Here is a 179236-nt window from a genome sequence, read left to right on the forward strand (position 1 = left end):
TTGGATATGTTTTTAATGTCAATTTCCGTTTTCTTATTATCTTTACTAATAGCATTTTCAATAAAGGCAGTTGACAGAAATAAACTGGTTTCATAACAAGGTAAAATCCTGGGGGAGTTTGACTCCCCCATTTTATTTAAACACATATCTTTTAGTGCCATTTATCCATGTGATATTTATCCCTGTATGGTGATAAATTTAATATCGCTCATTAGAAACTACTGGTGGTATATTATTTGAATAAACTAAAAAATTATTTTCTCGTCCGGCCTGGAAGGTCGGGTAGCTGATTATCGGATGATGATATTCTCCAGCATCAAAGCCTCAGATTGAGTTAAAAGGTATTTACGGGATGGATAATAACACCTGATTTTTGTAAGTGAATAGCCAGAGCTGAAAAGTGTGACCCCGGTAGGGGATCACATATTTAGCTGGTTGAGCAAAGAGATCATTCCAGGCCGTACTTAATTTTACTGTCCACCTGAGGCTGTGGTTTGCTGAAAAGATATCCCTGCACCAGCTCGCACCCCAAAGCCTGAAGACGCTCAAGCTGCTCTTCGGTCTCAACACCCTCGGCAATAACACCCATGTTAAGGCTTTTAGCCATTCCGGTAATAAGTTTTACAATATTAAGCGCATCGTCTTGCGTAGATATCGGGTTAACAAAAGATTTATCGATTTTGATTTTATCAAAATTCAGTTCACTGAGGCGTGAGAGCGACGAGTAACCCGTGCCAAAATCATCGATGGAAATTCTTACGCCCAATGAGCGTAGCTTTTTGAGAATGGTAATAGGATTATTTCTGTCGCTGAAGAGTGATGACTCTGTGACCTCTAACTCAAGACGGTTAGCCGGTAGCCCGGTCTCTGTCAGAACGGACTGCACCGTACTAATAAATGATTTGCTGCCCAACTGGACAGGCGAGACGTTAACGGAGATCCTCGCCGGAACCGCCCAGGAGACCGCTTCCCTACAGGCCAGTTTGAGTACGGTTTTGCCTATCTCGTTGATCATGCCTGTTTTTTCAGCAGCGAAAATAAAGCTATCAGGAGAGAGCATTCCTTTTACAGGATGCATCCAGCGAATCAGCGCTTCATAGCCGTAAATTTCCTTGCTGATGGAATTCACAATAGGCTGGTAATAAACAATAAACTCATTGTTCTCTATCGCCTTGGCCATATCGTTTTCAAGCGTTCTGCTCTCCTGCAACTTCTGAAGCATTCGCTGGCGGAAAACTTTAATCTGCTGTGAGCCTGCCTTTTTGGCCTCATAGAGCGCCAGATCGGCGAACTTATAAAGATAATCAGCGCGTCGTTCATTATCTGATAAAACAATGCCCACGCAGGTGGCAATTTTTATGAGCTGATTATTAATTGTGTAGGGCTTGCTGATATTCTCGCTGATTTCTCTTGCGCGCGAAACGGCTTCGCTTTCGGTTAATCCGCTGGCTAAAAAAGCAAACTCGTCTCCGCCTAAACGGTAAAAGGTGTCTGAAATACTGCTCATGGCGGTCAGTCGTCTGGATACCTGGCGTAACAGTAAATCGCCAGCATCATGACCATAGGTGTCGTTGACCTCTTTGAAGCGGTCTAAATCAAATAACATCACCGTGACGGGGATATGATTTTCCTCGGCCTCAAGATTAAGTTTGCTGAGGTCATCCCAGAAGTAGAGGCGGTTTTTCATGCCGGTGAGGGAATCATGGTAAACGTCATACTCCAGTTTTGAATTTTGAACCTGTAGGGTCTCTTTGGATAACTGGAGTTCTTCTGCCAGACTTTCAACCTGCCTGTGCGCTTTCAGGATATTTTTATTTTGATAGATTGTTAAAAACCCCAGAATAATACTCAGGATGATCAGCAGTAAAGAGAGGGCAGAATAAATATAATACAGGATCTGTATTTTATGGTTGGTGCTGTTAATCGTGCTAATATCTTTCGTTAACGCGCTTGATGATAGCTGGCTGAGCGGAGCGTCCAGTAAATGCATGGTATGCAGGTATGTTTTTACGTCCGAATGGCTCATTTTTTCGAGGTTACCATCCAGATAGGCAAGTATTTGATCGAGTCTTAACGCGAGGTCACGATGCGCCTGAACGTTTTTAACGTAATGCCCTAAATCCCCCTCCTTAAACAGATCGTTCTGGCTTAGCATAATTTCCAGGCGCATGCGGACCTGGTCTATCGTAACGTCGTCGGAGTCGGTTGCGTACAGACCAAGCCATGATTCAAAGCGATAATATTCGGATACCAGTTGGGCGACAGACCATGACTCCGTGTAATGAGTCAGTTTTTGGAGCTCCTGCTGTCGATCGTAAACCAGAAAAGCAATATATCCAGTCGTGATAAAAAGAGAAAAAATGATACCAACCAGTATCCTGTTCATTATGTTCTCCTGAACTGCTATTCAATCTTCATCTTGCTGACCTGCCATGCCGAGCGCGAGTAATATATTTGGTTATTTAATTCAGGAAGACTGTCATAAGGATATACGATGAATGCCGGGCCTTTATCGCGAATGCGCATATATTCGCCATTAACCTTTAAAGCGAGTATGGCATTGTATTTTTTGAAGTCGCTGAGCGGGATGGCTGTCGCGTAATCATTAAGCGCAATAACATTGACCACGTTACCCTTGGCACCCACATAATCCATGAGTTTGCTCATCGGAACACCCTCAAACTTAGTGCGGCCATTGTACCAGGGAGATGACGTCTGGAAGCTCACCATACCGAGTTTTTCAAGGCTGGCGATATCAAACACGGCTTTTCCACTTTCATTCGTGTTCTCAATATTCCCGTAAATGGTTAAAATGGGTTTACCAGCAGGTTTTGGCAACTCAGCAGCCAGGGTGACGCTTTGCACTAAAAAGCAGCACAGCAGTAGGATTAATCGCATTTCAGCCTCCACGTTTTATCATAAGTATAAGAATTATAATTTAGTTATCCTACTAGTTTATATATTTTCTCTCCCCCCACGTTTATCCATCATGGGCAGGATGTTAAAACGCCACCCGTCGGGTGGCGCAGGGGTATTTAACGATTATTCGGTTGGTCAGCAAAGCCGTTCTGCCGGGGTGAACTGACGCAGGCTTTAGCTTGTGCATCAATGTGGATCCCGGCTGATGGCCAGTCCAACACCTGTCGTTGCGCCTGTAACCAGTGCATTATTACCGCTGAGTTGAAGATCCATAATTTTTACTTTCTGATGATGCGTGAGGGCGCTTTACTCATTGTTCTGCGGGGAATAAATTAGCGGAGTGAAAAACATTCGTTGTGAAAGCGTAGAACGAGCCAAAAATGTGATTGTTCTGGCGATGCCGGCGTCTTCATTACCGTCGCTGAATATGGCTCATTTACTGCCGCAGCGCCGTCAGTCGGTTGCCACCCGAGCGATGATTAATCTTCTTACCGCAGATGCATGACAAGGAACTGTCCATCATGAAAAAAGATAGCTATGCGTTTTTAATTCCACTCATCGTTGGCGGGTTGGCATTGATATTTGCCTTTGTTGTCTGGTCAATCAAGATTTATCGCGTGACATTTCTTACGGTCCTGGGGGAGCAGTATCTTGCGGCTGGCACATTGCTGCCGCCGCTGGTGGCGATGGTGATATTCATCGCGAAGAGGGTGTTTAAAGATAAAACCATTGGTGATGTTGTCAAAATGTACCTCGGCCTCATCATCTTCAGCCTGCCGGTTGCCATTTTCGTCATCTTTACCGCTGCCTGGCTACTGGGCGGAGAATACTCTGCCTGGAGCCAACCTTACCGGTATGAATCCGGAAGCCGAAATCGTTGTTCGGGGGCGGCAGTTTATGAGCCGGAACTCAAGAGAGAGATCCGCATCTGTTATCCGCAGGGATATTATTTTATCGATGGCACCCTGTACGTGGAAAAGCGGAGCAATTCGCTGGGTATGGTGGTGCTTTGGGCGATCGCGCGCTCCTGAACCTGGACACGAATAACCCCGTTAGCCCGCCTCCAGCATCCCAAAGCTGACAATCCGCGAGCGCCCCAGCTCTTTCGCCCGGTAGAGCGCAACGTCCGCCGCGCGCAGCAGGTTATCGCCCTGGGCGTGCTGCGGATAGCTGGCGATCCCGATCGACACATCCACCGGGCCAATCTCCGAAAGCCCGTAGCGTAGCGAAAGGGCATGCACACCGTTGTAGATCTCCGTTGCGGCTGCGTGCGCTGCTTCCTCATCCGCACCGGTAAGAAGCGCCAGAAACTCTTCGCCACCGTAGCGGAAGGCCAGCCCGGTATCGTGCACCGTCCGTTGAATAATGGATGCCACGCTTTTGATCACCAGATCGCCAGCCTCATGACCAAAGCGGTCATTAATGCTCTTGAAGTGATCGATATCGATCATCAGGCAGCTTACCGGCTCCTCGTTACGCACGGCCTGCTTCATTTGAGTACGTAACGTATCTTCCAGATGGTGGCGATTACGCAGCCCCGTCAGGGGATCGAACAGGGCTTTTTCCAGCAGCGCATCGCGCAGCCGCTGGTTGGCCAGCGCCAGTCCCAGCGCCTCGGCCATCAGTTCCAGATAGGCGCGGGACGGCGCGGTTTCAGGCGTGATGTTCTGGAATGAGAGCAATCCAATCGCCTCGCCCTGAGCAATTAAGGGAACGCACAGCGATTGCTGTGCCTGTGATTCAGGCAGATGATAACAGCCGATATCCGGCTCGCCGTTCACCGGCGGATGGCTTTGACCACGCCGGACGGCCCAGCATTCGTCAGGATGGAACGGCTTTTTATCCCCTTCGGGCGACAGCCATTCGGCCGCACAGCGCATCTGCCACGGATCGCGTTCCAGAATATACAGACGCCCGGAAACGCCCGGCGCAATATTGGGCGCAAACAGCTCCGCCACGTTCATCACGTCGGCAAAGTTTTCACAGCCCTGCAACCGCTGGGTCATTCGCGCCAGCAGTTCGCGGATGGCCCAGTCAGCATCGCGCTCTTTTTCCAGCCGCTGCCTTGCCAGACCGTTCTCGCGGAAGATACGGATGGCCTGCGCCATATCGCCGATTTCATCAACCTGGGTGAAGTTCGGCGTTTCGACGGCGTAATCCTGCGATGCCAGACGATGAACCACGTCACTCAGACGCACCACCGGACGGAGTACGCGGCGCTTGAGGATAAAGCCCATCACAAACAAGAAGAGCAGGGCAGTCAGGCCGACCATCACCTCCGAGGCAGTTCGAAGCGTTTTGGACGTTTTGGTTGCGGCCTGCACGTCGGCAATAATGCGCTTGTCCAGCAGCATGCGAAAGCGTTCGATATTGTTGTGTGCCCGTTCGAGTTCCCGCTCATAGCTCTTACCAAAAAGCAGCGCAACGGCCTGCTGTTCCTCGCCCCGGGCGATGCCGTCAATGGCTGACTGCTGTTCATCCTGGAGTTCGTCTACAATTTTCAGTCCGTCGTACAGCAGCGCCAGCTCTTCACCCGATGCCCCGGTGTTTTTGAGCTGTCGCAGCGTGTGTTCAATATTTTTCAGCTCGGCTTCTTTCGCCTGGTATTTCTCAAGCACCTCGGGCTCTTTTTGGATGACGTAAAGTCGCGCCAGATCGGAGAGCATCCAGGTGTCTGTCTCGATCTCCTCCGTCAGCTGATCGAAGACCTGGCGTTGTTTAACGGCTTCACGTTCGATGTTATCGGCATGGGAAGCCATCAGCATGACGATGCCGGAGGCAATGGTCAGGCACACCGTGACGCCATAAGCCCAGTTTGTGATCGTGGCGATTCGCACCTGTTGGTTTCCTCTGCGACAAAAATGAAAGAGCGTTCATTCAGATTATAGAAAACCGCTGATTTATGGCGAAAAAAAAGGCGACCTGGGGCCGCCTTACAGAATGTCTGCTTTAGAGATCCGGAGGGTTTCTTCCCTCTTCGATAAAGTCTGCGTCAAGCTCCTCGGCATTGCCTTCGTGATCGCGCCCGGAGAAGAGGTTCCAGCAGGCGATAAACAGGGCGGCAATCAGCGGCCCAATCACAAAGCCGTTAATCCCGTACAGCTCCATACCGCCCAGCGTGGTGATCAAAATCAGGTAGTCCGGCATTTTGGTGTCTTTACCCACCAGCAGCGGACGCAGCAGGTTGTCCACCAGCCCCACGATAATGACGAAGAAGCCTACAATGAACAGGCCCTGCCACAGCTGGTGGGTGGCAAACAGGAAGATGGCGGCGGGAACCCAGACGATGGCCGACCCGACGGCAGGCACAAGAGAGAGGAATGCCATCAGCGCGCCCCACAGTACGCTGCCGTCAATACCCACGATGGCAAAGGCGATACCGCCGAGCGTACCCTGAACCACCGCCACGACCGCCGTGCCTTTTACCGTGGCGCGCGATACGCCGACAAACTTAGCGAACAGGTGCTGTTTGGCGAAGTCAGACAGCGGCAGCGAGTCGAGGATCTGGCGCACCAGATACGGCCCGTCCTTCAGCAGGAAAAACAGCAGATAGAGCATAATGCCGAAGCTAATAGCAAAGCCGAATGTCCCTTTACCAATCAGGAACGCGCTGCCCGCCAGATACTGTCCGCCCTGTAACGCGACATCGGAAAGTTTTTTCTGGATCTGCGCGGCGTTGGTGAGGTTGTGATCCGCCAGGAAGCCGCTGGCCCAGTCCGGCAGGCGGTTGAAGATACCGGCGATCACTTCCGGGAACTGCGTATTGTTCTGTTGCAGCTTGGTGTAAACCATGTTCAGTTCCACCGCGAGCGATGAAAGGATCACCATCAACGGAATAAACACAATCAGGCAGATAATGCCGAGAGTGAGGAGTGAAGCCAGCCCGTTGCGATCGCCCAGCGCGGTACGCAGTTTGTTTTTCACCGGGTTGAAAATGATGGTCAGGATCGCGGCCCACAGAATCGCCGAGAAATAGGGAGACAGCACGTCAAAGAAGGCCCAGGTGACAAGGGCCAGGATAAGAATAAAGAAACCTTTGGTCAGTCCGTTAAAGCGCATAGTAAGTCCTGGTGAAGAAGAAACTGTGTCGACTATAGAACTGATTTAGGGATTTACCAATAATTGCGCTGAAGTCGCGGCGGGTGGCTTTTTGTTAACAATCGCGGTATAACACCTCTTCTTTGGATGTTTAGATGTCCATACGTTTAGAAGGTAACATGCAAACACAACAAGAAAACGGGCAGCTTAAGCGCACCATGAAAACCCGCCACCTGATTATGCTCTCGCTGGGTGGCGTTATCGGCACAGGGTTATTCTTCAATACCGGATACATCATTTCGACAACTGGCGCGGCGGGCACGCTGCTGGCGTACCTGATCGGTGCGCTGGTGGTCTGGCTGGTGATGCAGTGTCTGGGCGAACTTTCCGTGGCGATGCCGGAAACCGGCGCGTTTCACGTCTATGCCGCCCGCTATCTCGGCCCGGCGACGGGGTATACCGTGGCGTGGCTCTACTGGCTCACCTGGACGGTGGCGCTGGGATCGAGCTTTACCGCAGCCGGTTTCTGCATGCAGTACTGGTTCCCGCAGGTTCCCGTCTGGACGTGGTGCGTGATCTTTTGCGCGGTGATTTTTGGCCTTAACGTGATTTCCACGCGCTTTTTTGCCGAAGGGGAATTCTGGTTCTCTCTGGTGAAAGTCATCACTATCGTCGCCTTTATTATTCTCGGTGGCGCGGCCATCTTTGGCTTTATCCCGATGGCGGACGGCTCTGCCGCGCCGGGGCTGAGCAACATTACCGCCGAAGGCTGGTTCCCGCACGGCGGTCTGCCGATCCTGATGACCATGGTGGCGGTCAACTTTGCCTTCTCCGGGACGGAACTTATCGGCATCGCGGCAGGGGAGACGGAAAATCCGCACAAGGTCATTCCGGTTGCTATTCGCACCACCATCGCGCGGCTCATCATCTTCTTTATCGGCACCGTGTTTGTGCTGGCGGCGCTGATCCCCATGCAGCAGGCCGGCGTGGAGAAAAGCCCGTTCGTGCTGGTGTTTGAAAAGGTCGGCATTCCCTATGCGGCCGATATCTTTAACTTCGTGATCCTGACGGCTATCCTCTCGGCGGCGAACTCGGGCCTGTACGCCTCTGGCCGTATGCTGTGGTCTCTGTCTAACGAGAAAACGCTGCCGCGCTGCTTTGCCCGCGTCAACAAAAACGGCGTGCCGCTGACGGCGCTCTCCGTGTCCATGCTGGGCGGCGTGCTGGCGCTGTTCTCCAGCGTGGTCGCGCCGGATACGGTGTTTGTGGCCCTGTCAGCCATTTCTGGTTTTGCGGTGGTGGCGGTGTGGATCAGCATCTGTGCGTCGCACTTTATGTTTCGTCGCCGTCACGTGCAGTCCGGCCAGCCGCTATCCGCGTTGCAGTATCGCGCGCCGTGGTATCCGCTGGTGCCCGTGCTCGGCTTTATTCTTTGCCTGGTCGCCTGCGTCGGTCTGTGGTTTGACCCCACCCAGCGCATTGCCCTTTATTGCGGGCTTCCGTTTGTCGCCCTGTGTTATGGTGCGTACTACCTGACCCGAACTCTGACTACGCAGGAGCCTGAACATGTCGCAGAATAATCCGCTTACCGCCCTCCTTGAAAAACAGCCGTTTGTGGTGCTGGATGGGGCGATGGCAACGGAGCTGGAAGCGCGCGGTTGTAACCTTGCCGACAGCCTCTGGTCGGCCAAAGTGCTGATGGAAAACCCTGAACTGATCCGCGACGTGCACCTTGATTACTACCGCGCGGGTGCACAGGTGGCGATCACCGCCAGCTATCAGGCGACACCCGCAGGCTTTGCCGCTCGCGGGCTGGACGAGGCGCAATCCCGGGCGCTGATCGGCAAAAGCGTAGAGCTGGCGCGTAAGGCGCGCGAGGCGTACCTGGCGGAGAACCCACAGGCGGGCACGCTGCTGGTGGCGGGTTCCGTTGGGCCGTACGGCGCGTATCTGGCCGATGGTTCCGAGTATCGCGGCGACTACGTGCGTAGCGCTGAAGCATTTACCGCCTTCCACCGCCCCCGCGTGGAGGCGCTGCTGGATGCGGGCGCGGATCTCCTGGCCTGTGAAACGCTGCCTTCGTTCCCGGAAATCAGGGCGCTGGTCGCGTTGCTGACGGCGTATCCGCGCGCACGGGCATGGTTCTCATTCACCCTGCGTGACAGCGAGCACCTGAGCGACGGAACGCCGCTGCGGGATGTCGTTTCTGCGCTGGAAAGCTACCCGCAGGTTGTCGCGCTGGGGATTAACTGTATCGCGCTGGAAAACACCACGGCGGCGCTGACGCATCTGCACAGCCTGACGTCGCTGCCGCTGGTCGTCTATCCGAACTCCGGGGAGCATTACGATGCGGTGAGCAAAACGTGGCATCACCATGGTGAAGCCTGCGAAACGCTGGCGGGGTATTTACCGCAGTGGCTGGCGGCGGGCGCGAAATTAATCGGCGGATGCTGCCGGACCACGCCGAAAGATATTGCTGCGCTGACGGTTCAGCGCTGAGGTCTTTGCCGGGTGGCGCTGCGCTTACCCGGCCTACGGTTCGTGCAATTTGTAGGCCGGGTAAGGCGCAGCCGCCACCCGGCACAAACCAAACCAACCGCACAAAATTCACTATCCTTTCCCGCTTTTTTTCTAAAAACGAATCGTCATTAGCGATGCTTTTTTATTCCTTTATCAAAATTCTCGCGCCGGAAATACTGCCCTTATAACAACAAGGGGAGCAGAGAGTATGGCTATTTCATCGCGGATCACATTACTCGGCGCGCTGGCGCTGTGGGCATTTCAGGCGCAGGCGGTGGACGTCACCGTGGCGTATCAGACTTCCGCGGAACCGGCGAAAGTCGCGCAGGCGGATAACACCTTCGCCAAAGAGAGCGGGGCAAAAGTCGACTGGCGCAAGTTCGACAGCGGCGCGGCGATTGTGCGGGCGTTAGCCTCGGGCGACGTGCAGATTGGCAACCTGGGCTCCAGCCCGCTGGCCGTTGCCGCCAGCCAGCAGGTACCGATTGAAGTCTTCCTGCTGGCGTCGCAGCTCGGAAATTCCGAAGCGCTGGTGGTGAAGAAAACCATCACGAAACCCGAAGAGTTGATTGGTAAACGCATCGCGGTGCCGTTTATCTCCACCACGCATTACAGCCTGCTGGCCGCGCTGAAACACTGGGGCATCAAGCCGGGGCAGGTGCAGATCATTAACCTGCAACCACCGGCGATTATCGCAGCCTGGCAGCGTGGCGACATTGACGGAGCCTACGTCTGGGCGCCCGCCGTCAACGAGCTGGAAAAAGACGGCACCGTGCTGACCGACTCCGAAAAAGTGGGGCAATGGGGTGCGCCAACCCTTGATGTCTGGGTAGTGCGTAAGGACTTTGCCGAAAAATACCCTGAAGTGGTGAAAGCCTTCGCCAGAAGCGCCATCGACGCCCAGCAGCCGTACATCAATAACCCCGATGAATGGCTTAAACAGCCCGCCAACCTGGAGAAACTCTCACGACTGAGCGGCGTGCCGGAAGCAGACGTGCCGGGGCTGGTGAAGGGCAACACCTATCTGACGCCGGCTCAGCAGGTCCAGCAGCTGAACGGGCCGGTAAGCAAAGCGATTGTCGATACCGCAACGTTCCTGAAAGAGCAGGGCAAAGTGCCTGCGGTGGCGGCGGATTACAGCCAGTTCGTGACCGATCGCTTTGTGAAGTAAGGAGGCTGCGATGCTGAACATTACAAACCTGTCTGCCGATTACGGCGGCAAACCCGCCCTGGAAGAGATCAACCTGACGCTGGACAGCGGTGAACTGCTGGTCGTGCTGGGGCCGTCCGGCTGCGGGAAAACCACGCTGCTGAACCTGATCGCCGGGTTTGTACCGTATCAGCACGGCACGATCCACCTGGAAGGGAAACGGGTCACGGGGCCGGGCGCAGAGCGCGGCGTGGTCTTTCAGAACGAAGGGCTACTGCCGTGGCGAAACGTACAGGAAAACGTTGCGTTCGGTTTGCAACTGGCTGGCGTGGCGCGTGAACAGCGCCTGAGTACGGCGCGCGACATGCTAAAAAAAGTCGGGCTGGAGGGGGCTGAAAAACGTTTTATCTGGCAGCTTTCGGGCGGGCAGCGTCAGCGCGTCGGGATCGCCCGTGCGCTGGCGGCCAATCCACAGCTGCTGCTGCTGGACGAACCTTTCGGGGCGCTGGACGCCTTCACCCGCGAGCAGATGCAAACCCTGCTGCTGCGCCTGTGGCATGAAACCGGCAAGCAGGTGCTGTTAATCACCCACGATATCGAAGAGGCCGTGTTTATGGCGACGGAGCTGGTGCTGCTCTCTCCAGGGCCGGGGCGCGTGCTGGAGCGCCTGCCGCTTGAATTTGCCCGACGCTATGTTGCGGGAGAACCGGTGCGCAGCATTAAATCCGACCCGCTGTTTATCGAAAAACGGGAATACATCCTGAGCCGCGTGTTTGAGCAGCGGGAGGCCTTCTCATGAGCATTGTCTTCAGTGAAAAACCGCGGCGTGCGCGCCTCGCCGTACGCTGGCCGTTCTCTCGCCGGATCGCCTTAAGCGTCGGCACGCTGGCGGTGTTGCTGGCGGTATGGTGGGCGGTTGCCGCTCAGCAGTGGATCAGTCCGCTGTTTCTGCCCCCGCCAGGCCAGGTTCTGGAAAAATTGATGACCATCGCCGGGCCGCAGGGCTTTATGGATGCCACCCTCTGGCAGCATTTAGGCGCCAGTCTGGCGCGTATTCTGGTGGCGCTGCTGGCGGCGGTGATGATTGGCGTTCCGGTGGGGATCGCGATGGGGCTGAGCCCGACGGTGCGCGGCATTCTCGATCCGCTGATAGAGCTTTACCGGCCCGTTCCGCCGCTGGCTTATCTGCCCCTGATGGTGATCTGGTTTGGCATCGGCGAGACGTCAAAGATCTTACTGATCTACCTGGCGATTTTTGCGCCGGTCGCGATGTCGGCCCTGGCTGGCGTAAAAAGTGCGCAACAGGTACGCATACGCGCGGCGCAGTCGCTCGGTGCCAGCCGCGCGCAGGTGCTGCTGTTCGTCATTTTACCGGGCGCGCTGCCGGAGATATTGACCGGGCTGCGCATTGGCCTTGGGGTGGGCTGGTCTACGCTGGTGGCGGCAGAGCTGATTGCCGCCACGCGCGGGCTTGGATTTATGGTGCAGTCGGCGGGAGAGTTCCTGGCGACTGACGTGGTACTGGCAGGGATCGCGGTGATCGCCGCGATCGCCTTTGGATTAGAACTGGGACTGCGCGCGCTACAGCGTCGCCTGACGCCCTGGCATGGAGAAATACAATGAGTGAACGTCTGACGATTACCCCGCTGGGGCCGTACATTGGCGCGCAGGTGTCGGGCCTGGACGTAACCCGTCCGTTGAGCGATAACCAGTTTGAGCAGCTGTATCACGCGGTGCTGCGCCATCAGGTGGTGTTCCTGCGCGATCAGGCCATTACCCCGCAGCAGCAGCGCGCGCTGGCCCTGCGCTTTGGCGACCTGCATATCCACCCGGTCTACCCGCATGCGGAAGGGGTGGAGGAAATTATCGTGCTCGACACCCATAACGATAATCCGCCCGATAATGACAACTGGCACACGGACGTCACCTTTATCGACACACCGCCAGCCGGGGCCATTCTGGCAGCAAAATTACTGCCAGAGACCGGCGGCGATACGCTATGGGCGAGCGGCATTGCGGCGTTTGAGGCGCTCTCCGCGCCGTTCCAGACCCTGCTAAGTGGCCTGCGGGCAGAGCATGATTTTAAAAAATCGTTCCAGGAGTATAAGTACCGTAAAACGGAAGAGGAACATCAGCGATGGCTGGATGCGGTCGCAAAACACCCGCCGCTGCTGCACCCGGTGGTGCGTACCCATCCGGTGACCGGCAAGCAGGCGCTGTTTGTGAACGAAGGGTTTACCACGCGCATTGTGGACGTAACGGAAAAAGAGAGCGAGGCGCTGCTCAGCTTCCTGTTTGCGCATATCACGAAACCGGAATTTCAGGTGCGCTGGCGCTGGCAGGAGAACGATCTGGCGATCTGGGATAACCGCGTCACGCAGCATTACGCCAATGCGGATTACCTGCCGCAGCGAAGGATTATGCAGCGGGCGACGATACTGGGGGATAAGCCGTTTTACCGTCCATAACCCGTCGTTTCCGCAGTTCATGCAGGCCGGGTAAGGCGTAGCCGCCACCCGGCAATGGGCTACAAATGGGCCTCGATGTACCGCTGATAGCGGTTCGCCTTCAGATAGCACAAATCCACCAGCACCAGCCCGTCCACGCAGTTATTGAACGCCGGATCGCTGCCGAAATCGATAAACTGCACGCCACCTGGCTCGCATAGCTCGGAATACTGTTTATAGAGCGGCGGAATGCCGCATCCCAGATTGCCCAGCAGGGATTTCAGCTTTGTCAGGTCGTCCACGTAATCCACTCCGCCAAACTGTGCCAGCACGTCCGGAAGCGAGGCCGGATAGGGTTGACGCGAGGCGGCTAAGGGATGGCTGGCCGGAAACCAGAGGCGATAAAACGCCACCAGCAGATCCCGTGCGGCAGGCGGTAAGCCGCCGGAGATAGACACCGGGCCAAACAGGTAGCGGTAGTGCGGATAGCGCGCCAGATAGGCGCCAATGCCTGACCACAGATAGTCCAGACCGCGACGTCCCCAGTAGCGCGGCTGTATAAAGCTGCGCCCCAGCTCAATGCCGTGCTCCAGTATGTCCTGCATTTTTTCGTCGTAGTGGAACAGGCTGTAGCTGTACAACCCGTCAACGCCGCGCTTTTCAACCTGCATCGCCGTCGGCATAAAGCGATACGCGCCGACAATCTCCAGATCGTCATCATCCCAGAGGATCAGGTGCAGATAGTCATCATCGTAGCTGTCCATATCCCGGCGCTTGCCGCTGCCTTCTTCCACGGCACGAAAGGCAATCTCGCGCAGCCGTCCCAGCTCGCGCAGAAGAGGTGCCTCCTCCTGCCCGTTGCGCTGCCACAGGTAGATGGTTTTACCATCGCTGGTTTTGCCCAGACACTCGGCCTGCGCCAGTTCGCGCTTCAGCGTGGCCCGATCTTCCGGGCGGGCAATGGCGCACTGGGTTTTAAAGACGCCAGGCAATCCCTTGCCAAGTCGTATCACGTGCTGACGGCACTGCTCGGCCATTTCACGCGATGAAAGGGTAGCGCTAAATCTGTCATTCCAGGCAATCTGCTGGCCGATTTTGATCGGCAGCTGGCTGTGACGACGGCGAAACATCTGTTGCATCAGCAGCAGCATGGATACCGTGGGCGATACCAGCGTGCTGGCATAAAACAGCAGGCTGTTGTGCGCCTGAATATGTACCGGGAGTAACGGCACCCGCAGTTTGCTGGCCAGCTTGATAAAGCCCGGATGCCATTTTTTATCGCGGATGCCTTTGCGCGTTGGGCGGGAGACTTCGCCCGCCGGGAAGAAGATCAGCACGCCGGCGTTTTGCAGGTGCTGCTCCATCTGTATCAGCGAGGCTTTTGCGGTTTTTCCGCCCATATTATCCACGGGGATAAACAACGAACTGAGGGGCTCAAGGTGGGACAGCATCCGGTTGGTGACAACCTTAACGTCGCGGCGCACGCGCGAAACGGCGTACAGCAGTGCCAGCCCATCCAGGGTGCCGGTCGGGTGGTTAGCTATCACAATGAGTGGGCCGTGTTCGGGGATTTGTTCGAGATCGCGGGCGGAAACGGTGCAGAGAATATCAAGGTGTTCCAGAACCTGCTCCACCATATCCAGCCCTTTCAGGTGACGGTGGCGGGCGGCAAACTGCTGAAATTCGTCTTCGTGGAGCAGTCTTTTTAACAGACTTTTTTGCCAGGGTGCGGGCCTCGCCTGAGGCCAAAGGTCATCAAGAACGCTGTCGAGACTAAACATTGATCACTCCTCCTGCCGTCTTGCCCAGACAGTAGAAGGAGGAGATGTCGGTTGTATTGCAGTTTGGTGAAGATTAGCGGAGGATTTTTTTCTCGGCCAGATCCAGCGCGAAGTAGCTGAAGATCAGATCCGCGCCCGCGCGCTTGATCGCCCCCAGGCTTTCGAGGATCACTTTCTCTTCGTCGATGGCACCCGCCTGCGCGGCGAATTTGATCATCGCGTACTCGCCGCTCACCTGGTAAGCGCCCAGCGGCAGTTCAGTGCGTTCGCGAATGTCGCGCAGGATATCCAGATACGCGCCGGCCGGTTTCACCATCAGACAGTCTGCGCCCTGAGCCTCATCCAGCAGAGACTCACGAATCGCTTCGCGGCGGTTCAGCGGGTTCATCTGATAGGTTTTACGATCGCCCTTCAGCGCCGTGCCCGCCGCTTCACGGAACGGGCCGTAGAACGAAGAAGCGAATTTGGTGGAGTAGGACATGATGGCGGTGTCGGTAAAGCCTGCCGCATCCAGCGCCTGACGAATAGCCTGAACCTGTCCGTCCATTGCCGCCGACGGCGCAATGAAATCCGCACCCGCAGCGGCGGCAACCACCGCCTGCTTGCCGAGGTTCAGCAGGGTCGCATCGTTGTCCACGCCGTGATCGCACAGCACACCGCAGTGGCCATGAGAGGTGTATTCGCAGAAGCAGGTATCGGACATGACGATCATCTCCGGCACGCTCTCTTTGCAGATACGCGACATGCGGGCCACGAGGCCATCTTCCTTCCAGGCATCGCTGCCGGTGGCGTCGGTGTGGTGGGAGATACCGAAGGTCATCACCGAGCGGATCCCCGCGTTGGCAATGCGTTCAATCTCGCGGGCCAGATGCTTCTCAGGAATGCGCATCACGCCCGGCATCGCGTCGATGGCTTTGTAGTCATCGATCTCTTCTTCAACAAAAATCGGCAACACCAGATCGTTTAAGCTCAGTGTTGTCTCTTCAAACATGGCGCGCAGTGCGGGTGACTTGCGCAGGCGACGGGGACGTGCAATTAAATCGGTCATGGTATGCCTGATGTTTGTGGAACAAAGAGGTATAGTGTACCTGAAAGCGGGAAGCGGTGTTTTACTAAAGTTGTCTTTTAGATTTTCGAAATCGACTAATATTCTTCACATGTATTTTGTCTATATTATACGTCTTATTATGGGGTTTAACGTGGTGTGAAATATTGGCGAAGCTTCTATATTAGATGGAGGTTATAACTATTAATGATTTATTGTATTTTATGATAGGTATCGAACCGACCGAAGTGGTTTGCAATCAGTTGAATTTATAATATTTATTCATAATGATTGATATTGTGCTGGGTTTTTAAGCTTAGTTGTCTGGATACGGACTTAATTGAATCATTCATTGAACCTTTTCGAAGTGAAACTGCATAATTCTTTCCGCAATTAAACATTGCCAAATGATTTGATGGACAAACTTGCTTACGTCCCTGAGGAGGGATGACCCAATGCAAACATGGAAAAAGAAACTGGTTGTATCACAACTTGCATTAGCCTGCACACTGGCTATCGCTTCTCAGGCCAATGCGAAAGATATATCCGGCACGACCTATAATACTTTTGGATATGACAATACTGCGTCAACTCCCTGGTATTATGGTTATGCTGACTGGGATTATTCAGATGCCACACATGATGGTGACATTTATCCGGTCATCAATAAATCAACCGTAAACGGTGTTATTTCGACTTACTATCTGGATGATGGTGTCAATGGCCGTGCGAACGCGTTGAGTATTTCTAACAGCACCATTAACGGCATGATCACGTCAGAATGTATGACCACGACGTGTGCAGATGGCGTGGATACGGACGGCACCAGCCATACCCAGTACGATCGTTTTAGCCTGACCGTTGATAACTCCACCATCAACGATGCCTACGAGCATTACGCGTATGATGTCGTCAATGGCGAGAATACTGAAACGCATTATCTGGACACCTATGGTCTGGGTAACGCAATTACCCTGGACGTTGAATCTGATATCGTTATTCAGAACAACTCCCACGTCGCGGGTATCACGCTGACGCAGGGTTATCAGGAACTGGATAACACCCCGTACGACGGCGTTGAAGGCGTTGCTAACAGCAGCAATGTCTTTACCGATACGCTGGTGGTGAAAGACTCCGTGCTGACCTCTGGTGCGTACAGCGATCTGGGCACCAACGGGTTCTACGGTCAAACGGCGAAGCCGAGCGACTACGGTGAAACCAACGCCTCGGCTGCGGATGATGCGGCGCTGATCGTTGCGGCCGGCGCGTCTGATAACGCCATGCAGACCACCGCGACCTTCGATCACTCTACCGTAACGGGTGACATTCTGTTCTCTAGCACCTTTGATAACAACTTCTACGAGAATGGCGATCCGGCAACGGATACCACTGAAGATGGTGTCTATAACCCAACCACCAACGGCTGGGACGGTACCGATACACTGGATGTTACGCTGACTAACGGCAGCAAGTGGGTCGGTGCAGCGCAGTCCAGCGTAGAAGCTATCGGCACTGCGCAGATGTATGGCCAGGGCTACAGCAACGTAGACTGGCACGCGTTATCGCCGAATAGCATCTGGCCTGATTCTACCTTTGACAGCAATGGCCACGTTGCCGGGGAAGAGGTGTACCAGAGCGGTCTGTTCAATGTGGCGCTGGATAACGGTTCCGAGTGGGATACCCGCAAGGTTTCTAACATTGATGCGCTGACGGTGAACAACCAGTCTCAGGTCAATGTTGAAAACTCCGGCCTGCTGGCGGATTCAATCACCCTGACCAATGCTTCAACCCTGAATATTGGCGACAGCGGGGCCGTAGCCACCGACAGCCTCTATCTGGACAGCTATAGCCGTGCGGCGCTGACCGAAGAAACCGCTGAACTGTATGCCAACACCATCACAGTGGACAACGGTGCAGAGCTGGCGCTGGGTCTGGGTCAGGTTGATACACACAACATGGTGCTGACCGATGGTGGTGTGCTCAACGTTGCCAGCCGCGATTATGTGCTGAACAGCGACCTGAACAACGCACGCTACATCACCAACGATCGTTACAAAGCGGAATACGACTATGGTGTTGTCGCGCTGAACTCTGACGGTCATCTGGCGGTGAACGGTGACGTTGCCGGCAACTATAAAGTGCGCATCGACGATGCCACCGGTGCAGGCTCCGTTGCTGATTACGAAAACAAAGAGATCATTCGCGTCTATGACAATAACGCGGATACCGCAGCCAGCTTTACTGCCGCAAACAAAGCCGATTTAGGTGCTTACACCTATCAGGCGCAGCAGAAGGGTGACACCGTTGTTCTCCAGCAGAAAGAGCTGACTGACTACGCCAACATGGCGCTGAGCATTCCTTCTGCTAATACCAACATCTGGAATCTGCAACAGGATACCGTGGGTACGCGTCTGACCAACAGCCGTCACGGCCTGGCAGATAACGGCGGAGCGTGGGTGAGCTATTTTGGCGGCAACTTTGACGCGGATAATGGCACCGTTAGCTACGATCAGGACGTAAGCGGCATTATGGTCGGTCTGGATACTCAGATTGACGGTAATAACGCGAAGTGGATCGTCGGTGGTGCGGCCGGTTTCGCGAAGGGCGATATCAGCGATCGTACTGGTCAGGTCGATCAGGACAGTCAGACTGCGATGATCTACGCGTCTGCGACGTTTGCGAACAACGTCTTCCTCGACAGCTCACTGAACTACACCCGCTTTAACAACGACCTCTCTGCTACCATGAGCAACGGTCAGTATGTTGACGGTGACACCACCTCTGACGCTGTTGGCTTCGGGATGAAGCTGGGCTATGACTGGAAACCAAACCTGTCAGGCTACATCACCCCTTACGCGGCGGTATCTGGTCTGTTCCAGTCAGGCGACGACTACCAGCTGAGCAACGACATGCGTATCGATGGTCAGTCTTACGACAGCATGCGTTATGAACTTGGCCTGGATGCGGGTTATACCTTCAACTACGGTGGCGAGCAGGCGTTAACGCCATACTTCAAACTGGCGTACGTGTATGACGATGCCGACAACGAGGCGGATATCAACGACGACAGCATTGATAATGGCGTGGAAGGCTCTGCGGTTCGCGTTGGTCTGGGTACGCAGTTCAGCTTCACGAAAAACTTCAGTGCATACACTGATGCGACTTATCTGGGCGGCGGCGACGTTGACCAGAACTGGGGAGCGAACCTGGGTGTGAAATATACCTGGTAATACAGAAAGCGCGGGGGATTTTGCCCCCGCTTTTTTATGTGCTTTAAAAATAATAAAGAACCGACATATACAGATGACTTGAGGTATGCATGAACGTTAATGCGAAACCACTTTCTGAATTAAGCCGGCTCATAAAGTGTCTGGAAGTCGCCGGTACCCCATTTAAGAACGAACCACAGCAATTAATAACTCCCGGCAATAATGATGATGAACCATTGACCTTTGTAATACAGTCCGGCATGACAGCCGTCCACCGTAAATCAGACGAATTACTGGTGGGTATTGCACGAGCACCGTATATTCATGGTTTAAGTGCATGGATAAATGACAGCTATCTTGAATATTCTCTGATAGCACAAACACCTTGTGCCGGATTTTATTTACCAGCTTCTACTGCGTGCCAGCTTATTGAGGAAGCACAGCTTTGGCAAGAAGCTTTCTGCTGGTTGTCCTGGCTAAACCATATACTGGGAAAACGTGATATACAGCTGGTCGGAAATAATTCCTATAGCCAAATTCGGGCGATGCTGATCAATATGGCTGAGTGGGATGACGCGCTACGTTCAAAAATTGGTGTTATGAATCATATTCAGCGTAGCACGCGGATTTCTCGTTCGGTCGTTGCGGAAGTGCTGGCGGCGCTGCGACAGGGCAACTACATCAATATGAGCCGGGGCAAACTGATCAGCATCAACCGTTTGCCCACGGACTATTGAGATCAGTTAGAGGCCGTAAGAACCTGCGCTTTATTGGCGCTGAGCTCGGCCACCAGGTTATTTACGCCATCACTCATATTCACGAAGCGGGTGTTCGGCGACCGGGTGACTACCACAAAAGCGCCTACGTTTGATTGCGGAATCATCGCCATGTAGGTGATGAATCCGCCACCCCCACCGGTTTTTTGAATAATACCCGGGCGGCCCTCTTTTGGTGCCATGTACACCCAACCCATGCCGAGAGCATCGGCTTTACCGGGAACGTCCATACCGATGACGCGACGTAACTGGGCACGCTGGTAGATGAGCGTCTGCATCCGATCAGCCTGATTGCTGCGCGCGTAAAAATCCGAGGAGAGGAACTGCTGCATCCAGCGCATCATGTCGCCGGGGGTTGAATAAACCCCACCGCTGCCGATGGCGGCCAGCGTGTTATTACACGGGCTGGCCCCTTTTTCCGCCACCATCAGCCGCTTGCACTGGTCCGGAGATGGAGTGTAAGTGGTATCTTTCATCCCCAGCGGACGCGTGATCTGCTCTTCAAACAGTTGAGGGTAAGGCTTGCCTGATGCCGACGTTAAAGCGTCAGCCAGCAGATCAAACGCGAGGTTAGAATAGCCAGCCTGCGAGCCCGGAGCCGATTTCAGGGTAGCGGTGCTCAGGTAATTCCAGCGCTGTTCGCGGGTTGGCCAGACAAAAACAGGGCGATGCGCGGCGCCACCAGGCTGTTCTCGCGGCAGGGCGCTGGTATGGGTCGCCAGGTTCACCAGTCTGATAGGCGTGCCCTGATATGTCGGCACGCGCGCGCCGGGTGGGGCATATTTGCTGAGCGGATCGTCGAGTTTCACCACGCCCTGATCGAGTAATTTCACCAGCATTTCACTGGTCATCAGCTTGGTTATCGACGCGACGCGGATGACGGAATCCAGCTGCGGGCGAACGTTATTTCCCGGTCGTGTTTCACCGAAGCTGCGAAACACCCGCTGGTTACCGTCGATCACGACCAGCGCCATTCCCGTCGCACCGCTGCCGTAATAAATCAGGTTCGCGTAGCGATCGGCAATGTCAGAGGCCAGAACCGGGGCCGTCAGAGGCTGGGCTGCCTGGGCGGTGGACAGGGTCACCGCACACAGCGCGGCGAAAGAGAGCAGACAACGTTTCAACGAAAAGCATCCATCAAGTGAATAAGGAGAGTTACGGGTATTTATACTACTAATCGGCGTCGGGCAATGGCCCGATTTGCATAACGATAGCGAGAAAAACGTAACCGTGGGTAAATTTGAACAATTTACTTGCGGCCAGACTCCCATTTTGTGACATCGACCGTATGATAGACGCTACGGTTGCTGTTGCGAATGAAACGCACCGAAACAATTCCTGAAAACGGGAAAGCGAACTAATAATTCACCCGCAGGTCTGACTTTTTTGCCTGAGCCGGGCGGCTGGCGCAGGCAAGGTTTCGCGTGGCGATATGTTGAACACAGCAACAGCCATAACAACAAGAAGGAAGCACAATGTTTAAGTCATTTTTCCCAAAGCCGGGGCCCTTTTTCCTGTCGGCATTTATTTGGGCACTGCTGGCTGTCATTTTCTGGCAGGCCGGTGGCGGCGCGTGGCTGACCCGTCTTACGGGGGCAACGGGCGAGATCCCCATTAGCGCAGCGCGCTTCTGGTCCATGAGCTATCTGCTTTTCTACGCTTACTACCTGCTCTGCGTAGGGCTGTTCGCCATGTTCTGGTTCATCTATTCTCCTCACCGCTGGCAATACTGGTCGATTCTCGGCACGTCGTTAATCATCTTTGTCACCTGGTTCCTGGTGGAAGTGGGCGTGGCGGTCAACGCCTGGTATGCGCCGTTTTACGATCTGATCCAGACGGCGCTGAGTTCGCCGCATAAGGTGACCATAAACCAGTTCTACCATGAGGTAGGGATCTTCCTCGGCATCGCCCTGATCGCCGTGGTGATCGGTGTGATGAATAACTTTTTCGTCAGTCACTACGTGTTCCGCTGGCGTACCGCGATGAACGAACACTATATGGCGCACTGGCAGCACCTGCGTCATATCGAAGGTGCCGCTCAGCGTGTGCAGGAAGACACTATGCGTTTTGCCTCTACGCTTGAAAATATGGGCGTGAGCTTTATCAACGCCATCATGACGCTTATCGCCTTCCTGCCGGTGCTGGTGACTCTCTCGTCGCACGTTCCGGAGTTGCCGATTGTCGGTCATCTGCCATATGGCCTGGTGATTGCCGCGATTGTCTGGTCGCTGATGGGAACGGGGCTGCTGGCGGTCGTGGGGATCAAGCTGCCGGGGCTGGAATTTAAAAATCAGCGCGTGGAAGCGGCCTACCGTAAAGAGCTGGTGTATGGTGAAGACGACGCCAACCGTGCGTCACCGCCTACCGTGCGTGAACTGTTTGGCGCCGTACGTCGTAACTACTTCCGCCTCTATTTCCATTACATGTATTTCAATATCGCGCGCATTCTTTATCTTCAGGTGGATAACGTTTTCGGGTTGTTCCTGCTGTTCCCGTCCATCGTTGCGGGTACGATCACGCTCGGTCTGATGACCCAAATCACCAACGTTTTTGGTCAGGTTCGCGGTTCGTTCCAGTACCTGATAAGCTCCTGGACTACGCTGGTGGAGCTGATGTCCATCTATAAACGTTTACGCAGTTTCGAGCGTGAGCTGGACGATAAGGACTTGCAGGAAGTCACCCATACATTAGGTTAAAAGGAATTGCTATGCCATTTGCCGTACCACGTGGATTACCGCTGACGTTACTCGCCGCCTTCGTGCTGGCGGGCTGTGCCGATAAAGGGGCCGCCCCGCTCAAAGAAGGCGAGAAGCCTGTTGATGTGGCAAGCGTGGTGCGGCAAAAAATGCCCGCCAGCGTGAAGGATCGCAGCGAGTGGGCTGATGCGCTGGCAACGACCTTCAAAAGCCAGAAGATTGCGCCTACCGAGGAGAATATCTGCTCGGTGCTGGCGGTGGCGCAGCAGGAATCAATGTATCAATCAGATCCTGTCGTGCCTGGCCTGAACAAAATCGCCTGGAAGGAGATCGACCGCCGGGCCGAATCGATGCATATCCCGGTTTTCCTGGTGCATACCGCCCTTAAAATCACCTCGCCAAACGGTAAAAGCTACAGCGAACGGCTGGATACGGTGAAAACCGAGAAACAGCTGAGCGCCATTTTCGACGACCTGATCAATATGGTGCCGATGGGGCAGAAGCTGTTCGGTTCGCTGAATCCGGTGCATACCGGCGGCCCGATGCAGGTCAGTATCGCATTTGCGGAAAAACATACCGACGGCTATCCGTGGGATATCGACGGTACGGTGCGTCAGGAAGTCTTTTCCCTGCGCGGGGGACTGTGGTTTGGAACGTATCATCTGCTGAATTATCCGGCGAGCTACGATAAACCGCTGTATCGCTTTGCGGACTTTAACGCGGGCTGGTATGCCAGCCGAAATGCAGCCTTCCAGAATGCGGTAAGTCGCGCCAGCGGTGTGAAGCTGGCTCTGGACGGCGATCTCATTGCTTACGGCAGCAGCGAGGCGGGCACCACCGAACGTGCGGTGCGTAAACTCTCGACGAAGCTGGAGATGAGCAACAGCGATATCCGTCGTCAACTGGAGAAGGGCGATAGCCTGGCGTTTGAGAAAACGGATTTGTATAAGCAGGTCTTTGCGCTCGCCGAGAAGAAAAGTGGGAAGGCATTACCACGAGCCATTCTGCCGGGCATACAGCTGGAAAGCCCGAAGATCACGCGTAACCTGACGACCGCCTGGTTCGCGAAACGCGTGGACGATCGTCGGGCTCGCTGTATGGGACTGTAATCAGCGGCGGTGGCGCCAGCGCAGGACGAGTGCAATGACGCCCAGCACCATGCTGCCCGCGAGGAAGGGGATGAGCCCGAACACGGTGCTCACGCCTAAACCGATTTCAACGCGCGGGCGGCCGGTATCCTGAACCTGCATCAGGTGCTCATACACGCCAGGAGCGTGCACCAGCATATTCAGCAGTTGGGTTCCAGCCCAGAAGCAAAACAGAACAAACAGGGCATAGGCAATGTTCCCCGCAGTGGAGGTTTTTGGTTGTTTTCCGCCAAAAATCGGTTTCGACAATGTAAAGTCTGCCATAAGACCTCCCGAAAATATCACTCTGTTTTAATACGCGTCGTACAGGGTGAGTGTGACAGGTCATAGCATTTGTCAATATCAGAATCGTGGGAAAGTCGGCTCAGGATTCCTCCTGGATTGTCGATTTATGCATCATGTCACAAATTGATAACATAAGTGAAACTGTGCTGCATTTCAGAATTTACGTATCCGCCACAGACGTTTTCAGTAAACTGTGAGAGGATGGTTTTTTTCTGCCGGAGTTGCTATGAAGCTCACTTCCAAACTACGCCGTGACTGGCATTACTACGCCTTTGCGATCGGGCTGATCTTTATTCTTAACGGTGTTGTCGGGCTGCTCGGGTTTGAAGCGAAAGGCTGGCAAACCTATGCGGTGGGGCTGGTGACCTGGGTCATCAGTTTCTGGCTGGCGGGATTCATTATCCGTCGTCGTCCCGATGAGACGACGACGGCAGAGAACGTCGAGTAACCGTTAGTTCATCGAACTTTTCAGGGCGCTGTCAGCGGCGTGACGTTCCAGCGCCAGTTCAATCAGGCGGGTGATCAGTTCCGGATAGCTTATCCCGCTGGCCTGCCACAATTTCGGGTACATGCTGATATTGGTAAAGCCCGGCAGGGTGTTGATTTCGTTAATCACTACCTCGTTATCCGGCGTCAGGAACACGTCGACGCGGGCCATCCCGCAGCATCCCAGCGCCTGATAGGCTTCAACGGCGATCGCGCGGATCGTGTCGTTAACGTCGGGATCGAGCGCGGCGGGCACCACAACCTGGGCACCTTTGTCGTCAATATATTTGGTGTCGTAGGAATAGAAGTCACTGTTCAGAACCACTTCACCGCAGGTGCTCGCCTGGGGGAAATCGTTGCCCAGGACAGCGCACTCGATTTCGCGACCTTTAATTCCCTGCTCAACCACCACCTTATGGTCGAATTCGAAGGCCAGACGAACGGCATCGTTAAACTGCGCTTCGCTGGTCACTTTACTGACGCCCACGGAAGAGCCCTGATTCGCGGGTTTCACGAACAACGGCAGGCCAAGCTGCGCCTGGATCTGCGCGAAGCTGTGTTTATCGCGGTTGGCACGCGTAAGCGTCACGAACGGCGCAATGTTCAGACCGGCGTCGCGCAGCAGACGTTTAGTGACGTCTTTATCCATGCAGGCGGCAGAGCCAAGCACATCGGAGCCGACAAACGGCAGGTTCGCCATACGCAACATCCCTTGCAGGGAACCGTCTTCGCCCAGCGTGCCGTGAACGATGGGGAACACTACGTCAATCTGTGCCAGCGCCTGCGCGTTCCCGGCATTAATTAGCTGTCCCTGTTCCACGCCCGGCACCGTTGCGACGCTGATATCAGAAGGATTAAGGGCGATGTGCGCCGGATCGTCAGCATGTAGCAGATACTGGCTGGCATCGTTAACATGCCACTGGCCCTGTTTATCAATGCCCAGCAGCACCACGTCAAAACGGCTTTTATCAATCGCATCAACGATATTTTTAGCCGATTGCAATGACACCTCGTGCTCTGCCGATTTTCCCCCAAAGACAATACCTACGCGCTGCTTTGCCATCTCACTCTCTTCCAGTCTGACGAAAAGCCAATAACATACCACGATGCCCGGCGCGTTTCGCGGCCTTCTGCCATAATGTTTTAAGGGATGTTGAAGGGGGGCGCGTGAGAGGAAAAGGTCTGCTTATTCTTATCGTTATTACCGGGATCGCCGCGGTGGGCTACCGCTGGTTGCCGCCGCATTACAATCCTTTCGTGCCGCTTACGCTTGACGATCCGCCTGGAAAAATAACCCAGTTTAAACTTCGGCGCTTAACGCCGCAGGCGTGCGAAAATCTGTTAGCGCAGGCGAATCAACGCCAGCTTATCCGTACCCAAGCTGTTGCAGACAGCGCCGGGGAGTGCCCGCTAAGTAACGTGGTGCGCGTGCGCGATTTTGGCCCGGTCAGCCTGAACGGCAGCTTTCTTGCCAGTTGCCCGCTGGCGTTAAGCTCGGCGCTGTTTGTCAGCCAGCAGGCCCGACCGCTCACCAAAACCTGGACGGGAAGCGAGCTTACGCGCATTGAACATCTGGGCAGCTTTGCCTGCCGCAATATCTATAGCCGCCCGGATGCGCGGCGCAGTGAACATGCCACGGCGGATGCGCTGGACATCAGCGCCTTCCGGCTGGCAAACGGACAGCGCGTTACCATTCTCAATGGCTGGAAAGCGGAAAAGACGCAGCCCTGGCTACAGGCGCTGCTGTCGGCAAGCTGCGGCTATTACGGTAACGGTCTGGGGCCGAACTATAATGCCGCCCATGCCAACCATTTCCATTTGGGGATGCGCGGATACGGATTATGTCGATGAAGCATAATCTTCCACCGAAAAGTGGATAAATTGTGACTTGTTTCACAAATATGATGACTGGGAAGATAAAACACCAAAGTCTGCAAGGCCGCATCTCTGGCGCTATGCCATCGAGCGTAACTTGCTAATCTGTCGGCGAATTCGCCTAAAAATGAAGACTATTTCTGTTATGGAATCCTGGAAAGTTAACCTCATCTCAGTCTGGTTCGGCTGTTTCTTCACCGGACTGGCTATCAGCCAGATATTGCCCTTCCTGCCGCTGTACGTGTCGCAGCTGGGGGTCACTTCCCATGAAGCGCTCTCCATGTGGTCCGGCCTGACGTTCAGCGTGACGTTTCTGGTATCTGCCATAGTGTCACCGATGTGGGGAAGTCTGGCGGACCGTAAGGGGCGCAAATTAATGTTGCTCCGCGCCTCGCTGGGGATGGCGATAGCCATTTTGCTCCAGGCCTTCGCCACCAACGTCTGGCAGCTGTTTATTCTGCGGGCGATTATGGGGCTGACTTCCGGGTACATTCCGAACGCCATGGCGCTGGTGGCCTCGCAGGTACCGCGCGAGCGGAGCGGCTGGGCGCTCAGCACGCTTTCCACGGCACAGATCAGCGGAGTGATTGGCGGCCCGCTGCTCGGCGGCTTCCTGGCTGACCATGTAGGGCTGCGTGCGGTCTTTATCATTACCGCCATCCTGCTGACAATCAGCTTTATGGTCACCCTTTTTCTGATCAAAGAGGGCGGGCGGCCTGCTGTAAGTAAATCCGAACGCCTGAGCGGAAAGGCGGTTTTCGCCTCGCTGCCTTATCCTGGCCTGATGATCAGCCTCTTTGTCACCACGATGGTGATCCAGCTCTGCAACGGCTCTGTGGGGCCGATCCTGGCGCTGTTTATCAAGTCGATGGCGCCGGACAGCAGCAACATTGCTTTTCTGAGCGGGATGATTGCCGCTGTGCCGGGCGTGTCGGCGCTGATGTCCGCGCCGCGTCTGGGAAAACTGGGCGACAGGATCGGTACGGCGCGCATTCTGATGGCAACGCTCATCATCGCCGTGATCCTCTTCTTTGCCATGTCGTTCGTCACCACACCGCTTCAGCTTGGCGTGCTGCGCTTCCTCCTTGGTTTTGCGGATGGTGCCATGCTGCCTGCGGTTCAGACGCTGCTGGTGAAATATTCCAGTGACCAGGTAACAGGCCGCATTTTTGGCTACAACCAGTCGTTCATGTATTTAGGCAACGTAGCGGGCCCGCTGATTGGCGCATCGGTTTCGGCGATGGCGGGTTTCCGCTGGGTATTTGCCGCAACGGCGGTGGTGGTACTTATTAATATTATTCAACTGGCCTTTGCCTTACGCCGTCGCAGGCAAATCGCTGAGGCAAAGTCAGCCCGGTAAACACGATAATATATTATTTATTCTTATGAACGCCGCATTTTTATATAACGAAATGCGGCGCGTTTCTTTTAGAAAAACGTTTCGCTCCCGGTTCGGAATATCTTTTTTGGCAGCGATGTCACTTTTGCATAAGAGAAAATCAATCCATGCTTTGCATTATTCAATGAGGGTGTTAATTTCAGGGGGGAATCACAAAAGGAAATAGCACCATGAAAAATCTCATTGCTGAGTTGTTGGTTAAGCTTGCCCAAAAGGAAGAAGAGTCGAAAGAGCTGGTAGCCCAGGTCGAGGCGCTGGAAATCGTCGTTACGGCACTGTTGCGACAGATGGCAAAACCGGAGCAGGAAGCGTTGATAGACAACGTTGAAGGCGCGCTGGAGAACGCTCGCCCTGATTCACAGGTGCCCGCAGAAGATGCGGAGCTGCTTCAGCAATACGTAAAGAAGCTTTTAAGGCATCCTCGCAGCTAACCTGCCAGAGGTGAAAATGACGTGTCACAGAATTGTCATGCAGGATGCCTGGCGTCGCGCTGTTTTTATTTTTACCCACTTGTCATGGGGTAATTAAATTGAAGCAGAGCACACTTTTCACCGCATTATTTACGTTATTAATGACTTTAGTCCTTACGGCATAACCGGGTAATGTTAATCGCACCGCAACGGAACTGAAATAACCGGGAAGCCCGGCGAAAATCATGGTTGCAGGGTGGTTTTTTTCCCGTAACGAACCAGACTTAACGTGGAACTTCACATAAAGGATGGTGCAATGAAAACAACAATACTGGTTACCCTGCTCTCTGGCCTGTGCCTGATGGCCTCAACACACGCGGAAGAGAAAACGTTAACGCCCCAGCAGCAGCGCATGACGACCTGTAACCAACAGGCGACATCGCAAAGTCTGAAAGGGGATGCCCGTAAAACGTATATGAGCGACTGCCTTAAGAAGGGTGCGACCAAACCGGGTGAAAAAAGCCTGACCCCGCAGCAGCAAAAAATGCGCGAGTGTAATGCTCAGGCGACGCAGCAGATGCTGAAAGGCGACGATCGCAGCAAGTTCATGAGCGCGTGCCTGAAGAAACAGGCGTAGTGCTAAGGGTGAGCCACGGCAGTGGCTCACCCAAAATTTCATACTTTCGCTGTCATTCTCTCACTATAGCTGGGGAAATGGTTTCATAATTTTCCCAAGAAAAATGAGCGATGCATGTTATAAAATCACGAGCATATTCGGGAAGCGGGCACCAGCAGCTTTTACTGGATGACTCATACCGTTCCGGCGGCGTTACTCATCAGGACTTGCTCAGCTTCTCTGATTTTTCCATGCATTTTTGCATCGCCTCGATCACGGCGGAGCGGAACCCACGATCTTCCAGCACGCGCACGGCTTCAATGGTCGTGCCGCCCGGCGAGCACACCATATCTTTCAGTTCGCCCGGATGTTTACCCGTTTCCAGCACCATTTTGGCCGAGCCCATTACCGCCTGCGCCGCAAATTTGTAAGCCTGCGCGCGCGGCATGCCGCCCAGCACGGCGGCATCCGCCATGGCTTCGATAAACATAAAGACATACGCCGGCGCCGAGCCGCTCACGCCAACTACCGGGTGGATCATCGCTTCGGCAATCACTTCCGCTTCGCCGAAGCAGCGGAAAATATTCAGTACATCCGCCACGTCTTCAGACGTCACCAGGGCGTTCGGGGTCACGGAGGTCATGCCGGCATTCACCAGCGACGGAGTGTTTGGCATGGCGCGAACAATCTTACGGTCGTGGCCCAGCGCGCGGGCGAGCTGATCGAGGGTCACGCCTGCGGCAATCGACACCACCAGGGTATCTTTATTCAGGCTGGAGGTGATCTCGCTCAGGACTTTAATCATGATATTCGGCTTAACGGCGCCAAAGACAATGTCCGCCACCTGAGCCACTTCCTGCGCGCTTTCTGCGGCGTTGATACCATACTCATCACGCAGCGCCGCGACTTTATCCGGTGACGGGGTATAGACCCAAATCTGCCCCGGCAGCACCTGGCCGCTGGCAATCAGTCCACCGAGGATAGCTTTACCCATGTTCCCGCAGCCGATAAACCCGATTTTCTTATCCATCACGTCTCTCCGTTTTTATGCGTTGTTATCTCTCACTGATAGCTTAACAACGAAATGCAGGCGACAATAGTCGCCAGAATCATATTGGGGAGAGACTATGGCGATTTGGGTTGATGCGGACGCGTGTCCGAACGTGATCAAAGAGATTTTATTTCGCGCTGCCGAGCGCGTGCAGATGCCGCTGACGCTGGTGGCGAACCAGAATATCCGCGTGCCGCCCTCCAGATACATTCGTTCTCTGCGCGTTCCGGCCGGGTTCGACGTGGCGGATAACGAGATAGTACGCCTGTGCAGCGCGGGGGATTTGGTGATCACCGCGGATATCCCGCTGGCGGCCGATGTTCTGGCGAAAGGGGCGGCGGCGCTGAACCCGCGCGGAGAACGTTATTCTCCGGCAACGATCCGCGAGAAACTTACCATGCGTGATTTTATGGATACGCTGCGTTCCAGCGGCGTGCAGACCGGTGGGCCAGATAGCCTGTCGCAGCGCGATCGCCAGCAGTTTGCCGCCGAGCTGGATAAATGGCTGCTGGAAGTGAAACGCCGCCCGGCGTAGTCATCCTCCGGGCTGTTTTGTGGTACAGTGTGGCTTCCACAGGCTTGTCATTCCGTACCGCTTTGCAGTAAAGTTAGCGCAACATCTTCTGCAATCATTTCTTTACAGCCTTCAGTTATCCGGCATCAAGGGGAACACCTGGTTATGAACCCACCCATCTTTTTAGTTGGCCCTCGCGGCTGTGGGAAAACGACCGTTGGTCTGGAGCTGGCGCGTTTGTGCCAGAGTCAGTTCGTCGATACTGACCACTGGCTCCAGGAGAATGCCGGTCAGACCATCGCCGATATCGTGGAGAATGAGGGGTGGGAGAGCTTTCGCGCGCGCGAAACGGCTACGCTGGAAGCGGTGACCGCACCGTCAACCGTGATTGCAACCGGTGGGGGCATTATTCTGGCACCGTACAATCGTCAGTTTATGCGCGAAAAAGGTGTCGTGATCTACCTCTGTGCCCCGGTGTCGACGCTGGTGGGGCGGCTGGAAGCGTTTCCGGAAGAGGGGCAGCGCCCGGCGCTGACCGCGAAACCGCTGAGTGAAGAGGTCAGCGACGTGCTCGCCGAACGCGATGCGCTATACCGCGAGGCGGCACACCATGTTGTGGATGCCTCGGCATCACCCGAAAAAGTTGCGATTCAGATTATTACCGCCCTGCGTTTGGCTTGCGCCAGCTAACAGCCGTCTATACTCATAGCTCAGACATAAAAAAAGGATGAGCTATGCCAACCAGACCTCCCTATCCACGTGAAGCCCGCATCGTTACCGTTGAAAAAGGTAATGGCGATGAGACCGTAACCTGGTACCAGCTGCGTGCCGATCACCCCAAACCGGATTCGCTGATCAGCGAACATGAAACCGAACAGGAAGCGCGGGATGCGAAACGGCGCTATGAGGATCCAGAGAAGTCCTGATAAAAGTCCGAATTCGTTACAACCGTGCCTGCATCACACTTTTAACTTATCGCCAATGTTAAGTAGCAGTTAATATTTAGTTATTACAGGTGGATTCGGAAAGGCCAGTCGATCTTTACACTACGGTGTAGAGATCCCCTGCTACGCTTGGTGCTGTTTTGTTGAATAAATGAACGGTACAGTGTAGTGAGCCTGTACCTGTGTGGCAGTTGTGGTAGTAACGGAAGGCGATCAAAATGAAGGCGACGTTGGCGATCCTCACAATCGGTGTGGTCCCTGTAAGCGAAGTATTACCGCTCCTCACGGAGCATATCTCTGAACAACAGATTAAGCATCTTAGCCTGTTAGGGAAGATGAGTCGGGAAGAGGTCATGGAAGACTACGCTGTCGAGGCGGGGGATGAGCCCCTGGCAACGTTATTAAGCGACGGTAAACTGGCGCATGTGTCGCGCCAGAAAATTGAGCGCGCGCTACAGGGCGTGATCGAAGTGCTCGATAATCAAGACTATGACGTTATTTTGCTGATGAGCACGGCACCGGTTAAAGGGCTTAGCGCGCGTAACGCCATTCTGCTTGAACCGATGCGGATCATTCCGCCGCTGGTGGCGTCAATTGTGGATGGTCACCAGGTTGGGGTCATCGTTCCCGTTGAAGAACTGCTGGATAACCAGACGGTGAAGTGGGCCGCGCTGGAGCACACTCCGCTGTACGCGCTGGCAAATCCGTTCTGGGACAGCGAAGCGAAACTGATTGCGGCTGGACAGGAGTTGATCGACAGAGGGGCGGATGTCCTGATGCTGGACTGCCTGGGGTTCCATCAGCGGCATCGTGATTTACTGCAAAAGGCGCTGGATATTCCGGTGTTGCTCTCTAACGTCCTGATGGCGCGCCTGGCGTCGGAATTACTGGTGTAATGAATTTTGCGTGACAGGTCATGAGCATGGCCCCTATAGTGGATTTTTCTCTATAAATATAAGGGCCAGTTCATGCTTCAAAGTAACGAATACTTTTCCGGTAAAGTGAAATCCATTGGTTTTACCAGCAGCAGCACTGGCCGCGCCAGTGTCGGCGTAATGGCAGAAGGGGAATACACCTTTGGCACCGCAGAAGCGGAAGAGATGACGGTGGTCAGCGGCGCGCTGAACGTCTTACTGCCGGGTGAAACGGAGTGGAAAGTCTATAGCGCCGGGCAGGTATTCAACGTGCCGGGCCACAGCGAGTTCCATTTACAGGTTGCAGAGCCAACCTCTTATCTGTGCCGCTATCTGAAGTGATGTTTTTCCCTCTCCCCATTGGGGAGAGGGTGATGGAGAATTATCTCTGCGCTTCGCCGCCGAGGCCTTCCACCAGATTCTGGATCAGCGCCGCCAGCTCGCCGGTCATCAGGATAAAGTCTGCGTCAAAGCGCTGGGCATAATCTTCACGGTCGATATCTTCGTTCTGATCGCGCAGTTCATCGCAGAATTTCAGACGCTTCACCGAGCCGTCATCACACATCACAAACTGAATGCGCTGCTGCCAGTCGAGCGCCAGTTTGGTCACCACTTTGCCCGCTTCAATGTGCACGGCGATTTCGTCGCTCACCAGATCCTGTTTCTTCGCCCGGATCACGCCGCCATCTTCCAGCAGCGCTTTCAGCTCTGCTTCATCAAGGATCTGGAAGCCCTGAGCAGCCGTCCCGCTACGCACCCACTCCGTCAGGGTCAGCTCAATCGGCGTTTCCAGCGCCAGCGGAACCACCGGCAATGAGCCAAGGCTCTTACGCAGCAGCGCCAGCGTATCTTCCGCTTTTTTGGCGCTGGCGCAGTCCACCATGATCAGCCCGTTAACGGTGTCGATCCACATCATGGTCTGGCTAAAGCGGCTAAAGGCGCGCGGCAGCAGCGAGTGCAGCACTTCATCCTTCAGCGAATCTTTTTCGGTTTTTTTAAGCTTACGGCCCTGTTCAGCTTCCAGCTTGAAGATCTTCGCTTCGAGCGCCTGCTTAACCACGGGCGTTGGCAGGATCTTCTCTTCTTTACGGGCGCAAACGATGATTTGCCCCGTGCTGCTGGCGTGGGTCAGCGCATCGCTTTGAGAACCCATTGGCGGAACCCAGCCGGTTTTTGCCATATCCTGGCTACCGCAAGGGGTAAAGGAGTAAGCGGCTAACTGTTTTTCCATCTCTTCTGCACGCAGCGAAACGTCGCGGCTGAGACGGTAAACCATCAAATTTTTGAACCACAGCATGATAATTTCCACGGCCTTGTCGTTAAATCAGCGGGCATGATAACGAATTGTCGCATCGCTTGCATTGCTAATCGGGATGCGGGCTTCTACTCTGTTGATAATCAAAATAATGAGGAGTGTCTTGTGCGTATTGGGATTGATTTGGGCGGCACCAAAACAGAAGTTATTGCGCTGAGCGAGCAGGGAGAGCAACTGTTTCGCCACCGTCTGCCTACGCCGCGCGATGATTATCACCAGACCCTCGAAACGATTGCCCGCCTGGTCGATATGGCAGAGCAGGCAACGGGCGAGACGGGGACGGTGGGGATAGGGATCCCCGGCTCCATATCGCCCTATACTGGCGTGGTGAAAAATGCCAACTCCACCTGGCTCAACGGTCAGCCGTTCGATAAAGACGTAAGTCAACGTCTCAACCGGGAAGTGCGTCTGGCAAATGACGCCAACTGCCTGGCGGTGTCCGAGGCCGTCGATGGCGCCGCGGCAGGCGCGCAGACCGTTTTTGCGGTCATCATCGGCACCGGCTGCGGGGCGGGCGTGGCTATCGGCGGACGCTCGCATATTGGCGGCAACGGCACCGCGGGCGAGTGGGGACACAACCCGCTGCCGTGGATGGACGAAGATGAACTCAAATATCGCGCTGAAGTACCGTGCTACTGCGGCAAGCAGGGCTGTATTGAGACCTTTATTTCCGGGACGGGGTTTGCCACCGATTATCATCGTCTGAGCGGCCAGCCGCTCAAGGGGAACGAGATTATGCGTCTGGTTGAGGAGCAGGATCCGGTGGCAGAACTGGCGCTCAGCCGCTACGAAATGCGGCTGGCAAAATCCCTGGCGCATGTGATCAATATTCTCGACCCCGACGTGATTGTGCTGGGAGGCGGCATGAGCAACGTCGACCGGCTGTACGCGACGGTGCCCACGCTGATAAAACAGTGGGTATTTGGCGGCGAGTGCGAAACGCCGATCCGCAAAGCCGTCCACGGTGATTCCAGCGGCGTGCGCGGCGCAGCGTGGTTGTGGCCGGAATAAACGCAAAACAGCAACGCAAGTTTTTGTACCCTCTCCCACGGGGAGAGGGCCAGGGTGAGGGCACCAGACCGCAGCGCCCCATCATTTAACCCACCGCAAACTCCCTGTCCAGCCTGCTGTATCCCAGCCCGTTGATCTTCTTCACTTTGATCTGCACCGGAATACGATCTTTCATTGCCTCGACGTGGCTGATCACGCCGATGGTTTTCCCGGTGGCGTTCAGCGCGTCGAGCGCATCCAGCGCGGTATCCAGCGTTTCGCTGTCGAGCGTGCCGAACCCTTCATCCAGGAACAGCGAGTCAATCCGCGTTTTGTGACTGACCAGATCGGAAAGCGCTAAGGCCAGCGCCAGGCTGACCAGGAAACTCTCCCCGCCGGAAAGGGTGCGCGTATCGCGTACCGCATCGGCCTGCCAGGTGTCGACCACCTCCAGCTCCAGCGCGTCGCTCGCTTTACGCTGGAGCAGGTAGCGGCCGTGCAGACGGTTGAGCTGCTGGTTGGCAAGCCACACCAGATTATCCAGCGTCAGCCCCTGGGCAAATTTACGGAATTTATCGCCGGTGCTGGAGCCTATCAGCGCATTGAGATAGCCCCAGTCGTCGGCCTGACGCGCCGCCTCCTCAATCTGCTGCATTAACGCCTGCTGGTGCAGACGGTTATCGCTGTCCTGTTTGAGCTGCTGGCGGATCTCCCCCTGATGCGTGGTGTTGTCCCGAAGCTGCTGCGCCAGCTGCTGTAACCGTGCCTGAAGGGTTGCGATATCGGTTTCCAGCCCCTCTGGGCGTTGTGCCTGGTGCGCCTGAAGCTGCTGGCTTGCCTGTACCGAGAGCGCCATGGCCTGCTGAAGCTGGTTCTCAAGCGTCTGCTTTTGCTGTTCAAGCTGGCGGATCGACGCATCATCCAGCAGGGCGGCGAGAAATGCCTCGCGATCGGCGAAGAAGCTCGCGGTCAGCGCGGCGCTGAACTGAGCCTGCGATTGCTGAAGCCGTTCACGCTCCAGGGTCTCCTGCTGCTGTAGGGTGGCGAGCTGGCTTTGCAGCGACACGCATTCGTCGTGGATCGCACGCCAGTTTTCAGGGATCACCGCGTCGGCTTCTGCATTATCAGAAACCGGCAGCGTATCCAGAATGGGCATCAGGGCGTTAATACGCTCCTGAATCGTACCGTGCTGGGCCTGTTTTTCCTGCCACCGGGCGTACTCGTTTTCGCGCGCGCTGAGCCAGGCGTTTTCAGCACCCTCATCGGGCTCGCTAAGCGACAGCGACCGCAACGAAGCAGCCAGCGCCTGACGCGTCGCCGCCAGCTGCTGCTGGTGCTGGCGCGCCTGTCCTTCCTGTTCATTGAGCTGGTTTTGCAGCGTCAGACGCTGGCTTAGCTGATAAAGCTGGCGTTCGTACTGCTCCTGTTCGTTCATCCAGGGGGCGATATCATCCTGAATATTCAGCGCTATGTTCAGGGACGTGCAGACCTCCAGCCACTCTTTAGTGAGTGCTTGCTCTTCCTGAGAGAGGGACTGGGCTTCCGCTGTCTCGCGCTGGATCTGCTGGGCCAGCGCATTGACCTGCCCGAGCACCAGCAATCCTTCCTCTTTCAGCGCGGCAACCTCTTTTTCGAGGGCATCGCGGCGGCGCTGATTGTCGGTCAGTTCGAGTGCCTGATACTGCACCACGGCCGGATGTTCGCATGAGCCGCAGAGCGGGCAAGGCTTACCGGCTTCCAGCTGAGCACGATAATTCTCAAGATCTTTGATTGTCGCTTCACGCTCACAGAGCGCCTTAAGATCGACAAAGTGCTGATTTTTCTCTTTATACTGCTGACGGCGCAGGGTCAGGGTGTCGTTGAGCGTGACCTGCTCAGCCTGTGCTTTCTTCACGCTTTCCGCATTCTGGCGCAGCCGTTTTTGCAGCGGCTGATAGCGAGCGTGAAGCGCGGTCAGGCGCTGGCGAAGCGCCCGCGTGTGTGCCTGTTGCTCCATTGCGGTTGTGATGGCCTCAGCCGTCAGCGTCAGCGTACTTTCCGGCATCCCGGCCAGCTTCTGGCGGAGCTCAGCAATGCGCGCCGACTGGGCCGCGAGCTGATTTTTATCGCGACTCAGCTGCGTAAAATGCGCCCGCCAGCCGGCAATTTCCTGTCCCCACTGACGGAAACGATCGTGTTCGGTCAGCCACTGCGTCAGCGCCGTGTGCTCTGTCTGCAACTGTTCACGGTTGCGCAGCGCACCGTTGCGGATACGCGCGCGCAGTGCCGCTCTGTCACGTAAGCGAGTATTTACTTCGGCAATTCGCTCTGTGGTCTGCGACAGGCGGGCGGTCTGCTCCTGCTGGTGCTCCCACAGGGGGCGCAGTTGGGCGGCGGGCTGGGCCAGCTGAAGCTTCGCCAGTTGGGGAGCGGCGTCCGTCAGAGCCTGTTGCGCCTGCTGCTGCGAAACGGCTGCGCGCTGCTGTTCACGTATTAGCTCGTCGTTACGCGTAAGCCACTGAAAATCTTTCTGTTGGCTCTGCTGCCGGGCCAGCAGGATCTTTTCTTCGTCAGTGAGCGCCTGCAAACTTTGCTGCAAGTGCTGCTGCTGTTCCTCGCTCAGCAGCACTACGCCTGCGGCCTGCGCTTCACACATCTCCAGCGCGCTGCGTGCCGCTTTATGTTTTTCGAAGACCATGGCGGAAATCTGGCCGTAAATTTCCGTGCCGGTCAGTTCTTCCAGCAGCTCAGCGCGATCGCTCGGTTTCGCGTTCAGGAAGGCGGCAAACTGCCCCTGAGAGAGCAGCATCGAGCGGGTAAAGCGTCCATAGTCCAGCCCGGTCAGTGCGGCGGTTTGTTCCAGCTTATCCGTGACTTTGTCGGCCAGAATTTTGCCGTCTTCACAGCGGGCTAGCTCCACGCGCGGTGCCTGTAAGTTTCCGTCCGGCTGGTTGCGGGCACGGTTCTGGCTCCAGAAAGCGCGATAGGCGACGCCTTTAACCTCGAACTCCACCTCTGCCAGACATTCGGCGGTATCGCGCGTCATCAGGTCGTTTTGGGCCTGGGAGACCTTATTAAGGCGCGGCGTTTCGTGGTAGAGCGCCAGGCAGATAGCGTCCAGCAGCGTGGTTTTACCTGCGCCGGTGGCACCGGTGATGGCAAACAGCCCGTTGCTGGCGAACGGCTCCGCGGTGAAATCAATTTTCCACTCGCCTTTCAGTGAATTGAGATTTTTCAGACGCAGGCTCAGAATTTTCATGCGTTTTCTTCCTCGTCATTGAGGGTATGCAGGGTCTGGGCAAACAGCTCGTTAAGCCTCGTTTGCCTGGCCTCGTCCATCTCTTCATGCGCAAGCCGCCGCGCGAACACCTCTTCAACCCGGAGTTCGCTCAGCGTTTCACGTTGAGCACTCAGCAGAATTTTCTCGCGCTGCTCGCGGCTGCGGCGTACCAGCAGCACCTCCACGGGAAGGTCTTCCGTCAGCGTCTGAATTTTACGCTGCATATCGTACAGGTAGTCGTCGGTGGCGATTTCGATATCGAGCCAGACGGGGGGGTTAAGCGCTGCGCCGCGCCACTGTTCAAGCTGGGCGGTAATGGCGGCCAGATCGCCTTTCAGCACCGCCAGCGGCTGGGTGACCGGGACCTCAAGCGTCTCAACGGCGCTGAGTTTGCCGTCGGTGAAGCTCACCAGATGCACGGATTTGGCTTTGCCCGTTTCGTCAAAACTGAGCGAAATGGGCGAGCCGCTGTAGCGGATGTGCTCGCAGCCGCCGATGATTTGCGCCCGGTGAATATGCCCGAGGGCAATGTAGTCGGCGGGCGGGAAGTTCTGCGCCGGAAACGCGTCCAGCGTACCGATATAAATTTCGCGCACCGCGTCACTTTTACTGGCCCCGACGGTGGTGAGGTGTCCGGTGGCAACGATCGGAATGGCCTGTTCACCGCGCAGGGCACAGGCTTCCGTATGTTGCTGGTGGTAATAGCGCGTGATGGCCTGCAACAGATGCTGCTGCTTTTCGCTCCCGGACAGGCCGGCCTGGCTTTGTACGATATCGCGCGGGCGTAAAAACGGGATAGGGCACAGCACCGCGCCCGGCGTGCCGTCGCGTTTTTTCAGGATCTGCGGCGCGTGGCCGGCGCTGGCTACCACGGTGGTATTGAGGTACGCCAGAATATCGCGGGATTCGTTCAGCATCGCCACGGAATCATGGTTTCCGGCGACAATCACCAGATGACAACCGGTTTGCTGGAGGTTGACCACAAAACGGTTGTACAGCTCACGCGCATAGCTCGGCGGCGATCCGGTATCAAAAATGTCGCCCGCCACAATGATTGCGTCCACCTCGTGAGCCTGAGCCGTCTCCAGCAGCCAGTTCAGGAACGCTTCATGTTCCGCGGCGCGGCTTTTGCTGTAAAAATTTTGACCCAGGTGCCAGTCTGAGGTGTGAAGTATGCGCATAAGAGATCCGTGGCAATAATAAGAAAGCAGGATTATAAACTTTCGGGGAGCGGAAAATAACCGCTGTAATAAAACAACAGTTTGCCATTTACCGTGGTAATGTTTTTCATAAATCTGTCATAAATCTGACGCATAATAACGCCGCATTACAGACTTGTAACTTAAATACGATAAGACAGGGCAAAGTATGGCGAGACGTATTCTGGTCGTAGAAGATGAAGCTCCGATCCGTGAAATGGTGTGCTTCGTGCTTGAACAAAATGGCTTCCAGCCGGTTGAAGCGGAAGATTATGACAGCGCGGTGAACCAGCTGAATGAACCCTGGCCCGACCTGATCCTGCTGGACTGGATGCTGCCTGGCGGTTCCGGATTGCAGTTTATCAAGCATATTAAGCGCGAGGCGATGACCCGCGATATCCCGGTAGTGATGTTGACGGCGCGCGGTGAGGAAGAGGATCGCGTGCGCGGTCTGGAAACCGGCGCGGACGATTACATTACCAAACCGTTCTCCCCGAAAGAGCTGGTGGCTCGAATCAAAGCGGTGATGCGCCGTATTTCACCGATGGCGGTGGAAGAGGTGATTGAGATGCAGGGGCTAAGCCTCGATCCTACCTCACACCGGGTCATGACCGGTGAAAATCCCCTCGATATGGGACCCACCGAATTTAAACTCCTTCACTTCTTTATGACACACCCGGAACGCGTTTACAGCCGCGAACAGTTGCTGAATAACGTCTGGGGAACTAACGTCTATGTCGAAGACCGAACGGTTGACGTCCATATTCGCCGCCTGCGTAAAGCACTGGAACTGAGCGGCCACGATCGCATGGTACAGACGGTCCGCGGCACGGGTTATCGTTTCTCGACCCGTTTCTGAACAATGACAGGAGTGTGACGCGTGCTGGAACGTCTGTCATGGAAAAGGCTCGTCTTTGAACTGATCTTATGCTGTATTCCGGCCCTCATTCTGGGGGCTGTTTTTGGCTATCTGCCGTGGTTTTTACTGGTGGCCGTGACGGGACTGCTCGTCTGGCATTTCTGGAATTTACTGCGCCTCTCCTGGTGGCTATGGGTCGACAGGAGTATGACACCTCCGCCGGGAAGCGGGAGCTGGGAGCCGCTGCTCTACGGTCTGCACCAGATGCAGATGCGTAATAAAAAGCGCCGTCGTGAGCTGGGAAGCCTGATCAAACGCTTTCGCAGCGGCGCGGAGTCGCTGCCGGACGCGGTGATCCTGACGACGGAAGAAGGGACCATCTTCTGGTGTAATGGCCTCGCGCAACAGCTGCTGGGCCTGCGCTGGCCGGATGATAACGGCCAAAATATCCTTAACCTTCTGCGTTATCCCGAGTTCACGCTGTATCTGAAAAAGCGCGATTTTACCCGTCCGCATAACCTTAAGCTCAACAACGGTCGTCATCTGGAAATCCGCGTGATGCCCTACAGCGATCGGCAGTGGCTGATGGTGGCACGTGACGTAACCCAAATGCACCAGCTTGAGGGCGCGCGCCGTAACTTCTTTGCTAACGTCAGTCACGAGCTGCGTACGCCGCTGACGGTGCTTCAGGGCTACCTTGAGATGATGCAGGAACAAACGCTGGAGGGGGCGCCGCGTGAGAAAGCGCTGCATACCATGCGGGAGCAGACGTTCCGCATGGAAGGGCTGGTCAAACAGCTGCTGACGCTTTCAAAGATTGAGGCAGCCCCGTCGCTGGCGCTTAACGACATCATTGACGTGCCGATGATGCTGCGGGTGGTAGAGCGCGAGGCCCAAACGCTGAGCCATAATCAGCACACGCTGGCTTTTGACGTTGATAACACGCTGAAAGTGCTCGGCAGTGAAGATGAGTTGCGCAGTGCTATCTCAAACCTGGTGTATAACGCCGTGAACCATACCCCGCAAGGGACGCATATTACGGTGCGCTGGCAGCATACCCCAGCGGGCGCTGAATTTAGCGTAGAGGACAACGGCCCGGGGATTGGGCCAGAACATCTCCCGCGTCTTACCGAACGGTTCTACCGGGTGGATAAAGCGCGCTCGCGGCAGACCGGGGGGAGCGGGCTGGGGCTGGCAATCGTGAAGCATGCGGTGAGCCACCACGACAGCCGTCTTGATATCGAAAGTACTCTGGGTAAGGGCACGCGCTTTAGCTTCGTGCTCCCGGAACGATTAATTGCCAAAAAAAGCGCCTGATGGCAGGCGTGTCAGTTTACCTTTCCACGGGCCAGCGTTTGCTGGCCCGTTTGCTTTGCAGTCAAGCGAAACGCGGCTGAATATTATACGGCTGCTGCTTTTTTGTTCGCATGATTAGCCATGAGTTTTTCTTATACATGGCATATTATTTTGGTCTGCATTTTCATGCTGGCATATTGTTCTGGTTTTACGATCCCTCCTTGCCTTTAAACGTTATAAGCGTTTAAATTGCCCCCCATATACTGTCAGACCGACTGTATATGCGTGGTAAATCGAAAAACTATTCTTCTCCACGCCAGGACGGGAGCATATCCCGCTGAAATTGAGCAAATTTTCCGCTGCATTGTCCCGTCAGGGATGGCGAAAATCTCAACGTTTTCAACACCACATCCACAGGCAGTAAGGTTTTATGACCCATCACTTGAAATCGCGTGACATTATCGCGCTGGGCTTTATGACATTTGCGCTGTTCGTTGGCGCAGGCAACATCATTTTCCCGCCAATGGTTGGCTTACAGGCGGGTGAACACGTCTGGACGGCTGCGTTTGGCTTCCTGCTGACTGCCGTGGGTCTACCGGTACTGACCGTCATCGCGCTGGCGAAAGTGGGCGGCGGTGTGGACAGCCTCAGCACCCCGATTGGCAAAGTGGCCGGCGTTCTGCTGGCAACCGTCTGCTATCTGGCCGTTGGCCCGCTGTTCGCAACCCCGCGTACGGCGACCGTCTCCTTTGAAGTGGGTATCGCTCCGCTGACCGGTGACGGCGCGATGCCGCTGTTTATTTACAGCCTGATTTACTTCGCCATCGTGATTCTGGTTTCTCTCTATCCGGGCAAACTGCTGGATACCGTAGGGAACTTCCTGGCACCGCTGAAAATTGTGGCGCTGATCGTGCTGGCGGTTGCGGCTATCGTCTGGCCTGCGGGTCCTATCAGCTCCGCGATGGACGCGTATGAGAACGCGGCGTTCTCAAACGGTTTCGTGAATGGCTATCTGACGATGGATACGCTCGGCGCGATGGTGTTTGGTATTGTTATCGTTAACGCCGCGCGTTCTCGCGGTGTGACCGAAGCGCGTCTGCTGACCCGCTACACCATCTGGGCTGGCCTGATGGCCGGTGTCGGCCTGACGCTGCTGTATCTGGCGCTGTTCCGTCTGGGTTCAGATAGCGCAACGCTGGTCGATCAGAGCGCAAACGGCGCGGCGATCCTGCATGCTTACGTGCAGCACACCTTTGGTGGGGCAGGCAGCATGCTGCTGGCAGCGCTGATCTTCCTGGCGTGCCTGGTGACGGCGGTGGGCCTGACCTGCGCCTGTGCAGAGTTCTTCGCCCAGTATCTGCCGCTCTCTTACCGCACGCTGGTGTTTATCCTCGGCATCTTCTCCATGGCGGTGTCGAACCTCGGTCTGAGCCACCTGATTCAGGTGTCCATTCCGGTGCTGACGGCGATCTATCCGCCATGTATCGTGCTGGTCGTGCTGAGCTTCACGCGTCCGTGGTGGCATAACTCTACGCGAATTATTGCGCCAACCATGTTTATCAGCCTGATTTTTGGTATCCTTGACGGGATCAAAGCATCAGCATTTGCAGAAATCCTGCCAGCCTGGACACAGCGTCTGCCGCTGTCCGAGCAGGGCCTGGCCTGGCTGATGCCTTCCGTTGTTGCGCTGGTTCTGGCGATTGTTTGGGACCGTGCTGCCGGGCGTCAGGTAACCTCCAACGCCCATTAATCAACGGCAACAAATTGTTTAACCACGGGGCTTAAGGCCCCGTGGTTTTTTGTTTTTTTCGTGTTGAATGGCAAGATTTTAATGGAAAGCACTAACAAACTTAAACGTGGATTGAGCACCCGCCACATCCGCTTTATGGCGCTGGGCTCGGCTATCGGCACCGGTCTTTTTTATGGCTCGGCAGATGCCATCAAAATGGCCGGTCCAAGCGTTCTGCTGGCCTACATCATCGGCGGCGCCGCGGCTTATATCATCATGCGTGCGCTGGGTGAGATGTCGGTTCACAACCCGTCTGCCAGCTCGTTTTCACGCTACGCGCAGGAAAACCTGGGCCCGCTGGCCGGTTTTATCACCGGCTGGACCTACTGCTTCGAAATCCTGATTGTCGCGATTGCTGACGTAACGGCGTTTGGCATCTATATGGGGGTCTGGTTCCCCGCCGTGCCGCACTGGATCTGGGTGCTGAGCGTGGTACTGATCATCTGCGCCGTTAACCTGATGAGCGTGAAGGTGTTTGGCGAGCTGGAGTTCTGGTTCTCCTTCTTCAAGGTTGCGACCATTATCATCATGATCCTCGCCGGTTTCGGCATTATCATCTGGGGTATCGGCAACGGCGGGCAGCCAACCGGCATCCATAACCTGTGGAGCAACGGCGGCTTCTTCAGCAACGGCTGGCTTGGGATGGTCATGTCGCTTCAGATGGTCATGTTCGCCTATGGCGGTATCGAGATTATCGGCATCACCGCCGGGGAAGCGAAAGACCCTGAGAAGTCCATTCCGCGCGCCATTAACTCGGTGCCGATGCGTATCCTGGTGTTCTATGTGGGCACGCTGTTTGTGATTATGTCCATTTACCCATGGAACCAGGTGGGCACCAACGGCAGCCCGTTTGTTCTGACCTTCCAGCATATGGGCATTGCGTTTGCGGCCAGCATTCTCAACTTTGTGGTGCTGACCGCCTCGCTGTCGGCCATCAACAGTGACGTGTTCGGCGTGGGCCGCATGCTGCACGGCATGGCGGAGCAGGGCAGCGCGCCGAAGGTGTTTGCCAAAACGTCGCGTCGCGGCACTCCGTGGGTAACGGTGCTGGTGATGACCGTGGCGCTGCTGTTCTCGGTCTACCTGAACTACATCATGCCGGAGAACGTCTTCCTGGTAATCGCGTCGCTGGCGACCTTCGCTACCGTGTGGGTGTGGATCATGATCCTGCTGTCGCAGATTGCGTTCCGTCGCCGCCTGTCGCCAGAAGAGGCCAAAGCGCTCAAGTTCAAAGTGCCGGGGGGCGTGCCAACGACCATCGTCGGCCTCATCTTCCTGGTCTTCATCATTGGCCTGATTGGTTATCACCCGGATACCCGTATCTCCCTGTACGTGGGCTTCGCGTGGATCGTCCTGCTGCTGGTGGGCTGGATGTTTAAATGCCGCCGCGACCGTCAGCTGGCGGAAGCAGAGTAAGATAAAAACGCCGGGTGGCGCTGCGCTTACCCGGCCTACACGCCCTTTTGCCCCGGCAAAAAGTCTCATCCCCCGTCCTCCTCCCCCAATAAATTCCGTCATGGTGAGCTAACCTTAACAACCCTGTGGCAAGGTGACGTCAATTTCATCAAAGGGGATTCGTGATGTTAAACGCCTGGCACCTTCCGGTTGCCCCATTTGTTAAGCAAAACAAAGACAACCTTGTGATTACGCTCTGGCTGGCGGGGGAAAATCAGCCTGAACGCGTGACGCTGCGCGCCGAAGTGGATAACGAAGAAACGTCGCTGAAAATGCACAAAGTGCGCAGCCAGCCGCAGCCGGGCATCACGGCGTGGCGGGCAAATATCGATTTGCGCAGCGGGCAGCCTCGACGCCGTTACGGCTTTAAGCTGCTGTGGAATAACCGTCAGCTGTGGTTTACCCCGCAGGGATTTAGCCGTTTTCCGCCCGCGCGCCTGGAGCAGTTTGCGGTGGACTGCCCCGATAGCGGCCCGCAGTGGGTTAACGATCAGGTCTTTTACCAGATTTTCCCGGACCGCTTTGCGCGTTCTGAAAAGCGCACCGCCGATCAGGACAAGGTCTACTACCATCATGCGGCCGGTCACGACATCATCCTGAAAAAATGGGATGAGCCGCTGACCGCCCAGGCGGGGGGATCGACCTTTTACGGCGGCGATCTCGACGGTATCAGCGAAAAACTGCCGTACCTGAAAACGCTCGGCGTGACGGCGCTCTACCTGAACCCGGTGTTTAAAGCGCCAAGCGTACACAAATACGATACTCAGGATTACCGCCACGTTGACGAGCAGTTTGGCGGCGACGAGGCGCTGCTGCGGCTGCGTCATAACACGCAAAAAGAAGGTATGCGTCTGATCCTCGATGGTGTGTTCAACCACAGCGGGGATTCTCACGGCTGGTTTGATCGTCACAATCAGTCGATGGGGGGCGCTTGCCATAATCCTGACTCACCGCAGCGTGACTGGTACAGTTTTGACGAGGAGGGGCGCGCTCTGGACTGGCTGGGCTACCCGAGCCTGCCGAAGCTTGATTTCCAGTCGCCCTCGCTGGTGAACGAGATCTACGGCGGGGAAGACAGCATTGTGCGCCACTGGCTCAAAGCGCCGTGGAATATGGACGGCTGGCGGCTGGACGTGGTGCATATGCTGGGGGAAGCGGGTGGGGCGCGAAATAATCTACAGCATGTCGCCGCCATTACCCGCTCGGCAAAAATGGCCCGCCCGGAGGCATTCGTTTTCGGGGAGCACTTTGGCGACGCGCGCCAGTGGTTGCAGGCAGATGCGGAAGACGCGGCGATGAACTATCGCGGCTTCACCTTCCCGCTGTGGGGGTTCCTCGCTAACACCGATATCTCTTACGATCCGCAGCATATTGACGCCGAAACCTGCATGGCCTGGATGGAGAACTATCGCGCCAGCCTGTCGCATCAGCAGCAGCTGCGGATGTTCAACCAGCTCGACAGCCACGATACCGCGCGCTTTAAGTCGCTGCTGGGTAAAGATGTGGCGCGCCTGCCGCTGGCGGTGACCTGGCTCTTCACCTGGCCGGGCGTACCCTGCATCTACTATGGCGGTGAAGTCGGGCTGGACGGCAACAACGATCCGTTCTGCCGTAAAACCTTCCCGTGGGAGCCTGAAAAGCAGGATCAGGATCTGTTCAGCCTGTACCAGCGCATGGCGACGCTGCGCAAGCAGAGCCAGGCCCTGCGCTACGGGGGCTGTCAGGTGATGTACGCCCACGATAACGTGGTGGTGTTTGTCCGCGTTTATAACCAGCAGCGCGTGCTGGTCGCAATCAACCGGGGCGAGGCGTGCGAAGTCGTGCTGGACAATTCCCCGCTGCTGGCCGGTAAAACGTGGAAGAGTAAAGAGGGCAAAGCGACGTTCCAGGAGAGCGTGCTCACGCTTCCCGCTATCTCTGCGGCGGTCTGGTTCGGCGGTTAACCGCAGGCAGAAGGGTTTTCACCTTTTAAGATGGCGCAAATGCAACTATTTGTGTCAATCTTAACGGATCGTTTACGGTGAAGGTGGAAACATGGACGAGCTTTACATCCTTGGCTGTTTGTTCCTGGTTTTTGCGCTGGTAGTGGCACCCGTGCTGGCGGTTATCGGCTTTAACCGAAGCACGGCGGCGAAGCAGGAGATCGCCCGGCTTCGCCAGCGCATTGAGGCGCTTGAGCAGCGTGGTGTGGCTGAAAAAGTGCCGGAGCCGGTGCAGGCCGTCACGCCGGTGGAGGAACCAGCGGCAGAGGCCGTTACCGCACCTGTCGATCCCTGGCGTCCCGAACCGCCCGTCACCGAAGCAAAACCTGCACCTGTACGGGCGGCAAAACGGCCTTCTGCCTTTGGCGGCATTCTCTCCTCGCTGACGCGCTGGTTCATGCAGGGCAATCCGCTGGCAAAGCTGGGGATTGTGCTGCTCTTCCTGGGTCTCTCTTTCCTGCTGCGCTATACCGTTGAACATTCACTGTTCCCGCTTGAGCTGCGCCTTGCCGCCACGGCGCTGTTTGCCATGGTGCTGCTGGTCATTGGCTGGCGGCTGCGGCACAGGCAGCGTATCTATGCCCTTATTCTCCAGGGCGGGGCGACCGGCGTACTCTACCTGACCGTCTTTGGCGCATTCCGGCTGTGGCAGATGCTGCCGATGACCCTGGCGTTTGCGCTGCTGGTGGTGATTTGCGCGGCGAGCGTTGGGCTGGCCGTTCTGCAAAGGGCCCTGAGCCTTGCCATGCTGGCGAGCCTCGGCGGGTATCTCGCCCCGCTGCTTCTGTCGACGGGTGGGGGAAGCTTTGTGGCGCTGTTCTCCTTCTATCTTCTGCTGTCCATCGGCATTCTCGTCATCTGCATCTGGCAGCACTGGCGCGAGCTCAATCTGCTCGGGCTGCTCTTTACGTTCGGCGTTGGCGGCTTGTGGGGGCTGAGCGACTACCAGCCTGAAGACTACGTCATCTGCCAACTGTTTCTGATCGCCAATACGCTGATTTTCGGCGTGTTTAGCGTGGCGCTGTCGCTGCGGGCGCAGGAAAAGGGCAAGCAGATTATTGACGGCGTACTGCTGTTTGCCCCGCCGCTGGTGGGGTTTGGGATGCAGTACGGCATGACCTCGCACTGGACGTACGGCCCGGCGCTCAGCGCGCTGGGCTACGGTGCGTTTTACCTCTCGCTGGCGTTTCTCGCGCTGCGGCGTTACCCCTCCATCGGACGACCGCTGGTTATGGCGGTGCTGGCGATTGGCGGCGGGTTTGCCACGCTTGCCATCCCGCTGGCGCTGTCGGCACGCTGGACGGCGATGGCCTGGGCGCTGGAAGGGCTGGGCATCCTGTGGCTGGGCGTACAGCAGCAACAGCGGCGCATGAGTTATAGCGGGACGGCGCTGCTGATCCTGGCGCTCGGCAGCGCCATGTGGGCGCAGATGAACGGCGTCACGTCGCTGAGCCTGCTGCTGATCTTCGCGGTGCTCAGCCTCTGCTGGCTGGCTGCGGCCTGGCTGTGGCGGAAAATCGCGCTGCCGGGCAGCTGGACGCTGCTGGCCGGCGGGCTGCTGTTCTGGCTGGTGGCGCTGATGGGCGCGTCGCAGCTGATCCTCAAGCCGGAGTTAGCGGTTCTGGCGGGCGTGCTGGCGCTGACGGCGGCGTCGGCCTGGGGCTGGCGGCAAATTGCCGCGCGTCTGGCATGGCGGGAGCTGGATGCCAGTAAATGGCTGCTGTGGCCGATGATGCTGCTGATGGTGCTGTATCAGGTCTCGCACCAGCAGATCCTGGCGGCAGGCTGGGCAAATCTGGCCTGGTGTATTGCGCTTCCTGCCGCCCTGATGCTGCTGCGGCGCGACGAAGAAAAACGTCTTCCGCGCCTGTCGATGGGGCTGCACCTGTCGCTGTTGTGGATGATTTTGCTGGCGCTGGGCGCTGAACTTTACTGGTTTGCCCGCTCCCTGCCGTGGGGAATGGCGGCCTGGGGAAGCGGCATCGCCATGGCTGTTGGCGGTGGGGTGATTATGATGCTCTCCGCGGCCGTCCGGCATCGCGCGTGGCCGTTCCGGGTCTGGCCTGCACTCTATGCCTGTCTTAGCATGATACCGGTGGTTGTGGTGCTCCTGGTATTGCTGGTGGTCACCAATTTCCAGGACGGCGTGGTCTATCGACAGACCTGGCTGCCGCTGGTGAACCCGCTTGAGGAAGGGGCTGCGTTTGCCCTGCTGGGGCTGATGGTCTTCTATCGGGCCGTGGAACGCTACTATCCGGCATCGCTTGCGCAGTCCCGACCGTGGCCCGCCGTTGCGCTGATGGCGCTTGGCTTCTGGTGGCTTAACGGCGCGCTGCTGCGCGCGCTGGCGTGGTACGGCGAGGTGGCATGGAACATGGAATCATTGTGGCATTCGCGGCTTATTCAGACCACCTTTGCCCTGTTCTGGATGTTCTGCGCGCTGGTGGTGATGATCCGCGCCACCCGTCGGGCCTCCCGCCAGCAGTGGCTTGGCGGTGCGACGCTGCTGGGCGTGGTCATGCTCAAGCTGATGCTGGTGGACAGCGCGGGCGGAGGCGGCCTGGCGCGCGCCGTCGCGTTTATTGGCGTGGCGATCCTGGTCCTGATTGTGGGCTATTTCTCGCCGCTACCGCCTAAAGCAGGAGAAGAAAAATGAAATGGATGAAAGCGGTTGTTTATGCGGCGCTGCTGGCCCAGTCCGGTCCGGCGATAAGCGAGAGCGCACCGGCGGAATCCCCCCGGGATTATGCCTTCGGCCTGTCCCTTGATACTTCAACAGCGTCGCCGTGGTATCGGGTCACGCTGCCGTTGTCCGTTTACCAGCAGAGCACATCGCCCGATCTGCGCGACGTTCGCGTGTTTAATCAGGCGGGTGAGGCGGTTCCGTTCAGCCTGGTTACCACAACGCGTCCGCAGCCGGCACCGACCACAACGCCTCTGCGCCTCTTTGCGCTTAACGCCTCGCCGGACAGGGAAGAGGGCAGCGGCGAGAAAATTATGCTGCGGGCCAGAAATGGCGTGGAAATTGTGCTGGAAGGGCAGACAGCAGCGGCGGCTGGACAGCACTATCTGCTGACTCTGCCGGAAAACGCGGCTGAGATTCCGCTCTCTCAGCTCCAGCTGATTTGGGACGCGCCGCAGGGCTCGTGGCAGGGGACCGCATCGGTCTATTACGGTAAGGATCTGAAAAATTGGTCTACCCTGCGCGAAGAGATGCCGCTGCTGGACGTGATGAGCGGGCAGGATCGCCTTAAGCTCGACCGCATCAATACCGATCTGGTGTTATCCCCTGAGGCGAATCGTTATCTGCTTCTGGTGCTGAACACGGGGCATTCTGCCCTGACGCTAACCGGCGTCAACGCCATTAACGCCCCTGCACAGGCGGAATCTGAACACATTAGCCTGGCGGGAGAGGGAGAGCGTGTATCCGAAAGCGAAGCCGTGTGGCGCTGGACGCATCCGCAACCCCTCAGCGCGATTGGCTTCATGCTGAATGGCGACGGCGTTCTCCCGGTAGAAATAGCCTGGCGGAGTTCGGACAAAGATCGGTGGCATACGCTGAAAAAAGAGGTGATCTACCAGCTTGGCGGTAAAACGTCTGAACCCGTTTCGCTTCCGGGCGGGCTGGTCGAGGCGGTGAAAATTAACGCCCTGAACGCGCGCCTGCCGGAGAACCTGCCGGGCGTGACCGGACAACGCGTGCGCTACGATCTGGTGTTCAACGCGCAGGGAAGAGGGCCGTACCTGCTCGCGTGGGGGAACGGGGCCGCTAAACCGGCAAGCGTGGAAATGGATATGCTGATCCCGTCCGGGCTGCGTAAGACCTACGATCTTGAAGCCTTGCCGATGGCCGATACGCTGGAGGCTGTCCCGCTGGGTGGCGAGGCGCGTTTAACCGCGACGTCCGCGGCAGAGCAGGAAAGCCGGATGAAAACGCTGATGGTCTGGGGCGTACTGATCGCCGGGGTATTGCTGCTTGCGGGGATGGCATGGCGTGTCTGGCGCGAGGTAAAAAAAGACGGCGCCGCATAAGGCATAAAAAAACCCGCGTATTCGCGGGTTTTTCGTAAACCGTGCCGATTACAGGCTGGATACGTTCTCAGACAGGTATTTAGCTACGCCGTCTGGGGAAGCGGCCATACCTTCTTTACCTTTTTCCCACTGAGCCGGGCACACTTCACCGTGCTCTTCGTGGAACTGGAGCGCGTCAACCATGCGCAGCATTTCGTCGATGTTACGACCCAGCGGCAGATCGTTCACAACCTGGTGACGAACGATGCCGTTTGCGTCGATCAGGAAAGAACCACGCAGTGCAACGCCAGCGTCCGGATGTTCGATACCGTAAGCCTGCTGGATTTCGCGTTTGATGTCCGCAACCATCGCGTATTTCACCGCACCGATGCCGCCGTTTTCGACAGGGGTATTACGCCATGCGTTGTGTACAAATTCAGAGTCGAAGGAGACGCCAACCACTTCTACGCCACGCTTCTGGAATTCTTCGTAACGTTTGTCGAACGCGATCAGCTCAGACGGGCAAACGAAAGTGAAGTCCATTGGCCAGAAGAACAGAACGGTTGCTTTACCGTTGGTGTGCTGTTTGAAGTTGAAGTTCTCAACGATTTCACCGTTACCCAGAACTGCGGCAGCTGTAAAATCCGGGGCCGGACGAGTTACCAGAACCATATGATTCTCCTGTAGATACTAAGGTTATTTGGAACGCAACGCGGGCCAGTATAGAGACTGCGCGGGAATAAGACAAAGAGGTGGTAACAATCGTTCCACCAGTTTTTACCTATCAATCAAACCAGCTTCACAGTTCTTTATTTTTTGCCTGCATCATCATACGCGGGTAGAACTGCCAGAAGCGGGTTTCCAGCGCATCGTAATGTTCATCCAGGTCATGCCATGAGTCGCGCAGCGCGTCCAGACGCGGGCGGCGGCTCGCCATGCCGTTCAGGACGTTCTGAATAAAATCCATCTCGCGGTATCGCTCCAGCCAGCGTTCAGACCACAGATAGTTATTCAGATTCACAAAGCGCGGCGGGGAGTCCGGCAAAATGATTGAGACCTGCGCGTGGGCGTAGCGCACAAACTCTGGCAGCGTCATGTCAGTCGACAGTTGTGACCAGTGGCGCGACAGAAAATGATCCCACATTACGTCGAGCGTGATTGGCGCCACGCGTCGCGTTTCGGGGCGGAACCAGGCTTTGGATTCCGTTACTTCCGGCAGGTTATCGGTCAGCACATCGATGCGGCGGTGCATAAAAATCCCGTCGACAACCTCGGGGGAGTAGTCTTCCGCGGGGTTGCCGCGCACGAAATCGGCCAGCAAATTGCCGGAGAGGGAGCTGTCCGCGAGGTGAGCCAGATGCAGGTGAGCGAGAAAATTCATGCGTTTTATTTGTCCGGTGGCGGCTAGTTGTTGCAGCAAAAGGGCGCGAGCACTAGACTATGCCGCCTGTTTTTAAGTCACGAGTATACGTCATGCGCGTCGCCGATTTCTCCTTTGAACTACCTGAATCCCTGATTGCTCACTACCCCATGCCTGAGCGTAGCAGCTGTCGCTTGCTGTCACTGGACGGGCCAACGGGCGCGCTGACGCACGGTACTTTCACCGATCTGCTCGACAAGCTCAACCCTGGCGATCTGCTGGTCTTTAACAATACCCGCGTGATCCCGGCGCGCCTGTTTGGCCGTAAGGCCAGCGGCGGCAAGATTGAAGTGCTGGTCGAACGTATGCTCGATGATAAACGTATTCTGGCACATATTCGCGCCTCCAAGGCGCCGAAGCCGGGCGCTGAGCTGCTGCTGGGCGATGACGAGAGCATCAAAGCGACCATGACCGCGCGCCACGACGCGCTGTTCGAGGTGGCGTTCGACGACGAGCGCACGGTGCTTGATATCCTCAACACCATCGGCCACATGCCGCTGCCGCCGTACATTGAGCGCCCGGACGAAGAGGCCGACCGCGAGCTGTACCAGACCGTCTACAGCCAGAAGCCTGGCGCGGTCGCGGCCCCGACCGCGGGCCTGCACTTTGATGAACCGCTGCTGGAAAAGCTGCGCGCCAAAGGCATTGAGATGGCCTTCGTGACGCTGCACGTCGGCGCGGGTACGTTCCAGCCGGTGCGCGTGGACAGCATCGAAGACCACATCATGCACTCTGAGTACGCCGAAGTGCCGCAGGAGGTTGTGGATGCGGTGCTGGCGGCGAAAGCGCGCGGCAGCCGCGTCGTGGCCGTCGGAACGACATCCGTGCGTTCTCTTGAGAGCGCCGCGCAGGCTGCGAAAAGCGAGTTGATTGAGCCGTTCTTTGGCGATACGCAGATCTTTATCTACCCGGGCTATCAGTACAACGTCATTGATGCGCTGGTGACCAACTTCCATCTGCCTGAATCTACATTGATTATGCTGGTGTCCGCGTTTGCGGGGTATCAGCATACGATGAATGCCTACAAGTCTGCGGTAGAACAAAAATATCGCTTTTTTAGCTACGGTGACGCGATGTTTATCACGTACAATCCGCAGGCTTTGAATGAGCGTGTCGGGGAATAAGTCCGCGGCACCGTATGACAACGTTGGACTGTTTTTCTGACGTCGGAGAAAAAATGAAATTTGAACTCGATACCACCGACGGTCGCGCGCGTCGCGGTCGCCTGGTGTTTGATCGCGGCGTGGTGGAAACCCCCGCGTTTATGCCTGTTGGCACCTACGGCACCGTAAAAGGGATGACGCCGGAAGAAGTTGAAGCCACGGGCGCACAGATTATCCTCGGCAACACCTTCCACCTGTGGCTGCGTCCGGGCCAGGAGATCATGAAGCTCCACGGCGATCTGCACGATTTCATGCAGTGGAAAGGCCCGATCCTGACCGACTCCGGCGGTTTCCAGGTCTTCAGCCTGGGCGATATCCGCAAGATCACCGAGCAGGGCGTACACTTCCGTAACCCGATCAACGGCGATCCAATCTTCCTCGATCCGGAAAAATCGATGGAGATTCAGTACGATCTCGGCTCCGATATCGTGATGATCTTCGACGAATGTACGCCATACCCGGCGGACTGGGACTATGCGAAACGCTCCATGGAGATGTCCCTGCGCTGGGCGAAGCGTAGCCGTGACCGTTTTGATTCCCTGCAAAACAAAAATGCGCTGTTCGGCATTATTCAGGGCAGCGTTTACGAAGATTTACGCGATATCTCCGTTAAAGGTCTGGTAGAGATAGGCTTTGATGGCTACGCTGTCGGCGGTTTGGCTGTGGGTGAGCCGAAGGAAGATATGCACCGCATTCTGGAGCATGTCTGCCCGCAAATCCCGGCGGATAAACCACGATACCTGATGGGGGTGGGTAAGCCAGAAGATCTGGTGGAAGGCGTACGTCGCGGCATTGATATGTTCGACTGCGTGATGCCTACCCGAAACGCACGTAACGGTCATCTGTTCGTTACCGATGGCGTGGTGAAAATCCGTAACGCGAAGCATAAGAGTGACACCAGCCCGCTCGATTCCGAGTGCGATTGCTATACCTGTCGCAATTATTCTCGCGCGTATCTGCATCATCTCGATCGTTGCAACGAGATTTTGGGCGCGCGTCTCAATACCATTCATAATCTTCGTTATTATCAGCGCTTAATGGCTGGTTTACGTAAGGCTATCGAAGAGGGTAAATTAGAGAGCTTCGTGACCGATTTCTACCAACGTCAGGGGCGGGATGTTCCACCGTTGAACGTTGATTAATTTTAATAATGAGGGAATTTGAATGAGCTTTTTTATTTCTGATGCGGTAGCAGCAACGGGCGCACCAGCGCAGGGCAGCCCGATGTCTCTGATTCTGATGCTGGTTGTGTTCGGTCTGATCTTCTACTTCATGATCCTGCGTCCACAGCAGAAGCGTACTAAAGAGCACAAAAACCTGATGAACTCCATCGCGAAAGGCGATGAAGTCCTGACCAACGGTGGCCTGGTAGGTCGCGTAACCAAAGTAGCGGAAAACGGCTACATTGCTATCGCCCTCAACGACACCACTGAAGTGGTTATCAAACGTGACTTCGTAGCTGCCGTTCTGCCGAAAGGCACCATGAAGGCGCTGTAATCCCAACTTTTCCCAAAGGGAACTGCCGTGTTAAACCGTTATCCTTTGTGGAAGTACATCATGCTGGTCGTCGTGATTATCGTCGGCCTGCTGTACGCGCTTCCCAACCTGTATGGTGAGGATCCGGCCGTTCAAATCACTGGCGCGCGCGGTGTCGCCGCCAGTGAGCAAACGCTGATCCAGGTCCAGAAAACGTTACAAGAAGAAAAAATTACCGCTAAGTCTGTGGCACTGGAAGAGGGCGCAATTCTTGCTCGCTTCGACACCACCGACACGCAGCTCCGCGCACGTGAAGCGCTGATGGGCGTGCTGGGTGATAAATACGTCGTGGCGCTTAACCTTGCTCCTGCAACTCCGCGCTGGCTGGCTGCGCTGAACGCAGAGCCAATGAAACTGGGTCTTGACCTGCGTGGTGGCGTTCACTTCCTGATGGAAGTGGATATGGATACCGCGCTCGGCAAGCTACAGGAACAGAATATCGACAGCCTGCGCAGCGATCTGCGCGATAAGGGCATTCCGTACACCACCGTACGCAAAGAAGATAACTACGGTATGAGCATCACGTTCCGCGACAGCGCGGCACGCGATCAGGCTGTGACTTATCTGTCTCAGCGTCACCGCGATCTGGTGATCACCTCTCAGGGCAGCAACCAGCTGCGTGCGGTCATGACCGACGCGCGTCTGAGTGAAGCCCGTGAATACGCCGTTCAGCAGAACATCAACATTCTGCGTAACCGTGTAAACCAGCTGGGCGTGGCTGAGCCACTGGTACAGCGTCAGGGTGCTGACCGTATCGTGGTTGAGCTGCCGGGTATCCAGGATACCGCACGTGCGAAAGAGATTCTGGGTGCGACAGCGACCCTGGAGTTCCGTCTGGTGAATTCCAACGTCGATCAGGCTGCTGCGGCCTCAGGCCGTGTCCCGGGCGATTCCGAAGTGAAACAGACCCGCGAAGGCCAGCCGGTTGTGCTCTACAAACGCGTGATCCTGACCGGTGACCATATCACCGACTCCACTTCAAGCCAGGATGAGTACAACCAGCCGCAGGTGAATATCTCGCTTGATAGCGCTGGTGGCAACATCATGTCTAACTTCACTAAGGACAACATCGGCAAGCCGATGGCGACCCTGTTCGTGGAGTACAAAGACAGCGGTAAGAAAGACGCCAACGGCCGTGCGGTGCTGGTGAAAGAGGAAGAGGTGATCAACATCGCCAACATCCAGTCTCGTCTGGGGAACAGCTTCCGTATCACTGGTATCAGCAACCCGAACGAAGCGCGTCAGCTCTCTCTGCTGCTGCGTGCCGGTGCGCTGATTGCGCCAATTCAGATTGTTGAAGAACGTACCATCGGTCCAACCCTGGGTATGCAGAACATCAAACAGGGTCTGGAAGCGTGTCTGGCCGGCCTGGCGGTGTCCATCATCTTCATGATCTTCTTCTATAAGAAGTTCGGCCTGATTGCGACGTCTGCGCTGATTGCCAACCTGGTGCTGATCATCGGCATCATGTCCCTGCTGCCGGGGGCGACGCTAACCATGCCGGGTATCGCGGGTATCGTCCTGACCCTTGCGGTGGCGGTCGACGCCAACGTACTGATAAACGAACGTATCAAAGAAGAGCTGAGCAACGGTCGTTCTGTACAGCAGGCGATTGAAGAAGGCTACAAAGGGGCGTTCAGCTCCATCTTCGATGCGAACGTAACAACACTGATTAAGGTTCTTATCCTGTATGCAGTGGGTACTGGCGCGATCAAAGGCTTTGCGATTACTACCGGTATCGGTGTCGCAACGTCGATGTTTACCGCTATTGTCGGCACCCGTGCCATCGTGAACCTGCTGTACGGCGGCAAGCGCGTCAAAAAGCTGTCTATCTGAGGAGTGCGTTGTGGCACAGGAATATACTGTTGAACAATTGAACCACGGCCGTAAAGTCTGGGACTTTATGCGCTGGGACTACTGGGCCTTCGGCATTTCAGGTTTTCTGCTGATTTTGTCCATCATCATTATGGGCGTGAAAGGCTTTAACTGGGGTCTGGACTTCACCGGTGGTACGGTGATCGAAATTACCCTGGAAAAACCGGTCGATATGGACCAGATGCGTGAGTCTCTGCAAAAGGCGGGCTTTGAAGAGCCGCTGCTCCAGAACTTTGGCAGCAGCCGCGACATCATGGTGCGTATGCCTCCGGTACACGATGCCAACGGCAGCCAGGAGCTGGGCAGCAAGGTCGTTCAGGTTATTAACGAAACGACCAGCCAGGACGCGACGGTTAAGCGTATTGAGTTCGTCGGCCCGAGCGTCGGTGCAGACCTGGCGCAGACCGGTGCGATGGCGCTGCTGGTGGCGCTGATCTCAATCCTGATTTACGTCGGTTTCCGCTTTGAGTGGCGACTGGCGGCAGGCGTGGTTATCGCCCTGGCGCACGACGTGGTGATCACCATGGGCATACTGTCTCTGTTCCACATTGAGATTGACCTGACAATTGTGGCATCCCTGATGTCCGTTATCGGTTACTCACTGAACGACAGTATCGTGGTATCTGACCGTATTCGTGAAAACTTCCGTAAGATCCGTCGCGGTACGCCGTACGAAATCTTTAACGTGTCGTTGACCCAGACGCTGCACCGTACGTTGATCACCTCCGGTACCACCCTGATGGTGATCCTGATGCTGTTCCTGTTCGGTGGCCCGGTGCTGGAAGGCTTCTCGCTGACCATGCTGATCGGTGTGTCTATCGGTACGGCCTCGTCTATCTACGTGGCGTCCGCGCTGGCGCTGAAGCTGGGCATGAAGCGCGAGCATCTGATCCAGCAGAAAGTCGAGAAAGAAGGGGCGGATCAGCCGTCTATTCTGCCGTAAGCAATCGTCTTACGCGGCATCGAAATCCCGGCCTGTTGGCCGGGATTTTTTTTGTCTGCATCTCACAAACACTCCTGACAGTATGCTGTCAGGAGCCCTGTCGTAGACTCCTTCTCAACCCTAACAACAGGCAGGAGGACGTATGAAAAGTGTTATTAACTGGTTTGAAATTCCGGTCGCCAATATGGATCGCGCCATCAAATTTTATGAGTCGGTGATGCAGGTCGCGCTGCGGCGCGAGAAGATGGACGTGGCTGAGCTGGCGATTTTCCCGCACGAGGATCCGGCCACGGGCGGCGCGCTGGCGAAATTTGACGGCGTTACACCGTCTTCGCAGGGCGCTATTATTTACCTGCATACTGCCAATCTGGCGGCCACGCTCGATCGTATTGCTTCTGCGGGCGGTGAGTGCGTGTTTGGCCCGCTGGAACTGCCGCAAGGCATTGGCACTATAGCCCTGTTTACCGACAGCGAAGGTAATCGCGTCGGCCTCCATCAACCGGTATGAGAGTAAACCGATGACCCGACGCGCTGACCGTTTGTTCCAGATTGTGCAGATCCTTCGGGGCAGGCGTCTGACAACGGCAGCGCATCTGGCGGAAAGGCTTGGCGTGTCAGAGCGCACGGTGTACCGCGATATCCGCGACCTGTCGCTTTCCGGCGTGCCGGTGGAAGGCGAGGCGGGAAGCGGATATCGGCTGATGTCGGGTTTTGATTTACCCCCGCTGATGCTGACCAACAAAGAGTCCGAGGCGCTGATGGTGGCGATTCGCCTGCTCAAAACCTGGGGCGGAGAATCGCTGTCGCGCGAGCTGGAGTCGGCCCAGGAAAAAGTGCTGGCGATCCTGCCAGAAGAGAGCCGCCGCAAAGCTGAGCAGACGCGGATTTACGCGCCGGATATTGCCCTTCAGCCACATTCCCGTAGTGGTTTCGACGTGATCCATCAGGCGATTTCCGCACAGCGCGTGCTGGCACTGCATTATCGTGATGAGGCTGGGCAGCTCTCAAAGCGCGAGGTTCAGCCGCTGGGCTTGTTCTTCTGGGGAGAGCGCTGGCTGCTGGCGGCGTGGTGTGAACGGCGCGATGACTATCGCTGTTTCCGGCTCGACCGATGCCTCAATATTGTGCAGACGGAGAGGCGGTTTAGCGAAAGTGCGGACAGGTCATTGGCAGATTTTTTGCGCAAGGTGAGGCAGTAAAAAGCCGGGTGGCGGCTACGCCTTACCCGGCCTACATTCGGATCGTAGGCCCGGTAAGCGTAGCGCCACCGGGCGGAATCCGCACTGATTAGAAGTTGTAACCCACCACCAGGTAACCACCCCAACCGGTAGAACGCACGCTGAAGTCGCCGTTGCCGAAGTTCAGGCTGGCGTCGTCGTTCCACTGACCGCCGTTGTGCCAGTAACGCGCAACAACAGAGTAGTGCCAGTGATCGTAGTTCAGCGCCAGGATGTGACTGGAGGCGATGGAGTCATTGGTGCGCGCCTTCTTGCCGTTCAGATCGCGGAAGTCGTTGTCGCCCAGGTCGGAACCCCAGTCAAAGTTGGTGAAGCCGATGTAGCTCAGGTTACCGCCCCACAGCTGGGTGATTGGCACAAAGTATTTCACTTTGAAACGGTAGCCGTCCCATTCGTTTTCGTTCGCGGCACCGTAGTTCTGCCACTGGTATTTTGCGTACACGTTCATGGACAGGCTCATTGGCAGGCCAGTCTCAATGTCGGTGCCCAGACCCATATACCAGGTGCTCTGACGACCGGACTTGTTGCGGCCCATGTCGTAGATGTAGTTGTTTGCGAAATACCACTCTTTGAACGGACCAAACGCCAGGCTGGTGCCGGTCAGCTTGTCGATGGAGAAGCGCGGCTCGATCTCCATGAACAGAGGGGAACCATGGTTCCAGATACCTTTCGCGTCGGTGTTACCACCGAAGAAGACCGGGGCATCCATGTAGCCGTAGAAATCAAACCAGTCTTTTTTAGCGAACGCTTCGTACTCAAGGTAGGTATCGTTACGGATCTGCGGTCCGAAACGGGTGTGGTAACTGCCCACAACGTTAACGCTCTGATGCCACCAGTCAGAAACATATTCTGGCTTGGTATTCTCCGCAGCGTTAGCCGTGAAAGAGGAGGAGAGTGCCAGAACTGCACCGGCTGCGAGTAATGTTTTTTTCATAATCATGCCACTGATTGAAATTCCCTTCCGGGAGTGAAAAATGCGCGAATTGCGTTTCTAAATATTTCGTGTTTCTGCGGAGCCTATTATAGGAATCCTTGCTCACAAAAATATGTGGTGTTTCACATATCTCTCACATACGTAATCGATTGCGTTCACGTTTGCGTACTTTAGACGGGCGGGATTGTAGCGGCAATCATTTATGTTGCCAATCCATACGAAATGTAAATGTTAGCGGAGTGACATTTCACTCCGCTAAAAGGGAAGGTTATTGCGCGGCGGGTTGAATGTCGTGAATGCGGATAAAGCCTAACTGTTCCGGCGTCAGGCCGCTCAGCTGAACCGGGATGTCCACGTCGCTTGGTGCCAGCGTGCTGGCGGGGGCGGTGAAAAGCTGGTTCTTCACGTTCACTTCCTGATAGTTCTCGGTAGTGCCCTGGATCTGTCCCCACTCGACGGTGCCGGTAAAGGCTGGAAGCGGATCGTTGGACTCACCCTGGATACGCAATGTTGCGCGCGTACCATCCGCATTGGCTGCAACATTCACCAGAGACATTTTTAGCATGCCAATCTGGCTGTTGAGTCGGGCAGGCGTATTAGCCCCTGGCAACAGATAAACGCCATTGCTGGATTTGGCATTCAGCGCGTTCTGCTGGGTGATCTTTACGGTTTCCTGGTTAAGTTTGTTCATCGCCACGTTGAGCGTATTCACGCTTTGTTTCATCTCGCGGACTTCACTTTGCTGCGCGCAGGCGCTGAGCGTGAACAGGCTCCCCACCAGCACGATTTTCAGGTAACGTCTTGTCATTGCGTTTAATTCCTTGAAATCACAGAGTGCTGCAATGGTAGACAGGATAGTGCCGCCAGGCATAGATCCTTTGTCTCAAAAAGCTCTTCCTTTGTTGTCGGGCCAGTTCAGGGTAAAATAGAAATCAGTTAACCAGATAACAGGGACATCGTATGCATTGCCCATTTTGCTCCGCCGTGGATACCAAAGTCATCGACTCACGTCTTGTAGGCGAAGGGTCTTCCGTGCGCCGTCGCCGGCAGTGTCTGGTGTGCAACGAGCGTTTTACCACCTTCGAGGTGGCAGAGCTGGTCATGCCGCGCGTGGTAAAAAGTAACGATGTGCGCGAACCGTTTAATGAAGAAAAACTGCGCAGCGGGATGCTCAAGGCGCTGGAAAAACGGCCCGTCAGTTCCGATGACGTCGAAATGGCGTTAAACCACATTAAATCTTATCTGCGCGGGTTAGGCGAGCGCGAAGTGCCGAGCAAAATGATTGGTAATCTGGTGATGGAACAGCTGAAAAAGCTCGATAAAGTCGCCTACATTCGCTTCGCCTCCGTTTACCGCAGCTTTGAAGACATTAAAGAGTTTGGCGAAGAGATCGCCCGCTTACAGGATTAAGCCCATGCACGACGAGATGTACATGGCGCGAGCCATGAAGCTGGCGCAGCGCGGTCGGTTTACCACTCACCCTAACCCCAACGTCGGGTGCGTCATTGTTAAAGATGGCGAGATTGTGGGGGAAGGTTTTCACTACCGCGCAGGCGAGCCGCATGCTGAAGTGCATGCCCTGCGTATGGCGGGGGAGAACGCGCGTGGCGCGACGGCCTACGTGACGCTGGAGCCATGCAGCCACCACGGGCGCACGCCGCCGTGCTGTGAAGCGCTGATTGCGGCAGGGGTTTCGCGCGTGGTCGCCGCTATGCAGGATCCTAACCCGCAGGTGGCGGGCCGCGGCCTTTATCGTCTACAACAGGAAGGGATCGACGTCAGCCACGGCCTGATGATGCAGGATGCGGAAGCCATCAACAAAGGCTTTCTGAAACGCATGCGCACCGGCTTCCCGTTTATTCAGCTTAAGCTGGGTGCCTCACTGGATGGCCGCACGGCGATGGCCAACGGCGAGAGCCAGTGGATCACGTCCCCGCAGGCAAGGCGCGATGTGCAACGTCTGCGCGCGCAAAGCCATGCTATTCTCACCAGCAGTGAGACGGTGCTGGCTGACGATCCGGCGATGACCGTGCGCTGGGATGAGCTGAATGCGGATACCCAGGCGCTCTACCCGCAGGAGAACCTGCGCCAGCCGCTGCGCATTATTATTGATAGCCAGAACCGCGTGACGCCGGAGCACCGCATCGTGCAGCAGCCGGGTGAAACCTGGATTGCGCGCACGAAGGAAGATACGCGCGAGTGGCCGGAAGGCGTGCGCAGCATTATGGTGCCGGAGCATAACGGACATCTGGATCTCGTGGTGCTGATGATGTTGCTCGGCAAACAGCAGGTCAACAGCATCTGGGTCGAAGCCGGGCCGACGCTCGCCGGCGCGCTGCTCCAGGCGGGGCTGGTGGATGAGCTTCTCGTCTACGTTGCGCCTAAACTGTTAGGTAACGACGCCCGCGGCCTGTTTGTGCTGCCCGGCCTTGAAAAACTGGCCGATGCGCCGCAACTCACATTCAGCGAGATTCGTCCGGTGGGCCCGGATGTCTGCCTCCATTTAACGACAGCGTAATTGCTCCTGAAATAGGGAAGCAGTGCGCAAAGTATTATGATAAAATCCGCCCCCCTGCGGGGCCAAATGAACCCGTAAAGGAAGAGTATGAACATTATTGAAGCTGCTGTAGCTACCCCGGACGCTCGCGTCGCCATCACCATTGCGCGTTTCAACAACTTCATCAACGATAGCCTGCTGGAAGGTGCGGTTGACGCCCTGAAACGTATCGGCCAGGTTAAAGATGACAATATTACCGTCGTTTGGGTACCAGGTGCTTATGAACTGCCACTGGCAGCAGGCGCGCTGGCGAAAACCGGTAAATACGACGCGGTGATTGCGCTGGGTACCGTTATTCGTGGCGGCACTGCGCACTTCGAATACGTTGCGGGCGGTGCAAGCAACGGTCTGGCGCACGTTGCGCAGGATGCAGAAATTCCTGTCGCGTTCGGCGTATTGACCACCGAAAGTATTGAACAAGCCATCGAACGTGCTGGCACCAAAGCCGGTAACAAAGGTGCAGAAGCTGCACTGACCGCGCTTGAAATGATCAATGTATTGAAAGCCATCAAGGCCTGATTTTTTTGTAAGGGGAATTCCGTGAAACCTGCTGCTCGTCGCCGCGCCCGTGAATGTGCCGTCCAGGCACTTTACTCCTGGCAGTTGTCCCAGAACGACATCGCTGATGTTGAATACCAGTTCCTGTCAGAACAGGACGTGAAAGACGTTGACGTTCTGTACTTCCGTGAACTGCTGTCGGGAGTGGCGACTAATAGCGCGTATCTCGATGGCCTGATGAAGCCATACCTGTCCCGTCTGCTCGAAGAGCTGGGCCAGGTGGAAAAAGCAGTGTTGCGTATCGCGCTGTTTGAGCTGTCTAAACGTGATGATGTGCCGTACAAAGTGGCCATCAACGAAGCGATCGAACTGGCGAAAACCTTCGGTGCTGAAGACAGCCACAAATTTGTAAACGGCGTACTTGATAAAGCCGCACCTGCGATCCGTCCCCACAAAAAGTGATCCGCAAACCGGAGTCCTGCATTGCCGAAACGGCAGTGCGGCTCCGGTTTTTTCTTTTATTTGCTGAGGCATAACGTATGGCATGCGGCGAATTCTCCCTGATTGCCCGTTATTTCGACCGTGTCAGAACCTCTCGTCTTGATGTTGAAACCGGCATTGGCGATGACTGTGCACTTCTCAATGTTCCCGAAAAACAGACGCTGGCAATCAGCACCGACACCTTAGTATGTGGGCGTCACTTCCTGCCCGATATCGATCCTGCTGACCTGGCGTATAAGGCGCTGGCGGTCAACGTCAGCGATCTGGCGGCAATGGGCGCCGACCCGGCCTGGCTGACGCTGGCCCTGACGCTGCCGGAGGTGGATGAAGCCTGGCTTGAAGCGTTCAGCGATGCGCTGTTTGAGCAGCTGAACTATTACGATATGCAGCTGATTGGCGGTGACACCACTGCGGGTCCGCTATCGATGACCCTGGCCATTCACGGTTATGTGCCTGCCGGGCGCGCGCTCAAGCGCTCGGGCGCAAAACCGGGAGACTGGATCTACGTGACCGGCACGCCGGGAGATAGCGCGGCAGGTCTGGCGATCCTTCAGAACCGTTTAGCGGTTGAAGATGCGGACGATGCGGCGTACCTGGTGAAGCGTCACCTGCGGCCAACGCCGCGTATTCTGCACGGTCAGGCGCTGCGCGAGCGGGCCAGTTCGGCTATCGACCTGTCTGACGGGCTGATCTCCGATCTTGGTCATATCCTGAAAGCCAGCGGCGTGGGCGCACGTATCGATCTTGATCTGTTCCCACTGTCAGAACAGCTGCGTCGTCATGCCGAGCCTGAACAGGCGCTGCGCTGGGCGTTATCCGGTGGGGAAGATTATGAGCTGTGCTTTACCGTTCCCGAACTGAATCGCGGGACGCTGGACGTGGCGTTAGCGCATCTGGGAGCGAAATTTACCTGCATTGGGCAGGTGATGCCGGAGAGCGAAGGGCTACTGTTTGTCCGTGATGGCGCCCCGGTTACGCTTGACTGGAAAGGGTACGATCATTTTGGGTGAGTGTTTTGCCGGGTGGCGCTACGCTTACCCGGCCTACAAATAGTGTGCGATCGTAGGCCGGGTAAGCCGCCACCCGGCAAGCGTTTACTTAAACCCCACCACCGGATGCTGCTGATATGGCGTCTCCAGCTCGGCAACCTGCTCCGGCGTCAGCGATAAATCCACCGCGCTTAACAACTCGTCCAGCTGTTCTTCCCGTGATGTACCAATAATCGGTGCGGCGACACCCCGCTTGCCTAACAGCCACGCCAGCGCCACCTGCGCGCGCGTTGCGCCGATATCGTCGGCGATCCCGGCTAAACGTTCGGCAATCAGCGCATCGCTGGCTTCCGTGCTGTCGTACAGATTTTTACCCACTTCATCCGATACCAGCCGCGCCGTGGTTTCTCCCCACGGACGGGTTAAGCGTCCGCGCGCCAGCGGGCTCCACGGGATCACCGCCACGCCTTCCTGGTCGCAGAGCGGCAGCATTTCGCGTTCTTCTTCCCGGTAAATCAGGTTGTAGTGATCCTGCATGGTGACAAAGCGCGCCCAGCCGTGCTGCGCCTGGAGATTGAGCGCCTGAGCAAACTGCGACGCGTGCATGGACGACGCGCCGATATAGCGCGCTTTACCCGCTTTCACGACATCGTTCAGCGCTTCAAGCGTCTCTTCAATCGGCGTGTTGTAATCCCAGCGGTGGATTTGCAGCAGGTCGACGTAATCCATGTTCAGGCGTCTGAGGCTGTCATCGATGGAACGGAGGATCTGCGCGCGAGAAAGGCCTTCAGTCAGATCGCCTGACGGGTAGTAAACCTTGGTGGCGACCACAATCTCATCCCGACGGGCAAAATCACGCAGGGCGCGGCCCACAATCTCTTCGCTGCTGCCGTCAGAGTAGCTGTTGGCGGTATCGAAGAAGTTGATGCCGCCGTCTATGGCGCGCTTGATGATAGGGCGGCTGCTCTCTTCCGGCAGCGTCCAGGCATGATTTCCCCGGTCAGGCTCGCCAAAGGTCATGCAGCCCAGGCAAAGCCGGGACACCCTGAGGTCCGTTTTTCCTAATGTCGTGTATTGCATGGTTCCGCTCCTGCTGATTAAACAATACGTTTAAGCATAGCAGGAGCAGAAAAGGGGAGGGATCAGGCCAGCCAGCTGCGGATTCTGGCTTCGATACCGGCGGCGTCCAGGCCGATGTCGGCACGCGCCTCGTCCTGAGTACCTTGCGGGATAAAGTGGTCCGGCAGGCCGAGATTCAGCACCGGAACCCATTTACGGTTCGCCATCAGCACTTCGTTAACGCCGCTACCCGCGCCACCCATGATGGCGTTCTCTTCCAGCGTTACCAGCACGTCATGGCTTTCCGCCATGCTCAGAATCAGAGATTCATCGAGCGGCTTCACAAAGCGCATATCCACCAGCGTCGCGTTCAGGGTTTCAGCGACTTTTGCCGCTTCCGGCATCAGCGTACCAAAGTTCAGGATCGCCACTTTTTCGCCGCGACGTTTCACCAGACCTTTACCGATGTCCAGCTTTTCCAGCGGCTGAAGTTCAACGCCAAGGGCATTGCCGCGCGGATAACGTACCGCGCAGGGGCCGTCCTGATAGTGGTAGCCGGTATACAGCATCTGACGACACTCGTTTTCGTCGCTTGGCGTCATGATGACCATGTCCGGGATGCAGCGCAGGAAGGAGAGATCAAACGCCCCCTGGTGCGTCTGGCCGTCGGCCCCCACGATGCCCGCGCGGTCGATAGCAAACAGCACCGGCAGCTTCTGGATGGCAACGTCATGGATCACCTGATCGTAGGCGCGTTGCAGGAAGGTGGAGTAAATCGCCACCACCGGCTTGTAGCCGCCAATCGCCAGCCCTGCCGCGAAGGTAACCGCGTGCTGCTCGGCAATGGCGACGTCGAAATACTGGTCCGGGTATTTTTTGGAGAACTCGACCATACCGGAGCCTTCACGCATGGCAGGCGTGACCGCCATCAGCTTGTTATCTTTTGCCGCCGTTTCGCACAGCCAGTCGCCAAAGATTTTTGAGTAGCTCGGCATTCCGCCGCTGCTTTTCGGCAGGCAGCCGCTGGTATGGTCAAATTTAGGCACCGCGTGGAAGGTGATCGGATCTTTTTCCGCCGGTTCGTAGCCACGCCCTTTTTTGGTCATGATGTGCAGGAATTGCGGGCCTTTCAGATCGCGCATGTTTTTCAGCGTGGTCACCAGACCCAGCACATCGTGCCCGTCCACCGGGCCAATATAGTTAAAGCCCAGCTCTTCGAACAGCGTGCCCGGCACGACCATGCCTTTGATGTGTTCTTCGGTACGCTTGAGCAGCTCTTTGATCGGCGGCACGCCGGAGAAAACTTTTTTCCCGCCTTCCCGCAGGGAGGAGTAAAGCTTGCCGGAAAGCAGCTGCGCCAGATGGTTATTCAGCGCGCCGACGTTTTCGGAGATCGACATTTCGTTATCGTTGAGGATAACCAGCATGTCCGGCTTGATATCGCCCGCGTGGTTCATGGCTTCAAAAGCCATCCCGGCGGTGATCGCCCCGTCGCCAATGACGCAGACGGTACGGCGCTGCTTATTCTCTTTTTCGGCTGCAACGGCAATCCCGATGCCCGCGGAAATGGATGTCGATGAGTGGCCGACGCTTAACACGTCAAACTCGCTCTCGCCGCGCCACGGGAACGGATGCAGGCCACCTTTCTGGCGGATGGTGCCAATTTGATCACGACGTCCGGTCAGAATTTTGTGCGGATAGGCCTGGTGGCCAACATCCCAGATCAGCTGATCGAACGGCGTGTTATAGACGTAATGCAACGCCACGGTCAGCTCAACCGTGCCAAGCCCGGAGGCGAAGTGGCCGCTGGAGCGGCTAACGCTGTCGAGCAGGTAGCGACGCAGCTCGTCACACAGCTTCGGCAGACTCTCTTTCGGCAACAGACGTAACTCCTGAGTGGAGTCAACTAACGCCAGTGTCGGGTATTTGGCAATATCAAAACTCATCAAAGGCTCATCGAGATATATAGTTTATTTATCACGCTGGATTATGTAGTCCGCTAGCGCTTCCAGTGCCGAGGTATCCAGCGATTGCGCGGCCAGCTCATTCAGCGACCGGCGGGCATCGTCTATCAGATCCCGGGCTTTACGTTGGGCATGCTCAAGGCCCAGCAGGGCGGGGTAGGTACTTTTGCCAAGCTGCTGATCCGCACCCTGACGTTTTCCCAATGTTGCAGTATCGCCCACCACATCCAGAATGTCATCCTGAACCTGGAATGCCAGACCGATACTTTCTGCGTATCTGTCCAGAATCGGCAGGGCTTTGCGCCCGCGTTCACCCGCGCTCAGCGCGCCCAGGCGAACGGCTGCCCGAATCAGTGCGCCCGTTTTGTGACGGTGGATGCGCTCCAGCTGTTCCAGCGTCACCTGACGACCTTCAGCTTCTAAATCCAGCGCCTGGCCGCCGCACATGCCGGCGACGCCGCTGGCCATCGCCAGCTCGGACACCATCGCCAGACGATCGCGATCGCTTACCTCAACCATCGGCGCATCGCTCAGAATTGAGAACGCCAGGGTTTGCAGAGCATCGCCCGCCAGAATGGCATTCGCTTCGCCGAACTTAATGTGGCAGGTCGGCTGACCGCGACGCAGATCGTCATCGTCCATCGCCGGCAAATCGTCGTGGATCAGCGAATAGGCGTGAATACACTCCACGGCGGCTGCCGGGGCGTCCAGCGTGTTATCGCTGATGCCAAACATATTGCCCGTGGCATACACGAGGAACGGACGCAGGCGTTTACCTCCTAAGAGTGCGCCATAGTGCATGGCTTCAACCAGTGGAGTGTTCTGAAAAGGCTGCGGCTCAATAAAACGGCGCAGGGCGTCGTTGGCGCGAACGACGCGCGCCTGAAGCGCGGTGGTAAAATCCATTTACTCGGCGTCCGGTGTGAATGGCGTGGTTTTAGCGTCTTCGCTGTCGGAAAGCAGGATCTGCACGCGCTGCTCGGCCTGCTGGAGCTTTACCTGCCCCTGGCGCGCAAGCTGCACACCGCGTTCAAATTCGTTGAGGGCATCTTCCAGCGGTAAATCGCCGCTCTCGAGGCGGGTAACAATCTGCTCAAGCTCACTCAGCGCAGTTTCAAAACTGGCCGGTGCGTCGTTCTTCTTCGGCATAGTGAATTAACTCTTATATTCTTCGCCCCAACATGGTAACGGACTCGGGGCAATTATCAAATAACGCGAGTGGCGCGATGGTGGTATACTTGCGCGCCTGGATGCAGCCACGGGTGTGGGCTGCTGTATCATTTTCCACTACAAGCCTTTATAAGCTTGCCTAAGAAACATTGCCGCCATGAAGTTTATCATTAAATTGTTCCCTGAAATCACCATCAAAAGCCAATCTGTGCGTTTGCGCTTTATTAAAATTCTCACCGGGAACATTCGTAACGTATTAAAACACTACGACGAAACGCTCGCCGTGGTGCGTCACTGGGATCACGTTGAAGTCCGCGCGAAAGACGAAAGCAAACGTCTTGATATTCGCGACGCGCTGACCCGTATTCCAGGTATTCATCATATTCTGGAAGTGGAAGACGTTCCGTTCAGCGATATGCACGATATCTTCGAAAAGGCGCTGGTACAGTACCGCGACCAGATCGAAGGCAAAACCTTCTGCGTACGCGTGAAGCGTCGCGGCAAGCACGAGTTTAGCTCGATTGAAGTTGAGCGCTACGTCGGCGGCGGTCTGAACCAGCACGTTGAGACGGCGCGCGTGCGCCTCACTAACCCGGACGTCACCGTTAACCTTGAGATCGAGAACGATCGTCTGCTGCTGGTTAAGGGCCGTTATGAAGGTATTGGCGGTTTCCCGATCGGCACGCAGGAAGATGTGCTGTCGCTGATCTCCGGCGGTTTCGACTCCGGCGTCTCCAGCTACATGCTGATGCGTCGCGGCTGCCGCGTACACTACTGCTTCTTCAACCTGGGCGGCGCGGCGCATGAAATTGGCGTCCGTCAGGTGGCGCATTACCTGTGGAACCGTTTCGGCAGCTCCCACCGTGTGCGTTTTGTGGCGATCAACTTTGAGCCGGTAGTGGGCGAAATCCTTGAAAAAGTGGATGACGGCCAGATGGGCGTGATCCTCAAACGTATGATGGTACGCGCGGCGTCCAAAGTGGCCGAGCGCTACGGCGTGCAGGCGCTGGTCACCGGCGAAGCGCTGGGCCAGGTCTCCAGCCAGACGCTGACCAACCTGCGTCTTATCGACAACGTATCAGATACGCTGATCCTGCGTCCGCTGATCTCGCACGATAAAGAGCACATCATCGATCTGGCGCGCAAAATCGGTACTGAAGATTTTGCCCGTACCATGCCGGAATATTGCGGCGTGATCTCAAAAAGCCCAACCATCAAGGCGGTGAAGGCGAAGATCGAAGCGGAAGAAGAGAACTTCGATTTCAGCATTCTGGAAAAAGTGGTGGCGGAAGCGTCCAACATTGATATCCGCGAAATTGCCCAGCAGACCGAGCAGGATGTGGTTGAGGTGGAAACCGTCAGCGGATTCGGCGCTAACGATGCCATTCTGGATATCCGCTCGATTGACGAGCAGGATGACAAGCCGTTGCAGGTGGAAGGCGTGGACGTGGTTTCTCTGCCGTTCTACAAGCTGAGCACCCAATTTGGCGATCTCGACCAGAGCAAAACGTATCTGCTGTGGTGTGAGCGCGGGGTGATGAGCCGTTTGCAGGCGCTGTACCTGCGTGAGCAGGGCTTCGCGAACGTGAAGGTGTATCGCCCGTAGCCTATTGCCCGGTGGCGCTTCGCTTACCGGGCCTACGGTACCGTGCACTTGTAGGCCGGGTAAGGCGTAGCCGCCACCCGGCTTTTTTTACTCGTAGTAGTTATAAATCCCCGCCGCCATCACCAGCGATGACGCCACTTCGTACGCTTTCTCGCGCCCGACCAGCAGGTCAATAATCTTTAAGCCAAAATCAATGGCGGTGCCCGGCCCCTGGCTGGTGAGCAGGTTAACCCGCGGATCCCAGACCACGCGCTTATCCACCCACTGCTCTTGCGGAATGGTGTCCTTAAGGCCGGGGAAGCCGGTCATATTGCCGATGGGGAAGATGTCGTGTGGAACCAGCACCGTACCAGCGGCAGCACAGATCGCCGCGACGATACGCCCGGAAAGATGAAACTGACGAACGGTTTCAACCAGCAGCGGGCTGTCGCGAAAACACTCCGCGCCTTTTAAGCCGCCGGGCAGGACAATAATGTCGTAATCGCCGTCCGCCACCTGTACAAGCGGTGCATCCGCCAGGATCTTCACCCCACGGGAACAGACGATCGTCAGATCGCCGTCGCTGGCGACGCTGGCGGTGGTGACCTTGATACCGCCGCGCACCATTAAATCAATGGCGGTGACCGCTTCTGTCTCTTCGCTACCAGGGGCGAGGCATACCAGTGCCGATGCGCTCATACTCACTCTCCTTTCGTTTTACTGACTCAAACAGACGGCTGTTTTCGGCAACGGTAATGCCGTGTGCCCGGGCGCGTTTTAACAGATAACCGGTAATGTAATCAATTTCGGTATGCCGCATCGCCCGGACATCCTGCAACATTGAAGAGATATTTTCTGCCGTACTCTCAATGACCTGGTCGACATAATAACGTAAATCGGTTTCTGAGGTGTGGTAGCCTTCGCGCTCAATCACGTCGGCAACTTCCCGGCAAATCAGCGCCACCTGATCCGAATGCTGACGCAGTTCACCGTTAGGGCAGTCCAGCAGGGCGGTCAGGGGGTTGATCGCGCAGTTGACCGCCAGCTTGCGCCACAGTTCCGCAAGAATGTTATTGTGCCAGGCGACGTCAGGCAGCGTGCATTGCAACGTATCGGCAAGATAGCTGTAATCGCCGGGCTGCTCACGCGCAGGACCGATATGGGTGATACCGCTGGCAACGTGGATAATGACGCTACCGTCGCGACGTGCCGCGTGGGTGGTTGTCCCTATTAGCAGCGGTTGCCGGACAGTTTTTAGCTCTTCAATGGTACCCATGCCGTTGTGGATCAGCAGGATTGGCGTGCTTTCAGGTAACTGGGCGGCCAGGCTTTTCACCGCATCGGAGACCTGCCAGGCCTTCAGCGTGACCAGCAGCAGATCGCTGGTGGCGAGAAATTCCGGATCGTTTGCCGTCAAAGACTCGTTAAAAATTGAACCGTCGGTCCCCATCACGTTCACACTGCAATAGGGCTGAGGAATGCGCAGCCAGCCCTGTACATCGTGTCCCTGTTTGCATAGCGCTGTGAGCCAGAGTTGGCCAAGGGCTCCGCATCCAAGCACTGTTACTTTCATTGTTCCTCCTCACCTGCAACGGTGCCAGGTGCTGTGACGCTAAGTATAGCGGCATCAGCTAAGCTTCTCGTTATGCCTCGTTGCGGGTATTATGCAACGCAACAAAAATGAAGGGAGAAGAAAAGATGCCATCTTTCGATATTGTTTCTGAAGTTGATTTGCAGGAAGCGCGTAACGGCGTAGATAACGCGATCCGTGAGGTTGAGTCACGTTTCGATTTTCGTGGCGTTGAGGCGACGATTGAACTGAACGACGCTAACAAGACGATCAAAGTCCTGAGCGAGTCTGATTTCCAGGTCAATCAGCTGCTGGATATCCTGCGCGCCAAGCTGCTCAAGCGCGGCATCGAAGGGACCTCACTGGATGTGCCGGAAGATTTCGTTCACAGCGGGAAAACCTGGTTTGTGGAAGCGAAGCTGAAGCAGGGCATTGAAAGCGCCGTGCAGAAGAAAATCGTGAAGCTGATTAAAGACAGCAAGCTGAAGGTGCAGGCGCAGATCCAGGGCGAAGAAATTCGCGTAACCGGAAAATCTCGCGACGATCTCCAGTCCGTCATGGCGCTGGTGCGCGGCGGCGATTTGGGGCAACCGTTCCAGTTTAAAAACTTCCGCGATTAAGACAATAATGCCCGGCTAAACCGGGCATTTTTCAGGCCTTCAGCACCTGCTCCACCTCAAAGCGGTTCGTCACTTTGCTGTCAATTTTGACGTACGCACTGCGCTCTTCCGGGACAATCAGCACTTCGCTCACGCCTTCTGTCGCTTCCAGCCGCTGTTTTAATGCATCACCTATTGTCACCTCATCAGGAATTTCTACCCGCAGGCTACTCACATAGCGCGGCTCTTTCATGGTGCTGGACACAAACAGCCAGAGCATCGCCAGCAGCGCACCGGCGAGAAAAACGGTCTGGGAATCAAACAGACCGTCCACCCAGCCGCCGAGCGAGCCGCCGATCGCCACGCCGAGAAACTGGCTGGTGGAGTAAATTCCCATCGCGGTGCCTTTGTATCCTGCCGGAGACTCTTTGCTGATCAGCGAGGGCAGCAGGGCTTCCATCAGATTAAACGCCAGGAAGAACAGCTGTACGCCTGCGATAAGCTCCCAGAAGTGCGGGCCGGCGCCCCACAGCACAATCTCGGCAATCAGCAGTAATGCCACGCAGCCCACGAAGACGCGTTTCATTTTGCGCTTCACTTCGGCGTAAATAATAAAGGGCACAACGGAGACAAACGAGATTAGCATTGTGACCAGATAAATTTTCCAGTGCTCGGCCGCCGGGAAACCTGCTGCGGCAAGCTGGCCGGGCAGGGCGACGAAGGTGGACATCAGCAGAATGTGCAGACACATAATGCCGAAGTTAAGCTTTAGCAGACGCGGCTCGGCGATGACTTTGCTAAAGCAGCCTTTAACCATCCCGGATTCACGGTTGAGGACATGATTTTTACTGTCTGGCACAACCCACAGCGTGAGTGCGATCCCGATGGTCGCCAGCACCGCAATCATCCAGAACAGAGCGTGCAGGCCGAGCGCATGCGTGATAATCGGCCCCAGCACCATGGCAATGGCAAAAGTGACGCCGAAGCTGACGCCAATAAACGCCATGGCTTTGGTGCGGTTTTGCTCGCGGGTTAAATCTGACAGCAGCGCCATCACGGCGGCAGCAATGGCACCGGATCCTTGCAGGGCGCGGCCAAGAATAATGCCCCAGATGGAGTGGGAGAGGGCGGCGATGACGCTGCCGAGGATAAATACCAGCAGACCGCCGACAATCAGCGGTTTGCGACCCACGCGGTCAGAGAGCAGGCCAAAGGGGATCTGGAAAATTGCCTGCGCCAGACCGTAGATACCGATCGCCAGACCAATCAGCGCTTCGCTGGCACCCTGTAACGCCATGCCATACGTGGTCAGAACGGGCAGGACCATAAACATGCCAAGCATCCGCAGCGAGAAAACAGTCCCTAAACCCCAGGTCGCACGCAGCTCGCCTGGCGTCATTTTATAATCGTTCATTACCACCTCAGTTCAAAAGCAGGCCATAGTGTAGTGCGGGGAAGGGGCGGGGTAAATAAAGGCTTATTTAACAAATATTACATGCGTGATTAATGGATTTGGTGAATAAAAAAGGGTGCCGAAGCACCCTTTTCATCATCACATAAACTTACCAGACGTAAGTCAGCAGGTTTTGCGAGTCCGGCACCATGAAGTCTACGGACATCATCACGGACAGGGAGGTGATGGCGACAATCGAGAACACAAACAGCTTGCGTGCCCAGACTTTGTCGTCTTCCACCTTGTAGCCGCGCAGGGCCATGCCGAGCCACCAGACGCTCACCGCGGCCGCTACCACCAGATATTTATATCCGGCGTAACCGCCCAGAGAGAGCATCAGCGTTGCTACGGCAAAGGCGATGATATACAGCGTGATGTGGTTCTTGGCAACCGAGATACCTTTCACGACCGGCAGAACCGGAATGTTCGCCGCCTGATAATCCTTGAAGCGGAAAATCGCGATGGCGTAGGAGTGCGGCATCTGCCACAGGCTAAAGATAGCCAGCAGGATGAGCGCACCGCTGTCGAACTCGTTCGTTACGGCGCAGTAGCCAATCACCGGCGGCGCAGCGCCGGAGAGAGAACCAATCAGCGTGCCGTAGACGGAGTGACGTTTCATATACAGGCTGTAGACGCCCACATACACCACGAACCCCATCACCCCCAGCCAGCAGGCCAGCGGGTTAGCACCAAACCACAGCAGCATAAAGCCAGCAATACCCAGCAAGGTGGCGTACACCAGCGAGACGGAAGGGGCAATCAGGCCTTTAACCAGCACCCGATTTTTGGTCCTTTCCATCTTCTTGTCGATATCCATGTCGATGTAGTTGTTAAATACACAACCGGACGCAACCACCAGTGACACACCGACCAGCGTGTAAATAAAGAGGGTGTAATCAATGCTGCCTTTAGAGGCCAGCAGGAACCCTCCGATTACGGAGATCAGGTTGCCAAAGATGATGCCTGGTTTCGTGACTTGCAGGTATTGCTTAAACATACTCGCCGCTCTTAGTGAACCATCATGTTGTAGTTAAGGTTCCACATAATCCAGATGGAACCGACTACCAGGATAGCGATGATAATCACGGTAAAGATAAAGGCCGTCATGTTCCAGCCTTCATCGGACTTGGTGTTCATGTGCAGGAAGCAAACCAGATGCACCAGAATCTGAATCACTGCGGTCACCAGGATTGCTCCCAGGATAACCGGCTTGGATGCAGAACCGTTCATCACCATCCAGAACGGGATCACCGTCAGGATGATCGACAGGATGAAACCTGTCATGTAGGTTTTTACGCTGCCGTGGGAAGCGCCATGATCGTTAGAATGACTCATTACATCGCCCCCATCAGATAGACAACAGAGAACACACAGATCCATACCACGTCAAGGAAGTGCCAGAACAGGCTCAGGCACATAATACGGGTACGGTTAGTACTGGTCAGGCCACGACGGGAGATCTGGAACATCAGAACCGCCATCCAGATCAGGCCCGAGGTCACGTGCAGACCGTGGGTGCCGACCAGCGCGAAGAACGCCGACAGGAAGCCGCTGCGATCCGGACCGAAACCTTCCGCAATCAGGTGATGGAATTCATAGATTTCCATCCCGATAAAGCCAGCACCAAACAGCCAGGTCAACGCCAGCCAGGAGACAACCTGGCTCTTGTTGTTCTTGTACATGGCGATAGCCGCCATGCCGTAGGTGATGGAGCTGAATAACAGCAGTGCGGTTTCAACCAGAACGAACGGCAGCTCAAAGATGTCCTTACCGGTCGGGCCGCCCGCTGTGCCGTTCACCAGAACGGCATAGGTTGCGAACAGACAGCAGAACAGGATGCAGTCGCTCATCAGGTAGATCCAGAAACCGAAAACTTTATTCGGTCCTGCATCATGGTGCGCATGCTCATGCGCGTGGGCAGTTGAGTGCGCCAGAGTATCAGTTGCCATTTTTCAGCCCCGCTTTAGAAATCTCGTCAAAATGCTGATTTTCCAGCTTTTCAACTTCACGGACTGGTACGTAGTAGTCCACGTCCTCGTCAAAGCTCTTCACAATCCAGCTGATTACGATGCCAGCGAAGCCAACAATCGCCATCCACCAGATGTGCCAGATCATTGCGAAACCAAATACCGTCGCGAAAGCGGCAATCACAATGCCCGCAGCGCTGTTTTTCGGCATGTGGATCTCTTCGTAATGCTCAGGCTGCTTGTACGCTTCACCTTTTTCTTTCATTTCCCAGAATGCGTCGCGTTCATGGATCTGCGGCACAACGGCGAAGTTATAGAAAGGAGGTGGAGAAGAGGTTGCCCACTCCAGCGTACGGCCACCCCACGGGTCACCGGTCAGGTCACGGTTCTGGTCGCGGTCGCGAATAGAAACGTAGAACTGAATCAGCTGAGACGCGATACCGCAGGCAATCAGAACCGCACCGCCCGCTGCAACCATCAGCATTGGGTGGAACTGCGGGTCAATCTGCTGGCTCAGGCGACGGGTCATACCCATGAAGCCCAGCACGTACAGCGGCATAAACGCCACGAAGAAGCCGATGATCCAGAACCAGAACGCGCGTTTACCCCAGGTTTCGTTCAGCGTGAAGCCAAACGCTTTAGGCCACCAGTAGGTCACACCTGCGAAGCAGCCGAAGACGACGCCGCCGATGATAACGTTATGGAAGTGCGCAATCAGGAACAGACTGTTGTGCAGAACGAAGTCAGCGCCTGGTACCGCCAGCAGTACGCCGGTCATCCCGCCTACGGAGAAGGTCACGATGAAGCCGATAGTCCACAGCATGGCTGAGTGGAACTGGATACGGCCCTGGTACATAGTGAACAGCCAGTTGAAGATCTTAACCCCGGTTGGGATCGCGATAATCATGGTGGTAATACCGAAGAAGGCGTTTACGTTCGCGCCCGCACCCATGGTGAAGAAGTGGTGCAGCCAGACGATGAACGACAGAACGGTAATACATACGGTTGCCCACACCAGAGAGGTGTAACCAAACAGACGCTTACGCGAGAAGGTTGCCGCGATTTCGGAGAACACACCGAACACAGGCAGAACCAGAATGTACACTTCCGGGTGACCCCAGGCCCAAATCAGGTTGATGTACATCATCATGTTGCCACCCATATCATTCGTGAAGAAATGGGTACCCAGATAGCGATCCAGGGTCAGCAGCGCGATGGTGACGGTCAGAATTGGGAACGACGCGATAATCAGTACGTTGGCGCACAGAGATGCCCAGGTAAATACTGGCATCTTGAACATCGTCATACCTGGTGCACGCATCTTCAGGATGGTCACGAAGAAGTTAATACCGGTCAGGGTGGTACCGACACCGGAGAGCTGAAGCGCCCAAATCCAGTAGTCAACGCCGACGCCCGGACTGTACTCAATTCCCGAAAGCGGCGGGTAAGCCAGCCAGCCGGTCTGAGCAAACTCGCCCACGCCCAGTGACAGGTTAACCAGGATAACGCCGACAACGGTGAACCAGAAGCTCAGGTTGTTCAGGAACGGGAACGCAACGTCACGCGCGCCGATTTGCAGCGGAACGACAACGTTCATCAGACCGATAACCAGCGGCATCGCCACGAAGAAGATCATGATAACGCCGTGGGCGGTAAAGATCTGATCGTAGTGGTGCGGTGGCAGGAAGCCTGCTTCACCCGCAGAAGCGAGCGCCTGCTGGCTACGCATCATGATCGCATCCGCAAAGCCACGAATTAACATGACGATACCGACGATGCAGTACATGATGCCGAGTTTTTTGTGGTCGACCGAAGTCAGCCACTCGTTCCACAGGTAGCTCCACTTACCGAAGTAAGTGATAAGGCCCAGTAAGGCCGCGCCACCAATGATAATTGCAGCAATCGTAACCATGATAATGGGTTCATGGTACGGCACCGCATCCAATGTCAATTTTCCGAACATTTTCTTCCTCGGCCCCTTAGTGAGCGGTTTCCGCGTGGCTCATGTCCATGCCTTCCATACCCTGGTGCGTGTTGTGCTCGCCTTCAGGCTGGGTCATGTCCATGCTCATGCCGTGATCCATAAATTTGCCAATAACATCTTTGAACAGATTCGGTTTCACGTTAGAGAAGTACTCCACCTTGTTATATTCGCTAGGTGCAGCCACTTTTTCGAACGCCGCCATGTCAGACATGGTGTTGGTAGACTGCTTCGCTTTTGCAACCCACTGGTCGAAAGTCGCGCGGTCTGGCGTAGCGATAGCTTTGAACTTCATACCCGAGAAGCCCGGGCCACTATAGCTGGCGGAGATACCGTCGTAGGTGCCTGCTTCATTCGCGATCAGGTGCAGGTTAGTCTGCATACCGGCCATCGCGTAAATCTGGCTGCCCAGACGTGGGATGAAGAAGGAGTTCATTACGGAGTTGGAGGTCACTTTGAACTGAACCGGAGTGTTCGCCGGGAAGGCGATTTCATTCACGGTAGCAATGCCCTGCTCTGGATAGATGAAGAACCATTTCCAGTCCATGGAGACCACTTCAATGGTAATGGGTTTTTCATCGTGAACCAGCGGCTTGCTTGGCTCAAGTGCGTGAGTGGTTTTCCAGGTCAGCACGGCAAGGAACAGGATGATCAGAATAGGCACCGTCCAGACCACAGCTTCCACTTTATTGGAGTGTGACCAGTTAGGGCTATACTTCGCATCTTTATTGCTCGCACGATACTTCCAGGCGAAACCAACAGCCATCAAGATGGCAGGAATAACCACAATCAACATCAGGCCAAAAGCCGTCAGTATCAATGAACGTTGTTCCAGTCCAATCTGTCCTTTGGGGTCTAGTAGTGCAGAATCGCAGCCACTGAGTAATACAGTGCCTGCGAATAATGACAACCATCCCAAACTTTTATTGTATTTCCTGAGTCTCATTTAACGACCTCAATTCCACGGGAGTCTGGTGGCGTTTAAAGTGTGGGGGCATTTTACGGGAAGGTTACATTACTGTAAACATCATTAGCCCTGTGTCAGGAAGGTGTTACCGGGTTCTGCCGCACATGTCACAAGTGTTGCAAATTATGTCGCGTTTCAGGAGGGAAGCCGCACGGTGTGGGCGTTATAACGAAAGGGTGCCCCAGCATACCTTAAAAGGGACAATTGGTATAACCATTGTTGAAAATAAACAAATAATTAACAATTAATTATCAATAAAAAGACAACTAAAAAACGAAAATTCAATCTTTCAAAAGCTGAATCGTTTAATGGAAAATAGCGTAGCGAAATAAGCTCCAATAATTTCCGAATGCTATCCCGCACAAAACAACAAATATTTTTTTTAACGAGGGCGGTTATTTCACCGTTATAATTTCGGGTCGTTATTACAACGGGAAATAACCTTTCGCTTTTTTCTTCAGGTCATCCGGGTTTTACGCAGCGACATGAAATCCAGCGTGCCGCCCGTCAGGATGCCCGCAAGGGCCAGTAGCGCGCCAATATCCAGCAGCAGCGCTTCAAAAGGCAGCAATAGCCCGGTCGTTGCATTAATAATGAGCACCACCAGCCACAGTACCAGCGCAAGGCAGCCCACCATCATCAGACGCAGCGCAAACCGATAGGCGGCCTGATATTCCGTGCGCGGCATGAAATGTTCCGTCCGCTGGGTATATTCCAGCGTCTGACGACAAATCAGCAGCAATAAAATCCCCGGCACGGCCGCGACCACCGAGAAGAGATAAAACGTCGGCCAGCCGTGAGCTTCAACAAACCAGCCTGCGACAGGGCCAACGTAGACGCGCCCGACGGCGGAAAGGGCAGAGAGCAGCGCAAACTGGGTAGCGGAAAATGACTTATTGCACAGCGTCATCAGCAGGGCAACAAAGGCCGCGGTGCCCATACCGCCGCACAGGTTTTCAAAGAATACGGCCGTCGCCATGCTGATCATATTCTTGTCGGTTACCGACAGCAGCCAGTAACCGGCATTCGATGCGCCCTGAAGGATGCCGAAGATCAGCAGAGCCCGGAACAGCGTCAGGCGCTGCATCAATACGCCGCCGTACAGCGCGCCGACGATGGTGGCAAACAGCCCCAGGGTTTTGTTCACCACGCCGACCTCGCCCGCATCAAACCCGACGCCGCGGATCAGGAAGGTGGTAGTCAGGCTCATGGCGAAAGCATCGCCGAGCTTATAAAGGACAATCAACAGCAGGATCAGCCAGGCATTATTGCGACCGAAGAAGTCGCGGAGCGGTGCCGCGACGGCCTGCTCCAGCGAGCGGGGGACCGGAATAACATCGCTCGGTTCAGGCGCAAATAGCGTGGCAATAATGCAGGGGATCAGCAGAGCGGCCATCAGCCAGTACATTCCCTGCCAGCCGAGATAGCGGTCTGCAAGCCAGAGTGCCAGGCCGCCGGAAACCAGCATACCCAGGCGGTAGCCCAGCACGCTGATTGCCGCACCGGCACCACGCTCTTCCGCGGGCAAGACGTCCGTTTTCCAGGCGTCAAAAACAATGTCCTGGGACGCGGAACAGAAGGCGATGACCACCGCAAGCGCGGCCATCCAGCGCAGCTGCGTTGACGGCTCAAGGAAACCCATTGCGGCGATCGCGATCAGCAGGAAAACCTGCGTCATTACGAGCCAGCCGCGACGGCGACCGAGGAACGGCGGGGTATAGCGGTCCATCACCGGCGACCACAGGAACTTGAAGACGTAGGCCTGACCGACGAGCGAGAAGAAACCAATGGTTTTAAGATCGATGTTCTCGACCGTCATCCACGCCTGTAACGTGCCGGAGGTGAGCGCAAGCGGTAAACCGGAGGCGAAACCAAGGATCAGCAGAATAGCTGATTTGGGTTGCTGGAAAATGCGTAAGTAGTGACTGGACATATACTTATGAGCTGACCCGGTGAAGCACCGGGTCAGTCAGCAGGATTAACGGGCGTTCTGCTTGATGAAATCGTGAATGCTGGTGTCCTGTGCCATGTCGGCAATGGTATCAGTCAGCACGCTGTTAACCGCGTCAGCGATATTTTTGTTAGACGCCTGAAATGCGCCTTCAACAGAATAGCTTGCACGGTAGTTTTTATTCATTTTGTTGCCGTTCTTCGCGGTAGCGATGATGGCGATATCGGCTTTCGTCGCGATGTTGTAGCGAACGTTGCCCTGGGAAACGTCAGCGTACAGGTTGTTCACGATGATTTGCAGATCAACCGCGCCGCTCGGGCCAATCATGTAGCCACGGGAGGTCATCTGTTTCTCCAGCACTTCCTGCAACAGGAAGCGCAGATCGCGGGAGGCGGTCAGGGTGACCTGCTGGTTGTCGCGGGTCACTTTCGCCAGCGCCTGATCCTGACGCTGATCGGCACCATTAATGCTGACCGTGACGCCCATCAGACTTGGGTCCTGCTGAGGCAGGGTAATTTTTGGTGAAACGTCGATCGTCGTCGGCGGGGTCGCGCAGCCGGCGAGCATAAAGAGTGCTACCAACGGAAAGAAGATTTTTTTTAACATTTTTGGGTTCTCAACGAATCGTAAGCAAATAGAGAAAAATTGCCGCCATCATAACATCGCCAACGGCCAGTGGAAGTGGTCAACGCATGTAAATTCATCGCCTTGTCCGAAAACTGACCAGCTTTCCGCTTTTCTCTGCCTGTGAGTGACAAAACGTATGAACTTCATAGTGAACTTCATTCGTTTGACTGAGAAAATCAGACGAAAGCTAAATATTTGTTGTCAAGGTGTAATGGAAACGGTAAAAGCGGCTAATATTTAAAGGGATGGGTGACATCTTAGCGTTGTCGGAGGAGTGATTTCATGATGATACGTGAACAGATAGAAGAAAAATTAAGGGCAGCGTTCAACCCTGTGTTTCTCGAAGTTGTCGACGAAAGCTATCGTCATAACGTGCCGGCAGGTTCTGAAAGCCACTTCAAAGTGGTTCTGGTCAGCGATCGCTTCACGGGAGAACGTTTCCTGAACCGACACCGCCTGATCTACAGCACCTTGACGGAAGAACTCTCCACAACCGTACATGCCCTGGCGCTGCACACTTACACCATTAAGGAGTGGGAAGGGCTACAGGATACGGTATTCGCATCTCCGCCTTGTCGCGGTGCAGGCACCATCGCCTGATAAATCGGATTTGCAACCGCCGGAGTTTTTCCAGTATGTTGCATACAGATTTCGTCAAAACGGCCTTCGGGCCGTTTTGTTTTGTCTGAGTTTTGAGCGGATGGTGCGTTTTTGAGGCTAAAAATAGCCTTAAAGTGTGAAAAAAGCCGCAGCTACATACGCCAACCGTTCTCGACTCACCTAAGTGATGCCGCTATAATGCCGCGTCTTAATGAATGTCTTCGGGATGATTCTGGCGACAGGGAATGTGAATCTGCACATAAGAGAGCATCCCGGTATAACAGACAGATTCAGAGTTGACCGAGCACTGTGATTTTTTTGAGGTAACAAGATGCAAGTTTCAGTTGAAACCACTCAAGGCCTTGGCCGCCGTGTAACGATTACTATCGCTGCTGACAGCATCGAAACTGCTGTGAAAAGCGAGCTGGTCAACGTAGCAAAAAAAGTACGTATTGACGGCTTCCGCAAGGGCAAAGTACCAATGAATGTTGTTGCTCAGCGTTATGGCGCTTCCGTGCGTCAGGATGTGCTGGGTGAACTGATGAGCCGTAACTTTATCGACGCGATCATCAAAGAAAAAATCAATCCAGCCGGCGCGCCGAACTACGTTCCAGGCGAATACAAGCAGGGCGAAGACTTCACCTACTCCGTAGAGTTCGAAGTGTACCCTGAAGTTGAGCTGAAAGGTCTGGAATCTATCGAAGTTGAAAAACCGATCGTTTCCGTGACCGACGAAGACGTTGACGGCATGCTGGACACCCTGCGTAAGCAGCAGGCGAACTGGAAAGAAAAAGAAGGCGCTGTTGACGCTGAAGACCGCGTAACCATCGACTTCACCGGTTCTGTAGACGGCGAAGAGTTCGAAGGCGGTAAAGCGTCTGATTTCGTACTGGCGATGGGCCAGGGTCGTATGATCCCAGGCTTCGAAGACGGTATCAAAGGCCACAAAGCGGGCGAAGAGTTCACCATCGACGTGACCTTCCCTGAAGAGTACCACGCTGAAAACCTGAAAGGTAAAGCAGCGAAGTTCGCCATCAACCTGAAGAAAGTGGAAGAGCGCGAACTGCCAGAACTGACTGAAGAATTCATCAAGCGTTTCGGCGTGGAAGATGGTTCTGTTGCGGGCCTGCGTACCGAAGTGCGTAAGAACATGGAACGCGAGCTGAACGGCGCTGTACGTAACCGTGTGAAATCTCAGGCGATTGAAGGTCTGGTAAAAGCGAACGAGATCGACGTTCCTGCTGCCCTGATCGACAGCGAAATCGACGTTCTGCGCCGTCAGGCTGCACAGCGTTTCGGTGGCAACCAGCAGCAAGCGATGGAACTGCCGCGCGAGCTGTTTGAAGAGCAAGCGAAACGCCGCGTTGTTGTTGGCCTGCTGCTGGGTGAAGTGATTCGTACCCACGAGCTGAAAGCTGACGAAGAGCGTGTGAAAGGCCTGATCGAAGAGATGGCGTCTGCATACGAAGATCCATCAGAAGTGATCGAGTTCTACGGTAAGAACAAAGAGCTGATGGACAACATGCGCAACGTCGCACTGGAAGAGCAGGCTGTTGAAGCGGTACTGGCGAAAGCTAAAGTGACCGAAAAAGAGACCTCTTTCACCGAACTGATGAACCAGCAGGCGTAATTTCGCCCCAACGGTTTAAAGTTTGAACAAAAAACCCGTTGCCCTCCGGCGACGGGTTTTTTTTATCGCAGCTTGAGTCCTGGAAGGGTGCTAAAACGCCCTTTCAGTGTTAGCGTTACAACAAAACGTTGTTATGCTTGAAATAGGGCGTGGCGACCCCCATTAGTATGTAATCACGATGATTGAGACTGGCTGATAATCCGTCCATAAGGTTACAATCAGTACAGCAGGTGTTTTCAATTTTGAACCAGGAGACGGAAATGTCATACAGTGGCGAACGAGATAACTTTGCACCCCATATGGCGCTGGTGCCAATGGTTATTGAACAGACCTCACGCGGTGAGCGTTCTTTCGATATCTATTCCCGTCTGCTCAAGGAACGCGTTATCTTTCTGACCGGCCAGGTGGAAGACCATATGGCTAACCTGATCGTGGCGCAGATGCTGTTCCTGGAAGCGGAAAACCCGGAAAAAGACATTTACCTGTACATCAACTCGCCAGGCGGTGTGATTACGGCGGGCATGTCTATTTATGACACCATGCAATTCATCAAGCCGGATGTCAGCACCATCTGTATGGGGCAAGCGGCGTCCATGGGTGCCTTCCTGTTAACCGCAGGGGCGAAAGGTAAGCGTTTCTGCCTGCCAAATTCCCGCGTGATGATTCACCAGCCGCTGGGTGGTTACCAGGGTCAGGCGACGGATATTGAAATCCACGCCCGAGAAATTCTGAAAGTAAAATCGCGCATGAATGAACTTATGGCGCAGCATACAGGTCAACCTCTTGAGCAGATCGAGCGCGATACCGAGCGCGATCGCTTCCTCTCTGCACCAGAGGCAGTTGAGTACGGCTTAGTCGACTCCATTTTGACCCATCGTAATTGATGCCCGCGACGCGAGTGTGCCGCTATACTAAGGTAGGGCGGCACGTTGCCAGTAAGCAGCTTGCGTCTGAGAATGGCATTTGCGTCGTCATGTGCGGCACATAGAACTTAAAAAGAGGTTTGGACTCATGACAGATAAACGCAAAGATGGTTCGGGCAAACTGCTGTACTGCTCTTTTTGCGGCAAAAGCCAGCATGAAGTGCGTAAACTGATTGCCGGGCCGTCCGTGTATATCTGCGACGAATGCGTCGATTTATGTAACGACATCATTCGCGAAGAGATTAAAGAAGTCGCGCCGCACCGTGAGCGCAGCGCGTTGCCAACGCCACACGAAATTCGCCACCACCTCGACGACTATGTCATTGGTCAGGAGCAGGCGAAAAAAGTGCTGGCGGTGGCGGTATACAACCACTACAAACGTCTGCGTAACGGCGATACCAGCAATGGCGTGGAACTGGGTAAAAGTAACATTCTGCTGATCGGGCCGACCGGCTCCGGTAAAACGCTGCTGGCGGAAACCCTGGCGCGCCTGCTGGATGTTCCGTTCACCATGGCGGATGCCACCACCCTGACCGAAGCCGGTTATGTGGGTGAAGACGTTGAAAATATCATCCAGAAGCTGCTACAGAAGTGCGATTACGACGTGCAGAAAGCCCAGCGCGGGATCGTCTATATTGATGAGATCGACAAAATCTCTCGTAAGTCAGACAACCCGTCCATCACCCGTGACGTATCGGGCGAAGGCGTGCAGCAGGCGCTCCTGAAGCTGATTGAAGGTACGGTTGCGGCTGTTCCACCACAGGGTGGGCGTAAGCATCCGCAGCAGGAGTTCTTGCAGGTAGATACCTCCAAGATCCTGTTTATCTGCGGTGGTGCGTTTGCAGGCCTGGATAAAGTGATTTCTCACCGTGTTGAAACCGGCTCCGGCATTGGTTTTGGCGCAACGGTGAAAGCCACGTCTGAAAAACCAAACGAAGGTCAGCTGCTGGCGCAGGTGGAACCGGAAGACCTGATCAAATTCGGTTTGATCCCAGAGTTTATCGGCCGTCTGCCGGTGGTGGCGACCCTGAATGAACTGAGCGAAGACGCGCTGATTCAGATTCTGAAAGAGCCGAAAAACGCGCTGACCAAGCAGTATCAGGCGCTGTTCAATCTGGAAGGCGTTGAGCTGGAATTCCGTGACGAAGCGCTGGACGCGATTGCCAAGAAAGCGATGGCGCGTAAAACCGGCGCGCGTGGTTTGCGTTCTATCGTAGAAGCCGCGTTGCTCGACACGATGTACGATCTGCCTTCTATGGAAGACGTCGAAAAAGTCGTGATCGACGAGTCCGTCATTGGTGGCCAGACCAAGCCGTTGCTGATTTACGGCAAACCGGAAGCGCAGCAGGCATCTGGCGAATAATTCACCAACTCATACAATCAGTTAATCAAAAAGGGGGGATTTTATCTCCCCTTTACTTTTTCCGTATTCATGGCGTTGAATGTATGGGAAACATCCCCATATACTGGATTACATGTTAATGGTTGTGTGAAGCACAGTGACATGACCAGCTTACCTGGCGGACACTAAACTAAGAGAGAGCTCTATGAATCCTGAGCGTTCTGAACGCATTGAAATCCCCGTATTGCCGTTGCGCGATGTGGTGGTTTATCCGCACATGGTCATACCCTTATTTGTAGGGCGGGAAAAATCTATCCGTTGCCTCGAAGCCGCCATGGATCATGATAAAAAAATCATGCTGGTGGCGCAGAAGGAAGCATCAACGGATGAGCCGGGTGTAAACGATCTTTTCACCGTCGGGACCGTGGCCTCTATTTTGCAAATGCTGAAGCTGCCGGACGGCACCGTGAAGGTGCTGGTGGAAGGCTTACAGCGTGCGCGTATTACCACTCTGTCAGATGATGGCGAGCACTTCTCTGCGAAGGCGGAGTACCTTGATTCACCGGAACTGGATGAGCGCGAGCAGGAAGTGCTGGTACGCACCGCGATCAGCCAGTTTGAAGGCTATATCAAGCTGAACAAGAAAATCCCACCTGAAGTGCTGACGTCGCTGAACAGCATCGACGATCCTGCACGTCTGGCGGATACCATCGCTGCACACATGCCGCTGAAACTGGCTGACAAACAGTCCGTGCTGGAAATGTCCGACGTTAACGAACGTCTGGAATACCTGATGGCGATGATGGAGTCTGAAATCGATCTGCTCCAGGTTGAGAAGCGCATTCGCAACCGCGTCAAAAAGCAGATGGAAAAATCGCAGCGTGAGTACTATCTGAACGAGCAAATGAAAGCCATTCAGAAAGAGCTCGGCGAGATGGACGACGCGCCGGACGAAAACGAAGCGCTGAAGCGTAAGATCGACGCGGCGAAAATGCCGAAAGAGGCGAAAGAGAAAGCCGAAGCCGAGTTGCAGAAGCTGAAAATGATGTCTCCGATGTCGGCAGAAGCGACCGTTGTACGCGGCTACATTGAGTGGATGGTGCAGGTTCCGTGGAATGCCCGCAGCAAGGTCAAAAAAGACCTGCGTCAGGCCCAGGAGATCCTGGATACCGACCACTACGGCCTGGAACGCGTGAAAGACCGCATTCTTGAGTATCTCGCGGTACAAAGCCGTGTGAACAAAATCAAAGGCCCGATCCTGTGCCTGGTAGGACCGCCAGGGGTGGGTAAAACCTCTCTGGGTCAGTCCATCGCCAAAGCGACAGGACGTAAGTACATCCGTATGGCGCTGGGCGGCGTGCGTGATGAAGCGGAAATCCGCGGCCACCGTCGTACCTATATTGGTTCGATGCCGGGCAAGCTGATTCAGAAGATGGCGAAAGTGGGCGTTAAAAACCCGCTGTTCCTGCTCGATGAGATCGACAAAATGTCTTCGGACATGCGTGGCGATCCGGCGTCGGCGCTGCTGGAAGTGCTTGATCCAGAGCAGAACGTCGCGTTCAGCGATCACTATCTGGAAGTCGACTACGATCTGAGCGATGTGATGTTCGTGGCGACCTCCAACTCCATGAACATTCCGGCACCGCTGCTGGACCGTATGGAAGTGATCCGTCTGTCCGGCTATACCGAAGACGAGAAGCTGAACATTGCTAAGCGGCACCTGCTGCCGAAGCAGATTGAGCGTAACGCGCTGAAAACCAACGAGCTGACCGTTGAGGACAGCGCCATTGTAGGCATCATTCGTTACTACACCCGAGAAGCGGGCGTGCGTAGCCTTGAGCGTGAGATCTCCAAGCTGTGCCGTAAGGCGGTGAAACAGCTGCTGCTGGATAAGAGCCTGAAACACATCGTGATTAACGGCGACAATCTGCATGCTTACCTCGGCGTTCAGCGCTTCGACTATGGTCGCGCGGACAACGAAAACCGCGTGGGTCAGGTGACCGGTCTGGCATGGACGGAAGTGGGTGGCGATCTGCTGACCATCGAAACCGCCTGCGTGCCGGGCAAAGGCAAACTGACCTACACCGGTTCGCTCGGTGAAGTGATGCAGGAGTCCATTCAGGCGGCGCTGACCGTGGTGCGCGCGCGCGCAGAGAAATTGGGCATCAACGCTGATTTCTACGAAAAACGCGACATCCACGTTCACGTTCCGGAAGGGGCAACGCCGAAAGATGGCCCAAGTGCGGGTATTGCCATGTGTACGGCGCTGGTTTCCTGCCTGACGGGTAACCCGGTTCGTGCCGATGTGGCCATGACCGGTGAAATCACCCTGCGTGGCCAGGTTCTGCCAATCGGCGGGTTAAAAGAAAAACTGCTGGCGGCACACCGCGGTGGGATCAAAACCGTATTGATCCCTTACGAGAATAAACGCGATCTGGAAGAGATTCCGGACAACGTTATTGCTGATTTGCAGATCCATCCGGTGAAACGCATTGAGGAAGTTCTGACTCTCGCACTGCAAAATGAACCGTCCGGAATGCAGGTTGTAACCGCAAAATAGTGACCTCGCGCAAAGAGCGTCAATAAAAACAAGGCTGGTAAGTCATTTCGTACTTGCCAGCCTTTTTTTGTATAGCTAATTTAGATTGCTGATTGGGTAAGCCATCAACAACGGGTGTTGTAAGGTCATAGCAGGACTGATATAACTGCTGCGCGGTCGCGCTGTGAAGGATTCAGGTGCGATATAAATTATAAAGAGAGGAAGAGAACAGTGAATAAATCTCAACTGATTGACAAAATTGCTGCGGGTGCTGATATTTCTAAAGCTGCAGCTGGACGTGCTTTAGATGCTTTAATTGCTTCTGTTACTGAATCTCTGCAAGCTGGGGACGACGTTGCACTGGTAGGTTTCGGTACTTTTGCGGTTAAAGAGCGCGCTGCCCGTACTGGCCGCAACCCTCAGACCGGTAAAGAGATCACCATTGCTGCCGCTAAAGTGCCGGGTTTCCGTGCAGGTAAAGCGCTGAAAGACGCAGTAAACTGATTGCTTTCCCGCTTCAGGGAAGCTGAAAAGTACAAGGGCGCATCGTTTGATGTGCCTTTTTTGTTTGTCCAGGCCTGATTTGTGCGAGTTTATGCGAGTTGTGGGCTGACAATTGCCCTGTTTTCTTGTCACAATACGCCTTTACGCGCGACGGTCAGGATTTTCCGTCAGCGTCAGGTAACCAGTCACCTACAGCGGAGTGTTGTTACACCATGATGGACAGCTTACGCACGGCTGCTAACAGTCTCGTGCTCAAGATTATTTTCGGTATCATTATCGTGTCGTTCATATTGACCGGTGTGAGTAGTTACCTCATCGGCGGTGGTGCAAACTACGCCGCAAAAGTGAACGGCCAGGAAATTAGCCGTGGGCAGTTCGAGAACGCTTTTGCTGGTGAACGTAACCGCATGCAGCAGCAGCTGGGCGACCAATACTCTGAACTCGCAGCCAACGAAGGCTATATGAAAAACCTGCGTCAGCAGACGCTGAACCGCCTTATCGACGAAGCGCTGCTGGACCAGTACGCGAAAAGCCTGGGTCTGGGCATCAGCGATGAGCAGGTCAAAAAAGCCATCTTCTCGACCCAGGCTTTCCAGTCTAACGGGAAGTTCGACAACGCGCGCTATAACAGCATTGTTAACCAGATGGGTATGACGGCTGACCAGTACGCGCAGGCGCTGCGTAACCAGCTGACCACGCAACAGCTGATCAACGCTGTGGTGGGCACCGATTTCATGCTGAAAGGCGAAACGGAAGAGCTGGCGGCGCTGGTGGCGCAGCAACGCGTGGTGCGCGAAGCGACGATTGATGTCAACGCGCTGGCGGCGAAACAGCAGGTCAGCGACGCTGAAGTTAATGCTTACTACGAGCAAAACAAGAACAACTTCATCTCTCCTGAACAGTTCCGCGTAAGCTATATCAAGCTGGACGCGGCGGCGATGCAGGAAAACGCGACTGACGCGGAGATCCAGTCTTATTACGATCAGCATCAGGATCAGTTCACTCAGCCGCAGCGTAACCGCTACAGCGTGATCCAGACCAAAACGGAAGCAGAAGCTAAAGCCGTGCTGGACGAGCTGAACAAAGGCGCAGATTTCGCGACCGTGGCGAAAGCAAAATCCACCGACATTATTTCTGCCAAAAACGGCGGGGATATGGGCTGGCTGGAAGACGCAACCACCCCGGATGAGCTGAAAAACGCCGGCCTGAAAGAGAAAGGCCAGCTGTCTGGCGTGATCAAATCCTCCGTTGGTTTCCTGGTGGCGCGCCTTGACGATATCACTGCGGCAAAAACCAAGCCGCTGGCTGAGGTGCGGGATGATATCGCTGCGAAAGTGAAGCAGGAGAAAGCGCTTGACGCCTTCTATGCGCTGCAACAGAAAGTGAGCGATGCCGCAAGCAACGACAACGAATCACTGGCGGGCGCGGAGCAGGCTGCCGGCGTTAAAGCGGTTGAGACGGGCTGGTTCAGCCACGAAAACCTGCCGGAAGAACTGAACTTCAAACCGGTTTCTGATGCCATCTTCAATGGGGGTCTGGTGGGTGAGAACGGTACGCCGGGCAGCAACTCAGACATCATTACCGTCGACGGTGACCGTGCGTTTGTTCTGCGCGTCAGCGAGCACAAAGCCGAGGCGGTGAAACCGCTGGCGGAAGTGAAAGATCAGGTGGTGGCGCTGGTGAAACATAATAAAGCGGCACAGCAGGCAAAACTGGATGCAGAGAAAATTCTGGCCGATCTGAAAGCCGGTAAGAGTGATGCGATGAAGGCGGCTGGCCTGAGCTTTGGCGAAGCCAAAACGCTGAGCCGTACCGGTCAGGATCCTGTCAGCCAGGCGGCGTTTGGTCTGAGCCTGCCGGCGAAGGACAAACCTGTCTTTGGTACCACGACCGATATGCAGGGTAATGTGGTTCTTCTGGCGCTGGATGAAGTGAAAGCCGGCACGCTGCCGGACGCGCAGAAGAAGGCTATGGTTCAGGGTATTACCCAGAACAATGCGCAGATTGCTTTCGAAGCGATGATGAGCAACCTGCGTAAAGAAGCCAAAATCAAGCTGGGTGATGTGGTTACCCAGGAGCAATAATTTCGTACCTGCTCGCAGATTTTCGTAACGCTCTGCAAAAACTAAAGGCCGCTTTCGCGGCCTTTTCCATTTCTGCAATCTGCTGTTTGTGCCTGTTTCTCCGTGCGGCTATCGTGGCCTGGCTGTCAACAAACAAGGAGAAAGCAGCATGAAATCTGGAATCAAAGCACTGTTAATTACCCTGGCGATTGCCACTTCCGGGATGAGTCCGGGAGCGCTGGCTGCAACCCCCGCCGCTAAAGCGCAGGCTGTACAAAACCAGGCGGATGCGACGTCGCAAGGTCATGTTAAAGCCAACGCGACGGCCAGCACCAAAGCGGCCGAGGACGAGGGTACGCGGGTCAGTATCAATACTGCCTCTGCGGAGGATCTGGCCCGGGCGATGAATGGCGTGGGGCTCAAAAAAGCGCAGGCCATCGTCAGCTATCGCGAAGAGTATGGCCCCTTTAAAACCATTGACGATCTCAAGCAGGTCCCGGGGATGGGCAGCGCGCTGGTTGAGCGCAATCTCGCACACCTGACGTTGTAATCGCGTAATCACTTGCACTGCGGCAAAAATTTGCCAGGATAAAGAGGTCATACCAGTTATGACCTCTGATCCTATAACAACGAAAGGCTATTGCGCTATGCAAACACAAATCAAAGTCCGTGGTTATCACCTCGATGTTTACCAGCACGTCAATAACGCCCGCTACCTGGAATTTCTTGAAGAGGCGCGCTGGGACGGCCTGGAGAATAGCGAAAGTTTCCAGTGGCTGACTGCACACAACATCGCGTTCGTGGTCGCCAACATCAACATTAACTACCGTCGTCCGGCCGTGCTGGGGGATGTGCTTACCGTGACCAGTCAGGTACAGCAGCTGAATGGCAAAAGCGGCGTGCTGAGCCAGGTCGTCACGCTGGAGCCTGAAGGACAGGTGGTGGCAGACGCGCTGATCACCTTTGTCTGCATCGATCTCAAAACCCAGAAAGCGTTGCCACTGGAAGGGGAATTGCGCGAAAAGCTGGAGCTGATGATCGGGTAGACTTTTGTCTTTTATAAAAGACAAAAAGGATTTTCAGGGATAAAATAATGAACAGGGACTACGTTGTTGAACGCTACCGGACCCGTGACGGGAAAATACCGTTTGAGGATTGGGTAACAAAGATGAGGCGAAAGGATCCGGAGCTGGCGTTTCGGATCCTTCTGCGAATCGACCGCGCGGAGAAGGGAAACTTCGGTGATTACCCTTATCTCAGAGAGGGCCTCTGGGAACTGAAGATTGATTGTGGTCCCGGTTATCGAGTCTATTTTGCAGTACAACATCGGGAAATCTTATTGTTGCTGATCGGCGGTGACAAAAAGAGCCAGAAAGCGGATGTAAAGCTGGCAATAGACTACTGGAAGGATCATCAAAAGGATAAACCCAATGAGCAAAAGCGAGCGAAAATTCTCGAGTACCGTCAGCCATGATGAAGCCGTAGTAAAGATGCTGCGCGAAAATCCTTCTTACGCACAGCTGTATCTGCAAATTGCACTGGATGAAATTTACGAAGACCAGGGGATCCCGGCCTATTTGATTGCTCTCAGACGTGTCATCGAAGCGCGTGGCGGTATCGGGGAAATTTCAGCCAAAGCGGGACTCTCACGTCAGCAGCTATATCGAACCCTGTCCGAAGATGGCAACCCAACGCTGTCTACTCTGATGAAAATTACCCGTGCTGCTGGCGTAAAACTGTTCGACAGCACGGTCAGGTAGCCCTATTTCAGCCCGGTCTTTTTCTGCATTTCGGCCATCACGCCCGCTTTATCCGCAAGATAATGATTCAGCCCGTTTGCGCGCAGATTACAGGCGGCACACTGGCCGCAGCCGTCTCCTTTAATGCCGTTGTAGCAGGTCAGGGTATCGTTGCGAACCACATCCAGCTTGCCCCAGTAGTCGGCCAGCGCCCAGGTCTCGGCTTTATCCAGCCACATCAGCGGCGTTTCGAAGCGGGTCTCTTTTGCCATTCCCAGATCCACGGCGTGATTGAGTGCTTTCACGAACTCATCCCGGCAGTCCGGGTAACCGGAGAAGTCGGTCTCACACACGCCGGTAATTACCGCTTCGGCTTTTACCTGGTAGGCATAGATTGCCGTCAGGGTCAGGAACAGAATGTTGCGGCCCGGCACGAAGGTATTCGGAATGCCGCTGGCGTCCGGCTCGTAATCAGGGACCGGAATACTGTCACGGGTGAGGCTGCTGACGGCCAGTTCATTTAACAGCGTCACGTCCAGCACTTTATGCGCGCGGGCGCCCAGTTTCAGGGCCAGTTCACGAGCGACATCAATTTCAGCGCGATGACGCTGTCCATAATCAAAAGTGACGCAGTGAACTTCATCATACTGGTGAAGCGCCTGAATCAGGCAGGTTGTGGAATCTTGTCCTCCGCTGAACACGACGACGGCACGTTTCATAGATCATCTCGACAGTTACGGTAAAAGCGTCATGTTAACGCCTGGCTACAGCGGCGACCAGCTTCTTCACGCGTTTGGGGGAGGGAGCCAGGCTTCGGTGAAGTCAAACCAGCCGCGGGTGTTAAGGCGTATCCCGTTGACGCCCGGAGGGGCGCTGATTTGATACTGATAGTTAAAGAGCGGCGTCAGGACGGCAGTTTCCATTAACCGGCTGAATATGGCCTGAAGCCCTGCGTGTCGGTCACGATCGTCGGCCTGCATCTGCACCGCATCCAGCGTGGCCTGTAAATGGGCGTATGCCGGTGCGCTCAGCAGATGCGGCCAGAGTGCATCGCAGCGGAGCCACTGCTCAAGCGTGTACGCCGGCGCTTCGCCAATCAGTCTGTCTCCCATCATCATGTCTCCCTCGGCAAGCGGCTGGCACCCGTCCCACGTCTTGGCGTCGTGAAAGATGACGGTCAACTCGCAACCCTGCCGCGCAAGGTATGCCTTTAACTGGCTGGCCATGGTGTGAAGCTCAACCGGCAGGTGGTAGACCAGCGTCAATGCCTCTGGCAGCGCAACGTCGGTTAAATCAGGCCACTGGGGGATCGCCCAGCCGGGAAGCAGTTCCCCGGTAGGCGTGATAAGCCCTTCGTTCAGCGGAAGCGTGTGCAGAAGCGTTGAGAGATGAATGATATTAATCAGCCGCTTTGCCTGAAGCTCGCTCAGGCGCGCGCTCTGCTTCAGCGTGAGGTAGCAGAAGCCCAGGCTGGTGCTGTTACTCACCAGCCGCAGACTGGCCAGCTCGTCGGCCTGACCAATGGCGATTTGCACCGGGTGGCGGCAGCTGGTGCCCAGGCTGTAGTCAAAAAGCTGCGGTGTGATCCAGTACTCTATAGCCTTAAGCAACGGATGGCAGAGGTGATACTGCTCGTGGCTTTCCAGACGCACCAGCTCGGGCTCAAAAACGCTCAGACGGAAGGGGCCGCTGCCAACCCCGGGGAGACGGGGATGCGCCAGACGGCTACAGTAGGTCGCCAGCCTGTGCGCCAGCCAGTAGTCAGGCTGATGCAAAATAAACGTCAGGCACTGTGGATGCGTGGTTTCGATGCGAAGGACGCTCCGGAAAAGTGTGCCCATGCCGGGTTGTGATAACAGCGCCGTCAGGCTTTGCTGGAGCTGCGACGTCTCTATTTTATCGCCGTTATGCCAGTGCAGGGTGGAGCGAATATAGAAATGCCAGCGCAGGCCGTCAGCAGAAACGTCCCAGTGATGCGCCAGATCGCCCGTAGGTTCGCTGCTGTTACCGTTGAAACGCGTCAAGCCAGAGAACACCTGTCCCGCAAGATGCTGCTCCGCCCGGCCAGGTAAAAACCCCGGCTGAAGCGGCTCCAGCGAGCGATAGTAGGGGATACGCAGCGTTGGCGTATCGTTCTGCCACTGCCCGCCCAGAAACGGATGCAGCAGCGATCGCAAATCTTCAGGTGCGAGCTGGGCCAGCTCCAGGGCGTTATGCTGCTGCCCGCTTTTCAGCGCCTCTTCCATCATCGTATTACGCAACGAATCCGGGGTGACGTGAAAGAGTAACTCCCCTCGCTTTCCTCGTCCGGACCGGGCGTGCCAGCTTAGCCAGCCCGCCTCCTGCGCCTGGCGCAGCAGGGTGCGAACGTGGCGCTCGCTGCAAAAGCAGCGGCTGGCAAGTTCACTGATGGTCACCTGCTGCGGCGCGCCGGCGGAGGGTTGCCAAAGACGTTGATACTGGTTAAGACGGTTAAGCTGGCGCATGGAAAACCCGGAACAATAATTATCATGTATTCACTATTACTTCCGTATATCTCACGTAATACTGATGCACAAGTTAACCGCATCACATTTCAGGAGTAATCATGGCTCGGCTCGCTGCATTTGATATGGACGGCACGCTGTTAATGCCGGATCACCGTTTAGGGGAGAAAACCCTCAACGCCCTTAAGCGCCTGCACGAGCGTGAAGTCACCCTGACGTTTGCCACCGGTCGTCATGTCCTTGAAATGCGCCATCTGCTGGGAACATTTTCCCTCGATGCGTTCCTGATCACCGGCAACGGGACGCGCATTCACTCCGTCGACGGCGAGGTGCTGCACCGTCAGGATCTGAACCCGGAAGTGGCCGATATTGTCCTGCACAGCGCCTGGGATACCCAGGCCAGCGTGCACGTTTTTAACGATGAAGGCTGGTTTACCGGGCGTGAGATCCCGGACTTGCTGCACGCGCACGTCTACAGCGGCTTTAAGTATCAGCTTATCGATTTGCGCCGTATTCCGGCGCACAAGGTGACCAAGATCTGCTTCTGTGGCGATCACGACGACCTCTGCCGCCTGCGCATTCAGCTTAACGAGGCGCTGGGCGACCGGGCACATTTGACCTTCTCAGCGGTGGACTGTCTTGAAGTGTTGCCGGTGGGCTGTAACAAAGGTTCTGCGCTGGCGGTGCTGAGCGACCATCTTGGGCTGACGATGCAGGACTGCATGGCCTTTGGCGATGCCATGAACGACCACGAGATGCTGGGCAGCGTTGGCCGTGGGCTGATCATGGGGAACGCGATGCCGCAACTTATCGCCGCGCTCCCTCATTTACCGGTTATCGGACACTGTCGTAACGAAGCGGTGTCCCATTTTTTGACACATTGGCTGGACAAAAATAACCTCCCATATTCCCCCGAATAGCGAGATCCTTCCAGCAAGCCAGGCTTAAGCCTGGCTTTTTTTTATTTCACCAACTGAGAAATCTGCGCTTTCCACGGTTCAACATCGCCAATATTGGCCTGTACCCATTGCGCGTTGTAATAGGTCTCCAGGTAGCGCTCACCGCTGTCGCACAGCAGCGTGACGACAGAGCCAGTACGGCCTTCTTCACGCATCCTCGCCGCCAGCTGTAGCGCGCCCCACATATTGGTGCCGGTTGAGGCCCCGACCTTACGGCCAAGCTGTGTCTCCAGCCAGTGCGCCGTCGCGACGCTGGCAGCGTCCGGCACGCGAAGCATCTCATCCACGACGTCCGGAATGAACGACGGTTCCACGCGCGGGCGGCCAATCCCTTCGATTTTGCTACCCACGGGGCTACGCAGGCCGGCATCGCGGGATTGCCAGTAATCAAGGAACACCGAGTTCTGCGGGTCGACCACCATCAGCTGGGTATCGTAGCCCTGACAGCGAATGTAGCGTCCGATAGTGGCGGAGGTTCCGCCCGTACCGGCGCTCATCACAATGTACGACGGAACCGGATGCGGCTCGTGGGTCATCTGGCGGAAAATGCTGTCCGCAATATTATTATTGCCGCGCCAGTCGGTGGCGCGCTCGGCGAAGGTGAACTGGTCCATATAGTGGCCATTCAGTTCGCGGGCCAGCATTTCGGAGGCCGCGTAGATTTCGCAGGCGCTTTCCACAAAGTGGCAGCGTCCGCCGTAAAATTCGATCTGTTCGACTTTGCGTTTCGCCGTGCAGGAAGGCATCACGGCGATAAACGGCAGGCCCAGCAGGCGGGCAAAGTAGGCCTCGGAGACGGCAGTAGAGCCGGATGAGGATTCAATAATCGTGGTGCCTTCTTTAATCCAGCCGTTACATAAACCGTATAAAAAGAGTGAACGCGCCAGGCGATGCTTCAGGCTGCCGGTAGGATGGGTACTTTCATCCTTCAGATAGAGCTGAATACCGGGAAATCCCGGCAGAGGCAGGCGGATTAAGTGGGTGTCTGCCGAGCGCTGATAGTCGGCATTTATTTCGCTGATGGCATGTTTAACCCAGGTGCTATTCATCGTAGTTATCCGTTTGTCATTTTGTGCCCAGCATAGCGAAAAGCACAGAAAAAATTGTTGCTATCTGGCCTTTAAAATAGAATGTATGGAGAATAATTTTCTCTTCGAGGTGGGTATGCTAGATAAAATTGACCGCAAGCTGCTTTCTTTGCTGCAAAGCGACTGCACCCTCTCTTTGCAGGCGCTGGCAGATGCCGTTAATCTGACCACCACGCCGTGCTGGAAGCGCCTCAAGAAGCTTGAAGATGATGGCATTCTGCTGGGACGCGTGGCGCTGCTGGATCCCGAAAAACTGGGGCTTGGACTGACCGCCTTTGTCCTGATAAAAACGCAGCATCACAGCAGTGAATGGTACAGCCGCTTCGTCACGCAGGTTTCCGATATGCCCGAGGTGCTCGGCTTCTGGCGCATGGCGGGGGAATACGACTATCTGATGCGCGTTCAGGTGGCGGACATGAAGCGCTACGATGATTTTTACAAGCGGCTGGTCAACAGCGTACCGGGCTTGTCCGATGTCACCTCCAGTTTTGCCATGGAACAGATTAAATACACCACAGCATTACCCATTGAATAACATCATAAAATACCTTCAGGAAAATACCGCGTGCGATTATTTGCCCAATTAAGCTGGTACTTTCGTCGGGAGTGGCAACGCTACCTCGGCGCGGTGGCCCTGCTTATCATCATTGCCATCCTGCAACTGCTCCCGCCCAAAGTGGTGGGATACGTCGTGGATGGTGTTACCGAACAACATTACACCGCCGCACGGGTGATGATGTGGGTCGGCACGCTGGTGCTGACGGCCGTGGTGGTTTACCTGCTGCGCTATGTCTGGCGCGTGCTGCTGTTCGGCGCGTCCTACCAGCTTGCCGTGGAGCTGCGCGAAGATTTTTACCGCCAGCTGAGCCGCCAGCACCCTGAGTTTTATCTGCGTCACCGTACCGGGGATCTCATCGCCCGCGCCACTAACGACGTGGATCGCGTGGTGTTTGCCGCCGGCGAAGGGGTATTAACGCTGGTGGATTCCCTGGTGATGGGCTGTGCGGTATTGATTGTGATGTCTACGCAAATTAGCTGGGAGCTCACTTTGCTGGCGCTGCTGCCGATGCCGCTGATGGCGCTGGCGATTAACCGCTACGGCGAGCAGCTCCATGAACGCTTCAAGCTGGCGCAGGCGGCGTTCTCGTCGCTGAACGATCGCACCCAGGAGAGCATGACCAGCATCCGCATGATCAAAGCGTTTGGTCTGGAAGACAGGCAGTCCGCGCTGTTTGCCGCAGACGCCGCCGACACCGGCGCGAAAAACATGCGCGTGGCGCGGATTGACGCCCGTTTCGATCCGACAATTTATATTGCGATTGGCATGGCGAACCTGCTGGCGGTTGGCGGCGGCAGCTGGATGGTGGTGCAAGGCACGATGACCCTCGGTCAGCTAACCAGCTTTGCGATGTACCTCGGGCTGATGATCTGGCCGATGCTGGCGCTGGCCTGGATGTTTAATATCGTTGAGCGCGGGAGCGCCGCCTACAGCCGTATCCGCGCCATGCTGGCGGAAGTGCCGGTGGTGAACGATGGCAGTGAGCCGGTACCGGAAGGTCCGGGTATCCTGAAGGCTGACGTTCGCGCCTTTATCTACCCGCAAACGGAACACCCGGTGCTTGAAAACGTCAGCTTCACGCTGCGGCCTGGTCAGATGCTGGGCATCTGCGGCCCGACGGGGTCCGGAAAAAGTACCCTCCTGGCACTCATTCAGCGCCATTTTGACGTGAGCGAAGGCGATATCCGTTTCCACGATGTCCCCCTGCCGCGCCTGCTGCTGGATGACTGGCGCAGCCGCCTGGCGGTCGTCAGCCAGACGCCGTTTTTGTTTTCAGACACCATTGCCAGCAATATCGCGCTCGGGTGCCCGACGGCGACGCAGGACGAGATCGAGCACGTAGCGCGCCTGGCCAGCGTCCACGAGGATATTTTGCGCCTGCCGCAGGGCTACGATACGGAAGTGGGGGAGCGGGGCGTGATGCTCTCCGGTGGACAAAAGCAGCGTATCTCCATCGCCCGCGCGCTGCTGCTGAACGCTGAGATCCTGATTCTGGATGATGCGCTGTCGGCGGTTGACGGGCGTACCGAGCATCAAATTCTGCATAACCTTCGCCAGTGGGGGGAGGGGCGCACGGTCATCATCAGCGCGCACCGTCTGTCGGCGCTTACCGAAGCCAGTGAAATTATGGTGCTTCAGCACGGACATATTTCCCAGCGTGGTCAGCATGAGCAGCTCGCCGGGCAGAGCGGCTGGTATCGGGATATGTACCGCTATCAACAGCTTGAAGCTGCGCTGGATGAGGAGGTGGCCGATGCGTAAGTTTGGACAGATGTGGCCGACGTTAAAACGGCTGCTCGCCTATGGCTCACCGTGGCGCAAACCGCTTTCCATCGCCGTGCTGTTGCTGTGGATCGCCGCGATTGCGGAGGTGACCGGCCCGCTGCTAATCAGCTATTTCATTGATAACATGGTGGCGAAGCGCTATCTGCCGCTGGGGCTGGTGGCGGGGCTGGGCGTGGCGTATGTCGGGCTACAGCTGACGGCGGCGGGGCTACACTATGCCCAGTCGCTGCTGTTTAACCGGGCCGCCGTGGGCGTGGTTCAGCAGCTACGCACGGATGTGATGGATGCCGCGCTGCGCCAGCCGCTGAGCGAGTTTGATACCCAGCCGGTCGGACAGGTTATTTCGCGCGTCACTAACGACACCGAAGTGATCCGCGACCTGTACGTCACCGTTGTCGCAACGGTACTGCGCAGTGCCGCGCTGATTGGCGCGATGCTGGTGGCGATGTTCAGCCTGGACTGGCGGATGGCGCTGGTGGCAATCACCATTTTCCCGGCGGTGCTGATTGTGATGGTGATTTACCAGCGCTACAGCACGCCGATTGTTCGCCGCGTGCGCGCTTACCTTGCGGATATCAATGATGGCTTCAACGAAGTGATCAACGGCATGAGCGTTATTCAGCAGTTTCGCCAGCAGGCGCGTTTTGGCGAGCGAATGGGGGAAGCCAGCCGCTCGCACTATATGGCGCGGATGCAGACGTTACGTCTGGACGGTTTCCTGTTACGTCCGCTGCTGAGCCTCTTCTCGGCGCTGGTGCTGTGCGGGCTGCTGATGCTGTTCGGCCTGACGACGCGCGGAACCATTGAGGTGGGGGTGCTGTACGCGTTTATCAGCTACCTCGGACGCCTCAACGAGCCGCTGATTGAACTCACCACGCAGCAGTCGATGCTGCAACAGGCGGTGGTCGCGGGCGAGCGTGTGTTCGAGCTGATGGACAGGCCGCGTCAAACCTATGGCGATGACGACCGCCCGCTGGAAAGTGGATCTATCGCGTTCGATCATGTCTCGTTTGCCTACCGCGACGACCAGCTTGTCTTGCAGGATATCAACCTGGATGTGCCGTCGCGCGGTTTTGTCGCCCTGGTTGGGCATACCGGCAGCGGCAAAAGCACGCTCGCCAGTTTGCTGATGGGCTACTATCCGTTGACGCAGGGGGAGATCCGTCTGGACGGACGGCCTCTTGCCGCGCTTAGCCACAACGCGTTGCGCAAGGGCGTCGCGATGGTGCAGCAGGATCCGGTGGTGCTGGCCGATACCTTTTATGCCAACGTGACGCTGGGGCGACCGTTCACACCTGAGCAGGTCTGGGAGGTGCTGGAGACGGTACAGCTGGCGGATCTGGCGCGCGGGTTAAGCGAGGGGATCTATACCCGGCTGGGCGAGCAGGGCAACAACCTCTCCGTCGGGCAAAAGCAACTGCTGGCGCTGGCGCGCGTGCTGATTGAGACGCCGCAGGTGCTGATTCTGGATGAAGCGACCGCCAGCATCGACTCCGGTACCGAGCAGGCGATCCAGCAGGCGCTGGCTGCCGTGCGGGATCGCACCACGCTTGTGGTGATCGCCCACCGCCTCTCAACCATCGTCGATGCCGATACCATTCTGGTGCTGCACCGTGGTCAGGCCGTTGAACGGGGAACGCACAGGGAGTTGCTTGAGGCAAAAGGGCGCTACTGGCAGATGTATCAGTTGCAGCTGGCAGGCGACGAGCTGGCCGCCAGCGTACGCGAGGATGAGTCACTCAGCGCCTGATGCACCATTCCAAGGCAATGTGCTAACAGACATACCTGTTGGTGCAAAACGGAAACGCACCCTGCACCGTCATGGTGCGTTTTTTTTCACCCGTTCTCTGAGCATGCGCGCCGCGCCGCTTTCCTTCTCACATTTCACTTCTGGCACACCCTTTGCAATGTCCCTTTCGTGTTAGCTGCGGCCATTACCGAATTCTGACTGGAGGGGATTTATGAAGCTGGTTACGGTGGTAATCAAACCATTCAAACTCGAAGACGTGCGCGAAGCGCTGTCTTCCATGGGTATTCAGGGGCTGACCGTCACCGAAGTGAAAGGCTTTGGGCGTCAGAAAGGTCATGCCGAGCTTTATCGCGGGGCGGAATACAGCGTTAACTTCCTGCCAAAAGTGAAGATTGACGTGGCGATTGCCGACGATCAGCTTGATGAGGTGATTGATGTGGTCAGCAAAGCGGCATACACCGGCAAAATTGGCGACGGCAAAATTTTCGTTGCTGAACTACAGCGCGTCATTCGCATCCGTACCGGCGAATCTGACGAAGCGGCGTTGTAAGTAACTCCTGGCACACAGTGATAGGGATCGAGAAAATGAAGAGAACAACAATGAAAACAGCTCTGGGGTCGCTGGCGCTGCTGCCGGGCCTGGCAATGGCTGCACCTGCCGTGGCAGACAAAGCCGATAACGCGTTTATGATGATTTGCACCGCGCTGGTGCTGTTCATGACGATTCCGGGCATCGCGCTGTTTTACGGCGGCCTGATCCGCGGCAAGAACGTGCTCTCCATGCTGACGCAGGTTGCCGTCACGTTCGCGCTGGTGTGCGTGCTGTGGGTGGTTTACGGTTACTCGCTGGCCTTCGGCGAGGGTAACGCCTTCTTCGGCAACGTTAACTGGGCGATGCTGAAAAATATCGAGCTGACCGCGGTGATGGGCAGCTTCTATCAGTATATTCACGTCGCGTTCCAGGGCTCGTTCGCCTGCATCACCGTAGGGCTGATTGTGGGCGCGCTGGCCGAGCGTATCCGCTTCTCTGCGGTACTGATTTTTGTGGTGGTCTGGCTGACGCTCTCCTATATCCCGATTGCGCATATGGTCTGGGGCGGCGGTCTGCTGGCTTCCCATGGCGCGCTGGACTTTGCGGGCGGTACCGTTGTGCACATCAACGCCGCGGTAGCAGGCCTGGTCGGCGCATACCTGATTGGTAAACGCGTGGGCTTCGGGAAAGAAGCGTTCAAACCGCACAACCTGCCGATGGTCTTTACCGGCACAGCCGTCCTCTACTTTGGCTGGTTCGGCTTCAACGCCGGTTCAGCCAGTGCCGCTAACGAAATCGCCGCGCTGGCCTTCGTGAATACCGTAGTGGCAACCGCCGGTGCTATCCTCTCTTGGGTATTTGGCGAGTGGGCCGTTCGCGGCAAGCCATCGCTGCTGGGTGCCTGTTCAGGGGCGATTGCCGGCCTGGTGGGCATCACGCCAGCGTGCGGTTACGTGGGCGTGGGCGGCGCGCTGCTGATCGGCATCGTCGCCGGTCTGGCGGGGCTGTGGGGCGTTACCGCGCTGAAACGTATTCTGCGCGTTGACGATCCGTGCGACGTGTTCGGCGTGCACGGCGTGTGCGGCATCATCGGCTGCGTGATGACGGGTATCTTCGCGGCGCAGTCTCTCGGCGGCGTGGGCTACGCGGAAGGCGTGACCATGATGCACCAGGTGCTGGTTCAGCTGGAAAGCATTGCTATTACCGTTGTCTGGTCGGGCGTGGTGGCCTTTATCGGCTACAAGCTGGCCGATATGACCGTCGGGCTGCGCGTGCCGGAAGAGCAGGAGCGCGAAGGTCTGGACGTCAACAGCCACGGCGAGAATGCTTATAACGCATGATTTGCGTGCTTTGCCGGGTGGCGGCTTCGTCTACCCGGCCTGCAAAGACAGGATCCTCAGGCCCGGTAAGCGTAGCGTTACCGGGCTTTTTACATCATCCTCTGTTACGCATGACCCCTTCCTGGACCGTCGAGGCCACCAGCACGCCATCCTGGGTATAAAACTCCCCGCGTACAAAGCCGCGCGCGCTGGACGCAGAGGTACTCTCCACGCTGTAAAGCAGCCATTGGTTCATATCGAACGGACGGTGGAACCACATAGAGTGGTCAATCGTGGCAACCTGCATCCCTTTTTCCAGGAATCCCACGCCGTGCGGCTGTAGCGCAACCGGCAGGAAATTGAAATCCGACGCATACCCGAGCAGATACTGGTGCACACGCAAATCTGCCGGAACGCTGCCGTTGGCGCGGATCCACACCTGACGGGTGGGCTCGGAAGCGTGACCCTTCATGGGGTTATGAAATTCCACCGGGCGGATCTCCAGTGGCTTATCGCACAGAAACTTCTCTTTTACCTGCGGCGGCAGCAGATGCGCGAGCGCGCGCGCGATGTCGGTTTCCGATTTCAGATCGTCCGGCGACGGGGCAGGGGGCATCGTTTTTTGATGCTCATACCCCGGCTCTGGCGCCTGGAACGAGGCGGTCATGTAGAAGATGGGTTTTCCATGTTGGATGGCCGCCACGCGGCGGGCGCTGAAGCTTTGGCCGTCACGCAGAACTTCCACGTCGTACACAATCGGTTTAGCGCTGTCGCCAGGGCGTAAAAAGTAGCTGTGGAACGAGTGCACCAGACGGTCTGCCGGGACGGTCTCCTTTGCGGCATACAGCGCTTGCCCCACGACCTGGCCGCCAAAAACCTGGCGTAAGCCTAAATCTTCGCTCTGTCCGCGAAACAGCCCTTCTTCTATTTTTTCCAGGTTCAGCAATGTCAGCAGATTGTTCAGTGCCTGACTCATAATGGTCCTCAATAAACGCCGTGGCGAAAGATACGCAGAGTATAACGCAGAAACGAGAGTGGTCCGATGGGTGGAATTATCTTAATACCAGGCCAAAATTAGGCATTAATCCGTGATTTGTGCCACACTTGTTTACGTTATGTGAATAAAACGACATCGGATGGGATCGATCCCGCCGGTGCATTGATGATAAGGAGACTTCAATGAAACTCGTGCCTATGTTAAGCGGTGTTGCAATGGCGGTAGCGCTGTCCGCCTGTGCGGATAAGAGTGCCGATGTCCCGGTGCCAACGGCAACCCCAAACGGGATTAACACCCTTTCACAGCAAGCCATTCGACAGCCTAACGTATCCGGTACTATCTGGATCAAGCAGAAAGTAGCTCTGCCGCCGGACGCGGTACTCACGGTTACGCTGTCCGATGCCTCTCTGGCGGATGCACCGTCGAAAGTGCTGGCCCAGCGCGCGGTTCGTACAGAAGGTAAACAGGCGCCGTTCAGCTTCGTGCTGCCGTATAACCCGTCTGACGTGCAGCCTAACGCGCGTATCCTCCTGAGCGCGGCGGTAACGATCAACGATAAGCTGGTCTTTATCACCGATACCGTGCAGGAAGCGGTTAATAAAGGCGGCACCAAAATCGACCTGACCCTGGTTCCTGTCCAGCAAACGGCAGTGCCCGTTGCGCCACAGTCCAACCAGCCGGCTCTGCCAACAGCGCCGACTCAGCTGTAATTTTCTTTCGCCCTCTTCAGGCCTCCTGAAGAGGGCGTCAGTACTCCCACCGATACTTCTGCATATCAATCTGTCCTGACCCAGACACCTGAACCCCTTCTGAGAGTAATGCCTGACGCTGGCGCTGCAAGTCTGGCCCGGTGAGAGAGATCGCGCCATGGCGGTTGACGACCCGATGCCACGGTAACGTGCTCCCCTCCGGTAGTCTTCTTAGCACACCGCCAACCTGACGCGCCGCGCGTGGAGAACCTGCGAGTCGGGCAACTTCACCATAGGTAGTGACATAACCTTCCGGAATTGAGGCTACAATTTGCCACACTCGTTGTGGGAAAGTGTCATGTTCGTCCATTGTTTCTCCTGCGGAAAATCAGCGAAGGGGTAGGGTAAACGAAGATAAAGCAGATTGCCGGGGCAGTTTGCGCAATAATCCAGCATCCGGTTGCCAGCGGCTTGCAATTGTAGTGCTCCACAGGGATAATGCGCCAGCGCGTTGGTTATCAACGCTCTCAATGGGGGCTCTGTTGGTTCTCCCGCAACGCTACTCTGTTCACCAGGTCAGGTCCGGAAGGAAGCAGCCAGGGCAGACGACGTGGGTGCCGGGATGTAGCTGGCAGGGCCCCCACCTATTTGTGCTAACGCTAAGACTTTATAGCGTAAAAGCGCATTTCTTTGCATTGATTTGTTAGTGGTACGACTTTGTTTATCACTTTGAAGGTTAATCAATGTCATATCTGATGCTATCCCGCCACGGTATGTGGTACTACCGCAGAGCTTATACAATTCCTCGGACACTCTAACGCAACGATTACTTATAACCCATACGGGAAAGTTATTGGTGTTTCGCGACTTGTGTTGACTCGGTGGAGGCAATTTAACGTTGCATAAAACCTGTATAAAAACTGGTTTTGTGTTCAGGCATCAGCAAAAGTGCAGCCCCGCCCTTATGATAGAAAACGCTCCACTTGTCTCCTTAACACTAACGGGGCTTTATGACTTCTATTACCTAAAATCGGAGGAAGGGGAACAGGCTGGAACCCACTAGCCTCTGCGATCATCTCATTTTCTTGAAAATGAGCAAGACTAAAACAAGGCAAATGGCGCTACCGACAAATGCTGTGATGAAGAGGTTATCCACTGAACGGGATAAGTCATCTGTGATCGCTTCACATAAACGGGCTTCCATCTGGCCTGTTGAAGGAGGACCGTTGTATTTACGGGTTAGCCCAAAATCAAGCACTGGGATAATCAGGGCTAAAGAGTAGATGGTGAATACTAAAGCCATGCCTCCCCATCGAAGGATAGCCTTTGCTCTATTCGTCAATGTCATACGAACCACCTAATACGCCGCCAATCGTGCCCCCAGAAAAACCAGAAGATGGTCCAACCGTTGATGCACTCTTAGCAAGCCCTTTCTCTACTCGTCCTGTGAGGCCTTCAGAGTTCGGTTTGAAGTGTTCGGTGTTCGGATACTGTTCTCTGAATGAGTTGGTTACTTCCATAATGTTCATTGAAGACAGATCCCCGCTCTTTTCCGTCAAGTAACGCTGCAAAGATACAGGAATAGTGAAATCTTCTTCATGGTCGATACGAAGTTGCGTTGTTGATGATGTGTAACTGCTATCGAAGATTTTAGTCCCTGCCTCTCTGATCACCTGTACTGTGTGAGTTGTGCAGTTGCTGCCGGTTAGATCGTACACGTCAATCACCATCCCGCGTCGCTTAGTTCGATCTCCCATCGCCTCCGTGAAAATTGGTGTTTTACCGGAGTTCCACAGAGATTCAAAAATTCTGCGGGTTTCTTCCGTTGTAACATCGTCGATCTGAAAAACTCTCGCTTGGTATTTGTACAGTTCTTCACGATAGTAAAGATGTGCATCATCGCCAGTCAGGAAATTAAGAATCCCATCCCCTGTTAATGTTGCGGGGCCTTTTCGACCAAAACGCCCGTATGTGTATACGTAGATCGAATTATTCTCGTGAACAGAAACATAAGCATGTCCTGCGTCGGTGGTTTCAGTCCAGATGTAAACGCCGTTCACTACCGGGTTATCTTCTGGCTTGCAGGTGTCAGCAAAGCTGTTTTGCTTCTTTGCTGCTTGTGCGCGCTGTTCTGGTCCAATCGGAGTTGGGAGTGTAGGCATCTTGACGAGGTGAGAGAGGGCAGTGTGCGCTACTTTTTCTTCTACACCAAATTCGTAGTTATCATCGAAGTTTGAGGGGACGAATTTTGATTTGCAGGGGCATGAGCTATAGCTGTGCAGCGTTCCGGCAATCCTTTTACCATGTATATAGTCGGTATCAAGACCGCCACAAATACGGTAACGACCTGGATAATTACCACAGGTTACGTGATGGCCTTCACAGGCCATGTCTTTGCCGAAAAACTGGTGATCGTTCCATCCTTCAATTATCCGCCCGCCGCATACCGTCTTATCACCTCTGAAAAGAAAGTAACCTTTGGCTGCCATTAATGCTTACTCCAAGGCATGGTTGAGAACACCTTCGGATATGTGTCACCTTTACTGGAAACCAGTCTGCTGCGGGGTTGCGGTGTTGAGATTTCTTCATCGCCATTACCAAGCATACTTCCAACCAGTGCGTCAGATGCACCCTGGATAGTACACGCTCCACTTGCATCGGAAATAAAAAGGGCTTTACAACTGCCAGCACAAACAACTTTATACCTAATTCTTTCCATCTTATAACCACCAGCCGTACGAACCCCCGAAGCATTGCGGATCACTCCCGAGTTGCGGGTAATACTTCCCACCACAGCGAATCCAAAAATGTAAGTTACTGGGTGGTTAAATTGTTTGTTAAAATCTTCAAACTCTTCGCGTGTTTTAGTGTCACACATTGCTAAAAATTCTTCGTCGTAGGGTGGCTTTGAAGAGGATTCTCGAAGTTCAGATTTGACCTCGTTGGTGTATTGATGCATAAGTCCATTTATTTATTGTGGGAATGATCAGAGCGGTCATTCTACAAACAATAAATGTATGCACAACAAGTATTAGACTTAAGCGAAACTGCCTTTTGTAACAGAACGTTAGGCGGAAAAGTGGTGGTTATAAATTTTCAATCACTAGCCTGTCCTGCACCATGGCTGGTTGTCAATCCTGCGCCAACTGTCCCATAACTGTTCAACGACTGCTATACCAGGCCCGTTATTCTGTCGTGCAATATATCCTTCATTTAACTGAAATAATATTGTCATAAACCTGTAATAATAGACTGTCATTTTATTATCGGGCGTCTTTTTGTTGTCATAAGCAAAAAAATATATATCTGGATAACATACATATCTTCGTGTATTAAATTAAACACGTGTTCCGAAAGGATGTGACAATCATGGTTACTGCGGTTTTAAACGTTAAAATTGATGAAGCGCTAAAAGAAAGGCTTCGCCACTATGCGGAAGATAATAATGAGAATTTAAGCGTGACCACAGAGAAACTGCTGCTGCTGGCATTTGAAGCGGTAGAAGAGGCGGGAGTATCGGAAGAGGATATTGATAATCAGCATACGGAAGAAGAGAGCGTAACTCCATTTACTCCTAAAGAAATCAAAGCACTACGTAAACTTCTGAAGAAGAGAAAATGAAACAACAACTATCGACGGCCAGCGACTACAACGAGGCCTGTAATCTGTTACGTTCCGGCTACGTGAAACATGTTCGTCTTGGCTGGAATGTAGGAAGTGACGAGTTCTTTCGAATTGCATCTGACTGGTGTGACACCGGTGCAAAAATAAAGAAAGAAGGGGATAATTTCATTATTTCACTGAAAGGCTTCCCGATTCCTCCTCAACATTAAGTTGTTCTTCATGAAAACTGCTGACTGCATGCGTTACAGTCAGCAGTTTTTATTGTTTCTGGCGAAAAATTTACACCAGGCTCCGTTTTACTGGCGGTGTACTTCTGTTTAAGGCAAGCCACAACGGTTTAATCCGCAATAATGTCTCTTCAAGTTCTGGTGGATTGAGGGAGAAAGGCATGCGCAGGTAGCGGTCGAACGCGCCTGAAAGCCCAAAGCGCGTGCCTGTGCCCATAATGATGCCCGTCGTCTCGGCGCGTGCCGCCAGCTGCGTCGCCAGCATGCCGGGTAACTCTATCCAGTATGAAAGCCCTCCCTCCGCTTCCTGGAACCGCCATTCGGGAAAATGTTCCCGCAGCATCTGGCCACAGCGGTCGCGCCGTTCTGCCAGCATTTTCCGGCGAGCGGGCAGAAAAGTTTCACTGTTTTCGATAAGCCACAGCGTGGCCAGCTGTTCCAGCACCGGTGAGCCCAGATCCAGCGTGTCGCGCGTCTGCGCGAGCGTGGCTATAGTGCGGGACGAGGCGCGGATCCAGCCGAGACGAAGCCCACCCCAGAAGCTTTTTCCAGCGGAACCCAGCGTTATTACGGCGGCCTCCGGGTTAAAGGCGGCCAGCGGCGGCGGCGGGGGAGCATCGAACCAGAGATCGACCATGGTTTCATCCACGACCAGCGTGGTGCGGGTTTGCGCGGCAATATGGGTTATGGTCTGGCGCGTTGCGGCATCCATACAGCGCCCCGTCGGATTATGAAAATCCGGCATCAGATAGGCCAGACGCGGGGCGGTCTGGGCAAGCGTTGCGGCAAAACCGTCGGTATCCCAGCCCGTTTCAGGCAGCGAGACGCCCACGGGCCGGCAGAGCGCCCCCTGAATGGCGGCGATCGCCAGCGGGTAGGTAGGATGATCCACCACCACGCGATCCCCGGGACCGGTCATCATTCTTAAGATCAGGGCGAAGCCGCTGACGGCGCCGTTCACCACCATCACTTCATCTGCCCGGGTCGGCAAACCCCGTGCGGTGTAGCGGGCGGCAATGGCTTCACGCAGCGTCGGGAGCCCGAGCTGATCGTACCCGGTTAGCGCCAGGTTCGGCGTGAGGGCCGTCAGTGCGTGGGCGTAGGCCTGGTGGATCTCGGGCCCCGCGTTGAGCGCGGCGGTAGAGAGATCAAGCGCCGCGCTGGCAGTGGAAAGGGTGGGCACTGCGCGGCTGTCGGGCAGGATCGCGCGCGAACCGCTGCCCTGACGGCTCTCCAGATATCCCTCTTCCCGCAGATGTGCCAGCGCGCTGCTGATGGTGGTGCGGCTGACGTCCAGTGCGGCGGCCAGCTCCCGCTCACCGGGCAGGCGAGTGTTTAGCGCCAGCCTGCCATCCAGAATCAACAGGCGTAGCGCGTCAGCCAGCTGGCGCCACAGCGGGGTGCGGGAAGAGGCTTGCTGCCAGTGCCCTAACAGGCGAACCAGAGACTGGCTACCAAAACGACGTGATGACATGAGCAGTCCACTATTTGAAAACTGGACATTAATCATAGTGCCATTTTCACCGAAGATGGAACCGGGTTCTTCGGAGAAGAGAAAATGGTACGTCGTCTGGTACAACTTTATGTCGGTTTAGGCCTGTACGGGCTTTCAACCGCGATGTTTATTCGTTCGGATCTGGGGGTAGACCCCTGGAATGTCTTTCACCTTGGCGTCGCCATCCAGACCAGGATGAGCATCGGCACGGTGATTATTTTAACCGGAGCAGCGGTGCTGCTGCTGTGGCTCCCGCTGCGCCAGCTTCCGGGGCTGGGGACGGTCAGTAACGTGATTTGTATCGGCCTGGCGGCTGATGCGTCATTGGCGCTGATCCCGGAACTCACCTCGCTGCCCGTGCGCATTATCCTGCTGGTTTCAGGCATTGTGGTTAACGCCCTTGCCACCGGGATGTATATCGGGGCGGGTTTTGGTGCTGGCCCGCGTGACGGCCTGATGACCGGTATACACGCCCGGCTGGGCTGGTCGATTCGCAGCGTGCGTACCGCGATCGAGGTGAGCGTGTTAATCATCGGCTACCTCCTCGGGGGAGCGTTTGGCCTTGGAACCGTGCTGTATGCATTAACCATCGGCCCGCTGATCCAGCTCTGTTTGCCGTGGTTTCGCCACAGGCCGCGCGTTCAGGAAGCACCGCAGCCGGAGCGGATTGTCTAATTTTGCGAAGCGCTCACAGGCTATAATGGCGTAACTGTGTCAGAATAGTGGCTACACTTTTTGCGACGCCAGAATGTATGAAAGCGATCACTCTCTATGACGTTGCCCGCGAGGCGGGCGTTTCTTATCAGACCGTTTCCCGGGTGATTAACGACGCGGAACACGTTTCTGCCCGCACGCGGGAAAAGGTCCGCCAGGCCATGGCGGCGCTACACTATGTGCCTAACCGTGGCGCGCAGCAGCTGGCCGGGAAACGCACCCGCACGCTCGGGTTGATAACGACCGATCTGGCGCTGCATGCGCCGTCGCAAATCGTCTCAGCCGTAAAATCCCGGGCAGTGGAGCAGGGGGCAAGCGTGCTCATCTCTATGGTGGAACAGCCCGCGCAGTGTCAGGCTGCTTTGCAGGAGTTACTGGCGCAGCGCGTGGAGGCGCTGCTGGTGAACGTTCCGCTGGAAGATGCACAGGCAGAAATGCTTCAGGAAATGGCTTCGCCGATCCCGGTTCTTTTTCTCGATGTTTCCTCCTCAGCCAGGGTGAACAGCCTCGTGTTCAATGCCGAACAGGGCGCTGGCCTGGGGGCGGAGCATCTGCTTTCGCTGGGGCACCGACGAATTGCGCTGCTCGCCGGTCCGGAAAGTTCCGTCTCTGCCCGGGCGCGTCTGGCGGGATGGAAAACCGCGCTCGCTCAGTCCGGCGTGGAGGCGTTTGCAGTTGCGCAGGGCGACTGGAGCGCGGCCTCCGGCTACGAGAAAGGGCATCAGCTTTTATCGGGCCCGGCGCTGCCCGACGCGATCCTCGTCGCGAACGATCAGATGGCGCTCGGCGTTATACGCGCCTGTGCGGAAAAAGGGATTGCGGTACCGGGTCAGATCTCGGTGGTCGGATTTGATGATACGGCCGACAGCGCATGGTTTTCACCCCCGCTGACCACCATTCGGCAGGCGTTCCGCGAGGCCGGTGAGCGCAGCGTGGAGTGGCTCCTGGCGCCCACTCCTCACGACGAACGCTGGCAAAAACAGCTTCCCGTTACGCTGATCATTCGTCACTCCACCGCGCCGCACGCGACGCAGCAGGCCGATCGTGAAGATCTGGCGCAGCAGCTAAGAACGCTGGCGCTGCTGGCGGAGAAACTGGCGCGCAGCTAGCGCTTTTGTGATCGGGCTCGCCTGGTGGCGATCAAAGTCTTTACCGCCACCGTTTACCAGGGCATGTTGGCTAAAATTGTGAGCGCTTCGCAAAGAGGTTGATATGTCTTCTACATTACCGCTGACCCTCAGCGCACTTCTGGCTCGTCGTGACTGGGAAAACCCCGGCGTGACGCAATGGAACCGTCTGGCCGCACACGCGCCTTTTCATAGCTGGCGCGATGAAATTCTCGCCCGGGAGAATAAGCCTTCGCTGAGCAAGCGCTCGCTTAACGGCGTCTGGCAATTCAGCTTTTTCGCCGCGCCAGAGCAGGTTCCCGAGGCCTGGGTAACGAACGATCTTGCTGATGCCGTTGAGATGCCCGTGCCGTCGAACTGGCAGATGGAGGGATTTGATACCCCCATTTATACCAACGTCACCTATCCGATAAATGTGAACCCACCGTATGTTCCGGCTGAAAACCCTACCGGCTGTTACTCGCTCACATTTGAGGTGGATGACGCCTGGCCGCGCAACGGACAGACCCGCATTATTTTCGACGGGATCAATTCCGCTTTTCATCTGTGGTGTAACGGCCAATGGATGGGCTATTCGCAGGACAGTCGTCTGCCCGCGGAGTTTGACCTTAGCGCGGTGCTGCAACCGGGGCAGAACCGCCTGGCAGTGATGGTGTTACGCTGGTGCGACGGAAGCTACCTGGAAGATCAGGACATGTGGCGGATGAGCGGCATTTTCCGTGACGTTTCGCTGCTGCATAAGCCGGAAACGCGGATTGCCGATTATCAGGTCGTGACCGATCTGAATGCCGAATGCGATCGGGCAATACTCCGGGTTGACGTGGCGCTGGAAGGTTCACGCTACGCCGAATGTGAGGTGGCGTTTACCCTGTGGCGTAACGGCGAAGCCTGCGCGCAAACCACGCAGCAGCCAGGATCGGCCATCGTCGATGAACGGGGCAGCTGGGCGGAGCGGCTCACGGTTGCGATGCCCGTGAACGATCCCGCGCTGTGGAGCGCCGAAACACCGGAACTCTATCGTCTGACAATGTCGCTTCGTGATGCGCAGGGCAGTGTGCTGGAGACCGAAGCCTGCGATGTCGGCTTCAGGCGCGTCGAAATCAGCAATGGTCTGCTGAAGCTCAACGGCAAGCCGCTGCTGATCCGCGGCGTGAACCGTCACGAACATCATCCTGAGAAGGGACAGGTGATGGACGAGGCGACCATGCGCCGCGACATTGAACTGATGAAGCAGCATAACTTCAACGCCGTGCGCTGCTCGCATTATCCGAACCATCCTCTGTGGTACACGCTTTGCGATCGCTATGGCCTGTACGTGGTTGATGAGGCGAATATCGAGACCCATGGCATGGTGCCGATGAGCCGCCTGGCGGACGATCCGCGCTGGCTGCCCGCCATGAGCGAGCGCGTAACGCGTATGGTGCAGCGGGACCGGAATCATCCGTCAGTCATCATCTGGTCTTTGGGGAATGAATCTGGTCATGGAGCGAACCACGATGCGCTGTACCGCTGGCTGAAAACCACCGATCCCACGCGTCCGGTGCAGTATGAAGGCGGCGGTGCCAGTACGGCGGCAACCGATATTATTTGCCCGATGTATGCCCGTGTCGATCAGGATCAGCCGTTTCCGGCGGTGCCAAAGTGGTCGATTAAAAAGTGGATCGGCATGCCGGACGAAACCCGTCCGCTGATCCTGTGCGAGTATGCCCACGCGATGGGCAACAGCTTTGGCGGCTTTGCCAGCTACTGGCAGGCATTCCGCAGCCATCCCCGGTTGCAGGGGGGCTTTGTCTGGGACTGGGTCGATCAGGCATTAACCAAAAAAGAGGAAAATGGCGCGGCGTTCTGGGCCTACGGCGGCGATTTTGGCGATAAGCCCAACGATCGTCAGTTCTGCCTAAACGGGCTGGTGTTCCCCGATCGCACCCCGCATCCCGCCCTTTTCGAGGCGCAGCGTGCCCAGCAGTTCTTTACCTTTACGCTGGTGAGCACCTCTCCGCTGGTCATCGAGGTACAGAGCGATTATCTGTTCCGTCATACCGACAACGAACGTCTGCAATGGTCGGTGGCGCGTGACGGTGCGGTAGTGGCTTGTGGCGGCATGACGCTTTCTGTCGCGCCCCAGGAGGCGCAACGCATCGAGATCCCGCTGCCTGAACTTGCCGCTGAGCCGGGTGAGGTCTGGCTCAATGTGGAAGTTGTTCAGCCGCAGGAGACGCCGTGGTCGCCGTCCGGCCACCGTTGTGCCTGGGATCAGTGGCCGCTCCCGGCTCCGCTGTACGTTGCGCCTGCGAATGTGGAAGGTACGGCCCCGCAGCTAACCGCGTGCGGCGAGGCGCTGGAGATTGTCCATCAGCAGCAGCGCTGGCAGTTTAGCCGCCTTACCGGAAACCTGACCCAGTGGTGGAACGCGGGGGCTGAAACGCTCCGTTCTCCGCTAACGGATAACTTTACCCGCGCGCCGCTGGACAATGATATCGGCGTCAGCGAGGCGACCCGCATCGATCCGAACGCATGGGTGGAGCGCTGGAAGGCGGCGGGGATGTATGAGATGTCGCCGCGCCTTCTCCAGTGTGAAGCGGAGGAGCACGCCCGTGAGGTGGTGGTGACCACACAGCACGTCTGGGAATCCCGGGGGAAAGCGCTGTTTGTCAGCCGTAAGATCTGGCGGATTGACGATCGCGGCGCGCTGCACGGTGACGTGCAGGTGACGGTAGCGTCTGATATTCCCGAGCCTGCTCGCGTGGGCCTGAGCGTTATGCTGGTGGATGTCCCGGAAACCGTGCGCTGGCTGGGGCTGGGGCCGCTGGAAAATTATCCGGACAGAAAGCTGGCGGCGCAGCAGGGGCGCTGGACGCTTCCGCTGGAAGCCATGCACACGCCGTATATCTTCCCGACGGAGAACGGCCTGCGCTGCGACACCCGCGAGCTGGCGTTTGGCGCGCATCGGTTGCAGGGGCGGTTCCATTTCTCCGTGAGCCGCTACAGCCAGCAGCAGCTGCATGAGACAACGCATCAGCATCTGCTGCGGGAAGAGCCGGGCTGCTGGCTGAACCTGGACGCCTTCCACATGGGCGTGGGGGGAGATGATTCCTGGAGCCCGAGCGTGGCGCCGGACTTCCTTCTGCAAAACCGGCAGCTGCGCTACACCTTCTGCTGGCAGCAGAACGGCTGAATAAAAGCACCGGCTCCGCTCAGGCGGAGCCGGTGTTGAGATTACGCTCGGCCCAGAGAATGAATTCCGCTTCAGGCAGCGCCTTGCTGTAGTACCAGCCCTGTCCGTACTGCACGCCGTGGCGATGCAGCCAGGCAATCTGTCCTTCCGTTTCGATGCCTTCTGCCACCATCGCCAGCTCGAGCGATTTTGCCATTTCGATAATGTGCGGAGTGACGTTTTTATACTCCAGCGCGTGCACGAAAGATTTATCGATCTTCAGGGTATCGACATCCAGATCCTGGAGATAGCTCAGGCTGGAGTAGCCTGTACCAAAATCGTCAATGTAGACGGCGTGTCCGGCACGGCGAAACGCCGCGATGGCCGGGGCGCTGACGGCGGGATCGGCGAAGCCGCGCTCGGTTAACTCCAGCGCAATCTGCCGCGGGTGGACTTTCCATTTGTTCAGCAGCTGGCTCAGCAGGCGCGGCAGCTCCACGGACGTTAAATCGGCTGGGGCCAGGTTAACGGAAATGTGCAGCTCCGGATGATGATGCAGCCAGTCGCCCAGCTCGTCGAAGATCTTATCGATTGCCAGCAGCGTTAACTGGGAAATCAGCCCCGTTTGCTCAGCCAGAGGGACGAATATATCTGGCGACAGGTTGCTGCCATCCGGCTGCGGCCAGCGCATCAGCGCTTCGGCTCCTACCAGTTTGCCGCTGCACAGCGCCACGATGGGCTGATAGTGAACCTGGATCTCCCGGTTGTTTATCGCGTCCATCAGGCGGTTACGCGGAGACTGTAGCCGGCGGAGGATCCGCAGAACAATCAGGGCCGCCGCCAGGCTAATCAGCACGCCAGCCGGCAGCCAGATGAGCAGCTGCTGGTGCCAGGCTTCCGCCAGCGGCTTCAGCGAGGCCCAGGCAATGACGGTAAACCCCAGCTCGGGCACGGGCTTCAGAATGTACATCGAGCCGTTGTACTGAACGCTCGTCATCTCCTGCCGATCCTTAACAATCGAGAGGACATGCGGATCGAGGACATGACTTCTGGCAAATATGCGCTGTGTCGTGTTGCCCACCAGGGCGGCATCCATCGAGATTTCGCCGAACGGAACGACATCTACAAGCGATGCCGGATCGACCATCACCAGATAATGCCCTTTCCCGATCACCACCATATAGCGGTGAATGCCGAGGTCGTTTTGCGAGGTGAGCCACGTGCTGTAACCGTCCTCGGTGATGCGCACCGGAGGCGGCAGAGCCTCCGTATTACTCGACTGTTCCAGGGAAGAGCAGAGCGGCTTCAGGTTATCGACATACATCACTTCCTGAACATAGCGCCAGGAGAACGCGACCCGGCGCATTTCACGTAAATGCAAGGGAGTGCAGGGCGGGGCGTTGAACGACTGTAGGTGCGTGAGCGCCTGTTTAGCCTGCACGACAACTCTGTCGGTACGGATCAGTACGCGCGAGGCATAGCCGTCCAGCGCCTCCACAAACTTTTCCTCTGCCTGACGATGCGCCAGCCAGATACTGAGGCAAACGGGGACCAGCACAGAAATGATCAGTACGCCCGTGACCAGGCTCACCAGATGTCGGGTTCGCATGCCGTTTTTCCTTCCCATTTGCCCATGAAGGGCAGTGAGTTTGCGCGCCAGAGGAGAAAGATTTTAGTGCTAAATGATATAGTTATAGCATGCGAAAGTCGCAGGCAGGTATCTGAATCCACCTTTGGATAAAAGACAAAAGTGCGCTGGATCGTCCTGGGGGTTGTTTTTGCAGCAAGGCTCGGCTAGTATTTTGTTATGTTATAACAATACACGAGAGTCAGATATGAAACCGAATATCCATCCAGCCTATCGCACCGTTGTGTTCCACGACACCACGGCTAATGAATACTTCCGCGTTGGCTCAACGATTAAGACGGACCGGGAAATCGAGCTCGACGGCGAAACGTATCCTTACGTCACCCTTGATGTCTCATCAAAATCGCATCCGTTTTATACCGGGAAGCAGAAGACCTTCTCCACGGACGGCAGCGCGGCGCGCTTCCGCAAGCGTTTTGGCGGCTTTCTTGATGCGAAGCGAGGCTAACCATGCAGGTACTTAACTCGCTGCGTAGCGCAAAGCAACGGCATCCGGATTGCCAGATCGTCAGGCGCAAAGGGCGTCTGTACGTTATTTGCAAATCCAATCCGCGCTTTAAGGCCGTACAGGGACGTAAAAAAAGGCGCTAAGCGGATGCTTAGCGCCTCTTCACAGGCAACAGCCCTGCTAGCCGTTAGCAGGGCGAGAGAGCGTGAAAACGTCATAAAACGAAAGCTCTCCCTTCCTCGCCACCATTTTTTGCAGCTTCTCTTTAAGCCCGGCCTCGACTGAAGGTGAGCGCATAATGCTGTCAATTAGCTCGGGCGGCACGTAGCGCGTGTTATACCACTCGCCGTTGTAGCACACGCGGAAATCTAGCACGTCGATATCTTCATACCGGTAGCGCGGGTTAACGTCGAAAAAGAAGAACGCGTTAAACACCACGAACAGCACAACCAGCAGCCAGACGGAATCGACCAGCGTTTCAGACCGCAGCATGACGATAAGCGTCGCCAGCCAGGCGGCGTACATCGCAACGAACAGTCCGGGGTGTTTACGGATAAAGCTGATGCTAAAGCGCGGGCGATTGTCGCGCTTTTCGCGGGCATTGAGATCGTCGATGGTGGCGGTAAGCAGGCGCTGTATCTCTGTCATTTTTTGCCTTTATACATATTGAAAATACAGGTGATCTGCCTATTTTATGAGAGGGGGTCAGGCGTGGAAAGTAACAGTTATGCCGGGAAAAAGCATAACAGTTACTCAGGGTGGCCTTAGAGCATTTTAATGATTTTCGCGGGATTTCCGCCCACGACCGCATTGGCCGGCACGTCTTTGGTCACAACCGCACCGGACGCGATAACCGCATTATCGCCAATGGTCACGCCCGGGTTAATGACCGCCCGTCCGCCAATCCAGACGTTGTGGCCTATGGTGACCGGTTTGCCATACTCAAGTCCGCTGTTACGCGCGGTCGCGTCCAGGGGATGCGTGGCCGTATAGATGTGCACTCCCGGCGCGAGCATACAGTTATCGCCAATGCGGATAGGGCAGACGTCCAGCATAACGCAGTCGAAGTTAGCGTAAAAATTGTTGCCCAGGTAGATGTTATAGCCGTAGTCGCAGCGGAAGCTCGGCTCTATATAGGCGCCTTCGCTTTGACCCAGCAGGTCAGCTAACAAGGCGCGTCGTTCGGCTTTCTCATCGGGGGCGGTATGGTTATAGCGGTGAATAAGATGACGCGCGCGTAAACGGTCAGCCCTTAACGTGTCGTCGCCAGGGCGGTAATATTCACCTGCAATCATCTTCTGTTTTTCTTCACTCATGGGAACCTCACTGGAATCGTTTTACTTAGCGTAAAGAGGATTAGCCAGAAAGGGAACGTTCCCTAAAAATGGCTGTGACGGTAGTCACAACATTCTTGAGCATAGATACATTTTACACGGGAACCTGGCGTTTGCACTTGAAGCGTAGTTCGAAGGTAAATTCAGCTTAACAACGGGCGTAGTGCCTTTACAGTCTCTCTTCAACGATTAACGAACAAATTTCCACACCGAAGTGGGGATCTTGTCATACAGTTTATTCATGGTCAGTTCAGCAAGACGATGGTCGGCAGCTGAATAAAATACCGCCAGTTCATTATCGGACAGCTCGTATTTATTTTTCTCAATAACCCGCTCGAGTGTGTCAATTGACTGGCAGCGTCGCAGGCGCATCAAATAATCGACTTTAGTTAATGGTTTATCAGACATAAATTCACCTTAGTAATTGTAATAATTTTAACAGGAAAGACTAACCGGATTAGCTCTGCTGACATTCGTGAAGCAGCGAAATAGACGGTTTCCTGATTTACGCCATTTCTGCAAATCCTGTGCGTTAATGCCGTAGCTGCTGAACAACATAAAGGTGTCGTCCAGGTATTCATCAATTTGCTCTATCAACTTATTATCTTCATTGTACTTAATTTTATAATTAAGTGCGAAGGTAGCGATATGCTCAATCAGCTCGTTTAGCTGTAAATTGATAGCAGACGTTGGATCGTTCACCCAGCCATGGTTACTTTCTTCAAGATTGGCGAGGCAGTCATGGTACAAGGATTCGCAGAGAAATTTCAACTGCGCGATATCATGCCTTTTTGGCGAGTACTCGTCCATAGCGCATCCCCTTCTGAGTGATTTTTTACTCACCGAACATCATGTCGGGATGGATACAACTTGCTTAGCTTCACGGGAGCTGTGTTCCTGATAACTCTAACTATAAGCCACTCTGATCAAGATTTCATCGCGCTATTACGAAAAATTACAATTAAAACGTTACTGTGCGAGCCTTTACGCAAATGTTCCTTTGGCAGGGAACGCGTTAATCAGTAAAAAACGCAGTTTTTTATCGGTTCCTTAAAATTCATTGAGTTAGCGCAAAGTTTGATGTGAAGTCCGGAACCAGATATCTCAGATATTTTCTTTAAGTTAGGAATAGTCCGAATAATTTACGCCGCGAAATGATAATAAAAGAATGCTGAGTTCTTCGTATTGATTTTCGGCCTATTATGCCAGGCCTTATAAAAAAGAAGAAAATAAATAGAACGACAATAGGTCTATTTTATGATCTTTTCTGAAAATGAAAAAGGCCGCAAATGCGGCCTTTTTATCATGTGAAACCGGTATCAGTGATGTTCTACCGAATGATTGTGCTCAACATCTTCATTCTTACGGCTGAAGCGGCGACGAACCACCACAAAGAACACCGGCACGAAGAAGATCGCAAGCACCGTCGCGGTGACCATACCGCCCATAACGCCTGTACCTACCGCGTTCTGCGCGCCGGAGCCTGCACCTGAACTGATAACCAGCGGCATAACGCCCAGGATAAACGCCAGGGACGTCATCAGGATTGGACGCAGACGCATACGAACCGCTTCCAGCGTAGCTTCAATCAGGCCTTTGCCTTCTTTCTCCATCAGATCTTTGGCGAATTCGACGATAAGTATCGCGTTCTTCGCCGACAAGCCAATGGTTGTCAGCAGGCCCACCTGGAAGTATACGTCGTTGGTCAGCCCACGGAACGTTGCAGCAAGCAGCGCACCGATAACCCCCAGCGGAACCACCAGCATAACGGAGAACGGAATCGACCAGCTCTCGTACAGTGCCGCCAGACACAGGAACACCACAATCAGTGAAATGGCGTACAGGGCAGGGGCCTGGTTACCGGACAGACGTTCCTGATAGGACATGCCGGTCCAGTCGTAGCCGATACCCGCAGGCAGTTTGCTGGCCAGCTCTTCCATCAGATTCATGGCTTCACCGGTGCTTCGGCCTGGCGCTGCCTGACCGAGGATTTCCATCGACGGCAGACCGTTATAACGCTCCAGACGCGGCGAACCGTATTCCCAGTGTGACGTTGAGAAGGATGAGAACGGCACCATCTGGCCATCGCTACCGCGAACGTACCAGTTGTTGATATCGTTCGGCAGCATGCGGTACTGCGCTTCGGACATGACGTACACTTTCTTCACGCGACCGCGGTCGATGAAGTCGTTGACGTAGCTACCGCCCCAGGCAGCACCCAGCGTGGTGTTGATGTCGCTGATGGACACACCCAGCGCCTGCGCTTTTTCCTGGTCGATATCGATCTTGTACTGCGGCGTATCTTCCAGACCGTTAGGACGCACGCCCACCAGCAGGTCAGGGTGTTTTGCCACCTCGCCAAACAGCTGGTTACGCGCCTGAGTCAGTTTTTCGTGGCCCAGACCGCCCTGGTCAATCAGCTGGAAGTCGAAGCCGGTCGCCGTACCCAGTTCCACGATCGCTGGCAGGTTAAAGGCGAAGACCATCGCGTCTTTAATCTGCGAGAAGGTAGCCATTGCACGGCCGGTAATCGCTTCAACTTTGTTCTCATCGCCCGGACGTTCAGACCAGTCTTTCAGAGAAACGAAGGCAATACCGGTGTTCTGACCACGACCCGCGAAGCCAAAGCCGTTAACCGCAAACACGGATTCGACGTTGTCTTTCTCTTTGGTGAGGAAATAGTCGGTCATCTCATCCAGCACTTTCTGCGTACGCTCTTGCGTCGCACCGGCCGGAAGCTGAGCCATACTCAGGAACACGCCCTGGTCTTCATCTGGCAGGAACGAGCTTGGCAGACGAACAAACAGGAAGGCCATCCCCACCACGATGATGATGTAGAGCAGCAGGTAACGACCGGTGCTGCGCAGGATGTTCCCCACGCTGTCGGTGTAGTGATGCGTGCTCTTATCAAACATGCGGTTAAACCAGCCGAAGAACCCTTTGTGCTCGCCGTGACCGCCTTTCTGAATCGGCTTCAGCATCGTCGCACACAGGGCTGGCGTCAGGATCAGCGCAACCAGCACCGACAGCGCCATCGCTGACACGATGGTGATGGAGAACTGACGGTAAATCGCACCCGTTGAGCCACCGAAGAAGGCCATCGGGATAAACACCGCAGACAGTACCATCGCGATACCGACCAGCGCGCCCTGGATCTGACCCATCGATTTACGGGTCGCTTCCTTCGGCGGCAGGCCTTCTTCCGCCATCACACGCTCGACGTTTTCGACCACCACGATGGCGTCATCCACCAGCAGGCCGATGGCGAGCACCATCCCGAACATCGTCAGGGTGTTTATCGAGTAGCCGAATATCGCCAGAACCGCGAAGGTCCCGAGCAATACAACCGGTACGGCGATGGTTGGGATCAGCGTCGCGCGGAAGTTTTGCAGGAACAGGTACATAACCAGGAAGACGAGGATGATCGCCTCAACCAGGGTTTTTACCACTTCGTGAATCGAAATTTTTACGAACGGCGTCGTGTCATACGGGTAAACGATTTTCAGACCTGACGGGAAGAACGGTTCCATCTTCTTCAGCTCTGCACGGATAGCCGTCGCGGTGTCCAGGGCGTTCGCGCCGGTCGCCAGTTTGATACCCAGACCAGATGCCGGCTTGCCGTTGAATTTCGCGATAACGTCGTAGTTCTCGCCGCCCAGCTCCACTTTCGCCACGTCACGCAGGCGAACCTGAGAACCGTCCTGATTTACCTTCAGCAGAATTTTGCTGAACTCATCCGCAGAGGTCAGACGCGTTTGCGCGATAATAGACGCGTTAAGCTGCTGGCCTTTCACCGGCGGCGTACCGCCTAACTGACCGGCGGCAACCTGGGCGTTCTGCGCTTTGATGGCGTTGATCACGTCAACCGGCGTCAGCTGGAAGTTGTTCAGCTTATTCGGGTCCATCCAGATACGCATCGCGTACTGAGAACCGAACAGCTGAACGTCACCCACACCGGACGTACGGCTGATGGCATCCTTCATGTTGGCGCCCACGTAGTCGGAAATATCCTCCTGCGTCATGGTGCCGTTGGTGTTGATCACGCCGACAACCATCAGGAAGCTACTGGACGATTTCTCGACGCTCACGCCCTGCTGTTGCACTTCCTGCGGAAGCAGGGGCATCGCCAGCTGCAATTTGTTCTGCACCTGAACCTGTGCAATGTCCGCATCCGTACCGGATTCAAAGGTCAGGGTGATCTGAACCGTACCGGTTGAGTCACTGTTTGAGGACATGTACATCAGGTTATCGATACCGTTCATGTTCTGTTCGATAACCTGCGTAACGGTATCCTGTACCGTTTTCGCATCAGCGCCCGGGTAGGTTGCGGAGATCGTTACTGCCGGTGGCGCAATCGTTGGATATTGCGCAACAGGCAGCTTCAGGATCGCAAGTCCCCCGGCCAGCATGATGATAATGGCGATCACCCACGCAAATATGGGGCGATCGATAAAGAAATTAGGCATGTCTTAACGGCTCCTGTTTAAGTTAAGACTTGGTTTGTTCTGACTGGCCAGCGGCGGACGCTTGTTGTTTGTCGTCAGATTTCACTTCCTGAGCTTTGACCTGCGCGCCAGGACGAACTTTTTGCAAACCGGTTACAATCACGCGATCGCCATCTTTCAGACCTTTCGTTACCAGCCACTTGTCGCCAATCGCCTGCGTTGCGGTGATATTGCGCGTTTCGACTTTGTTATCGGCACCCACAACCAGCGCGCTCGCATCGCCGCGTGGCGTACGGGTCACACCCTGCTGAGGAACCAGAATGGCGGTTGGGTTCGTCCCTTCTTCCAGACGCGCGCGTACGAACATACCCGGCAGCAGCGTTTTATCCGGATTCGGGAAAATGGCCCGGATGGTGATTGAGCCGGTGGTCTGATCGACGGTCACATCAGAAAATTCCAGTGTACCGGTCTGCGAGAACTCGATACCGTCGTTGGTAACCAGTTCAACCTTGGCTTTACCGTTTTCCTGTTTCAGTTGACCGCTGGCCAGCTCCTGTTTGAGACGCAGGAAATCGTTGCTGGACTGGGTAACGTCAACGTAGATTGGGTCAAGCTGCTGCACGGTGGCCAGCGCGTTGGTCTGACCGTTCTGCACCAGCGCACCTTCGGTGACGGCAGATTTACCAATGCGACCGCTGATAGGAGAGGTCACTTTGGTGTAGGCCAGGTTGATACGCGCGGTTTCTACCGCCGCTTTCGCCGCCACAACGGCCGCGTTGGCTTGCTGCGCATCGGCCAGGGCAGAATCATAATCCTGTTGGCTGATGTACTGCGTGCCGAGCAGTTTCTTGTAACGATTCAACGTCAGCTGCGAAATTTTGGCTGCCGCTTCTGCTTTCGCCAGATCGCCTTTAGCGCTCTCATAAGACGCCTGGTAGGTTGCTGGATCAATCTGATACAGAGACTCACCTGCTTTGACATCACCGCCTTCGGTGAAGTTACGTTTCAGGATGATACCGCTCACCTGCGGACGCACTTCCGCAATGCGGTAGGCGCTGGTGCGGCCCGGTAGTTCTGTTGTCATCTGGAGAGGTTCGGATTTGAGCGTCACCACGCCAACTTCTGGCACCTGCTGAGCTCCTTGTTGAGCCTCTTTGTCGTCACATCCTGTAAGCGCTAAGCTGCCTGAGAGCATCAGAACGACCGCCAGAGGCGTTAACCCTCTGTTTTTGTTCATATGTAAACCTCGAGTGTCCGATTTCAAATTGATCAAGGGTCCTGAGTCTAAAAACCCATTGCTGCGTTTATATTATCGTCATGCTATGGTACATACATTCATAAATGTATGTAAATCTGACTCCTGTAAATTCATCAACGTATGGCACGAAAAACCAAACAACAAGCGCTGGAAACCCGACAACACATTCTGGATGTGGCAATGCGTTTGTTCTCACAGCAGGGTGTTTCGGCAACCTCGCTGGCGCAGATTGCTCAGGCCGCGGGCGTCACGCGGGGAGCGATTTACTGGCATTTTAAAGACAAGTCAGATCTGTTTGGTGAAATCTGGGAGCTTTCAGAGTCCAGCATTAGCGATCTTGAGACTGAGTATCGGGCAAAATTCCCTCACGATCCACTCTCAGTATTAAGAGAAATATTAGTATATATCCTTGAAGCGACCGTTGTGGAAGAACGCCGACGTTTGATGATGGAAATCATTTTCCATAAATGTGAATTCGTTGGCGAAATGGCGGTGGTTCAGCAGGCACAGCGCGACCTGTGTCTGGAAAGCTACGATCGCATCGAGCAGGTTCTTAAGGAATGTATGCAGGCCGACATGCTTCCCGCCACGCTGTTAACGCGCCGGGCGGCGATCCTGATGCGCAGCTATATTTCCGGCCTGATGGAAAACTGGCTTTTTGCCCCGCAGTCGTTTGATTTGAAAGCAGAGGCGCGCAGCTACGTCGCGATCTTCCTTGAGATGTGCCAGCTTTGTCCGACTCTCCGCAGCGAGGAACCGCCGCTGACTGCCTGAACCTGTCCAGGAAATGTCTTAGAGGATAACCTTCCCGCTATTCTGCTTCAGGCGGGCGTGATATTCTTCACGCCCGACTATTTTCGGTCATTTCTCAGATCACATTCACGACTATGCTGCACACCTATCGCTCGACACATTCTGTTCTGGCCGTTTTTTTGATCCTGCTGTTTTTCTTTGCAGCCGCACCGCATTCCTGGGCCCGTGCAGACAACGGCAGTGACGTTCCGACGCGTGCCGAGGTTCAGTCGCAACTCGACACCCTGAATAAACAGAAAGATCTCTCCGCTCAGGAAAAGCTCGTTCAGCAGGACCTGACGGAAACCCTGGAAACGCTGGATAAGATCGATCGCATCAAAGCCGAAACGGCCCAGCTACGGCAGAAGGTTGCTCAGGCACCGGAGAACATGCGTAAAGCAACGGAGGCGCTGAACGCGCTCAGCGACGTTGATAACGATGATGAAACCCGGAAAACGCTCGCCACCCTGTCGTTGCGCCAGCTTGAGTCGCGCGTGGCGCAGCTGCTGGACGATCTGCAAACGGCGCAGTCCGATCTCTCGACCTACAACAGCCAGCTGGTTTCACTGCAAACCCAGCCTGAGCGCGTACAGAACGCCATGTACTCCGCATCGCAACAGCTCCAGCAGATACGTAACCGTCTGAATGGCATCACCGTGGGGGAAGGGGCGCTTCGTCCGAGCCAGCAAACGCTGCTGAACATTCAGCAGACGCTGCTGAACGCGGAGATTGAACAGCAGCGTAAGAGTCTGGAAGGCAACACGGTGTTGCAGGATGCGCTGCAAAAACAGCGTGACTACGTGAACGCGAATATCAACCGGCTCGAGCATCAGCTTCAGCTGTTGCAGGAAGCGGTGAACAGCAAGCGCCTGACGCTGACCGAAAAAACGGCGCAGGAAGCGGTCTCGCCAGACGAAACGGCGCGCATCCAGGCCAATCCGCTGGTGAAGCAGGAGCTGGAGATTAACCATCAGCTGAGCGAACGCCTGATTCAGGCAACTGAAAGCGGCAGCGCGCTGGTGCAGCAGAATATTAAAGTCAAAAACTGGCTGGATCGCGCTTTGCAGGCCGAGCGTAATATCAAAGAGCAGATTGCCGTCCTGAAGGGCAGCCTGCTGCTGTCGCGCATTCTTTACCAGCAGCAGACGCTGCCGTCCGCCGACGAGCTGGAAGACATGACCAACCGCATTGCGGATTTGCGTCTTGAACAGTTTGACGTTAACCAGCAGCGCGATGCCCTGTTCCAGAGCGACACGTTTGTTGCCAAAGTGGAAGAGGGCCATTCAAGTGAAGTGAACGGTGAAGTTCACGACGCGCTGTTGCAGGTGGTGGATATGCGCCGCGAACTGCTCGATCAGCTTAATAAGCAACTGGGCAACCAGCTGATGATGGCGATTAACCTGCAAATCAACCAGCAGCAGCTGATGAGCGTATCTAAAAGCCTACAGGAGATCCTGACCCAGCAGATTTTCTGGGTGAACAGCAACAAACCCATGGACTGGGACTGGTTTAAATCTTTCCCTGAAACGCTGAAATCCCAGATCAAAAGCATGAAAATTACCGTGAACTGGGAGAAAGCCTGGCCTGCGGTAATGATTGCCTTCCTGGCGGGCCTGCCTTTGCTGCTTATCGCCGGCGTGATCCGCTGGCGTTTGAAATGGATGAAACAGTATCAGGCGAAGCTGGCCTCGGAAGTGGGGCAACTGCGTAACGACAGCCAGCTGCACACGCCGAAAGCGATCCTGATCGATCTGATCCGCGCGCTGCCGGTTTGCCTGCTGATCCTCGCCGTCGGCCTGATCCTGCTGACCATGCAGCTCAATATCAGCGACCTGCTGTGGGCGTTCAGTAAAAAGCTGGCGCTGTTCTGGCTGGTGTTTGGCCTGTGCTGGAAAGTGCTGGAAAAAGATGGCGTCGCCGTCCGCCACTTCAACATGCCGGAGAAACTTACCAGCCACTGGCGTCGCCAGATTGTGCGCATCAGCCTCGCGCTGCTGCCGCTGCACTTCTGGTCCGTTGTGGCCGAGCTTTCTCCGCTGCATCTGATGGATGACGTGCTCGGACAGCTGGTGATTATGCTGAACCTGCTGCTGATTGCCGTCCTGATGTGGCCGATGTGCCGCGATAGCTGGCGTGATAAAGAGTCCCACAATCTTCGTCTGGTTACCGTAACGGTGCTGGCGTTCATTCCGCTGGCGCTGATGGTGCTGACGGCGACGGGTTACTTCTATACCACGCTTCGTCTGTCAGGCCGCTGGATTGAAACGGTTTACCTGGTGATTGTGTGGAACCTGCTGTTCCAGACCGTGCTGCGTGGTTTGAGCGTGGCGGCGCGCCGCATCGCTTATCGTCGTGCTGTTGCCCGTCGACAGCATCAGGTTAAAGAGGGGGCTGAAGGGGCTGAGCCGCAGGAAGAGCCGACCATTGCGCTGGAGCAGGTCAACCAGCAAACGATGCGTATTACCATGCTGGTGATGATCGCGCTGTTTGCGGTGATGTTCTGGGCCATCTGGTCTGATCTCATTACCGTCTTCGCCTACCTCGACAGTATCACCCTCTGGCAATACAACGGCACCGAAGCGGGCGCTGCGGTAATGAAAAGCGTCACCATGGGCAGCCTGCTCTTTGCGCTGGTGTCGTCAGTGGTTGCCTGGGCGTTGATTCGCAACCTGCCTGGCCTGCTGGAAGTGCTGGTGCTCTCAAGGCTGAACCTGCGTCAGGGGGCGTCGTATGCCATTACCACCATCCTGAACTACGTCATTATTATTGTCGGGGCGATGACGGTATTCGGCTCGCTGGGCGTCTCGTGGGATAAGCTTCAGTGGCTGGCGGCGGCGCTGTCGGTGGGTCTGGGCTTCGGCTTGCAGGAGATCTTCGGTAACTTTGTCTCCGGCCTGATTATCCTGTTCGAACGTCCGGTGCGTATCGGCGATACCGTCACCATCGGCACCTTCTCCGGGACCGTCAGCAAGATCCGTATCCGTGCGACCACCATCACTGACTTCGATCGTAAAGAGGTGATCATCCCGAACAAAGCCTTCGTGACCGAGCGACTGATCAACTGGTCGCTCTCCGACACCACCACCCGCGTAGTGATCCGCCTCGGGGTGGCCTACGGCTCAGATCTGGATAAGGTCAAAGAGGTGCTGCTGAAAGCGGCTAACTCACACCCGAAAGTGATGCACGATCCTGCCCCTGACGTATTTTTCACCACGTTTGGGCCGAGCACGCTGGATCATGAGCTGCGGTTATACGTGCGTGAACTGCGCGATCGCAGCTACACCGTCGACGAGCTGAACCGCACCATCGATCGCCTGTGCCGTGAAAACAACATCAATATCGCCTTCAACCAGCTTGAGGTGCACCTGCGCAACGAGAAAGGTGACGAGCATACGGAAGTGAAGCGCGAGATTAAGGGTGACGATCCGACTCCCGCCTAAACTATTTTCCCTCTCCCTCAAGGGAGAGGGCCAGGGTGAGGGCAACCGGCCTTCACCTTTCCCTCAAAATCTCGCCGCACAATCTCCAGCGCCTTCAGCACCGTCTCCGCCGGGATCTCATGATTCTCCAGCAGCATAATTAAATCGACGGCCAGCTTGACCTCGTCGGGGGCATTTTCCAGTGACATCAGTGTGGCTCCTGTTAACGGGTCAGGCGTTCAATGACGCGCTCAATGTCGTCCAGCGCCTGACGGCAGCGGACGATACGGCCTTCCAGCGCGCTGATTTCACGCATTAAGAGCTGCTGCTCTTCCAGCGTTTCGCTGTTGTTCAGGCGGGCTTCGCGCTCGCGCTTCATCTCAAACAGACGCCGCTCAAATTCCTGGGTCTCCAGCCGCTTGCGCTGCCATTTTCCCAGCCCAGGCGAGGCGCTATCCCACGCCCTTAGCGGCCAGGCGGCGAGTTCGCGGTGCAGGGCGGTGATCTGCTCGGTAAGATGCGCTGCAAGCCACGCCACCTGTTCCTGCTGTTCATGCTCAACCGCGTGGCGAAGCTCATCGAGGTTGGTCTGCATCTCAGCAAGGTAATCCTGAATGAGAGTGCTGTGGGTGCGGAAAAGCTGCCGGTCAAAGCGCGGTTTCAGGGTGGCGTGTCCCATCAGCGGCGTGGCCTGCGCCCGCAAAGCGATCAGCTGATTTTGCAGCTTCTCAAGAAGCAGTGCTGTTTTCAATGCGCTCTCCAGTGGTAAAGTAGCCGTTCAGTTTGATAACGATTCGCATTATGCAGCGTACTATTTTAATCATCATTGGCTGGCTCGCGGTAGTGCTGGGTACGCTAGGTGTGGTTTTGCCCTTACTGCCGACCACGCCGTTCATCCTGTTGGCCGCCTGGTGCTTCGCCCGCTCGTCGCCGCGTTTTCACCACTGGCTCCTGTACCGCTCGTGGTTTGGCGGCTACCTGCGCTACTGGCAAAAACACCGGGCCATGCCGCCTGGGGCCAAGCCGCGCGCCATTGCCTTTATCCTGATCACCTTCGCCGTTTCGTTATGGCTGGTGAAAATGATGTGGGTGCGTATTCTGCTGCTGGCGATCCTGGCCTGCCTGCTGATCTTCATGTGGCGGATCCCCGTGGTTGATGAAAAGCAACAAAAGCACTGAAGCCTCATCATGGCGGTTGCAATTATGGCGCGCAGCCAGTAAATTCGACCGTTTTCGAGCACAGGTGCGCCTGGTCAAAGGTTAAACAACTGTTACTTTGACCGACTCGTCGCGCGCCGTGAGTAACACTGTTTCATTTAGGCACAAACCGATGACCGCAACTGCACAGCAGCTTGAATATCTGAAAAATAGCATCAAAAGTATCCAGGACTATCCAAAGCCTGGCATTCTTTTCCGTGATGTCACCAGCTTGCTGGAAGACCCGAAAGCGTACGCGCTCAGCATTGAACTGCTGGTCGAGCGTTATAAAAACGCCGGGATCACCAAAGTAGTAGGTACCGAAGCCCGCGGCTTCCTGTTTGGCGCACCGGTTGCGCTGGCGATGGGCGTGGGTTTTGTGCCGGTGCGTAAGCCGCGCAAACTGCCGCGTGAAACCATCGCCGAGAGCTATGAGCTGGAATACGGCACCGATCAGCTGGAAATTCACGTTGATGCCATCAAGCCCGGCGACAAAGTGCTGGTGGTGGACGATCTGCTGGCTACCGGCGGCACCATTGAAGCGACCGTCAAGCTGATCCGTCGTCTGGGTGGTGAAGTGACCGACGCGGCATTCATCATCAACCTGTTCGATCTCGGCGGCGAGCAGCGCCTGGAAAAACAGGGTATTACCAGCTACAGCCTGGTGCCTTTCCCGGGTCATTAATCCCGTATCTCACAACCTCGCTCAATGGGTGAGGTTGTGATAGCATTCCCCTCCATTAATTCACCTTCCAGCGTTGCAGAGCCTGCCCATGAGTTATCAGGTGTTAGCCCGTAAATGGCGACCACAAACCTTTGCTGACGTTGTCGGTCAGGAACATGTGCTGACGGCCCTGGCGAACGGCTTGTCGCTAGGTCGCATCCATCACGCCTATCTTTTTTCCGGCACCCGCGGCGTCGGTAAAACCTCTATTGCCCGTCTGCTGGCAAAAGGTCTGAACTGCGAAACCGGGATCACCGCCACCCCGTGCGGCGTGTGTGACAACTGCCGCGAGATCGAGCAGGGGCGTTTTGTCGATCTGATCGAGATCGACGCCGCCTCGCGCACCAAGGTGGAAGACACCCGCGATCTGCTCGACAACGTGCAGTACGCCCCGGCGCGCGGCCGCTTCAAGGTCTATCTGATCGATGAAGTGCACATGCTGTCGCGCCACAGCTTCAACGCCCTGCTGAAAACGCTGGAAGAGCCGCCTGCGCACGTTAAATTCCTGCTGGCGACCACCGATCCGCAAAAGCTGCCGGTCACGATCCTGTCGCGCTGCCTGCAATTCCATCTGAAGGCGCTGGACGTTGAGCAGATCCGCGCTCAGCTTGAGCATATTCTCGATGAAGAGAACATTGTTCATGAACCGCGCGCGCTGCAACTGCTGGCCCGTGCGGCGGACGGCAGCCTGCGCGATGCGCTAAGCCTGACCGACCAGGCGATTGCCAGCGGTGACGGTAAGCTCTCCACCGACGTGGTCAGCACCATGCTCGGCACGCTGGATGACGATCAGGCGCTGTCGCTTATCGAAGCGATGATCGCCGCCAACGGTGAGCGGGTGATGACGCTCGTCAACGATGCCGCCGCCCGTGGCATTGAGTGGGAAGCGCTGCTGGTCGAGATGCTCAGCCTGCTGCACCGCGTGGCGATGCTGCAACTGTCCCCGTCGGCCATTGGCGCGGACATGGCGACCATTGAGCAGCGGATGCGTGAACTTGCGCGCACCGTGCCGCCGGCTGACGTGCAGCTTTATTATCAAACCCTGCTGATTGGCCGCAAAGAGCTGCCGTTTGCGCCGGATCGCCGGATGGGCGTTGAGATGACGCTGCTGCGCGCGCTGGCTTTCCATCCGCGTATGCCCTTGCCGGAGCCGGAAACGCCCCGACAGTCCTTTGCGCCGGTTGCGCCGACGGCGGTAATGTCACCGCAGCAGGTGCCACCGCAGCCGGCATCGCCGCCGCCGCAAAACGTGCCGCTGTCGGATGCCACCAGTTCGGTGCTTGCCGCACGAAGCCAGTTGCAGCGTGCGCAGGGAGCAACCAAACCAAAAAAGAGTGAACCGGCAGCGCCAGGAAGAGCGCGGCCGGTGAACAACGCCGCGCTTGAACGACTGGCTTCGGTAACGGAGCGCGTACAGTCGCGCCCGGCACCGTCCGCGCTCGAGCAGAAAGCCCCGGCTAAAGAAGAGGCTTACCGCTGGAAGGCGACCACCGTTGTTGAGACGGTCAAGGAAGTGGTCGCCACGCCGAAAGCGCTGAAAAAGGCGCTGGAGCATGAAAAAACGCCGGAGCTTTCCGCCAGGCTTGCCGAAGAGTCCATCGCGCGCGACGCCTGGGCCGCTGAGGTCAGCAAACTGCAACTGCCGAAGCTGGTGGAGCAGGTCGCGCTGAACGCCTGGAAAGAGCAGGAAGGCAATCAGGTGCGTCTGCACCTGCGTCCCGGCCAGCGGCACCTCAACTCCCCCGGCGCGCAAAAGGCGCTGGCCGAGGCGCTCGCCGCTTTACAGGGCATGCCGGTTGAATTGACTATCATTGAAGATGATAATCCGGCGGTGAAAACGCCGCTCGAGTGGCGACAGGCGATTTATGAAGAGAAGCTCGCGCAGGCGCGCGAGTCGATTATCGCGGATAACAACATCCAGACCCTGCGCCGGTTCTTCGACGCCGATCTGGATGAAGAGAGTATTCGCCCCCTTTGATCGTGAGTCTGACTTACGGTTGTAATCCTTAACGTGAAAGAAGAGAGAAGCCTATGTTTGGTGGAAAAGGCGGTCTGGGTGGCCTGATGAAGCAGGCTCAGCAGATGCAGGAAAAAATGCAGAAGATGCAGGAAGAGATCGCTCAGCTGGAAGTCACGGGTGAATCCGGTGCCGGTCTGGTCAAGGTGACCATCAACGGTGCGCATAACTGCCGTCGCGTTGAAATCGACCCGAGCCTGCTCGAAGACGACAAAGAGATGCTGGAAGATCTGGTTGCAGCCGCGTTTAACGATGCCGCTCGCCGTATCGACGAAACCCAGAAAGAGAAAATGGCCTCTGTTTCCAGCGGTATGCAGCTGCCGCCGGGCTTTAAGATGCCGTTCTGATGCAAACCAGTCCGCTGCTCACGCAGTTAATGGAAGCACTGCGCTGCCTGCCGGGCGTTGGCCCGAAGTCGGCGCAGCGTATGGCGTTTACGCTATTGCAGCGCGACCGCAGCGGCGGGATGCGCCTGGCGCAGGCTTTGACCCGCGCTATGTCAGAAATTGGTCACTGTGCGGATTGCCGGACCTTTACCGAGCAGGACGTCTGTAACATCTGCACGAACCCGCGTCGTCAGGAAAACGGCCAGATTTGCGTGGTGGAGAGTCCGGCGGACATTTACGCCATCGAACAAACCGGGCAGTTTTCCGGCCGCTATTTCGTGCTGATGGGGCACCTCTCCCCGCTGGACGGCATTGGCCCGGACGATATCGGTCTCGATCGCCTTGAACAGCGTCTTGAGTCCGAGACGATCAAAGAGGTGATCCTCGCCACCAACCCCACGGTGGAAGGGGAAGCCACGGCCAACTATATCGCCGAGCTGTGCGCGCAGTACGGCGTTGACGCCAGCCGCATCGCCCACGGCGTGCCGGTCGGCGGCGAGCTGGAGATGGTCGACGGCACCACGCTGTCGCACTCTCTGGCCGGACGTCACAAGATTATTTTCTGACCAAACGGAGGCTGCGTGCGCGGCCTCCGCTTGAAAATTTCCCCCCTTATCCCCATCTCTCACTCAACGTTTTACAACCCCATTAAATGGCATTGTTGAGGTCGACTTAGATGAAAGGACAAGAAACCCGTGGTTTCCAGTCAGAAGTGAAACAGCTTCTGCACCTGATGATCCATTCCCTGTATTCCAACAAAGAAATTTTCCTGCGTGAGCTGATTTCCAACGCCTCCGATGCGGCGGACAAGCTGCGCTTCCGCGCGCTGTCCAACCCGGATCTGTATGAAGGCGACGGCGAGCTGCGCGTGCGCGTCTCTTTCAATAAAGAGAACCGCACCCTGACGATTGCCGATAACGGCATCGGGATGAATCGCGACGAGGTGATCGACCATCTTGGCACCATCGCTAAATCCGGCACCAAAGCGTTCCTGGAGTCCATGGGCTCTGACCAGGCGAAAGACAGCCAGCTGATCGGTCAGTTCGGCGTGGGCTTCTACTCGGCGTTCATCGTGGCGGACAAAGTCACCGTGCGCACCCGCGCGGCGGGCGACAGCGCCGAGAACGGCGTGCTGTGGGAATCCAAAGGGGAAGGCGAATACACCGTTGATGACATCACCAAAGCAGATCGCGGCACCGAAATCACCCTCCACCTGCGCGAAGGCGAAGATGATTTCCTGAACGACTGGCGCGTACGCTCCATCATCAGCAAATATTCCGACCACATCGCGCTGCCGGTAGAGATTGAAAAACAGGAAGAGAAAGACGGTGAAACCGTGGTTTCCTGGGAGAAAATCAACAAGGCGCAGGCGCTGTGGACGCGTAACAAGGCTGAAATCAAAGACGACGAGTACAACGAGTTTTATAAGCACATCGCCCACGACTTTACCGATCCGCTGACCTGGAGCCACAACCGCGTGGAAGGGAAGCAGGAGTACACCAGCCTGCTGTACATTCCGGCGCAGGCACCGTGGGACATGTGGAACCGCGATCACAAGCACGGCCTGAAGCTGTACGTGCAGCGCGTCTTCATCATGGATGACGCAGAGCAGTTCATGCCGAACTATCTGCGCTTTGTTCGTGGCCTGATAGACTCCAACGATCTGCCGCTGAACGTCTCCCGTGAAATCCTCCAGGACAGCACCGTCACCCGTAATCTGCGTAACGCCCTGACCAAACGTGCGTTGCAGATGCTGGAAAAACTGGCGAAAGACGACGCGGAAAAATACCAGACCTTCTGGAAACAGTTCGGCCTGGTGCTGAAAGAAGGTCCGGCGGAAGACACCGCGAACGTGGAAGCTATCGCTAAGCTGCTGCGCTTCGCCTCTACGCACACCGACTCTTCCGCACAGACCGTGTCGCTGGAAGAGTACGTCTCCCGCATGAAGGAAGGGCAGGAGAAGATCTACTACATCACCGCCGACAGCTATGCGGCAGCGAAGAGCAGTCCGCACCTGGAGCTGCTGCGTAAGAAAGGCATCGAAGTGCTGCTGCTGTCTGACCGCATCGACGAGTGGATGATGAACTACCTGACCGAGTTCGACGGTAAGGCGTTCCAGTCCGTTGCCAAAGCTGACGAGTCCATCGACAAGCTGGCGGATGAAGTGGACGAAAGCGCGAAAGAAGCCGAGAAGGCGCTGGAGCCGTTCGTTGAGCGCGTGAAAACCCTGCTGGGCGACCGCGTGAAAGAGGTGCGCTTCACGCACCGTCTGACCGATACTCCGGCGATTGTCACCACCGATGCGGACGAAATGAGCACCCAGATGGCGAAACTGTTCGCTGCGGCGGGCCAGGCCGTGCCGGAAGTGAAATATATCTTTGAGCTTAATCCGGATCACCCGCTGGTGAAACGCGCGGCGGATACTCAGGACGAAGCCCGCTTCGCCGAGTGGGTTGAGCTGCTGCTGGATCAGTCCCTGCTGGCCGAGCGCGGCACCCTGGAAGATCCTAACCTGTTCATTAAACGTGTGAATGCGCTGCTGCTGGCGTAACTGACCACGTCTCCCCTGGTCTTCTCCCTCTCCCCGTGGGAGAGGGCCGGGGTGAGGGCACCAGACCGCACTCTCCCAAATTATCTCCCCTCATTAACCGTTTCAGCCTCCCCGCCTTCCTTGAGCGATACCCGTTCTGGTGGTATTGTTTAGCGCTTTTGAAAAATTGAATCGACATTTGAGGGGATTTTCGCAATGCGTATTATTCTGCTTGGCGCTCCGGGCGCGGGTAAGGGAACTCAGGCTCAGTTCATCATGGAGAAATACGGTATTCCGCAAATCTCTACCGGTGACATGCTGCGTGCCGCTGTTAAATCTGGCTCCGAGCTGGGCAAACAAGCTAAAGACATCATGGATGCAGGCAAGCTGGTGACCGACGAGCTGGTTATCGCGCTGGTCAAAGAGCGCATTGCTCAGGAAGACTGCCGCAACGGTTTCCTGCTGGACGGCTTCCCGCGCACCATTCCTCAGGCTGACGCCATGAAAGAAGCGGGCATCAACGTGGACTACGTGCTGGAGTTCGACGTGCCGGACGAGCTGATCGTTGACCGTATCGTTGGCCGTCGCGTACACGCTGCCTCTGGCCGCGTTTACCACATCAAATTCAACCCGCCTAAGGTTGAAGGTAAAGACGACGTGACCGGCGAAGAGCTGACCACCCGTAAAGACGATCAGGAAGAGACCGTGCGTAAGCGCCTGGTGGAATACCATCAGATGACCGCGCCGCTGATCGGCTACTACACCAAAGAAGCGCAGGCGGGTAACACCAAATACGCAAAAGTTGACGGCACCAAAGCCGTGGCTGACGTACGTGCAGAGCTGGAAAAAATCCTCGGCTAACCGCACCTCTCTCACCCGGAATCCCGGGTGAGAAAAATTCTCATCTTACCTATTACAGCAATGGGTTTCGTTTAAACGCATTTCCGCTACAATTGACAACCTATCAAATGGTTAAGAGGCGTGAATGAGTCAGGCGAAAACCGGCATCCTGCTTGCCAATCTGGGCACCCCAGAAGCACCTACTCCAGCGGCGGTAAAACGCTACCTGCGACAATTTTTAAGCGACACGCGCGTCGTGGATACCCCAAGACTGCTGTGGTGGCCACTGCTGCGTGGCGTTATTCTGCCGATTCGTTCTCCGCGTGTGGCAAAGCTCTATCAGTCCGTGTGGATGGAAGAGGGCTCGCCGCTGATGGTTTACAGCCGTCGTCAGGAAAAAGCGCTGGCCGCCCGTCTGCCGGACATGCCCGTTGCGCTCGGCATGAGCTACGGTAAGCCTTCGCTGGCCAGCGCCGTCGATTCTCTGCTGGCGCAGGGCGTTGAGCACATCGTGGTGCTCGCCCTTTACCCGCAGTATTCGTGCTCCACAGTGGCTGCCGTCTGGGACGAACTGGCGCGCATTCTGGCGACTCGCCGCCGTATTCCCGGTATTACCTTTATCCGCGACTACGCCGATAACGAGCTGTATATTCAGGCGCTCGCCAGCAGCGTGCGCGCGTCGTTTGAAAAACATGGCGAGCCGGATCTGCTGCTGCTTTCCTATCACGGTATTCCGCAGCGTTTCGCCAACGAAGGGGATGATTACCCCCAGCGCTGCCGCGATACGACCCGCGAGCTGGTCTCTGCGCTCGGCCTGCCGCCGGAGAAGGTAATGATGACCTTCCAGTCGCGCTTTGGCCGCGAGCCGTGGCTCACGCCGTATACCGATGAAACGCTTAAAATGCTGGGCGAGAAGGGCGTGAAGCATATTCAGGTGATGTCGCCGGGCTTCTCGGCGGACTGTCTGGAAACGCTGGAAGAGATTGCCGTCCAGAACAAAGAGTTCTTCATGGAGGCGGGCGGAACGAAATACGAATACATTCCGGCGCTTAACGACTCTCCTGAACACATCGACATGATGGTGTCGCTGGTCACCACTCGCCGCTGATCGCGTTACGGGCCGGGTTTGTGCTACCATTCCCGGCCCGTATTCTTTGCACAGTTCAGACCATGAAATTTCCCGGTAAACGTAAGTCCAAACACTATTTCCCCGTCGATGCCCGCGATCCGCTGCTACAGCAAATCCAGCCGGAAAGCGAAACCAGCGCAGCCTGGGTGGTGGGTATCGATCAGACGCTGGTGGACATTGAAGCCAAAGTGGATGACGCGTTTGTCGCTCGTTATGGTCTGAGCGCCGGGCACTCGCTGGTGATTGAGGATGACGTTGCTGAAGCGCTGTATCAGGAGCTGAAGCGCGACAATCTCATCACCCACCAGTTTGCCGGCGGCACCATCGGTAATACCATGCACAACTACTCCGTGCTGGCAGATGACCGCTCGGTCCTGCTTGGCGTGATGTGTAGTAATATCGAAATCGGTGGCTATGCCTACCGCTACCTGTGCAATACCTCCAGCCGCACCGATCTGAATTATTTGCAGGGCGTTGACGGGCCGATTGGCCGCTGCTTTACGCTGATTAGCGATTCCGGCGAACGGACCTTCGCCATCAGCCCAGGCCATATGAACAAGCTTCGCGCCGAAAGTATCCCGGAAGAGGTGATCGCGGGCGCGTCTGCGCTGGTGCTGACCTCCTACCTGGTGCGCTGCAAACCGGGCGAGCCGATGCCTGAAGCGACCATGAAGGCGATTGAGTACGCGAAGAAATACAACGTGCCGGTGGTCCTGACGCTGGGCACCAAATTCGTGATTGCCGACAACCCGGAGTGGTGGCAGGCCTTCCTGAAGGAGCACGTCTCCATTCTGGCGATGAACGAAGAAGAGGCCGAAGCGTTGACCGGCGAAAGCGATCCGCTGCTGGCGTCCGATAAAGCGCTGGACTGGGTGGATCTGGTGCTCTGCACCGCCGGTCCGGTTGGGCTGTACATGGCGGGATTCACGGAAGAAGAGAGCAAGCGCAAAACCCAGCACCCGCTGCTGCCGGGGGCGATTGCCGAATTTAACCAGTACGAATTCAGCCGCGCCATGCGTCATAAAGACTGCGTAAACCCGCTGCGCATCTTCTCCCACATCGCACCGTATATGGGCGGTCCCGAGAAGATCATGAACACCAACGGCGCGGGCGACGGCGCGCTGGCCGCGCTGCTGCACGACATCACCGCTAACGCCTACCATAAAACCAACGTGCCGAACTCCAGCAAACACAGGTTCACCTGGCTGACCTACTCCTCGCTGGCGCAGGTGTGCAAGTACGCGAACCGCGTGAGCTATCAGGTGCTGAACCAGCATTCGCCGCGCTTAACGCGAGGGCTGCCGGAACGGGAAGACAGCCTCGAAGAGGCGTACTGGGATCGTTGATTGTTAAAAGAAAACCCCGGTGGCGCTACGCTTACCGGGGCTGCTTGTAGGCCTGCTAAGCGTAGCGCCAGCAGGCTTTTTTTACCCCGTCACCGCCTCTTCAACCGGCGGCTTCGTCAGCAGCGTCAGCATGGTGTTTGCAATCTCACGCTCGCCCATCACCACCTGATTCGCGCCGCGCTCGGTGATGTAGTCCACCTCGTCGTCATAGTGCGCTCGGGCAATGATCTCAATACCCGGGCACTTCTCGCGCGCGGACGCCACGATCTCACCGGCCTCGTACCCGTTCGGGATCGTCAGCAGCAGCCAGCGGGCGCAGTCCAGATGCGCAAGCTCCATAATCTCTTCGTTAGCCGCGTTGCCCAGCACCGCACGAATGCCGCGCTCGCGAAGCTCATCCACGCGCGTGCGTGACGTCTCAATCACCACCAGCGGAATGCCCTGCGCCATCAGCTTCTCGCCGAGCAGGCTGCCGACGCGGCCAAAGCCGACCAGCAGCGCGTGGTTGCAGATATCCACCGGGATCTGCTTCTCATCTTCCGTTGCCTCTTCCAGCGTCTGCTCTTCGAGGGTTTCGGTCTTCTCGAGGTATTTTTCCAGCAGGGCAAACAATACCGGATTGAGCATGATGGAGAGGATCGCCCCCGCCAGCACCAGATTTTGCCCCGCCTGCGGCAGCAGGTTCAGAGCCATACCCAGACCGGCCAGAATAAAGGCAAACTCACCAATCTGCGCCAGGCTGGCGGCAATGGTCAGCGCCGTGCGCGGCGAGTGGCCGAACATCCGCACCAGGAAGAAGGCCGCCAGCGACTTACCGAAGATGATGATTGCCAGCGTGCCCAGCACGGCCAGCGGCTGATGAATCAGGACCATCGGGTCGAACAGCATCCCGACGGAGACAAAGAACAGCACCGCGAACGCATCGCGCAGCGGCAGGGTATCGTGCGCGGCACGGTGGCTCAGTTCGGACTCGTTCAGCACCATTCCGGCGAAGAACGCGCCCAGCGCAAAGGAGACGTCGAACAGCTCGACGGCGCCAAAGGCAATGCCCAGCGCCAGCGCAAGGACCGAAAGCGTAAACAGTTCACGCGAGCCGGTAGCGGCGCTGCGGGACATGATCCACGGCACCAGACGACGGCCCACCAGCATCATGATGGCGATAAACGCCACCACCTTACCGATGGTAATGCCCATATCCAGCGCCAGCGAGGCGAAGCCGATATTCTCTTTTTCCATCATCCCGGCGACGGCGGGCAGCAGCACCAGCGTCAACACCATCACCAGATCTTCTACAATCAGCCAGCCGATCGCGATTTGCCCGCGCTGGCTGTCTATCAGCTGTCTCTCTTCAAGCGCGCGCAGCAGCACCACGGTACTGGCGGTTGAAAGACACAGCCCAAATACGATGCCGGTCATGATTGACCAGCCCAGCACCGCCGAAAGCGCCATGCCCAGCAGCGTCGCCACCCCTATCTGGGCGATCGCTCCCGGTATGGCGATCGACTTTACCGCCATCAGATCCTTCAGCGAAAAATGCAGACCGACGCCAAACATCAGCAGGATAACGCCCAGTTCCGCCAGCTCCGGTGCAAGTTTGGTATCTGCGACAAAACCGGGCGTAAACGGTCCTGCCAGCACGCCCGCTAACAAATAGCCTACCAGGGGCGAAATACGCAGTTTGTTGGCAATCATGCCGAGGATAAAAGCGAGCACAAGTCCACCAACAATGGTGGTGATAAGCGGTGTGGCGTGGTGCATTCCGTCTCCTTTCGCGATGGGTGATCCATTTTTGGTGCAAATACCAAAAAGCCGATTAATAGTTTATGACAATTTTTACCCTTATGTTTATGAATAATTGTTGAAACAGGAATAAAAAGGCAATAAGCGTGAAAAAGGGCAGGTTTTACTAAGTTTGCGGGGAGGAGTCAGAGGAAAGCCTTATGGCATCAGGTTATCCGGCTGCCAAAGTTTAACTTTGGCAGCCGTGAAATTACGCTTTATGGCGGTTGTCAGGCAGGAATATGGTCAACATCCCCAGAAGTGGCAGGAAAGCGCAGATTTTATAAACCAGGAAGATGCTGGTGTGGTCTGCAACCATCCCTAACACGGCTGCGCCAAGGCCGCCCATGCCAAAGGCAAAACCGAAAAAGAGGCCGGAAACCATACCGATACGTCCCGGCAGTAGCTCCTGCGCATAGACCAGAATGGCTGAGAATGCCGATGCGAGAATAAAACCAATAATCACCGTCAAAATCCCGGTCCACTCCAGACTTGCGTACGGTAAAAGAAGGGTAAACGGTGCGACGCCGAGGATAGAGCCCCAAATCACATATTTACGCCCAATTTTATCGCCAACAGGCCCTCCAATCACCGTGCCTGCCGCCACCGCAAACAGGAAGGCGAAGAGGTGAAACTGGGCGTTTTGTACCGATAATCCGAATTTTTGCATTAGATAGAAGGTGTAATAGCTGCTGATGCTCGCCATATAGAAATATTTTGAGAAAATCAGCACCAGCAGCACGCTGACGGCCAGGATCACCTTGTTGCGCGGAAGCGGGTTGATAACCTTCGCCACAGGCTTACCCTTATTCACGCGATGCTGCGCGGCATACCAGCGGCTGATTTGCGCCAGCACGACAATCGCCAGCAGCGCGGCCAGCACAAACCACGCCACGTTGCCTTTACCGTAGGGCGCAATGATTACCGCCGCCAGCAGGGGACCAAGGGAGCTACCAAAGTTGCCCCCCACCTGGAACAGAGACTGCGCCAGCCCGTGACGTCCGCCGGAGGCCATACGCGCCACGCGGGACGACTCCGGATGGAATACCGATGAACCGGTACCCACCAGCGCCGCGGCAACCAGTACCGCCTCAAAGCTGCCCGCCATCGCCAGCAGCACCAGCCCGCTCAGGGTGAAGCACATACCAATGGGCAGCGACCATGGCATCGGGTATTTGTCCGTCCAGTAGCCCACCACCGGCTGTAGCAGTGAAGAGGCCAGCTGGAAGGTCAGGGTAATCATCCCGATCTGCACGAAGGTTAATGAGAACTCGGACTGCAACAGCGGATAGATCGCCAGAATCAGCGACTGGATCATGTCGTTGAGCAGGTGAGAAAGACTGATTGCGCCTAATACTTTAAAGGAAGTGCGCGATTTCGGCGGCGACGCCGGAGCGCCCTGAACAGGCTGGGTTGATTCACTGATTGCCATAAATACCACGTCAATTTGTTATTAGAGATGCAGGGAGTAATTATTATCCGACTAACATACTCGTCCGTGACATTTGAAGAAAGTCGCAATTCTGAAAACTTATTTGTCTATTCTTGTGAGTCACTGTAATTTTTGCGTTTGTCTATGGGTCAGGGAGAGAGAAGATGAAGTTAATAAAGCGTGGCGTCGCGCTGGCGCTCATCGCCGCATGGGGGCTGACAAGCCTGCCCGCGCAGGCTTATGAAAAAGATAAAACCTATAAAATTACCATTCTCCACACGAACGATCATCACGGCCATTTCTGGCGCAGCGAATACGGTGAATATGGCCTGGCGGCGCAAAAAACGCTGGTGGACGGCATTCGCAAAGAGGTCGCGGCCCAGGGCGGCAGCGTGCTGCTGCTGTCGGGCGGGGATATTAATACCGGCGTACCGGAATCGGATTTACAGGATGCCGAGCCTGATTTTCGCGGCATGAATCTAATCGGCTACGACGCGATGGCGGTCGGAAACCACGAGTTTGATAATCCGCTGAGCGTGCTGCGCCAGCAGGAGAAGTGGTCCAAATTCCCGTTCCTTTCCGCCAATATTTATCAGAAAAGCACCGGCGAGCGCCTGTTTAAACCGTGGGCGCTGTTTAAGCGTCAGGATCTGAAGATCGCGGTCATCGGCTTAACCACTGACGATACGGCCAAAATTGGCAACCCTGAATATTTCACCGACATTGAATTCCGTAAACCGGCGGACGAAGCGAAGCTGGTGATCCAGGAGTTGCAGCAGAATGAAAAGCCGGATGTGATTATCGCGACCACCCACATGGGGCATTACGATAATGGTCAGCACGGCTCCAACGCGCCGGGCGACGTAGAGATGGCGCGCAGCCTGCCAGCGGGCTCGCTGGCGATGATTGTGGGCGGCCATTCGCAGGATCCGGTCTGCATGGCGTCGGAGAACAAAAAGCAGGTGGACTACGTGCCGGGCACGCCGTGCGCGCCGGACCGTCAGAACGGGATCTGGATCGTGCAGGCCCACGAGTGGGGGAAATACGTTGGCCGCGCGGATTTTGAATTCCGTAACGGCGAGATGAAGCTGGTGCACTATCAGCTCATCCCGGTGAACCTGAAGAAGAAAGTCACCTACCCGGACGGCAAAAGCGAACGCGTACTCTACACGCCAGAGATCGCTGAAAACCAGCAGATGCTCTCCCTGCTGACGCCGTTCCAGAGCAAAGGGAAAGCGCAGCTGGACGTGAAGATTGGCACGCTTAACGGTCGTCTGGAAGGGGACCGCAGCAAAGTCCGCTTCGTGCAGACCAACATGGGGCGTCTGGTGCTGGCCGCGCAGATGGCGCGCACGAATGCGGATTTTGGCGTGATGAGCGGCGGCGGTATTCGTGATTCCATCGAAGGCGGAAACATCACCTATAAAGACGTGCTGAAGGTACAGCCGTTTGGCAACGTGGTGGTGTATGCGGACATGAGCGGGAAAGAGGTGATTGACTACCTGACGGCCGTGGCGCAGATGAAGCCGGACTCGGGGGCGTATCCGCAGTTTGCTAACGTCAGCTTCGTGGCGAAGGACGGCAAGCTCAACGATCTCAAGATCAAGGGTGAGCCTGTTGATCCGGCGAAAACCTACCGCCTGGCAACGTTAAGCTTCAATGCCACCGGCGGCGACGGCTATCCGCACATTGATAACAAACCGGGCTATGTGAATACCGGCTTTATTGATGCGGAGGTGCTGAAGCAGTTTATCCAGCAGAATTCACCGATTGACGTGAACGCGTATGAGCCGAAGGGCGAGGTGAGCTGGCAGTAGTGGTTTTGTTGCCGGGTGGCGGCTACGCCTTACCCGGCCTACGATTCGAATGTAGGCCCGGTAAGCGCAGCACCACCGGGCAATTTTCTCAATCCCGGCGCGCAATATCCGCAAACGTCGCATCCAGCATTTTCGCCAGATCGCCCGCGGCCAGTTCGATATCCAGCCCGCGCTTGCCGCCAGAAATGTAGATCGTCTCAAATTCCTGCGAAGGCGCATCGATCAGCGTCGGCAGACGCTTTTTCTGGCCGAGCGGGCTGATCCCGCCGACAAGATATCCGGTCGTGCGTTGCGCAACCATCGGGTCGGCCATATCGACCTTTTTCGCCCCCAGCGCTTTGGCCACTTTTTTCAAATCGAGCTGACCGGCGACGGGCGTCACCGCCACGGCGAGGTGCTTCATATCGCCATTCACCGCGACCAGCAGCGTTTTGTAGACCTGGTCCGCGTTCAGCCCCAGCTTGCGCACCACTTCATCACCAAAGTTGGTTTCGTTCGGATCGTGATCGTAGGTGTGGATCCGGAAAGAAATTTTGTTTTTTTCGAGTAATTTAACGGCGGGAGTCATGGCTATCCTTCTTACGACAGACGATTCATACCAGCAGCATACGCCTGACGTTTGTCTAAAAAATAGCACCATCTTGCGCAATAGTATTGGCAGTGATGGTCACTTTGAGCGACAATCGGCTCAACCGAAGGTCACTTCGGTATAATAAAAACGATGAAATTCCTCTTTGACGGGCCAATAGCGATATTGGCCATTTTTTTACTTCAGCAGCGACGGCAAATTCCCTTCGCCGTACAAATGCAACGCGCCAACCGCGACGACATAACGACCAGCAGGCAGGGCATACAGCGTCTCCCGCCACGCCTGGTTACGCGCGTTCATCAGCACATCATACAACGATTCACTGAACGTCGACGGTAACGCCAGCTTGCCGTCTGCCGGCGGCGCGTCCAGCCACCAGCCAATCATGGTTTGCAGAAGCCGCGCATTGGTGTGCCAGTGGGTCAGGGTATCTTCCAGCAGCATACGTCCGTCGTCCGGAAGCTGACGCAGGAGCGCTATCTGGCTGTCCGTCCCTTCCAGTTCGATGACGGGCATAGTGCGCGCCCGTGCCATATTCAGCAGCTGATAATCAATGCCGTAATCGCCGCGCAGGCCCAGGCGCTGCGCCTGCGTGGCCTGTAACACCATCGCGATTTGCCACAGCGGCAGGGTATCAATCATGGATAGCGATACGCCCGTCTCGTTGGCAATGCGCGTCAGCTCCGCGAGCTGAGCATCGTCCAGACGTTCCGCCAGCGGGAGGTCGCTTTCCAGCCCGGCAAACGGCGACTCGTGGCCGGAGATGTCGGCCTCGACGATCAGCGCGTCGGCGCGCTTCAGCAGTTTAATCAGGCCGGCGGGCAGGGGTGACATATCCTGTGTGCCCATATGGATGCTTCCCACCAGGTGCAGATGCCGTCCGCCCGGAAGCGAAATATCCATGCCGGGCCAGGCATAACGGCGGGGAAAGAGGGCGCGAAACGATGCTTTTATACGGCTAAACAGACTCATACGCGCTCCATGATCGGAAAGGGTCATGCTAGCGCGTACGAGAACAAGGTTCAATCCTTCGGTTTAAACCGCAGCAGGCGGTTGGCGTTGCTCACCACGGTAATGGACGAGAGCGCCATCGCCGCACCCGCGACCACCGGGTTCAGCAGAGTGCCGGTCAGCGGCCACAAAATCCCGGCGGCAACCGGAATGCCGAGTGAGTTGTAGATGAATGCCCCCAGCAGGTTCTGCTTCATGTTGCGCAACGTGGCTTTCGAAATCGCCAGCGCGTCCGCCACGCCCATCAGGCTGTGCCGCATCAGGGTGATCGCCGCAGTCTCAATGGCAACATCGCTCCCGCCGCCCATCGCAATGCCTACGTCAGCCTGCGCCAGCGCCGGGGCGTCGTTGATACCGTCGCCGACCATCGCCACCTGACGTCCTTCACGTTGCAGTTTCATGATGGCGTCCGCTTTGCCATCCGGCAATACGCCGGCTATCACCTCATCAATCCCGGCTTCTCTTGCGATGGCGTTAGCGGTCGTCGGATTATCACCCGTTAACATCACCAGTCGGTAGCCCGCGCGGTGCAGGCGCTTTAGGGCATCCACGCTGTCCTGGCGTAACGGATCGCGCACAGCCAGCAGCGCCGCCGCCTGTCCATCCATTGCCAGCAGAACCGGTGTCGCCCCCTGAGAAGCCTGCGCGTTAAGCTCAGCTTCCAGCGCGGACGTATCAACGCCGTTTTCATTCAGCAGTGCCTGGTTACCCAGCAGCAGCGTATGCCCTTCGGCTTCCCCGCTGACCCCTAAACCGCGCAGGGTGCGGAAGTTGCTTACCTGCGGCAGGCGGGCATCGCCGGCTTTCTCAAGGATGGCGCGCGCTAGCGGGTGGCTGGAACCTTGTTCCAGCGCCGCGGCAAGGCGCAGGGCATCCGCTTCCGTACAGCCCGCGGTATTGACGGCCACCACCTGGGGTTTGCCCTCGGTGAGCGTACCGGTTTTATCGAAGACAAGGGTGTCCAGCGTGCTTGCCCGCTGTAGCGCGTCGGCGTCACGGACCAGCACGCCAAACTCGGCGGCGCGACCGACGCCGGAGATAATCGACATCGGCGTGGCCAGGCCAAGCGCACAAGGGCAGGCGATGATCAGCACCGTGGTGGCAATCACCAGAGTGTAGACAATCTGCGGTGCCGGGCCGAAGAAATACCAGATCGCCGCGCTGAACAGGGCAATGCCGACCACCACGGGGACAAAAATAGCGGAAATTTTATCGGCAAGCTGGCCGATTTCCGGCTTGCTGCTCTGGGCCTGGCGGACCATGCGGATGATGCGCGACAGGGTGGTATGGCTGCCAACGGCGCTGGCGCGGAACAGCACGCTTCCGTCCTGCACCACCGTACCCGCATGCACCGCATCGCCATGGGATTTCTGCTGGGGGATCGGCTCACCGGTCAGCATGGCTTCATCAAGCCAGGCGTCGCCCTGAGTGATTTCACCGTCGACGGGCACGCGATCGCCGGTGGTCAGGCGCAGCGTCATACCCGGCTGCACCTCCGAAAGCGGAACGCTTTTCTCCCCGTCGTCCGTCACCACGCGGGCCGTCGGCGGGGTTAAATCGAGTAATCTTTCCAGCGCTTTCGACGAGCGCTGGCGAGCGCGGGCTTCGAGCATGTGGCCTAAGTTAATCAGACCAATAATCATCGCGCTTGCTTCATAGTAGAGGTGGCGAGCTTCCATCGGGAACCACTGCGGCCAGACGTTAACGCTCATTGAATAGAGCCACGCGGCTCCCGTCCCGAGCGCGACCAGCGTGTCCATCGTCGCCGTGCGGTTTTTCAGGCTCTTCCAGGCGCTGGTGTAAAAATGCCCGCCTGCAAACACCATGACCGCAAGGGTAATGACACCAATCACCAGCCACAGGGTGCGGTTATCAGCGGTGACCATCATGTTGTCACCCATCATGCCCCACACCATCACCGGAATACCAACCAGCAGGGCGACGATCGCCTGCCAGCGGAAGCGCTTCATGGTGGCGATAGCCGTTTCCTGCTGGCGCTCGCGGCGCTCGGCATCATCTTCGATGGCCTCCGCCCCGTAGCCCGCTTTCTCAACGGCCTGTACTAAATCTGCGGCGGAGGCGCTGCCCATCACCAGCGCAGTACGCTCCGCCAGGTTTACCCGTGCCTGCGCTACGCCCGGGACCGCCTGCAAGGCATTCTGTACCCGTGAAACGCAGCTGGCGCAGCTCATGCCGTTGATCAGCAGCTGTTGGCTGTCATCAATGTCATCCGCTACCGGAAGCTCAGGAGTGGCCGCTGTCAGTGCTTCCGACGGGGATGATGACTCTGCCAGCGGTTTAGCCTTTGGGTGGCTTAACTCCGCCCCGTAACCGGCCTGTTTGATAGTATCAATCAGCGCGTCGGCGCTGGCGTTGCCGGTCACGGCGGCATGATCGATAGTCACCTCAGCGCTTTCCACGTCAGGGCGCTGCTCCAGACTTTCTTTAACGCGTTTGACGCAGTGGCCGCAGGAGAGGCCGTCAAGCGTCAGGTCAATAGTGTGAGACATAACAAAACTCCCGTATAATGTTCTGGTCAATTGTTGACCTTCACTCTGCTTTTCGCTAACTGTTATGAAGGTTAAACCTTCCATCAAGGGGAAGGTCAAGGGGGAAATGTGAATATCAGCGATGTTGCGAAAAAAACCGGCTTAACCAGCAAAGCGATTCGCTTTTATGAAGAGAAAGGGCTGGTGACGCCACCGTTGCGCAGTGAGAACGGCTACCGCAGCTATACGCAACTGCATCTTGATGAACTGACGTTACTGCGCCAGGCCAGACAGGTTGGATTCAACCTGGAAGAGTGCGGGGAGCTGGTAAACCTGTTTAACGATCCGAAGCGCCACAGTGCCGACGTGAAAAAACGTACGCTGGAAAAAGTGGCGGAGATCGAACGCCATATTATCGAATTACAGGCAATGCGTGAGCAGCTTTTACAGCTGGCGGAATCCTGCCCGGGAGATGACAGCGCCGACTGCCCGATTATCGACAATCTTTCCGGCTGCTGCCACCGCAAAACCCACGCCTAACAGGCTTTAACCCGCAGGGTAATACCTTCCACCGCAATGACCTCAACCCGCGTTCCGGCGCTGAGGTCATCATCGGCCACGACCGGCCACGAACTGTCCCCCACGCGCATATGGCCGCGTCCGTTGATCAGCGCGTTATCAAGCGTGAAACGTTTACCCACGATCTGCTGCCCACGCTGGTTGAGATGCGCATCGACTGGCTTCTGCTCCTGAACGCGTTTGTTCAGCCAGCGCCACCACAGCCAGGCGGCCACCAGCGTCAGTACGGCAAACAGCGCGCCCTGCCACTCCCAGCCGACAGGCAGCAGCCAGACGACCAGCCCGGTAATCACCGCGGCAATGCCGCTCCACAGCAGATAACCGTTGCCGCCCAGCATCTCGGCGGCCAGCAGCAGGCCGCCGAGGCTTAGCCAGAACGCATGTGGATGTGCAACGATGAGTTCAATCATTTTTTACGCTCGTTTCCGCCGTCTTTGATCAGTTCGGCAATCCCGGCGATAGATCCCATCAGGCTGCTGGCATCCAGCGGCATCATCACCACTTTGCTGTTGTTCGCAGAGCCGATCTCCTTCAGTGCATCGGTATATTTTTGCGCGACGAAGTAGTTCACGGCCTGGATATCCCCGGCGGCAATCGCCTCGGATACCATTTGCGTCGCGCGGGCTTCCGCCTCTGCCGAACGTTCACGCGCTTCCGCCTGGAGGAAGGCAGACTGACGGTCGCCCTCGGCTTTCAGGATCTGCGACTGTTTTTCCCCTTCCGCTTTCAGGATCTCGGCCTGGCGCACCCCTTCGGCTTCAAGGATATAGGCACGCTTGGTACGCTCGGCCTTCATCTGCGCGTTCATGGAAGCGATCAGCTCTGCCGGTGGGCGCACGTCGCGGATCTCAATGCGGGTTACCTTGATCCCCCACGGATTGGTTGCTTCATCCACAATGTGCAGCAGGCGGGTATTGATGCTGTCACGCTGGGAGAGCATTTCGTCCAGCTCCATCGAGCCCAGCACGGTACGGATGTTGGTCATCGTCAGGTTGACGATCGCCAGCTCCAGGTTGCTCACCTCATAGGCCGCTTTCGGCGCGTCTATCACCTGAATAAAGCACACCGCATCAATGGTGACGTTGGCGTTATCCTTCGAGATGACTTCCTGGGAAGGGATATCCAGGACCTGCTCCATCATGTTGATCTTGCGCCCAATTCTGTCCATGAAGGGGACGATCAGGCTTAAACCAGGCTGAAGGGTATTGGTGTAGCGACCGAAGCGTTCGACGGTCCACTGGTAACCCTGCGGGACAATTTTGATGCCTGCGCCCACGATAACCAGCGCAACGAAAATAAGGACAGGGACAACGATGAGCATAAAAACCTCCTGTTTTGCATGCCGTAGCGGGAAAAATTGCGTAATTGTTGAACGTTAGTATATCGGTTAACGGGCGGGATTTCGCCCCTGTAAAGAGGTGGGAACCGGACTGGTAAAATTAAAATGCCCCGCCAGGAGAGCAGGGCCCAGACGCTTAGTCTTCTGACCAGGTGTAGCTGAAGTCGGTGATAAACCCATCCCCGGCGTCAGCGATGGCTTTCGATAAGCCTTGATAGTATTTTTCCAGGCCAATAGCCTCTATCTGCTGGATCTGTTCGCGGATCGGGGCGCAGAACAGCACTGCATTGCCCGCTCCGACACGTTTGTTGTTCGGCGGCAGATCGCCGGTGATCGCTTTAAACCAGGTTCTGATCCCTTGCTTAAGGCTGTGCGGCGCTTTGGCAAGATTCTCCTGACCGGTCAGCACCTGTAGCGTGGGGAATGCATTAGCGTTGACGGCGGTTTTCATGCGCGCAAAGAAGGCGGTAAAAAGCTCAAAAGAGCCGAGATCCGTGACGCGAGGCTTGGTGGTTTTTCCGTTCTTATTGCCCATTTTTCCCACAGGCGCGGCGGGCGCCGGAACCACATTGACCTTATGCAGATCCAGACCAAACAGCAGATTGCAGTGCGCCCGGCGTTCTTTTAGCGGGTAGGACATCAGCACGTCAATAAACGCCGTCGCCTTCACATCGGCCAGGTCATGGTTGATCAGCCATTGCGAGCGGGCAAATTCCGCAGGCGAAACGAACCAGTCCGGCACCTCGGTAAAGCGTCTGGATTTACCCTTGCTGTCAAATTCGAGAAAGTAAGCCCCGTCATCGAAAGCAAAATAGCAGTTCTTAAAGCTGCCAATCGTGGTGTTAACGATGAGTGCCTTCTTAACAAAATCGACAACCTCTGCACCCATAACAAAACGCGTGAGTTCCGACGAATTGATGACTTCCATTAATGTTTCGACATCAGGCACACCTGGCTTCAGGGAGGAAAACTCATAAAAAATATGTGTCATGCGGCTTACTACCTGTAGTGATAGAGGTGACAATGAGCAAACAAAAAGTTTAACACTAGCCATAGCTTAAGGCTATTCGCACTGTGAACCTGAAAGGATTATGCTACAGGCTGTTCTCTTAAAAGCGTTAAATGGAATCGGAATGAATAATAAAAAAAATCTTCTGGATATCAGGGATGTTGGCTTTCGCGTGGGTGACAACACGATCCTTCAGCACGTCGATTTTTGCCTTTCACCGGGCGAATTTAAGCTCATAACCGGCCCCTCCGGCTGCGGTAAAAGCACGCTTCTGAAAATCGTGGCCTCGTTACTGAGCCCAACGGAGGGAACGATCCTGTTTGAAGGGAAGGATATCGCCACGCTTTCACCGGAACGCTACCGCCAGCAGGTGTCCTACTGCGTGCAGACGCCGTCCCTGTTTGGCGATACGGTGTACGACAATCTGGTGTTCCCCTGGCAAATCCGCAACCAAACGCCTGAACCTGAAACGTTTGCCGACGATTTGGCCCGGTTTGGGCTTTCGCCGGAGACGCTGACCAAATCGATTGCCGACCTGTCAGGCGGGGAAAAGCAGCGCGTATCGCTGATCCGTAACCTGCAATTCCTGCCGAAGGTGCTGCTGCTGGACGAGATCACCAGCGCACTGGATGACGCCAACAAGCGCAACGTGAATGAGATTATTCATCGCTACGCCCGTGAACAGGATATTGCCGTGCTGTGGGTGACGCACGATTCAAACGAAATTAGCCATGCGGATGATGTCATCACGCTCAGGCCGCAGGGCGGGAAAATGCAGGAGGCTAACCGTGGGTGAACATAATATAACGAACGAATCGCTGGCGCTGTCGATGGTACTGGTGCTGGTGGCGATTGTGGTCAGCTACCGGGAAAAGCTGGGGCTGGAGAAAGATATTCTGTGGAGTATCGCCCGCGCGGTCATCCAGCTCATCATTGTCGGCTACGTGCTGAAATACATCTTCAACGTCAACCATGCGGTACTGACGCTGCTGATGGTGCTGTTTATCTGCTTCAACGCGGCGTGGAATGCGCAAAAGCGCAGTAAATACATCGATAAAGCGTTCATCTCGTCGTTTATCGCGATTACCACCGGGACCGCGTTAACGCTGGCGGTGCTGGTGCTCTCCGGCTCGATAGAATTTACGCCGATGCAGGTGATCCCCATTTCCGGGATGATTGCGGGTAACGCGATGGTGGCGGTAGGGTTGTGCTACAACAATCTGGGGCAACGCTTCAGCAGCGAGCAGCAGCAGCTTCAGGAAAAGCTAAGCCTGGGGGCAACGCCGAAGGTGGCCTCGGCGCGGTTGATTCGTGACAGCATTCGTTCTTCGCTGATCCCCACGGTGGATTCTGCGAAAACCGTGGGGCTGGTCAGTCTGCCGGGCATGATGTCGGGGCTGATTTTTGCCGGTATCGATCCGGTTAAAGCGATTAAGTACCAGATAATGGTGACGTTTATGCTGCTCTCCACCGCGAGCCTGTCGACGATTATTGCCTGCTACCTGACCTATCGGAAGTTCTACAACGCACGCCACCAGCTGGTGGTGACGCCGTTGAAAAACGTGCGCTGATTGTGCCGGGCGGCACTGCGTTTGCCCGGCCTACGATTCGTGCTTTTGTAGGCCCGGTAAGGCGAAGCCGCCACCGGGCAAAGTGCATCAATATAACAACGCGTACAGCTGACGACGATATTTTGACGCCAGGGCGTCACCGGTACCGAGTGCGGCCAGGATCTCCTGGAACATCTTCCGCGCCTGACCGTCTGCGGCGCTCAGGTCTTTCTGAAGATGGCTAAACAGCAGTTCCAGCGCCTCTTCGTTACGCCCCACCTGATGCAGCTGGAGCGCGAGCTGGCTTGCCAGCGCCGCATCCGCCGGGTTGTCTGCAACCTGCTGCTGAAGCTGCTGAATTTCAGGGGTATCCGCCGCCTGTTTCAGCAGGTCAATCTGCGCCACCAGGCCCTGATAACGGGTGTCCTGATCCTGCATCGGAACGGTTTTCAGAACGGCTTCCGCGTCTTCAGGGCGGTGCAGCGCAATCTGGGTTTCTGCCAGCAGCAGACCAATCTGGCTGTTTTGATTCGACAGCTGCCACGCGTCTTTTAACAGCGGCAGCGCCTCGTCGTATTTGCCTTCCTGCATCAGCGCCATCGCTTCCTGCGCCTTCAGCTCTTCTTCACGCGGCAGAACTTTATCCAGCAGGGCGCGGATCGCTTCTTCCGGCTGCGGCCCCTGGAAGCCATCGACGGGCTGACCGTTCTGGAACAGGTAGACGGTCGGGATCGCACGCAGGCCAAACTGGGATGCCACCATCGGTTCGGCGTCACAATCCAGTTTCGCCAGAATGAACTGGCCGTTGTATTGCGCAGCAAGGCTTTCCAGGACCGGCGTCAGTTGCAGACAGTGTTGGCTGCGTTCAGACCAGAAGTAGAACAGCACCGGTTTAGCCATTGACTGTTCGAGCGTCTGTTGCAGGTTAGCTTCAGTTATGTTGACGATATTCTGTACGGACATGCGGCATTCTCTTTTGTCGGTTTACTCTTTACATGGGGGTAAGCGTCATCGCTTCAACTCAACCCTGCAAAATTTTGTCCATCATCCGTCCCGGCAGCAGGCGTTTTAACCAGCCGACGGCATGGGTCACCAGCGTGACCGGATAGCGCGTTTTGGGGTTGTCGCTCTCAAACGCGTGACGCACTTTGGCGACCACCGCCTCCGGCCCCAGCGTGAAGCGTGCGGCAATACCGGGGTTTTCGACCGGCTTGTCTGCCTGCGTCTGGTTAACGTTTTCCGTGAACCGGGTACGGATAGGGCCGGGCTCAATCAGGCTGACCTTAATGCCGCTGTGGCGCAGTTCCATGCGTAGCGCATCGGACCACGCCTCCAGCGCGTATTTGCTGGCGGCATAAGCTCCGCGGCCCGGCGTGGAGATCAGGCCCATCACCGAGGAGGTCATGACAATCCGCCCTTCGCCGTGCGGCAGCATGGCGGGAAGCAGGCGCATGGTGAGCTGATGCGCGCCGAAAACGTTAGCGGAGAACTGCTGTTCCAGCTGTTCCCGCGAGATGGTCTGTAACGGGCCGTACACGCCATAGCCCGCATTGTTGAACAGGCCGTAAAGCCGGTTATTGGTCAGGGCGATAACCTCATCGGCGGCCTGCTCCACGCTCTCCGGCGAATCCAGATCCAGCAGGATGCCGGTAAAACCGAGCCCTCTCATGCGTTCGACATCTTCGGGTTTACGGCAGGCTGCCAGTACCCAAAACCCCTGGCGCTTCAGCTCAAGGGCGCTTTCGAGGCCAATTCCGCTGGAACATCCTGTTATTAAGACCGATTTTTGCATAACTTTACCTGTCAGGTTCTCAGCTGTTTGACGAGTCATGTTTTACTAAAGGTGCCAGCCGGGTTGCCATCCAGTCGGCAATAAACGGCTGGGCATCGCGATTGGGGTGAATGCCGTCGTCCTGCATCCACTGGGGCTTGAGATAGACCTCTTCCATGAAAAATGGCAGCAGCGGAATATCAAACTCTTTGGCAAGCTTAGGATAGATCGCGCTAAACGCCTCATTATACCGACGGCCGTAGTTAGCGGGCAGGCGAATTTGCATCAGCAGCGGCTGGGCGTTAGCGGCCTTAATGGTCTGCAAAATGGTCCGCAGCGTTTGCTCGGTTTGCTGCGGCGCGAAGCCTCGCAGGCCATCGTTGCCGCCCAGTTCAACCAGCACCCAGCGCGGCTGATGCTGCTTGAGCAGGGCAGGCAGGCGCGACAGGCCCTGCTGCGACGTATCGCCGCTGATGCTGCCGTTAACGACAGACGTCCCGGACTGCCATTTATCATTGAGCAGCGCGGGCCAGGCCGCGCTGGCGGCCATACGATAGCCCGCGCTCAGGCTGTCGCCCAGCACCAGTAACGTGTCCGCAGCCGCCGCGCGGAAGGTCATCAGCATCAAAAACAGGAAGGGCAAATGCCAGCGGAAAACATTGTTGAAGTTCATCGTCTTAAGAAGTCCGTCGGTCAGGGAGAACACGAGCTTTCCATCCTTACCGGAGTTGAACTCGTTGTCAAACGCGCCGAAAGCATCGCGCTGATTGGCGAATCCGGTTCCGGTAAGTCCACGCTGCTGGCGATCCTGGCCGGCCTGGACGATGGCAGCAGCGGCGAGGTGAACCTGGTCGGCCAGCCCCTTCACGCGCTTGATGAAGAGGCGCGCGCCGCGCTGCGCGCCCGGCATATCGGGTTTGTCTTTCAGTCCTTTATGCTGATCCCGACCCTCAACGCGCTGGAAAACGTCGAGCTGCCGGGCCTGCTGCGCGGCGAAAATACCCGCGAAAGCCGCGATCACGCCAAAGCGTTGCTGGAACAGCTTGGGCTGGGGAAGCGGCTTGACCACCTTCCGGCGCAGTTGTCCGGCGGCGAGCAGCAGCGCGTGGCGCTGGCGCGGGCGTTTAACGGACGCCCGGAAGTGCTGTTTGCCGATGAGCCAACGGGCAACCTCGATCGTAAAACCGGGGATAAAATTGCCGATCTGCTGTTTTCGCTCAACCGCGAGCACGGCACCACGCTGATTCTGGTTACCCACGATCCGCAGCTGGCCGCCCGCTGCGACCGCCGCCTGCGGCTGGTGAACGGTATTCTTCAGGAGGAAGCATGATTGCCCGCTGGTTTTGGCGCGAATGGCGCTCGCCCTCGCTGCTGATTGTCTGGCTGGCGTTGAGCCTGGCGGTGGCCTGCGTGCTGGCGCTCGGCAGCGTCAGCGATCGCATGGAAAAAGGGCTTAGCCAGCAGAGCCGCGAATTTATGGCGGGGGACCGGGCGCTGCAAAGTTCCCGACCCGTCCCGCCGGGCTGGATCGAAGAAGCGCGCAAGGAAGGGCTGAAGGTAGGGGAGCAAATCACCTTCCAGACCATGACCTTTGCGGGCGACACGCCGCAGCTTGCCAGCGTGAAGGCCGTGGATGACATCTACCCGATGTACGGCGAGCTACAAACCAGCCCGCCGGGGCTAAAACCGGCCTCCGGTACGGTATTGCTGGCTTCGCGTCTGATGGCGCTTCTTAACCTGAAGCCCGGCGACAGTATTGACGTTGGTGATGCCACCCTGAAAATTGCCGGGGAAGTGGTGCAGGAGCCCGATTCCGGCTTTAACCCGTTCCAGCTCGCGCCGCGCCTGCTGATGAACACCGCCGATGTCGCGAAAACCAACGCCGTCCAGCCGGGAAGCCGCGTCACCTGGCGCTATAAGTTTGGCGGTACGCCCGCACAGCTGGAGGCGTATGAAAAATGGCTTCTGCCGCAGCTCAAGCCGGAACACCGCTGGTACGGGCTAGAGCAGGATGAAGGGGCGCTAGGCAAATCTCTTGAACGTTCCCAGCAGTTCCTGCTGCTGTCGGCGCTGTTAACCCTGCTGCTGGCCGTTGCGGCCGTCGCCGTGGCGATGGGGCACTACTGCCGCAGCCGTTACGATCTGGTGGCGATCCTCAAAACCCTCGGCGCGGGTCGGTCGCAGCTGCGCAAGTTGATTGTCGGCCAGTGGCTGATGGTGCTGGCGCTGTCGGCCATTACCGGTGGGGCGATCGGGCTGCTGTTTGAAAAACTGCTGATGGTGCTGCTCAAACCGGTACTGCCCGCCGCGCTGCCGCCTGCCAGCCTCTGGCCGTGGCTGTGGGCCATTGGCGCGATGATGGTGATCTCCCTGCTGGTGGGGCTGCGCCCGTACCGGCTGCTGCTCGCCACCCAGCCGCTGCGCGTGCTGCGCCGCGACGTGGTGGCCAACGTCTGGCCAATGAAGTTCTACCTGCCGGTGATTATTGCGGTGGCGGTCGGGCTGCTGGCCTGGCTGATGGGCGGCAGTACGCTGCTGTGGGCGGTGCTGGCGGGTGCGGTCGTGCTGGCGCTGCTGTGCGGCGCGCTGGGCTGGGTGCTGCTCAGCCTGCTAAAAAAGCTGACGGTGAAATCGCTGCCGGTGCGTCTGGCGATTAATCGTCTGCTGCATCAGCCGTGGTCCACGCTCAGCCAGCTTTCGGCGTTCTCGCTGTCGTTTATGCTGCTGGCGCTCCTGCTGGTGCTGCGCGGGGATCTGCTGGATCGCTGGCAGCAGCAGCTTCCGTCGGAAAGCCCGAACTATTTTCTGATCAACATCGCGCCCGAGCAGGTGACGCCGCTGAAGGGCTTCCTGTCCGAGCATCACATTATTCCCGAGTCGTTCTATCCGATCGTGCGCGCCCGCCTGACGCAGATCAACGGCCAGTCGACGGAAGGAAACAAAGACGAATCGCTCAACCGAGAGCTGAACCTGACCTGGCAGGAGAAGCGTCCGGACCATAACCCGATCGTCGCCGGCACCTGGCCGCCAAAGGCGGGGGAAGTGTCGATGGAGGAGGGGCTGGCGAAGCGTCTGAACGTGGGGCTGGGCGACAGCGTGACCTTTACCGGCGACACGCAGGATTTCAGCGCCAAAGTGACCAGCCTGCGCAAGGTGGACTGGGAAAGCCTGCGGCCAAACTTCTTCTTCATCTTCCCGCCGGGCGCGCTGGACGGACAGCCCCAGAGCTGGCTGACCAGCTTCCGCTGGGAAAACGGCAACGGCATGCTGACGCAGCTTAACCGGGAGTTCCCGACAGTGAGCCTGCTGGATATCGGCGCGATCCTCAAACAGGTCGGGCAGGTGCTGGAGCAGGTGAGCCGCGCGCTGGAGGTGATGGTGGTGCTGGTGACGATCTGCGGCATATTGCTGCTGCTGGCGCAGGTGCAGGTCGGCATGCGCCAGCGGCATCAGGAGCTGGTGGTCTACCGCACGCTGGGCGCCGGTAAGCGACTGTTGCGTGCCACGCTGTGGAGCGAGTGCGTGCCGCTGGGGCTGGTGGCGGGGCTGGTGGCGGCCATCGGTGCGGAAACCGCGCTGGCGGTGCTCCAGACGAAAGTCTTCGACTTCCCGTGGGAGCCTGACTGGCGGCTGTGGGTAACGCTGCCCGTCTGCGGCGCCGTGCTGCTGTCCCTGTGCGGCGGCTGGCTCGGCACCCGGCTGTTGAAAGGTAAAGCGCTGTTCCGCCAGTTTGTCAGCTAGTTTACTGACGTGATGATGACGCACCGGCATATCTGCTGGTGCGTCACCGCTTAACGGCACAAATCGTTAATGACCCTGCATTTAGTAGCACAAAACATTAAAAACCCGCCCACACAGCCCGAATATTTCCGGTTAATATTCACCAGCTAAATATTTAGCAGCGTGTCTATCAAGGAAAAAGAATGACTATAAGAAAAACAGCGCTGGCGACAACGATCGGCGCAGCAGTGGCATTGGCTTCTTTCGCATCCCAGGCGGAAATCACTCTTCTGAAACAGGATCCGCAGGCGGGTAACCCGCTGAGCCGCCTGAACTTCACCGTTGGCGGCAGTATTCGTCCTCAGTTCCAGAACATGACCGGCGATGACGGCAAAAACGGCTACAAGCGTAACGGCTTTGACGGCGGTACCCGCTTCCGTTTCGCGGCAGACTACTACCTGTTCGATGACATCAGCTGGATCACCTACTACGAGCTGGGTGTGAACATTCCGGCGCAGTTTAACTGGGATAACCACTACGCCGACGGCGCGCACGACACATCACGTCGTATGCTCTACACCGGCCTGAAGAGCGACACCTGGGGCACGCTGACCTTCGGCCAGCAGAACAGCGTGTACTATGATGTGGTGGGCGCGAAAACCGATATCTGGGACTACGACATGATCGGCCAGGCGCCGGGTAACGGGATCAACGGCGACTACGACGGCTCTTACCGTTCACGCCAGATGCTGAAGTACAAGAAAACCGTGGGCGATGCGGATATCTATGCATCCTACCTGTTTGAGGACAGTGAATACCTGCCGGGCAACGGCCTGCGCTACAAGCGTAAAGGCGGCGGCTCGCTGGGTATCGATTACCACCTGACCACCGATCTGACCTGGGGCGCAGCGTGGAACTACACCCGCGCGGACATGCGTAACCCGGACAACGGCGACAGCAAATCCTACGACCAGAACATTGTCGGTACTGCGCTGAGCTGGACCCCGGATAACTGGACCTTCTCTGCGGGCGGCGGCTGGTATCAGAACTTCATGACCACCAAAAAAGTGTCCGTTAACGACTACTTCGCCGGTGACGCATGGGGTATTGAATACTTCGCAGGGTACAAATTCCCGGTCGGCCAGTATGCGGTGAAATCCATCCAGCCTTACTTCATGGGTGACCGCATTGAGTACGTGAACGGCCGTAACTACCAGCGCATCGACAACGGCGTGGGTATCAGCTTCCAGCTGGACTACGGTTTCCGCGTGGATTACGAACACGTGTTCACCTCCAGCACCGACAACCTGGGCGACATGAACCTGGTGCGTCTGCGTTACGACTTCTAAGTTGTTTGTTCCCCGGTGGCGCTGCGCTTACCGGGGCTACACAAGCACGCGTAGGCCGGGTAAGGCGTAGCCGCCACCCGGCTTTATTTTTCAGCGATTAAGCCATTCGGCAATGTCTTCGAATGTCCCGCGATACACAATTTTCTCCGCCTTTTTCTCCAGCTGATAGCCGTACATCGGGTCGTAATAGTCGTTCAGCAGCGGCACAAGCCAGCTGAAATGTGCGTCAGTGCTGCCAGTTCGCTGTTGCTCGACGAGCGCGGCGTCCAGCAGGGCGGTAAACTCCGCGAAGCGTTGCAGCCCCAGACGGCGACGAATGGCAAAAAGTCCGTGATGCAGGTATTCGCTGTACGCTTTCCAGCCCGCGTCTTCACCGTAGGCGGCAGAAAAGTCCGCCCACATATGGTCGAAGTACTCTTCACGCAGGCGCTCAAGACGAACGTCAAACGGATCCTCGACCACCACGATAGGCGCTTCAGCCATGCGGTCACGCAGGCACTCCGGCAGATGGTTGGAGCCAATCATCCGGCCCTCATCTTCCAGCACCCAGCGCGCCGCGTCTTTTTTCAGCAGCTCAACGGCAAGGTGATTTTCAAAGCTCGCCTGGGAAAGCTGCGGCGTGAGCGTGCGGCCAAAAGACGAGCCGCGATGGTGCGCCAGCCCTTCCAGATCGATGCCCTGCGCGTGCTGCTTCACCAGCAGCGTTTTACCGTTGCCGGTACAGCCGCCGATAAGCACCATCGGCTTTTGCGACTGCTCGACCGTGACCTGAATGGCCGTCTGACGCAGGGCTTTATAGCCGCCGCGGATCAGCGGGTAATCGACACCCGCCTCCTTAAGCCAGGCCTGGGAGATATGCGAGCGCTGCCCGCCGCGGGCGCAGCAGAGATAGCCCTCGGGGTGCGCAAGGCTGGCTTCGCGCCAGGCGTTAATGCGCGCCTCCCGCGTCTCACCGCTCACCAGGCTATGGCCGAGCGCCAGCGCGGCGTCGGGTCCCTGGCGCTTATAGCAGGTCCCCACGGCGGCACGCTCGTCGTCGTTCATTAAGGGCAGGTTGAGTGCGGCGGGCATCGCACCCTGGGCAAATTCGATCGGCGCGCGAACGTCGATTAAAGGGGTATCGGACGCGAGGATCGCGCGATAGTCCGTTCCATCGTTCATGGTGATTCCAGAAGAAAACTGAGCAGCAATGGGCGGGAATTGTACGCCGGGGAAGGGGAAGGTCAACTCCCCGGCGCAGATGTCTTAGTTGAGCTTTGACTGTGCCCAGACAATACCGCTTGCGTATTCCGGCGGCAGGAGAGGGACGATCGCTTCCAGCGTAGCGCTCAGGCGATCCGTGTCGGTATCGTTCAGGTTCAGGTGACCGACCTTACGACCCGGGCGCACCTCTTTGTCATACCAGTGCAGGTGCACCAGCGGCAGCTTCAGCCAGTCGTAGTTCAGATCGGTGCCGATCAGGTTGATCATCACCGACGGGCTGGTCACCACCGGCTGCGGCAGCGGCAGGTCAGTGATAGCGCGCAGGTGCAGCTCGAACTGGCTGATGGAGGCGCCGTTTTGCGTCCAGTGGCCGCTGTTGTGCACGCGCGGCGCCAGCTCGTTGATCAGCAGGCCCGACGGCGTGACGAAGCACTCCATCGCCATCACGCCCACGTAGCCCAGCTCGTGCATGATGGCGGAGAGCATCTCTTCCGCCTGCGCCTGCTGGCCAGCGTTTGCCTGCGGGAAGGCAACGCTGGTACGCAGAATGCCGTCCTGATGCAGGTTATGCGTCAGCGGGTAAAACACCGTGCGGCCATCATGCGCGCGCGCGCCAACCAGCGACACTTCGCCGCTGAAGTTGATGCCCTGCTCAACGATGCATTCGCCGTAGCAGTCGTCCGGCAGCTCGGCGGTGTCGTTCGCCCGCAGGCGCCACTGCCCGCGACCGTCATAGCCGCCGACGCGGCGCTTCACGATCGCCAGTTCGCCCAGCATCGCAAACACGTCATCCCACTCGCTTTTATCAGAGAGCAATTGCCACGGCGCGGTTGCCAGCCCAAGCTTATCGAACAGCTGCTTTTGCGTGAGACGGTCGGCGATGATCGGGAATACGTCCCGGTTCACAAAGGCGTTATGGCGCGCCAGCTCGCGGGTCAGGGCGGTTTCCGGCCAGCGTTCAATTTCGGCGGTGATCACGCTCTGATGGAACGGCACGGCTTCCGGCTCGGCGTCCAGCCCGACGGGCCAGACGGTAATACCCAACGGTTCGCCAGCCTGACGCAGCATGCGGCCAAGCTGACCATTACCCAGAACGCAAACCTGCTTCATGCTGCACCCCGCGGATCCGGGTTATCCAGCACCTCGTCGGTCTGGGCTTTACGCCACTCCGTCAGGCGTTGATGTAACGCTGTATCGTGCGTCGCCAGGATCTGCGCGGCGAGCAGCGCGGCGTTGGCGGCGCCCGCTTTGCCAATTGCCAGCGTACCGACGGGAATACCGCGCGGCATCTGCACAATAGAGTAAAGGCTATCGACACCGCTTAACGCAGCGCTCTGCACCGGCACGCCCAGCACCGGCACCAGGGTTTTGGCGGCAATCATGCCCGGCAGATGTGCTGCGCCGCCCGCACCGGCAATAATCACCTCATACCCGTTCTCTTCGGCGTTTTCGGCGAAGCTGAACAGTTTGTCCGGCGTGCGGTGTGCGGAAACCACTTCTACGTGGTGCGGAACATTCAGGATTTCAAAGATTTCGGCGGCGAACTGCATGGTAGCCCAGTCGCTTTTGGACCCCATCACGATGGCGACACGCGCCGGATTATTGCGGGAAGACATGCGTCTTAAAACTCCTGTGGTGCGGAACACACTGCTTTCGAGGGCACAGAGAATAGCATGTAATACCGGCAAGGAAAACGGTTGCGTGGTCGAGAAGTGGGCGAAAAGACGGGTGGGCGTTAAAACGGGAAGGCGATCAGTTCCACCCCTTCCGGCGTGACTTTTACCATCGAACCTTCGCTGTGCCAGGCCCCTAAAACCACGCGGTGAGCGGGCTCGCCGTTGGCGATAAGGGAGTGCACGTCCGGGCGATGGGTATGGCCGTGGATCAGCCACTGAACGCGATGCTTTTCCATCACGTTAACCACTGCCTGCGGGTTGACGTCCATAATGGTCAGCGATTTGCTGCTGTTGGCGGCTTTGCTGCCCGCGCGCATTCTGGCGGCAATGCGGTTACGGATAAACAGCGGCAGGGCGAGGAACACTTTCTGGATCCACGGGGTGTGGACTTTGGCGCGAAACGCCTGGTAGCCGGTATCGTCGGTGCAGAGCGTGTCGCCGTGCATGATCAGCACCTTGCGACCGTAGAGATCGAGCACATGCTCTTCCGGCAGCAGCGTCATGCCGCTCTCGCGGGCGTAGCGCTGGCCTATCAGGAAATCACGGTTGCCGTGAATGAAATAGCAGGGCACGCCGGAATCCACCAGCGCGTGAATGGCGGCTGCCATTTCACGGTGCAGCGGGTTCGGGTCGTCGTCGCCGATCCAGGCCTCAAACAGGTCGCCCAGAATGTACAGCGCGTCGGCGCCTTTCGCTTCGCCGCGTAAAAAACGCAGAAAACCGGCGGTTATCGCCGGTTCTTCTGTTTGCAGATGCAGATCCGCAATAAAGAGTGTCGCCACGAATTACTCGCTGACGGTCACGCTTGTAATCACAACGTCTTCTTTAGGAACGTCCTGGTGCATACCGCTGCGGCCAGTAGAAACGGCTTTGATCTTGTCGACCACGTCCATCCCTTCAACCACTTCTGCGAATACGCAGTAGCCCCAGCCTTGCAGGCTTTCGCCAGAGAAGTTCAGGAAGTCGTTGTCCGCTACGTTGATGAAGAACTGTGCGGTTGCAGAGTGTGGCGCCTGAGTACGGGCCATTGCCAGCGTACCACGGGTGTTTTTCAGGCCGTTATTCGCTTCGTTTTTGATCGCTTCTTTGGTCTCTTTCTGGCGCATACCAGGCTCGAAACCGCCGCCCTGGATCATAAAGCCGTTGATCACACGGTGGAAAATAGTGTTGTTGTAGAAACCTTCGCGGCAGTAGTCCAGGAAGTTTTTAACTGTTTCAGGCGCTTTATCATCAAAGGTTTTGATTACGATATCGCCATGATTAGTGTGGAAAGTAACCATTTTTGCATCCTGTTCCGTTATTGTGGTGCGTCGACCCGTGCTCGGGTCACATATAGGGGCTTGTTATAGCATAACCACAGGACACGATCACCTTGCATTGTGTGCTGACCGTGCTCCCAATTATGGGTATTATAAGGAACAAACAATCCACACACGTGTTTACATGGAATCTTCGATGTTAAAAATCTTTAATACAATGACGCGCCAGAAAGAGGAATTTAAACCTATCCATGCCGGGGAAGTCGGCATGTACGTGTGTGGTATTACGGTTTACGATCTCTGTCATATCGGCCATGGCCGTACCTTTGTCGCGTTCGACGTGGTGTCACGCTACCTGCGCTTCCTGGGCTATAACCTGAAGTACGTGCGCAACATCACTGACATCGACGATAAAATCATCAAGCGCGCTAATGAAAACGGCGAAAGCTTCGTCGCGCTGGTGGATCGCATGATCGCCGAAATGCACAAGGATTTTGACGCCTTAAATATTCTGCGCCCGGACAGCGAGCCGCGCGCGACCCACCATATCCATGAAATCATCGAGCTCACTGAAAAGCTGATCGAACGCGGCCACGCCTATGTGGCGGACAACGGTGACGTGATGTTCTCGGTGCCGACGGACCCAACCTACGGTGCGCTTTCCCGCCAGGATCTGGACCAGCTTCAGGCCGGCGCGCGCGTGGACGTGGTTGACGTGAAGCGTAACCCGATGGACTTCGTGCTGTGGAAGATGTCCAAAGAGGGCGAGCCGAGCTGGCCATCCCCGTGGGGCGAAGGGCGTCCGGGCTGGCACATTGAATGTTCAGCGATGAACTGCAAGCAGCTGGGCAACCATTTCGACATTCACGGCGGCGGTTCGGACCTGATGTTCCCGCACCACGAAAACGAAATCGCGCAGTCCACCTGCGCCCACGGCGGCGAGTACGTGAACTACTGGATGCACTCCGGGATGGTGATGGTTGACCGCGAGAAGATGTCTAAATCGCTGGGCAACTTCTTTACCGTGCGCGACGTGCTGAAGTATTACGACGCGGAAACCGTGCGCTACTTCCTGATGTCTGGTCACTATCGCAGCCAGCTGAACTACAGCGAAGAGAACCTGAAGCAGGCGCGCGCTGCGCTGGAGCGTCTGTACACCGCGCTGCGCGGCACCGACAAATCTGTGCCTGCGGCGGGCGGCGAAGCATTTGAAGCGCGCTTTGTTGAGGTGATGAACGACGACTTCAACACGCCGGAAGCCTACTCCGTGCTGTTCGACATGGCGCGTGAGGTCAACCGCCTGAAGTCAGAAGATATGGCGGCGGCGAATGCGCTGGCGTCTCATCTGCGTAAGCTCTCTTCCGTGCTCGGCCTGCTGGAGCAGGAGCCGGACGCGTTCCTGCAAAGCGGCGCGCAGGCAGACGACGGCGAAGTGGCAGAAATTGAAGCGCTGATTAAAGCGCGTCTGGAAGCGCGTCAGGCGAAAGACTGGGCGGCGGCGGATGCGGCGCGTAACCGTCTGACCGAGATGGGCATCATTCTGGAAGACGGCCCGCAGGGGACGACCTGGCGTCGTAAGTAAGTCTTTAATGCCCGGTGGCGCTTCGCTTACCGGGCCTACAAAAGCACGACCGTAGGCCGGGTAAGGCGCAGCCGCCACCCGGCTTTTTTTACCTTCGTTTCCACCACAACATCCCCATCAACACCACCCCCGGCAGCCACACCCACAGCAGTTCCGAGATAATGACCTCATGCCCGTACGGCGTGGTATAGCGCGACAGGGCAAACGGCGCGACCTTGATCACCTGCCACGGCGCAAAGAAGCGCGCGTCTGACCACGGCCACAGCCAGCCGACGCCTTTCCCGCCGGTGGTAACGGAGTCCAGCAGGCTGTGCGACAGCAACGACACGGTTAAAAAAAGCCAGCAGCGCGTCAGGCTGGCCCTGAACCACCGTCGCCCGGCCAGCACGCAGAGTATCGGCACCACAAAGGCAAACAGTAGCGAATGAGTGAAACCGCGGTGGCCAAAAATATTCCCGTAGGCGACGCCGAATTTAAACGCCAGTACGTCGGCGTCGGGCAGCATGGCGAGGACGATCCCGGCAAACAGCAGGCGGGGTGGGATGACGCGGGTTCCGAGCCCTAAGCCGAGACACAGAGGAACGGCAGCGTGGGTGATAACGGTAGGCATTGCATGTATCCATGGCAAATCATGGGAATATAGCAGTGGATCCGCCTCAATAAACCCGTGTCAAATTCTGATTTTACGCCGATTCCCGCGCGATAAGCTGACCGGAGAGGGTGATGCGCTGGGTTTGCAGATCCGGCTCTTTCAGCCTGCGGATCATCAGCCCCGCCGCCTGTCGGCCTGTCTCTTCGCTGGCAGACGAAACGTAAGTCAGTGACGGCGACGTGAGGTTTACGTGAAGCATATCTTCAAAGCCGATCAGCGCCACCTGCTGAGTCAGGAAAACATCTTTACCCACCGTGCGCCCCACCTGGTGAATGCCGGAGATTGAACCGAGCATTGCATCCGGCGAGTGGCAGAGCAGGGCGGTAATCGTATTGTTCTTCTCCAGCAGCTGGCGGGTCGCCATGGCCGCCGCCTGCGTGTCATCGGTGCAGGCGGGAGAATATTCCTCACGCCAGACCAGCCCGTTCTGCGTCATCGCGCTGCGAAAACCAAGCAGGCGCTGCTCGCGGATACGACATCCGTCGCGCCCGCCGATGTAGGCGATGTTGCGGTGCCCGCGCTCGATAAGATACCGCGCGGCCAGGTTCGCCGCCTGACGGTTATCGCGCATCACCAGGTTGCATTTCTCTTCCAGCAACGACTGTGAAACCGCGACAAACGGCAGCGGGCAGTGGCGAATGCGTTCCGGGAGAGCGGCGGCGCGGGTATCCGACGCCAGGTAGATGACGCCCGCGACGCCCTGCTGCTTAAACGACAGCAGGGTGCGTTCCAGATGTTCGCCGTCGTTCAGCGGCTGACCGAGAAAAACCATATAACCCTGTTTCTCCAGCTCCTGAACGATGCTCGCCATCACTTTGATGGAAAAGCTGTCGCTGAAGTCGCGCAGGATCAGGCCGATTAAGTTGGAGGTGTTGGCGCGAAGGTTGGCAGCGGCGACGTTATGAACATAGCCCAGCGTTGTGATGGCGGCATTGACCTTCCCGATCGTCGCCTCTGAGATCTTCCCTTTCTGGCGCAGCACCAGCGAAACGGTAGAAACCGACACGCCCGCATGCTTTGCAACATCAATAATGCTGACTTTCTTCAAAACCGCTCCCTGAAATTTACCGATTATCAGCCAGATAAGAGGCGTCCCCCAGCGTACAGGAGACGCCGTCTTCAGGCATCTTATTATTTGCCAATCATGGTGGACATGGTCTGGGCGATAAACTGTGCTCTGGCCCCGAAAATCACCTGTATACCGTTGTCGCCCACGAACACCACGCCGCGCGCGCCAAGCCCGTTCAGGCCCTCTCTGTCCACCGCATCGCTCTTCGCCACTTCCAGACGCAGGCGGGTGATGCAGGAGCCGACGGAATCAATGTTCTGCGCACCGCCCAGCAGGCCGATGATTTCGGTGGCAAGTTCGGAATCGGACTTGTCATTCGCACTGGCGGTGACTTCGGTGCGCCCCGGCGTTTTTACGTCGAAACGGCGGATCACGAAGCGGAAGGTGAAGTAGTAAATCAGCGCCATCGGAATGCCGATGATAATGGCGCTCAGGAAGTTGGTCTGATAGCCGTTAAACGACGGCAGGATCCCGAACGACAGGTAGTCGATAAAGCCTGCGGAGAACGATTTGGCAATATGCGCATGCATCAGGTACATGGCCATATACGCCAGCCCCGCCATGATGGCGTTGAAAACGTAAAGGATGGGGGCCACGAAGATAAAGGTGAATTCCACCGGCTCGGTGATCCCCGTCAGGAAACAGGTCAGCGCCGCAGAGAACAGAATACCGGCCGCGATTTTCTTATTCTTCGTGTGCGCTTCGTGGTACATCGCCAGGCACGCCGCTGGCAGCGCGAACAGCATCAGCGGGAACTCGCCCTGCATGAATTTCCCGGCGTTCTGGTAGGTGTCGCTGCTGAAGGATTTTACCCCCTCTTCGAGCATCTTGAACCAGATGGTCTGGTCACCGTGGATCACCTGACCCGCCTGAGTGGTGTAATCCCCAAACGAATACCAGAAGGAGGGATACCAGATATGGTGCAGGCCGAGCGGGATCAGCGCGCGCTCCACCAGCCCGAAAATAAAGGTCGAGGCCGCCTGGTTATCGCCGTTCACCACCACGGACAGGGCGTCGATCCCGGACTGAATATGCTGCCAGACGTACGGCAGCAGCAGGCCGAGCAGGAACGACAGAAACGCCGTCGCGATCGCCACAAAGCGCTTGCCGGAGAAGAAGCCAAGGAACTCCGGCAGCTGCATGGTGTGGAAGCGGTTGTAGCACCAGGCCGCGAGAATGCCGCAAATAAGGCCGCCGAAGACGCCCATCTGCAACGTCGGGATGCCGACCACCATGGCGTATTTCCCGCCCTGAGAGGCCATTTCCGGCGTAATGCTCAGCACCGTGCTGATGGTGATATTGGTGACAAACACTGAGACCGCCGCAGAGAGTGCGGCAATACCGGATTCCGAGGCCAGACCGACAGCAGAGCCGATGGCGAACAGCATCGGCAGGTTATCAAAGATAACCCCGCCGGCGTTCATCATCAGCGGCAGGTGGAACTTATCGCCGAAGGCCAGCAGCAGGCCCGCAGCGGGAAGCAGTGAAATTGGCAGCATTAAGGCGCGGCCAATCATAGACAGCTTAGACAACGATTTAACAAACCCTGATATCAGACTCATGCTGATTTCCCCCGAATAGCGCTTTTTTCGCGCTGTTATTGTAAGTAGAACGTTTTAGTAGAACGTTCTACTCATCGTGGGGAAAGTCTGAAAAGCGCGCAACTGAATTCTCACCTTTCAACAGATGAAATAGTGATTATTTGAAGTTGATCGATAAATAACCGCGATGGGTGTGAGGGGATAGAGACAGAAATTGCCGGGTGGCGGCTTCGCCTTACCCGGCCTGCAACCGGAGACAGTACGTAGGCCCGGTAAGCGCAGCGCCACCGGGCATCAAACGGCTTACGCCGTCACGGTCACGCTTTGTCCTGCAAAACTCACGGTCTGACCCGCGACAATTTTGCAGCGCTTGCGGGTTTCCACCACGCCGTCCACTTTCACCTGCCCGTCGGCGATAACGATTTTCGCCTGCGCGCCGCTTTCGCTCCAGCCTTCCAGCTTCAGCAGATCGCACAGCTCAACGTGCGGGTGTTTACCTAAAGAAAAAGTTGCCATGATTACGCGTCCTCTACGTCGTGATACTCCTCGCACGCCTGCAAGGTATTTTGAATCAGTGTTGCTACCGTCATCGGGCCTACGCCGCCCGGGACCGGGGTAATGTAAGACGCGCGCGCTGCGGCATCTTCATACACCACGTCGCCGACCACTTTGCCGTTTTCCAGACGGTTAATACCCACGTCCACGACGATGGCGCCCTCTTTGATCCACTCGCCCGGAATAAAGCCTGGCTTGCCGACCGCGACGATCAGCAGATCGGCGTTTTCTACGTGGTGACGCAGGTTTTTGGTGAAGCGGTGGGTCACGGTGGTGGTGCAGCCCGCCAGCAGCAGCTCCATGCTCATCGGGCGGCCCACGATGTTGGAGGCGCCAATCACCACGGCGTTCAGGCCATAGGTGTCGATGTTATAACGCTCCAGCAGCGTCACGATGCCGCGCGGAGTGCACGGACGCAGGCGCGGCGCGCGCTGGCACAGGCGGCCCACGTTATACGGGTGGAAACCGTCAACGTCTTTGTCCGGTGCGATGCGCTCCAGCACCTTTACGTTGTCAATGCCCGCAGGCAGCGGCAGCTGAACCAGGATGCCGTCGATTGCTTTATCGGCATTCAGGGTGTCAATCAGTTCCAGCAGCTCCGCTTCGCTGGTGGTTTCCGGCAGATCGTAGGAGCGGGAGACGAAGCCTACCTCTTCACACGCTTTGCGCTTGCTGCCGACATAAATTTGCGAAGCCGGGTTGCTGCCAACCAGCACAACGGCCAGCCCTGGCGCGCGAAATCCAGCGGCTGTACGCGCCTTCACTTTTTCCGCAACCTCAGAGCGCACCTGCTGCGCAATCGTTTTACCGTCAATAATCTTTGCTGCCATCAGAGAGAAGATTCCGTCTGTAACGTTAGAAGGGGGGATTGCCTGTATTTTGTCAGAAGCGAGCGCCGCTGTCAGTCACCCTTTACGAGATTTCACCGATAGCCTGCAAAACCCCTTCTCAGGGCATGGCCAATTTCTTAGGGGGGATTAGGATGTGACCTGGCAAAATGGCAGCGTTTTGACATATTACAAAATAGATTACTGAGCTACTTTGTCTTCTCCGAAATAAGCCTTCAATTTTTTAATTGAACGTATTTCTTATTCCCGAATATGTGCGGGAAGGGTTATTTACATTTTAAAGGAATAGACATGAAACTCAGCAACATTGCTTCTACTGTTATTGCAACTCTGGCCCTGGTCGCGGGTGCCGCTCACGCAGAAGATCCTGTAACGCCTGTATCTGTTAACGGTGGTACGGTGCATTTTAAAGGTGAATTAGTCAATGCCGCGTGTTCAGTAAATACGGACTCTTCTGAGCAGACCGTTAATCTCGGCCAGTACCGTACCGCGAAATTCACTAAAGTGGGTGACACCACCTCCAATATTCCGTTCACCATCGAACTGAACGACTGCGATCCTGCGGTAGCGAAAACCGCTGCTGTTGCGTTCACCGGCCAGATCGACGCCACCGACAAAACCCTGCTGGCGGTAACCTCCGGTAATAACGACAACTCCGCGAAGGGCGTAGGCATTGAGATCCTCGACAGCAAATCCACCACGCTGACCCCGGACGGTGCCACCTTCTCTGCGGCACAGAGCCTGATTGAAGGGACTAACACCCTGAACTTCACCGCGCGCTATAAAGCTACGGCTGCGACCACCCAGCCAGGCCAGGCAAACGCGGACGCAACATTCGTAATGAAATACGAGTAATGCCTTTGTACAGGGATGTGGTTGGCCTCAGGGAAGAGGTCTTTTAATCGCTTATACCGGGAGCGAAGGATGACAAGGACTGGGATATTGCTGTGCGCCCTTGCCGTTGCCTCAGCGGTAAACGCACATACCGTGGTGATCGACGGCGGCAAAGTTCACCTCAGAGGAGAGCTGGTCAACGGCGGCTGCGCGGTGGCCCCGGACAGCCAGAATATGCGCGTGGATATGGGGCAATACCGCACAAACGCCTTTTCCGGCGTCGGCAGCTTTTCCACGGTTAACGTGCCTTTCACCGTACGTCTGCTGGATTGTAGCGTGGACGTCTCCCGCACCGTCGGGATCCAGTTCCAGGGCGTCACACCGGCAGAAGATCCGCAGGTTTTCCTGGCGACATCGCGGCCAGGGGAAAACGCGGTCAGCAGCGGTGTCGGGCTGGCGCTTTTTGACGAACAGCAACGGCAAATCATCCCGAACGCGACGGCGGTGAGCTGGTTACCCATTGATACCCGCGAACTGGCATTTCATTTTAGCGCCCGCTATCGGGCTATTTCCGAACACCTGGTACCAGGCACTATTCAGTCGAATGTCTGGTTTACGTTGATTTATCCCTGACGCCTGCGAACTAATTATTAAAGGTACGGTTGTGATGAACACCCTGATTAAACCTGGACTGTTTTTAACTTTTATTTTGATGATGATGTCTGCCTGCGCAAATGCGTCCGGCGGAATTGCGCTGGGCGCGACGCGCGTTATTTATCCGGCCGATGCAAAACAAACGTCGCTGGCGATCACCAACAGCAATAAACAAGAGCGCTATTTAATTAACGCGTGGATAGAAAACGCCAGCGGGCAAAAGGAAAAATCCTTTGTCGTCACGCCGCCGCTGTTTGTCAGCGAGCCGGCCAGTGAAAATACGCTGCGCATTATTTACGCAGGCTCGGCGCTGCCCGCCGATCGCGAATCCCTCTTTTACATGAACGTCAAAGCGATTCCATCGGTCAGCAAAACGCACCAGGACGGCAACAACGTCCTGCAACTGGCCATTCTGTCACGCATCAAACTGTTTGTACGCCCGGCTAACCTGGCGATGCCGCCGGAAGAGGCGCTCTCGCAGCTGCGCTTTGAGCGCGTCGGCAACCACCTTAAGGTGAGCAATGCCTCGCCGTATTACGTAACGCTGGTCAACCTGAAGCTCGGCGGCAAGACGCTCGATAACCTGATGGTTGCGCCTAAAAGCTCGGCACAGCAGGTACTGCCCGCCGCCGCGAGCGGCACGCTCTCCTGGCAGAGCGTGAACGACTACGGTGCCATTACGCCGGCGCGTAGCGTCAGCCTGTGAGCAGAGACAGGGCGATGAACACTCAATGGCGTTACTGCCCGGTTGCGCTGGCGCTGATGGCAACGCTCTGGCCACACGCTGGCTGGGGCGACAGCTATTTTAACCCGGCGTTTCTCTCCGATGACGCGGCGAACGTGGCGGATTTGTCGCGTTTTGAAAAGGGCCATCAGCAGGCCCCGGGCGTCTATCGCGTCGATATCTGGCGTAACGATGAATTTATCGGCACCCAGGACGTGCGGTTTGAGCAAGCCGACAACACGCCGCCGGTCGCGGGCGGGTTGTCGCCGTGTATTACGCGCGCGATGCTCGATCGCTTTGGCGTGAATATCGCCGCCTTCCCGGAGCTCAGCAACGTGCAGGGCGACACCTGCGTTCCGCTTACCACGGCTATTCCCGGCAGCGAAACGGCGTTCAACTTCGCCTCGTTGCGCCTTAACGTCAGCCTGCCTCAGGTGGCGATGCAAAACAGCGCCCGGGGATATATTCCGCCTGAACAGTGGGATGAGGGCATCCCCGCCGCGCTGGTGAACTACAGCTTTACCGGCAACCGGGGCAGCGAAGACGACAGCTACTATCTGAACCTGCAAAGTGGGCTCAACTATGGCGCGTGGCGATTACGCAATAACGGCGCGTGGCGCTATACCGAAAGCAACGGCCAGCGGCACAGCAGCTGGCAAAATATCGGCACCTGGGCGCAGCGTACGGTCATTCCGCTGAAAAGCGAGCTGGTGCTCGGCGACAGCAATACCGGCAACGATGTCTTCGACAGCGTCGGTTTTCGCGGCGGTCGGCTCTATTCTTCCGACAGCATGTATCCGGACAGCCTGCAAGGCTACGCGCCTACCGTGCGCGGAATCGCCCGTACCCCTGCCAAAGTGGTGATCCGTCAGAACGGCTACGTGATTTACCAGAGCTATGTGCAGCCGGGTGCTTTCGCCATTACCGACCTTAACCCCACCTCCTCCAGCGGTGACCTTGAGGTGACGGTGGAAGAGAAGGACGGCAGCCAGCAGCGCTACACCGTACCGTATTCCACCGTACCGCTGCTCCAGCGTGAAGGACGCTGGAAATACGATCTGGTGGCGGGGGATTATCGCAGCGGCAACAGCGAGCAGGACACGCCGTTCTTTACGCAGGGAACGATGATTGCCGGCCTTGCCGACGGCTACACGCTGTACGGCGGTACGCAGCTGGCCTCGCGGTATACCGCAATCGCTATTGGCGCAGGGAAAAACCTCGGTGACTGGGGCGCGGTCTCACTTGACCTCACGCACGCCCGCAGCCAGCTGGCGGATGACAGCCGCCATGAAGGCCAGTCCCTGCGGTTCCTGTACGCAAAATCCCTTAACGGATTCGGCACCAACTTCCAGCTGCTGGGCTATCGCTACTCGACCAAAGGCTTCTACACCCTCGACGATGTGGCCTGGCGCACAATGGAAGGCTATCAGTATGGCGACGATAAGGATGATGACGGCGTGCCGGACGTGCAGAGCTATCACAACCTGACGCTGAATAAAAAAGGGCGTTTCCAGCTCAATATCTCCCAGTCTCTCGGCGATTACGGCTCGGTATACGTTTCAGGCAGCCAGCAGAGTTACTGGGGCACCAGCGAGTCCAACGTCTGGTACCAGCTCGGCTATGCGGGCGGGGTGAAAGGGGTCAGCTATGCCTTATCCTGGTCGTGGAACAAAGCCGTCGGCATTGACGGAACCGACCGTATCGCCTCGTTCAACGTCTCCGTACCGTTCAGCCTGTTCACCCGTCACGGCTTCCGCCGCGATAGCGCGATCGACAGAGCCTATGCCACGGCCTCTTCCAGCCGAAACAGCAACGGTGATACCAGCTGGCAGACCGGGATAAGCGGAACGCTGCTGAAAGATCGCAACCTGAACTATAGCGTCACCCAGGGCCACGCCAGCAATAACGGCGCAAGCGGCAGCGCCAGCGCCAACTGGCAGGCCACCTACGGCACGCTGGGCGTGGGCTACAACTACACCCGGGATCAGCACGATTTCAACTGGCAGCTTTCCGGCGGCGTGGTAGGGCATTCCGACGGCGTAACGTTCAGCCAGCCGCTGGGCGATACCAACGTGCTGATCAAAGCGCCGGGCGCGTCGGGCGTGAGCGTCGAAAACCAGACCGGGGTGAAAACCGACTGGCGTGGCTATGCGGTGATGCCGTACGCCACGGTGTACCGTTACAACCGCGTGGCGCTTGATACCAACACCATGAGTAACAACACCGACATTGAAAATAACGTGTCCAGCGTCGTGCCGACGAACGGCGCGCTGGTGCGCGCCAGCTTCGATACCCGCATCGGCGTGCGCGCGCTGCTCACCGTTAAGCGTGATAACCAGCCCGTACCGTTTGGTGCGGTGGTGCGTGAGACGCAGAGCGGCGTAACCAGCATGGTGGGCGATGACGGGCAGATTTACCTGAGCGGGCTGCCGCTGGAAGGGGAGCTGCTGATTCAGTGGGGAGACGGAAAGCAGTCCCAGTGTCGTGCGCCCTACAGCTTGCCAGAACAGAGCCTGCAACAGGCGATCACACTTAAGGGGATCCGCTGTGAATAAAATCCATTATCTGGGGTTATCCCTTCTGGCGTTTTTGCCGGTAACTGACGCGCTCGCCACCGTCTGCGTCAATGAAAATGGCGTGCCGACGGAGGTCTATTACGACCTGACGGATAAATTCAACAGTTCCAATAACCAGGTGGGGCAGGTGGTTACGCTCAGCGAGAAATCCCAGTGGGTGGGCGTGAACGCCGTCTGCCCTAAGGGAACGTCCGGGAACACCACCAAGCGCAGCTATGTGACCGATTTCCCGGTCACGGGCACCAGCGATGGCTATCAGTATCTGAAGCTTAACGACTATCTGGACGGGGCGATGAAAATCACCGACAGCTACGCGGGCACGTTTTATCCCCCCAAAAACTACATCCAGATGGGGAGCCACCCAAACGTGTCTAAAAACAAACCGTTTGGCGTTCAGGATTCCAGCCTCGTCTTTCGGCTTAAGGTGACCCGGCGCTTTATCAATATGGTGGTGATCCCGCGGGCGACCATGTTCCGGGTTTACGTCACCACCACCTCTTCGGATCCGCTCACCACGCCGGTCTATACCATCAGCTATAGCGGAACCATACAGGTGCCTCAGAGCTGTGAGATTAATGCCGGGAATGTGGTGGAGTTCGATTTCGGGGACATCGGCGCCTCCTTGTTCAGTAAAGCGGGCATCGGGAATAAGCCGGAGGGAGTCTCAGCGCAAAGCAAAACCATCGGCATAAAATGCACCAACGTGGAGGCGAACGCCATGCTCACGATGCGCGTCGAAGCGGAGAAGGTTTCAGGCAGTACGCTGGTCTCCGATAACGCGGATGTGGGCTTTGTGATTGCCAACAGCAATGGCGTGCCGCTGACGCCGAACAACCTGACCAGCAAAATTCCGTTCCGCCTGGACGACAGCGCGCAGGCGCAGGTTGGGATCCGTGCATGGCCCGTCAGCGTGACCGGTAAAAAACCTGCCGAGGGGCGTTTTACCTCTCGCGGCTATCTACGCGTCGACTACGACTAAGGAGCGGGAATGCGAAACGGGATGCGGTATCTCTCTCTGGCGCTCCTGACGCTTTGCGCGCATGCGCATGCAGAGACGGCGCTTGGGGAAATTAACATTCAGCTTTACGGCAATATTGTGGACTTTACCTGCGTGGCGGAGGGGGACGACAGCAATAAGACCGTCACGCTCGGCACCTGGCCAACGAAACAGCTTCGCACTACGGGAAGCCGGACGCAGCCCGTGCCGTTCACCCTCAAGCTGACCGGATGCCCTCCCGGGGCGGCTTCGGTCACGTTTACGGGGAAGGTTGACGGGCATGATAACAGCCTGCTGGCGCTGAATGATGCCAGCGGGGCCAGCAACGTGGCCGTGGAGATCCTCGACCGGGATAAAACGCGCCTCGCCTTGCAGCAGGCCAGCCAGACGGTATCGGTGGATGCGCAGGGAAATGCAGAGCTGTCGTTTTATGCCAATTATATCGCCACGGCGGATAATCCGCAGCCGGGCCGGGCTGACGCCGATGCAACGTTCATGATTAATTATAATTAATTAAATCCACTCTCCCTGTAACGGTTATCCGTTGCAGGGAGAGTGTCAGGTTACAATAATTCGTGCGCTTTCGCGTAATCAATTAATTCAACGATACTCTGCACGCCCAGCTTCGAAAAGATATTAGACTTATGGGCGCTAATTGTTTTGTTGCTAAGTAATAATTGATCGGCAATCTCCTTATTAGATAATCCGTTCGCCAGATACCGCAAAACCGTTACCTCACGATTCGATAAAGGCATATCCACAGCGGCGCCTGTCCGGGAGCCCAGATGATTTATAAAACTCAACGTTTCTGACGGGAAAAAAGAATAGCCCATCAGTATCATTTCCACTGCGTTATAAATTTCTCCCAAATCTTTTCGCTTGCTGACAAAACCATTGGCCCCGGCGCGAATGGCGCGGCCGGCATAGAAGGCCTCTGATTTTGAAGAGAGGAAAAGCACCTTAATGTCTTTGTTTAAGTTCCTGATTCTTTTCAATAATACGAACCCGTCCGTGCCCGTCATTTCAATATCCAGAATGACCAGGTCGATAGGGTGGTTGCGTATACAGTCAAGCACTTCGTGGCTGTCGCCTGACTTCAGTTTTACCTGGATGTTTTTATTTTTCTGTAGCAGGACTTCTATCGACATTCTGACGATAGGGTGTTCGTCCATAATGATAACGGATGCCGGTTTCATTTTTTATGCCTCAGATTGTTAAAAGCGTTATGCTGAGTTTTGTAAAAACTCTCGAAAAGCCGGAAGGATAATTGCGCAGATCCTTCTACGGTAAATGTCCCGGGGAAGAGCGAAAGCATCCTTGTTTACGTAGTGTGATATCGATGCCTCAGCGCAGTTATCTCATAAGGCTGGTTATGGCAAAATGATTTTTCTTATTAGTGTGTCAAACACGTCTTATTATACCGTTTAAGTAATGTCCGAAAAGCCTGTAAATTAATATCCATATATTGCTGATTATTATCTTCTGGATCTGAATCGCTACCTTTTTAAATTTAGCAAAAATGTCCTGATATTGCATTTACCACACACTTTCATCTTTATGTAATAACAAAAAATAAACGATATTACTGTATGTTGCTAAAATGTTAACAATACGCAGTCTGTGACGGAGGTCATCCTGCCCGCTCGCCACCCCTGATATCCGCGCTTTCGCACGTCATCGCCCCTTTATAAACACCTCAGGCCAGGCTTAAGATCCCGGCGTTTGAACAGCACTATCTGCTGTTTTCTTCACCTCTCATCGCGTTTATTTACACGTAAATCGCTTGTTTTTACACCATTATCACTCTGTTAACGAAAACGTCAGGTCCTTAACCCCTGGATAAAAGTACTCTGATTGAGCAGATAAACAGCATTTCGCGCGGTTGAGGGCGAAGAATTAGGAATAGTTATAAAATCGAAAGTTTTGTTAAAAAACACAAAAATTTAACATATATCCTAAGTATTTTCCTAAAGGTCTTTAGGGATTAAGGGGTTATTGAATACGTTAATACGTGAAATCTGAGAGGTTGTTGAGAAGATGTAGCAACTCGTGACGATGGTTCAGCCCAAGTTTCGCCAGGATGCAGCTGAGACGGTAAATAATGCGGCTATAGGGGCGGTTCTGTAACTGCGCGATCTGACGCAGGGAGCGACCCTGCGACAGCGCCTGTAAGATTGGCCATTCTTCCCTGGAAAACCACTCTTTCCGGTGACCGACGGGAAACGGCGGCTCCAGCAACGTTTGTTGCATAGCCAGCGCCGAAAGCTGCCGTTCAAGCACGTGAAAAGGGCCAGCCGCTTTGCAAAACAGGCGTGTATCGTAATCATCGGCGCGGATGAGCAGGTAGGGGGTCAGGAAGGGAGGGTACAGACTGTGGCGTCGTAATCGGTCCAGCAGGTCAATCAGCGGCGAGGCGCGGCTCTCTACGTCTACCACCAGACGTGATGAAGGCCATTGATTCAAATCGCTGAGGGCTGCTTCCAGCGTGGAGTAGTCGCAGCAATTGCTCAGGGGCGAATGCCCGCTCAGAAAACCGGAACGGAAAAAGTTATCCTGTGTGACCAGAACGATAAAGGGAGCATCGGTTTTGCGGGTCTGGTTGATTGACTGGCTCAAATATTCGAGACGATCAAAAAATGGGAGAGCAAAAGGCGAGTGCGTAGAACCCAGTGAATCACTTCCTGTCCGACGACGCCGGTAACGGCGTACTGTCATTCGCATAGCTTCCCTCTTGGCGATGACCGTTCAGTCCTCCTGCCATCTCCAGGATGGCCAATAATATCCCTGACCGAAGCGCGCGCCAGCCTGAAGCGCACACTCACGATCCTTTTCTGTTTCAATGCCTTCTATAAGCACATTGGCAGCAATTTTTGAACAAAGACCGACCAGCTGCGTCAGCGCTGGCGTTGCACGTAGTCGCCAGAAAGCCATCTTATCGATTTTGATTCCGCTTAACGGCAGACGGCAGGATAAAAATGCGCGCCCTGACGCTTCATCAATATCATCCAGCCAGATCCGATGCCCCTGCGCCGTCAACTGCTGAAGCGCACAACTTACCCTCAGACGTGTCGGGTCTGAGAGGGAAAAGAACGAGGCGGGCTCCACGAGTTCAATGTTCAGCGGCGGGCTGTTAAGTTGCAGTAAGCGCTGGAACATATCCGGGATGGTCAGAACGGTTATCGGCACATTTATGAAAAGGTTGTCACAGGGAGAGGGATTTTTTAACGCAGCGATCTGGGCTTCCAGCAGCATAAGCGCCCGGGCGGCGGACCAGTCGCGGAAAAAGTCTTCGCTTTGCTGATGCGGTGACAGCACGCTGAGCACTTCGGCCCCAATTGTGCGGGAAGAGGAGAGAGCGACAATGGGTTCAAGCTTGATGCCTGTAATGTCGCGTGAGATGTGCTGCACGCACGAGGGGAAACCTGTCTGGTCTGGCGCTGTCACTCCGTCGTCCTGTTCACTTCCAGCCTCCAGGTGGCCGGGATACCGCAGGACAGTGTGACGGCGAAGTAAACAGGAAAACAGCAGGCGTTACTTAAAAGCGGCTAAGCCTTTTCGCAGCCCGTAAAAGGAGCATAAATGTTGAAAAAACAGCCGTATTTACAATCAGCTAGTCATTATCGGCAGAGAAGGCGGAAAAGGCATTGACTCACTACGCATTGACCGTATAATTCCAGGCGTTTCACCACCGCGAAGTATACTCTTCTCCGTGCGCCCTTAGCTCAGTTGGATAGAGCAACGGCCTTCTAAGCCGTAGGTCGTAGGTTCGAATCCTACAGGGCGTGCCATTTAGAAACAGGCACTTACGCCAGTTTCAAACCAGCCTGATTTTCTCCTTGTGTCGTATTTGTGTCATGGTTGCCAAAAATGGCATCAATTTTTCGTGCGTGTTCGCTTAAATGGTTCGGTGCCATATGAGCATAACGACGGACCATTTCGATGCTTTTCATCCACCCTCTCCTGGAGAACGGATAACGGAACCCCTAATTGAATTAACCAACTTGCCCGAAATGTCGCGTGTCTTAAAATAGTAAACTTATCAATATCTACATGACGGTACACTGTATTTTATGTGCTAAATCATCATTGCGCGTCTTCCTGGCGGTGGGTGTATTATGTACATATGGAAAATGCTTTGACTTAGTGTTGACGTATATCTCTTTATAATGCTTATTATTTTGAGTATGCAGAGTTATATATGCAGTGTCATTCAGTGCTACACCAGTAGCTTTATTAGATGTGCTATTACAATGCGCACCTGATGGTGCGCATTTTATTCATAGGCTATGCAGCTATTAACTTATGAGAAAGCTTAGAGATCTTTATACTTTTCTTGTCTACATATATGT

The 179236-nt window shown here is 56.1% G+C and carries 165 protein-coding genes, 1 tRNA gene, 1 other RNA gene, 4 pseudogenes and 1 other annotated feature; of the genes and pseudogenes, 96 read left to right on the forward strand and 75 right to left on the reverse strand.

From position 1 onward, the window contains the following. Positions 1-448: 448 nt before the first annotated feature. Both IM300_RS10230 and IM300_RS10235 read right to left on the reverse strand, forming a co-directional pair. A complete protein-coding gene (locus IM300_RS10230; RefSeq protein WP_193036372.1) occupies positions 449-2386 on the reverse strand; it encodes a bifunctional diguanylate cyclase/phosphodiesterase in 1938 nt (645 codons plus the stop codon). Positions 2387-2403: 17 nt separating this feature from the next. Then, positions 2404-2898 (reverse strand): molybdopterin-dependent oxidoreductase, encoded by a 495-nt coding sequence (locus IM300_RS10235; RefSeq protein ID WP_063869143.1) that lies wholly within the window; start codon positions 2896-2898, stop codon positions 2404-2406. Between the two features lie 361 nt (positions 2899-3259). Here IM300_RS10235 and IM300_RS10240 point away from each other — a divergent pair, with 361 nt between their 5' ends. Both IM300_RS10240 and IM300_RS10245 read left to right on the forward strand, forming a co-directional pair. After that, positions 3260-3424, forward strand: a complete 165-nt coding sequence (locus IM300_RS10240; protein WP_193036374.1) for a hypothetical protein — start codon at positions 3260-3262, stop codon at positions 3422-3424. Between the two features lie 16 nt (positions 3425-3440). Next, entirely contained in the window at positions 3441-3950 is a 510-nt protein-coding gene (locus IM300_RS10245) for a hypothetical protein (protein ID WP_193036376.1), read from the forward strand. A 21-nt stretch (positions 3951-3971) separates the two neighbouring features. On the opposite strand, the gene IM300_RS10250 is transcribed toward IM300_RS10245, so the two are convergent. Then, on the reverse strand, positions 3972-5756 hold the full coding sequence (locus tag IM300_RS10250) for a diguanylate cyclase (RefSeq protein ID WP_193036378.1): 1785 nt from the start codon (positions 5754-5756) through the stop codon (positions 3972-3974). A 112-nt stretch (positions 5757-5868) separates the two neighbouring features. Continuing rightward, on the reverse strand, positions 5869-6978 hold the full coding sequence (locus IM300_RS10255; protein WP_063451743.1) for an AI-2E family transporter: 1110 nt from the start codon (positions 6976-6978) through the stop codon (positions 5869-5871). 158 nt (positions 6979-7136) lie between these two features. Between IM300_RS10255 and mmuP the strand changes: the two genes are divergently transcribed. The 6 genes from mmuP to tauD all read left to right on the forward strand — a co-directional run bounded on the left by mmuP (position 7137) and on the right by tauD (position 13095). Continuing rightward, a complete protein-coding gene (gene mmuP, locus IM300_RS10260; RefSeq protein ID WP_193036380.1) occupies positions 7137-8537 on the forward strand; it encodes an S-methylmethionine permease in 1401 nt (466 codons plus the stop codon). After that, positions 8524-9456, forward strand: a complete 933-nt coding sequence (gene mmuM / locus IM300_RS10265; protein ID WP_193036382.1) for a homocysteine S-methyltransferase — start codon at positions 8524-8526, stop codon at positions 9454-9456. The genes mmuP and mmuM overlap by 14 nt, the downstream gene beginning before the upstream one ends. A 229-nt stretch (positions 9457-9685) precedes the next feature. Then, complete coding sequence (gene tauA / locus IM300_RS10270; RefSeq protein WP_193036384.1) at positions 9686-10648, forward strand: taurine ABC transporter substrate-binding protein; 963 nt, start codon at positions 9686-9688, stop codon at positions 10646-10648. A 10-nt stretch (positions 10649-10658) separates the two neighbouring features. After that, positions 10659-11426, forward strand: a complete 768-nt coding sequence (gene tauB / locus IM300_RS10275; protein WP_063451739.1) for a taurine ABC transporter ATP-binding subunit — start codon at positions 10659-10661, stop codon at positions 11424-11426. After that, a complete protein-coding gene (gene tauC, locus IM300_RS10280) occupies positions 11423-12250 on the forward strand; it encodes a taurine ABC transporter permease TauC (RefSeq protein ID WP_193036386.1) in 828 nt (275 codons plus the stop codon). Before tauB ends, tauC begins: the two co-directional genes overlap by 4 nt. Continuing rightward, positions 12247-13095, forward strand: a complete 849-nt coding sequence (gene tauD / locus IM300_RS10285) for a taurine dioxygenase (protein WP_102749794.1) — start codon at positions 12247-12249, stop codon at positions 13093-13095. Before tauC ends, tauD begins: the two co-directional genes overlap by 4 nt. 59 nt (positions 13096-13154) lie before the next feature. Here tauD and IM300_RS10290 read toward each other — a convergent pair whose 3' ends face one another. Together IM300_RS10290 and hemB are read right to left on the reverse strand one after the other, a co-directional pair. Beyond that, a complete protein-coding gene (locus IM300_RS10290) occupies positions 13155-14855 on the reverse strand; it encodes a lysophospholipid acyltransferase family protein (RefSeq protein ID WP_063869125.1) in 1701 nt (566 codons plus the stop codon). Between the two features lie 73 nt (positions 14856-14928). Further along, positions 14929-15903, reverse strand: coding sequence for a porphobilinogen synthase (hemB, locus tag IM300_RS10295; RefSeq protein WP_063869123.1), 975 nt, complete (start codon positions 15901-15903; stop codon positions 14929-14931). A gap of 452 nt (positions 15904-16355) precedes the next feature. Here hemB and IM300_RS10300 point away from each other — a divergent pair, with 452 nt between their 5' ends. Then, a complete protein-coding gene (locus IM300_RS10300; protein ID WP_193036388.1) occupies positions 16356-19130 on the forward strand; it encodes an autotransporter outer membrane beta-barrel domain-containing protein in 2775 nt (924 codons plus the stop codon). Between the two features lie 89 nt (positions 19131-19219). Next, positions 19220-19846: a helix-turn-helix domain-containing protein gene (locus tag IM300_RS10305; protein WP_112791881.1), complete on the forward strand. Its 627-nt coding sequence runs from the start codon at positions 19220-19222 to the stop codon at positions 19844-19846. A 2-nt stretch (positions 19847-19848) separates the two neighbouring features. Here the strand turns inward: IM300_RS10305 and ampH are convergent, their stop codons facing one another. Further along, entirely contained in the window at positions 19849-21009 is a 1161-nt protein-coding gene (gene ampH / locus IM300_RS10310; RefSeq protein WP_193036390.1) for a D-alanyl-D-alanine-carboxypeptidase/endopeptidase AmpH, read from the reverse strand. A 351-nt stretch (positions 21010-21360) separates the two neighbouring features. Here ampH and sbmA point away from each other — a divergent pair, with 351 nt between their 5' ends. Both sbmA and IM300_RS10320 read left to right on the forward strand, forming a co-directional pair. Continuing rightward, on the forward strand, positions 21361-22581 hold the full coding sequence (sbmA, locus tag IM300_RS10315; RefSeq protein ID WP_193036392.1) for a peptide antibiotic transporter SbmA: 1221 nt from the start codon (positions 21361-21363) through the stop codon (positions 22579-22581). Positions 22582-22592: 11 nt separating this feature from the next. Beyond that, positions 22593-23690: a DUF1615 domain-containing protein gene (locus IM300_RS10320; RefSeq protein ID WP_063451730.1), complete on the forward strand. Its 1098-nt coding sequence runs from the start codon at positions 22593-22595 to the stop codon at positions 23688-23690. Here IM300_RS10320 and IM300_RS10325 read toward each other — a convergent pair whose 3' ends face one another. Continuing rightward, positions 23691-23993 carry a DUF2755 family protein gene (locus IM300_RS10325; protein WP_063451729.1) on the reverse strand — a complete coding sequence of 101 codons (303 nt, stop codon included), beginning with the start codon at positions 23991-23993 and terminating at the stop codon, positions 23691-23693. A 247-nt stretch (positions 23994-24240) separates the two neighbouring features. Here IM300_RS10325 and IM300_RS10330 point away from each other — a divergent pair, with 247 nt between their 5' ends. Continuing rightward, positions 24241-24462, forward strand: coding sequence for a DUF2754 domain-containing protein (locus IM300_RS10330; RefSeq protein ID WP_063869114.1), 222 nt, complete (start codon positions 24241-24243; stop codon positions 24460-24462). Positions 24463-24465: 3 nt separating this feature from the next. Here IM300_RS10330 and ddlA read toward each other — a convergent pair whose 3' ends face one another. Further along, positions 24466-25563 carry a D-alanine--D-alanine ligase gene (gene ddlA, locus IM300_RS10335; RefSeq protein WP_063869112.1) on the reverse strand — a complete coding sequence of 366 codons (1098 nt, stop codon included), beginning with the start codon at positions 25561-25563 and terminating at the stop codon, positions 24466-24468. Positions 25564-25667: 104 nt separating this feature from the next. Between ddlA and IM300_RS10340 the strand changes: the two genes are divergently transcribed. From IM300_RS10340 to psiF, 4 genes are all read left to right on the forward strand, one after another. Next, complete coding sequence (locus tag IM300_RS10340; RefSeq protein ID WP_193036395.1) at positions 25668-26351, forward strand: extensin family protein; 684 nt, start codon at positions 25668-25670, stop codon at positions 26349-26351. 169 nt (positions 26352-26520) lie between these two features. Beyond that, on the forward strand, positions 26521-27735 hold the full coding sequence (locus IM300_RS10345) for a multidrug efflux MFS transporter (protein ID WP_063869108.1): 1215 nt from the start codon (positions 26521-26523) through the stop codon (positions 27733-27735). Between the two features lie 209 nt (positions 27736-27944). Further along, positions 27945-28205: an anti-adapter protein IraP gene (gene iraP, locus IM300_RS10350; protein WP_063869106.1), complete on the forward strand. Its 261-nt coding sequence runs from the start codon at positions 27945-27947 to the stop codon at positions 28203-28205. Between the two features lie 295 nt (positions 28206-28500). Beyond that, positions 28501-28821, forward strand: coding sequence for a phosphate starvation-inducible protein PsiF (gene psiF / locus IM300_RS10355; protein WP_193036397.1), 321 nt, complete (start codon positions 28501-28503; stop codon positions 28819-28821). 199 nt (positions 28822-29020) lie between these two features. Here psiF and proC read toward each other — a convergent pair whose 3' ends face one another. Next, on the reverse strand, positions 29021-29830 hold the full coding sequence (gene proC, locus IM300_RS10360) for a pyrroline-5-carboxylate reductase (RefSeq protein ID WP_063451722.1): 810 nt from the start codon (positions 29828-29830) through the stop codon (positions 29021-29023). Between the two features lie 97 nt (positions 29831-29927). Here proC and IM300_RS10365 point away from each other — a divergent pair, with 97 nt between their 5' ends. The 5 genes from IM300_RS10365 (at position 29928) to ppnP (ending at position 32565) form a co-directional block, all read left to right on the forward strand. Beyond that, on the forward strand, positions 29928-30386 hold the full coding sequence (locus tag IM300_RS10365; protein ID WP_063451721.1) for a YaiI/YqxD family protein: 459 nt from the start codon (positions 29928-29930) through the stop codon (positions 30384-30386). 144 nt (positions 30387-30530) lie between these two features. Next, positions 30531-31055, forward strand: a complete 525-nt coding sequence (aroL, locus tag IM300_RS10370) for a shikimate kinase AroL (RefSeq protein ID WP_063869102.1) — start codon at positions 30531-30533, stop codon at positions 31053-31055. Between the two features lie 44 nt (positions 31056-31099). Then, positions 31100-31291, forward strand: coding sequence for a protein YaiA (gene yaiA / locus IM300_RS10375; protein ID WP_063451719.1), 192 nt, complete (start codon positions 31100-31102; stop codon positions 31289-31291). A gap of 236 nt (positions 31292-31527) precedes the next feature. After that, on the forward strand, positions 31528-32205 hold the full coding sequence (locus IM300_RS10380; protein ID WP_193036399.1) for an AroM family protein: 678 nt from the start codon (positions 31528-31530) through the stop codon (positions 32203-32205). 72 nt (positions 32206-32277) lie between these two features. Next, complete coding sequence (gene ppnP, locus IM300_RS10385; protein ID WP_003859131.1) at positions 32278-32565, forward strand: pyrimidine/purine nucleoside phosphorylase; 288 nt, start codon at positions 32278-32280, stop codon at positions 32563-32565. A 40-nt stretch (positions 32566-32605) separates the two neighbouring features. On the opposite strand, the gene rdgC is transcribed toward ppnP, so the two are convergent. Continuing rightward, on the reverse strand, positions 32606-33520 hold the full coding sequence (gene rdgC, locus IM300_RS10390) for a recombination-associated protein RdgC (protein WP_006809928.1): 915 nt from the start codon (positions 33518-33520) through the stop codon (positions 32606-32608). 123 nt (positions 33521-33643) lie between these two features. On the opposite strand from rdgC, the gene mak reads away from it, so the two are divergent. Continuing rightward, positions 33644-34549, forward strand: coding sequence for a fructokinase (mak, locus tag IM300_RS10395; RefSeq protein WP_131636063.1), 906 nt, complete (start codon positions 33644-33646; stop codon positions 34547-34549). An 85-nt stretch (positions 34550-34634) separates the two neighbouring features. Here mak and sbcC read toward each other — a convergent pair whose 3' ends face one another. Then, on the reverse strand, positions 34635-37766 hold the full coding sequence (gene sbcC / locus IM300_RS10400; protein ID WP_193036401.1) for an exonuclease subunit SbcC: 3132 nt from the start codon (positions 37764-37766) through the stop codon (positions 34635-34637). Next, positions 37763-38968, reverse strand: coding sequence for an exonuclease subunit SbcD (gene sbcD, locus IM300_RS10405; RefSeq protein ID WP_102749802.1), 1206 nt, complete (start codon positions 38966-38968; stop codon positions 37763-37765). The genes sbcC and sbcD overlap by 4 nt, the downstream gene beginning before the upstream one ends. 187 nt (positions 38969-39155) lie before the next feature. Between sbcD and phoB the strand changes: the two genes are divergently transcribed. From phoB to IM300_RS10440, 7 genes are all read left to right on the forward strand, one after another. Beyond that, positions 39156-39845, forward strand: a complete 690-nt coding sequence (gene phoB / locus IM300_RS10410; RefSeq protein ID WP_003859122.1) for a phosphate response regulator transcription factor PhoB — start codon at positions 39156-39158, stop codon at positions 39843-39845. A 21-nt stretch (positions 39846-39866) separates the two neighbouring features. Next, positions 39867-41162, forward strand: a complete 1296-nt coding sequence (gene phoR / locus IM300_RS10415; RefSeq protein ID WP_063869094.1) for a phosphate regulon sensor histidine kinase PhoR — start codon at positions 39867-39869, stop codon at positions 41160-41162. 409 nt (positions 41163-41571) lie between these two features. After that, a complete protein-coding gene (gene brnQ / locus IM300_RS10420; protein ID WP_063451713.1) occupies positions 41572-42891 on the forward strand; it encodes a branched-chain amino acid transporter carrier protein BrnQ in 1320 nt (439 codons plus the stop codon). 81 nt (positions 42892-42972) lie between these two features. Then, positions 42973-44346 carry a proline-specific permease ProY gene (gene proY / locus IM300_RS10425; protein WP_063451712.1) on the forward strand — a complete coding sequence of 458 codons (1374 nt, stop codon included), beginning with the start codon at positions 42973-42975 and terminating at the stop codon, positions 44344-44346. 164 nt (positions 44347-44510) lie between these two features. Continuing rightward, positions 44511-46328 carry a maltodextrin glucosidase gene (malZ, locus tag IM300_RS10430; protein ID WP_193036403.1) on the forward strand — a complete coding sequence of 606 codons (1818 nt, stop codon included), beginning with the start codon at positions 44511-44513 and terminating at the stop codon, positions 46326-46328. A 91-nt stretch (positions 46329-46419) separates the two neighbouring features. Beyond that, on the forward strand, positions 46420-49023 hold the full coding sequence (locus tag IM300_RS10435) for a DUF2339 domain-containing protein (protein ID WP_193036405.1): 2604 nt from the start codon (positions 46420-46422) through the stop codon (positions 49021-49023). Continuing rightward, the gene (locus IM300_RS10440) at positions 49020-50399 is read left to right on the forward strand and encodes a DUF3999 domain-containing protein (protein WP_193036407.1); all 1380 of its coding nucleotides are present in this window, start codon (positions 49020-49022) and stop codon (positions 50397-50399) included. Before IM300_RS10435 ends, IM300_RS10440 begins: the two co-directional genes overlap by 4 nt. A gap of 48 nt (positions 50400-50447) precedes the next feature. Here IM300_RS10440 and IM300_RS10445 read toward each other — a convergent pair whose 3' ends face one another. Beyond that, on the reverse strand, positions 50448-51050 hold the full coding sequence (locus IM300_RS10445) for a peroxiredoxin C (protein WP_003859113.1): 603 nt from the start codon (positions 51048-51050) through the stop codon (positions 50448-50450). Between the two features lie 127 nt (positions 51051-51177). Then, positions 51178-51759 (reverse strand): ACP phosphodiesterase, encoded by a 582-nt coding sequence (gene acpH / locus IM300_RS10450; protein ID WP_193036409.1) that lies wholly within the window; start codon positions 51757-51759, stop codon positions 51178-51180. A gap of 92 nt (positions 51760-51851) precedes the next feature. Between acpH and queA the strand changes: the two genes are divergently transcribed. The 7 genes from queA (at position 51852) to IM300_RS10485 (ending at position 58514) form a co-directional block, all read left to right on the forward strand. After that, complete coding sequence (gene queA, locus IM300_RS10455; protein ID WP_064910906.1) at positions 51852-52922, forward strand: tRNA preQ1(34) S-adenosylmethionine ribosyltransferase-isomerase QueA; 1071 nt, start codon at positions 51852-51854, stop codon at positions 52920-52922. A gap of 53 nt (positions 52923-52975) precedes the next feature. Continuing rightward, positions 52976-54103: a tRNA guanosine(34) transglycosylase Tgt gene (tgt, locus tag IM300_RS10460; RefSeq protein WP_003859110.1), complete on the forward strand. Its 1128-nt coding sequence runs from the start codon at positions 52976-52978 to the stop codon at positions 54101-54103. A 22-nt stretch (positions 54104-54125) separates the two neighbouring features. Further along, entirely contained in the window at positions 54126-54458 is a 333-nt protein-coding gene (yajC, locus tag IM300_RS10465) for a preprotein translocase subunit YajC (RefSeq protein ID WP_003859109.1), read from the forward strand. Between the two features lie 27 nt (positions 54459-54485). Next, a complete protein-coding gene (gene secD / locus IM300_RS10470; protein WP_003859106.1) occupies positions 54486-56333 on the forward strand; it encodes a protein translocase subunit SecD in 1848 nt (615 codons plus the stop codon). A 10-nt stretch (positions 56334-56343) separates the two neighbouring features. Continuing rightward, positions 56344-57315, forward strand: coding sequence for a protein translocase subunit SecF (gene secF / locus IM300_RS10475; RefSeq protein ID WP_047717998.1), 972 nt, complete (start codon positions 56344-56346; stop codon positions 57313-57315). 142 nt (positions 57316-57457) lie between these two features. Then, positions 57458-57823, forward strand: coding sequence for a VOC family protein (locus tag IM300_RS10480; protein ID WP_193036411.1), 366 nt, complete (start codon positions 57458-57460; stop codon positions 57821-57823). Between the two features lie 10 nt (positions 57824-57833). Continuing rightward, positions 57834-58514: a YafY family protein gene (locus IM300_RS10485; RefSeq protein ID WP_017694425.1), complete on the forward strand. Its 681-nt coding sequence runs from the start codon at positions 57834-57836 to the stop codon at positions 58512-58514. A gap of 88 nt (positions 58515-58602) precedes the next feature. Here IM300_RS10485 and IM300_RS10490 read toward each other — a convergent pair whose 3' ends face one another. Together IM300_RS10490 and IM300_RS10495 are read right to left on the reverse strand one after the other, a co-directional pair. Further along, the gene (locus IM300_RS10490) at positions 58603-59487 is read right to left on the reverse strand and encodes a nucleoside-specific channel-forming protein Tsx (protein WP_063451799.1); all 885 of its coding nucleotides are present in this window, start codon (positions 59485-59487) and stop codon (positions 58603-58605) included. Between the two features lie 268 nt (positions 59488-59755). Next, complete coding sequence (locus IM300_RS10495; protein WP_077221137.1) at positions 59756-60295, reverse strand: DUF3251 domain-containing protein; 540 nt, start codon at positions 60293-60295, stop codon at positions 59756-59758. Between the two features lie 152 nt (positions 60296-60447). On the opposite strand from IM300_RS10495, the gene nrdR reads away from it, so the two are divergent. The 5 genes from nrdR to thiL all read left to right on the forward strand — a co-directional run bounded on the left by nrdR (position 60448) and on the right by thiL (position 64053). Continuing rightward, positions 60448-60897: a transcriptional regulator NrdR gene (gene nrdR / locus IM300_RS10500; RefSeq protein WP_003859099.1), complete on the forward strand. Its 450-nt coding sequence runs from the start codon at positions 60448-60450 to the stop codon at positions 60895-60897. A gap of 4 nt (positions 60898-60901) precedes the next feature. Next, positions 60902-62005, forward strand: a complete 1104-nt coding sequence (gene ribD, locus IM300_RS10505) for a bifunctional diaminohydroxyphosphoribosylaminopyrimidine deaminase/5-amino-6-(5-phosphoribosylamino)uracil reductase RibD (RefSeq protein WP_193036413.1) — start codon at positions 60902-60904, stop codon at positions 62003-62005. An 87-nt stretch (positions 62006-62092) separates the two neighbouring features. Continuing rightward, entirely contained in the window at positions 62093-62563 is a 471-nt protein-coding gene (gene ribE, locus IM300_RS10510) for a 6,7-dimethyl-8-ribityllumazine synthase (protein ID WP_003859098.1), read from the forward strand. A 21-nt stretch (positions 62564-62584) separates the two neighbouring features. After that, complete coding sequence (gene nusB, locus IM300_RS10515) at positions 62585-63004, forward strand: transcription antitermination factor NusB (RefSeq protein WP_006809908.1); 420 nt, start codon at positions 62585-62587, stop codon at positions 63002-63004. 77 nt (positions 63005-63081) lie between these two features. After that, complete coding sequence (thiL, locus tag IM300_RS10520; RefSeq protein ID WP_112791896.1) at positions 63082-64053, forward strand: thiamine-phosphate kinase; 972 nt, start codon at positions 63082-63084, stop codon at positions 64051-64053. 84 nt (positions 64054-64137) lie between these two features. Here the strand turns inward: thiL and IM300_RS10525 are convergent, their stop codons facing one another. From IM300_RS10525 to xseB, 4 genes are all read right to left on the reverse strand, one after another. After that, a complete protein-coding gene (locus IM300_RS10525; RefSeq protein ID WP_193036415.1) occupies positions 64138-65112 on the reverse strand; it encodes an aldo/keto reductase in 975 nt (324 codons plus the stop codon). Positions 65113-65174: 62 nt separating this feature from the next. Then, complete coding sequence (gene dxs / locus IM300_RS10530) at positions 65175-67037, reverse strand: 1-deoxy-D-xylulose-5-phosphate synthase (RefSeq protein WP_131636073.1); 1863 nt, start codon at positions 67035-67037, stop codon at positions 65175-65177. 24 nt (positions 67038-67061) lie between these two features. After that, complete coding sequence (gene ispA / locus IM300_RS10535; protein WP_063869075.1) at positions 67062-67961, reverse strand: (2E,6E)-farnesyl diphosphate synthase; 900 nt, start codon at positions 67959-67961, stop codon at positions 67062-67064. Beyond that, positions 67962-68204: an exodeoxyribonuclease VII small subunit gene (gene xseB, locus IM300_RS10540; RefSeq protein WP_003859094.1), complete on the reverse strand. Its 243-nt coding sequence runs from the start codon at positions 68202-68204 to the stop codon at positions 67962-67964. It lies immediately after the preceding gene. Between the two features lie 178 nt (positions 68205-68382). On the opposite strand from xseB, the gene thiI reads away from it, so the two are divergent. Next, on the forward strand, positions 68383-69831 hold the full coding sequence (gene thiI, locus IM300_RS10545) for a tRNA uracil 4-sulfurtransferase ThiI (protein WP_112791900.1): 1449 nt from the start codon (positions 68383-68385) through the stop codon (positions 69829-69831). A gap of 87 nt (positions 69832-69918) precedes the next feature. Here the strand turns inward: thiI and yajL are convergent, their stop codons facing one another. Beyond that, positions 69919-70509 carry a protein deglycase YajL gene (gene yajL, locus IM300_RS10550; RefSeq protein WP_064910902.1) on the reverse strand — a complete coding sequence of 197 codons (591 nt, stop codon included), beginning with the start codon at positions 70507-70509 and terminating at the stop codon, positions 69919-69921. Further along, entirely contained in the window at positions 70472-71383 is a 912-nt protein-coding gene (panE, locus tag IM300_RS10555; RefSeq protein ID WP_193036417.1) for a 2-dehydropantoate 2-reductase, read from the reverse strand. The genes yajL and panE overlap by 38 nt, the downstream gene beginning before the upstream one ends. Positions 71384-71508: 125 nt before the next feature. Between panE and IM300_RS10560 the strand changes: the two genes are divergently transcribed. After that, a complete protein-coding gene (locus tag IM300_RS10560) occupies positions 71509-72000 on the forward strand; it encodes a YajQ family cyclic di-GMP-binding protein (protein WP_022647233.1) in 492 nt (163 codons plus the stop codon). A 31-nt stretch (positions 72001-72031) separates the two neighbouring features. Here the strand turns inward: IM300_RS10560 and IM300_RS10565 are convergent, their stop codons facing one another. The 8 genes from IM300_RS10565 to IM300_RS10600 all read right to left on the reverse strand — a co-directional run bounded on the left by IM300_RS10565 (position 72032) and on the right by IM300_RS10600 (position 80904). Further along, the gene (locus IM300_RS10565; RefSeq protein ID WP_193036419.1) at positions 72032-73393 is read right to left on the reverse strand and encodes an MFS transporter; all 1362 of its coding nucleotides are present in this window, start codon (positions 73391-73393) and stop codon (positions 72032-72034) included. A 148-nt stretch (positions 73394-73541) separates the two neighbouring features. Beyond that, entirely contained in the window at positions 73542-74429 is an 888-nt protein-coding gene (cyoE, locus tag IM300_RS10570; protein ID WP_003859062.1) for a heme o synthase, read from the reverse strand. Positions 74430-74440: 11 nt separating this feature from the next. Next, on the reverse strand, positions 74441-74767 hold the full coding sequence (locus IM300_RS10575) for a cytochrome o ubiquinol oxidase subunit IV (protein WP_006809888.1): 327 nt from the start codon (positions 74765-74767) through the stop codon (positions 74441-74443). Beyond that, a complete protein-coding gene (locus tag IM300_RS10580) occupies positions 74767-75381 on the reverse strand; it encodes a cytochrome o ubiquinol oxidase subunit III (RefSeq protein WP_063451697.1) in 615 nt (204 codons plus the stop codon). Before IM300_RS10580 ends, IM300_RS10575 begins: the two co-directional genes overlap by 1 nt. Next, positions 75371-77362, reverse strand: a complete 1992-nt coding sequence (gene cyoB / locus IM300_RS10585; protein ID WP_063869066.1) for a cytochrome o ubiquinol oxidase subunit I — start codon at positions 77360-77362, stop codon at positions 75371-75373. Before cyoB ends, IM300_RS10580 begins: the two co-directional genes overlap by 11 nt. A 16-nt stretch (positions 77363-77378) precedes the next feature. Further along, positions 77379-78326, reverse strand: a complete 948-nt coding sequence (gene cyoA / locus IM300_RS10590) for a cytochrome o ubiquinol oxidase subunit II (protein WP_003859054.1) — start codon at positions 78324-78326, stop codon at positions 77379-77381. 478 nt (positions 78327-78804) lie between these two features. Further along, on the reverse strand, positions 78805-80280 hold the full coding sequence (ampG, locus tag IM300_RS10595; protein ID WP_193036421.1) for a muropeptide MFS transporter AmpG: 1476 nt from the start codon (positions 80278-80280) through the stop codon (positions 78805-78807). A 45-nt stretch (positions 80281-80325) separates the two neighbouring features. Next, the gene (locus IM300_RS10600) at positions 80326-80904 is read right to left on the reverse strand and encodes a lipoprotein (protein ID WP_006809883.1); all 579 of its coding nucleotides are present in this window, start codon (positions 80902-80904) and stop codon (positions 80326-80328) included. A gap of 303 nt (positions 80905-81207) precedes the next feature. Between IM300_RS10600 and bolA the strand changes: the two genes are divergently transcribed. From bolA to ppiD, 7 genes and pseudogenes are all read left to right on the forward strand, one after another. Next, positions 81208-81525, forward strand: a complete 318-nt coding sequence (gene bolA / locus IM300_RS10605; RefSeq protein WP_003859051.1) for a transcriptional regulator BolA — start codon at positions 81208-81210, stop codon at positions 81523-81525. Positions 81526-81856: 331 nt separating this feature from the next. Beyond that, the gene (tig, locus tag IM300_RS10610; RefSeq protein WP_193036423.1) at positions 81857-83155 is read left to right on the forward strand and encodes a trigger factor; all 1299 of its coding nucleotides are present in this window, start codon (positions 81857-81859) and stop codon (positions 83153-83155) included. 260 nt (positions 83156-83415) lie between these two features. Beyond that, entirely contained in the window at positions 83416-84039 is a 624-nt protein-coding gene (clpP, locus tag IM300_RS10615; protein WP_063451693.1) for an ATP-dependent Clp endopeptidase proteolytic subunit ClpP, read from the forward strand. A 127-nt stretch (positions 84040-84166) separates the two neighbouring features. Next, a complete protein-coding gene (gene clpX / locus IM300_RS10620; protein ID WP_006809879.1) occupies positions 84167-85441 on the forward strand; it encodes an ATP-dependent protease ATP-binding subunit ClpX in 1275 nt (424 codons plus the stop codon). Between the two features lie 184 nt (positions 85442-85625). Then, positions 85626-87980, forward strand: coding sequence for an endopeptidase La (gene lon, locus IM300_RS10625; RefSeq protein WP_112791905.1), 2355 nt, complete (start codon positions 85626-85628; stop codon positions 87978-87980). 210 nt (positions 87981-88190) lie between these two features. Further along, positions 88191-88463, forward strand: coding sequence for a nucleoid-associated protein HU-beta (hupB, locus tag IM300_RS10630; RefSeq protein WP_002444653.1), 273 nt, complete (start codon positions 88191-88193; stop codon positions 88461-88463). A gap of 215 nt (positions 88464-88678) precedes the next feature. Beyond that, positions 88679-90478 (forward strand): annotated as a pseudogene (gene ppiD, locus IM300_RS10635) (peptidylprolyl isomerase); the annotation flags it as partial. Here the strand turns inward: ppiD and IM300_RS22815 are convergent. After that, positions 90434-90625, reverse strand: a pseudogene (locus IM300_RS22815) (hypothetical protein); the annotation flags it as partial. The pseudogenes ppiD and IM300_RS22815 overlap by 45 nt on opposite strands. A 70-nt stretch (positions 90626-90695) precedes the next feature. Between IM300_RS22815 and IM300_RS10640 the strand changes: the two are divergent. The 4 genes from IM300_RS10640 (at position 90696) to IM300_RS10655 (ending at position 92286) form a co-directional block, all read left to right on the forward strand. Next, on the forward strand, positions 90696-91076 hold the full coding sequence (locus tag IM300_RS10640) for a helix-hairpin-helix domain-containing protein (RefSeq protein WP_193036425.1): 381 nt from the start codon (positions 90696-90698) through the stop codon (positions 91074-91076). Between the two features lie 97 nt (positions 91077-91173). Further along, entirely contained in the window at positions 91174-91572 is a 399-nt protein-coding gene (locus tag IM300_RS10645; RefSeq protein WP_193036427.1) for a YbgC/FadM family acyl-CoA thioesterase, read from the forward strand. Between the two features lie 47 nt (positions 91573-91619). Beyond that, positions 91620-92000 (forward strand): type II toxin-antitoxin system RelE/ParE family toxin, encoded by a 381-nt coding sequence (locus tag IM300_RS10650; protein WP_193036429.1) that lies wholly within the window; start codon positions 91620-91622, stop codon positions 91998-92000. Continuing rightward, complete coding sequence (locus tag IM300_RS10655; protein ID WP_193036431.1) at positions 91957-92286, forward strand: DNA-binding protein; 330 nt, start codon at positions 91957-91959, stop codon at positions 92284-92286. Before IM300_RS10650 ends, IM300_RS10655 begins: the two co-directional genes overlap by 44 nt. A 2-nt stretch (positions 92287-92288) precedes the next feature. On the opposite strand, the gene queC is transcribed toward IM300_RS10655, so the two are convergent. Both queC and IM300_RS10665 read right to left on the reverse strand, forming a co-directional pair. Further along, the gene (queC, locus tag IM300_RS10660; protein WP_193036432.1) at positions 92289-92984 is read right to left on the reverse strand and encodes a 7-cyano-7-deazaguanine synthase QueC; all 696 of its coding nucleotides are present in this window, start codon (positions 92982-92984) and stop codon (positions 92289-92291) included. A 66-nt stretch (positions 92985-93050) separates the two neighbouring features. Beyond that, positions 93051-94751 (reverse strand): SgrR family transcriptional regulator, encoded by a 1701-nt coding sequence (locus tag IM300_RS10665; protein ID WP_193036434.1) that lies wholly within the window; start codon positions 94749-94751, stop codon positions 93051-93053. Positions 94752-94852: 101 nt separating this feature from the next. On the opposite strand from IM300_RS10665, the gene cof reads away from it, so the two are divergent. Next, positions 94853-95671, forward strand: a complete 819-nt coding sequence (gene cof / locus IM300_RS10670) for an HMP-PP phosphatase (protein ID WP_063451685.1) — start codon at positions 94853-94855, stop codon at positions 95669-95671. 41 nt (positions 95672-95712) lie between these two features. Here cof and IM300_RS10675 read toward each other — a convergent pair whose 3' ends face one another. Next, on the reverse strand, positions 95713-96759 hold the full coding sequence (locus tag IM300_RS10675) for a PLP-dependent cysteine synthase family protein (protein WP_063869047.1): 1047 nt from the start codon (positions 96757-96759) through the stop codon (positions 95713-95715). 115 nt (positions 96760-96874) lie between these two features. Here IM300_RS10675 and IM300_RS10680 point away from each other — a divergent pair, with 115 nt between their 5' ends. From IM300_RS10680 to amtB, 5 genes are all read left to right on the forward strand, one after another. Further along, entirely contained in the window at positions 96875-97333 is a 459-nt protein-coding gene (locus tag IM300_RS10680) for an Lrp/AsnC family transcriptional regulator (RefSeq protein ID WP_022647254.1), read from the forward strand. 30 nt (positions 97334-97363) lie between these two features. Beyond that, positions 97364-99118 carry a SmdA family multidrug ABC transporter permease/ATP-binding protein gene (locus tag IM300_RS10685; protein WP_193036436.1) on the forward strand — a complete coding sequence of 585 codons (1755 nt, stop codon included), beginning with the start codon at positions 97364-97366 and terminating at the stop codon, positions 99116-99118. Beyond that, complete coding sequence (locus IM300_RS10690) at positions 99111-100892, forward strand: SmdB family multidrug efflux ABC transporter permease/ATP-binding protein (protein WP_131636083.1); 1782 nt, start codon at positions 99111-99113, stop codon at positions 100890-100892. Before IM300_RS10685 ends, IM300_RS10690 begins: the two co-directional genes overlap by 8 nt. Positions 100893-101103: 211 nt before the next feature. Further along, the gene (gene glnK / locus IM300_RS10695; protein WP_006809867.1) at positions 101104-101442 is read left to right on the forward strand and encodes a P-II family nitrogen regulator; all 339 of its coding nucleotides are present in this window, start codon (positions 101104-101106) and stop codon (positions 101440-101442) included. A gap of 35 nt (positions 101443-101477) precedes the next feature. Continuing rightward, a complete protein-coding gene (gene amtB, locus IM300_RS10700; protein WP_193036438.1) occupies positions 101478-102764 on the forward strand; it encodes an ammonium transporter AmtB in 1287 nt (428 codons plus the stop codon). A 94-nt stretch (positions 102765-102858) separates the two neighbouring features. Here amtB and tesB read toward each other — a convergent pair whose 3' ends face one another. Next, a complete protein-coding gene (gene tesB, locus IM300_RS10705; protein WP_063451680.1) occupies positions 102859-103719 on the reverse strand; it encodes an acyl-CoA thioesterase II in 861 nt (286 codons plus the stop codon). Positions 103720-103922: 203 nt separating this feature from the next. On the opposite strand from tesB, the gene IM300_RS10710 reads away from it, so the two are divergent. After that, on the forward strand, positions 103923-104450 hold the full coding sequence (locus IM300_RS10710; protein ID WP_131636084.1) for a YbaY family lipoprotein: 528 nt from the start codon (positions 103923-103925) through the stop codon (positions 104448-104450). Between the two features lie 37 nt (positions 104451-104487). Here IM300_RS10710 and IM300_RS10715 read toward each other — a convergent pair whose 3' ends face one another. Then, the gene (locus IM300_RS10715; RefSeq protein ID WP_063869039.1) at positions 104488-104799 is read right to left on the reverse strand and encodes an MGMT family protein; all 312 of its coding nucleotides are present in this window, start codon (positions 104797-104799) and stop codon (positions 104488-104490) included. A gap of 170 nt (positions 104800-104969) precedes the next feature. Here IM300_RS10715 and ffs point away from each other — a divergent pair. Then, positions 104970-105066, forward strand: an RNA gene (ffs, locus tag IM300_RS10720) — signal recognition particle sRNA small type. Between the two features lie 435 nt (positions 105067-105501). Here the strand turns inward: ffs and IM300_RS10725 are convergent. Genes IM300_RS10725 through IM300_RS10735 form a run of 3 tightly spaced genes read right to left on the reverse strand, consistent with a single transcriptional unit; the run spans position 105502 to position 107388 of the window. Beyond that, positions 105502-105732 carry a hypothetical protein gene (locus IM300_RS10725; RefSeq protein WP_226842217.1) on the reverse strand — a complete coding sequence of 77 codons (231 nt, stop codon included), beginning with the start codon at positions 105730-105732 and terminating at the stop codon, positions 105502-105504. Positions 105733-105760: 28 nt separating this feature from the next. Continuing rightward, on the reverse strand, positions 105761-106918 hold the full coding sequence (locus IM300_RS10730; protein ID WP_193036442.1) for a PAAR domain-containing protein: 1158 nt from the start codon (positions 106916-106918) through the stop codon (positions 105761-105763). Further along, positions 106918-107388 (reverse strand): hypothetical protein, encoded by a 471-nt coding sequence (locus IM300_RS10735; protein WP_193036444.1) that lies wholly within the window; start codon positions 107386-107388, stop codon positions 106918-106920. The genes IM300_RS10730 and IM300_RS10735 overlap by 1 nt, the downstream gene beginning before the upstream one ends. A gap of 410 nt (positions 107389-107798) precedes the next feature. Between IM300_RS10735 and IM300_RS10740 the strand changes: the two genes are divergently transcribed. Then, entirely contained in the window at positions 107799-108050 is a 252-nt protein-coding gene (locus tag IM300_RS10740) for a hypothetical protein (protein ID WP_063451676.1), read from the forward strand. Next, positions 108047-108262, forward strand: a complete 216-nt coding sequence (locus IM300_RS10745; protein ID WP_015571263.1) for a hypothetical protein — start codon at positions 108047-108049, stop codon at positions 108260-108262. Before IM300_RS10740 ends, IM300_RS10745 begins: the two co-directional genes overlap by 4 nt. A 70-nt stretch (positions 108263-108332) precedes the next feature. Here the strand turns inward: IM300_RS10745 and IM300_RS10750 are convergent, their stop codons facing one another. Beyond that, the gene (locus IM300_RS10750; RefSeq protein WP_193036446.1) at positions 108333-109754 is read right to left on the reverse strand and encodes a PLP-dependent aminotransferase family protein; all 1422 of its coding nucleotides are present in this window, start codon (positions 109752-109754) and stop codon (positions 108333-108335) included. An 84-nt stretch (positions 109755-109838) separates the two neighbouring features. On the opposite strand from IM300_RS10750, the gene IM300_RS10755 reads away from it, so the two are divergent. The 3 genes from IM300_RS10755 (at position 109839) to IM300_RS10765 (ending at position 114791) form a co-directional block, all read left to right on the forward strand. Beyond that, positions 109839-110450 (forward strand): YitT family protein, encoded by a 612-nt coding sequence (locus IM300_RS10755; RefSeq protein ID WP_193036448.1) that lies wholly within the window; start codon positions 109839-109841, stop codon positions 110448-110450. A 77-nt stretch (positions 110451-110527) separates the two neighbouring features. Beyond that, positions 110528-111598: a LacI family DNA-binding transcriptional regulator gene (locus IM300_RS10760; RefSeq protein WP_193036450.1), complete on the forward strand. Its 1071-nt coding sequence runs from the start codon at positions 110528-110530 to the stop codon at positions 111596-111598. Between the two features lie 103 nt (positions 111599-111701). Continuing rightward, the gene (locus IM300_RS10765; protein ID WP_193036452.1) at positions 111702-114791 is read left to right on the forward strand and encodes a beta-galactosidase; all 3090 of its coding nucleotides are present in this window, start codon (positions 111702-111704) and stop codon (positions 114789-114791) included. Positions 114792-114810: 19 nt separating this feature from the next. On the opposite strand, the gene IM300_RS10770 is transcribed toward IM300_RS10765, so the two are convergent. Next, positions 114811-116379 (reverse strand): EAL domain-containing protein, encoded by a 1569-nt coding sequence (locus tag IM300_RS10770; protein ID WP_193036454.1) that lies wholly within the window; start codon positions 116377-116379, stop codon positions 114811-114813. Positions 116380-116605: 226 nt separating this feature from the next. On the opposite strand from IM300_RS10770, the gene IM300_RS10775 reads away from it, so the two are divergent. Both IM300_RS10775 and ykgO read left to right on the forward strand, forming a co-directional pair. Then, positions 116606-116866 carry a type B 50S ribosomal protein L31 gene (locus tag IM300_RS10775; protein ID WP_063451670.1) on the forward strand — a complete coding sequence of 87 codons (261 nt, stop codon included), beginning with the start codon at positions 116606-116608 and terminating at the stop codon, positions 116864-116866. Positions 116867-116868: 2 nt separating this feature from the next. Continuing rightward, positions 116869-117009 carry a type B 50S ribosomal protein L36 gene (ykgO, locus tag IM300_RS10780; RefSeq protein WP_063451669.1) on the forward strand — a complete coding sequence of 47 codons (141 nt, stop codon included), beginning with the start codon at positions 116869-116871 and terminating at the stop codon, positions 117007-117009. Between the two features lie 37 nt (positions 117010-117046). Here ykgO and IM300_RS10785 read toward each other — a convergent pair whose 3' ends face one another. The 6 genes from IM300_RS10785 to acrA all read right to left on the reverse strand — a co-directional run bounded on the left by IM300_RS10785 (position 117047) and on the right by acrA (position 123882). Next, positions 117047-117514: a YlaC family protein gene (locus IM300_RS10785; protein WP_063869025.1), complete on the reverse strand. Its 468-nt coding sequence runs from the start codon at positions 117512-117514 to the stop codon at positions 117047-117049. A gap of 116 nt (positions 117515-117630) precedes the next feature. Further along, positions 117631-118182, reverse strand: a complete 552-nt coding sequence (maa, locus tag IM300_RS10790; protein ID WP_063451667.1) for a maltose O-acetyltransferase — start codon at positions 118180-118182, stop codon at positions 117631-117633. A gap of 207 nt (positions 118183-118389) precedes the next feature. Further along, the gene (locus IM300_RS10795) at positions 118390-118608 is read right to left on the reverse strand and encodes an HHA domain-containing protein (RefSeq protein WP_010428174.1); all 219 of its coding nucleotides are present in this window, start codon (positions 118606-118608) and stop codon (positions 118390-118392) included. Between the two features lie 27 nt (positions 118609-118635). Next, positions 118636-119010, reverse strand: coding sequence for an Hha toxicity modulator TomB (gene tomB, locus IM300_RS10800; RefSeq protein WP_006809850.1), 375 nt, complete (start codon positions 119008-119010; stop codon positions 118636-118638). Between the two features lie 509 nt (positions 119011-119519). Beyond that, positions 119520-122666, reverse strand: a complete 3147-nt coding sequence (gene acrB, locus IM300_RS10805) for a multidrug efflux RND transporter permease subunit AcrB (protein WP_063451666.1) — start codon at positions 122664-122666, stop codon at positions 119520-119522. 22 nt (positions 122667-122688) lie between these two features. Then, a complete protein-coding gene (gene acrA, locus IM300_RS10810; RefSeq protein ID WP_063451665.1) occupies positions 122689-123882 on the reverse strand; it encodes a multidrug efflux RND transporter periplasmic adaptor subunit AcrA in 1194 nt (397 codons plus the stop codon). A gap of 141 nt (positions 123883-124023) precedes the next feature. On the opposite strand from acrA, the gene acrR reads away from it, so the two are divergent. Beyond that, positions 124024-124677, forward strand: coding sequence for a multidrug efflux transporter transcriptional repressor AcrR (gene acrR / locus IM300_RS10815; RefSeq protein WP_063451664.1), 654 nt, complete (start codon positions 124024-124026; stop codon positions 124675-124677). A 113-nt stretch (positions 124678-124790) separates the two neighbouring features. Beyond that, positions 124791-128135: a mechanosensitive channel MscK gene (mscK, locus tag IM300_RS10820; RefSeq protein ID WP_193036456.1), complete on the forward strand. Its 3345-nt coding sequence runs from the start codon at positions 124791-124793 to the stop codon at positions 128133-128135. Between the two features lies 1 nt (position 128136). Here the strand turns inward: mscK and rsmS are convergent. Both rsmS and priC read right to left on the reverse strand, forming a co-directional pair. Next, positions 128137-128323, reverse strand: a pseudogene (gene rsmS, locus IM300_RS10825) (pleiotropic regulatory protein RsmS). A 14-nt stretch (positions 128324-128337) separates the two neighbouring features. Next, a complete protein-coding gene (gene priC, locus IM300_RS10830; protein ID WP_193036458.1) occupies positions 128338-128865 on the reverse strand; it encodes a primosomal replication protein N'' in 528 nt (175 codons plus the stop codon). Between the two features lie 50 nt (positions 128866-128915). Here priC and IM300_RS10835 point away from each other — a divergent pair, with 50 nt between their 5' ends. The 9 genes from IM300_RS10835 (at position 128916) to IM300_RS10875 (ending at position 138283) form a co-directional block, all read left to right on the forward strand. Continuing rightward, complete coding sequence (locus IM300_RS10835; RefSeq protein WP_063451660.1) at positions 128916-129293, forward strand: DUF454 family protein; 378 nt, start codon at positions 128916-128918, stop codon at positions 129291-129293. A 151-nt stretch (positions 129294-129444) separates the two neighbouring features. Continuing rightward, positions 129445-129996, forward strand: a complete 552-nt coding sequence (apt, locus tag IM300_RS10840) for an adenine phosphoribosyltransferase (protein ID WP_000127359.1) — start codon at positions 129445-129447, stop codon at positions 129994-129996. A gap of 88 nt (positions 129997-130084) precedes the next feature. Further along, positions 130085-132013 carry a DNA polymerase III subunit gamma/tau gene (dnaX, locus tag IM300_RS10845; RefSeq protein WP_193036460.1) on the forward strand — a complete coding sequence of 643 codons (1929 nt, stop codon included), beginning with the start codon at positions 130085-130087 and terminating at the stop codon, positions 132011-132013. Continuing rightward, positions 131343-131407, forward strand: a sequence feature (DnaX frameshifting element). (Overlaps the previous gene by 65 nt.) Before the next feature lie 53 nt (positions 132014-132066). Further along, on the forward strand, positions 132067-132399 hold the full coding sequence (locus tag IM300_RS10850) for a YbaB/EbfC family nucleoid-associated protein (RefSeq protein ID WP_003858972.1): 333 nt from the start codon (positions 132067-132069) through the stop codon (positions 132397-132399). Beyond that, positions 132399-133004, forward strand: coding sequence for a recombination mediator RecR (recR, locus tag IM300_RS10855; RefSeq protein ID WP_006809843.1), 606 nt, complete (start codon positions 132399-132401; stop codon positions 133002-133004). Before IM300_RS10850 ends, recR begins: the two co-directional genes overlap by 1 nt. A 110-nt stretch (positions 133005-133114) precedes the next feature. Then, positions 133115-134989 (forward strand): molecular chaperone HtpG, encoded by a 1875-nt coding sequence (htpG, locus tag IM300_RS10860; protein ID WP_063869013.1) that lies wholly within the window; start codon positions 133115-133117, stop codon positions 134987-134989. A 195-nt stretch (positions 134990-135184) separates the two neighbouring features. Beyond that, complete coding sequence (gene adk, locus IM300_RS10865) at positions 135185-135829, forward strand: adenylate kinase (protein WP_006809841.1); 645 nt, start codon at positions 135185-135187, stop codon at positions 135827-135829. Between the two features lie 124 nt (positions 135830-135953). Next, on the forward strand, positions 135954-136916 hold the full coding sequence (hemH, locus tag IM300_RS10870; RefSeq protein ID WP_063451657.1) for a ferrochelatase: 963 nt from the start codon (positions 135954-135956) through the stop codon (positions 136914-136916). A 62-nt stretch (positions 136917-136978) separates the two neighbouring features. After that, complete coding sequence (locus tag IM300_RS10875; protein ID WP_063451656.1) at positions 136979-138283, forward strand: inosine/guanosine kinase; 1305 nt, start codon at positions 136979-136981, stop codon at positions 138281-138283. A gap of 81 nt (positions 138284-138364) precedes the next feature. Here IM300_RS10875 and ybaL read toward each other — a convergent pair whose 3' ends face one another. Next, a complete protein-coding gene (gene ybaL, locus IM300_RS10880; protein ID WP_107534822.1) occupies positions 138365-140041 on the reverse strand; it encodes a YbaL family putative K(+) efflux transporter in 1677 nt (558 codons plus the stop codon). Positions 140042-140273: 232 nt separating this feature from the next. After that, positions 140274-141494, reverse strand: a complete 1221-nt coding sequence (locus IM300_RS10885; RefSeq protein WP_063451654.1) for an MFS transporter — start codon at positions 141492-141494, stop codon at positions 140274-140276. Between the two features lie 164 nt (positions 141495-141658). On the opposite strand from IM300_RS10885, the gene ushA reads away from it, so the two are divergent. Next, positions 141659-143311, forward strand: a complete 1653-nt coding sequence (gene ushA / locus IM300_RS10890) for a bifunctional UDP-sugar hydrolase/5'-nucleotidase UshA (protein WP_131636097.1) — start codon at positions 141659-141661, stop codon at positions 143309-143311. Between the two features lie 88 nt (positions 143312-143399). Here the strand turns inward: ushA and ybaK are convergent, their stop codons facing one another. The 3 genes from ybaK to copA all read right to left on the reverse strand — a co-directional run bounded on the left by ybaK (position 143400) and on the right by copA (position 147421). Beyond that, positions 143400-143879 carry a Cys-tRNA(Pro)/Cys-tRNA(Cys) deacylase YbaK gene (gene ybaK, locus IM300_RS10895; protein WP_063451652.1) on the reverse strand — a complete coding sequence of 160 codons (480 nt, stop codon included), beginning with the start codon at positions 143877-143879 and terminating at the stop codon, positions 143400-143402. A 198-nt stretch (positions 143880-144077) separates the two neighbouring features. Then, on the reverse strand, positions 144078-144872 hold the full coding sequence (locus IM300_RS10900; RefSeq protein ID WP_102749828.1) for a TraB/GumN family protein: 795 nt from the start codon (positions 144870-144872) through the stop codon (positions 144078-144080). Between the two features lie 50 nt (positions 144873-144922). Then, positions 144923-147421 (reverse strand): copper-exporting P-type ATPase CopA, encoded by a 2499-nt coding sequence (gene copA / locus IM300_RS10905; RefSeq protein WP_193036462.1) that lies wholly within the window; start codon positions 147419-147421, stop codon positions 144923-144925. Positions 147422-147529: 108 nt separating this feature from the next. On the opposite strand from copA, the gene cueR reads away from it, so the two are divergent. Beyond that, a complete protein-coding gene (gene cueR, locus IM300_RS10910) occupies positions 147530-147940 on the forward strand; it encodes a Cu(I)-responsive transcriptional regulator (protein WP_063869000.1) in 411 nt (136 codons plus the stop codon). Here the strand turns inward: cueR and IM300_RS10915 are convergent. From IM300_RS10915 to IM300_RS10925, 3 genes are all read right to left on the reverse strand, one after another. Beyond that, a complete protein-coding gene (locus IM300_RS10915; RefSeq protein ID WP_063868998.1) occupies positions 147937-148389 on the reverse strand; it encodes an NfeD family protein in 453 nt (150 codons plus the stop codon). The two genes, cueR and IM300_RS10915, sit on opposite strands and share 4 nt — an antisense overlap. Then, positions 148386-149300, reverse strand: coding sequence for an SPFH domain-containing protein (locus IM300_RS10920; protein ID WP_063451647.1), 915 nt, complete (start codon positions 149298-149300; stop codon positions 148386-148388). The genes IM300_RS10915 and IM300_RS10920 overlap by 4 nt, the downstream gene beginning before the upstream one ends. 154 nt (positions 149301-149454) lie before the next feature. Then, the gene (locus IM300_RS10925) at positions 149455-150309 is read right to left on the reverse strand and encodes a hypothetical protein (RefSeq protein WP_063451646.1); all 855 of its coding nucleotides are present in this window, start codon (positions 150307-150309) and stop codon (positions 149455-149457) included. A gap of 142 nt (positions 150310-150451) precedes the next feature. Here IM300_RS10925 and fetA point away from each other — a divergent pair, with 142 nt between their 5' ends. Together fetA and fetB are read left to right on the forward strand one after the other, a co-directional pair. Further along, the gene (gene fetA, locus IM300_RS10930; RefSeq protein WP_193036464.1) at positions 150452-151123 is read left to right on the forward strand and encodes an iron ABC transporter ATP-binding protein FetA; all 672 of its coding nucleotides are present in this window, start codon (positions 150452-150454) and stop codon (positions 151121-151123) included. After that, positions 151116-151898, forward strand: coding sequence for an iron export ABC transporter permease subunit FetB (gene fetB, locus IM300_RS10935; protein ID WP_063868991.1), 783 nt, complete (start codon positions 151116-151118; stop codon positions 151896-151898). The genes fetA and fetB overlap by 8 nt, the downstream gene beginning before the upstream one ends. A gap of 87 nt (positions 151899-151985) precedes the next feature. On the opposite strand, the gene IM300_RS10940 is transcribed toward fetB, so the two are convergent. The 3 genes from IM300_RS10940 to tesA are packed head-to-tail and all read right to left on the reverse strand — an operon-like array spanning position 151986 to position 154321. Continuing rightward, complete coding sequence (locus IM300_RS10940; RefSeq protein WP_193036466.1) at positions 151986-152840, reverse strand: co-chaperone YbbN; 855 nt, start codon at positions 152838-152840, stop codon at positions 151986-151988. 58 nt (positions 152841-152898) lie between these two features. Further along, positions 152899-153708, reverse strand: a complete 810-nt coding sequence (locus IM300_RS10945) for an SDR family oxidoreductase (RefSeq protein ID WP_107534829.1) — start codon at positions 153706-153708, stop codon at positions 152899-152901. Beyond that, positions 153689-154321 (reverse strand): multifunctional acyl-CoA thioesterase I/protease I/lysophospholipase L1, encoded by a 633-nt coding sequence (gene tesA, locus IM300_RS10950; RefSeq protein ID WP_112791918.1) that lies wholly within the window; start codon positions 154319-154321, stop codon positions 153689-153691. Before tesA ends, IM300_RS10945 begins: the two co-directional genes overlap by 20 nt. Here tesA and ybbA point away from each other — a divergent pair. From ybbA to IM300_RS10965, 3 genes are all read left to right on the forward strand, one after another. Beyond that, positions 154292-154978: a putative ABC transporter ATP-binding protein YbbA gene (gene ybbA / locus IM300_RS10955; protein ID WP_063451642.1), complete on the forward strand. Its 687-nt coding sequence runs from the start codon at positions 154292-154294 to the stop codon at positions 154976-154978. The two genes, tesA and ybbA, sit on opposite strands and share 30 nt — an antisense overlap. Then, positions 154975-157389, forward strand: a complete 2415-nt coding sequence (gene ybbP, locus IM300_RS10960) for a putative ABC transporter permease subunit YbbP (protein ID WP_193036468.1) — start codon at positions 154975-154977, stop codon at positions 157387-157389. Before ybbA ends, ybbP begins: the two co-directional genes overlap by 4 nt. Before the next feature lie 182 nt (positions 157390-157571). Next, on the forward strand, positions 157572-158717 hold the full coding sequence (locus IM300_RS10965) for a porin (RefSeq protein WP_063451640.1): 1146 nt from the start codon (positions 157572-157574) through the stop codon (positions 158715-158717). A gap of 90 nt (positions 158718-158807) precedes the next feature. Here the strand turns inward: IM300_RS10965 and mnmH are convergent, their stop codons facing one another. From mnmH to ppiB, 5 genes are all read right to left on the reverse strand, one after another. Continuing rightward, a complete protein-coding gene (mnmH, locus tag IM300_RS10970) occupies positions 158808-159878 on the reverse strand; it encodes a tRNA 2-selenouridine(34) synthase MnmH (RefSeq protein WP_063868985.1) in 1071 nt (356 codons plus the stop codon). A gap of 84 nt (positions 159879-159962) precedes the next feature. Beyond that, entirely contained in the window at positions 159963-161030 is a 1068-nt protein-coding gene (gene purK, locus IM300_RS10975) for a 5-(carboxyamino)imidazole ribonucleotide synthase (protein ID WP_107534832.1), read from the reverse strand. Then, positions 161027-161536 (reverse strand): 5-(carboxyamino)imidazole ribonucleotide mutase, encoded by a 510-nt coding sequence (gene purE / locus IM300_RS10980; protein ID WP_193036470.1) that lies wholly within the window; start codon positions 161534-161536, stop codon positions 161027-161029. Before purE ends, purK begins: the two co-directional genes overlap by 4 nt. A 119-nt stretch (positions 161537-161655) precedes the next feature. Then, a complete protein-coding gene (gene lpxH, locus IM300_RS10985; RefSeq protein ID WP_193036472.1) occupies positions 161656-162378 on the reverse strand; it encodes a UDP-2,3-diacylglucosamine diphosphatase in 723 nt (240 codons plus the stop codon). A 3-nt stretch (positions 162379-162381) separates the two neighbouring features. Next, on the reverse strand, positions 162382-162876 hold the full coding sequence (gene ppiB / locus IM300_RS10990; protein WP_000256009.1) for a peptidylprolyl isomerase B: 495 nt from the start codon (positions 162874-162876) through the stop codon (positions 162382-162384). 175 nt (positions 162877-163051) lie between these two features. Here ppiB and cysS point away from each other — a divergent pair, with 175 nt between their 5' ends. Beyond that, positions 163052-164437, forward strand: a complete 1386-nt coding sequence (cysS, locus tag IM300_RS10995; protein WP_102749837.1) for a cysteine--tRNA ligase — start codon at positions 163052-163054, stop codon at positions 164435-164437. Between the two features lie 88 nt (positions 164438-164525). On the opposite strand, the gene IM300_RS11000 is transcribed toward cysS, so the two are convergent. The 5 genes from IM300_RS11000 to folD all read right to left on the reverse strand — a co-directional run bounded on the left by IM300_RS11000 (position 164526) and on the right by folD (position 169084). Continuing rightward, a complete protein-coding gene (locus IM300_RS11000) occupies positions 164526-165047 on the reverse strand; it encodes a metal-dependent hydrolase (protein ID WP_193036474.1) in 522 nt (173 codons plus the stop codon). 73 nt (positions 165048-165120) lie between these two features. Further along, positions 165121-166137, reverse strand: a complete 1017-nt coding sequence (gene malI / locus IM300_RS11005) for a Mal regulon transcriptional regulator MalI (protein WP_193036476.1) — start codon at positions 166135-166137, stop codon at positions 165121-165123. 83 nt (positions 166138-166220) lie between these two features. Continuing rightward, the gene (locus IM300_RS11010; RefSeq protein ID WP_063451632.1) at positions 166221-167720 is read right to left on the reverse strand and encodes a PTS transporter subunit EIIC; all 1500 of its coding nucleotides are present in this window, start codon (positions 167718-167720) and stop codon (positions 166221-166223) included. Positions 167721-168002: 282 nt separating this feature from the next. Then, positions 168003-168215 (reverse strand): ribosome-associated protein YbcJ, encoded by a 213-nt coding sequence (ybcJ, locus tag IM300_RS11015; RefSeq protein WP_063451631.1) that lies wholly within the window; start codon positions 168213-168215, stop codon positions 168003-168005. A gap of 2 nt (positions 168216-168217) precedes the next feature. Then, on the reverse strand, positions 168218-169084 hold the full coding sequence (folD, locus tag IM300_RS11020) for a bifunctional methylenetetrahydrofolate dehydrogenase/methenyltetrahydrofolate cyclohydrolase FolD (protein WP_063451630.1): 867 nt from the start codon (positions 169082-169084) through the stop codon (positions 168218-168220). Positions 169085-169393: 309 nt separating this feature from the next. Between folD and fimA the strand changes: the two genes are divergently transcribed. From fimA to sfmF, 6 genes are all read left to right on the forward strand, one after another. Beyond that, a complete protein-coding gene (gene fimA / locus IM300_RS11025; RefSeq protein ID WP_074161078.1) occupies positions 169394-169957 on the forward strand; it encodes a type 1 fimbrial major subunit FimA in 564 nt (187 codons plus the stop codon). A gap of 69 nt (positions 169958-170026) precedes the next feature. Beyond that, a complete protein-coding gene (gene fimI, locus IM300_RS11030; protein ID WP_063451628.1) occupies positions 170027-170569 on the forward strand; it encodes a type 1 fimbrial protein subunit FimI in 543 nt (180 codons plus the stop codon). A 34-nt stretch (positions 170570-170603) separates the two neighbouring features. Beyond that, positions 170604-171296 carry a type 1 fimbria chaperone FimC gene (fimC, locus tag IM300_RS11035; RefSeq protein WP_193036478.1) on the forward strand — a complete coding sequence of 231 codons (693 nt, stop codon included), beginning with the start codon at positions 170604-170606 and terminating at the stop codon, positions 171294-171296. 14 nt (positions 171297-171310) lie between these two features. Beyond that, on the forward strand, positions 171311-173869 hold the full coding sequence (locus tag IM300_RS11040) for a fimbrial biogenesis usher protein (protein WP_064910886.1): 2559 nt from the start codon (positions 171311-171313) through the stop codon (positions 173867-173869). After that, on the forward strand, positions 173862-174869 hold the full coding sequence (fimH, locus tag IM300_RS11045; RefSeq protein ID WP_063868959.1) for a type 1 fimbria D-mannose specific adhesin FimH: 1008 nt from the start codon (positions 173862-173864) through the stop codon (positions 174867-174869). The genes IM300_RS11040 and fimH overlap by 8 nt, the downstream gene beginning before the upstream one ends. Before the next feature lie 9 nt (positions 174870-174878). Beyond that, positions 174879-175400, forward strand: a complete 522-nt coding sequence (gene sfmF, locus IM300_RS11050) for a fimbria assembly protein (RefSeq protein WP_193036480.1) — start codon at positions 174879-174881, stop codon at positions 175398-175400. Between the two features lie 50 nt (positions 175401-175450). On the opposite strand, the gene fimZ is transcribed toward sfmF, so the two are convergent. From fimZ to IM300_RS11065, 3 genes are all read right to left on the reverse strand, one after another. Beyond that, a complete protein-coding gene (gene fimZ, locus IM300_RS11055) occupies positions 175451-176083 on the reverse strand; it encodes a fimbria biosynthesis transcriptional regulator FimZ (RefSeq protein WP_063451623.1) in 633 nt (210 codons plus the stop codon). 808 nt (positions 176084-176891) lie between these two features. Next, complete coding sequence (locus tag IM300_RS11060; RefSeq protein WP_193036482.1) at positions 176892-177608, reverse strand: response regulator transcription factor; 717 nt, start codon at positions 177606-177608, stop codon at positions 176892-176894. Between the two features lie 24 nt (positions 177609-177632). Continuing rightward, on the reverse strand, positions 177633-178295 hold the full coding sequence (locus tag IM300_RS11065; protein ID WP_063868950.1) for an EAL domain-containing protein: 663 nt from the start codon (positions 178293-178295) through the stop codon (positions 177633-177635). A 303-nt stretch (positions 178296-178598) separates the two neighbouring features. Between IM300_RS11065 and IM300_RS11070 the strand changes: the two genes are divergently transcribed. Next, positions 178599-178675: transfer RNA gene (locus IM300_RS11070), tRNA-Arg, on the forward strand. 15 nt (positions 178676-178690) lie between these two features. Here the strand turns inward: IM300_RS11070 and IM300_RS22655 are convergent. Beyond that, positions 178691-179134: pseudogene (locus IM300_RS22655) on the reverse strand (tyrosine-type recombinase/integrase); the annotation flags it as partial. Positions 179135-179236: the final 102 nt, after the last annotated feature.

The sequence above is a fragment of the Enterobacter cloacae complex sp. I2 genome, assembly GCF_014896205.1.
In the GTDB taxonomy this organism is placed as follows: Bacteria; Pseudomonadota; Gammaproteobacteria; order Enterobacterales; family Enterobacteriaceae; genus Enterobacter; species Enterobacter quasihormaechei.

What these genes read in the sequence shown, in the direction of transcription:
- IM300_RS10230 (WP_193036372.1), bottom strand. Translation starts at nt 2,386, where the DNA reads ATGAACAGGATACTGGTTGGTATCATTTTTTCTCTTTTTATCACGACT.
- IM300_RS10235 (WP_063869143.1), bottom strand. Translation starts at nt 2,898, where the DNA reads ATGCGATTAATCCTACTGCTGTGCTGCTTTTTAGTGCAAAGCGTCACC.
- IM300_RS10245 (WP_193036376.1), top strand. Translation starts at nt 3,441, where the DNA reads ATGAAAAAAGATAGCTATGCGTTTTTAATTCCACTCATCGTTGGCGGG.
- IM300_RS10255 (WP_063451743.1), bottom strand. Translation starts at nt 6,978, where the DNA reads ATGCGCTTTAACGGACTGACCAAAGGTTTCTTTATTCTTATCCTGGCC.
- mmuP (WP_193036380.1), top strand. Translation starts at nt 7,137, where the DNA reads ATGCAAACACAACAAGAAAACGGGCAGCTTAAGCGCACCATGAAAACC.
- mmuM (WP_193036382.1), top strand. Translation starts at nt 8,524, where the DNA reads ATGTCGCAGAATAATCCGCTTACCGCCCTCCTTGAAAAACAGCCGTTT.
- tauA (WP_193036384.1), top strand. Translation starts at nt 9,686, where the DNA reads ATGGCTATTTCATCGCGGATCACATTACTCGGCGCGCTGGCGCTGTGG.
- tauB (WP_063451739.1), top strand. Translation starts at nt 10,659, where the DNA reads ATGCTGAACATTACAAACCTGTCTGCCGATTACGGCGGCAAACCCGCC.
- tauC (WP_193036386.1), top strand. Translation starts at nt 11,423, where the DNA reads ATGAGCATTGTCTTCAGTGAAAAACCGCGGCGTGCGCGCCTCGCCGTA.
- tauD (WP_102749794.1), top strand. Translation starts at nt 12,247, where the DNA reads ATGAGTGAACGTCTGACGATTACCCCGCTGGGGCCGTACATTGGCGCG.
- IM300_RS10290 (WP_063869125.1), bottom strand. Translation starts at nt 14,855, where the DNA reads ATGTTTAGTCTCGACAGCGTTCTTGATGACCTTTGGCCTCAGGCGAGG.
- hemB (WP_063869123.1), bottom strand. Translation starts at nt 15,903, where the DNA reads ATGACCGATTTAATTGCACGTCCCCGTCGCCTGCGCAAGTCACCCGCA.
- IM300_RS10300 (WP_193036388.1), top strand. Translation starts at nt 16,356, where the DNA reads ATGCAAACATGGAAAAAGAAACTGGTTGTATCACAACTTGCATTAGCC.
- IM300_RS10305 (WP_112791881.1), top strand. Translation starts at nt 19,220, where the DNA reads ATGAACGTTAATGCGAAACCACTTTCTGAATTAAGCCGGCTCATAAAG.
- sbmA (WP_193036392.1), top strand. Translation starts at nt 21,361, where the DNA reads ATGTTTAAGTCATTTTTCCCAAAGCCGGGGCCCTTTTTCCTGTCGGCA.
- IM300_RS10320 (WP_063451730.1), top strand. Translation starts at nt 22,593, where the DNA reads ATGCCATTTGCCGTACCACGTGGATTACCGCTGACGTTACTCGCCGCC.
- IM300_RS10325 (WP_063451729.1), bottom strand. Translation starts at nt 23,993, where the DNA reads ATGGCAGACTTTACATTGTCGAAACCGATTTTTGGCGGAAAACAACCA.
- IM300_RS10330 (WP_063869114.1), top strand. Translation starts at nt 24,241, where the DNA reads ATGAAGCTCACTTCCAAACTACGCCGTGACTGGCATTACTACGCCTTT.
- ddlA (WP_063869112.1), bottom strand. Translation starts at nt 25,563, where the DNA reads ATGGCAAAGCAGCGCGTAGGTATTGTCTTTGGGGGAAAATCGGCAGAG.
- IM300_RS10345 (WP_063869108.1), top strand. Translation starts at nt 26,521, where the DNA reads ATGGAATCCTGGAAAGTTAACCTCATCTCAGTCTGGTTCGGCTGTTTC.
- iraP (WP_063869106.1), top strand. Translation starts at nt 27,945, where the DNA reads ATGAAAAATCTCATTGCTGAGTTGTTGGTTAAGCTTGCCCAAAAGGAA.
- psiF (WP_193036397.1), top strand. Translation starts at nt 28,501, where the DNA reads ATGAAAACAACAATACTGGTTACCCTGCTCTCTGGCCTGTGCCTGATG.
- proC (WP_063451722.1), bottom strand. Translation starts at nt 29,830, where the DNA reads ATGGATAAGAAAATCGGGTTTATCGGCTGCGGGAACATGGGTAAAGCT.
- IM300_RS10365 (WP_063451721.1), top strand. Translation starts at nt 29,928, where the DNA reads ATGGCGATTTGGGTTGATGCGGACGCGTGTCCGAACGTGATCAAAGAG.
- aroL (WP_063869102.1), top strand. Translation starts at nt 30,531, where the DNA reads ATGAACCCACCCATCTTTTTAGTTGGCCCTCGCGGCTGTGGGAAAACG.
- yaiA (WP_063451719.1), top strand. Translation starts at nt 31,100, where the DNA reads ATGCCAACCAGACCTCCCTATCCACGTGAAGCCCGCATCGTTACCGTT.
- IM300_RS10380 (WP_193036399.1), top strand. Translation starts at nt 31,528, where the DNA reads ATGAAGGCGACGTTGGCGATCCTCACAATCGGTGTGGTCCCTGTAAGC.
- ppnP (WP_003859131.1), top strand. Translation starts at nt 32,278, where the DNA reads ATGCTTCAAAGTAACGAATACTTTTCCGGTAAAGTGAAATCCATTGGT.
- rdgC (WP_006809928.1), bottom strand. Translation starts at nt 33,520, where the DNA reads ATGCTGTGGTTCAAAAATTTGATGGTTTACCGTCTCAGCCGCGACGTT.
- sbcC (WP_193036401.1), bottom strand. Translation starts at nt 37,766, where the DNA reads ATGAAAATTCTGAGCCTGCGTCTGAAAAATCTCAATTCACTGAAAGGC.
- sbcD (WP_102749802.1), bottom strand. Translation starts at nt 38,968, where the DNA reads ATGCGCATACTTCACACCTCAGACTGGCACCTGGGTCAAAATTTTTAC.
- phoB (WP_003859122.1), top strand. Translation starts at nt 39,156, where the DNA reads ATGGCGAGACGTATTCTGGTCGTAGAAGATGAAGCTCCGATCCGTGAA.
- brnQ (WP_063451713.1), top strand. Translation starts at nt 41,572, where the DNA reads ATGACCCATCACTTGAAATCGCGTGACATTATCGCGCTGGGCTTTATG.
- proY (WP_063451712.1), top strand. Translation starts at nt 42,973, where the DNA reads ATGGAAAGCACTAACAAACTTAAACGTGGATTGAGCACCCGCCACATC.
- malZ (WP_193036403.1), top strand. Translation starts at nt 44,511, where the DNA reads ATGTTAAACGCCTGGCACCTTCCGGTTGCCCCATTTGTTAAGCAAAAC.
- IM300_RS10435 (WP_193036405.1), top strand. Translation starts at nt 46,420, where the DNA reads ATGGACGAGCTTTACATCCTTGGCTGTTTGTTCCTGGTTTTTGCGCTG.
- IM300_RS10440 (WP_193036407.1), top strand. Translation starts at nt 49,020, where the DNA reads ATGAAATGGATGAAAGCGGTTGTTTATGCGGCGCTGCTGGCCCAGTCC.
- IM300_RS10445 (WP_003859113.1), bottom strand. Translation starts at nt 51,050, where the DNA reads ATGGTTCTGGTAACTCGTCCGGCCCCGGATTTTACAGCTGCCGCAGTT.
- acpH (WP_193036409.1), bottom strand. Translation starts at nt 51,759, where the DNA reads ATGAATTTTCTCGCTCACCTGCATCTGGCTCACCTCGCGGACAGCTCC.
- queA (WP_064910906.1), top strand. Translation starts at nt 51,852, where the DNA reads ATGCGCGTCGCCGATTTCTCCTTTGAACTACCTGAATCCCTGATTGCT.
- tgt (WP_003859110.1), top strand. Translation starts at nt 52,976, where the DNA reads ATGAAATTTGAACTCGATACCACCGACGGTCGCGCGCGTCGCGGTCGC.
- yajC (WP_003859109.1), top strand. Translation starts at nt 54,126, where the DNA reads ATGAGCTTTTTTATTTCTGATGCGGTAGCAGCAACGGGCGCACCAGCG.
- IM300_RS10480 (WP_193036411.1), top strand. Translation starts at nt 57,458, where the DNA reads ATGAAAAGTGTTATTAACTGGTTTGAAATTCCGGTCGCCAATATGGAT.
- IM300_RS10485 (WP_017694425.1), top strand. Translation starts at nt 57,834, where the DNA reads ATGACCCGACGCGCTGACCGTTTGTTCCAGATTGTGCAGATCCTTCGG.
- IM300_RS10490 (WP_063451799.1), bottom strand. Translation starts at nt 59,487, where the DNA reads ATGAAAAAAACATTACTCGCAGCCGGTGCAGTTCTGGCACTCTCCTCC.
- IM300_RS10495 (WP_077221137.1), bottom strand. Translation starts at nt 60,295, where the DNA reads ATGACAAGACGTTACCTGAAAATCGTGCTGGTGGGGAGCCTGTTCACG.
- nrdR (WP_003859099.1), top strand. Translation starts at nt 60,448, where the DNA reads ATGCATTGCCCATTTTGCTCCGCCGTGGATACCAAAGTCATCGACTCA.
- ribD (WP_193036413.1), top strand. Translation starts at nt 60,902, where the DNA reads ATGCACGACGAGATGTACATGGCGCGAGCCATGAAGCTGGCGCAGCGC.
- ribE (WP_003859098.1), top strand. Translation starts at nt 62,093, where the DNA reads ATGAACATTATTGAAGCTGCTGTAGCTACCCCGGACGCTCGCGTCGCC.
- thiL (WP_112791896.1), top strand. Translation starts at nt 63,082, where the DNA reads ATGGCATGCGGCGAATTCTCCCTGATTGCCCGTTATTTCGACCGTGTC.
- IM300_RS10525 (WP_193036415.1), bottom strand. Translation starts at nt 65,112, where the DNA reads ATGCAATACACGACATTAGGAAAAACGGACCTCAGGGTGTCCCGGCTT.
- dxs (WP_131636073.1), bottom strand. Translation starts at nt 67,037, where the DNA reads ATGAGTTTTGATATTGCCAAATACCCGACACTGGCGTTAGTTGACTCC.
- ispA (WP_063869075.1), bottom strand. Translation starts at nt 67,961, where the DNA reads ATGGATTTTACCACCGCGCTTCAGGCGCGCGTCGTTCGCGCCAACGAC.
- xseB (WP_003859094.1), bottom strand. Translation starts at nt 68,204, where the DNA reads ATGCCGAAGAAGAACGACGCACCGGCCAGTTTTGAAACTGCGCTGAGT.
- thiI (WP_112791900.1), top strand. Translation starts at nt 68,383, where the DNA reads ATGAAGTTTATCATTAAATTGTTCCCTGAAATCACCATCAAAAGCCAA.
- yajL (WP_064910902.1), bottom strand. Translation starts at nt 70,509, where the DNA reads ATGAGCGCATCGGCACTGGTATGCCTCGCCCCTGGTAGCGAAGAGACA.
- panE (WP_193036417.1), bottom strand. Translation starts at nt 71,383, where the DNA reads ATGAAAGTAACAGTGCTTGGATGCGGAGCCCTTGGCCAACTCTGGCTC.
- IM300_RS10560 (WP_022647233.1), top strand. Translation starts at nt 71,509, where the DNA reads ATGCCATCTTTCGATATTGTTTCTGAAGTTGATTTGCAGGAAGCGCGT.
- IM300_RS10565 (WP_193036419.1), bottom strand. Translation starts at nt 73,393, where the DNA reads ATGAACGATTATAAAATGACGCCAGGCGAGCTGCGTGCGACCTGGGGT.
- cyoE (WP_003859062.1), bottom strand. Translation starts at nt 74,429, where the DNA reads ATGTTTAAGCAATACCTGCAAGTCACGAAACCAGGCATCATCTTTGGC.
- IM300_RS10575 (WP_006809888.1), bottom strand. Translation starts at nt 74,767, where the DNA reads ATGAGTCATTCTAACGATCATGGCGCTTCCCACGGCAGCGTAAAAACC.
- IM300_RS10580 (WP_063451697.1), bottom strand. Translation starts at nt 75,381, where the DNA reads ATGGCAACTGATACTCTGGCGCACTCAACTGCCCACGCGCATGAGCAT.
- cyoB (WP_063869066.1), bottom strand. Translation starts at nt 77,362, where the DNA reads ATGTTCGGAAAATTGACATTGGATGCGGTGCCGTACCATGAACCCATT.
- cyoA (WP_003859054.1), bottom strand. Translation starts at nt 78,326, where the DNA reads ATGAGACTCAGGAAATACAATAAAAGTTTGGGATGGTTGTCATTATTC.
- ampG (WP_193036421.1), bottom strand. Translation starts at nt 80,280, where the DNA reads ATGTCCAGTCACTACTTACGCATTTTCCAGCAACCCAAATCAGCTATT.
- IM300_RS10600 (WP_006809883.1), bottom strand. Translation starts at nt 80,904, where the DNA reads ATGTTAAAAAAAATCTTCTTTCCGTTGGTAGCACTCTTTATGCTCGCC.
- bolA (WP_003859051.1), top strand. Translation starts at nt 81,208, where the DNA reads ATGATGATACGTGAACAGATAGAAGAAAAATTAAGGGCAGCGTTCAAC.
- tig (WP_193036423.1), top strand. Translation starts at nt 81,857, where the DNA reads ATGCAAGTTTCAGTTGAAACCACTCAAGGCCTTGGCCGCCGTGTAACG.
- clpP (WP_063451693.1), top strand. Translation starts at nt 83,416, where the DNA reads ATGTCATACAGTGGCGAACGAGATAACTTTGCACCCCATATGGCGCTG.
- clpX (WP_006809879.1), top strand. Translation starts at nt 84,167, where the DNA reads ATGACAGATAAACGCAAAGATGGTTCGGGCAAACTGCTGTACTGCTCT.
- lon (WP_112791905.1), top strand. Translation starts at nt 85,626, where the DNA reads ATGAATCCTGAGCGTTCTGAACGCATTGAAATCCCCGTATTGCCGTTG.
- IM300_RS10640 (WP_193036425.1), top strand. Translation starts at nt 90,696, where the DNA reads ATGAAATCTGGAATCAAAGCACTGTTAATTACCCTGGCGATTGCCACT.
- IM300_RS10645 (WP_193036427.1), top strand. Translation starts at nt 91,174, where the DNA reads ATGCAAACACAAATCAAAGTCCGTGGTTATCACCTCGATGTTTACCAG.
- IM300_RS10650 (WP_193036429.1), top strand. Translation starts at nt 91,620, where the DNA reads ATGAACAGGGACTACGTTGTTGAACGCTACCGGACCCGTGACGGGAAA.
- IM300_RS10655 (WP_193036431.1), top strand. Translation starts at nt 91,957, where the DNA reads ATGAGCAAAAGCGAGCGAAAATTCTCGAGTACCGTCAGCCATGATGAA.
- queC (WP_193036432.1), bottom strand. Translation starts at nt 92,984, where the DNA reads ATGAAACGTGCCGTCGTCGTGTTCAGCGGAGGACAAGATTCCACAACC.
- IM300_RS10665 (WP_193036434.1), bottom strand. Translation starts at nt 94,751, where the DNA reads ATGCGCCAGCTTAACCGTCTTAACCAGTATCAACGTCTTTGGCAACCC.
- cof (WP_063451685.1), top strand. Translation starts at nt 94,853, where the DNA reads ATGGCTCGGCTCGCTGCATTTGATATGGACGGCACGCTGTTAATGCCG.
- IM300_RS10675 (WP_063869047.1), bottom strand. Translation starts at nt 96,759, where the DNA reads ATGAATAGCACCTGGGTTAAACATGCCATCAGCGAAATAAATGCCGAC.
- IM300_RS10680 (WP_022647254.1), top strand. Translation starts at nt 96,875, where the DNA reads ATGCTAGATAAAATTGACCGCAAGCTGCTTTCTTTGCTGCAAAGCGAC.
- IM300_RS10690 (WP_131636083.1), top strand. Translation starts at nt 99,111, where the DNA reads ATGCGTAAGTTTGGACAGATGTGGCCGACGTTAAAACGGCTGCTCGCC.
- glnK (WP_006809867.1), top strand. Translation starts at nt 101,104, where the DNA reads ATGAAGCTGGTTACGGTGGTAATCAAACCATTCAAACTCGAAGACGTG.
- amtB (WP_193036438.1), top strand. Translation starts at nt 101,478, where the DNA reads ATGAAGAGAACAACAATGAAAACAGCTCTGGGGTCGCTGGCGCTGCTG.
- tesB (WP_063451680.1), bottom strand. Translation starts at nt 103,719, where the DNA reads ATGAGTCAGGCACTGAACAATCTGCTGACATTGCTGAACCTGGAAAAA.
- IM300_RS10710 (WP_131636084.1), top strand. Translation starts at nt 103,923, where the DNA reads ATGAAACTCGTGCCTATGTTAAGCGGTGTTGCAATGGCGGTAGCGCTG.
- IM300_RS10715 (WP_063869039.1), bottom strand. Translation starts at nt 104,799, where the DNA reads ATGGACGAACATGACACTTTCCCACAACGAGTGTGGCAAATTGTAGCC.
- IM300_RS10725 (WP_226842217.1), bottom strand. Translation starts at nt 105,732, where the DNA reads ATGGCTTTAGTATTCACCATCTACTCTTTAGCCCTGATTATCCCAGTG.
- IM300_RS10730 (WP_193036442.1), bottom strand. Translation starts at nt 106,918, where the DNA reads ATGGCAGCCAAAGGTTACTTTCTTTTCAGAGGTGATAAGACGGTATGC.
- IM300_RS10735 (WP_193036444.1), bottom strand. Translation starts at nt 107,388, where the DNA reads ATGCATCAATACACCAACGAGGTCAAATCTGAACTTCGAGAATCCTCT.
- IM300_RS10740 (WP_063451676.1), top strand. Translation starts at nt 107,799, where the DNA reads ATGGTTACTGCGGTTTTAAACGTTAAAATTGATGAAGCGCTAAAAGAA.
- IM300_RS10745 (WP_015571263.1), top strand. Translation starts at nt 108,047, where the DNA reads ATGAAACAACAACTATCGACGGCCAGCGACTACAACGAGGCCTGTAAT.
- IM300_RS10750 (WP_193036446.1), bottom strand. Translation starts at nt 109,754, where the DNA reads ATGTCATCACGTCGTTTTGGTAGCCAGTCTCTGGTTCGCCTGTTAGGG.
- IM300_RS10755 (WP_193036448.1), top strand. Translation starts at nt 109,839, where the DNA reads ATGGTACGTCGTCTGGTACAACTTTATGTCGGTTTAGGCCTGTACGGG.
- IM300_RS10760 (WP_193036450.1), top strand. Translation starts at nt 110,528, where the DNA reads ATGAAAGCGATCACTCTCTATGACGTTGCCCGCGAGGCGGGCGTTTCT.
- IM300_RS10765 (WP_193036452.1), top strand. Translation starts at nt 111,702, where the DNA reads ATGTCTTCTACATTACCGCTGACCCTCAGCGCACTTCTGGCTCGTCGT.
- IM300_RS10770 (WP_193036454.1), bottom strand. Translation starts at nt 116,379, where the DNA reads ATGCGAACCCGACATCTGGTGAGCCTGGTCACGGGCGTACTGATCATT.
- IM300_RS10775 (WP_063451670.1), top strand. Translation starts at nt 116,606, where the DNA reads ATGAAACCGAATATCCATCCAGCCTATCGCACCGTTGTGTTCCACGAC.
- ykgO (WP_063451669.1), top strand. Translation starts at nt 116,869, where the DNA reads ATGCAGGTACTTAACTCGCTGCGTAGCGCAAAGCAACGGCATCCGGAT.
- IM300_RS10785 (WP_063869025.1), bottom strand. Translation starts at nt 117,514, where the DNA reads ATGACAGAGATACAGCGCCTGCTTACCGCCACCATCGACGATCTCAAT.
- maa (WP_063451667.1), bottom strand. Translation starts at nt 118,182, where the DNA reads ATGAGTGAAGAAAAACAGAAGATGATTGCAGGTGAATATTACCGCCCT.
- IM300_RS10795 (WP_010428174.1), bottom strand. Translation starts at nt 118,608, where the DNA reads ATGTCTGATAAACCATTAACTAAAGTCGATTATTTGATGCGCCTGCGA.
- tomB (WP_006809850.1), bottom strand. Translation starts at nt 119,010, where the DNA reads ATGGACGAGTACTCGCCAAAAAGGCATGATATCGCGCAGTTGAAATTT.
- acrB (WP_063451666.1), bottom strand. Translation starts at nt 122,666, where the DNA reads ATGCCTAATTTCTTTATCGATCGCCCCATATTTGCGTGGGTGATCGCC.
- acrA (WP_063451665.1), bottom strand. Translation starts at nt 123,882, where the DNA reads ATGAACAAAAACAGAGGGTTAACGCCTCTGGCGGTCGTTCTGATGCTC.
- acrR (WP_063451664.1), top strand. Translation starts at nt 124,024, where the DNA reads ATGGCACGAAAAACCAAACAACAAGCGCTGGAAACCCGACAACACATT.
- mscK (WP_193036456.1), top strand. Translation starts at nt 124,791, where the DNA reads ATGCTGCACACCTATCGCTCGACACATTCTGTTCTGGCCGTTTTTTTG.
- IM300_RS10835 (WP_063451660.1), top strand. Translation starts at nt 128,916, where the DNA reads ATGCAGCGTACTATTTTAATCATCATTGGCTGGCTCGCGGTAGTGCTG.
- apt (WP_000127359.1), top strand. Translation starts at nt 129,445, where the DNA reads ATGACCGCAACTGCACAGCAGCTTGAATATCTGAAAAATAGCATCAAA.
- dnaX (WP_193036460.1), top strand. Translation starts at nt 130,085, where the DNA reads ATGAGTTATCAGGTGTTAGCCCGTAAATGGCGACCACAAACCTTTGCT.
- IM300_RS10850 (WP_003858972.1), top strand. Translation starts at nt 132,067, where the DNA reads ATGTTTGGTGGAAAAGGCGGTCTGGGTGGCCTGATGAAGCAGGCTCAG.
- recR (WP_006809843.1), top strand. Translation starts at nt 132,399, where the DNA reads ATGCAAACCAGTCCGCTGCTCACGCAGTTAATGGAAGCACTGCGCTGC.
- htpG (WP_063869013.1), top strand. Translation starts at nt 133,115, where the DNA reads ATGAAAGGACAAGAAACCCGTGGTTTCCAGTCAGAAGTGAAACAGCTT.
- adk (WP_006809841.1), top strand. Translation starts at nt 135,185, where the DNA reads ATGCGTATTATTCTGCTTGGCGCTCCGGGCGCGGGTAAGGGAACTCAG.
- hemH (WP_063451657.1), top strand. Translation starts at nt 135,954, where the DNA reads ATGAGTCAGGCGAAAACCGGCATCCTGCTTGCCAATCTGGGCACCCCA.
- IM300_RS10875 (WP_063451656.1), top strand. Translation starts at nt 136,979, where the DNA reads ATGAAATTTCCCGGTAAACGTAAGTCCAAACACTATTTCCCCGTCGAT.
- ybaL (WP_107534822.1), bottom strand. Translation starts at nt 140,041, where the DNA reads ATGCACCACGCCACACCGCTTATCACCACCATTGTTGGTGGACTTGTG.
- IM300_RS10885 (WP_063451654.1), bottom strand. Translation starts at nt 141,494, where the DNA reads ATGGCAATCAGTGAATCAACCCAGCCTGTTCAGGGCGCTCCGGCGTCG.
- ushA (WP_131636097.1), top strand. Translation starts at nt 141,659, where the DNA reads ATGAAGTTAATAAAGCGTGGCGTCGCGCTGGCGCTCATCGCCGCATGG.
- ybaK (WP_063451652.1), bottom strand. Translation starts at nt 143,879, where the DNA reads ATGACTCCCGCCGTTAAATTACTCGAAAAAAACAAAATTTCTTTCCGG.
- IM300_RS10900 (WP_102749828.1), bottom strand. Translation starts at nt 144,872, where the DNA reads ATGAGTCTGTTTAGCCGTATAAAAGCATCGTTTCGCGCCCTCTTTCCC.
- copA (WP_193036462.1), bottom strand. Translation starts at nt 147,421, where the DNA reads ATGTCTCACACTATTGACCTGACGCTTGACGGCCTCTCCTGCGGCCAC.
- IM300_RS10915 (WP_063868998.1), bottom strand. Translation starts at nt 148,389, where the DNA reads ATGATTGAACTCATCGTTGCACATCCACATGCGTTCTGGCTAAGCCTC.
- IM300_RS10920 (WP_063451647.1), bottom strand. Translation starts at nt 149,300, where the DNA reads ATGCTCATCGTTGTCCCTGTCCTTATTTTCGTTGCGCTGGTTATCGTG.
- IM300_RS10925 (WP_063451646.1), bottom strand. Translation starts at nt 150,309, where the DNA reads ATGACACATATTTTTTATGAGTTTTCCTCCCTGAAGCCAGGTGTGCCT.
- fetA (WP_193036464.1), top strand. Translation starts at nt 150,452, where the DNA reads ATGAATAATAAAAAAAATCTTCTGGATATCAGGGATGTTGGCTTTCGC.
- IM300_RS10940 (WP_193036466.1), bottom strand. Translation starts at nt 152,840, where the DNA reads ATGTCCGTACAGAATATCGTCAACATAACTGAAGCTAACCTGCAACAG.
- IM300_RS10945 (WP_107534829.1), bottom strand. Translation starts at nt 153,708, where the DNA reads ATGACTCGTCAAACAGCTGAGAACCTGACAGGTAAAGTTATGCAAAAA.
- ybbA (WP_063451642.1), top strand. Translation starts at nt 154,292, where the DNA reads ATGCCAGCGGAAAACATTGTTGAAGTTCATCGTCTTAAGAAGTCCGTC.
- tesA (WP_112791918.1), bottom strand. Translation starts at nt 154,321, where the DNA reads ATGAACTTCAACAATGTTTTCCGCTGGCATTTGCCCTTCCTGTTTTTG.
- ybbP (WP_193036468.1), top strand. Translation starts at nt 154,975, where the DNA reads ATGATTGCCCGCTGGTTTTGGCGCGAATGGCGCTCGCCCTCGCTGCTG.
- IM300_RS10965 (WP_063451640.1), top strand. Translation starts at nt 157,572, where the DNA reads ATGACTATAAGAAAAACAGCGCTGGCGACAACGATCGGCGCAGCAGTG.
- mnmH (WP_063868985.1), bottom strand. Translation starts at nt 159,878, where the DNA reads ATGAACGATGGAACGGACTATCGCGCGATCCTCGCGTCCGATACCCCT.
- purK (WP_107534832.1), bottom strand. Translation starts at nt 161,030, where the DNA reads ATGAAGCAGGTTTGCGTTCTGGGTAATGGTCAGCTTGGCCGCATGCTG.
- purE (WP_193036470.1), bottom strand. Translation starts at nt 161,536, where the DNA reads ATGTCTTCCCGCAATAATCCGGCGCGTGTCGCCATCGTGATGGGGTCC.
- ppiB (WP_000256009.1), bottom strand. Translation starts at nt 162,876, where the DNA reads ATGGTTACTTTCCACACTAATCATGGCGATATCGTAATCAAAACCTTT.
- cysS (WP_102749837.1), top strand. Translation starts at nt 163,052, where the DNA reads ATGTTAAAAATCTTTAATACAATGACGCGCCAGAAAGAGGAATTTAAA.
- IM300_RS11000 (WP_193036474.1), bottom strand. Translation starts at nt 165,047, where the DNA reads ATGCCTACCGTTATCACCCACGCTGCCGTTCCTCTGTGTCTCGGCTTA.
- IM300_RS11010 (WP_063451632.1), bottom strand. Translation starts at nt 167,720, where the DNA reads ATGAGTCTGATATCAGGGTTTGTTAAATCGTTGTCTAAGCTGTCTATG.
- ybcJ (WP_063451631.1), bottom strand. Translation starts at nt 168,215, where the DNA reads ATGGCAACTTTTTCTTTAGGTAAACACCCGCACGTTGAGCTGTGCGAT.
- folD (WP_063451630.1), bottom strand. Translation starts at nt 169,084, where the DNA reads ATGGCAGCAAAGATTATTGACGGTAAAACGATTGCGCAGCAGGTGCGC.
- fimA (WP_074161078.1), top strand. Translation starts at nt 169,394, where the DNA reads ATGAAACTCAGCAACATTGCTTCTACTGTTATTGCAACTCTGGCCCTG.
- fimI (WP_063451628.1), top strand. Translation starts at nt 170,027, where the DNA reads ATGACAAGGACTGGGATATTGCTGTGCGCCCTTGCCGTTGCCTCAGCG.
- fimC (WP_193036478.1), top strand. Translation starts at nt 170,604, where the DNA reads ATGAACACCCTGATTAAACCTGGACTGTTTTTAACTTTTATTTTGATG.
- IM300_RS11040 (WP_064910886.1), top strand. Translation starts at nt 171,311, where the DNA reads ATGAACACTCAATGGCGTTACTGCCCGGTTGCGCTGGCGCTGATGGCA.
- sfmF (WP_193036480.1), top strand. Translation starts at nt 174,879, where the DNA reads ATGCGAAACGGGATGCGGTATCTCTCTCTGGCGCTCCTGACGCTTTGC.
- fimZ (WP_063451623.1), bottom strand. Translation starts at nt 176,083, where the DNA reads ATGAAACCGGCATCCGTTATCATTATGGACGAACACCCTATCGTCAGA.
- IM300_RS11060 (WP_193036482.1), bottom strand. Translation starts at nt 177,608, where the DNA reads ATGCGAATGACAGTACGCCGTTACCGGCGTCGTCGGACAGGAAGTGAT.